This window comes from Microbacterium sp. sgz311019 (genome assembly GCF_056135325.1).
In genome coordinates this window covers 170210-353173 of record NZ_JBWAXO010000005.1, presented here as the reverse complement: position 1 = coordinate 353173, position 182964 = coordinate 170210, and the positions used below count along the sequence as shown (strand labels likewise).

General features: G+C 69.8%; 170 protein-coding genes and 2 tRNA genes (1 of these 172 running past the window's edge). 76 read left to right on the top strand and 96 right to left on the bottom strand.

Translation table 11 applies throughout. From position 1 onward, the window contains the following. On the top strand, positions 1–124 hold a 124-nt coding region (locus AC0NZN_RS10605; protein WP_474592275.1), incomplete at its 5' end, for an integrase core domain-containing protein. On the opposite strand, the gene AC0NZN_RS10600 is transcribed toward AC0NZN_RS10605, so the two are convergent. Continuing rightward, positions 121–465, bottom strand: a complete 345-nt coding sequence (locus AC0NZN_RS10600; protein ID WP_474592263.1) for a DUF7882 family protein — start codon at positions 463–465, stop codon at positions 121–123. The genes AC0NZN_RS10605 and AC0NZN_RS10600 overlap by 4 nt on opposite strands. 170 nt (positions 466–635) lie before the next feature. Here AC0NZN_RS10600 and AC0NZN_RS10595 point away from each other — a divergent pair, with 170 nt between their 5' ends. Then, entirely contained in the window at positions 636–959 is a 324-nt protein-coding gene (locus AC0NZN_RS10595) for a DUF7882 family protein (RefSeq protein WP_474592262.1), read from the top strand. 29 nt (positions 960–988) lie between these two features. On the opposite strand, the gene AC0NZN_RS10590 is transcribed toward AC0NZN_RS10595, so the two are convergent. After that, positions 989–1261 carry a hypothetical protein gene (locus AC0NZN_RS10590; protein ID WP_474592261.1) on the bottom strand — a complete coding sequence of 91 codons (273 nt, stop codon included), beginning with the start codon at positions 1259–1261 and terminating at the stop codon, positions 989–991. Between the two features lie 324 nt (positions 1262–1585). Between AC0NZN_RS10590 and AC0NZN_RS10585 the strand changes: the two genes are divergently transcribed. The 6 genes from AC0NZN_RS10585 to AC0NZN_RS10560 all read left to right on the top strand — a co-directional run bounded on the left by AC0NZN_RS10585 (position 1586) and on the right by AC0NZN_RS10560 (position 5926). Further along, the gene (locus AC0NZN_RS10585) at positions 1586–2599 is read left to right on the top strand and encodes a glycosyltransferase (RefSeq protein ID WP_474592260.1); all 1014 of its coding nucleotides are present in this window, start codon (positions 1586–1588) and stop codon (positions 2597–2599) included. Beyond that, entirely contained in the window at positions 2596–3831 is a 1236-nt protein-coding gene (locus AC0NZN_RS10580) for a glycosyltransferase (protein ID WP_474592259.1), read from the top strand. The genes AC0NZN_RS10585 and AC0NZN_RS10580 overlap by 4 nt, the downstream gene beginning before the upstream one ends. Continuing rightward, positions 3828–3965, top strand: coding sequence for a hypothetical protein (locus AC0NZN_RS10575; RefSeq protein ID WP_474592258.1), 138 nt, complete (start codon positions 3828–3830; stop codon positions 3963–3965). Before AC0NZN_RS10580 ends, AC0NZN_RS10575 begins: the two co-directional genes overlap by 4 nt. A 163-nt stretch (positions 3966–4128) precedes the next feature. After that, on the top strand, positions 4129–4902 hold the full coding sequence (locus AC0NZN_RS10570) for a hypothetical protein (RefSeq protein ID WP_474592257.1): 774 nt from the start codon (positions 4129–4131) through the stop codon (positions 4900–4902). Next, positions 4899–5318 carry a phage holin family protein gene (locus AC0NZN_RS10565; RefSeq protein ID WP_474592256.1) on the top strand — a complete coding sequence of 140 codons (420 nt, stop codon included), beginning with the start codon at positions 4899–4901 and terminating at the stop codon, positions 5316–5318. Before AC0NZN_RS10570 ends, AC0NZN_RS10565 begins: the two co-directional genes overlap by 4 nt. Continuing rightward, the gene (locus AC0NZN_RS10560) at positions 5315–5926 is read left to right on the top strand and encodes a DUF3618 domain-containing protein (protein ID WP_474592255.1); all 612 of its coding nucleotides are present in this window, start codon (positions 5315–5317) and stop codon (positions 5924–5926) included. The genes AC0NZN_RS10565 and AC0NZN_RS10560 overlap by 4 nt, the downstream gene beginning before the upstream one ends. Before the next feature lie 76 nt (positions 5927–6002). Here the strand turns inward: AC0NZN_RS10560 and AC0NZN_RS10555 are convergent, their stop codons facing one another. The 3 genes from AC0NZN_RS10555 to AC0NZN_RS10545 all read right to left on the bottom strand — a co-directional run bounded on the left by AC0NZN_RS10555 (position 6003) and on the right by AC0NZN_RS10545 (position 9028). Next, positions 6003–6944 carry an ion transporter gene (locus tag AC0NZN_RS10555; RefSeq protein ID WP_474592254.1) on the bottom strand — a complete coding sequence of 314 codons (942 nt, stop codon included), beginning with the start codon at positions 6942–6944 and terminating at the stop codon, positions 6003–6005. Positions 6945–7011: 67 nt separating this feature from the next. After that, positions 7012–8520: an amino acid permease gene (locus AC0NZN_RS10550; protein WP_474592274.1), complete on the bottom strand. Its 1509-nt coding sequence runs from the start codon at positions 8518–8520 to the stop codon at positions 7012–7014. Between the two features lie 175 nt (positions 8521–8695). Continuing rightward, positions 8696–9028, bottom strand: a complete 333-nt coding sequence (locus tag AC0NZN_RS10545) for a three-helix bundle dimerization domain-containing protein (protein ID WP_474592253.1) — start codon at positions 9026–9028, stop codon at positions 8696–8698. A 122-nt stretch (positions 9029–9150) separates the two neighbouring features. On the opposite strand from AC0NZN_RS10545, the gene lgt reads away from it, so the two are divergent. Together lgt and AC0NZN_RS10535 are read left to right on the top strand one after the other, a co-directional pair. Beyond that, on the top strand, positions 9151–10062 hold the full coding sequence (lgt, locus tag AC0NZN_RS10540; RefSeq protein ID WP_474592252.1) for a prolipoprotein diacylglyceryl transferase: 912 nt from the start codon (positions 9151–9153) through the stop codon (positions 10060–10062). Positions 10063–10147: 85 nt separating this feature from the next. Beyond that, positions 10148–10534, top strand: a complete 387-nt coding sequence (locus AC0NZN_RS10535; protein WP_474592251.1) for a DUF302 domain-containing protein — start codon at positions 10148–10150, stop codon at positions 10532–10534. 25 nt (positions 10535–10559) lie between these two features. Here AC0NZN_RS10535 and AC0NZN_RS10530 read toward each other — a convergent pair whose 3' ends face one another. The 10 genes from AC0NZN_RS10530 to AC0NZN_RS10485 are packed head-to-tail and all read right to left on the bottom strand — an operon-like array spanning position 10560 to position 20707. Continuing rightward, positions 10560–11978, bottom strand: a complete 1419-nt coding sequence (locus tag AC0NZN_RS10530) for an FGGY-family carbohydrate kinase (RefSeq protein WP_474592250.1) — start codon at positions 11976–11978, stop codon at positions 10560–10562. Then, positions 11978–13441 (bottom strand): FAD-binding oxidoreductase, encoded by a 1464-nt coding sequence (locus tag AC0NZN_RS10525; RefSeq protein WP_474592249.1) that lies wholly within the window; start codon positions 13439–13441, stop codon positions 11978–11980. Before AC0NZN_RS10525 ends, AC0NZN_RS10530 begins: the two co-directional genes overlap by 1 nt. 29 nt (positions 13442–13470) lie before the next feature. After that, positions 13471–14247 carry an SDR family oxidoreductase gene (locus tag AC0NZN_RS10520; protein WP_474592248.1) on the bottom strand — a complete coding sequence of 259 codons (777 nt, stop codon included), beginning with the start codon at positions 14245–14247 and terminating at the stop codon, positions 13471–13473. 3 nt (positions 14248–14250) lie between these two features. After that, positions 14251–15735 carry an NAD-dependent succinate-semialdehyde dehydrogenase gene (locus AC0NZN_RS10515; RefSeq protein ID WP_474592247.1) on the bottom strand — a complete coding sequence of 495 codons (1485 nt, stop codon included), beginning with the start codon at positions 15733–15735 and terminating at the stop codon, positions 14251–14253. Further along, on the bottom strand, positions 15732–16658 hold the full coding sequence (locus tag AC0NZN_RS10510) for an NAD(P)-dependent oxidoreductase (protein WP_474592246.1): 927 nt from the start codon (positions 16656–16658) through the stop codon (positions 15732–15734). The genes AC0NZN_RS10515 and AC0NZN_RS10510 overlap by 4 nt, the downstream gene beginning before the upstream one ends. A 30-nt stretch (positions 16659–16688) precedes the next feature. Beyond that, positions 16689–17201: a formaldehyde-activating enzyme gene (gene fae / locus AC0NZN_RS10505; RefSeq protein WP_474592245.1), complete on the bottom strand. Its 513-nt coding sequence runs from the start codon at positions 17199–17201 to the stop codon at positions 16689–16691. Then, the gene (locus tag AC0NZN_RS10500; protein WP_474592244.1) at positions 17201–18142 is read right to left on the bottom strand and encodes a glycine betaine ABC transporter substrate-binding protein; all 942 of its coding nucleotides are present in this window, start codon (positions 18140–18142) and stop codon (positions 17201–17203) included. Before AC0NZN_RS10500 ends, fae begins: the two co-directional genes overlap by 1 nt. 60 nt (positions 18143–18202) lie before the next feature. Next, entirely contained in the window at positions 18203–18979 is a 777-nt protein-coding gene (locus AC0NZN_RS10495; protein WP_474592243.1) for an ABC transporter permease, read from the bottom strand. Continuing rightward, entirely contained in the window at positions 18976–20046 is a 1071-nt protein-coding gene (locus AC0NZN_RS10490; protein WP_474592242.1) for an ABC transporter ATP-binding protein, read from the bottom strand. Before AC0NZN_RS10490 ends, AC0NZN_RS10495 begins: the two co-directional genes overlap by 4 nt. Then, the gene (locus tag AC0NZN_RS10485) at positions 20039–20707 is read right to left on the bottom strand and encodes an ABC transporter permease (RefSeq protein ID WP_474592241.1); all 669 of its coding nucleotides are present in this window, start codon (positions 20705–20707) and stop codon (positions 20039–20041) included. The genes AC0NZN_RS10490 and AC0NZN_RS10485 overlap by 8 nt, the downstream gene beginning before the upstream one ends. Positions 20708–20814: 107 nt before the next feature. Here AC0NZN_RS10485 and AC0NZN_RS10480 point away from each other — a divergent pair, with 107 nt between their 5' ends. Continuing rightward, positions 20815–21666 carry an IclR family transcriptional regulator gene (locus tag AC0NZN_RS10480; protein ID WP_474592240.1) on the top strand — a complete coding sequence of 284 codons (852 nt, stop codon included), beginning with the start codon at positions 20815–20817 and terminating at the stop codon, positions 21664–21666. A 69-nt stretch (positions 21667–21735) separates the two neighbouring features. Here AC0NZN_RS10480 and AC0NZN_RS10475 read toward each other — a convergent pair whose 3' ends face one another. After that, the gene (locus AC0NZN_RS10475) at positions 21736–22524 is read right to left on the bottom strand and encodes an SDR family NAD(P)-dependent oxidoreductase (protein ID WP_474592239.1); all 789 of its coding nucleotides are present in this window, start codon (positions 22522–22524) and stop codon (positions 21736–21738) included. A 1-nt stretch (position 22525) separates the two neighbouring features. Next, entirely contained in the window at positions 22526–23326 is an 801-nt protein-coding gene (locus tag AC0NZN_RS10470) for an alpha/beta hydrolase (RefSeq protein ID WP_474592238.1), read from the bottom strand. A 135-nt stretch (positions 23327–23461) separates the two neighbouring features. Here AC0NZN_RS10470 and AC0NZN_RS10465 point away from each other — a divergent pair, with 135 nt between their 5' ends. The 4 genes from AC0NZN_RS10465 to AC0NZN_RS10450 all read left to right on the top strand — a co-directional run bounded on the left by AC0NZN_RS10465 (position 23462) and on the right by AC0NZN_RS10450 (position 27570). Then, the gene (locus AC0NZN_RS10465; protein WP_474592237.1) at positions 23462–24400 is read left to right on the top strand and encodes a LysR family transcriptional regulator; all 939 of its coding nucleotides are present in this window, start codon (positions 23462–23464) and stop codon (positions 24398–24400) included. Positions 24401–24486: 86 nt separating this feature from the next. Then, on the top strand, positions 24487–25800 hold the full coding sequence (locus AC0NZN_RS10460) for an MFS transporter (protein ID WP_474592236.1): 1314 nt from the start codon (positions 24487–24489) through the stop codon (positions 25798–25800). A 119-nt stretch (positions 25801–25919) separates the two neighbouring features. Next, entirely contained in the window at positions 25920–26918 is a 999-nt protein-coding gene (locus tag AC0NZN_RS10455; protein ID WP_474592235.1) for an SDR family oxidoreductase, read from the top strand. 22 nt (positions 26919–26940) lie between these two features. Then, entirely contained in the window at positions 26941–27570 is a 630-nt protein-coding gene (locus AC0NZN_RS10450) for a VOC family protein (RefSeq protein WP_474592234.1), read from the top strand. A gap of 67 nt (positions 27571–27637) precedes the next feature. On the opposite strand, the gene AC0NZN_RS10445 is transcribed toward AC0NZN_RS10450, so the two are convergent. Further along, positions 27638–28738, bottom strand: a complete 1101-nt coding sequence (locus AC0NZN_RS10445) for an NADH:flavin oxidoreductase/NADH oxidase (protein ID WP_474592233.1) — start codon at positions 28736–28738, stop codon at positions 27638–27640. A gap of 156 nt (positions 28739–28894) precedes the next feature. On the opposite strand from AC0NZN_RS10445, the gene AC0NZN_RS10440 reads away from it, so the two are divergent. From AC0NZN_RS10440 to AC0NZN_RS10425, 4 genes are all read left to right on the top strand, one after another. Further along, complete coding sequence (locus tag AC0NZN_RS10440; protein WP_474592232.1) at positions 28895–31516, top strand: PEP/pyruvate-binding domain-containing protein; 2622 nt, start codon at positions 28895–28897, stop codon at positions 31514–31516. A gap of 53 nt (positions 31517–31569) precedes the next feature. Next, positions 31570–31782: a hypothetical protein gene (locus AC0NZN_RS10435; RefSeq protein WP_474592231.1), complete on the top strand. Its 213-nt coding sequence runs from the start codon at positions 31570–31572 to the stop codon at positions 31780–31782. A gap of 310 nt (positions 31783–32092) precedes the next feature. After that, positions 32093–32665: an ABC transporter substrate-binding protein gene (locus tag AC0NZN_RS10430; RefSeq protein ID WP_474592230.1), complete on the top strand. Its 573-nt coding sequence runs from the start codon at positions 32093–32095 to the stop codon at positions 32663–32665. A 281-nt stretch (positions 32666–32946) separates the two neighbouring features. Next, a complete protein-coding gene (locus tag AC0NZN_RS10425; RefSeq protein WP_474592229.1) occupies positions 32947–33582 on the top strand; it encodes a ribbon-helix-helix domain-containing protein in 636 nt (211 codons plus the stop codon). A gap of 21 nt (positions 33583–33603) precedes the next feature. On the opposite strand, the gene AC0NZN_RS10420 is transcribed toward AC0NZN_RS10425, so the two are convergent. From AC0NZN_RS10420 to AC0NZN_RS10405, 4 genes are all read right to left on the bottom strand, one after another. Continuing rightward, positions 33604–34545, bottom strand: coding sequence for an aldose 1-epimerase family protein (locus AC0NZN_RS10420; protein ID WP_474592228.1), 942 nt, complete (start codon positions 34543–34545; stop codon positions 33604–33606). 126 nt (positions 34546–34671) lie between these two features. Further along, positions 34672–35520, bottom strand: a complete 849-nt coding sequence (locus AC0NZN_RS10415; RefSeq protein WP_474592227.1) for a transposase — start codon at positions 35518–35520, stop codon at positions 34672–34674. A 50-nt stretch (positions 35521–35570) separates the two neighbouring features. After that, on the bottom strand, positions 35571–37436 hold the full coding sequence (locus AC0NZN_RS10410; protein WP_474592226.1) for a right-handed parallel beta-helix repeat-containing protein: 1866 nt from the start codon (positions 37434–37436) through the stop codon (positions 35571–35573). Between the two features lie 158 nt (positions 37437–37594). After that, positions 37595–37744, bottom strand: coding sequence for a hypothetical protein (locus AC0NZN_RS10405; protein WP_474592225.1), 150 nt, complete (start codon positions 37742–37744; stop codon positions 37595–37597). A 104-nt stretch (positions 37745–37848) separates the two neighbouring features. On the opposite strand from AC0NZN_RS10405, the gene AC0NZN_RS10400 reads away from it, so the two are divergent. Genes AC0NZN_RS10400 through AC0NZN_RS10375 form a run of 6 tightly spaced genes read left to right on the top strand, consistent with a single transcriptional unit; the run spans position 37849 to position 43593 of the window. Then, positions 37849–38595, top strand: coding sequence for a GntR family transcriptional regulator (locus AC0NZN_RS10400; protein ID WP_474592224.1), 747 nt, complete (start codon positions 37849–37851; stop codon positions 38593–38595). After that, a complete protein-coding gene (locus AC0NZN_RS10395) occupies positions 38592–39602 on the top strand; it encodes a phosphotransferase family protein (RefSeq protein WP_474592223.1) in 1011 nt (336 codons plus the stop codon). Before AC0NZN_RS10400 ends, AC0NZN_RS10395 begins: the two co-directional genes overlap by 4 nt. Before the next feature lie 16 nt (positions 39603–39618). Beyond that, positions 39619–40920, top strand: a complete 1302-nt coding sequence (gene eno, locus AC0NZN_RS10390; protein ID WP_474592222.1) for a phosphopyruvate hydratase — start codon at positions 39619–39621, stop codon at positions 40918–40920. Beyond that, on the top strand, positions 40917–41783 hold the full coding sequence (locus tag AC0NZN_RS10385) for an SMP-30/gluconolactonase/LRE family protein (RefSeq protein WP_474592221.1): 867 nt from the start codon (positions 40917–40919) through the stop codon (positions 41781–41783). Before eno ends, AC0NZN_RS10385 begins: the two co-directional genes overlap by 4 nt. Positions 41784–41787: 4 nt before the next feature. After that, positions 41788–42732 carry a DUF4432 family protein gene (locus tag AC0NZN_RS10380; protein ID WP_474592220.1) on the top strand — a complete coding sequence of 315 codons (945 nt, stop codon included), beginning with the start codon at positions 41788–41790 and terminating at the stop codon, positions 42730–42732. A gap of 9 nt (positions 42733–42741) precedes the next feature. Then, entirely contained in the window at positions 42742–43593 is an 852-nt protein-coding gene (locus tag AC0NZN_RS10375; RefSeq protein WP_474592219.1) for a fumarylacetoacetate hydrolase family protein, read from the top strand. Positions 43594–43655: 62 nt separating this feature from the next. On the opposite strand, the gene AC0NZN_RS10370 is transcribed toward AC0NZN_RS10375, so the two are convergent. From AC0NZN_RS10370 to AC0NZN_RS10315, 12 genes are all read right to left on the bottom strand, one after another. Next, positions 43656–44405 carry an SDR family NAD(P)-dependent oxidoreductase gene (locus AC0NZN_RS10370; RefSeq protein WP_474592218.1) on the bottom strand — a complete coding sequence of 250 codons (750 nt, stop codon included), beginning with the start codon at positions 44403–44405 and terminating at the stop codon, positions 43656–43658. A gap of 344 nt (positions 44406–44749) precedes the next feature. Further along, complete coding sequence (locus AC0NZN_RS10365; protein ID WP_474592217.1) at positions 44750–45469, bottom strand: alpha/beta fold hydrolase; 720 nt, start codon at positions 45467–45469, stop codon at positions 44750–44752. A gap of 5 nt (positions 45470–45474) precedes the next feature. Next, positions 45475–45846, bottom strand: coding sequence for a cupin domain-containing protein (locus tag AC0NZN_RS10360; RefSeq protein ID WP_474592216.1), 372 nt, complete (start codon positions 45844–45846; stop codon positions 45475–45477). A gap of 19 nt (positions 45847–45865) precedes the next feature. Then, the gene (locus tag AC0NZN_RS10355) at positions 45866–46699 is read right to left on the bottom strand and encodes an alpha/beta fold hydrolase (RefSeq protein WP_474592215.1); all 834 of its coding nucleotides are present in this window, start codon (positions 46697–46699) and stop codon (positions 45866–45868) included. A gap of 380 nt (positions 46700–47079) precedes the next feature. Then, on the bottom strand, positions 47080–48132 hold the full coding sequence (locus AC0NZN_RS10350) for a mannonate dehydratase (RefSeq protein ID WP_474592214.1): 1053 nt from the start codon (positions 48130–48132) through the stop codon (positions 47080–47082). 19 nt (positions 48133–48151) lie between these two features. Continuing rightward, positions 48152–48958: an SDR family NAD(P)-dependent oxidoreductase gene (locus AC0NZN_RS10345; protein WP_474592213.1), complete on the bottom strand. Its 807-nt coding sequence runs from the start codon at positions 48956–48958 to the stop codon at positions 48152–48154. Between the two features lie 27 nt (positions 48959–48985). Continuing rightward, complete coding sequence (locus tag AC0NZN_RS10340) at positions 48986–49222, bottom strand: RraA family protein (RefSeq protein WP_474592212.1); 237 nt, start codon at positions 49220–49222, stop codon at positions 48986–48988. A 171-nt stretch (positions 49223–49393) separates the two neighbouring features. Beyond that, positions 49394–50434, bottom strand: a complete 1041-nt coding sequence (locus tag AC0NZN_RS10335; protein ID WP_474592211.1) for an ABC transporter permease — start codon at positions 50432–50434, stop codon at positions 49394–49396. Between the two features lie 29 nt (positions 50435–50463). Then, positions 50464–51963, bottom strand: coding sequence for a sugar ABC transporter ATP-binding protein (locus AC0NZN_RS10330; protein WP_474592210.1), 1500 nt, complete (start codon positions 51961–51963; stop codon positions 50464–50466). 67 nt (positions 51964–52030) lie between these two features. Then, complete coding sequence (locus AC0NZN_RS10325) at positions 52031–53068, bottom strand: substrate-binding domain-containing protein (RefSeq protein WP_474592209.1); 1038 nt, start codon at positions 53066–53068, stop codon at positions 52031–52033. Between the two features lie 150 nt (positions 53069–53218). Then, positions 53219–54160: an aldose 1-epimerase family protein gene (locus AC0NZN_RS10320; RefSeq protein ID WP_474592208.1), complete on the bottom strand. Its 942-nt coding sequence runs from the start codon at positions 54158–54160 to the stop codon at positions 53219–53221. Continuing rightward, the gene (locus AC0NZN_RS10315; protein ID WP_474592207.1) at positions 54153–57122 is read right to left on the bottom strand and encodes a DUF5107 domain-containing protein; all 2970 of its coding nucleotides are present in this window, start codon (positions 57120–57122) and stop codon (positions 54153–54155) included. The genes AC0NZN_RS10320 and AC0NZN_RS10315 overlap by 8 nt, the downstream gene beginning before the upstream one ends. A gap of 179 nt (positions 57123–57301) precedes the next feature. Between AC0NZN_RS10315 and AC0NZN_RS10310 the strand changes: the two genes are divergently transcribed. Next, positions 57302–58177 carry an AraC family transcriptional regulator gene (locus tag AC0NZN_RS10310; protein WP_474592206.1) on the top strand — a complete coding sequence of 292 codons (876 nt, stop codon included), beginning with the start codon at positions 57302–57304 and terminating at the stop codon, positions 58175–58177. A gap of 47 nt (positions 58178–58224) precedes the next feature. Here the strand turns inward: AC0NZN_RS10310 and glpK are convergent, their stop codons facing one another. The 6 genes from glpK to AC0NZN_RS10280 form a co-directional block, all read right to left on the bottom strand. Beyond that, positions 58225–59736 (bottom strand): glycerol kinase GlpK, encoded by a 1512-nt coding sequence (gene glpK / locus AC0NZN_RS10305; RefSeq protein WP_474592205.1) that lies wholly within the window; start codon positions 59734–59736, stop codon positions 58225–58227. Between the two features lie 25 nt (positions 59737–59761). Beyond that, positions 59762–61498 carry a glycerol-3-phosphate dehydrogenase/oxidase gene (locus tag AC0NZN_RS10300; RefSeq protein WP_474592204.1) on the bottom strand — a complete coding sequence of 579 codons (1737 nt, stop codon included), beginning with the start codon at positions 61496–61498 and terminating at the stop codon, positions 59762–59764. A gap of 117 nt (positions 61499–61615) precedes the next feature. Beyond that, a complete protein-coding gene (locus AC0NZN_RS10295) occupies positions 61616–62947 on the bottom strand; it encodes an ABC transporter substrate-binding protein (RefSeq protein WP_474592273.1) in 1332 nt (443 codons plus the stop codon). 32 nt (positions 62948–62979) lie between these two features. Next, complete coding sequence (locus AC0NZN_RS10290; RefSeq protein WP_474592203.1) at positions 62980–63891, bottom strand: carbohydrate ABC transporter permease; 912 nt, start codon at positions 63889–63891, stop codon at positions 62980–62982. Continuing rightward, on the bottom strand, positions 63888–64748 hold the full coding sequence (locus tag AC0NZN_RS10285; protein ID WP_474592272.1) for a carbohydrate ABC transporter permease: 861 nt from the start codon (positions 64746–64748) through the stop codon (positions 63888–63890). Before AC0NZN_RS10285 ends, AC0NZN_RS10290 begins: the two co-directional genes overlap by 4 nt. A 91-nt stretch (positions 64749–64839) precedes the next feature. Beyond that, on the bottom strand, positions 64840–66876 hold the full coding sequence (locus tag AC0NZN_RS10280) for a beta-galactosidase (protein WP_474592202.1): 2037 nt from the start codon (positions 66874–66876) through the stop codon (positions 64840–64842). A 123-nt stretch (positions 66877–66999) separates the two neighbouring features. Here AC0NZN_RS10280 and AC0NZN_RS10275 point away from each other — a divergent pair, with 123 nt between their 5' ends. Next, entirely contained in the window at positions 67000–68022 is a 1023-nt protein-coding gene (locus tag AC0NZN_RS10275) for a LacI family DNA-binding transcriptional regulator (RefSeq protein ID WP_474592201.1), read from the top strand. Between the two features lie 100 nt (positions 68023–68122). Here the strand turns inward: AC0NZN_RS10275 and AC0NZN_RS10270 are convergent, their stop codons facing one another. From AC0NZN_RS10270 to AC0NZN_RS10260, 3 genes are all read right to left on the bottom strand, one after another. Continuing rightward, positions 68123–68854, bottom strand: a complete 732-nt coding sequence (locus tag AC0NZN_RS10270; protein WP_474592200.1) for an alpha/beta hydrolase — start codon at positions 68852–68854, stop codon at positions 68123–68125. A gap of 134 nt (positions 68855–68988) precedes the next feature. Then, positions 68989–69525, bottom strand: a complete 537-nt coding sequence (locus AC0NZN_RS10265; protein ID WP_474592199.1) for a carbonic anhydrase — start codon at positions 69523–69525, stop codon at positions 68989–68991. A gap of 58 nt (positions 69526–69583) precedes the next feature. Beyond that, positions 69584–70570 carry a carbon-nitrogen hydrolase family protein gene (locus AC0NZN_RS10260; protein ID WP_474592198.1) on the bottom strand — a complete coding sequence of 329 codons (987 nt, stop codon included), beginning with the start codon at positions 70568–70570 and terminating at the stop codon, positions 69584–69586. 167 nt (positions 70571–70737) lie between these two features. Between AC0NZN_RS10260 and AC0NZN_RS10255 the strand changes: the two genes are divergently transcribed. Beyond that, positions 70738–71679, top strand: coding sequence for a helix-turn-helix domain-containing protein (locus tag AC0NZN_RS10255; RefSeq protein WP_474592197.1), 942 nt, complete (start codon positions 70738–70740; stop codon positions 71677–71679). Positions 71680–71879: 200 nt separating this feature from the next. Here AC0NZN_RS10255 and AC0NZN_RS10250 read toward each other — a convergent pair whose 3' ends face one another. Further along, a complete protein-coding gene (locus tag AC0NZN_RS10250; protein ID WP_474592196.1) occupies positions 71880–72419 on the bottom strand; it encodes a TetR/AcrR family transcriptional regulator in 540 nt (179 codons plus the stop codon). 85 nt (positions 72420–72504) lie between these two features. On the opposite strand from AC0NZN_RS10250, the gene AC0NZN_RS10245 reads away from it, so the two are divergent. Next, positions 72505–73950, top strand: a complete 1446-nt coding sequence (locus tag AC0NZN_RS10245) for an MFS transporter (protein ID WP_474592195.1) — start codon at positions 72505–72507, stop codon at positions 73948–73950. Between the two features lie 213 nt (positions 73951–74163). Here AC0NZN_RS10245 and AC0NZN_RS10240 read toward each other — a convergent pair whose 3' ends face one another. The 7 genes from AC0NZN_RS10240 to serS form a co-directional block, all read right to left on the bottom strand. Further along, positions 74164–76998 (bottom strand): alpha-L-rhamnosidase, encoded by a 2835-nt coding sequence (locus tag AC0NZN_RS10240; protein ID WP_474592194.1) that lies wholly within the window; start codon positions 76996–76998, stop codon positions 74164–74166. Positions 76999–77003: 5 nt separating this feature from the next. Next, positions 77004–77792, bottom strand: coding sequence for a TIM barrel protein (locus AC0NZN_RS10235; RefSeq protein WP_474592193.1), 789 nt, complete (start codon positions 77790–77792; stop codon positions 77004–77006). Positions 77793–78213: 421 nt separating this feature from the next. Beyond that, a tRNA-Ser gene (locus AC0NZN_RS10230) sits at positions 78214–78305 on the bottom strand. A 110-nt stretch (positions 78306–78415) separates the two neighbouring features. Continuing rightward, on the bottom strand, positions 78416–79711 hold the full coding sequence (locus tag AC0NZN_RS10225) for an LCP family protein (protein WP_474592192.1): 1296 nt from the start codon (positions 79709–79711) through the stop codon (positions 78416–78418). Positions 79712–79744: 33 nt separating this feature from the next. Continuing rightward, positions 79745–79829 (bottom strand) — tRNA-Ser (locus AC0NZN_RS10220). 104 nt (positions 79830–79933) lie between these two features. After that, the gene (locus AC0NZN_RS10215) at positions 79934–80767 is read right to left on the bottom strand and encodes an HAD family hydrolase (RefSeq protein ID WP_474592191.1); all 834 of its coding nucleotides are present in this window, start codon (positions 80765–80767) and stop codon (positions 79934–79936) included. After that, complete coding sequence (gene serS / locus AC0NZN_RS10210; RefSeq protein WP_474592190.1) at positions 80764–82032, bottom strand: serine--tRNA ligase; 1269 nt, start codon at positions 82030–82032, stop codon at positions 80764–80766. The genes AC0NZN_RS10215 and serS overlap by 4 nt, the downstream gene beginning before the upstream one ends. 52 nt (positions 82033–82084) lie before the next feature. Between serS and AC0NZN_RS10205 the strand changes: the two genes are divergently transcribed. After that, on the top strand, positions 82085–83059 hold the full coding sequence (locus tag AC0NZN_RS10205; protein WP_474592189.1) for a diacylglycerol/lipid kinase family protein: 975 nt from the start codon (positions 82085–82087) through the stop codon (positions 83057–83059). A 47-nt stretch (positions 83060–83106) separates the two neighbouring features. Continuing rightward, positions 83107–84135: an LLM class flavin-dependent oxidoreductase gene (locus AC0NZN_RS10200; RefSeq protein ID WP_474592188.1), complete on the top strand. Its 1029-nt coding sequence runs from the start codon at positions 83107–83109 to the stop codon at positions 84133–84135. Here the strand turns inward: AC0NZN_RS10200 and AC0NZN_RS10195 are convergent, their stop codons facing one another. Continuing rightward, a complete protein-coding gene (locus AC0NZN_RS10195) occupies positions 84136–84801 on the bottom strand; it encodes an NUDIX hydrolase family protein (protein WP_474592187.1) in 666 nt (221 codons plus the stop codon). A 76-nt stretch (positions 84802–84877) separates the two neighbouring features. Between AC0NZN_RS10195 and AC0NZN_RS10190 the strand changes: the two genes are divergently transcribed. Both AC0NZN_RS10190 and AC0NZN_RS10185 read left to right on the top strand, forming a co-directional pair. Next, a complete protein-coding gene (locus AC0NZN_RS10190) occupies positions 84878–85546 on the top strand; it encodes an alpha/beta hydrolase (RefSeq protein WP_474592186.1) in 669 nt (222 codons plus the stop codon). A 213-nt stretch (positions 85547–85759) separates the two neighbouring features. Then, the gene (locus AC0NZN_RS10185) at positions 85760–87313 is read left to right on the top strand and encodes an ABC-F family ATP-binding cassette domain-containing protein (RefSeq protein WP_474592185.1); all 1554 of its coding nucleotides are present in this window, start codon (positions 85760–85762) and stop codon (positions 87311–87313) included. Here the strand turns inward: AC0NZN_RS10185 and AC0NZN_RS10180 are convergent. After that, a complete protein-coding gene (locus AC0NZN_RS10180) occupies positions 87300–87911 on the bottom strand; it encodes a TetR/AcrR family transcriptional regulator (protein WP_474592184.1) in 612 nt (203 codons plus the stop codon). The genes AC0NZN_RS10185 and AC0NZN_RS10180 overlap by 14 nt on opposite strands. A 74-nt stretch (positions 87912–87985) precedes the next feature. On the opposite strand from AC0NZN_RS10180, the gene AC0NZN_RS10175 reads away from it, so the two are divergent. The 19 genes from AC0NZN_RS10175 to AC0NZN_RS10085 all read left to right on the top strand — a co-directional run bounded on the left by AC0NZN_RS10175 (position 87986) and on the right by AC0NZN_RS10085 (position 112036). Then, the gene (locus tag AC0NZN_RS10175) at positions 87986–89023 is read left to right on the top strand and encodes an agmatine deiminase family protein (protein WP_474592183.1); all 1038 of its coding nucleotides are present in this window, start codon (positions 87986–87988) and stop codon (positions 89021–89023) included. A gap of 1 nt (position 89024) precedes the next feature. Then, positions 89025–90740 carry an amidase gene (locus tag AC0NZN_RS10170; RefSeq protein ID WP_474592182.1) on the top strand — a complete coding sequence of 572 codons (1716 nt, stop codon included), beginning with the start codon at positions 89025–89027 and terminating at the stop codon, positions 90738–90740. A gap of 121 nt (positions 90741–90861) precedes the next feature. Next, the gene (locus AC0NZN_RS10165; protein ID WP_474592181.1) at positions 90862–91545 is read left to right on the top strand and encodes a response regulator transcription factor; all 684 of its coding nucleotides are present in this window, start codon (positions 90862–90864) and stop codon (positions 91543–91545) included. A 32-nt stretch (positions 91546–91577) separates the two neighbouring features. Further along, positions 91578–92888: a sensor histidine kinase gene (locus AC0NZN_RS10160; RefSeq protein ID WP_474592180.1), complete on the top strand. Its 1311-nt coding sequence runs from the start codon at positions 91578–91580 to the stop codon at positions 92886–92888. A gap of 48 nt (positions 92889–92936) precedes the next feature. Then, positions 92937–93119, top strand: a complete 183-nt coding sequence (locus tag AC0NZN_RS10155; RefSeq protein WP_474592179.1) for a PspC domain-containing protein — start codon at positions 92937–92939, stop codon at positions 93117–93119. A gap of 48 nt (positions 93120–93167) precedes the next feature. Beyond that, positions 93168–97847 carry an ATP-dependent helicase gene (locus AC0NZN_RS10150; protein ID WP_474592178.1) on the top strand — a complete coding sequence of 1560 codons (4680 nt, stop codon included), beginning with the start codon at positions 93168–93170 and terminating at the stop codon, positions 97845–97847. After that, positions 97840–98634, top strand: a complete 795-nt coding sequence (locus AC0NZN_RS10145; RefSeq protein ID WP_474592177.1) for a DNA-formamidopyrimidine glycosylase family protein — start codon at positions 97840–97842, stop codon at positions 98632–98634. Before AC0NZN_RS10150 ends, AC0NZN_RS10145 begins: the two co-directional genes overlap by 8 nt. A 273-nt stretch (positions 98635–98907) precedes the next feature. Further along, the gene (locus AC0NZN_RS10140; RefSeq protein WP_474592176.1) at positions 98908–100056 is read left to right on the top strand and encodes an ABC transporter ATP-binding protein; all 1149 of its coding nucleotides are present in this window, start codon (positions 98908–98910) and stop codon (positions 100054–100056) included. An 83-nt stretch (positions 100057–100139) separates the two neighbouring features. Beyond that, positions 100140–101312, top strand: coding sequence for an extracellular solute-binding protein (locus tag AC0NZN_RS10135; RefSeq protein WP_474592175.1), 1173 nt, complete (start codon positions 100140–100142; stop codon positions 101310–101312). Further along, positions 101305–102249: an ABC transporter permease gene (locus AC0NZN_RS10130; RefSeq protein WP_474592174.1), complete on the top strand. Its 945-nt coding sequence runs from the start codon at positions 101305–101307 to the stop codon at positions 102247–102249. The genes AC0NZN_RS10135 and AC0NZN_RS10130 overlap by 8 nt, the downstream gene beginning before the upstream one ends. Continuing rightward, the gene (locus AC0NZN_RS10125) at positions 102246–103127 is read left to right on the top strand and encodes an ABC transporter permease (RefSeq protein WP_474592173.1); all 882 of its coding nucleotides are present in this window, start codon (positions 102246–102248) and stop codon (positions 103125–103127) included. Before AC0NZN_RS10130 ends, AC0NZN_RS10125 begins: the two co-directional genes overlap by 4 nt. Positions 103128–103131: 4 nt before the next feature. Continuing rightward, positions 103132–104781 carry an amidohydrolase gene (locus AC0NZN_RS10120; protein WP_474592172.1) on the top strand — a complete coding sequence of 550 codons (1650 nt, stop codon included), beginning with the start codon at positions 103132–103134 and terminating at the stop codon, positions 104779–104781. Positions 104782–104826: 45 nt separating this feature from the next. Beyond that, positions 104827–105366, top strand: a complete 540-nt coding sequence (locus AC0NZN_RS10115) for a cysteine hydrolase family protein (RefSeq protein WP_474592171.1) — start codon at positions 104827–104829, stop codon at positions 105364–105366. Positions 105367–105388: 22 nt separating this feature from the next. Continuing rightward, positions 105389–106822, top strand: coding sequence for an NAD(P)/FAD-dependent oxidoreductase (locus tag AC0NZN_RS10110; protein ID WP_474592170.1), 1434 nt, complete (start codon positions 105389–105391; stop codon positions 106820–106822). A 96-nt stretch (positions 106823–106918) separates the two neighbouring features. Continuing rightward, the gene (locus AC0NZN_RS10105; protein WP_474592169.1) at positions 106919–107767 is read left to right on the top strand and encodes an LLM class flavin-dependent oxidoreductase; all 849 of its coding nucleotides are present in this window, start codon (positions 106919–106921) and stop codon (positions 107765–107767) included. Positions 107768–107892: 125 nt separating this feature from the next. Continuing rightward, entirely contained in the window at positions 107893–108678 is a 786-nt protein-coding gene (locus AC0NZN_RS10100) for a DeoR/GlpR family DNA-binding transcription regulator (protein WP_474592168.1), read from the top strand. Further along, positions 108675–109622, top strand: a complete 948-nt coding sequence (locus AC0NZN_RS10095; RefSeq protein ID WP_474592167.1) for a 1-phosphofructokinase family hexose kinase — start codon at positions 108675–108677, stop codon at positions 109620–109622. Before AC0NZN_RS10100 ends, AC0NZN_RS10095 begins: the two co-directional genes overlap by 4 nt. Before the next feature lie 28 nt (positions 109623–109650). Then, positions 109651–111732, top strand: coding sequence for a PTS fructose transporter subunit IIABC (locus AC0NZN_RS10090; RefSeq protein WP_474592166.1), 2082 nt, complete (start codon positions 109651–109653; stop codon positions 111730–111732). Positions 111733–111766: 34 nt separating this feature from the next. Beyond that, positions 111767–112036 carry an HPr family phosphocarrier protein gene (locus AC0NZN_RS10085; RefSeq protein ID WP_474592165.1) on the top strand — a complete coding sequence of 90 codons (270 nt, stop codon included), beginning with the start codon at positions 111767–111769 and terminating at the stop codon, positions 112034–112036. Between the two features lie 150 nt (positions 112037–112186). Here the strand turns inward: AC0NZN_RS10085 and AC0NZN_RS10080 are convergent, their stop codons facing one another. Both AC0NZN_RS10080 and AC0NZN_RS10075 read right to left on the bottom strand, forming a co-directional pair. Beyond that, positions 112187–113068 carry an alpha/beta hydrolase gene (locus tag AC0NZN_RS10080; protein ID WP_474592271.1) on the bottom strand — a complete coding sequence of 294 codons (882 nt, stop codon included), beginning with the start codon at positions 113066–113068 and terminating at the stop codon, positions 112187–112189. Between the two features lie 62 nt (positions 113069–113130). Then, positions 113131–114753 (bottom strand): PucR family transcriptional regulator, encoded by a 1623-nt coding sequence (locus AC0NZN_RS10075; protein WP_474592164.1) that lies wholly within the window; start codon positions 114751–114753, stop codon positions 113131–113133. Between the two features lie 85 nt (positions 114754–114838). On the opposite strand from AC0NZN_RS10075, the gene AC0NZN_RS10070 reads away from it, so the two are divergent. From AC0NZN_RS10070 to AC0NZN_RS10060, 3 genes are all read left to right on the top strand, one after another. Further along, positions 114839–116389, top strand: a complete 1551-nt coding sequence (locus tag AC0NZN_RS10070; protein WP_474592163.1) for a CoA-acylating methylmalonate-semialdehyde dehydrogenase — start codon at positions 114839–114841, stop codon at positions 116387–116389. Between the two features lie 17 nt (positions 116390–116406). After that, positions 116407–117810 (top strand): aminotransferase class III-fold pyridoxal phosphate-dependent enzyme, encoded by a 1404-nt coding sequence (locus tag AC0NZN_RS10065; protein WP_474592162.1) that lies wholly within the window; start codon positions 116407–116409, stop codon positions 117808–117810. Positions 117811–118021: 211 nt separating this feature from the next. Then, the gene (locus AC0NZN_RS10060; RefSeq protein ID WP_474592161.1) at positions 118022–118429 is read left to right on the top strand and encodes a transferase; all 408 of its coding nucleotides are present in this window, start codon (positions 118022–118024) and stop codon (positions 118427–118429) included. Positions 118430–118447: 18 nt separating this feature from the next. Here AC0NZN_RS10060 and AC0NZN_RS10055 read toward each other — a convergent pair whose 3' ends face one another. Further along, on the bottom strand, positions 118448–118840 hold the full coding sequence (locus AC0NZN_RS10055; RefSeq protein WP_474592160.1) for a DUF1304 domain-containing protein: 393 nt from the start codon (positions 118838–118840) through the stop codon (positions 118448–118450). Positions 118841–119012: 172 nt separating this feature from the next. Between AC0NZN_RS10055 and AC0NZN_RS10050 the strand changes: the two genes are divergently transcribed. Continuing rightward, positions 119013–119729: a LysR substrate-binding domain-containing protein gene (locus AC0NZN_RS10050; protein WP_474592159.1), complete on the top strand. Its 717-nt coding sequence runs from the start codon at positions 119013–119015 to the stop codon at positions 119727–119729. 314 nt (positions 119730–120043) lie between these two features. On the opposite strand, the gene AC0NZN_RS10045 is transcribed toward AC0NZN_RS10050, so the two are convergent. From AC0NZN_RS10045 to AC0NZN_RS10030, 4 genes are all read right to left on the bottom strand, one after another. Next, a complete protein-coding gene (locus tag AC0NZN_RS10045) occupies positions 120044–122164 on the bottom strand; it encodes a CHAT domain-containing protein (protein ID WP_474592158.1) in 2121 nt (706 codons plus the stop codon). A gap of 445 nt (positions 122165–122609) precedes the next feature. Continuing rightward, on the bottom strand, positions 122610–124316 hold the full coding sequence (locus tag AC0NZN_RS10040) for a S8 family peptidase (RefSeq protein WP_474592157.1): 1707 nt from the start codon (positions 124314–124316) through the stop codon (positions 122610–122612). A gap of 15 nt (positions 124317–124331) precedes the next feature. Continuing rightward, positions 124332–124799: a hypothetical protein gene (locus AC0NZN_RS10035; protein ID WP_474592156.1), complete on the bottom strand. Its 468-nt coding sequence runs from the start codon at positions 124797–124799 to the stop codon at positions 124332–124334. Next, on the bottom strand, positions 124789–125445 hold the full coding sequence (locus tag AC0NZN_RS10030) for an RNA polymerase sigma factor (RefSeq protein WP_474592155.1): 657 nt from the start codon (positions 125443–125445) through the stop codon (positions 124789–124791). The genes AC0NZN_RS10035 and AC0NZN_RS10030 overlap by 11 nt, the downstream gene beginning before the upstream one ends. Positions 125446–125561: 116 nt before the next feature. On the opposite strand from AC0NZN_RS10030, the gene AC0NZN_RS10025 reads away from it, so the two are divergent. Continuing rightward, on the top strand, positions 125562–126287 hold the full coding sequence (locus AC0NZN_RS10025; protein ID WP_474592154.1) for a glutamine amidotransferase-related protein: 726 nt from the start codon (positions 125562–125564) through the stop codon (positions 126285–126287). Between the two features lie 27 nt (positions 126288–126314). Here AC0NZN_RS10025 and AC0NZN_RS10020 read toward each other — a convergent pair whose 3' ends face one another. Continuing rightward, positions 126315–126896 carry a TetR family transcriptional regulator gene (locus tag AC0NZN_RS10020; RefSeq protein WP_474592153.1) on the bottom strand — a complete coding sequence of 194 codons (582 nt, stop codon included), beginning with the start codon at positions 126894–126896 and terminating at the stop codon, positions 126315–126317. Positions 126897–127037: 141 nt separating this feature from the next. Here AC0NZN_RS10020 and AC0NZN_RS10015 point away from each other — a divergent pair, with 141 nt between their 5' ends. Then, complete coding sequence (locus AC0NZN_RS10015; protein ID WP_474592152.1) at positions 127038–127799, top strand: SDR family NAD(P)-dependent oxidoreductase; 762 nt, start codon at positions 127038–127040, stop codon at positions 127797–127799. Between the two features lie 119 nt (positions 127800–127918). Here the strand turns inward: AC0NZN_RS10015 and AC0NZN_RS10010 are convergent, their stop codons facing one another. The 3 genes from AC0NZN_RS10010 to AC0NZN_RS10000 all read right to left on the bottom strand — a co-directional run bounded on the left by AC0NZN_RS10010 (position 127919) and on the right by AC0NZN_RS10000 (position 130375). Beyond that, on the bottom strand, positions 127919–128419 hold the full coding sequence (locus AC0NZN_RS10010; RefSeq protein WP_474592151.1) for a glutaminase: 501 nt from the start codon (positions 128417–128419) through the stop codon (positions 127919–127921). Continuing rightward, entirely contained in the window at positions 128406–129602 is a 1197-nt protein-coding gene (locus AC0NZN_RS10005) for a cation:proton antiporter (RefSeq protein ID WP_474592150.1), read from the bottom strand. The genes AC0NZN_RS10010 and AC0NZN_RS10005 overlap by 14 nt, the downstream gene beginning before the upstream one ends. Before the next feature lie 62 nt (positions 129603–129664). Then, entirely contained in the window at positions 129665–130375 is a 711-nt protein-coding gene (locus AC0NZN_RS10000) for an NRDE family protein (RefSeq protein WP_474592149.1), read from the bottom strand. 38 nt (positions 130376–130413) lie between these two features. Here AC0NZN_RS10000 and coaBC point away from each other — a divergent pair, with 38 nt between their 5' ends. Together coaBC and AC0NZN_RS09990 are read left to right on the top strand one after the other, a co-directional pair. Continuing rightward, complete coding sequence (gene coaBC, locus AC0NZN_RS09995) at positions 130414–131637, top strand: bifunctional phosphopantothenoylcysteine decarboxylase/phosphopantothenate--cysteine ligase CoaBC (protein WP_474592148.1); 1224 nt, start codon at positions 130414–130416, stop codon at positions 131635–131637. Positions 131638–131739: 102 nt separating this feature from the next. Next, positions 131740–133140 (top strand): aspartate aminotransferase family protein, encoded by a 1401-nt coding sequence (locus tag AC0NZN_RS09990; protein ID WP_474592147.1) that lies wholly within the window; start codon positions 131740–131742, stop codon positions 133138–133140. 38 nt (positions 133141–133178) lie between these two features. Here the strand turns inward: AC0NZN_RS09990 and AC0NZN_RS09985 are convergent, their stop codons facing one another. Then, positions 133179–134936, bottom strand: a complete 1758-nt coding sequence (locus AC0NZN_RS09985; RefSeq protein ID WP_474592146.1) for a glycosyltransferase family 39 protein — start codon at positions 134934–134936, stop codon at positions 133179–133181. Between the two features lie 123 nt (positions 134937–135059). Between AC0NZN_RS09985 and AC0NZN_RS09980 the strand changes: the two genes are divergently transcribed. Then, positions 135060–137651, top strand: coding sequence for a CDP-glycerol glycerophosphotransferase family protein (locus AC0NZN_RS09980; protein ID WP_474592145.1), 2592 nt, complete (start codon positions 135060–135062; stop codon positions 137649–137651). A 1-nt stretch (position 137652) separates the two neighbouring features. Beyond that, positions 137653–138402, top strand: a complete 750-nt coding sequence (locus AC0NZN_RS09975) for an ABC transporter permease (RefSeq protein ID WP_474592144.1) — start codon at positions 137653–137655, stop codon at positions 138400–138402. An 88-nt stretch (positions 138403–138490) separates the two neighbouring features. Here AC0NZN_RS09975 and AC0NZN_RS09970 read toward each other — a convergent pair whose 3' ends face one another. From AC0NZN_RS09970 to AC0NZN_RS09945, 6 genes are read right to left on the bottom strand one after another with little or no spacing between them, the layout of a single operon-like run. Next, the gene (locus tag AC0NZN_RS09970) at positions 138491–139510 is read right to left on the bottom strand and encodes a LacI family DNA-binding transcriptional regulator (RefSeq protein ID WP_474592143.1); all 1020 of its coding nucleotides are present in this window, start codon (positions 139508–139510) and stop codon (positions 138491–138493) included. A 1-nt stretch (position 139511) separates the two neighbouring features. After that, entirely contained in the window at positions 139512–141113 is a 1602-nt protein-coding gene (locus AC0NZN_RS09965) for a sugar ABC transporter ATP-binding protein (protein ID WP_474592142.1), read from the bottom strand. Positions 141114–141158: 45 nt separating this feature from the next. Next, positions 141159–142178, bottom strand: a complete 1020-nt coding sequence (locus AC0NZN_RS09960) for an ABC transporter permease subunit (RefSeq protein ID WP_474592141.1) — start codon at positions 142176–142178, stop codon at positions 141159–141161. Further along, positions 142175–143269, bottom strand: a complete 1095-nt coding sequence (locus tag AC0NZN_RS09955) for an ABC transporter permease (protein WP_474592140.1) — start codon at positions 143267–143269, stop codon at positions 142175–142177. The genes AC0NZN_RS09960 and AC0NZN_RS09955 overlap by 4 nt, the downstream gene beginning before the upstream one ends. Beyond that, complete coding sequence (locus AC0NZN_RS09950) at positions 143266–144828, bottom strand: sugar ABC transporter ATP-binding protein (RefSeq protein ID WP_474592139.1); 1563 nt, start codon at positions 144826–144828, stop codon at positions 143266–143268. Before AC0NZN_RS09950 ends, AC0NZN_RS09955 begins: the two co-directional genes overlap by 4 nt. Positions 144829–144885: 57 nt before the next feature. Next, entirely contained in the window at positions 144886–145872 is a 987-nt protein-coding gene (locus AC0NZN_RS09945) for an ABC transporter substrate-binding protein (protein WP_474592138.1), read from the bottom strand. A gap of 293 nt (positions 145873–146165) precedes the next feature. Here AC0NZN_RS09945 and AC0NZN_RS09940 point away from each other — a divergent pair, with 293 nt between their 5' ends. After that, complete coding sequence (locus tag AC0NZN_RS09940) at positions 146166–146690, top strand: ribonuclease H family protein (protein WP_474592137.1); 525 nt, start codon at positions 146166–146168, stop codon at positions 146688–146690. 20 nt (positions 146691–146710) lie between these two features. On the opposite strand, the gene AC0NZN_RS09935 is transcribed toward AC0NZN_RS09940, so the two are convergent. Together AC0NZN_RS09935 and AC0NZN_RS09930 are read right to left on the bottom strand one after the other, a co-directional pair. Next, positions 146711–146995, bottom strand: coding sequence for a hypothetical protein (locus AC0NZN_RS09935; protein WP_474592136.1), 285 nt, complete (start codon positions 146993–146995; stop codon positions 146711–146713). 122 nt (positions 146996–147117) lie between these two features. Continuing rightward, a complete protein-coding gene (locus tag AC0NZN_RS09930; protein ID WP_474592135.1) occupies positions 147118–147702 on the bottom strand; it encodes a TetR/AcrR family transcriptional regulator in 585 nt (194 codons plus the stop codon). 62 nt (positions 147703–147764) lie between these two features. Between AC0NZN_RS09930 and AC0NZN_RS09925 the strand changes: the two genes are divergently transcribed. Further along, positions 147765–148553 carry an SDR family NAD(P)-dependent oxidoreductase gene (locus AC0NZN_RS09925; protein WP_474592134.1) on the top strand — a complete coding sequence of 263 codons (789 nt, stop codon included), beginning with the start codon at positions 147765–147767 and terminating at the stop codon, positions 148551–148553. A 16-nt stretch (positions 148554–148569) separates the two neighbouring features. On the opposite strand, the gene AC0NZN_RS09920 is transcribed toward AC0NZN_RS09925, so the two are convergent. Together AC0NZN_RS09920 and AC0NZN_RS09915 are read right to left on the bottom strand one after the other, a co-directional pair. Next, positions 148570–149097, bottom strand: a complete 528-nt coding sequence (locus AC0NZN_RS09920; protein WP_474592133.1) for an EXPERA domain-containing protein — start codon at positions 149095–149097, stop codon at positions 148570–148572. A 12-nt stretch (positions 149098–149109) separates the two neighbouring features. Next, positions 149110–150279 (bottom strand): thiolase family protein, encoded by a 1170-nt coding sequence (locus AC0NZN_RS09915; RefSeq protein WP_474592132.1) that lies wholly within the window; start codon positions 150277–150279, stop codon positions 149110–149112. 200 nt (positions 150280–150479) lie between these two features. Here AC0NZN_RS09915 and AC0NZN_RS09910 point away from each other — a divergent pair, with 200 nt between their 5' ends. From AC0NZN_RS09910 to AC0NZN_RS09900, 3 genes are all read left to right on the top strand, one after another. After that, a complete protein-coding gene (locus AC0NZN_RS09910; RefSeq protein ID WP_474592131.1) occupies positions 150480–151232 on the top strand; it encodes an IclR family transcriptional regulator in 753 nt (250 codons plus the stop codon). Positions 151233–151427: 195 nt separating this feature from the next. After that, complete coding sequence (locus tag AC0NZN_RS09905; RefSeq protein WP_474592130.1) at positions 151428–152615, top strand: 4-hydroxybenzoate 3-monooxygenase; 1188 nt, start codon at positions 151428–151430, stop codon at positions 152613–152615. Between the two features lie 76 nt (positions 152616–152691). Further along, entirely contained in the window at positions 152692–153654 is a 963-nt protein-coding gene (locus AC0NZN_RS09900) for a magnesium transporter CorA family protein (protein ID WP_474592129.1), read from the top strand. A 16-nt stretch (positions 153655–153670) separates the two neighbouring features. On the opposite strand, the gene AC0NZN_RS09895 is transcribed toward AC0NZN_RS09900, so the two are convergent. The 6 genes from AC0NZN_RS09895 to AC0NZN_RS09870 form a co-directional block, all read right to left on the bottom strand. Continuing rightward, complete coding sequence (locus AC0NZN_RS09895) at positions 153671–154642, bottom strand: fumarylacetoacetate hydrolase family protein (protein WP_474592128.1); 972 nt, start codon at positions 154640–154642, stop codon at positions 153671–153673. Next, complete coding sequence (locus AC0NZN_RS09890) at positions 154639–155814, bottom strand: alpha/beta hydrolase family protein (protein ID WP_474592270.1); 1176 nt, start codon at positions 155812–155814, stop codon at positions 154639–154641. The genes AC0NZN_RS09895 and AC0NZN_RS09890 overlap by 4 nt, the downstream gene beginning before the upstream one ends. Before the next feature lie 17 nt (positions 155815–155831). After that, positions 155832–156638 carry an SDR family NAD(P)-dependent oxidoreductase gene (locus AC0NZN_RS09885; protein ID WP_474592127.1) on the bottom strand — a complete coding sequence of 269 codons (807 nt, stop codon included), beginning with the start codon at positions 156636–156638 and terminating at the stop codon, positions 155832–155834. A 5-nt stretch (positions 156639–156643) separates the two neighbouring features. After that, positions 156644–157216, bottom strand: coding sequence for a cupin domain-containing protein (locus AC0NZN_RS09880; RefSeq protein WP_474592126.1), 573 nt, complete (start codon positions 157214–157216; stop codon positions 156644–156646). A gap of 14 nt (positions 157217–157230) precedes the next feature. Then, entirely contained in the window at positions 157231–158355 is a 1125-nt protein-coding gene (locus AC0NZN_RS09875; protein ID WP_474592125.1) for an FAD-dependent oxidoreductase, read from the bottom strand. A 113-nt stretch (positions 158356–158468) separates the two neighbouring features. Next, complete coding sequence (locus AC0NZN_RS09870; RefSeq protein WP_474592124.1) at positions 158469–159383, bottom strand: LysR family transcriptional regulator; 915 nt, start codon at positions 159381–159383, stop codon at positions 158469–158471. A 128-nt stretch (positions 159384–159511) separates the two neighbouring features. On the opposite strand from AC0NZN_RS09870, the gene AC0NZN_RS09865 reads away from it, so the two are divergent. From AC0NZN_RS09865 to AC0NZN_RS09855, 3 genes are read left to right on the top strand one after another with little or no spacing between them, the layout of a single operon-like run. Next, positions 159512–160447: a VOC family protein gene (locus AC0NZN_RS09865; RefSeq protein ID WP_474592123.1), complete on the top strand. Its 936-nt coding sequence runs from the start codon at positions 159512–159514 to the stop codon at positions 160445–160447. Between the two features lie 45 nt (positions 160448–160492). Continuing rightward, a complete protein-coding gene (locus tag AC0NZN_RS09860) occupies positions 160493–161011 on the top strand; it encodes an RpiB/LacA/LacB family sugar-phosphate isomerase (protein ID WP_474592122.1) in 519 nt (172 codons plus the stop codon). 10 nt (positions 161012–161021) lie between these two features. Then, on the top strand, positions 161022–161933 hold the full coding sequence (locus AC0NZN_RS09855; RefSeq protein WP_474592121.1) for an NADP-dependent oxidoreductase: 912 nt from the start codon (positions 161022–161024) through the stop codon (positions 161931–161933). 17 nt (positions 161934–161950) lie between these two features. On the opposite strand, the gene AC0NZN_RS09850 is transcribed toward AC0NZN_RS09855, so the two are convergent. Next, positions 161951–163327 carry an NADP-dependent succinic semialdehyde dehydrogenase gene (locus AC0NZN_RS09850; protein WP_474592120.1) on the bottom strand — a complete coding sequence of 459 codons (1377 nt, stop codon included), beginning with the start codon at positions 163325–163327 and terminating at the stop codon, positions 161951–161953. A gap of 191 nt (positions 163328–163518) precedes the next feature. Here AC0NZN_RS09850 and AC0NZN_RS09845 point away from each other — a divergent pair, with 191 nt between their 5' ends. The 4 genes from AC0NZN_RS09845 (at position 163519) to AC0NZN_RS09830 (ending at position 166608) form a co-directional block, all read left to right on the top strand. Next, positions 163519–164286, top strand: coding sequence for a cyclase family protein (locus AC0NZN_RS09845; RefSeq protein WP_474592119.1), 768 nt, complete (start codon positions 163519–163521; stop codon positions 164284–164286). A 23-nt stretch (positions 164287–164309) separates the two neighbouring features. Beyond that, positions 164310–164603, top strand: a complete 294-nt coding sequence (locus AC0NZN_RS09840) for a putative quinol monooxygenase (protein ID WP_474592118.1) — start codon at positions 164310–164312, stop codon at positions 164601–164603. Between the two features lie 20 nt (positions 164604–164623). Then, positions 164624–165589 (top strand): fumarylacetoacetate hydrolase family protein, encoded by a 966-nt coding sequence (locus AC0NZN_RS09835; RefSeq protein WP_474592117.1) that lies wholly within the window; start codon positions 164624–164626, stop codon positions 165587–165589. 89 nt (positions 165590–165678) lie between these two features. Then, positions 165679–166608, top strand: a complete 930-nt coding sequence (locus AC0NZN_RS09830) for a LysR family transcriptional regulator (RefSeq protein WP_474592116.1) — start codon at positions 165679–165681, stop codon at positions 166606–166608. Positions 166609–166696: 88 nt separating this feature from the next. Here AC0NZN_RS09830 and AC0NZN_RS09825 read toward each other — a convergent pair whose 3' ends face one another. The 4 genes from AC0NZN_RS09825 to AC0NZN_RS09810 form a co-directional block, all read right to left on the bottom strand. Next, entirely contained in the window at positions 166697–167983 is a 1287-nt protein-coding gene (locus tag AC0NZN_RS09825; protein WP_474592115.1) for an MFS transporter, read from the bottom strand. 124 nt (positions 167984–168107) lie between these two features. Continuing rightward, entirely contained in the window at positions 168108–169124 is a 1017-nt protein-coding gene (locus AC0NZN_RS09820) for a VOC family protein (RefSeq protein ID WP_474592114.1), read from the bottom strand. Positions 169125–169225: 101 nt separating this feature from the next. Next, positions 169226–169972 carry a hypothetical protein gene (locus tag AC0NZN_RS09815; RefSeq protein ID WP_474592113.1) on the bottom strand — a complete coding sequence of 249 codons (747 nt, stop codon included), beginning with the start codon at positions 169970–169972 and terminating at the stop codon, positions 169226–169228. Further along, entirely contained in the window at positions 169969–170988 is a 1020-nt protein-coding gene (locus AC0NZN_RS09810) for a Gfo/Idh/MocA family protein (RefSeq protein ID WP_474592112.1), read from the bottom strand. Before AC0NZN_RS09810 ends, AC0NZN_RS09815 begins: the two co-directional genes overlap by 4 nt. 122 nt (positions 170989–171110) lie before the next feature. Here AC0NZN_RS09810 and AC0NZN_RS09805 point away from each other — a divergent pair, with 122 nt between their 5' ends. Both AC0NZN_RS09805 and AC0NZN_RS09800 read left to right on the top strand, forming a co-directional pair. Further along, positions 171111–172373, top strand: coding sequence for an ROK family protein (locus tag AC0NZN_RS09805; RefSeq protein WP_474592111.1), 1263 nt, complete (start codon positions 171111–171113; stop codon positions 172371–172373). An 85-nt stretch (positions 172374–172458) separates the two neighbouring features. Continuing rightward, a complete protein-coding gene (locus tag AC0NZN_RS09800) occupies positions 172459–173904 on the top strand; it encodes a hypothetical protein (RefSeq protein ID WP_474592110.1) in 1446 nt (481 codons plus the stop codon). Positions 173905–173926: 22 nt separating this feature from the next. On the opposite strand, the gene AC0NZN_RS09795 is transcribed toward AC0NZN_RS09800, so the two are convergent. From AC0NZN_RS09795 to AC0NZN_RS09750, 10 genes are all read right to left on the bottom strand, one after another. After that, positions 173927–174919, bottom strand: coding sequence for a Gfo/Idh/MocA family protein (locus AC0NZN_RS09795; RefSeq protein WP_474592109.1), 993 nt, complete (start codon positions 174917–174919; stop codon positions 173927–173929). Positions 174920–174922: 3 nt separating this feature from the next. After that, the gene (locus AC0NZN_RS09790) at positions 174923–175804 is read right to left on the bottom strand and encodes a ThuA domain-containing protein (protein WP_474592108.1); all 882 of its coding nucleotides are present in this window, start codon (positions 175802–175804) and stop codon (positions 174923–174925) included. 5 nt (positions 175805–175809) lie between these two features. Next, on the bottom strand, positions 175810–176799 hold the full coding sequence (locus AC0NZN_RS09785; protein WP_474592107.1) for a sugar phosphate isomerase/epimerase family protein: 990 nt from the start codon (positions 176797–176799) through the stop codon (positions 175810–175812). Further along, a complete protein-coding gene (locus AC0NZN_RS09780; protein WP_474592106.1) occupies positions 176796–177767 on the bottom strand; it encodes a sugar phosphate isomerase/epimerase family protein in 972 nt (323 codons plus the stop codon). Before AC0NZN_RS09780 ends, AC0NZN_RS09785 begins: the two co-directional genes overlap by 4 nt. Before the next feature lie 58 nt (positions 177768–177825). Next, the gene (locus AC0NZN_RS09775) at positions 177826–178827 is read right to left on the bottom strand and encodes a sugar phosphate isomerase/epimerase family protein (RefSeq protein WP_474592105.1); all 1002 of its coding nucleotides are present in this window, start codon (positions 178825–178827) and stop codon (positions 177826–177828) included. A gap of 68 nt (positions 178828–178895) precedes the next feature. After that, complete coding sequence (locus AC0NZN_RS09770; protein WP_474592269.1) at positions 178896–180077, bottom strand: Gfo/Idh/MocA family protein; 1182 nt, start codon at positions 180075–180077, stop codon at positions 178896–178898. Positions 180078–180091: 14 nt separating this feature from the next. Then, positions 180092–180508, bottom strand: coding sequence for a C-glycoside deglycosidase beta subunit domain-containing protein (locus AC0NZN_RS09765; protein WP_474592104.1), 417 nt, complete (start codon positions 180506–180508; stop codon positions 180092–180094). A gap of 9 nt (positions 180509–180517) precedes the next feature. After that, positions 180518–181294, bottom strand: a complete 777-nt coding sequence (locus AC0NZN_RS09760) for a nuclear transport factor 2 family protein (protein ID WP_474592103.1) — start codon at positions 181292–181294, stop codon at positions 180518–180520. After that, on the bottom strand, positions 181287–182330 hold the full coding sequence (locus AC0NZN_RS09755; protein ID WP_474592102.1) for a sugar phosphate isomerase/epimerase family protein: 1044 nt from the start codon (positions 182328–182330) through the stop codon (positions 181287–181289). The genes AC0NZN_RS09760 and AC0NZN_RS09755 overlap by 8 nt, the downstream gene beginning before the upstream one ends. After that, positions 182327–182964, bottom strand: the 3' portion of a protein-coding gene (locus AC0NZN_RS09750; protein WP_474592101.1) for a sugar phosphate isomerase/epimerase family protein. It continues 466 nt past the right edge of the window; 638 of the gene's 1104 nt are visible here — the last part of the coding sequence; its start codon lies beyond the right edge, outside the window; the stop codon is at positions 182327–182329. The genes AC0NZN_RS09755 and AC0NZN_RS09750 overlap by 4 nt, the downstream gene beginning before the upstream one ends.

Here is a 182964-nt window from a genome sequence, read left to right as displayed (position 1 = left end):
CGCCGCCCGCGCCGCGACCTACAACGACTGGCTGCATCACTACAATCACCATCGACCCCACACCGCGCTCGAAGGCTCAACCCCCGCCCAACGCGTTCACAACCTCACGGGGAAGAACAGCTAGCTCTCGGAGCGCTGACTCTTGCCGTTCGGCTCGCGCGACTCGATGTGCTCGTCGACGAGCTGGATGCCGCCCGACGTGTTCGCCGAGTTCGCGAGGTCCTCGATCCACGCCCGGCTCAGCTCGGGCGGCTCAGGCTCGTCGAAGACGAACAGCAGCGGGATGGCGGGGTGCAACCAGATCGTGGAGCGGCCGGGGGCCTCATCCTCGTCGTGATGGCGCCACGAGAGCGTGAAGCTCTCGTTGCGCCGCAGCTTCGTCGCAACCACGACCTTCAGATGGGCAAGAGCGCGGTCCTCGATGTGGATCGCCATGTCCTGTCCACCGTAGTAGAGCGTTCCCATGCGAGGAACGTTACCCTGCGCCGATGCTCAGATGAACTCCCCGTCACCGGTCGCCCCCGGTCTCGTTCCCGTAGCGGGTGTACCGGCCACGGCACGAGGGGAAGAGCGTAGCGTGTGTTACACGAACCGCGGCGCGCGGCGGTCGCGCCGGGTCCGGGAGAGAGGTCCGCATGGGTCGGATGATCTACGAAGGGTCGGTGCGGCTGGACATCGACGACCGGACCCTGTCGCACCTGGTGGTCGTGATCAGCTCGAAGCTGCGCCGGGGCGAGTCGTTCCACTTCTCCTGGCGCAACGACGCTTCAGTCGGCGACGGGCGCACCACCATCTGGGTCCACCCGCAGGCGTCGCTCGTGTTCGAGTTCGAGGGCAGCCGCCGCCCGTCCTACAACCGTGCCTGGCTCGAGGCGCTCTCGGTGGTCGCGAACTCCCCCGAGGGCCTGCACATCCTTCCCGAGCCCGCCGACACGGACTCAGGAGTGAACGTTCCGTAGCCTTCGGGCGGATGCGACGGCCGGCGGGCTCAGAGCACGCGATCGGGGAGAGCCCCGGCGCGCACTCCCGGGGCCCGCATCCCGAGGCGGACCACCGCCGCATCGAGGACCGCCTCGAGACTGTCGTAGCTGGACGGCGTCCGGGGGCCCACCATCCACACGACGTCGTACCCGTCGCCGACGCGCTCGACGTAGCCGATCAGGCCCGCCGCATCGCGGTACCCAGCGCGGCGATCGCAGACCCTCCATGACCGCCGATCCAGTGGCTTGAACTCGATCTCGGCGCGTAGCGATCGCTGCATCCGTCTCTCCCTGCTCAGTCGACGGCATCCGTCAGATCGACGTGGAACTGCACGGAGCCGGTGACCGGAATCGTGCCGCGTCGCGTGACGAGATCAGCATCGGTCACCACCGTCCTGCCCGGCAATGGCTTGACAGGACGCACGCCTGCGGCTATGGCCGGCGGGCGCGGATCGAGCTGTGTGCCGTCGCCGGCGCCTGACCTGAGCGGTGCTGCGCGGTGCGAATACACCCTGCGACAGTCCGCCGCAAGCCCCAGACTCCTTCGCCGCGTCGGGCCGTACTGTGCAACGGCGGCTGACCATCGATGGAGGAGGTGCCGGCAAATGAGGATCCTGCTCTGGCACCGGCACACCGGCTACACGAACGCGTTCGTCTCGGGTCGGCACCAGTACCTCCTGCCCGTCGACAGTGCAGGGGATGCGGGCGGCCGCGGTCTCGAGGGTCACCACTGGCCGCACGCTCGCGAGGCCTCCTGGCGGGAGCTGCGCGGCGAGCCGGTCGACGTCGTCGTGCTCCAGCGTCCCGAGGAGATCGACGTCGTGCACGAGATGACCGGGCGACGCCCGGGACGCGACATCCCCGCCGTCTATCTCGAGCGCAGCGCACCGGGCCCCGACGCCTGCCGGAGCATCCACCCGCTCGCGGACAGCACCGACATCCCGATCGTCCACGTGAGCGACTTCAACCGCCTCTACTGGGACAACGGCCGTGCCCGCACTCTCGTCATCCAGCCCGGGATCCCGGATCCCGGCGCGCAGTACACGGGCGAGCTCGACCGCATCGGAGCCGTGATCAACGACCCGGTTCTCCGGGGCCGTGCCGCGGGCACCGACCTCCTCCCGCACTTCGGCCGCGTCGCCGCGGTCGACGTGTTCGGGCGCGGAGGCGACGCGCTCATCGAGAGCCTCCCGGCGGACGCCGCGGGCGTCCACATCGGCGGCGATCTTCCGCCCGCGCGGCTCGCGACGGAGCTCGCCCGGCACCGGGTCTATCTGCATCTCTCACGCTGGACCTCGTTGAGCTTCGCGCTGCTCGAGGCCATGCATCTCGGCATGCCGATCGTGGCCGTCCCCGGACCCGGGATCGCGCCCGCGGTGCCCTCGGACGTCGGAGTGGTGTCGGCGGACGTCGACGTGCTGCGCCACGCGGTCGCCGACTGCATGGAGGATCCGGAGCTGGCCGGGGAGATGGGAGCGCGCGCCCGGCGGCACGCGCTCCTGCACTTCGGGCACGAGAGATTCCTGCGGGACTGGGATGACGTCCTCGACGACGTCGCCGCGTCTTCCGGGTACGGCCGAGAGCGGTCGCTGGCGACGGCCGACTGGAGGATGTCGTGAAGATCGCGATGGTCTCCGAGCACGCGAGTCCGCTCGCGTCGCTCGGAGGGGAGGATGCGGGGGCGCAGAACGTCCACATCCGAGGGTTGGCCACCGCGCTGGCCGCCCGCGGGCACGGCGTCACGGTCTACACGCGGCGCGACGGATCGATGCCCGAGCGCGTCGTCGCGGGTCCCGGAGTCGATGTCGTCCACGTCTCGGCAGGTCCCGCGGATGCGGTGCCCCGCCGGCAGCTGCCGGGGCACACCGCCGAGTTCACGCAACGCCTGATCGACCGCTGGGACGAGGACCCGCCGGACATCGTCCACGCCCACTTCTGGAACTCCGGAGTGGCAGCCCTCCGGGCCGCGTGGACCCTCGACGGTCCGCCGGTCGTGCAGACCCTGCACTCGCTGGAGCACCTCGAGCGGCGGCACGGGCCGGACCGCCGCAGCTCGCCGGCGCGTCGGCGACTCGAGCCCGCCGTCGCCCGGCAGGCCGACCAGCTCATCGCGATGTGCAGCGAGGAGGCGTTCGAGCTCGCCCGTCTGGGCGTCTCGTCGCGCCGGATCGCGGTCGTGCCCCCGGGCGTCGACACTGGCCGGTTCACCCCGGACGGGGCCGCCGAGCTCAAACGGCGCGCGACCCGGCTCGTGAGCGTGGGCCGGATCGCACCGCGGAAAGATGTCGACATCGCCATCCATGCCCTCGCGGAGCTCGTCGCCGGCGGGCGCGACGATGTCGAACTGGTCGTCGTCGGCGGGTCGCAGTCGGTCGGGCGGCCGCTCGACGATCCCGAAGTCGCGCGCCTGGCGGCCCTGGCGCGCTCGCTCGGCGTGCGCGACCGCGTGGACTTCCGCGGCTGGGTCTCGCACGAGACGCTCCCCCGGCTGCTGCGGTCGGCCGACGTGCTCGTCGCGACCCCGCGGTACGAGCCGTTCGGCGTGGTCGCGCTCGAGGCGATGGCCTGCGGCATCCCGATCGTCGCGTCTGCCGTCGGCGGACTGCTCGACACGGTCGTGCACGGCACGACGGGACTGCACGTGCCCCCCGGCGACCTGCCCGCGCTCGTGCGCACTCTCGCCCTGCTGATCGACTACCCCCGACTGCGCGCGCGTCTCGGTCCTGCCGGGGTGGCCCGTGCCCGCACGGCTTTCACCTGGGAGCAGGTCGCGACCCGCATGGAGCGGATCTACTTCCCACTCGTCTCGACGCATCGGGCCCACGACGCGAGGAGGACGGCCCTCCGATGAGCGCCGCGATAGCCGTGCAGGAACCGGCGGTGGCCGCGCAGGAGGCGCAGCTCCTCGTCGTGCACCTGCTGTTCCGAGCGCTCGACGAGGCGGTGACTGAGGCGGCGCGCGAGCCGGAGGAGGACCGGCCATGAGGATCGCCCTGGTGGTGTTCGACGAGAGCGATCGCGGGCTGCCCAGGGCCGCACCCGCGTGCGATAACCCCGCAGCGTGTATCTGTCAATCCCTTCCCACCGGATCGAGACCCCGGCCCATGATCGCTGGACACGTTGAATCAACGAACGAAGGGGGCACAGGATGTCGATCCCAGATGAGCGTTCCGACGGCACGCCGATCTTTGACGAGACCCGGCATACGCACGACCTGGACGAAGGAATGACCACCACCGGAGTACAGGACACACGGTCGAGCGCGGATGAGCGGGATGCCACGGCAGGCTCCGCCGGCGCCGAGGGCGCAGCCCCGGCCGATGTCGCGAAGCAGCAGGCGAGCAGGGTCGCCGACTCGGCGGTCGACGCGGGCAAGGATGTGATGGACGTCGCCCAGAGCGAGGCGCGCAACGTCGCGGAGGAGGCGAAGTACCAGGCGCGGGACCTCCTGCACCAGACCCAGGACGAGCTGCGCCAGCAGGCTGCCCACCAGCAGGTGCGCCTCTCGGACGGCCTGCGCTCGGTCGGCGACGACCTGCACCAGATGGCGTCGGCGTCCGACACGCAGGGCGTCGCGAGCGACCTCGTGCGTCAGGCGGCCCGCCGTAGCCACAGCGCGGCGAGCTGGCTCGCAGCGCGAGACCCCGAGGGCGTGCTTCGCGAGCTGAAGTCGTACGCGCGCCGGCGGCCGGGCATGTTCATCATCGGCGCGCTGGCGGCCGGCGTCGTGGTGGGTCGTCTGACCCGCGCTCTCGCCGCCGGACCGGCTTCGGCGGGCCGCCGCCTCGGCACCGGGTCGGGCATGTCCGGCTCCGGCATGGCCACCGGCCGGGTCTACCACACGGGCGCGGTCACGGAGGGCTCGGCGATGACCGGAGCCGGGACGACCGGGTACGGGACAACCGGCGGAGACCTCCCATGACCGACCAGCCGATGACGCCCGCGGAGCGACGGGCGACCGACGAGTCGCTCGGCGAGCTTCTCAGTGACGTCACACGAGACCTGTCGACGCTGATCCGTCAGGAGATGGAGCTCGCGCGGGCCGAGTTCACGCAGATGGCCGTGCGCACCGGCAAAAGCGCCGGCATGTTCGGCGGGGCCGGGTACGCGGCGCTGATGGCGATCTTCTTCGTGTCGGTCGCCGTCTGGTGGGCCCTCGGCTACGTGATGGGCAACGCGTGGTCCGCGGTGGTCGTCGCCATCATCTGGGCAGTCATCGCGCTGATCCTCTACCTGGTCGGACGCAATCAATTGAAGAAGGTCGAGGGGATGCCGCAGACCGTCGCAACGGTCAAGGAGATCCCGGAGACCCTGAGACGAAACGGAGAGAACCGATGAGTGTCGACCCTGATGTCATCCGGGCGAACATCGAGGTGACTCGCGCCGAGCTGGGCGGAGACGTCGATGCACTGGCCGACAAGGTCACGCCCAGCAAGATCGCGGACCGCCAGATCAACAAGGTGAAGGGCGCGTTCACCTCTCTGAAGGAGACGGTCATGGGTTCGGACGACGACGACGCGTACGGCGGGCGCAGTGGGCACCGCTCACTCACCGAAGCAGCCGGCGACACATTCGAGGACGCTCGCGACGCGACGGTGGATGCCGGCCGCACGGTGGTCAGGAAGGCTCAAGGCAACCCCATGGCAGTCGGCCTGATCGCCTTCGGCGTCGGACTGCTCGCCGCATCCCTGATTCCGCCCAGCGACGCGGAGCGCAAGCTCGCGGCGCAGGCGAAAGATGCTGCGCAGCCGATGATCGACGAGGTGTCCCAGGCCGGCCAGGAGACGGCGCAGCACCTCAAGCAGCCGGCTCAGGAGGCCGTCCAGGCGGTGAAGGAGACCGCGCAGGACAGCGCCGAAAACGTCAAGTCCGTGGCGACCGACCGCACGAACGACGTGATGGAAGATGCGAAGGACGCCAGCCGCCGCTTCCAGGACGGCAGCTGAGCAGAGGCGAAGCGGCGGGTGCCCTCCGGCGCCCGCCGCTTCGTCACGTCGGGGGACCCGTACGGACGCCGGGGGGTCAGCTGACCCCGTCGAGGACGCCGCGCATCTCCGCCAGAGCGGCCTCGGAGTCGGCGAGGGCCGATTCCGAGCGCTGGAGCAGTTCGCGCAGCTGAGTGAGTTCGCCGGCCGCACCGTCATCCGCGGTCGCCGCCGGTGTCGGCGCGGAAGCGGCAGGAGCGGTGGCGGCAGGTGTCGGAGCGGCAGGAGCCGCCGCCGCTGTGGCATCGCCGGTCGCGCCGGCGGACGCGGCATCCGTCTTCTCATCCGAAGACTTCGACGCCTTGCCGGGTCCGAGGAAGGCGTTGGCGAGGTAGCCGGTGAAGGTGCCGAAGATACCCACGCCGACGATGATGATGACCGTGCCGATGATGCGACCCGGGTTCGTCACCGGGTACCTGTCGCCGTAACCGACGGTCGAGATCGTGACGATCGTGTACCACAGCGCATCGGAGGCGTCGGTGATGTTGGCACCGCTGGCGTGCTCCTCCACCTTGAGCATGGCGAGGCTGCCGTACTGCAAGACGATCACGCCCATCAGCAGCAGCGTCATCAGCGCGCTGTTCGCGCGGTCGCGGATCACCCGCCGGGCGATCGTGCGCGGTCCGAGCTGCCGCATCAGGCGGATGACGCGGAATACGCGGAACAGGCGGAGGATCTTGAGCTCCGCCAGGGGAAGGCTCGCCAGCAGGTCGGCCCACCCGAACTGCACGAAGAAGTAGCGCGATGCCGAGGGCGCGGTGGTGATCCGGTACGTGAAGTCGATCAGGAAGATGATGCTGAAGATCGCGTTCATCACCAGGAGGATCCCGAGCAGCTCGGGGTCCCGGATGAACAGCGCGAGAAAGAGATTGACGACCGACATGATCGACAGGACGCCGATGAAGATCTCGTAGGAGAGATTCTTCAGCTCGGTGCGGCCTCGCTCACGGCGCTTCTGTCGTCTGGCTGATCTGGCCATGATTCCTCCGGGTTCGCCGGTCCGGCGAGCCGAACCGTGCACCCATTGTGGGGTATGACGCCCCGCTTCAGCCCTCGCGATCGCCGAACATCTTGGGCGGATCGTCGATCGCCGGCCGCTCCGCGACCACCGGGAAGGTGCCGGTGTGCCCTACGCGCGCGGCAGCCGCCGCCGCGATGCGCGTGCGGAACGCGAACCAGCCGATGATCAGCAGCGGGATGATGATGACGAGGGATGCGAGCACCCACCGGCCCGTCGGCGTGAACGCCATCGTCACCAGGACGAACGCCAGGAAGGCGAGCGTGAGCCACGCCGTGAACGGCGCGCCGAGCAGGCGGAAGGACGGCCGCTCGATGCGTCCGGCCTGGGCCCACCGGTGCAGCTTCATCTGGCAGAGGATGATCGTCCCCCAGCCTCCGATGATCCCGAGTGCCGACACGTTCAGCACGATCTCGAACGCCTGCTCGGGCACGACGGCGTTGAGCCCCACTCCGAGCAGGGTGATGCACGACGTCAGCAGGATGCCGCCGTACGGCACGCCGTGGCGGCTCATCCGCATCGTGAAGAGGGGGGCGGAGCCGTTGACCGCCATCGATCGCAGGATGCGTCCGGTGGAATACAGCCCCGCGTTCAGGCTCGAGAGCGCGGCCGTCAGCACGACGAAGTTCATGATGGATGCCGACACCTCGCTGGCCTGGGGCGATCCGATGTGCGAGAAGAACGTCACGAAGGGCGACTCGTCCGCCGAGTACGTGTTGTACGGCAGCAGGAGCGACAGGAGCAGGATCGAGCCCACGTAGAAGACCGCGATGCGGATGACGACCGTGTTGACGGCCCGCGGCATGATCCGCCGCGGCTCCGCGGTCTCTCCCGCCGCCGTGCCGACGAGCTCGATCGCCGCATACGCGAACACCACTCCGCTGATGGCGAGCAGCGGCGCGAACGCGCCCAGGGGGAACCAGCCGCCGTTGTCTGTGATGACGGTGATGCCGGTGGGGCCGACATCCGTGTGACCGACGAAGAGCAGGAAGACGATGCCGATGATCAGGAAGATGATGAGCGCCGCCACCTTGATCATCGCGAACCAGAACTCCATCTCGCCGAACACCCGGACGGAGACGAGGTTCAGCGAGAGGACGACGATCAGCGCGACGAGGGCGATCGCCCACTGCGGCACGGCCTGCAGGAAGGGGACGTATGGCGCCCAGAACTTCACGTACAGCGCGACGGCGGTGACATCCACGATCGATGTGAAGGCCCAGTTCAGGAAGTACAGCCAGCCCGCCGTGTAGGCCATCTTCTCGCCGTAGAACTCGCGCGCATAGGAGACGAACGACCCGGACGACGGGCGATGCAGCACGAGCTCGCCGAGCGCGCGCAGGATCAGGAACGCGAAGAATCCGCACACCGCGTACACGAAGACGAGCGACGGTCCGGAGCTGGCCAGCCTGCCGCCGGCGCCGAGGAACAGCCCAGTTCCGATCGCCCCGCCGATCGCGATCATCTGGATCTGCCGCGGCCGGAGGGTCTTGTGGTAGCCCTCCTCCTCGCTCGAGAAGTCCTGCGCCGCCAGCATGACGTCGCCGACGAGCTCCCTGCTGTTCTCGAGTTCCTGCTCCGGGTCGTGCGGGTGCTGATCGGTCGCACTCATGGCGCCTCCTCGGTGCTCGGTCTGGGGAACGAGTCAGTCCACCCGGTTTACCGAATCGTCGGAGGCCGCACAAGGGACCCGCACGCCGGCGGGCCGCGGGTCAGTCGTTGGTGAGGTCGCCGTCCAGCAGCGCCGGCCGCTCGCCCCGCGCCTGGATCTCATACGGATCCAGGCTCACCTCGGCGTCGATCGGCTCGAACTCGCCGAGGTTCTCGGGCACGACCGGCTGCACCATCTTCGCGACCTTGCGCAGACGGTCCGTCGCGGCGTTCTCGGCGAGGACCGCGATGTAGTCCCGCACCTTCGCGCCGCTCAGACTGTCGTACTCCTCCTGCACGATCGTCGTGATCGTGTCGCGATCGACCGTGGGGAACCGCTCCGACAGACGGCCGATCGCTTCACCGAGTGCGCGCTGTTCGCTCTGTGTGTCCACGAGGTCATTGTCATCCCCCCGGGGTCGCTTCGGAAGACGACACGAGTCGCGATCCGTACAGCGGACCCAGAGAACCTGGCCCTAGGCTGGCTCCGCCCTGCACCCTCTGGCGAAAGCGTCCCGTGAAGATCACCAGCATCCCCAGCCCTCCGTCCGCGTGGGCCCAGTTCCAGCTCGGCCCGCTCACCATCCACATCTACGCGCTGTGCATCATCGCGGGGATCATCGCCGCCGTGTGGATCACCGGCCGCCGGCTCGCGAAGCGCGGGGTGGATGCCGGGTTCGCCATCGACGCCGCTCTGTGGGCGGTGCCGCTCGGGATCATCGCGGCGCGGTTCTACCACGTCTTCACGCATGTCGGGGACTACTTCTTCCCCGGTGCGAACCTCTGGAACGTCTTCGCGATCTGGGACGGCGGCAACGCCATCTACGGCGCGCTGATCGGTGGTGCGCTGGGCATCTGGATCGCGTGCCGCCGCGCGGGCGTCCGGTTCTGGACCTTCGCCGACGCCCTTGCGCCGGCCCTGCTCGTCGCCCAGTCGCTCGGCCGCCTGGGCAACTACTTCAACCACGAGCTGTTCGGCCTGCCGACCACCCTCCCGTGGGGATTGCAGATCGAGTCGACGAACCCGAAGTTCCCGCCCGGGCTGGCGGCCGACACGCTGTTCCACCCGCTGTTCCTGTACGAGATCATCTGGAACATGCTGGGCTTCGCCGTTCTGCTCCTGCTCGAGCGACGCTTCACGCTGCAGTGGGGGAAGATGCTCGCGCTCTACCTCATCTGGTACGGCACGGGCCGCAGCTTCCTGGAGTCGATCCGCATCGACCCGTCCAGCAACAGCTTCCTCGGCATCCCCGCCAATGTCTGGGCGTCCTTCATCGCCGTGATCCTCGGCATCGTCCTGCTCGTCGTGCAGTCGCGTCGCCACCCCGGCGCCGAGCCTTCTCCCTTCACGCGTGCGGACTCCCGGGCACGGTCGAAGGATGCGGCGGCCCCTGTCGAGGGGTCGGAGGAGCACGTCTCGCACTCCTGAGCCGTCCTCGGCCTTTTCCCGCCGGACCCTGCCGGCCGTAGCATGACCGTCATCAGCGGGCACTGGAGACGAAGGAGGCATCCGCATGAGCGAGCTGACCGTCAGCGACGCGGCGGCCTCGGTCGGCGACACCGTCCGCGGGCTGGAGCGGGAACTGGATGCGCGCGGCATCCGCGTCTTCGCAGTCATCGATCACGCCGCAGGTGCCCGCGAAGCGGGGCTCGAGCTTCCGGATGAGGTCGTGCTGATCTTCGGAAGTCCCGCGGTCGGCACCGCGATCATGCAGAGCGACGCGCGCACGGGGCTCGACCTCCCACTCCGGATGCTCGTGTGGGACGACGACGGCCGCACGCGGGTCGGGTACCGGGACCCGCGCCTGCTCGCGGAGGACTTCGACCTCGCGACCGAGGCCGCGGTGCTCGACAGGCTCGCGGGGTTGCTCGAGGCGCTCGCGGCGAGCGTCTCGGCTTAGAGCTCCGCGGTGAGGCCGCCGTCGATCACGACGTCGAGATCAGCGCGCCCGCGGACCAGCGCGACAGATCGTCAACACCAGACCGGATGCCTCGGTGCCATGGCCGGAGAGCTCGGTAGGCGGGGGCATGCGCCGAGGGAATGCGGGGATCCGCGGACGCTGTCATCGAGCGGATCGCGGCGTCCCAGTCGGGATGCATGCCCGAGCCCACGGCGGCGCACACGGCGGCCCCGATGCCGGCGGCATCCGCGACGAGCGGGCGCCGGACCGGCAGGGCCAGGACGTCGGCGACCATGCCGACGAGCAGGTCCGACTGCGCGCCGCCACTTGTGACGAGCACCGACCGGAACGAGCGGCCGAGCTCATCGGCCATCGCGTCGATGTGGTCGGCCATGGTGAATGCGATCGCTTCGAGGATTGCGCGGTGCAGGTGTCCGCGACCCTGCATGCCCGAGAAGCCGACGATCGCACCGCGTCGATACGGAGCGTCGGCCGGTGCGAGCCAGTCGAGGACCGCGGCCACCCCATCGCATCCCGGCGCGACCGCCGCCGCCGCGCTGCCGAGCTCCCGGTCGAGGGCGTACAGATCGTCGCCGGTTGCGCGCTCGCTCTCCAGCAGGGACCGCAGCCAGCTGACGGTCCACATGCCGCGCCTGATGCCTCCGGACTCGGCGAGGTACTGTCCCGGCTGCGAACCGAAGTTGACCCAGTGGGAGCGACCGCCCCCCGGCTGGTGTGCGACCGTCATCGCCGAGATGTAGGTGCCGAGTGACAGGAGCACCTCGTCGGGAGAGGTCAGCCCCGCGCCGAGGGCCTCGACCGCCTTGTCGTTCGAGGTCGCGTAGACGGCAAGGCCCTCCGGGAGACCCGTTTCGCGTGCCGCTGCAGCCGTCACCTCACCCAGTCGGCCTCCGGGATCGACGAGCTCCGAGAGCATCCACGGCGCCATCCCGGTGGTCTCGTACGCGGCCGCGTCGGTGCTCCACCGCCAGGTGGTCTGGTCGATCGGCCACACCCCCTGGTAGTTACCTGCAGCATCCGTGAACCGTCCCGTGAGGCGGTGCCCGATGTAGCCCGACGACGTCGTCACCCGCGCGACCGCGGGGTCGCCGACATGGGATACGCCGACGCGCTGGTCCATCCAGCTGAGCAGAGGCGACGCGAGAGCGCCCTCCGCGTCGAGCAGCGCGCGGCAGAAGCGGATGGTGCACAGTCCGACCGCGATGATGTCGCCGCGGTCGCCGCGGAACCGCGACAGCGCGACGCGACACGCCGCGACGATCGACTCCCACACATCGTCGCCGGGATGAACACTCCACCCTGGTGCGGGGGAATCATACGGGCGCAGGCCCACGCGGGCCGACGCGTGCACGACGCCGCACTCGTCGACGATGAGGACCTTCGTGGACTGCGACCCGTTGTCGATCGCGACGATGAAGGGCATCAGGCCTCGAGCGCGAAGATCGTGCCGGGGTTCATGATGCCGTTCGGGTCGAGGGCTCCCTTCAGCCGCTCGAGAAGGACGACCGCCGAGCCGTGCTCGGCATCCGTCCACGGCGTCCGGTATTTGCCGATGCCGTGGTGGTGAACCATCGAACCGCCGAAGCGCAGAGCCTCCTCGACGATGATCGCGTTCAACGGCTCGTGGTACTCGGTGATCTCGTCGCGGGGCTCGCAGCGGATGTCGTAGTCGTACACGAAGTAGAGATTCGTGCCGGTCTGGTAGCTGTGCGAGGAGTGCGCGCCGAGCATCGTGAGGTCCGCAGCCCGCGCGAACTCCGTGTGAACGCGCCGCATCACGGCTTCGTACAACTCCACGACGCGAGACCAGTCCACGGACACCTCTGTGGTGTAGCCGAGGTGCGCGCGCGCCAGCATCTCGGCTTTCTCGGCGTCGATCTTGTCCTGACCCCAGTTCAGGTTGTCGAACCACGCTCGAATGAGCGCGTCGTCGACGCGCGTGTGCTCGCGATCGGCGAAGGCCGCCTCGATAGCGAGGGCCGTCGCCTCCGCCAGCGGCTGCGGCCCCTCTGCGACGAGCACGACCACGTTCTTGCCGTCGTGGAAGTGGGAGAAGTGCTGCCGCGCATCCTCGGGCGAGTACACGCGGGCCACCGACGGCCGGTAGCCCTGGGTGACCAGCTCGCGCAGGGCGTCGACGCCCGTGCCCAGCTCCTCGGTGAGGAAGCCGAAGAAACGCATGCTCTCCGGGTGGTACGGCCAGATCTTCACGGTCACCTCTGTGATGAATGCCATGGCGCCTTCGTTGCCGATCAACATGTGGCGGATGTCCGGCCCGGCGGCGCGTCGGGGCACATTCTTGATCCGCACGACAGTGCCGTCGGCAAGCACCGCCTCGAGACCCACGACCATGTCCTCGATGCCGCCGTACAGGGTCGAGAACTGGCCGATCGAGCGCGTGGCGACGAGCCCGCCGTACTGCGCGAGCGGCTTCGACTGCGGCGAGTGCCCGGTCGTGTAGCCGAGGGCGCGAAGGTGGTCCTCTACCTGCTGGAGGCCGGCGCCGCACTGGACCGTCACCATCATGTCGATCTTGTTCACCCCGAGGATCGCATCCATCCTCGAGCCGTCGAGGACGATCGAGTCGGCGACGACCGTCTCCAAGCCACCCTCCGTCGCCGTACGGCCCGTGCGCGGCACGACCGCGACGAGGTTCTCATCGGCGAAGCGCAGCACCGCCGCAACCTCGTCGGTGCTGCGAGGGTAGGCGATCGCCGCGGGAAACGGTCCGTCGAAGATGCCGTGCACCGCCGTGTACTTCTTGAATCGGTCGACGCTCGCCTCGCGCAGCGAGGTCTCGTCCGTGTCGATCTGGCCGGCGCCGAGCAGATCAATGAGGGCATCGGCGATCTGATCGCGCGACAGCGAGGAGCGGGAAGGTGCCATGGGTGTCTCTCCAGGTTCGTGGTGCTCGCTCAGCGCAGCAGATAGCCGCCGTCGACGACGAGCGTGTGTCCGTTGACGTAGTTCGATGCCGGGGAGGCGAGGAAGACGAGGGCGCCCATGAGGTCCGCCGGATCTCCCCAGCGGCCGGCCGGGATGTGGTCCACGATGCGGGCGTTGGCCGCCGCATCCGATCGGGTCTTCTCGGTGAGCGCCGTCGCGAAGTAGCCCGGTGCGATCGCGTTGACCTGGATGCCATACTCGCCGAGTTCGTCGGCGTAGGCCTTCGTGAATCCCACGATCCCCGCCTTCGTCGCCGCGTAGGCCGGCGACTGCCGTCCGCCGAGGAATGAGAAGAGCGAGGCGATGTTCACGATCTTCCCCGAGCCTTGCGGCATCATCGCCTTGGCCGCCGCGTGCCCGAACTCGAATGCGGCGGTGAGGTTGACGGCGACCATGGGATCCCACTTCTCGCGTCCGAAGCCCGCGACCTGATCGAGCAGGTTGATCCCCGCAGAGTTCACCAGGATGTCGAGCCCGCCCATCTCGGCGATGCACGCATCGACCATGCGCTGCGGCGTGCCGGCGTCGGTCAGGTCGGCGGCCGCGAAGGCATAGCGGCGGCCGCGTTCCTCGACGAGACGTCGCGTCGTTCCGTCGTCATCGACGAGGCTCGGCACGAAGACATCGGCCCCCGCCGCCGCGAGCGCCACGGTGAACGCTCGGCCGAGCCCGCTGTTGCCGCCCGTGACGATGGCGCGGCGACCAGCCAGCGAGAAGAGATCGTTACTGAATTCTGTGATGTCCATACGTCAGGCCTTCGGGTGGGCGAACGGGTCGGAAATGCCGACATAAGTCGTCTCGAGGTACTCGTGGATGCCTTCGGATCCGCCCTCGCGGCCGAGGCCGGACTGCTTGACCCCACCGAAGGGCGCGGCCGGATTCGAGACGACGCCGGCGTTCAGACCCAGCATCCCCGTCTCCAGCATCTCCGCCATCCGGAGCCCGCGGTCGAGGTCCCGCGTGTAGGCGAAGCACACGAGTCCGAACTCGGTCGCATTCGCGAGACGGACCGCCTCGTCCTCGGTCTCGAAGGTCACGATCGGCGCGACAGGTCCGAAGATCTCCTCGCCGAGGATCGCGGCATCCGCCGGCACGTCGACAAGCACGGTCGGCTCGTAGAAGTAGCCGGCGCCGGGGATCGCGGATCCGCCCACGGCGACACGCGCGCCGTCCGCCACTGCGCCCTCGACGAGCGCAGCGACCTTGTCACGCGTGGCGGAGTCGACGAGCGGGCCGACCGTAGACGTGGGCTCGGTGCCTCGCGCGGGAACGAACGCGCCGATCCGCTGCGCGAGTCGCTGCGCGAACTCCTCCGCGATCGACGTGTGCACCAGGAAGCGGTTGGCCGCCACGCAGGCCTCGCCGCCGTTGCGCATCTTGGCGAGCACCGCCCCGTCGACGGCAGCGTCGAGGTCTGCATCATCGAAGACGATGAACGGCGCATTCCCCCCGAGCTCCATCGAGACGCGGAGCACCTGATGCGCAGAGTCCGCGATCAGCCGGCGACCGACCTCCGTGGAGCCGGTGAACGACAGCTTGCGCAGCCGGGCATCCCGGATGAGCGGCCCGGTGACGGCTCCGGCCCGGGTGGTCGGTATGACGTTCAGGACTCCGGCCGGGAGGCCCGCCTCCGCCATCGTCTGCGCGAACAGGAGCGCTGTCAGCGGCGTGAGTGCCGCGGGCTTCAGCACCATCGTGCATCCTGCCGCCACTGCCGGCGCGATCTTGCGAGTCGCCATCGCGAGCGGGAAGTTCCACGGCGTGATCAGAAGGCTCGGCCCGACCGGGCGCTGGAGGACCAGCAGTCGGTTGCGGCCGTCCGGAGCGGTGGCGTAACGGCCGCCGACTCGCACCGCCTCCTCCGAGAACCACCGCAGGAATTCTGCACCGTAGGCGACCTCGCCTCGTGACTCGGCGAGCGGTTTGCCCATCTCCAAAGTCATGGTGAGGGCGAAGTCCTCGGTGCGTTCGGTGACGAGCTCGAAGGCGCGCCGCAGGATCTCACCGCGTTCGCGAGGAGCCGTCCGCGCCCAGTCGGCCTGCGCCGCGGCCGCGGCGGCGAGGGCGGCGTCGCCGTCCTCGGGTGAGGCATCCGCGACACGGGCCAGCACCTCCTCGGTGGCCGGGTCGATCACGTCGAACAACGCGCCGGTGGATGCCGCGACCCATCGCCCCCCGATGAACAGCTCGGTGGGCACGGCATCCAGCAGCGTCCGCTCCGCTTCCGCGGTCATGCTGCGGCCTCCGCGGCGCGACGCAGCGGGTGCGGGAGCAGGTCCTCGTAGAGCTTGAACGGGGCCATCTCGCCCGCGCGGTCTCCGTACAACGCCTTCGCCCTGCGATACTGCTGCTCAACGAGACCCGAGAGTTCGGCCGGCACCCCGACCGAGCGCGAGAGGTCGATCGACAGACCGAGGTCCTTGCACGCGAGCGCCAGCGCGAAACCCTCGTCGTAGTCGCCATGGTCGAGGATCGACAGCACGTCCCGCTCGACGAAGTTGCTGTTCGCCGGACTCGCCACGAGCGCTTCACGGAGAACAGCGAGGTCGACGCCAGCCGCGACGCCGATCGTCAGCACCTCGGCCGTCGCGATCAGGTGCGAGAACCAGAGCTGGTTGATCATGAGCTTGACGGCGTAGCCGGCCCCGTGACCTCCCACGTGGAGGATGCGTTCCGGGTCGCCCATCGCCTCGAAGACCGGACGCAGGCGCTCGACATCCGCCTGCTCGCCGCCGATGAAGATCTGCAGCATGCCGGATGCGGCACCGATCGACATGCCGCTGACCGGTGCGTCCAGGATTCGCAGTCCCCTGGCGGCCGTGGCGGCACGTACGCCGTCCGCGACATCCGGCACCGACGTGGACATGTCGATCCAGGTCCCCCCGTCCCGGATCCCATCGAGGATCCCGTGCGTGCCGGACACGGCGTCGGAGACGTGCCGCGGAGTCGGCAGCATCGTGATCACGAGATCGCTCTCGGCGGCGACCTCCGAGGCCGTGTCCGCCCAGAGTGCGCCACCTGCGAGCAGTTCGTCGGCTGACTCGCGGCGCAGATCGTTCACGACCAGCGGGTACCCCGCCTTCTGCAGGTTGCGAGTCATCCCGCTCCCCATGCTCCCCAGGCCGATGAAGCCGACGGTGGGCAGGCTGTCTGTCATGTCAGTGTTTCCCTCGTGATCCATCGGATGTCATTCCGGGGCGATGTAGAACGGGTTGGTCGGCCGGTGCCGGGCGGCGAGCACGGCGTCGAGAGCGGGAAGGCCCTCGAGTCCGTTGCGCAGCGCGTTGGCCGTGGCAGCACGGTTGTTTCGGTACACGCTGTCGGCGTCGTCGGCGGCGGGGTTCACCCAGACCGCGGCGACGATGCAGTGCTCGTCCGCTTCCTCGGCGGTGATGACGCCCTCGGCGACGGCATCCGCCACTCCTGCCGCCACTCCCGCCTGCGCCGGTCCCCAGATCAGCAGTCCGTGCTCGTCGGACACCGGCGCGGCCTTGGTCACGAAGAGCGTCATGGGCTTCACGGGCAGCGAGGGCGCGAGGACCGCGACGAACGGGACGTGGCCGACGCTCGGCGACCCCAGGGCAGTGGCCCACGCGACCCCCACCGGTCCGGTGCGCGGACCTGCCACGGTGTTGATGTGCGCGGCGTTCGCTCCCTCCCCCACGAAGCTCTCTCCGATCCGCAGAGAGGGCGCGGCCATCAGATGAGCCCCTTGCTCTTGAGGAAGTCCTCGGCGACCTTCTGCGGCTGCATTCCGTCGACGTCGACCTTGGCGTTCAGCTTCTGCATCTGTTCGGTCGTGAGCAGCGGACTCAGCTGGGCCATGACCTTCGAGATGTCCGGGTACTTGTCGAGGATCGACTTCTGGAGCGTGAACGCACCCTGGTAGACGGGGAAGAACTGCTTGTCGTCCTCCATGACCTTGAGCTTGAGGGCCGCGATACGCCCGTCCGTCGTGAAGACCTCGCCGAAGTTGCAGTCCTGGCCCTTCGCCGTGGCGGTGTAGATGAGGCCCGTATCGAGCAGCTTGACGTTCGAGTCGGGCACGGTGATTCCGTAGGCGGACTTGAAGCCGGGCCAGCCGTCATCGCGCGTGGAGAACTCGCTCTCGATGCAGAACGTCTGAGCCGAGGTCGGCAGTGATGAGATCTGGCTGTCCTTGCTGATCTTCAGCTTGTCCGCTTGGGACTGACGGATGGCGAACGCGTACGTGTTGTTGAAGGGTGCAGGCTCGAGCCAGGCGATGCCGTTCTTCTCCTCGTCCGCCTTCTTCACCTCCGTGAACTGCTCCACGGGGTCGTGGATCGGCGTCGAGTTCTTCTGATAGGTGACCCACGCCGTACCGGTGTACTCCCAATAGCCAACGAACTGCTTGTTCTCGAGCGCCTGGCGGACGTTCGCCGAGCCCACGAGCTTCGTGTTGGCCTTGAGGTTCGCGCCATGCGCGTTCAGGAGGTCGGTCGTCATCCAGGCCAGGATGTACTGCTCCGAGAAGTCCTTCGAGCCGATCTCGCCGGTGAGGCCCTTGAGCTCGTTTCCCTTGCTTCCCGAGCCGCCTCCGGCCCCGCCGGCGCAGCCGGTGAAGACGAGGGTGGCGGCGACGGCCGCGGCGGCCGCTCCGATGAGGCGCCGTGTGCGCATGGTTTCTCCTTGCAGTGTGTGTCGTGCGGTGGATGTGAGAGTGCTGACTCGTCTGGGTCGTCAGAGTCCTTTGGGCCGGACCACGTCCTCGACGATTCCGGCGAGCCAGTCGATCAGGACCGCGATCGCAGCGACGAGAACCGTGCCGACGAGAAGCACGGGGAAGCGCTGCAGCTTCAGGCCGTTGACGATCATGTCGCCGAGGCCTCCCGCGTTGATGAAGGTGGCGACCGTCGCGACGCCGACAGCGAAGACGAGCGACGTGCGCAGCCCGGCGAGGATCGTCGGCGAGGCCAGCGGCAGCTCGATGCGGGCGAGCACCTGGTTGCGCGTCATCCCCATCCCACGTGCGGCTTCCTTGACGTCGGAGTCGACCTGCTCCAGCCCGATCATCGTGTTGCGCAGCACGGGCAGGAACGAGTACGCCACGAGTGCGACGAGCGCGGTCGTGAATCCGGTCTGCCAGATGAGGGCGAGCAGGATGACGACGCCGACGGCCGGAGTCGCCTGCCCGATGTTGCCGATCGCCAGCATGAGGCCCCGGAAGGTGCGGGACTGGACCCGGTGCACGAGGATGCCGGCCGGCACCGCGAGAAGGGCGACCAGCGCCGACGCGACCAGAGTCAAGTACAGCTGTTCCTGCACGCGAGCGGAGATGTAGGACCAGTTGAGGGTCCGCTGCTCGATCGAGTCGAGGGTCAGCGTCGACACCCACCAGTAGGTGATCAGGAGTCCGGCGGCGACGAGGATCGGGGCGATCGCCCTGCGCGCGAGCACCCCGGCGCGGTCGCGCGATCTGCGCACACGACCCGTCGACCAGTCGATTGCGGCGGTCATGCCGGGCCCCCTGCATCGGTCGGGGCTCCGGCCTTCCCTTTCATCGTGCCGAGCGTGGCGGCTTCGGCGCCGAGCACGGCCGAGATCGCCCCATGGTCGAGCGATCCCATCGGCTTGCCGTCGGCGTCGACGACGGTGACGGAGGGAGCGCCGGTGAGCACGATCATGTCGAGCGCATCCCGCAGAGTCGCGTCGAACGGCACCTGCCCTGCACCTGCCAGAACCTCCGGCGAGAGCGCGGCATCCGTCACGCGAACGAGCGCCAAGCGCTTGATCGCGGCCCCCCGGCCGATGAAGGACGCCACGTAGTCGTTCGCCGGCGCGGCCAGGACGTTGGCGGGCGTGTCGAACTGCTCGATGCGGCTGCGCTCGCTCAGCACCGCGATCCGGTCGCCCATCCGCACCGCCTCGTCGAAGTCATGCGTGACGAAGATGATGGTCTTGCCGATGTCGGCCTGCAGCCGCAGGAACTCCGCCTGCAGCCTTTCGCGGGTGATCGGATCGGTCGCGCCGAAGGGCTCGTCCATGAGCATCACCGGCGGGTCTGCGGCGAGCGCGCGCGCGACTCCGGCTCGCTGTTGCTGTCCACCGGACAGCTGGCGCGGGTAGCGGTCAGCGAAGACCGCAGGGTCGAGCTGCACGGTGTGCAGCAGTGCGTCGACGCGCTCTGCGATGCGGGCCTTCGACCAGCCCAGCATTTTCGGGACCGTTCCGATGTTCTCCGCGATGGTGCGGTGCGGGAAGAGCCCGATCTGCTGGATGACGTAGCCGATGTGACGACGGAGCTCGTTCGGGTTGAGCGAAAGGATGTCTTTCCCGTCGATGCGGATGCTGCCGGACGTCGGCTCGATCAGCCGGTTCACCATCTTCATGGTCGTCGTCTTGCCGCAGCCGGATGGCCCGACGAACATGACGAGCTCGCCCGGACGGATGTCCATCGAGAAGTCCTCGACGGCGGGCGTGCTCTGCCCGGGGTACTGCTTGGTGACGTGCTCGAGCTCGAGCCGCACGCCGGTCGACTGCTTCGAGATCGCGTCGATGATCCCGGTGTTGGTGATGTCAGGCACGGAGACCCCTCGAGGTGGTGTAGCGGGCGATGAGGATGAAGACGGCGTCGACGATGAGCGCGAGGATCGCGACCATGACGGTGCCCGTCAGGGCGTAGTAGATCGCGTTGCGCGAGCCGATCGACGACAGCCCGGTGAAGATGTACTGGCCGAGCCCCGGGCCGGCGACATACGCCGCAATGGCGGCGATCCCGATCGTGAGCTGGGTCGCGACGCGCACACCGGTGATGATCACGGGCCACGCGATGGGCAGTTGGGTGCCGATCATGGTCCGACCACGGCCGAGTCCCATGCCCTTGGCGCTTTCGAGCACGTCGGACGAGACCTCGCGCAGCCCGACGACCGTGTTGCGGATGATCGGCAGCAGTGCGTAGAACGCGAGCGCGGCGATGGCGGGCCCCCAACCGAGCCCCAGCACGGGTGTGAGAAGAGCGAGCAGCGCGAGCGACGGGATGGTGATGGCGATGCCGGCGAGTGCCAGCACGGTCGCTCGCGAGATGGGGCGGCGCCAGACCGCCATGCCGAGCAGGACGCCGATCACGGTGGCGATCAACACCGAGATGGCGACGACCTCGATGTGCTGCAGCGTGAGGTCGAGCACCTCGTCCCAGCGTTCGCTCACGAACTCGGCCCATGCGCCGAAGCTGAATCCTTGGTCCATCCACCTGCCCTTCTCGTCGTTGAGGGGTGTTGTGAGAAACGTAGAACCGGCGATGACATTTCGACAAGTCCCCTTGTCCATATGGCAACTCCTGTTAGGGTCTCCTCATGTCCACTTCCCCGGAGCCGCGCCGGAACACGTCCGGTCTTGCCCGCGACATCGAGATCCTCGAACTGCTCGGCGGGGCCGAAGCCGCGCAGAGCGGCGGGCTGGGCGTCATGCGCATCGCCCAGCTGACAGGCCGAGACAAGGCCGTCATCTCGCGCACGCTCGCCACACTGGATGAATCCGGATTGCTCGAGCGGGATGCCGCATCCCTCAGCTATCGCCTCGGCTCACGGCTGTACGCGCTGGCGGCACGCACGACCGAGAGCCGGCTCGTGGGCGAGTCCCGGCCCTACCTGCGACGCATCGCCCAGCACACACGTGAGACGACGCATCTGTGCGTGCTGCGCGGCGGCAACGTTCTCACCGTCGTCAGCGAGCTCAGCCCCCACGAGTTCCGCACCACGGGATGGGAGGGCGTGACGACGGCGGCCTGGCGCACTCCATCGGGCCGCGTCCTGTTGAGCGATTGGGACGAGGAGTCGCTTCGAGGCTGGTACGAGGAGCACGGACACGACCTCGCCATCGTCGGGCCGGTCGATCCCGGCATGGCCACGTCGGGCTTCGCCGTGCTGAGCGCCCCACCCGACGAGAAGGCGGTGGTCACGGACTTCGCGACGCTGCTCGTCGAGCTCGCCCGGATCCGGGAACGCGGCTACGCCCTGTTGGATGAGGAGCTCGAACGCGGGGTCGTCGGCGCGTCCGCTCCCGTCTTCGACCTCAACGCGCGCATCGTCGCAGCCATCAATGTGAGCGCGCCGCGCGAGCGCATCGGCGACCGGCTCGACTCGCTCGGCCGCTACGTCGCGAACGCCGCATCCGAGTTCTCGCGCCGCCTCGGCTACTCCCTCTGACGCACGGGCGCACGAGGGCTCCGCTGGCTGCTTGCGGCTGCTCGAGGCGCTCGCGGCGAGCGTCTCGGCTTAGAGCTCGGCGGTGAGGCCGCCGTCGATCACCACGTCGGCGCCTGTGATGTTGCCCGCCACCAGGTCGCTCGCGAGGAACGCCACGAGCGCCGCGACCTCGTCGGGCGTGGTGAAGCGGCCGGTGACCATCGACGCCTCGGCTCCGGCGACGACCTGCGCACGGTCGGCGCCCGCGGCGGCGGACACGGTCGCGGCCACTCCCCCGTCGCCGAGCCACAGATCCGTCGCTACGGGACCTGGACTCACGGTGTTCACCCGGATGCCCTCGCGACCGACCTCCTTCGACAGCGACTTCGAGAAGTTGACGAGCGCCGCCTTCGCGGCGCTGTAGTCGATGACCGCGGGGTCGGGCAGCCGCGCGTTGACCGAGGCCACGGTGACGATGGCGCCACGTCGGAGTCGCCGCATCCCCGGGAGCACCGCGCGTGTCATCCGGATGGCGCTCAGGGCATCGAGCTGGAACGTGCCCATCCATTCGTCGTCCGTGACCGACGCGAAGCCGCCGGTCCGCGGCCGCACGCCGCCGACGTTGTTGACGAGCAGCGATGCACCGCCGAGCTCGTCCGCGTGAGCCACGAGCTCGTCGGGGATGCGCGGGTCGGTCAGATCGGCGGCGATCGGGGTCACCGCGCCATCGGCGGCGAGTGCGGCCAGGTCGGGCGTGACGGTGCGCGACGCCGCGAGGACGCGCGCACCCTCGGCGACGAGGATCCGGGTGACGGCCAGGCCGATCCCGCGTCCGGCCCCGGTGACGATCGCGACCGTGCCGGCCAGGCCGAGGTCCACGTCAGAGACCCTGCGCTGCGAGCCACTCGAGCACGGAGTCGGCGACGTCCGCCCAGCCGTGGTCGATCGTCAGCGAGTGCCCGCGGCCCTCGAACTGCTTGAGCTCGTTCACGGTCATCGCATCGCGGTACTGCTTGAGGGTCGAGCGCGTCACGACGTCGGGCACGGTGTGATCGGCTGTGCCGGAGATGAGCAGCAGCGGGCCGCGCGGCTCGCGCTCGGTGTCGACGGCGGCCGGCGAGTGCATCGAGAAGTTCGCACCGGCGGCCTGGAACAGCGGGCGTCCCGGGGACGGGATGGTCCACTGGTCGTAGAGCGCGTCCGACTCCTCCTGGTCGAGGGCGTTGCCGAACCCGTAGCGGAACTGCTCCTTCGTGAGCGAGACGGCCTTGTGCCGATTGGCCGGGTTTCCGAGCACGGGGAAGCCCGACCGCAGCTGCGCGAGCGGCAGCGGCAGCACCCCCTTGATCTGCGCGGGGTCGATGGCGACCGCACCCGCTCCCACGCCCTCGCCGAGCAGTTTCTCGGCGATGAGCCCGCCGAACGAGTGCCCGATGAGGATGGTGTCGTCGCCGAGCCCGTCCGCGATCTCGGCGAAGTGCCCGGCGGCCTCGTCGATGCCGATGTCGGCGACGGCGTCGGGGTTCTCTCGCGCCCCGGCCACGGTGTCGGCCTCGTTCGGCCAACCCGGAGCGACCGGGTCGTACCCGGCGGCGCGGAACTTCTCGATCCACGGTCCCCAGCTGGTGGCGTGGAGCCACAGGCCGTGGATGAAGACGACGGGACGGGGGGCTTCGGGCATGGGAGCGCTCCTGTGAGTCGGGGACTCCAGCACACACCCCGCGACCGTGCGGCGTCCAGGATCCGTTCGCCGCGGATCGATGCGCAATTTGCATCGATCGACGCGGGTGCGAGAGCCTTCAGGATGGGAGGACGCGTGGACCTCGATCTTCGGCTCGTTCGCTATTTCGTCGCGGTCGCGGACGAGTTGCACTTCGGTCGCGCCGCGACGCGCCTGCACATCAGCCAGCCGGCGCTGTCGCGGCAGATCCGTCGTCTCGAGGACGACCTGGGCTTCGCGCTGTTCGCGCGGGACAGCCGCCACGTGGCACTCACGCCCCCGGGCGCACGCTTCCTCAAGGACGCCCGTTCGCTGCTGGCGCAGGCGGCGCGGATGACGCATCCCGACGATCCGGGGATCCGCGTCGCGCACATCTTCGACCTCGACACGAGCCGGCTGGTCACCGACGCCTTCGCGGACCGGTTTCCCGATGTGCCGGTGCGGGCGAGTTCGATGGACAGCCGTCGCCAGTTCGATGCGCTCATGGCCGGCCAGCTGGATGTCGCGATCCTGCGCCTCACTGCGTCGATGGTCGCGGAGCATCCCAGTGGATGGCGGCACCGCCCGCTGCGATGGGAGCCGTTCTGGCTGGTGGGCCGGCCTGGCGACCCCATGGCCGAGACCGCGTCTCTTCGAGAGCGCCCCCTCGAGGTCTTCGCGGACCCGCTCGGCTCGGCGGCCTTCACGGCGCACGGTGCGTACCTCCGGGCCCTCGAGACGCACGGCGCGCTGGCCTTCCGCTGGCTCGGCAACCCGGGCACGTTCGACCAGTGCCTCCCGCACGTGCGGCGGGCGACGGATGCCGCATACCTCCTCGAGTTCGAGTCCTACGCGCTGCGCTACCGGCGGCTCGGCATCCCGATCCACCGCCCGTCCGAGCTGCAGCCCGTCTATCCGTGGTCGATCGTCTGGCGGGAGGGCCCGAACCCCGCCGCGGTGGCCGACTTCCTCGACGTCGCCGCGCAGCAGGCGGACGAACGCGGCTGGATGACTCCCGATGCCGCGGCTCCGCTGTGGCAGCCCTCGTTCGGGTGAGTCCCGCTCCCGCCCTGAGTCCCTCCCATCCCGTCCGCCCGCGCGGTACGCTCACGCACGGGGGGTCGTACACGCGGGGGTTGTGCATGTCTCTGAGTGATTCATCCGCGTCCACCGGCACGGGAGCCCCGGACGCTCGTTTTCGCGCACGGCGCCTGGCGTCCACGATCGGCGCCGCGCTCATGATGGTGGGCGCATCGGCCTCGGGCGGAATGGGCTTCCTCATCGTGCCGGGCACCGCGGTCTTCCACGTCTCGACGGCGCAATACCTGCTCTGGTACAGCATCTTCACGATCTCCAGCGCGGTATCGATGGCGATCGCCGGCAAGCTGTCGCAGCTCGTCGGGATCAAGGCGATCGTGATCTCGGGCGCGGGGCTGGCCGCGGCATCCGCGCTCGGCATGGCGTTCGCCACGCAGATCACGACGTTCTATCTGCTGTCGATCCCGCTCGGCGTCGGGTGGGGCGGGTCGACTCTGCTGGCTGCCAACATCATCGTGGTCGGCTGGCATCAGCACGCGCGGCGAGGGACGGTGCTGGGCGCGGTGATTGCGGGAAGCAGCATCGGCGGCATCCTGTGGGGCTTGCTGTTCCCTCCGGTCATCGCCCACGCGGGCTTCCGCGGAGGGATGCTGCTGGTGGCGGCGGTGATCGCCCTGACCATGCTGCTTGCCGGGATCTTCCTCGTGTCCAACCCGCCGCAGTCGGGCGAGCAGACCGGGCAGGTCCGCGCCCGCGTGCACTACACGACGCCGCAGCCGCCCCGGTACGCGCTCGTGGTCGCGCTGCTGCTGCTCATCGCGTTCGTCCTCTCCCTGCAGACGCCGCTGTCGCAGATCCTCCCCGCGATCCTCACAGCGTCGTGGGACAACCCGACTTTCGTGGGTCTGCTCGTCTCGTACTGGGCGGCCGTCGCCATCGTGATCAAGCCGGGCATGGGGTGGATCCACGATCGCTTCGGCATCCTCGTCCTGCTCGCCGTGCAGGCCTGCGCGTTCATCCTCGGGTTCGGCGGCATGGCGGTCGCCGGCGGGACGTACGGCATCTTCATCCTCATCCCGCTCGCCTCCCTCGCGGTCTCGACGGTGTCGATCGTGCTGCCGTTGGTGGCCACCAGGACGGTCGGAACGGAGCGCTTCGCGGCGGTCTACGGGGTGGCCATGACGGCCGAGTTCATCGGCCTCGCAATAGGCACCCCGATGTGGGGCGCTGTCTACGACGCGACCGGGCAGTACACGCTGGCGCTCCTGTGCGCGGGGGCCGTCGGCCTTCTCGGCATCCTGCTCATGATCGTGGTCATGAAGACCGCAGGCGCCACGCTGTCCCGCAGGGCACCGGTCGAGGCCGCGCGGGCGAAGGACGACCCGGCACAGGCGGAGCAGGCGACCCCGTTGCCCTGACCCCGAGGCACGCGATCGTCTCGATGTCGGCGCGGATGCGCGCAGCGCCCTCCGCACAGCGAGCGGGGTCCACGCCTCACGGAGCCTGTCAGCTCGAGTCGAGGGCTATCGTCGGGGTCATGACTGCGCTTCGGCTCCTGTTCCTCGGCGGCACCGGCACCATCAGCTACGCCTGCGTCAGGGCGGCTGCCGCCGCCGGCCACGACGTGACCGTCCTCAACCGCGGGAGGAGCGATCGCCCGCTCCCCGACGGGGTGCGCACGATCGTCGGCGATGTGAGGGATGCGGAGTCCGTGCGCGCAGCGGTCGGCGGCGACCGTTTCGACGTCGTGCTCGACTTCCTGTCGTTCGTGCCCGCACACGTCGAGACGGCGCTGTCCGTGTTCGAGGGGGCGGTGGGGCAGTACGTCTTCATCAGCTCGGCATCCGCCTACCAGAAGCCGCCGCGCTCCCTCCCGGTCACCGAGTCCACTCCCCTGCGCAACCCCTTCTGGCAGTACTCGCGCGACAAGATCGCCTGCGAGGACCTCCTCGTCGGCGCCTACCGCGAGCGCGCGCTGCCGGTGACGATCGTGCGGCCCTCGCACACCTATGACGAGCGGATGATCCCGACCACAGGCGCCTGGACGGACATCGCGCGTCTGCGCGCCGGAAGGCCCGTCGTCGTGCACGGGGATGGCACGAGCCTGTGGACGATCACGCACGCTGACGACTTCGCCGTCGCGTTCACGGGCCTGCTCGGCAACCCGTCGGCCATCGGGGAGGCGTTCACGATCACGGGCTCGCACGCACCGACCTGGAACCAGATCTACGGCTGGCTGGCAGAGGCCTCCGGCGTCGATAACCCGCAGTTCGTGCACATCGCCAGCGAGACGATCGCCGCCTGGGCGCCCGCGGAGGGCCCCGGTCTCGTCGGCGACAAGGCCCACTCGATGATCTTCGACGCCTCCAAGGTGACGAGCCTCGTGCCCGAGTTCCGCACCACCATCACCTTCGACGAGGGCGCGCGCCGCATCCTCGCCTTCTACGACCAGCATCCCGAGCGCCAGCAGGTGGATGCCGAGCTGGATGCCGCGTTCGACCGGATGGTCGACCACGCCCGCGCAGCGGGCGCCTGACCCGAGAAGAGGAGATCAAGCCATGACCGACGACATCGATCTGAAGCTGGAGGCGATCGTCATCCCGGTCGCGGACGTCGACCGATCGAAGGCGTTCTACGCGCAGCTCGGATGGCGCCTCGACGCCGACTTCGCATTCGACAACGGATTCCGGGTCGTGCAGTTCACGCCGCCGGGGTCGCCGGCGTCGATCCAGTTCGGCACCCGGATCACCGCGCAGTCGCCCGGCACCGCGGAGGGGGTCTATCTCGTCGTGAACGATGCGCAGGCCGCGCGCGACCGGCTCGCCGCCCTCGGCGCCGACGTCGAGGATGTCTTCCACCCCACGGCGCCCGGTGCGCAGTTCGGTCACGTCGACGGGCGCGCGGTGGGCGCCGGAGAACGCGCGAGCTACGGGACCTTCGCATCCTTCCGCGATCCCGACGGCAACACCTTCCTGCTGCAGGAGGTCACGAAGCGGCTCCCCGGCCGCATCGACGCGCACGAGACCACCTACGCCTCGCGGGCGGATCTCGAAGCCGCCCTCGTTCGCGCGGCGACAGCGCACGGCGCGCATGAGGCGGCCGACCTCGGCGGCGTCCGCGACGAGCAATGGCCGCAGTGGTACGCGGCGTACATGGTCGCCGAGCAGCACGGCACGGAACTCCCCTGACTCCGGCGGCGGGTCGAGCACGATCCGCAGCTCGACCTCGCCGGCTACCTGATCATGGCCGACCGCGTCACGACGTGAACAGGTCGCGGTGCTGCCGCGGCTGCGATCGCAGGTACTGCGGAGCGACGCGCACCTGACCGCCGAGCTCGGCCGCGGCGTGCCAGGGCCAGCGCGGGTCGTACAGCGCGGTGCGAGCGAGCGCGACGAGGTCGGCATCGCCCGTGCCCACGATGGCCTCGGCCTGCTCGTATCCCGTGATGAGCCCGACCGCGACGACGGGGATGTCGACGCTCTCCTTCACGGCACGGGCGAGGGGCACCTGGTAGCTCGGTCCGAGGGGGATCGCCTGCTCGGGGCTGAGGCCGCCGCTCGAGACGTGGACGGCATCGCATCCGGATGCCTCGAGCGCCTGCGCGAATTCGACCGTCTGTGCGATGTCCCATCCACCGGGAACCCAATCGGTGCCGGATACGCGCACCGATACGGGAAGCTCGGGCACGGCCTGCTTCACGGCGTCGAACACCTCGAGCGGGAGCCGCATCCTGTTCTCGAGCGAACCGCCGTATTCGTCGGTCCGCTGATTCGACAGTGGTGAGAGGAACTGGTGCAGCAGGTAGCCGTGCGCGGCGTGCAGCTGCACCGCGTCGATGCCGATCGACGCTGCCCGCACGGCGGCCCGTGCGAACCCATCGCGAACGCGCGCGAGACCCTCGCGGTCGAGCGCGTGCGGCGCGACCTGGTCTTCGAGGAACGGGATCGCCGACGGTGCGACCGTGGCCCAGCCGTGCGGATCGCCGGGCGGGAGCTGCGCGCCGCCCTTCCACGGCAGGTCGGTCGACGCCTTGCGGCCTGCGTGCGCGAGCTGCACGGCGATCGGCATGGCGGACCACCGGCGGACGCGCTCGATCGTCGACCCCATGGCCGCTGCCGTGCGATCGTCCCACAGCCCCACGTCGGCGTAGCTGATGCGCCCCTCGGGGACGACCGCTGTCGCCTCGATCGTGAGGAGCGCTGCCCCCGACTGCGCGAGCTGGCCGAGGTGGATCAGATGCCAGTCGGTCATCTCCCCGTCCTCGGCGGAGTACTGGCACATCGGCGCGATCACGATGCGGTTGGCGAGCTCCAGCGAGCCGACGCGGATGGGCTCGAACAGCGCGGGGTGTGGCACGGGGACTCCTCGATGGCGTGGCGCGGGCCCGATCGACGATACGCCGACGCCCGATGTGCGAGGCGCAGGAAGGACGGATCCTTGCGATAGAGCACAGGGAGTGCGATCATTCCATTAATTCATCGTGCGATGAATTAGGAGACCGAAGGCGCCCAGATGGATGCATCGACACCGACCCTCATCCTCGACCTCGCCACAGTCTCGGCCGCCGACCTCCCCGACGTGGGCGGGAAGGCCGCCAACCTCGGCGAGCTGATCGCGGCGGGCTTCGACGTGCCGCCCGGCTTCTGCCTCACGACCGAGGCCTACCGGCTCGCCGTGCGGGGAACGACGGTCGAAGATGGGACGGAGACGGATGGCGCGGCCGCTCGCGCGGCGATCATGGCCGCTCCGATCCCGGCTGCCGTCGCCGATGCCGTCCGCGCCGCCTACGCGCAGCTGGGCGCGGGCCCGGTCGCCGTGCGCTCGTCCGCCACCGCCGAGGATCTGCCCGGGGCGAGCTTCGCCGGCCAGCAGGACACCTTCCTCGGCGTCGAGGGCATCGACCACGTGCTCGACGCGGTGCACCGCTGCTGGGCATCGCTGTGGACCGACCGTGCGGTCGCCTATCGCGCCGCGCAGGGCATCGGAGGCAGCGGGGTCGCGCTGGCCGTGGTGGTGCAGCGAATGGTGGATGCCGCGTGCGCCGGCGTCCTCTTCACCGCCGACCCCGTGACCGGCCGGCGACAGCAGGCGGTCATCGACGCCGCGCGGGGACTCGGCGAGGCCGTCGTCTCGGGAGCCGTCGACCCGGAGCAGGTCGTCGTCGACACGCGGAGCAGCCGCATCCTGGATCGCCGCACGGGAAGCCCGACCGACAGGGACGGCGCCGCCGACAGGAGCGCGGTGCTTACGGATGCCGAGGCCCGGGCCCTGGCCGCGCTCGGCGATCGGATCGAGCGGCACTTCGGCGCCCCACAGGACATCGAGTGGGCCATCGACGCCGGCCGACACCTGTGGCTCACCCAGTCCCGCCCGATCACCACCCTGTATCCGATGCCGGTGCGCGACGCGCCCCCGCCCGGCAACCAGACACGCGTCTACTTCTGCGTCACACTCGCGCAGGGCCTGCACCGGCCGATCACGCCGCTCGGCATCGCCGCGTTCCGGATCGTCGGCTCAGGCTTCCTCGACCTCATCGGGCGCCGGCCGCAGAGCGTCGTCGACGGACCCGGCGGCTTCGCCATCGGCGGCGACCGCATCTTCCTCGATGCCACGCCCATCGTCCGCTCCGCCGTGGGTCGCGAGATCTTCCCCCGCGCGCTCCAGGTCATGGAGACCAGGTCCGCAGTCGTGCTGCGCGAGCTGTTCACTGATCCCCGGTTCTCGGTGCTGCCCGGGTCGCGCCGCCGCTTCGCCGTCCCCGCGCTGCGACTCGCCCTGCGCATCCGTCTGCCCTTCCTCGTCGTGCAGGCGCTCGTCAGCCCGCCGGCGGCGCACCGGCGCCTGCGTCGGCTGGCGGTCGACATCCGGGGGCGCAGCATCCCGACCACCGGGGACATCCCGTCGCGCATCGACGCGGTCGTCGACCTGCTGTTCCACGCCACATCACTCGCGCCGCGGAGCCTCCCCGGCGCGGCCGTCGGCTTCGCGATGCTCGGGCTCGGGGGTCGCCTGCTCGGCGACGCCGTGCGGCCGGGCGACCTGCAGACCGTGCTCCGCAGCGTGCCCGACAACGTGACCACCGAGATGAACCTCGACCTGTGGCGCATCGCGGTGCGGGCACGGAAGGATGCCGAGTCGGCTGCCGCCCTCCGCGACTCCTCGGCGCGCGATCTCGCCGACCGCTTCCTGGCGGGCGTGCTCCCGGTGCGGCTGCAGCAGGACCTGGCCGGGTTCCTCGAGCAGTACGGCCACCGCGCAGTCGCTGAGATCGACCTCGGCATGCCGCGCTGGGCCGACGACCCCGCGCACCTCTTCGGCGTGCTGTCGGGGTACGTGCGGCTGGATCCGGATGCCGAGACCCCTGAGCAGCACTTCGCGGACGGCGTGCGCGCGGCGCGGGCGAAGATGAACGAGCTGATCGGGCGGGCGCGACACAACCGCGTGCGCGCCGCGGCTGCGCGCTTCTGCCTCCGCAGGGCGCGGGCCCTCATCGGCATCCGCGAGATGCCGAAGTTCCTCGTGATCATCGCGCTGCAGACGGCGCGCACCGCGATGCTGCGCGTGGGCGCCGAGCTCGCGGATGCCGGCCGCATCGAGACCGCGGACGACATCGCCTTCCTCGATTTCGACGACGCAAAGCGGGCCGCAGCCGGCGAGGACCTTCGCGCCGTGGTCCGCGCGCGCAGGGAGCGGTACGACGCGGAGCTGCGCCGCCGGCACGTCCCCCGGGTCCTGCTGTCGGACGGGACCGAGCTCGAGGCCCTCGCCTCGCACCGCGGGACGGACGAGCCGGGCGCGCTCCGCGGCACTCCCGCATCGGCCGGGAGCGTGACCGCACGCGCCCGGGTGATCCTCGACCCGGTCGGCGCGCAGCTCGAGCCGGGTGAGATCCTCGTCGCCCCCTCCACGGATCCGGGGTGGACGCCACTGTTCCTCACGGCGGGCGGGCTCGTGATGGAGATGGGCGGCGCGAACAGCCACGGCGCCGTCGTCGCCCGGGAGTACGGCATCCCCGCCGTCGTCGGCGTCGCCCGCGCGACCGAGACCATCCGCACCGGTGACGAGGTGACGATCGACGGCGCCGGCGGGGTGGTGAGGATCGCCACGGCCGCCGAGGTGACGGCGACGCCCTGACGCCGCATGCCCGGCCTCTGTCGCAAACCGATCGTGAGCCGTACAGTGAGCCTGTGAAACGGAGCTGGCCGTGGCTCGTGCCGGGCGTGATCCTCGCCCTCGTCGGACTCGTGTGGACGTTGCAGGGCATGAATGTGCTGCGCGGGTCGGTGATGAGCGGGTCGCCCCTGTGGGCCACCATCGGCCCCATCGTGCTCGTCGTCGGCGTCGTCCTGATCGTCATCGGGATCGTCGTCGCCGCTCGTCGGCGACGCGCCGGCACCTAGACCGGCTCCCGACCGGCCCCGATCTGCAGGCGAGGCTCTCGACCTGACGGTCGTCCACGTCGCCCACCCACGCCCAGACGGCGCGCTCGCGATTCAACCCGCCCGCGAGCGCCGGTTCGCGCACGCGTCATGAAAACACGCGAGTCCAGGCGGGTCAACCCCCTCGGGCACGCGCATGGCCCCTGCCTACGGTGGCTGCTCCAGGGAGGACGTGCCGGAGCGGTCCTCTGAAAGCGAGCGGTGGGGCTACGAGCCGTGCCGCGCGACCGGCGGCCACAGGCAGGCCGCGTTGTGAAGGGAACTCATCATCATGTTGCAGAAGAAGAAGCTGCTGGGCGGCCTCGGAGCCGCCGTATTGACCGCTGGGCTGGCTTTCGGAGCGGCGATCCCCGCCCAGGCGGCGACTCCGCACGTTCAGGCCCAGACGGTTCAGGCCACGAAGGCCGCCGTCCAGCCGGCCCAGATCACGCAGACGATCACCGACGCCACAGGCAACGTGCTCGGCACGTTCACCGGTACGTTCACGCCCACCGGCTTCACGTCGCAGAACGGGATGCTGAACGTCAGCGGACTCCTCAACGGAACCGTGACGAACGCGGCCGGACAGGTGCTCGCCACGGTCACCAACCAGGCGACCAGCACGACGGTCACCAACGCGGCCGGCCAGAACAGCTGCGACATCCTCAACCTCGTCCTGGGACCTTTGCACCTCGACGTGCTCGGCCTGGTGGTCGACCTCAACCAGGTCCATCTCGACGTCAGTGCGGTTCCCGGCGCGGGCAATCTCCTCGGCAACCTGCTGTGCTCGGTTGCCGGCCTGCTCGACATCGGGACCGGCCTCAACGGTCTGGCCGGCATCCTGAACCACCTGCTCGGTCTCTGACCGCGGCAGTGCGGCGAAGAGGCCCCGAGCGATCGGGGCCTCTTCCTCGTGCTGGCGTCCCGGCGAGAGGTCGTACCGCCCCCTTAGAGCGCCAGCTCGGCCTCGAACTCGTCGCCGCCGGGGTCGGGCCACCCCGTCGCGAAGGCCGTCGCTGCGGTACCTGTTCTTCTCGTGCTGATAGCCGCGCACGTGGGAAGCCGGAGGCACCGATCCGGAGGGTATCGCGCACGCCGGGACGTTCCGATAATGTGCGGGCGGCGGGTGGCATCGAGGAGGCCGGCATGGAGATCTCGCTTCCCGAAGCGCAGGCGGAGTTCATCGCGCGGAAGCTCCGGGAAGGCAGATACCTCGACGCGGGCGAGGTCGTGAGAGACGCCCTCCGGCGCTTCGAGCAGCAGCAGCTCCTCCTGGCGGGCGGCGATATCGAGGCCGAGGTCTTCATCGTCCTGCTCGATGCGACCCGGAGCGCCGAGCAGGACCTCCGGGACATCATGGCCGGTGTGCGGGCCATGAACGCGGCCAAGCGGGCTCAGCGCGAGCTGATCAACGAGATCAACCGGGACGTCGTGGCCAACGCCCGCCTCACAGGCGATCGGCCCATCGACTTCTCGAGCGGCTTGGGCAGCGAGGAGGCCTATCACGCGCTGCACTGGCCGGTTCCCGATGTCGAGGCTCCCGGCGGCGTGCGCTTCACGGTGACCGACCTGTGGCCCCGCCGGATCGCGACCGTCGGCGACCTCAGCGCCATCCTCGAGCACGCGAGAAGCGACCTCGACAGTCTGAGCGAGCTCAGCGAGCTGGAATCCCTGCGTCTTCAGCAGGCGATGGACCGGAGGTCGCACCTCCTCACGGCGCTCTCCGATCTCGAGAAGAAGCTGAGCGCCACGGCATCCGCCATCGTCGAGAACCTCACGTAGCCGGACGAGCGAGGGGCGGCGTCAGCCGATCGCGCTGATCGTCCAGCCGGCTTCGAAGGACTGCCCAGGCTCGATGACGACGAGGCCGGTGTCGAACGGATAGGCGGGCGCGTTGAACGCGTCGGGGGCGCAGGTCATCGGCTCGACCGCGAGGCCGGCGCGGTGCGCGGGGTTCCCCGGGTCGAGGTCAGCCGTGTGGATCTGCACCCACGGGCACGCCGCATCCCACGTCATCGCCACGCCGCGGCCCTCCGCATCCGTGAGTCGGACGGTCGCGAGCCCCGCCTCGTCCCGCTGCAGGTCGGTGTAGGCGTGGTCGATCTCTGCGCCGGCGATCGTCCGCGGGATGCGGAAGTCGAACCGCTGCGGGTCTCCGTCGTCGACGGGACGGATGACGGTCGGGGCGAGCCGCTCGTCGACGTCCAGCACGGACGCGGCGGGCAGGTCGAGCGTCCAGTCGTCGACGCGGCCCTCGCCGGCGACGAGATACGGATGCGGGCCGGTGCCGAAGGGGGCGGGCTCGGTGCTCAGGTTCGTGGCGCGGACCGTCTGCACGAGACCGTCGTCGGTGAGCGCGAACGTCGTCTCGATCCCGACCCGCCACGGGTAGCCGGTCTGCGCCTCGACCATCGCCTCGAGTCGCACCTCGTCGTCTGCGACCGAGACGGCGCGGTAGTCGAGCCAGACGGCGAGGCCGTGCAAGGCGTGACCCCGAGCCGGCTCGGTGAGGGGGAGCTGCTGCTCCTGCGCACCGAATGTGTAACGCCCGTCGACGACGCGGTTCGGCCAGGGAACCAGCGTCACCCCGCGGTATCCCGGCCGGAGCTCGTCGGCGTCGTACGGGACGACGAGATCGCGCCCCGCGTGCCGGAACGAGCGCAGCGAGGCGCCGATGCTCGCCACGACGGCCGTGTCGTCACCACGGGTCAACGTGAACTGCGTGCCGGAGAGCGGCGTCGACATCAGCGTCCGCACCCCTCTGCTCGAGCCGTCGCGACGGCCACCGACGTCAGTCGTAGATGCAGGAGAGGCATGACAGCATCCTCTCGCACCCGCCGCCGCCCCTGTCGCCACGTTGCGGGCGACGGTTCACGTGCCCCGCCGAGCCAGCGCCTTCCGCGCTGCCTCAAGGCCCCGCTGCGCCTCGGCCACCGCATCGCCTGCGGCGGTCTGGCGGTCCTCGAGCTCCGCGATGCCCGAAGTCGCCTGCGCGAGCTCCTCGCGCGTGGCGGCGAGCTGGGCCTCCAGATCGCGCTCGCGCCTGCCCAGCTCGTCGACACGGCGGGCGAGGTTGCGGACGTCGTTCTCCGCCTTCGTCTCGTCACGCTGGGCGCGGAGCACCTCCTGCTCGGCGGCGTGAACGGCGGCCTCCGCCTCGCGGCGTTCGCGGCGCGCCTTCACCTCGTCGGTCGGCGGCGGCGCGACCTGCAAGGGCTCCGGACGCCCACCGCCGACGGCGGCATCGAGGTCGACGGGGGCGGATGCCTCGAGCTCGCGGACGAGGCGTCCAGACGCGACGGCGGCCGCTGCATCCGGGTCGAAGAATGCCGCCGTCAGCGTCTGCTGCACCGCCTCGCCGGTGGCCGGCGTGATCCGCTCACCGCGTGAGGAGGCGAGTCCGACGGCCTCGCGGGCGAGCTGGGCAGTGAGAGCGCGGCGCTGGCGGCCGAGCTGGGCGAGGGTGGCGGCATCCAGGTCGTCCTGCGCCTCCCGCAGCTCCTGGGCGAGCTGCAGCGCCTGCCCCAGCTGCGCCGCCCGCTCCTGCGCGAAGACGTTCACGACCCACGCGGCGATCGAGGGCTTTCGCAGCGCCGTGATCTGCGAGGCGAGCCCGGGATCCGCCACGTCCTTCGCGCGCGCGTTGCGCGCTGCGACGAACTCGTCCGGCGGCCCCGCGTAGAGGTCGGCGGCGATCTCCGCCAACGACGCGTCGGCCATTGCATCCTCCCGGCCGTCAGGCGGGCGCCCGTCGCGCGCGCATGAAGAGGCTAACGGGAGGGCGCGCTGCCCGCATCCACGGCCTCGGAAGCGGCGGGGCGCACGGGCCACACCCGCACCGCGCCCACCGCCGGAGACGCGAAGGGGCCGGGAGCGACGCGTGCTCCGCGGGCCGCGCCGAGGAAGTCCGTGTCAAGCACAACAGCCGTGCCGTCCGGCTGCGTGTACGGCTGCTGCGGCACGACAGCCGGTGGGAACGAGTCGGTCGAGACTCGGTCACCCTGCTCCTGACGCGCAGCGGGAACATTCGCCGCGAGCCACCACGCGCCGTCGACCTGCTCGAGGCTCGGGCCGCAATCCGAATCGAACGGCGGATCCTGCCGTCGGCCGAACGTGACATTGCCGACGAAGCTGCAGGGAAGATCCGCTGCCGCTGCGTCGTACCCGCCGAGGTCGACCTGGGCCCCGAGGATGTTGTTCGTCCAGTGCGCGTCACCGACGGTGCAGATGCGTCGCATGTCCACGATGGCCGTGCTGTGCGGCACGAGATAGGGCGTTTCCCTGTCGTCGTGGAGGACCTCGATCTTGCCCATGATCAGGTTGTGGGCCACCGCGACACCCTGCGACAGCGACAGCAGGCAGTGCTTGGACAGCATGATGTTCTCCGCGAGGAGGATCGGCCCGTGGTTGACCTCGGCGAAGATGTCGCGCACATTGTCGTGCATCAGGTTGCCCACGACCTGCGTGCCCTGCGCCATCCAATCCAGCCAGATGGCGGCCGGCTCGCCGCAGCGATGGATGTGGTTGCCGCGGATGACGACGTCGATCGCGCCGTGGAGCTTGATGCCCGCCATCTCGGCCCCGCGCCAGATGCCCTGCAGGTTGCAGTCGCTGACCTCGTTGTCCTCGATGGTGCTGAACGCACACCCCAGTGAGCCCACGATGCCGACCTGACCGCAATGATGGATGCGGTTGTTCCGGACGGTGTGGGACCCGATCGTCTCCCGCGACCAGCCGTCACGGTTCACCGCATCCTCGATGGTCAGGTAGTACCCGTCCGTCGTTCCGCGCTCGCCGTCGAACTGGTCGCGATTCTTCGCCAGCGCGATGCCGGCACAGCGAGAGAAGCAGATCTCGTTGTCCTCGATCACCCAGCCACGGCTCCAATACGCCGTCACCATGCCCTCCTGGCCGGCGGTGGGCGCCACCCAGTTCGTCGCGGCGTTGCGGATCTCGAAGCCGCGGACGGTGATGTAGTCGATGTGCTCGGCCGTGGGCGTGAACACCGTCGGCCGCACCGCGACCTCCACCCGACCGGAGTTCGGGTCGACCCCCGCAGGCAGGCGGATGAGGAGGGTCGTGTCGCCTTCGGGATCGAACACCGCAGGGTCGAACGCGGCGTGCCCTTCGACCCCGTACACCTCGACAGGGGGCCGATCCACGAGCCCGTCGACGACAGAGGTCCAGCCGAGGCCGGAACCGGCTCGCAGGGCGTCCGGTGTCTCGACCTCGGGCAGCCACACACCGTCGAGGAAGACGTTGCCGCGCCGGTGGATGCGGCCGAGTCCATCGAACCAGTCTCCGTGGACGACCTCGGCGTAGGGATGGAAGTCGCCGAAGCGGGAGCTGGGCAGGATGAGCTGCCAGAGGCCGTCGCCGGCGTGCGTCCACCCGGTGAACGCGTCCGAGCCGGTGAGGACGACGTGCTCCCCGGGAGCCGCGGCGTACGTGATCGTCTCGGCGGGAGACGTCCCGCCGCGCGGCGGATCGACACGCTCGCGGTACACGCCCGCGCCGACCTGGATGGTGTCGCCCGAGTAGGCCGCCGTCGCTGCCGCGCCGATGGTCCTGAACGGTCGCTCAACGCTGCCGTCGCCGGCGTCGTCACCGCTCGCCGACACATGGAATGTCGCCACGTGGGTCCCCTTCGCGTCGCGCTGGCCCCGATCCGATCCGGGGCCGGCACCGACAACCCTACACAACCAAGGCCGACTGGTATTACCGGTCATATCAGTGCGCCGCCACCGATGACGCCAATCGAGGAGTCTGCGGGCCGGTCCGGGGCGACCACCGCTCAATCGACCACGGTTCGGGAGACCTTCTCCCCCTCACGCCCGTGGGCGACTACTCTCGCACCATAGCGGGCGAACTGCATCGCCATGCCGCGGCCGATCTCTCGAGATCCGCCCGCGACGACGGCGACGTCCCGCGTGCGGCGCTGCATCCCTCCTTGCGACTCTGATCTCGGTGCGTGGTGGGAATGAGATGGCCGTAGATCGGAACTGGTATTCCTGTATACTTGTCGGCAAGTCACAGGAAGGCGGCGCCATGACCGACCACATCTCCGTTACGAGTGTCGAGCCCGCCGGCCGCCGGCTGTCCAGCGGAGACTTCCACCCCCGCGCCCGTCCGATCGTGAAGCGCCAGCGGATCTCCGACTGGGTGTACGACGAGCTGTGCGAGGCGATCCGTGACCTGTCGCTGCCTCCGGGCGCCGCGATCTCCGAGCCGAGTCTCGCCGCGCAGCTCGACGTGAGTCGCGCACCCGTGCGCGAGGCACTCACGCGGCTGGCGGATCAACGGCTCGTCACAGTGACCCCGCAGGTAGGCACCCGCGTCGCGCCGATCCTGCTCAGCGAAGTCGCGGAAGCGTGCTTCGTCCGATCGGCGCTCGAGGTCAGCGCGTTCCAGGCCGCCGCCGCCGATCCGGATCTGGACACCACCGAGCTGCGCCGCATCTTCGAGGTAGGCGCCGACGCGGTGCAGCGCCACGACAGCGAGGCGTTCTTCGCCGCGGATGAGCAGCTTCACCAGGAGGTGTTCGCGCTGGCCGGGTTCCCGCATGTGTGGGACGTCATCCGCGGCGTCAAGATGAACCTCGACCGGCTGCGTCGGCTGCACCTGGACGACGCACTCACCAACCCGCACATCATCGAGGAGCACCGTCTGATCGTCGAATCCCTCGAGACAGGCGATCTGAAGACCGGGATCGAGGTCGTCCGGAGACACGCGACCCGCGTGCTGACGGACACCGAGACGCTCCGCCGTCGATCCCCGGAGTACTTCGAGGAATGAGCGAGGTCCAGCAGCTCCTCGCTCCTGGCGACATTGCGGATTATCTGAGGGCCGGCCGCATCCTGCGCGATCATGAGACCGTCGTGGATGTCGCGCTCCTCGAGGGGGGCGTCTCGGGCCAGGTCTACCGCATCCTGACCAGCAGCCGCGAGCTCGTGCTCAAGCAGGCCCTCGAGCAGCTCGCCGTCGCGGGTGACTGGCACGCCGACCCCGCGCGGGTGCTCGTCGAGGGCCGTGCCATCGACGCGCTGCACGCGGTGACCCCTCGGCACACGCCGATGCTGGTCGCCGCGGACCCCCTCACCAACACGATCGTGATGACCGCGGCGCCGACCTCCTGGTCCTCGTGGAAGGAGCGGCTGCTCACCGGCCCCGCCGCCCAGGACATCGTCGATACCGCCGCCGTCCTGGGATCCATCCTCTCGCGCTGGCACAGCGGCGCGCTCGATGATCCGCAGACGCGAACCGACTTCCAGGATCGGGAGCTCTTCGAGACCCTGCGGCTCACGCCCTTCCATCGCACCGTGCGGACACGGCACCGTGAGGCCGCGGGGCGCATCGACGAGTGCATCGATGAGCTGACGGCGCCCGGCATCGTGCTCGTCCACGGCGACCTGTCACCGAAGAACGTGCTGCTGGATGCGGCCGCGCCTGAGGATCTGTGGGTCATCGACTTCGAGGTGGCCCACATCGGGCACCCCGTCTTCGATCTTGCGTTCCTCACCTCCCACCTCGTGCTGAAGCAGATCCACCGGCCCGAGCTGGCTGCGCCGCTCCGCCGGGCACGCGACGTGTTCTTCGAGGCCTATCGATCGGGCGTCTCGTCCGAGATGGGCGACCTCGCGTTCGCATCGCTGGGCGCCCAGACGGCGTGCCTCCTCTTGGCGCGTGTCGACGGCACATCTCCCGCCACCTACCTCACGAGGAGCGAGCGCGACCTCACGCGGCGTCTGGCGCTCGACATCCTCACCAGTTCCGATCCGGAGACGACGTTCGCCGAATGGTGAGCAGAAGGGATGCGGGATGAGCATGCGCATCACCCATGTCCAGGCGTGGGAGTCGTTCGATTCCCGCGGACGACCCACGGTCGCCGCACGCGTGGAGCTCGACGGCGGGGCTGCGGCCACCGCGCTCGCGCCCTCCGGCGCGTCGGCCGGCTCGCACGAGTCGATCGAGCTGAGAGACGGCGACGCCCGCCGCGGCGGTCTCGGGGTCCGTCGCGCCGTGCAGAACGTCAATGAACGCATCGCGCCCGCCGTCATCGGCCTCGACGGCAGCGACCCCGCAGCCGTGGACGAGGTCATCGCCGAGCTCGACGGCACCCCGAACTTCGCATCGCTCGGGGCGAACGCCACGCTCTCCGTGTCGCTCGCGACCGCCATGGCCGCAGCGGAGGCGAACCGCATGTCGCTTGCGCGCTGGCTGCAGCCGCATGGGACGCTCCTCCTGCCGATGCCCATGGTCAACATCGTGTCGGGCGGGGCCCACGCGGCACGTGCGATCGACATCCAGGACGTGCTCGTCATCCCGAACGGGGCCGGGTCGTTCGCCGAGGCGATCGAGTGGTGCGCGGACGTCCGCGATGCCGCCGGAGCCCTCGCCCGGGAGTCCGGGGATGCCGGCGCCGCCCTCGTCGCCGACGAAGGCGGCGTCGCGGTCCCGTTCGAGTCGAACCGGACGGCACTCGCCTTCACGGTCGAGGCGATCCGCCGCAGCGGCCATGTGCCCGGTGACGAGGTCTCACTGGCGGTGGACGTCGCGGCGACGCAGTTCTTCGACGGGGAGCGCTACCGGCTGGATGCCGAGGGGCGCACGCTGACGGCAGCCGAGCTGATCGCGTTGGCAGCCGAGTGGACCGAGGAGTTCCCCCTCATCTCCATCGAGGACCTGCTCGCCGAGGATGCCTGGGAGGACTGGGGCGCGGCGCGCGAGCTCCTCGGGTCGAGGGTGCAGCTCGTCGGCGACGACCACTTCGTCACCAACCGCGATCGGCTCGCGCGCGGCATCGACGAGGGCTCGGCCAACTCGATCCTGATCAAGGTGAACCAGAACGGTCTCCTCTCGCACACGCAGCGGGTGCTCGCGGCCGCGCGCGACCACGGATTCTCCACGATCGTCTCGGCCAGATCCGGCGAGACGGAGCAGTCCTGGCTCGCCGACCTCGCCGTGGGCTGGCGCGCCGGCCAGATCAAGGTGGGCTCGACTCACCGCTCCGAGCGGACCGCCAAATGGAACCGGCTGCTCGAGCTCGAGGCCACCGAGCAGACCGAGTTCAGCGGGGTCTCGGGCCTCGCCTCCTTCGAGCCGGTCGGAGCTCGCGGATGACAACGGTGCAGGTCGATGTCGCGGTGCCGGCCGAGGCCCTCTGCGGTGAGGGTCCCACGTGGGATGCCGACCGGGGCCGGGTCACGTGGGTCGACATCGTGGGCAGGCAGGTGTTCGCCACGGACCATGCGACCGGCCGAACGCGACGCATCCCCTACCGGACGATGGTGGGTGCGGCACTGCCGCGCGAAGCCGGCGGGTGGGTCGTGGCGTCCGAGGACGGCTTCGTTCTCCTCGACGAGGAAGGCGCTGTCCAGGATGAGATGCACCTGCTCGATGGTCGCCACCGCATGAACGACGCCAAGGTCGACCGGTTCGGCCGCCTCTGGGGAGGCAGCTGCGCCTACGACTTCGCCGAGGGCGAGGGAGCCCTCTGGATGCTCGACGCCTCCGCCGAGCCGAGCGCCGTCGTCACCGGCCTGACCCAGCCCAACGGGCTGGACTGGAGTCCGGACGGCTCGACGCTGTACCTCGTCGACACCCAGCGACGACACATTCTGGCGTACCCGCTCGACTATGCGGGCGACATCGACGGGCCGGCGGACATCGTCGTGGAGGGCGATCGGTTCGGCGGCGATTACCCCGACGGGCTGACGGTCGACGCGCGCGGTCACCTCTGGGTCGCGGTCTATGCGGGCGGCGTCGTGCAGGAGTACGACCCCACGGGAACCCTCGTCCGCGCCATCCCGGTCCCGGTCTCGCAGCCGACGTCCTGTGCCTTCGTCGGGCCCGGGCTTGATGACCTGTGGGTCACGACCGCGGCCGACGGAGTCGTACGGGCCGCCGAGCCGGCCGCAGGATCGATCCTCCGGGTGCACGGCCATGGCGCGACCGGTCGCCCGTCGACCCCTTTCGCGGGATGACTTCATGAAGCTGCAGTCCGACAGCCTGACCGTGCACGTCGCTCCGGAGCGCGGCGCCGACATCGTTCAGGTCGTCGATCGCGCCACCGGCACCCACCTTCTGGCCGTGTCTGCTCTGACGAGCCCGCCGAATCCAGCGTTGTTCGCGGCCGACTCCCAGGCGCACTGGCTCAACGGATATCCCGGGGGCTGGCAGCTGCTCGTCCCCAATGCCGGCCCCTCCCGACGACACGACGGCGTCGAACAGGGGTTCCATGGCGAGGCGGCACTGGCGACGTGGACCGTGACGCACCGGCAACACGATGCCGCGACCCTGGAGACCCGCCTGCAGACCGCTCCCCTGCTGCTCGAGCGGAGCATCAGGCTCGTGGGCGACAGCCTCGAGGTGCGCGATCGGGTGACCAACCTCGGCCTCGACGAGGTGTCGTTCCGCATGGTGCAGCACCCCGCTTTCGGGGACGGGTTCCTGGACGAGCACAGCTACCTTCTCACCGACGCCGCGATCGTGGTGACCGACGCCGAGGCGCCAGGCACCCTCGCAGATCCGGATCGCGCCGGCGCGCCGGCCGCGGTCCTGCCCGCGCTGGACGATCGCCATCGGCTCCGCCTGCCCGGCGCAGGAAGCGGCGCGTCCCTCTTCGCAGCCTTCACCGGCTTCACCCGGCCCGAGGCGACATTCGTGAGCCCCACCGCCGGGTTCGCCGTCACTCTGGACTGGGACCTCGAGACCTTCCCGCACGCCTGGTTCTGGATCGAGGCCAACGCGACTCCCGGGTGGCCCTGGTTCCGTCGCCTGTTCGCCGCCGCCGTCGAGCCTGCCAATGTCCTCCCCGGCGAGGGCGCCCACGGCGCCCTCGTCCGCGGCGGTCCCGGGACCGCGCTCGGTCCCGGACAGACCCTGACCACGCGAACCGCCCTGACGCGGGGCGCGATCCCTTCCGAAGACTAGGAGAATCACATGAAACTCGGCCGTATCGGTGCCCCGGGAGCCGAAATCCCGGTGGCCTGGGTGGACGACCGTCTGCTCGACCTGCGCCCGCTCACGGCGGACATCGACGGTGCGTTCCTCGCCGCTGACCCGGTCGCGCAGATCCGGGCGCACGTCGCGCAGCTGCCGGAGCTCACCCTCGCCGACGAGGACCGCATCGGTGCGCCGATCGCGCTTCCCGCCACCGTCTACTGCGTGGGCATGAACTACGCCGCCCACGCCCGCGAGGGCGGTGCGGAGCCGCCGGCGAACCTGATCGTGTTCCTCAAGCCGCCGCACACCGTGGTCGGTCCGTTCGACGAGGTCGAGATCCCGGCGGGCTCGACGAAGACGGACTGGGAGGCCGAACTGGCCATCGTAATCGGCGCACGTGCATGGCGGCTCGAGGATCCCGCCGCCGCTCGCTCCCATGTCGCGGGATTCACGGTCGCGAACGACCTCTCCGAGCGCACCTGGCAGCTCGAGGTGTCCGGTGGCCAATGGTCCAAGGGCAAGGGCGCGCCCGGGTTCTGCCCGCTCGGCCCGTGGCTCGTCACGGCCGACAGCATCGACCCCGGGGATCTCCGCATCCGGAGCTTCGTCAACGGAGAGCCACGACAGGACTCGCGCACCTCGGACATGATCTTCGACGTCGACCGGATCGTCTACGAGCTGAGTCAGCACATGGCCCTGTACCCCGGCGATGTCATCCTGACCGGAACGCCGGAGGGTGTCGCACTGTCCGGCCGGTTCCCGTACATCGCCGCACAGGACCAGGTCGAGATCGCGATCGAGGGTCTGGGCAGCCAGCGCCAGCGCTTCGTGGACGCCGCCGTGGTCTGATCTGCAGACCAACGAAAAGGCCCTCGGCGGATCGATCCGTCGAGGGCCTTCTGTCGGCGCGGCTACGAGCGCACGTACAGCGATTGGATGCCGGCATCCACCGACAAAGCGACACCGTTGGTCGACGCGGCCCGCGGACTGGCGAGGTAGACGATCGCGTCGGCCACCTCGGCGGCGCTGATCAGACGTCCGTGCGGCTGACGCGCGGCGAGCGCCGCCCGCTCGGCGTTCTCATCCTCGGCTGCACGCAGGAGGCGGTCCACCCAGGGGGTGGATGTCGTTCCCGGGCACACCGCGTTGACGCGGACGCCGTCCTCGATGTGGTCGACGGCGAGGGCGCGGGTCAGCGACAGCACGGCGCCCTTGGTCGCCGTGTACAGCGCTCGGTTGGGGAACCCCGTCAGTGCGACTGCGGAGGCGACGTTCACGATGGACGACGGCTGCGAACGGATCAGATGCGGCATCGCCGCCCGTGTGACGCGCACGCCCCCGAAGACGTTCACGTCGAAGACGCGGCTCCACTCTTCGTCGGAGTTGTCCATGATCGTCCCCGCGGCTCCGATTCCCGCGCAGTTGACGAGTACATGCAGCGCTCCCCACTGGGCGATCACGGCGTCGATCGCGCGCCCGACAGACTCCGCATCGGTGATGTCCACCTGGAGGCTCAGACAGGCCGAAGTCGGGATATCGACGAGATCGCGATCCCAGATCGCGACCCGCGCGCCCTCTTGGAGAAGTCGCTCCACTGTGGCCCGGCCGATTCCGGACGCACCGCCCGTGACGATCGCGACCTTCCCGGAGAACTCGTTCATCTGCGTGCCTGCCTCGCTCTGTCGCTGCACTGTTGCAGCCGGGCTTCAGTCTTTCATACAAGTATTCAAGTGGCAATGACGCGCGCGGGTTGACGGCTGTCCCAGATAGGTATACAAGTATTCATGGGGGTTATCCTCAGCACGCGCGACGTCGACGCCCCAGGGTCCCCAGCCCCTCGCGCAGTCGCCGTGCTGATGCCCTGGGGCCGGATGAATCCCAATCTCCGGCCCCAGGGCGAAGGATCCGCCCGGTCGGATGCCCAGCACGGATTCCGTCAGCGGTTGTCGACCCTCGGCCGGCGCACACTCGCCGGCGAGCACCTGATGCGGCTGTTCGGCAACCGCTAATCGTGTCGACCGATGACGGTCTCCTCCAGGGCCGTGAGGATCAGTTCGGCCGTCTCGTCAGGGTGCGACATCCCGACGACGTGGGACGCGCCGGCAACCTCGATGGTCTGCCGAGCCTGTGCGCGGTCGGCCATGATGTGGTGCGCGCCTGCCGGGATGTTGCGGTCCGACTCGCCGAAGATGAACCAGCTGGGCGTCGTCTGCCAGAGGGCGGTGTCGCCGAGGGGTTCGTTCAGCCCGGCCGCGGTGATGGGTCGCTGGGTCGCTGCCATCGTGGCCGCCCGGGTCTGCTCGATGTCGGCGCAGAACTGCTGGTGGTACTTCGCCTGGTCGATGTACATGTCGAACCCGCCGGATGTCAGGGGGACCGGCCGCAATGCGTCCGCGAGAGTCGAACCGGGTGCGGCCGACGCAGCATCCCCTGCGCTCTCCCCCGGAGCAAGCGCGAACGCGGCGACGTAGACCAGCGCGCGGATGTCGCCCGCTGAGGCGGGGACGGCGGTGAGGACGGCACCACCGTACGAGTGCCCCACCAGAACGATGGGCCCCTCGACTGTCGCGATGAGGTCGGTCAGGCCCGCGGCGTCTGCAGCGATGCCGCGCAGGGGATTCGCGTACGCGATCACCGTGTGGCCGCCGCGCTGGAGGCGCCCGATGACATCGTCCCAACTGGCGGACTCGGCGAAGGCGCCGTGCACCAGGATGATCGTCGCCATGTGAACTACTCCTTGGATTCGAGGGTCGACACCGGCTCACCGGTCTGGACGATGTAGGTCGAGAGCATGCGACCGGTCTCCGTGCCGATGTCGGTGGCGTTGTGGGGTACATGGGGCGGGATGACGAAACCGTCACCCGTGTTGAGTGTCTGCGTCTCGGCGTCCTGGCGTTCCATCAGGACGACGCCGGCGACGATGTAGCCGACTTCCTCTCCCGGATGGTGGTGCCAGCCGGACGAGACACCGACAGGGATCTCGGTGAGCACCTGAACGATGTCCCTCCCCGGGATCGAGGAGCCCGTGTGCTGCAGTTCGGTGCGCCTGAGGACCTGAGCAAGGTCGTCGGAGTCGCCGCGGGCCGGCGTCGTCTGAGTCATGACGTGTCCCTTCTCGATGTCAGGCGGCGAGAAAGCGAAGCAGCGCGTCGTTGACCTGCGCGCTGTGGGTCACCGGATGAATGTGCGGGCCACCCTCGATCTCGAGGTACTGCGCGTGCGGCATCGCGTCGCGCGCGCGGTGTCCTTGTGCCTCGAGGGACAGGATCCGATCCGCCGTCCCGTGAATGATGAGCGCGGGCACGTCGACCCGTTTCACATCCTCCGAGAAGTCCTCGAGCCACCCGCGGGGGCATGCCCAGGTGGCCCGGGGGGATGCATCCGCTCCCGCCGACCACATCGCCCGGACCGTGTCGTCGCTGACGAGCGTCCCGCGGTAGTCGTCGAGGTTGAGGAAGTTGTCCATCATCCCTGTCAGCCACGCGAAGCGGTCGGCGAGTATGGCCTGCTGCACCCCGTCCACCCCGGCCGCATCGACACCGTCGGGGTTGTCCGGCCCCTTCGCGAACGTCGGGGTGAGGCTTTCGATGAACACGGCGCTGCGCAGGCGCTCCGTGCCGAACCGGCCGATGTAGCGTGCGAGCTCGCCCGTTCCCAGGGAGAAGCCGACGATGCTGGCGTCGTGGAGGTCGAGAGTGCGCATCACCGTCTCGAGGTCTCCACTGAGAGTGTCGAAGTCATACCCCCCGGCGGGTGCGCTGGATCGGCCGAACCCACGACGGTCGTAGTTGATGACACGGTAACCGGCGGTCAGCAGAGGGTGCAGCTGCGGTTCCCACGAACGGCCGTCGAACGGCCAGCCGTGCAACAGGACCACCGGCCGGCCGGTCCCTTGATCTTCGTAGTACAGCTCGATCGGCGTGCTGTTCTCCACGCCTACGGTGATGTGGCCCATCTCGTGCTCCTTCGCGCGAATCGCTCGTGATCAGACCGGCCGTCGACCCGCGCGGGTTGGTGCCGCGGGAGGATCCAGAGCGAGTCACCGGTTCGATTCGTGGCGCGGACGATCGCGAGCACTTCGCCAGGCACAACGAACGGCTCCGATGTCACCCTGATCCGGCGGCAGCCGGTCCATGTACGGCGTCCCGGGGTATGAAGAAGCGCCCCGCGACGCCGACCAGATGCGCGAAGCCTACATCCGATCGGGGCTCACTCGCTAGCCAAACTAGCGAATTTCACGTGCGAGCACGTGAGCCGGCACGAGGTCGCACCGAGTCGGCATCCGGTCGACGTACCCGATGCGGGCGAGGATCCTCACACCGGGATCGGCTCCCGTCACCCGCGCGCCGCCGGGTGGCCGTAAGCGGCATGCTCGAGACCGCGGATGTAGCCGATCGCGAACAGCCGGCCGAGCGTCTCATAGCCGGGCGCGCTGTTGGACTCGCCCTCCAGGGTCGGCACGTGGTCGGGCCGCATGGCGCCGCCGAAGCCGATGTCGTGGTAGGCGCGCAGGCACTCGGCCATGTCGGTCTGGCCGGCGTCGTGGAACGTCTCGCGGAACTCCTCCACGGTCCCCTTCACGTCGCGGAAGTGCACGAACGGGATGCGGGACGAGCCGAACTCGCGGATGACCTCGGGGATGGACGTCTCGCCCGAGACGATCTCCCGCATGAGGGCGAAGTTGCCCTGGCAGAAGGTGACCCCGTTGTACTCCGAGGGGACGAGCTCGAGCATGCGGCGATAGTTCTCGACCGAGCTCATGATCCGCGGCACGCCGCGGTCGATCTGCTGGGGCGGGTCGTCGGGATGCAGCGCCAGCCGGACTCCGGCGGCCTCGGCCTCGGGCACGACGGCCTTCAGGAAGTACTCGAGTGCGCTCCACATGTCGGCGTCGGTGACCTCGCCCGGCTCGATCAAGGCCGGCTGCGCCTGGGCGACCGAGCGCGTGTATCCGGTGACCAGGGCGCCGCCGCGGTCTTCGAGGGCGACGTCTGTGCGCCCCCAACTGCTGAGCGCCATCCAGTTGTAGGCCATGACGGGGATGCCGAGGGCGCCGAGGGCGCGGATCTGCTCGATGAACTGGTCGATCTGCCGGTCCCGCCCGGGGCGGCCCAGACGGATGTCGTCCATGGGGGCGGTGTCCTCGGTGGCGATGAGCCGGAACCCCCACTGCTCGTACAGGTCCCTGTTGTGCCGCAGCGCCTCGAGGCTCCACGGCACCTCGTCGCGGTCATCCGGCGTCCACCCGGCACTGCCGACCGAGGCGAACATCCGCTGGTCCTGCTCACCGCCGTTGAGGATGCCGACCACGTTGTCCACACCCGCCTGGCGGATGAGACGCCAGGACGTTGCGGGCCGGGGAGGGAGGAATTCACTGAGCTGGATCATGACCGGGCCTTTCCAGGGTTCACTTCTTCTCGGGGAGCGCCGCAGCCACGCGCGCGAGCAGGCCGCCGTCCACGCGCAGCTCGGCGCCGGTCACGAAGCTCGCCTCACTGCTGGCGAGGAACGAGCAGACCGCACCGACCTCGGTGGCGCTGCCGACACGGCCGAGGGCGTGCATGCGCCCCCACTCGGCGATCACGCTCTCCACCCCCGCATCCGTGCCGTCCGACCACTCGCGCGCCGACGTGCGCAGCATCGGGGTGTCGATCGAGCCGGGCAGGATCGCGTTCACGCGGACGCCGTAGGCGGCCTCGTCCACGGCGAGCGCGCGCGTCATGGCGTTGAGCGCCCCCTTCGTCGACGTGTATCCGACGACGTTGTTCTGCGTTGCGACCCCCTGCACCGAGGAGATGATCGTGATCGTGCCAGCGTTGGCCCGGATCTGCTCGATCGCGGCATGGATCGCGAGGAAGACGCCCCGGACGTTGACGGCGAAGACGCGGTCGAAGCCCTCGGGCGTCGTCGTGGCGGCATCCCCGTATGTTTGGATGCCGGCAGACGTCACCAGGTGGTCGATGCGCCCGTAGTTCTCGAGCGCGGCTGCGACGAGCTCCCGGTGGGTCTGCTCCTCGGCCACGTCGCCGGTGACCCCGCACGCGACGCCACCCGCAGCGCGGATGTCCTCGACCGTGCGCTCCACCGACGACCGGGTGAAGCCGTGGATCACCACACTCGCGCCTTCCGCGGCGAACACTTCGGCGGCGCCCCGGCCGATCCCGGCGGAACTGCCCGTGATAATGGCGACCTTGCCTTCATGCCTGCGTTGCACGTCCTGCTCCTCTGTGTTGTCCATCGATCACAGCACCCCGTAGCGCGCGAACGCCTCCGTGGCCGACATCCCGTCGTCGATCGCGTTGCGTACGACATTCTCCGTCGCGACCTTGGCGACGGCCGCTTCGAGGACCTCGTCTTCGACATCCTGGGGGATGACCAGCACGCCGTCGAGGTCGCCGAAGATGAGATCGCCCGGCGTCACACGGACCCCGCCGATCTCGATCGGGACGCGGTACTGGAGCCGTCGACAGCATCGCACCCTGGAATACTAGTGTGCAAGTCGACAAGACTCGAGAAGTACGCGCTGTCGCATCCCGCCCAGTGGCTGCGGAACGCAGGGATGGAGCTGGCGGGGAGCGTGAGGTAACTGCCGCACCTGGCGCGGAACGGCCGTACCCGCGCTTCGGGCACGACCATTCCGCGTCCGTGGCTATCCGGGGATTCCGATACGGCGCTCGCCGGACCGGAGCTGCTGGATGATGACCGCGATCACCAGCAACGCACCTTGCGCGACGTTCTGCCAGAAGGTGTTGACGCCGAGCAGGGTCATGCCGTTGGTGAGCACGCCGAGCAGGATGACGGCGAGCATGGTGCCCGCGATCGTGCCCTTGCCGCCCTTGAGCGCCGCGCCGCCGAGCGCGGCCGCCGTGATGGACTGAAGCTCCAGACCCTCTGAGCCCGAGATCGGCTGGCCCGATCCGGTGCGTGCCGTGATCAGGATGCCGGCGATCGCCGCGACGGCCCCGGTGAGCATGTAGACGCCGATGATGTACCGGTTGATGTTGATGCCCGCGAGACGCGACGCGATGTTGTTGCCACCGACGGCATAGATGTTGCGACCGATCGCGGTGTATCGCAGCACAACGTGCGCCAGGATCGCCACGACGACGAGGACCCAGATGAGCACGGGGACGCCGATGATCGAACCGCGCGCCAGGAACACGAAGAACGGATCCGAGCCGGTGTAGCCCTGCGCCCTTCCGTCCGAGATGAGCTGTGCCGCACCCTTGAACGCCGCGAGGCTGGCGAGAGTCGCGATCACCGGATTCACCCGCCCGAAGACGATGATGCAGCCGTTGATCAGACCGCACACGAGACCGATCACGATCGCCGTCGTCGCGATGACTCCGGCCTTCGAGCCGGCTGCGGTGAAGATCATGGCGGAGGCGACCGAGGTCAGACCTGCGACAGACCCCACCGAGATGTCGAGCGCTCCGAGGATGATGACCACCGTCTGGACGATCGCGAGCAGTCCCACGATCGCGATCGCGGTGCCGATGACCCTGAGATTGGGGACCGTGAAGAACAGCGGGTTCTGGATCCCGATGATCGCGACCACGAGAGCGATCGCGATCAGGAGCGAGATGTTCTGGGCGCCGACGGAACGGACCCAACGACGCAGCGGCGAGATGGGCGCGGCGGGCACCGACGATGTTGTGGGCTCGATCGCGGTGGGCGAGGTGGTGGTCACGGGTACAGCTTCCTTTCGGGCTACGGCGTTCATGCCGCGACTTCTTCGTCCATCGCGAGGGCCAGGATCTTCTCTTCGGTGGCGGCCGTTCGATCGAGCTCGCCCGTGACGCGTCCGTGCGCCATCACGTAGATGCGATCGGAGACCCCCAAGACCTCGGGCAGCTCACTCGACACGACGATGACGGCGACGCCCTGATGGGCGAGCCGGTCGATGATCGCGTAGATCTCCGACTTCGCACCGATATCGATGCCTCGGGTCGGTTCATCCAGGAGGAGGATCTTCGGCTTGGTCGCGAGCCACCGCGCGAGCACGATCTTCTGCTGGTTGCCTCCGGACAGCTTCCCGGCCGACTGCTCGGTCGACGGCGTGCGGATGCGCAGCCGTTCGATGAAGTCCGCGGCCAGTGCCCGCTCTCGGCGATCGCTGACGAAGCCTCCGCGCGACAGGGACTTGAGGACCGTCAGGCCGATGTTGTCGCGCACCGACCGCTGAAGAAGAAGGGCCTCCGTCTTCCGCTCCTCGGGTGCGAACCCGATCCCCGCGCGAATGCTGTCGGAGGGTTGACGGATGCGACGAGGACGACCTTCGACCGAGATCGTGCCGGCTGTCGCCGGATAGTCGCCCGCGATCGTCTTCATGAGCTCGCTGCGACCGGCACCGACCAGGCCCGCGATGCCGACGACCTCCCCGGCACGCACGGAGAGGTCGATTCCCTGCACGAACTCGTTGGAGACTCCGTTGAGTTCGAGGACGACGTCGCCCAGGTGTGCCGGGTCGCGATGGAAGAACTGACTGAGGTCGCGGCCGACCATCATGCGCACGAGATCGTCGTGCGTCGTTTCGGCCGCTCGGCGCGAGCCGACGAAGGATCCGTCGCGGAGCACTGTGATGCTGTCGGCGAGCTGGAAGATCTCCGCCATCCGATGCGAGACGTAGGCGATCGCCACGCCTTGGGCCTGCAATTGACGGATCAGGGCGAACAGCAGGGCGACCTCTTCATCGCCCAGAGACGATGTCGGCTCGTCGAAGCAGATGATTCGAGGGCGGGCGATCACGGCGCGCATGATCTCGACGACCTGACGCTGCGCCGGGGAGAGCTGCGACCCGATGAGGTCCGGCTGGATGACGCGATCGAATCCCCAGCGCGTGAGCTCTTCACTCGTCCGGCGCATCAGCGCACGCCTGTTGAAGCCGGCAGAGCCGAGATTGCCGGCGAAGATGTTCTCCGCAACCGTGACGAAGGGGATGATCTCCGGCTCTTGAGCGATCACGCGGAGACCGGCCCCACGCGCGTCGGCCGGGTCGCTGAAGTGCTGCGACTCCCCTGCGATCAGCAGCTCGCCGCCGTCGGGCCGATAGTCGCCGTTGAGGATCTTGAGCAGGGTGGACTTTCCTGCGCCGTTCTCACCCATGAGGGCCGTGACTTCTCCGGCCCGCAGCTCCAGATGGACGTCCGTGAGTGCACGTACCGGTCCGAAGCTCTTACTGATTCCGGTGGCGCGCAGCGCTATCGGTTCTTGTGACATGACTCGATTCCTCCGTCGATCGAGGGGACTCTGCGGGGGCGGAGCGAGCCGCCCCCGCAGATGTCGATCAGGTGCAGGCGACGCCGTTCGCCTGCCAGTTGCCGTCGTCCACGATCTGCGTGCTCGCGATCGATCGAGGCGGCAGCGCCGTCCCGTGCCGCAGCTTCGCCACCATGGCATCCATCGCCGTCTTGCCGACTTCGACGCCGGAGATGAACAGTGCGGCCTTGTTGCCCGTGTCCTGCCCCGCCTTCCAGTCCTTGCAGGTCAAGTAGGCTCCGAGGCCCACACCGAGGATCTCCTTCGGCGCGACGCCCGAGTTCTGCAGAGCCGTGACGACACCGGTCTCGCTCTCGTCGTTGCAGCCCCAGACGATCCAATGCTTGACACCCGAGTTCGCGGTGATGACCGCGCCGGCCTTGTCCTGCGCGTCGGTGACCGAGTTGTCCGTGCCGACATCGATGACCTTGGGGGTGTCGCTGACCGCCGCCGCGAACGCGCTCTTCGCACCGTCGACGCGCTGCTGGCAGACCGAGAGGTCCTCTTTGTACGCCGACAGGATGCGGGTGTCCGACGCGGACCATCCGGCCTTGGTGTACAGCTTCGCCGCCTCCTCGCCGACCTTCTTGCCCATCGACGTCCCGTCGAATCCGGCGAACGGCGCGGCTTGGCCCGAGCTGTCGCTGATCGTGTCGTCAGAGGCCATGATCGGGATGCCGGCGTCCTTCGCCATCTGCATGACCCGCGGCCCGATCTGCTGATCGGGAACGACGACGATGATGCCGTCGACCTTCTGCGCGATGGCCGATTCGATCTCGGAGATGGCCTTGTTGGAGTCGGTGCCGAGGTCCACGACGTTCACCTTGACGTTGCCGGCCGCCTTGGCCGCGGCTTGCGCGCCGTTGGCCTCGTCGATGAAGTACTGCTGATCGCCCTGCTTCTGCAGGTAGGCGATCGTGAGCTGACCGCTCTTGTTCGCGCCCGAGGCAGCGGGAGCAGCCGTCTCCTGGCCCGATGAACACGCGCTGAGGGCGAGTGCGGTGACGGCGGCCGCCGTGGCCACCAGGAGCCAGCGACGGGCTCCCTGTGTTGTGTGCTTTTTCATCCGCTTTCCTTGTCTTCGTTGATCTTCCGGCTTCGCGGCCGGGAAGGGATGTGCCCCTGCTGTACAAGAGGCAGGTGGTCGGGTGTTCATTACGGGGATTCGTGTGCGATCTGCCGAGGCCGATTCGGCGGCGGCCGTGCGCCGTCCGGGCTAGTCGACACGGCTGATCTCCCATTCCACGGCGGTCGTCTGCCCGGGTTCGAGGAGGACCAGGTCTGTCGTCGAATTGAACGCATCAGGGGGCGACGTCATCGGCTCGACCGCGATACCGGAGCGATGCGCGGTTCCCAGGGACTCGTCGGCCGTGTACACCTGGACCCACGGGCAGCGCGCATCCCATGCGAGCTGAACCCCACCGCCCTGCTCCGTTGTGACGCGGATCACCGCCTGTCCGTCGCCGACACGATCGAGGGCGCCATAGGTCGTGTTGATCGCGATGGGCCCGATCCGTCGTCCTCCCCGGAAGTCGAGGGGGTCTCCCGCCTCGAGCCGCACCGATGACCGGGGGATCAATCTCTCATCGACCGTCAGCGCCTCGCCCGCGTCGACCCGCAACGTCCACTCGTCCACGGCCCCGCGGTGCGGAGCCGACGCGCAGAGGTACGGATGGCCGCCGAGCGCCACCGGCGCGGTCGTCGAGCTCTCGTTGGTGGCCGCGATGCTCTGCATCAGCCCGCCGGCGCCGAGCCGGAACGAGACATCGATCCGCATGCGCCACGGATAACCGGGTTGAGGTTCGATCGTCGCGGTGAGACCGAGAGCTTCGGGCGAAGCATCCGTGGAATCGAAGCGCAGCCAGGACGCCAGCCCGTGGGCCGCGTTTCCCAGCTCCGGCTCGGTCAGCGGCAGCTCCTGCACGCAGCCGTCGAAGAAGTACGCTCCCCCGTCGATGCGGTTGGGCCACGGTGCCAGGATCGCGCCCCGCATGTCCGGACGCAGTTCATCGGCATCGAACGGCACGACGAGATCGCGTCCGCGCCACGTGAGAGAACGCAGGGTGGCGCCGACGCTTGCGACGACCGCACGATAGTCGCCCGCGGCGATCTCGTGCTGGACTCCGGATGCCGGCACGATCGTCAGGACGTCATTCATCGTCGCCCCCGTCGCGAGCGAACAGCAGGAGTTCGGGCAGGCTCGTGGCGAAGTAGTCCGTCACACCGTCCTCGTGGCGGGCGACGGGGGGCGTGTACCGCGAACGAGCCTCACCGAGCGTGGCAGGGGTCTCCCCGACCGGGATGCCGAGCGCCTCGGCGGTCGCATCCCACGCCGCGATCGCCTGACCCTCGCCGCCCTCCCACGGATGGAACGAGTGCTCCGAAAGGATGCGACGGGCATCCTCCGCACGCCCTTCGGCGAGAAGGAGACCGACGTACGCGATCGTGAAGTCGTCGCGCGTGAGCACGATCTCCTCGGCCGGCCCCACGCGGGCGAGCCGCTCGGCGGTCGAATGCCCCAGCCGGAGCGCGAGCTGATCCTGCTCGTACCGCAGACGGGCATCCTCGGGAGCGGCGCCCACAGCCCGCTCATACAGCGACCACGCCTTCTCATCGTCATGCGACACGTTGTACGCGGCCATCCCCGCATTGCGAAGCAGGACGGGGTCATCGAATCCGAGGTCGATCGCACGGTCCCAGCGGGCCGCTGCCTCCTGTCGACGTCCGTGCGCATAGAGCAGCATTCCCGAGAGCAGCAGGGCGACGGCGTCGTCGGGCTCCGCCTCGACCGCGGCCTCGAGGGCGTCGAGCGCGTCCAGCCCGTAGGGGAACGCCCAGCGCAGATCTGCGGCCCGTGCGAGGCGGCGCGAGTGCCGAGCCTGGTCGTGACGCCCCAGACGATCGAGGACGAGCGCCGACGTGTAGTGCGCGACGGCATGCACGGAGCCGGCGGTCTTCACGGGAGCCGCGGCCGCTCGACGCAGCAGCAGGAGCGCTGCGTCGTCCTCACCGGCGCGCACGAGATCGTGCGCGACATCCAGCAGAAGGCCACCGTCGTCGGCGATCTCGCGCCCGCCGAGGACCCGCAGCGTCGCATCCAGCGGATCGATCGCCAGTCCGTCGCGCAGGGTCGCGTTCGCTTCCTCGTGCCTGCCCACCCGACGCAGGACGATCACGCGGAGAGCGACCCGCCGCGCGTCTCGACCGGCCGTCTCGTCGAGCGAATCGAGCACGCGCAACGCCGCGCGATTGCGCCCGCGCCGCGTCAGGGAGCGCGCGAGCGCGAATCCCGCGGGTCCCGCCCAGGTCGCGTCCCAGCCAGCCTTGCCGAAAGCCCGCTCGGCCTGCTCCGTCCGCCCGAGGCGTTCGCAGACGACCCCCAGCTGGTAGAACGCTTCGGCGTCGAGCGGATTCGCATTGCGACGGGTGAGCCGATCGAGGGCCACGCCGATGCGCTCGTGGGCGAGCTCGTAGCGGCCCGCACGGTATTCCCGGTCTGCGAGCGCGAGGTTCGTGCGGACGTCGCCCTTGTCGCGCTGGAGCGCCGCCGTCCAGTACGGCATCGGCGAGCGAGTCGGATGACGATACTGGCTGAGATGGAGCCCGGTGAGGTAGAGCTCCTCGACGTTCTCGATCGCCTGCGGCGCCGGAGGCTCCTCCGCGACCCAGGGCTCGTCGTCGTTGACGCGCGCGGGCGTCCAGCTCACCAGCAGCCGTCCCCCGCGATCACGCAGTTCGACGACAGTCCGCTCATCCGCGGATCCAGCCGCCGCGACTTCACCCACCATGCCGGGCGCAAGGTCGGCGATGCGCTCGGCGACGAGGTCGATGCCGCTCAGGATGCGCATGTGTGCAGCCGGGAAGCTGCGTGTCACGGCGAACCGCGCGGTCAGGGATGCGCCGCGTTCGACGTTCACGGCGGCGTCCGGCGTGGCCTGGTGGGCGGGACCGATGGCGGGAAGCGGATACCAGTACTGCGAGAACACCTTCGTCTCGCCGGGAAGGATCCACGTGAAGTCCGGCTGGTTGTCGGTGTAGACGCCCGCCATGAGCTCGACATAGGGACCGTCGTCGTCGGTCAGCTGCGCGTCCCACGCGTGGCCGAACGGAGCGTCGCCCCACGTCCATTGCTTCTTTCCGGGCGAGATTCGTCGCTCGGCCCAGTGGACGAACCCGGCGCGGGCCGAGTGGTCGTACCCGCCGAAGAAGTCCTGCTCCGAGTCGACGATCATGTACGAGGTCGGCACCGGGATGTTGCGGTAGAAGTCGATGCGGTCCGCACCGGGGTTCTCGGCGGCGAGAGCACGGTAGTCCACCCCGTAGTAGGGACGGTCGGCGGCGGGAAAGGCTGTCAGAGCGCGCCGGGCGTGGTCGGCCACGTACGCCACGTCCTCCGGGAAGAACGACTGATAGTCGTCGTGCACGCGCGCGGCGACGTTGGCCCACCAGAGGAACGACTGCCGGTCGTCGGTGCGGTTGTGCAGGCGAACGAGAAGCTCGACGACGGAACTGCCGGGCCGGAGGCGCACCCCGTGCTGGGCGGACATGCGCGCGAACGGGTCATGATCCCCGCACCACACGGTGACGGAGCCGTCCTCCCCGTGCTCGATGGTCGTCTCCACCGGCAGATAGGTCGCAGGTCGGTGGTGCTGTGGCCAGTTGAACTCCACACCGCCGCTGATCCACGGCCCCGCCAGCCCGACGAGCGCCGGCTTGATGACGTTGTTGCGATAGAAGAAGTCGTAGCCGGTCGTCTTGTCGTACCCGACATGGATGCGTCCGCCGAGCTCGGGAAGGATCACGAGTCGGATGTGCTCGTTCTCGAGATGGACGGCATCCCAGTCGCGCAGGATCGCCTCGTCGGCCACGCGCTCCACGAACGGCAAGGGGTAGACCTTCCCGCTCGACCCCTGGTACACGCGGTGGTCCAGATACATGGGGTACGGGCTCGGCGCGTCGGCCTCGTACGTCTTGATCGTCAGCGGCTCGGACCATGCGACGGCATGGCCGTCACGCAGGCGGTGGCGAACGGCCGCCGGTGGGTAGGGGAGCACGAGGCGGGCGACGTCGGCCGGGATCGGTCCGTCCACGTCGACCGGAGAGGCGACATTGCTGATCACGGTTCGACGCTAACCTGGCGCTCCGGCGCGCGACCATGGTTGGAACAAGCACGAACATGGACAAAACGCTGGTTACAGCGTCGGGTGACGCGCAATTCGCGCCCATCACAGGGTGACCAATACTGAGGTCATCACCAATCTTCGCCACGCGCTATGGATGATCAGCCAGAGCATGTCGCATGATGTATGTCGTGAAGCTCATCGAGGGGTTCCGCAACGAGCGAATGCATGTCGTGCCACGGCCTCTGGTCGACGAGGCCCTGTCCCGACCCGTGACGCGCCGCCTGGTCATCACCGACGCCGGGATGTTCCCCGAGGCTCGCCACCACGAGCGCAGCCGGCCGATGGGCGCGCAGGACACGATCCTCATCGTGTGCACGGCCGGCTCGGGATGGGTCGAGATGGAAGGTGTGCGAAGCGGCGTCGGCCGCGGCACCGTCGTCGTGATCCCTGGCGGCGAAGCGCACACCTATGCGGCATCGGCCACGAACCCGTGGACGATCTGGTGGTGCCACCTGCGCGGAACCGATGTGCACGAGCTGGCCGCCGCCACCGGCGCGACCAGCGCCCGGCCTGTGATCACGCTTCGCGGGGTCGAGCGCTGCGTCTCTCTCATCGACGAGATGCTCACGTTGATGGAACGAGGCCTCACACCCGCACGCATGATCGGTGCCGCGGGCGCGGGGTGGAAGCTGTTCACCCAGATCGCGCTCGATGCGGCCATCCCCGACCAGAGCGATCCCCTCCACCGCGCGATGGCGTTCCTCGAGGATCGCATCGAGAGCGCCGTCCGCGTTCCGGATCTCGCCGCGATGGTCGGCATCTCGACCTCGCATCTCGCCGCCCTCTTCCGCCAGGCCACGGGGGGAGGCGTGCTCAGCTACCAGACCTCGCTTCGCATGGGGCGTGCACGACAGCTCCTCGACGGGACCTCATTGAGCATCAGCGAGGTCGGAGCGGCGGTGGGCTACGAAGATGCCCTCTACTTCTCCAGGCAGTTCCGCCGGACGCACGGGGTGAGCCCGTCGCAGTACCGCGCCCAACGGAAGGGGTGATGTCGAGGAGCCCCCGGAGTATCGCTCGAGTGGCAGACGGCGCGGTGCTACTCGTTCACGTCGTCGTCGACCCAGTCCAGAGTCCTGCCGACGGCCTTCTTCCAGTTGCGGAACAGACGCTCGGTGTCGCTGCGAGGAGCGTTCGGCACCCAGCGGGCGCTCTCCTGCCAGGTTGCCTTCACGTCGTCTTCGCCGCGCCAGAACCCGACGGCGATGCCGGCGACCACGGCCGCGCCCAGCGCTGTCGTCTCGGTGACCTCGGGACGGATGACGTCGACACCCAGCTGATCCGCCTGGAACTGCATCAGCAGTCCGTTGCCGACCATCCCTCCGTCCACCCGCAGCTCGGTCAGTTCCACTCGTGCATCGGCATTCATCGCCTCCACGACCTCGCGGGTCTGGTACGCGGTGGCTTCGAGCGCCGCCCGGGCGATGTGCTGCTTGGTGACGTATCTGGTCAGGCCCAGGATGGCGCCCCGCGCATCGGGCCGCCAATGCGGCGCGAACAGTCCTGAGAACGCGGGCACCAGGTACACGCCTCCGTTGTCCTCGACCTGGAGCGCGAGCTTCTCGACGTCGGCGGCGTTCTCGAACATGCCGAGGTTGTCGTGCAGCCACTGGACCAGAGATCCGGTGACCGCGATCGAGCCCTCGAGGGCGTAGACCGGCGGCTCAGCGCCGAGCTGGTAGCAGACCGTCGTCAGCAGCCCGTGGTTGCTCATGATCGGGCGCCGGCCGGTGTTCATCAACAGGAAGTTGCCCGTGCCATAGGTGTTCTTGGCGTCGCCCGCACGGAAGCACGCCTGCCCGACCATCGCTGCCTGCTGGTCGCCGACGACACCGGCGATGGGGATGCCCGAAAGCAGGCCTCGGCCGGTCCCGTACACCTCCGATGACGATCGGATTGTGGGCAGCATCGACAGCGGAATACCCAGGTCGGCGGCGATGTCGCCGCGCCACTGGAGGGTGGTGAGATCCATCAGCAGCGTCCGCGAGGCATTGGTCACGTCGGTGACGTGCAAGCCGCCGTCCACGCCACCGGTGAGGTTCCAGATCAGCCAGGAGTCGACGGTGCCGCACAGCAGATGCCCGGCTTCGGCGTCGGCGCGGGCTCCACTGACGTTCTCGAGGATCCATGCTGCCTTGGGGCCGGAGAAGTAGGTGGCCAGGGGCAGCCCCGTGATCCCCTTGTACCGGTCGAGGCCGCCGTCGAGCGCGAGTTCATCGACGATGGGCTGAGTGCGCGTGTCCTGCCAGACGATGGCGTTGTAGACGGGAAGGCCCGTCCGCCGGTCCCACACCACCGTCGATTCACGCTGGTTCGCGATGCCGACCGCAGCGAGGTCGTCCACCTGGATGTTCGCACCCGCCAGGGCCGTCCCGATCACGTGTCCGACGTTGTCCCAGATCTCGATCGGGTCATGTTCGACCCATCCCGGGCGGGGGAAGATCTGGCGGTGGGCGAGTTGGCCCGTCGAGACGGGCCGCCCCGAATGGTCGAACACGACGGCGCGGGTGCTGGTCGTACCCTGATCGATGGCGAGGATGAACTCTGGCATGACGATGTCCGGACGGCTCCGCGCCTCAATCGCGGTGGAGCGGGACGAGCTCTGCCGCGGCCAGCCGTGCCCGGGACGCGGTCCCGTCATCCGGCTCCTGGAGAGCCGCCTCGTAGGCCTTCGCAGCATCCATGTAGTGACGGATCTCCTTCTGCAGCTGAGCCTGCGTCCATCCCAGCTCCGACTGGGCGATGGATGCCACCTCCTCGAGCGCGTCCACCCCGTGTCCGGCGTACTCGTAGCTGATCCGGGTGCGCCTGTTCATCAGGTCATCCAGGTGGAGTGCGCCCTCCGCTCGCACGGCGAAGACCACCTCCGCACGCAGGTATGCGGGTGCTCCGGAGATCGGCGTCGCCGCCTGCGGATCGGCATCGCAGATCGCGGCGATCTCGGCCGTGTCGGTGCCGTAGCGGTGCACGAGGTGATCGGCCATCCTCTCCGACAGATGAAACCGTCGGGCCAAGGCTGCCGCATCACGCTCGCCGGCGTCCGGGCCACCCGCACCCGCGAGCGGGACGTCCGCCGTCCGCGAGGGATGGGCCTGGGCCTCCGGTCCGAGCGCGAAGTCGACGGCGTCCCGGGCCATGACCCGATAGGTGGTCAGCTTGCCGCCCGCGATGGAGACGAGACCGGGGACGGGCGAGGCGACGGTGTGCTCCCGCGAGACCTTCGCCGAGACCGTGCCGTCCTTCATCTGCGGCTGGAGCAAGGGACGCAGCCCCGCCCACGTTCCGACTACGTCGGCCCTGGTCAACGGCCGCGTGAGGACTTTGTTCGCCTCAGCGAGGACGTAATCGATGTCCCGAGCGGTCGGCACCGGGTGCGTGAGGTCCTCGGTCCACGGCGTATCCGTGGTGCCGATCACCCAGTACCTCGACCACGGGATCACGAACAGCACGCTCGACGCCGTCTGCAGGATCAGGCCCGGGTCACCCTGGATCCGATCCTTGGGGACGACGACATGGATGCCTTTCGACGCCAGGACCTTCAGGCCGCTGTCCGCGGCCATGCCCTGCGTCTCCTCGGTCCACACGCCCGTGGCGCTGATGACCACCGTCGCGCGGGTTTCGAACCGCTCGCCCGTCTCGAGATCGATGAGCGTCGCACCGTCGACCCGGCCCGCGGCGTCCTTGGTGAGACCGACGACTTGCACGCGGGATGCTGCGCGCGCGCCGTGGCCGACGGCGGTGCGCACGAGCGTGGTCACGAAGCGAGCATCGTCGACGGTGGCGTCCCAATACTGAATCGCCCCGACCGCCGCCCGACGGCTGAACGCCGGAAAGACCCTCTCCAGACCCCGGCGTCCCAGATGCCGGTGCCAGGGCAACGGTCGCGGGCCCCTTCTCAGCGACGCGAGAGCGTCGTACAGCGCGATCCCCGCGCCGATGTAGAGCCGATCCCAGATCGGACGCTTGAGGGGGAAGAGGAAGGGAACCGGCCGCACGAGGTGCGGGGCAAGGCTCTTCAGCAGCAGGTCGCGTTCGGTCAGTGCCTCGCGAACGAGCTTGAAGTCCAGCATCTGCAGGTAGCGCAGTCCGCCGTGCATCAGCTTGCTCGAGCGACTGGATGTGCCGGCCGCCCAATCCTGAGCCTCCACGACAGCGGTCTTCAGGCCCCGACTGGCCGCTTCCAGAGCGATACCTGCGCCTGTCACGCCCCCGCCGATCACCAGGACGTCGAGCGGCTCCTCATCCTTGCCGGCGGCGGCGAGCGCACGCAGCGCGTCGCTGCGCGTCTGCGCATTGATGTGATTCTCCAACATGCGTTGGCATCCTTCCCGACCTCCACGGCGGAGGCCCTCCCAGCGATCCGGGCCGCGGGCGTCGACAAGGTCCCTGTCGACGCCCGCGGCCCGCAGGCAACAACGTGCTGGCCGCGGCTATCCCTTGACGGGGATCGACTGGGCCTTCAGTGCGTCGATCGTCTTCTGCTGCCCGGTCTTCAGCGCGTCCAGCAGCGTGCCGGATCCGCCGAGCGCCGCGCCGAAGCCGTCGGACACGTCGGTGTAGGTCTGCGTCATGGTCGGACCCCATGTGAAGTTGGGGTCGACCTCGCTGGAGGCCTGCTTGAACACGTCGTAGATGTTCTCGGCCCCGAAGAAGGCCTGGCCGGAGGTGAATGCGGGCAGGTCGGCGCCGGCCTTGGCGGCCGGGTAGAGACCGCCGAGCTTGTTCTCCAGGGCGAGCGCCTCGGGGTCGGTGTTCAGCCACATGGCGAACTTGCTCGCCTCGTACGGGTGCTTGGAACCCTTGAGCACGGCGGTCGAGGAGCCACCCCAGTCACCGGCCTTGTTCTCGCCGGCCGACCACTGGGGCATCGGAGCCACGGCCCACTTGCCCGCCGTGCTCGGAGCGCCCGACTCCAGCGTCGAGGCGCCCCAGACCGCGGAGACCCAGGTCCACTGCTGGCCGTCGTCGAACGACTTGTTCCAGTCGTCCGAGAACGAGGCGAGCTTCGAGACCTCGCCGGCATCGATCAGCTTCTGCCAGTAGTTCGCGACCTGCGTCGACTTGTCGTCCGTCAGGTTCACCGTCCACTCTTTGCCGTTGTTCTTGAACCATTGGCCGCCGGCCTGCCACACCATGCCCGCGAACCAGTTGACGTCGGTCTTCGGGAAGTTGGTGATGTAGGCGCCCTTCGCCTTGATCAGTGCCGCGTCCTTGGCGTACTCGTCCCACGTCGTGGGCACCGGGATGCCCGCGGCCTGGAAGAGGTCCTTCCGGTAGAACAGGGCGATCGGGCCGGTGTCCTGCGGGATCGCGTAGACGGTGTTGTTCTCGCCGAAAGTGACCTGCTTCCAGGTCCAGTCGACGAACTTGCTCTGAGCGCCACTCACCGGCTGGCAGGCCGCGATGTTGGTGAGCCCGTCCTGGACCCGGAAGTTCGGCAGCGCGTCGTACTCGATCTGGCCCAGGTCAGGCGCGTTGCCGGCCTTGATCTGGTTGAAGAAGTTCTGGTACGTGCCCGAGTTGCCCGAGGGACCGGTCTGGAACTTGACCTGGATGTCGGGGTTCTTGCTGTTCCACAGGTCGACGACCTTGTCCATTCCCGGCACCCAGGTGGTGAAGGTCAGGTTGACCTTGCCGGAGGAGGGCTTGCAGTCACCGGCAGCCGCGCTGCTCCCGTTGGAGCTCTGGCCGGAACAGGCCGTCAATGCGAGCGCGGCGGTCAGGCCGACGGCTGCGGCGACCATCATGGTGCGTGCTTTCATCATGTGTCCTTTGTGATTGTGATCGGGTTCGGTTACTTGACGCTTCCCGCTGCAAGTCCGCCGGACCAGAACCGTTGCAGGCTCAGGAAGGCGACGATGAGCGGGATGATCGACACCAGGGCTCCGACGATCACCAGTGATCGCAGTTCGGGGGCCTGGCCGATCGCACTGTTCCAGGCGTAGAGGCCGAGCGTCACCGGGAACAGGGTCTGATCCCGCAGCATGATCAGCGGCAGGAAGAAGTTGTTCCAGATCGCAACGAACTGGAACAGGAACATGGTCACCAGGGCGGGCGACATCAGCCGCACCGAGACGGTGAAGAACGTGCGCACCTCGCCGGAGCCATCCAGGCGGGCGGCTTCGAGGAGCTCGTCCGGCACGCTGGCGGCAGCGAAGATCCGCGCCAGGTACACCCCGAACGGGCTCACGATGCTGGGCAGGAACACCGACCAGTACGTGTTGGTCAGTTGCACCTGGGAGAAGATCAGGAACAGCGGCAGCGCCAGCGCGGTGGCCGGCACCAGGACGCCGGCCAGCACCCCGTTGAAGAGCACCTCCCGGCCGCGGAAGCGGTACTTGGCGAGCGCGTACCCGCACATCCCGGCGACGAGGGTGCCGAGGAAGGCGCCGACGCCGGCGTACAGGATGCTGTTGATGACCCAGTGCACGTAGACGCCGGAGTCGTACGTGAAGAGCCGCCCGATGTTGCGCACGAGGTTCGAGAACCAGTCGGTGGTGAACCAGAGAGCTGCCGTGCTCGTGAACTCGCCGCGGGTCTTGGTCGACGAGACCAGGAGCCACCAGATCGGGATCAGGAAGTAGAACGTGAACACGGCCATGACGAGCATCGCGCCGAGGCGGGAGACCGGGTTCTCGCGGGCTGCCCCGCGCGGAGCGGATTCGCTGCGCTTGATGCGGCGGGTGGCCGCGGTGATGGTGGTCATGCGAACGCCCTCCGTTGGGTGAGCTTGAGGAACACGAATGAGAGCACGAAGGTGAGCAGCGCCAGCACCACCGACATGGCAGCCGCCAGGCTGTAGTTCGGGATGGATGCCGTCGTGTACACCGTGAGGTTCGGTGTGTAGGTGCTGTTGATCGCCGTACTGAAGCTGCGCAGGGTCTGCGGCTCGGCGAGCAGCTGGAGAGTGCCGATGATCGAGAACACGGCGGTGAGGATGATCGCCGGCATGACCAGTGGGATCTTGACGCGGACGGCGACCTGCCAGTTGTTCGCGCCATCCAGCTTCGCCGCCTCGTAGATCTCCTGCGGGATCGCCAGCAGAGACGAGTAGATGATCAGCATGTTGTAGCCGACGTAGACCCAGGTGACGATGTTCGCGATCGACCAGAGCACCAGATCGGCGCCGAGGAAGTCCACGTTCGCCGTCAGATTGCTGAACGGCGACAGCGAGGGCGAGTACAGGAAGCCCCACATGATCGCGGCGATCACGCCCGGGACCGCGTAGGGGGCGAAGAACGCGAGCCGGAAGAACTTCTTGCCGCGCAGCAGCGGCGAGTCCAGCAGGAGGGCGAACACCAGCGCCAGGAACAGCATCACGGGCACCTGGACGACACCGAAGACGAGCACGCGCCCGACCGAGGTCCAGAACGCGGTGTCCTGGAAGACCTGCACGTACTGGGTGAGGCCTCCGAAGACCTGCGTCGCCGGCCCGAACGTCCCCTGCCGCTCCACGGTGAGCAACGACTGGTAGATCGCGTAGCCGATCGGCACGGCGTAGAAGAGCGCGTAGAGCAGCCCGAACGGGGCGACGAAGACCAGCAGGGCCGGCCAGAGGCTCATTCCGCGGCGGCGGGATGGCCGCGACCGCGCGGCTTGCGCGCTCGTGGCCCCTGTCGTGGGGGGTGACATCGTTGTCATCTCTTGTCCTTTCTCAGTCTTCGCGTGTCGTCTTCACGACGCGCACCGCTCCGGGCGGCAGCGCCAGCCCGTCGACGAGGGCCCCGGTGAGCAGCTCGAGCCCTGCGGCGTCGACCCTCAGGGCCGCGTCCGTGTGGTTGATGAAGAAGCGGTAATCGGCGTCGGGTCCGCGACGCAGCACGGACTCGACGCCCTCGGTGTGATCCGCGGGAACGGCGACACCGGCCTCGTGCGCGGCTCGGACCAGCAGGGCGCTCAGATCCGGCTGGTCGAGCGCGGTTCCGACGTACCAGGCGGCGCCTCGACCGGATGTGTTGCGGGTGACTGCGGGCGACCCGGAGGCCGGGCCGTCCTCGTAGGCGGCCAGCGCCTCCGCGGTGCCCGGCAGGATGTGCTCGGTCCAGATGGTGCCGCGTGCCCCATCGGTCAGGGTCACGCTCTCGCCCGCGCCGAGCGGGAAGAACTCGTCGACGTGGAGGCCGAGGAGGTGCGTGAAGGCGCCCGGGTAGCCCCCGAGGCGCACGCGATCGTCCTCATCGACGATGCCGGAGAAGAAAGTGATGACGGCGGTTCCGCCGTCGGCCACGAAGTCGGTCACAGCCTTCGCCTCGGTGTCGCGGACGAGGTACAGGGACGGTACGACGACCATGCGGTAATCAGAGAGGTCGGCTCCGGGCTTCACGACGTCGACCGTGATGCCCGCCTCCCACAGCGCGCGGTACATCGCGTGCGTCTGCTCCAGGTAGCGCAGCTCCTCCGACGGGTGCGAGTCGAGGTCGGTCGCCCACCACGCCTCCCAGCTGAAGATCATTGCGGCATCGGCGACCACGCGCGTTCCCGCCACCTCGCGGACAGAGCCCAACGCGTTGCTCACCTCCAGGACTTCCCGCCACTTGCGGCTGTCCGTTCCGGCGTGCGGGAGCAATGCGGAATGGAACTTCTCGGTGCCCTGGGCCGAGGCACGCCACTGGAAGAAGCAGACGCCGTCCGCGCCCCGGGCGACATGGGCGAAGGTGTTCCGCATCAGCTCGCCGGGCGTCTTCGCGATGTTGCGCGGCTGCCAGTTGACGGCGCTGGTGGCCTGCTCCATCAGCAGCCACGGGGCACCGTCAGCGAGCCCACGGGTCGTGTCGGCCGCGAACGAGAGCTCCTGGTGCGGGTCGGCAAGGCGATGGTCGAGGTAGTGGTCGTTGGCGATGACGTCCATGTGCGGCGCCCACCGCCAGTAGTCCTGGTTGCGGATGTGCGCGGTCACCATGAAGTTCGTGGTCACAGGTACGGTGCTCAACCGGCGGAGAACGCGCTCCTCGACCCGGTAGCACTCCAGCACCTCGTCGGAGCTGAACCGAGCGAAGTCGAGCGCCTGCGCGGGGTTTCCCGCGGAAAGCGTGCGGCGGGGCGGGAGGATCTCCTCCCAGGCTCCGTAGCGCTGGCTCCAGAAGGCCGTGCCCCATGCCGCATTGAGCGCGTCGAGCGTCTCGTACTTGGCGTGGAGCCAGTCGCGGAAGGCCGCGGCGGAGACGTCGCAGTAGCAGTGCGCGTTATGGCAGCCGAGTTCGTTCGAGACGTGCCAGAGCTGTACCGCGGGGTGCGAGCCGTAGCGGGTGGCGACCTCCGTGGCGAGGCGCTCGGCTGCCGCACGGAACACCGGCGAGCTCGGACAGTACGCCTGCCGGCCGCCGGGCCAGGCGCGGATGCCGTTCGCGTCCACCGGCAGGATCTCCGGGTGCCGCGTGCTGAGCCACGGCGGCGGGGACGCGGTGCCGGTTCCGAGGTTGACTCCGATGCCGGCCGCGTGGAGCAGCTCGATGATCGCGTCCAGGCGTGAGAAGTCGAAGACGTCGGGCTGCGGCTGGACCTGCGCCCACCCGAAGACGTTGATCGCCACGATGGTCACGCCCGCCTCACGCATGAGGCGGATGTCCTCCGGCCACACCGCCGGATCCCACTGCTCCGGGTTGTAGTCGCATCCGAACGCCAGCCGGCTCCCGGTCTCCCCCGACGACGTCAGCGTCGTCAGTGCCGAACCGACTGAGCTGCTGGGCGACATCGTGACCTCCTCGTCGAATCTGTGAACGTTCCCAGTTGCAGTGGAACCGTACCGACTGAAACTCTCTGGGAACGTGCACAGACTATGTGCGGCCTGACGCGGTTGTCAAGCTAAGGTGGCCATATGACCTCCGAGGCGGCTCGCCCGCGCCCGGCGACGATCCATGACGTCGCGCGCACGGCCGGGGTGTCGCGAGGCACCGTGTCCCGCGTGATCAACGGCGAGCCATACGTCTCCGCCGAAGCACGGGCCGCCGTCGAATCCGCGATCCTCGAAGTCGGCTACGTCCCCAACACCGCGGCGCGGAATCTGAAGACGCGACGGTCGGGCGCGATCGCGCTGATCGTCCACGAGCCGCACTCGCTGTTCCTCGAAGACCCGAACATCGGCACCATCCTCCTCGGCACGAACACCGTGCTCTCGCAGGCCGACTACCAGCTCGTCACGCTGATCATCGACTCCACGCGCGACAGCGATCGCGTCGCCGAATACCTCCGCGGGGGGTTCGTGGATGGCGTGATCATCATCTCCGCCCGCGCCCTCGACCCCATCGCACAGGCCGTCGCCACGATGGGCATCCCCGCGGCGTTCGTCGGACGCCCACCGGGCATCGAGGGGATCGCCTATGTCGGCATCGACAACGTCGCCGCGGCGCGCTCCATCAGCGCGCGCCTCGTGGCGACCGGCCGGCGACGTGTCGGGATGATCGCGAGCGCGCTCGACCGCGACTCCGGCCGCGACCGCCTTGCGGGCTTCCGTGAGGCCTTGGGCCCGCTCTTCGACTCCGAGCTCGTCGTCGAGTTCCCGCTGTACAGCCACAGTGCCGGGACCGAGGGGATGCGTCAGCTGCTGGAGCGCGCGCCGGATATCGACGGAGTGTTCGCCTCGTCGGACGGCATCGCCGCGGGCGCTCTGGAGACGCTGCGCACCGCCGGGAAGACCGTCCCCGACGACGTCGGTGTCGTCGGGTTCGACGACAGCGCGTGGGCGCTCCGCTGCCAGCCGCCGCTCTCGACCGTGCACCAACCCGCCGCCGAACTCGGAGAGGCCGCCGCGCAGTTGGTGCTCGACCAGATCGGGCGGGTCGGCATCCCGCCCGAAGGAAAGATCCTCGATACGTCGGTGGTGTGGCGCCTCTCCGCCTAGACCCCAAGGGACGTGGCAGACGGTGCGTCGTGCGTTCGACCGAGAGTCGGGCGCGGATGGGCGGACCTCGGCCGAGGTCCGCCCATCACCGGCAGAGCTGTCAGGCCGCGCTGGAGGCGGTGAAGTCCTCGACAGCGCGGTGGATGAAGCGTCCCACCGTGTGCGGGTGGGCGACGAACGCCGTGTGGGAGGCCTCGATGGTCTCGGTGTGTGCGTTCATTCGAGCGGCCATGAATTCCTGGAGCTTCGGCGGGATCGCGTTGTCTTCGCTGGAGATGAGGTACCAGGTCGGGGTGGTGTCCCAGCCACGCACGGTGGCGGACTCCGTGAAGGCGAACGCAGAGAGGGGGCGCTGCGTCGCGAACATCGCACGCGCGGTGGCCACGGACGAGTCCCCGGCGAAGACCTCGCGGAATCGCTCCTCCTTGATGTAAAGGTCGGGACCGCCGGGGGCGCCCGGCGCCTCGTACGATGTGGGGGCGTTCTCCGTGGCGAGGAGGGAGACGGGGTAGCCGTCCTGGATCGCGAGGCAGTTCTCGCCGACGTCGAGCCCGAAGGCAGCCAGATACACCTGGCCGATGACGTTGGTCAGGCCGGCGGCGACGGCACCCATCACCGCTCCGCCGTAGGAGTGGGCGACGAGAACCACGGGGCCGTCGATCGCCGCGACGCGGGTGCGGATGGAGTCGGCATCGGACGTGAGTCCGCGCAGCGGGTTCGGCGGCGCGACGACGCGGTATCCGTCGGCCTCGAGACGGGCGATGACCCCGGTGTAGCCGGACGCGTCGGCGAACGCTCCGTGGATCAGGACGATGGTGGGCTTGATGTTCATGATCGGTGTGCCTTTCGTTGGTGTTTCTTCCGCAACGCGGTCGGTGTGCTTCCCGGTGTCTGGCGGGCGACTGCGGAGGCGCCCGGTGACGACGCCGGCCCCACTGATGTCCCCGCCCGGACGCTGCGCGTTCATCACTGAGCCGTCGGAGCGGCCTGCGGGACCACGGTCTCGACCAGCCCGGTCTCCATCCGCAGTACGTGGCCGGACACGGACGCGACCACGTCGGGCGAGAGCGTCGGGTGCGCGAGGAGCCGAGCGACATCCAGACGCACCGTCTCCACCGGGTCGACGACGGCGCGTTCGGCCAGCACCGAGACATCCGTTCCGGATCGCTGTGCGAAGGCCGAACGGAAATCCGGCTCGGCCAGCATGCCGGTGCCGCATTGCGTGTGATGAATCACTGCCACGTCCAAGCGGACGCGCAGTCGCATCGCCAGGTAGGCGATGTCTTCGATGACCCGATCATCGACCCTGCCGCCGGCGTTGCGCAGCACTCCCGCGTCACCGGTGCCCACGCCGAGGAATCCGGCAGGCTCGACGCGTGGATCCACGCAGGTGAGAACGAGCAGCAGGCGTTCCGGCATCGCTGTCGGCATCGCGAGACGCCCGAGATCGACGGTCTCGGCGAAGCGGCGGTTTCGTTCGAGAAGCTGGGCGAATTGAGTCATCGGTCCTCCATGTCGTATCTGCAACTGCCGGGTCGGCTCGTGATCCGGGTGCGGGTGATCACTCCGGCGCGGTGGCGAGCCAGAGGTCCGGTGCAGCGGGGGCGTCACCCAGAACCGCCGGGGAGCGGCGGGACCGATCGACGGTGAGCTGGAAGACATCCGGGCGGCTGTAATGGCCCACGGGGTCGGCGAACGACTTCGCGATGTCGATGGCGGCGAGGTCGAGGTCGGCGTAGACGAGGCCTTCGGTCCGAGGATCCAGACTCTCGGTCAGCAGCGCACCGTCGGGACCGTAGACCCGGGCATAGCCGCCACCCAGATCGATGATCGGCGAGGGCGCGCCATCCACGAGGAAGTTCTGGGCGCCCGCCTCACTGAGGATCTGCGTGGACACGACCGTGAACGCACCTCCCTCGAGCGCGTAGGTGCGGCTGACTGCCATCGAGGCCTCGTGTCCGAGCGACGGATGCTCTTTGAAGATGCCGAAGCACGGCCATCCGGCGATGTGGATCTGCTCGTGCTGCGCGTAGAGCGAGAACTTGACGAGCGGCTGGAGGTGCTCCCAGCAGTTGAGCGCGCCGACCCGTCCGAGTGGCGTGTCGATGACGACGAGGCCCGAGCCGTCGCCCTCACCGAACAGGGTGCGCTCGGCGTGCGTCGGCTTCAGCTTGCGGCGGTGCAGCAGGAGGTCCCCATTGGGGCCGATGATCGCCTGCGACATGTAGAGCGATCCATGCGATTTCTCGCTGAACCCGAGCGCGACGGTGATCCCCGATCTCTCCGCAGTGGCGCGGAGCCGATCGAACTCGGGTCCGTCTATCGCCGAGGAGTTGGCGTGATACCGCGCGAACGACGGGATCTGCGCGGGCACGGGGTACGCCCACAGGAAGATCGGATAGCCGGGCAGCCAGGTTTCCGGGAAGGCGACGAGATCGGCTCCTGCGGCGGATGCCTCCTCGATGAGCGAGATGGTCTTCTCGACCGTGGCCGTGAGGTCGAACCACACGGGCTCGGCCTGAACGGCAGCGACGCGGATGGCGGGCATTGTGGTCCTTCTCTCTGTGTCCGGTGCGGTCACGGTAGCCAGAGATGAAGGGACGGCGGCAGGCGAAATGTGCAGTCGATTTGACGATTTCTGCATGCACCGCCCGATGTCATCGGGTATTCACACGAGGACATCCGTCCGACGCATCCGGAGCGCACACTGGAGTCATGACAACCGCGACTGCTTCTTCGACGGCAGAGTGGGAGTCGCTTGCCGCCTCGACGTTCGTGCCGCTCGAGGTGGCCGAGTCGCGGGATGCCTTCGCCGGACGAGTCGATACCCGGGTGGGCGACGCCTGCACCCTCACTCGCGTCACATCGTCGCCGTGCATCGTCTCGCGCACCCCGAGCCTGGTCGACTCCGCGGCCGACGATGTCGCCCTCTTCTCGCTGCAGGTACGCGGCAGGAACGATGTCATGCAGTCCGGCACCGTCGCGCACGTCGTTCCCGGTCAGGGGGTCCTCTACCTCGCGCGCCGGCCATACGAGCTCCGATTCCCCCGTTCGGCGGACCTCGTCGTCCTGCAGGTGTCGGTGGACCGTCTCGGGGTGGTGCCGAGCGTGCTCGAGCGGGCGGCCGCCCGCAGTGTGCGCGTCGACGCCGATCCGGCACTGCGCACCTATACACGCGTCATCCGCACACTGTTCGCTCCGTCGCCTCCCGAACAGGAGGTGGCTGCGGTGTCCGAGCTCTGCGTCGAGCTGCTGACCGACATGCTCCGCCGCCAGCTGCGCCTGGCCCCGCCGCCTCGCTCGCATCGCGCACTCTTCGCCGGGTTCGACCGCATCGTCGCTGAACGACTCGATGACCCGTCACTGGGTGTCGCGCAGCTGGCCACCGCCGAGAACGTCTCGATGCGCACAGTGCACAACGTCTTCGAACAGCATGGTGCGACTCCAGCCGCCTTCATCCGCGAGCGACGTCTGGACCGCACGCGCCATTTGCTCGAGACCACGCAGATCCCGTTGTCCGACATCGCCGTGATGTGCGGATTCGGCGAGCTCAGCACATTCACCCGCGCCTTCCGCCGGTCGTCGGGGACCACCCCGAGCCAGCACCGCAGCACCGCGCGCGAGCGGGCGGCATCGCTCGGGCCCGCCGTCCCCTGAACCGCTGATCAGGATGTGCGCCATCGAATGGCGCGCGCCCGCGCCACAGGCAGAGCCCGTGACGTGTTCGCGTCTACGAAGCCGCCCGGATCATGGTCTTCGACGACCACACGACCCTCATCGTCGAGCACCTGAGGCGACGGTATCCTGCCGAGCTCCGGTCCACCCGCGAGAGGGTATGCCCCGCGGTTGTCGTCACGTCAGCCCTGAATCCGAAGCCCGTCGAGGCACACCCCGACGACCCGATCGAGTTGTCCCTCGTCCGGGTAGTCCGCGAGGGCGATTCCGCTGAGCATGCGAAGGATGTCGTCGGCCGTGACGTCGGGGCGCACCGCGCCGTCCGCCTGCGCCGCCGCCAGCAGCGGTTCGGCGGTCGCATAAATGCGACGCCTGGCCGCATAGACGATCTCTGTGTCATGCGCCATCTCTTCCGCGAACGCTCGCTTGCCGATGATGAAATCCACGAATCGGCGCAACCACTCGCTCAGGGCCTGTACCGGGGAGGCCGCCGCGGTCGACGTCGGCGCGAGCAGCTGATCGACCTGGTCCGAGTAGACGGCCTCGAACAAGGCGGCTCGGGTCGGGAATCGCCGGTACACCGTGGCGCTGCCGACCCCCGCGCGCCGAGCCACCTCTTCAATCGATGCCGAGGCGCCGGCCTCGGCGAAGACCGCCGTCGCCGCTTCGACGATCCGTTCGTGGTTGCGACGAGCGTCGGCCCGGAGCGGACGATCGGACACTTCTACCTCATTCCGGGAATAAGTGGGGTGGTCCCCCCGGTTATCCTAAACGGAGGGATCCCCCCACTAATCCTAAGGAGTCAACATGTCTTCCACAACATCGGCGCCCCGGTGGCGCCGTACCGTGGTGCTCGCCCTCATCATGGGCGCCCAACTCATGATGGTGCTGGACACCTCCATCGTCACCACTGCCCTCCCACGCCTCGTCGCAGACTTGGGCTTCTCGCCCGCGTCTCTGTCGTGGGTCCAGAACGCGTACGTGCTCGCCTTCGGCGGCCTGCTGCTGCTCGGCGCGCGTGTGGGCGACCTGGCCGGGCGCAGACGCGTCTTCGTGATCGCGGTCGCAGTGTTCGCACTCGCGTCGCTGCTCGCCGGACTCTCATTCAACGTGCCGACGCTGCTCGCCGCTCGCGTTCTGCAGGGCGCCGCTTCGGCTTTCGCCATCCCGTCCACTCTCGCACTGCTGGTGGGCGCGTACCCCGAGCCCGAGCAGCGGAGCCGCGCGATCGCGATCTACAGCGCGGTCATCGGGGCCGGCGCGAGCGTCGGAATCATCGTCGGCGGCGTCTTCACCGACCTGCTCTCGTGGCGCTGGGGCCTGCTCATCAACGTGCCCATCGGCCTGATCGTCGTCCTGCTCGCCCCGCGCTTCCTCACCGAGACCCCTCGCCGACGCGGCAGCTTCGACCTCCTGGGCGCTCTGACGATCACCGTCGCAATGACCGCGCTCGTCTGGGGCCTGATCGAATCCGGCACCATCGGCTGGACCTCGCCGATCGTCCTCGGCAGCCTGGCCCTCGCGGCCGCGCTCGTCGCGGTGTTCGTCCTGCTGGAGCGACGTAGTCCAGAGCCGATCGTCCCCCTCGCGCTGTTCTCGAACGGGACCCGCTCCGGCGCCTATATCGCCCGCATCCTCATCGTGGGTGCGATGTTCTCGACGTTCTACTTCCTCAGCCAGTACCTGCAGGAGGTGCTGCGATTCAGCGCCCTGCTCGCGGGCCTGAGCTTCATCCCGCTCACCGGCATGTTCTTCGCCACCGTCTACGTCGTTCGACCGCTGGTGCGCCTGATCGGGCAGGAGCGCCTCCTGATCGCATCCCTGGTGATCGCTCTGATCGGGATGGGATGGCTCTCCACCGTGGGGGCGAACACCGCGTTCCTGCCGTGGGTGCTGCTACCGCTGCTGGTTCTGGGAATCGGCCAGGGTATCGCCATCATCCTGCTCACCCAGCTCGGCATGGCGGGCGTGCCCGACGCGCAGGCCGGCGCCGGTTCGGGCCTGGTCAACACCGCCCACCAGCTCGGTGGCTCTGTCGGCCTCGCGATCCTGGCCAGCGTCTTTGTCGCCATCAGCGGCGACCACGCCGGCGTCGCAGCACAGGTTGCCGGCTTCGAAACCGTGTTCCGGGTCGCGAGCGGGTTCTACGCACTCGCCGTCCTCGTCAGCGTGGTCATGCTCGTCGCCGGGCGACCGTCTCGCGCCGGCTCCACCGCCGGCACGGCGGCGGTTACCGCCGTCATCGCCGACTGAATCGAGGAGACGCAACGAACGGCGGCTGATCGTCAGCCGCCGTTCCCGAGTTTCGACGCCCCCGGAGGAAGGATCAACCGGGCAACACCTTCGACGGCGGCGAGTCAGCACCGGCTCACGCAGCTGGGGAACGCTTCTGCGATGCGATCCGTTGAGCTGCGCTTCCCGCGGTTTCGTTGAGTTCATGCGGATTCGTGAGGTGAGCCATCGTCGTCATCGCGACGACGCAGAACGCGGTAGACGGAAGGACACCGCGGTCCAGCCGGAACCGACCGGTATCACGGGTGATGCGTGCCGTGTGAGGTCGGCTCCCTGGACCGCGAACTCGTGTGCGTCGTCCGGGAGGACGACTGTCGAGGTCGTGTTGGCCGGCACGTGGACCGTCAGGCGGAACTCACCGGCGTCGGTCTCGGTCCACGCCGAGGAGAGGTCGCCGTACGGCGTGCGGATGAGTCCGCTCACCCAGCCGAGCCCGCTGCGGAAATCGGGCTCGATGCGCGACTCCCGGAATCCCTCCCCCACGAGCTGGATGCCCGCCAGCCGACGATGCATCCAGTCATCGACGCAGCCGAACGCGTAATGGTTGAAGGACAGATCGGTGACAGTGCCGTCCGAGCGGATGGCTTCCCAGCCCTCCCAGATGGTGGTCGCACCCATCTCGACCTCGTAGAGCCATGAGGGCGCGGTGTCTTGGAAGAGCAGCGTGCGCGCGAGCTCACGCTCACCGTTGCTCCAGAGCACATCCAGCAGATAAGGCACCGAGAGGAAACCGGTGTCCAGGTGGTCTCCGGCGTCGTGGATGAGGCGGACGAGGTTCGCGACCACCCGGGGGCGGAGGTCATCCGCCACAGCATCGAAGGCGAGCGCAAGCACGTAGGGTCCCTGGAGGCCCCCCGGGATGCGCCCATCCAGGCCGATGTACTCGGCGGCGAACGCAGTACGAACCACGTCCGCCCGCTTCGCGAACCGGGTCTGGTCATCGGTGTGCCCAAGGATGCCGGCGATTTCGGAGACCAGGCCGAGTGTGTACGCGTGGAAGAGAGAGCCGACGACTTCACCCGTGCGGCGCGGTGCGATGATCTGAGCGCCCCCGGGCCCGCGCAGGGTGCTCGGGGCGAGCCAGTCGCCGAAGTTCGGTTCGTTGTTCCACAGGAGCGCCTGCCGGGCCCGTTCGTCCGCGGTGAGCGTGTGGCCGGCGAGCCGCGGCGGTGTTCCGCTCTCGGCACTGCGGATCTGGTACTCGACCCATTTCCGCATCGCGTCGTAGTTGTCCGCGAGCACCCGTGTGTCGCCGTAGTGGCGGTAAAGGACATAGGGGGCTACCGCGATGACATCTCCCCATCCGGCCGACGATGTCAGGAGCAGGATGTCGTCGTCGTAGCTCGGAGGCGGCCCGTCCGCGAGGAATCGCAGCGCTGGCGGATCGGGCGTGATGTTGACGATTCGGCCGTCGTCCAGCTGCTCGGAGCGGACGTTCGCGAGCCAGCGGGTCAAGAACGGCCCGACGGACATGTTGGTCGCGGCCGTCGCGGCGAAGACCTGCAGGTCGCCCGTCCAGCCATACCGTTCGCGCTGCGGGCAATCGGTCGGGATGGAGAGGAAGTTCGCGCGTTGGCTCCAGAGCACGTTCTGATGCAGCCGGTTCAGCCGCGCATCGGAGCACTCGAAACTGCTGGTGATCGGGAGGTCCGACGCGGTGACGACGGCGGTGAAGTCTCCGACATCCACGTCGTCCGGGAATCCGGTGATGCGGACGTAGCGGAAGCCGTGGAATGTGAAGGTCGGCTCCCAGGACTCGCCGCCCGGTGTGCCGGCGAGTGTGTAGACGTCGGTCTGGTCCTTGTTGGGACCGAGGATGTTGTGGAAGTAGTTCCCGTCGGCGTCGAGGACCTCGGTGTGTTCGAGTCGCACGGTGTCGCCCCGTGCGCCGCCCTCGACGCGGAACCGGACGCGACCGGCGATGACCTGGCCGAAGTCGACGACCCGGTCGCCTGCCGGCGTGCGCGTGAGTGACCTCGCCGGGAGTTCGAGGACGGATCGAATCGGCTCACCGACGAACGGGACCAGCCGCTGTTCGACCGCGACCTCCTCGACCGGCTCCCACGCGGCATCGTCGAAGCCGGCGGTGCTCCAGCCATCCCAGTCGACCCGAGCATCGTGCCGCTCGCCGACTGCGAGGTCGGCGTACCGGATGGGTCCCGCGGTCGAGGAGACCGCCGACGCATCGGATGTGAAGACGCGTTCGCTGCCGTCGGCGAACTGCGCGCGCAGCTGCCAGGTCAACTGGAGGTGATCGCCGTAGGGTGCGCTCGAGCCGAGGATGCCCGCTCGGCCGGCGAACCACCCGTCGGAGAGGATCGCGCCGATGACGTTTGTTCCGGCGGAGAGGTGCTCGGTGACGTCGTAGGTCTGGAAGGAGAGCTGGTGGTCGTACGCCTCGTTCCCGGGGGCGAAGAGCTGGTCACCGACTCGTCGACCATTGATCTCGGCCTGATATATGCCGTGCGCCGTGATGTGAAGCCGCGCTCGGAGGGGCGGTTGGTCGAGGTCGATCTGCTGTCGGACGTACGGGGTGGGCAGGAGCCGTTCCTCTGGCGGCGAGGCGATTCGCAGATGGAACAACTCGCCGAAGTTGGCGGCGCCGTCCGGGCGAACAGCCTCCTGAACGGGCTGGATCCAGTTCGCCGTCCAGTCGGCGTCGGTCAGCAAGCTCGTCTCGAAGGTCGACTCCGCCCACTCCGTGGGCGTCTCGTCCGAGCCGATCCACACGCGAACGCGCCAGCTGTAAGGCGTGGCGGAGCGGGCGGTGAAACCGGACATGGCGACCAGGACGGATGCTGAGGCCGCGACCCGACCGCTGCGCCATTGGTGCCCGCCGCCGTGGATCTCGATCTCATAGGCGCTCTGCAGCACGTCGCGCATGCCCGCCGCATCGATCTCCCAGGAGAAGCGGGGATGGCTTGTCCACAGCCCGAGAGGCTCGATCAGCTGCTCGACGCGCAGGCGTTGCACGGAAGGCGCGACGATGCGGTTCGTGCTCGTGATCACCATTTTCAGCCAACCGTCACGAGCCGCTGGATGTATGACACGGCCTCGGCCGAGGGCTTCCGCGGCGTGAACTCGAGGCCGATCGGCCCTTGGTATCCGGATCGCTCGATGGCGGCCAGGGTCGCCGGCCAGTCGACGCTGCCTGTCCCCGGCTCCCCGCGACCCGGTACGTCGCCGATCTCGACATACCGGATGACGTCCATCGCCTGAGCCAGCTCGCGCTCGACATCCTCCCCCTCGACGATGGAGTGGTAGAGGTCGTACATGACGCCGAAGTACCGAGAGTCGACCTGCCGCGAGATGTACGCGGCATCCTGGGTGCGATCCACGAGCTGGCCAGGGTGGTCGATGCGGATATTGACCGGTTCGAGGATCAGGGTCACACCCGACCCCTCGATCTGCGCGACCGCCTTCTGAAAGATCACCGCGAGCTCATCGAGCTGCGTCTGTCGCGAGCTCCCAGCAGAGCCCGTGCCGCCGTTGACCATGATGCGCGGGCACCCCAGCTCCGCGGCGACGGCTACCCCTTCGTCGAGCCCGCGATAGAACGAGCTGTGGTCCCGCGGCGGGATGAGGAACTGCGTGCGCGGCTCGATCAGCTGCGCAGTCAATTCGAGACCAGTCTCGGCCAGCGCGGCCTTCAGAGCCGGGATGTCCTTCGCCGACGACAGCCCGTCGTTGCCCGTCGGACCCCACATCTCGACCGCCGCGAATCCGCACGCGGCCGCCGCGCGAACGCGCTCGGCGTAGTCCCCCGCCTCGGTGAAGATGAGCTCGATATTCGGTGACAGCACGTATATGAGGGCGGGATCCCGTCGGTGAAAGGTTTCACATCGCAAGCGATCTCTTCACGAGTTCTTCGATTGGTCGATGACTGCGCTCGGATGGGCCGCGACATGCCGGGCAGGTCACACGTTATGTCTTATTCAGACCGAAGTCTACAGAGAATCGATACAAGCAATATCGCGCATTCGCGGGACGGAGCTCGGGAGGCTTCGACCAGAGTGGGCTGGGTACCGAGGGATTAGGCGCCCCCGGGGCCCGACGGTTCGCGAGCACTCTGCTTGCAGAGCGCCAACCGGCGACTATGCACTGCGCAAGATCCCCGAAGCGTGACGCAAGAAGTCGCCAACCATGTGGAGCGCACAAGACTCGTCGATTGGCGCGATTCTTTCCCACGGGGACTTGAGAAAGAATGCTGACCAGGGTTTTATGTGGCGGAGACGGAGGGATTTGAACCCTCGGTCCCCTTACGGGGACTCCACCTTAGCAGGGTGGTGCACTAGGCCTGACTATGCGACGTCTCCTCGCCCGCCGAAGCGGACATGCGCCCACCAGAGCAGGCGCGGCACCCGCGAGCGGGCACGTCCGTCAATAGTACCTGGTCGATCCGGCGCCTGCGAACGCAGGCGGCGGCTCAGCCGTTGCCGTTGTAGACCTGAGCCTTCGAGCAAGTCTGCTGGGCGGCGGTGGTGCCCGTGACAGTCGACGGCAGCGTGGCGGAGTCGGTCGCCGTCGGCGTCGGCGTGGCACCCGTCGTCGCACCGGTGGTCGGCGCGGTCGTCGTGGGCGCGGCCGAGGTCGTCGGCGCGGGAGTCTGCTGAACCGTGCCCACGCCGCTGCTGCCGGTCAGTTGCAGCTGCTTGTTCTGGCTGAGTGCGGTCAGGAGCGCAGTCGCGGCTGTCTTGTTCGGGACGACGCGGTTCGGGTTGGCCGGGTCGTACCCGGTGGGGTACTGCACGAACACGAACTGGTCGAACGGCACGCTCTTGGCGGCGAGCGCGATCTGCACCAGCGTCACCGGGTTGGCGAGGCTCTCGCTGGGCTTGACGTTCTGGACCGTCGTCGAGGCTAGCTTGTAGAGGGTCGCCGGGTTGGAGAGGACACCCTGGCTCATGATCTTCTGCACGAGCCGCGACATGTACTGCTGCTGGTTCGAGATGCGGCCGAGGTCGCTGCCGTCGCCGACGCCATGGCGAGTGCGCAGGAACTGCAGCGCCTGCAGGCCCTGGATCGTGTGCGTGCCGGCTGTCAGGTCGAGGCCCGTCAGCCGGTCCTTCAGGTGGCCCGAGACGCAGACGTCGACGCCGCCGATGGCGTTCGTGATCTGGATGACGCCGCCCCACGTGATCTTCGCCGCGAACGGGATCTGGATGCCGGTGAGCTGGGTGATCGTCTTCGCCACGCACGAGAGGCCGCCGATGTCGTACGTCGAGTTGAGCATGAGCTTGCTCGCGGCCGACGATGTCGAGCCGTTCGGCCTCGTGCACGACGGGATGGGCAGCATCATGTCGCGCGGGAAGGAGATGACTGTCACGCGCCGGGGGTTGCTCGAGATGTGGAGCAGCATGTTGACGTCGTTGTTCTCGCTCGACGCATCCGCCCCCTTGCACCGGTTGCCGAACAGCGCATCGTATGCGGGTTCGCACTGGTCGGTGCCGACGAGCAGGAGGTTGACGTCGCCCTGGAACGCACCGATACCGGGGGGCTGGGCCGCAGGCGCGTCACCGTCGAGTTTGACGGCCTGGCCGGCGAACGAGGACGTGAGGTCGGTCACCGCATAGGCGGCGACGCCGGCCCCCGAGACCAGCACGACGGCGATCGCGATCGCCAGTCCCTTCAGCAGCTGGGCGAAGGGATTGGGGCTCTTGAGCTGGCCGTGGCGGGCAAGCGGGCGGCGCGCGACTCTGCCGGGCTTGGTCGTCTGGCTCACTCGAGTCCTCTCAGGCTTCGCCTCGCGCTCGTGCGGAGGGTGTGGGATTCGAACCCACGGGACATTTCTGCCCACTGGTTTTCAAGACCAGGTCCATCGGCCGCTCGGACAACCCTCCCGACGACGTGCGCAGGGCGCGCATCCGTCGATCCGGCGTCGAGTCTAGCCGACGCGATTCTCCCCATTTTCCCGGGTCCGCCTGAGCAGGCCCTGAGTGGGAGGTCAGAGCCCGCGCAGGACCTCGGCGGTGCCGCCCTCGTGCACGGACGCGGTGACCTCGGACGCGGCATCGCGCACTTCGTCGGGCGCCTGCGCCATGGCGACGGCGCGCCCGCCGTGCTGACGCGCCCAGGCGAACATGCCGAGGTCGTTGCGCCCGTCGCCGACGACGACGACCCGGGAGCCGGCGACCCCCAGCTCGGTTCGGACGATCTCGAGGGCCGTGCTCTTGTCGACGCCGAGCGGGGCGATGTCGAGCCACGCGGTCCAGCCGATGGCGTACGAGACGTGGTGCAGGCCGATGCGCTCGACGAGCTCCATGAAGTCCTCATCGCTCTGACCGGGCGAGACCACGACGACGCGGCACACCTGCTGGGCGGAGAGCTCCGCGAACGGCACCTGCGTGGCATCCCGCAGATTCCAATGCTCGAGCTGCTCGGTGTACAGGCGATGCCCGTCGGGGAGCTCCACCATGTAGTGGGCGTCGGGCAGATAGCGCACGAGCAGCGTCAGGACTTCGGATGCGTCGAATGTCTCGGTGTGGAACCGCTCGTACTCGTCGCCGGCGCGGCGCAGCACGACGGCGCCGTTCGAGCAGACGACGAACTCCGGCGTCATGCCGAGTTCGCGCAGCACCCACTCCGTGCCCGCCCAGCTGCGCCCGGTCGCGAGCATGACCTCGTTGCCCGCGGCCGCGGCGTGCGCGATGGCGTCGACGATTCCGGGGCTCAGGGTCTCGTCCTCGAGCAGGAGGGTGCCGTCGACGTCGAGCGCGACGAGGCGGGCCACGGCGTCTCGAGCAGAGGACGCGTGCACGTCGGCGGCCGTGTCGGTCACGCGATCGGCTCCATGACCTCGAGGCCCCCGAGATAGGGCCGCAGCACCTCGGGCACGACGACGGAGCCGTCCTCGCGCTGGTGGGTCTCGAGCAGTGCGACGATCCAGCGGGTGGTCGCCAGTGTGCCGTTGAGGGTGGCGACGGGCTGCGTCCGGCCGCCCTCCTCCGGCCGGTGGCGGATGTCGAGGCGCCGCGCCTGATAGGTCGTGCAGTTCGAGGTGCTGGTGAGCTCCCGATACGCGTTCTGCGTCGGCACCCACGCCTCGACGTCGTACTTGCGCGCGGCGCTCGATCCGAGATCGCCGGCGGCGACGTCGATCACGCGGTAGCTGAGACCGAGGTCCTGCAGCATCGCCTCCTGCATCGCGACGAGGCGCAGGTGCTCGGCCTCGGCATCCTCCGCGGTCGTGTAGACGAACATCTCGAGCTTGTTGAACTGGTGCACGCGGATGATGCCGCGGGTGTCCTTGCCGTACGAGCCCGCCTCGCTGCGGTAGCACGTCGACCAGCCGGCGTACCGCTTCGGCCCGCGCGCGAGGTCGATGATCTCGCCCATGTGATAGCCGGCGAGGGGAACCTCGCTCGTCCCGACGAGGTAGAGATCCTCCTTCTCGAGGCGGTACACCTCGTCGGAGTGCTGCCCCAGGAATCCCGTTCCCCGCATGACCTCGGGCCGCACGAGGGTGGGCGGGATCATGGGGATGAACCCGGCATCCAGCGCGCGCTGCAACGCGAGCGACATGAGCGCGTACTCGAGCCGTGCGCCGATGCCCGTCAGGAAGTAGAAGCGGCTGCCCGACACCTTCGTGCCGCGCTCCATGTCGATCGCTCCGAGCCGCTCGCCGATCTCGAGGTGGTCCAGCGGATCGAAGGCGAAGGATGCCGGTTCCCCGTGCGTGCGCAGCGTGACGAAGTCCGCCTCTCCGCCGGCCGGGACGTCGTCGATCACGATGTTCTCGATGCGGGCGAACGCCTCATCGGCCGCCTCCTCGGCGGCGGTGACGGCGTGCTGGGCCTTCTTGACCTGCTCGCTCAGTTCCTTCGCCTCGACGACGAGCGAGGGCTTCTCGTCCTTGGAGGCCCGGGCGACCCGCTTTCCGTGGACGTTCTGCGCGGCACGCAGCTCCTCGAAGGCGGTGATCGCAGCTCGACGGGCCCTGTCGGCCGCGACCGCGACATCCACCGTCTCCGGCGACTCTCCCCGCTTCTCCTGCGAGCGCTTGACCAGCTCGGGATTGTCGCGGAGAAGCACGGGGTCGATCATTGGTCAAGTCTCGCACAGCGTTTCCGCGCAGCCGGGGCATTATCCTGCCCCCATGGGCGACGACTCGGAGCGACACAAGCGCGCCGCCCTCATCTACAACCCCATCAAGGTCGACAAGCGGATGCTGCGCGCCAGCGTCGTCCACTGGTCGAAGCGGTCGGGATGGATGCTTCCTCTCTTCTTCGAGACCACCGTCGAGGATCTGGGCGACGGCGTGACCGCGCGAGCACTCGAGGAGCAGGTCGACGTGGTGCTCGTCGCGGGCGGCGACGGAACCGTGCGCGCCGTCGCGGGCGCCATGGCCAGGACCGGCGTGCCGCTCGCCATCGTCCCGAGCGGCACGGGCAATCTCTTCGCGCGGAACCTCCGGCTGCCCCTCGACGACCCGGAGATCATGGTCGCCGCCGCCTTCGGCGACAAGGTGACGCGAACGGACGTCGGCCTGGCCCGCATCACACGCGACGGCGGAGACATCGAGGAGCACGCGTTCGTGGTCATGGCAGGCATCGGCCTCGACGCCGCGATGATCGCCAACACGCGCCCGCAGCTGAAGAAGCACGTCGGCTGGATGGCGTACGTCGACGGCGCCGCCCGCGCCCTGCCCGGCGCCAAACCGTTCCGCGTCATCTACTCGCTCGACGAATCGCGCCTGCACACGACCCGCGTGCAGAGCGTGCTGTTCGCGAACTGCGGCCAGCTGCCGGGCGGCATCGCGCTGATCCCGGATGCGGCGGTCGACGACGGCCTGCTCGATGTCATGGTCATCCAGCCGACCGGATGGTTCGGATGGCTCGGCGTGTGGCGCAAGGTGTGGTGGGACAACAGCGTGCTGCTGCGCTCGCGCGCAGGTCGCCGGGTGCTCGAGCGCCGCGGCCGTGACACGTCGATCCACTATCTGCGCGGAGAGTCCGTGGAGGTCGCGACGACTCCCCCGCGGCCGATCGAACTCGACGGCGACGAGTTCGGCGATGGGCAGAGCATCGTCTGCTCGGTGCAGCCCGGCGCCCTGCTCACGATCATCCCTTAGCGGCTCCGCCGGGAATGCGAGCGGATGCCGAGGGGTTGCCGCTGAGGATGATCGCGCTCTCCGTCCTCGACCTGATCCCCGTCCGCACCGGCCAGACGAGCGCGCAGGCGGTCGCCGCCTCCCTCGGTCTCGCATCGCGCGCCGACGACCTCGGCTATCGGCGCTACTGGTTCGCCGAGCACCACAACATGCCCTCGGTGGCGTCCACCACCCCGCCGGTGCTCATCGCGGCCGCCGCCGCGCGCACCTCCCGGATCCGCGTCGGCTCGGGCGGCGTCATGCTGCCGAACCACGCGCCGCTCGTCGTCGCGGAGCAGTTCGCGGCACTCGAGGCGATCGCCCCCGGACGCATCGACCTCGGAATCGGCCGCGCCCCCGGCAGCGATCCGGTCATCACGCAGCTGCTGCGCCAGCAGGGGACGACGAGCGACGTCGAGCGCTTCGCCGAGCACGTGCGCGACATTGCATCCCTCGTCGCGCCGGGCGGCGCGACGCTGCGATTCACGTCGGGCGGCGAGTACTCGGTGCACGCGACGCCGGCAGCGGCGGGCACGCCGGAGATCTGGCTGCTCGGCTCGAGCGACTACTCCGCTCAGCTGGCGGCATCCTTCGGTCTGCCCTACGTGTTCGCGAACCACTTCTCCGGTGACGGCCTGGAGCGGGCGCTCGAGCTGTACCGGACGCAGTACCACCCTTCCGAGGGGCACCCCGAGCCGCGCACCTTCCTCACCGCGAACGCCGTCGCGGCGCCGACCGCCGACGAGGCGGAAGCACGTGCGCTCCCTCAGCTGCGCGCCATGGGCCGCCTGCGCTCGGGTCGCCCCGCGACCCCGCTCGAGACGGTGGAACAGGCGCAGGCGGCGGAGCCGGATCCGGCCGTCGACGATCTCGTGACCCGCATGCGTCCGCGGTGGTTCGTCGGCACCGGTCCGGAGGTGCGCACGCAGCTCACGGCGCTTGCGACGCAGCACGGCATCGACGAGGTCATGATCTCGCCGATCGCGGGCGCGTTCGAGGGAGAGCCACTGGAGTCCGCGCCCGGCCGCATCCAGACCCTGGAGCAGCTGGCCGGCTGATCAGCGCAGCGCGCCGACGCTCGCGAGCGCCATCCGGACGAGGGTGCCGCGGCCGCCCTCCATCTCGGCGGCGATGGCATCGGATGCCGCCTCCTGCGGCGAGAGCCAGGTGACCTCGAGCGCGTCCTGCCGCGGCTCGCAGGTGCCGGTGACGGGGACGACGAAGGCGAGCGACACGGCGTGCTGACGGTCGTCGTGGTACGCGCTGACGCCCGGGATCGGGAAGTACTCCGCCACGGTGAAGGGGTTCGGCTGCGGCGGCAGCAGCGGGAAGGCCATGGGGCCCAGGTCGTCCTCGAGGTGGCGGAACAGCGCATCCCGCACCGTCTCGCCGTACCGCACGCGCCCCGAGACGATCGTGCGCGTGATCTCGCCGAGCGGCGTCGCCCGCAGCAGCATTCCGACCTCCGTCACGGCGCCCATGCCGTCGGTGCGCACGGGCACGGCCTCGACGTAGATGATCGGCAGTCGCCGGCGCACCTCGGCGAGCTCGAGATCGGTCAGCCAGCCCGGATTCGCGGTCGCGCCGCCGAAGGGCGGATTGGCGTCGAAGGGCGGATTCGCGCCGAACGACCCCGTCCCGCCGAACGGCGGATTCGCGCCGAACCTCCCGGGGGGCTCTTCGCCGCGCTCGTCGGGATCCGGATCTGGGGTGCGGACAGGCATGGTTCCTGTATACCCGTCCCTCCCCGGGCGCGCACTCAGGATGGCTCGTGTCCCCTCTTCGCGCGATGATGGGCGGATGACGCCGTCCGATGCCACGCTGGACCCCGACGTCGTCCGCTGGTCGGCGCCGCCGGCCGAGCGCGAGGGACGCCCCCTCCTGGTGCTGCTGCACGGCTACGGCTCCGACGAGAACGACCTGTTCGGGCTCGTGCCCTTCCTTCCCGACGGGTTCGTCATGGCATCGGTCCGTGCTCCGCTCGCCCCGCCGTGGCCCATGACCGGCAACGCCTGGTACGCGATCGACGCCCTCGACGCGGAGGAGGGTGTAACGCTCGCGGCATCCGCGGTCATCGAGTGGCTGGATGCGACGGCGCTGGACGAGAGCGCGGATGCGCCGCCCGTCGGCCTGCTCGGCTTCTCCCAGGGCGGCGCGGTGTCGCTGCAGGCGCTGCGCCTGCAGCCGGAGCGCTTCGCGTTCGCCGTGAACCTCAGCGGCTACGTCTCACCGGGCGAGCTGCCGCGGGATGCCGAGCTCGCCGCGCGCCGGCCGCCCGTGTTCTGGGGGCGCGGGACGCGGGATGACGTCATCCCCAGCGCCCTCGTCGAGCACACCGTCGACTGGCTGCCCGCCCATGTCGACCTGTCCGGTCGCGTGTATCCGGGCCTCACCCACAGCGTCTCGGAGGAGGAGCTGGGCGATGTCCGGACTTTCCTCGTCCATCGTCTTGACGACCTCTCGCACTGATGCGCTAACGTGGATCGTCCTTGTTCCCCAGGTCAGGAATGAAATGACGGAGATCGTCGCCATCGCGCTGTAAGCGCTGATCGTCGATCGTTCCTTTCGACGCGTCGCGCTCGCAGATTCCATCTCGCGCGGCCGTCGATCTCCTCCCCCGGTGTCCTTCCGGGCGCTTCGAGGTTCCTCGGTGTCGCGCATCCGACATCTCGAGGAGACCTCATGCCCACCACACTCTCATCCGTCGTCCTGGACCGCGTCTCGTTCGCGTGGCCCGACGGCACCATCGCCCTCGACGGCGTCTCCGGCGCCTTCGGCGCGGGACGAACGGGTCTCGTCGGCCGGAACGGATCCGGCAAGTCCACCCTGCTCCGGCTCATCGCGGGTCTGCTCACGCCCTCGTCGGGCACCGTCTCGGCAGGCGACGTGGCGTACCTTCCGCAGCAGCTCACCCTCGAGGTCGACCGTCCGGTGTCGGCGCTGCTCGGCATCGCGCCGGTGCTCGCGGCCGTGCGCGCGGTCGAGTCCGGCGACGTCGCACAGGAGCACTTCGACACCATCGGCACGGACTGGGACGTCGAGGCGCGGGCCATCGCCGCCCTCGACGAGGCGGGGCTCCCCGGCATGCTGGATCGCCGCGTCGGCGAGCTCTCCGGCGGAGAGGCGGTGCTGGCCGCGGTGGCCGGCATCCGTCTGCGCAACGCATCCGTCACCCTCCTCGACGAGCCGACGAACAACCTCGACCGCGACGCACGCGCGCGCCTGTACGACATGGTCCGCTCGTGGCGGGAGGCGCTGGTCGTGGTGAGCCACGACGTCGCTCTGCTCGACCTGATGGACGACACCGCCGAGCTCTACGGCGGCGAGCTGTCGGTCTTCGGCGGACCGTACTCGGAATGGCGGGCCTGGCTGGATGCCGAGCAGGATGCGGCGCGGCATGCCGAATCCGATGCCCGGAAGGACCTGCGCCGCGAGAAGCGTCAGCGCATCCAGGCGGAGTCCAAGCTCGCCACGCGCGCCCAGATGGGCCGCAAGGCGTTCGAGGAGAAGCGCGTGCCGAAGATCGTCGCCAATGGTCTGCGGTCGTCCGCACAGGTGTCGGCCGGAAAGCTGCGCACCGAGACCCGCGAGAAGGAGGCGGGCGCCCGCGCCGCGCTCGACGCCGCCGAACGGCGGGTGCGCGACGACGACCGCGTGCACATCGACCTGCCCGATCCGGGGGTCCCGGCGGGGAGGCGCATCGCGACGATCGGCACGCACATCATCCGGGGGCCGGAGCGGGTCGCCCTCATCGGTCCGAACGGCGTCGGCAAGACGACGCTGCTCGAGCGGCTCGTCGGAACCGGCGACGGGCTGTCCGTCGAACACGTCGGCTACCTGCCGCAGCGCGTCGACGGCCTGGACGACGCCGCCACGGTGCTGCAGAACGTCGAGACGGCCGCGCCCAGCGTGCCGACGCCGGAGATCCGCAACCGGCTCGCACGCTTCCTCTTGCGCGGCGACACCGTGCACAGGGCGGTCGAGACGCTGTCCGGGGGCGAGCGTTTCCGCGTCGCCCTCGCGCGGCTGCTGCTGGCCGACCCGCCGCCGCAGCTGCTCGTGCTCGACGAGCCGACGAACAACCTCGACCTCGACACGGTCGATCAGCTCGTCGACGCCCTGGCGGCCTATCGCGGAGCAGTGCTCGTGGTGAGCCACGACGACGCGTTCCTCGCACGGCTCGGACTCGACGCGACGCTCGAGCTCGACGCGGAGGGGACCGTCACTCGGCAGTGACCGTGCCCGGCTCCGCGCCCACCAGAACCTCGCTCGCCTGCGCGAGCCGAGCGACGAAGGGCGCGGAGTCGGTTCCCCGGGCGAGCGCGTGGGCCGCCAGGCCGTCGATCATGCCGAGCACCTGCCAGGCCACCGCATCCGGATCGTCCGTGGTGAAAACGCCCTGACGACGTCCGTCGGCGATCATGTCGGAGACGAACGCCTGCCAGGCCGCCATCTGCTCGTCGATCGCCGCCGCCAGGGTGGGATTGCGCCGGGCCTGGGCCCATCCCTCGACCCACACGAGCGTGACGTCGTCACGGCCGTCGCCGAGGATCGTCGCGAACAGTCGCGCGAGCCGCCGGCCCGGCGTTCCCGTCACGACCGCCCGCACCTCGGCGAGCTCCTCGCCCACGATGTCCGCGAAGACGTCGGCGACGAGGGCGTCCATGCTGGGCCGATAGTGCGCGACGAGTGCCGGCGTCACGCCGACGCGCTCGGCCACCGATCGCAGGGTGAGCGCGGTGAGACCCTGCTCGCGGGCGAGCGCCACGGCCGCCTGCTGGATCTCAGCTGCGCGTTCCTCGGGGCTCTTGCGTGTGCGCTGCGGTGTTGACATCGTGAACGCCAGTGTAGGAAACTCTCCTATTGATCGCTAGATCAATAACGGAGCCGAATGCCGAAGGGGGCAGCATGGCCTGGAGGATGCCGCACGAGGGTGCGCCGCACGCCCGCACCTGGATGGCCTTCCCGGCGCAGGGGCAGACACTCGGCGACGACCCGGCAGAGCAGGCGCACTACTACGAAGCCTGGAGCGCCGTCGCCCACGCGATCATCGACTTCGAGCCCGTGACCATGGTCGTCGACCCCAGCGAGATCGCCCGCGCGCGGCGCATGCTGAGCGGCGAGATCGAGATCGTCGAGGCTCCGGTCGACGAGTTCTGGATGCGCGATCACGGCCCGACGTTCGTCGTCGACGACGAGACCGGCGCGCTCGGGGCGGTCGACTGGGTCTTCAACGGCTGGGGCGACCGCGGCTGGTCGGACTTCGAGAAGTCGGCGGAGCACGCGCGCCTCATCTCGGGGATCGTCGGCGCGGAGCTCGTCAGCTCGATGCTCGTCAACGAGGGCGGCGGCATCCATGTCGACGGCGAGGGCACGATCCTGCTCACCGAGACCGTGCAACTCGACAAGCGCCGCAACCCCTACGCCGACAAGGCGCGCGTCGAGGCGGAGTTCGCCCGCACCCTCGGCACGACGAAGGCCATCTGGCTGCCGCGCGGCCTCACGCGCGACTACGACGACTTCGGCACCAACGGGCACGTCGACATCGTCGCGGCCTTCGGCCGGCCGGGCACGGTCATGCTGCACCAGCAGCAGAACCCCGAGCACCCCGACTTCGGGGTCTCGAAGGAGCTCAAGGAGTTCCTCACGGGACAGACGGATGCCGCCGGCCGCACCATCGAGATCATCGATCTGCCGGCCCCCGAGACGATCCGCGACGACGAGGGTTTCGTGGACTACTCCTACGTGAACCACCTCGTCGTCAACGGCGGCGTCATCGCGTGCGGCTTCGGCGACGAGCGGGGGGACGCGCAGGCCCGCGAGATCCTCGAGGCCGCGTACCCCGGCGACCGCCGCGCCGTGACGGTCGACGCCCGGCCGATCTTCGCCGGAGGCGGCGGCATCCACTGCATCACCCAGCAGCAGCCGTCCGTGGCGGGAGCCTGACATGTTCGATGTCGTCGAAGCATCCATCGCCGACCTGCGGTCCGCGCTCGAGTCCGGCGAGGTCACGAGCGTCGAGCTGGTGCGCGCGTATCTCGCCCGCATCGACGCGTACGACCCGCCCGACACCGAGACCGCGCTGAACGCCGTCGTCGTCCGCAACCCGGATGCCCTGGCGGAGGCCGAGGCCTCCGACGCCCGCCGCGCGCGCGGCGCGACGCTCGGGCCGCTCGACGGCATCCCCTACACCGCGAAGGACAGCTACCTCGTCCGCGGGCTCACCGCCGCGGCGGGATCGCCGGCGTTCGCACAGCTCGTCGCACAGCGCGACGCCTTCACGATCGAGCGGCTGCGCGCGGGCGGGGCGATCTGCCTGGGCCTCACGAACATGCCGCCGATGGCCAACGGGGGGATGCAGCGCGGCCTCTACGGCCGCGCCGAGAGCCCGTACAACGCCGAGTGGCTGACGAGCGCCTTCGGCAGCGGCTCGTCGAACGGCTCGGGCACCGCGACGGCGGCGAGCTTCGCGGCCTTCGGCCTCGGCGAGGAGACCTGGTCGAGCGGGCGGGCCCCCGCATCCTGCAACGCGCTCGTCGCGTACTGCCCGAGCCGCGGAGTCATCTCCGTGCGCGGCAACTGGCCGCTCGTCCCGACGCAGGACGTCGTCGTGCCGCATGCGCGCACGATGGCCGATCTCCTCGAGATCCTCGACGTCGTCGTGGCCGACGACGCCCGGACGCGGGGCGACTTCTGGCGCCGGCAGCCGTGGGTCGAGCTGCCCGCCGCATCCGAGGTGCGGCCTGAGTCGTATCGCACCCTCTCCCCCGCCTCGGCGGACGCCGCCCGCGAGCGCCTGCGCGGCAAGCGGTTCGGCGCGCCGCGCATGTACATCAACGCTGATCCGGATGCCGGCACCGGCACCGGCATCGGCGGCCCGACCGGGCAGGCCGTCGAGACGCGGCCCTCCGTCATGGATCTGTGGCAGGCCGCGCGCGCCGACCTCGAGGCCGCGGGCGCCGAGGTCGTCGAGGTCGACTTTCCCGCCGTCACGAACTACGAGGGCGACCGGGCCGGCGCGCCGACCATCGCCACGCGGGGGCTCGTGCCCCCCGACTTCCTGCGCAGCGAGGTCGTGGAGCTGTGCGCGTGGAGCTGGAACGACTTCCTCGACGCGAACGGAGATCCCGCCCTGCACAGCCTGACGCAGGTCGACGGCGCGCAGATCTTCCCCGCTCCGCCCGGCGCCCTCCCCGACCGCTACACCGGGTTCGACGACGACATCAACGAGCTGCCCGACCAGTTCCGCGCGCACCCGATCACCGACCTGACGGCCATTCCGCACCTGGCCGAGGGGTTGCGCGGGCTCGAGGAGACGCGCCGGATCGACCTCGAGAACTGGATGGACGAGCTCGGCCTGGACGCCGTCATCTACCCGGCGATGGCCGACGTCGGTCCCGCCGACATGGACGTGAACCCCGCATCCGCCGATCTCGGCTGGCGCAACGGCGTGTGGGTCGCCAACGGGAACCTCGTGCCGCGGCACCTCGGCATCCCGTCGGTCACCGTGCCGATGGGCACGATGTCCGACATCGGGATGCCGGTCGGCCTCACCATCTCGGGCCGCGCGTACGACGACACGGCGCTGCTGGAGCTGGCCGCGGCGTTCGAGGCGACGGGTTCCCGCCGCACCGAGCCGCCGCGCACACCCCGCTTGGGGTGAGCGCAGACGGGAGTGCTCGCGTGCCGAGCGATGCACCCCGCGCGATCGCACTGTGTTCGAGGTGTGTAAAGGATCCGCGGTTCGCATCCCGTCCTGAAGCGGGCCCTGGTGGAATGTGATCGTGGATGCGCGGCGCGGCCTCGTCATGCTCGTCGAGGACGAGCCGGCGATCGCCGACGTGCAGCGGCGGTACTTCACCGAAGCGGGGTACGGCGTCCACGTCGAGCGCGACGGCATCGCCGCTCTGCGCCGCATCCGGGAGCTCCGGCCCGTGGCGATCGTGCTCGACATCGGCATTCCCGGCATCGACGGTCTCACACTGTGCCGCAGCCTGAGGGCCGAGGGCGACTGGACGCCCATCGTCTTCGTGACGGCTCGCGACGACGAGGTCGACCGCATCCTCGGAATCGAGCTGGGCGGTGACGACTACCTCACCAAGCCCTTCTCGCCGCGCGAGCTCGTCGCCCGCGTCGGCGGAGTGCTCAGACGCGCCGAGCGCCCGAGCGACGCGCCCGCCCTCCAGGTCGGCGACATCGTGCTCGACGAGCAGCGGCACAGCGTCGAGGTCGCGGGGGCTCCCATCGACGTGACCGCCACCGAGTTCGCCCTGCTCGCGCACCTCATGCGTGAGCCTTCGCGTGTCTTCTCGCGCGAGCACCTCCTCTCCGCCGTCTGGGGAACGGCCTCGTACGCGGGCACGCGCACGGTGGACGTGCACGTGGCGCAGGTGCGTGCGAAGCTCGGGCGGATGGGTGCGATCCGCACGGTCCGCGGCGTCGGCTACGGCATGGGCGGCTCGCGGTGAGGCGGTGGCTGCGCACACTGGGCGGGCGGACCATGCTGGCGACGACCATCGTGGCCGTGGTCGCCGTGCTCGTGACGGCCGCCGCATCCCTCCCGCTCGTGTCGCTCGCGGTCGACCTGCAGGTGCGGCGCCAGCTGACGACGCAGGCGACGGTGCTCGCCGCCGAGTCCCCCGCGGCACGGGATCGCGCCGTCGCCTCCAGCGGTGCGGGAGGTGCGCGTCTCGCGATCCTCTCCCCCGACGGTGCGCTCCGCGGTCCGGCCCGAGCCCTCGTCACGCCTCGAGTGCTCGCGAAGGCTGCGGCGGGCGCGCCGGTCTCCACCACGGTCGATGTGGCCGGCCGCACCTTCGTCCTGGTCTCGCACCCGCTGGACGGCGGCGGGGCGATCGTGGCCGCCCAGCGCGTCGAGGACGTCCAGCGCACCAGCCAGGCCGTCGTGCTGTCCGTGCTGGGTGCCCTGCTGATCGGGCTCCTGATCGCCATCGGCGTCGGAGCCCTGCTCGCGCGCGCCACCGCGCGACCGCTCCGGTCGACCGCGGCGGTCGCCCGGAGGATCGCCGCGGGAGATCGCGACATCCGGATCCCCCCGCAGCGGCTCGCCGAAGTCGATGACATCGCCTCGGCGCTGACCGCCCTCGACAGCGCCTTGGCGGCCAGCGAGCGGCGGCAGCGGGAGTTCCTCCTCTCGGTCTCCCACGAGCTGCGGACACCGCTGACCGCGGTGCGCGGCTACGCAGAGGCGCTCGCCGACGGTCTCATCGCCCCGGACGAGGCCGCCGAGGTCGGCACCACGCTCGTCGCGGAGACGGTCCGCCTCGACCGCTTCGTGAGCGATCTGCTCGAGCTCGCACGTCTGGATGCCGACGACTTCACCCTGTCGTTCTCGGAGGTGGATCCGGCCGCCCTGGTCGCGGATGCCGTGCGCGCCTGGTCGGCGCGGGCGAAGGCACTGAGGATCGAGCTCCTGACCGCGGCTGGGCCGGCGGGCCTGCTGCACACCGATCCCATGCGGGCCCGGCAGCTGCTCGACGGGCTCATCGAGAACGCCCTGCGCGCCGTCCCCGCCGGCGGGCATGTGATGATCGGGCGGCCGGACTCCCGCAGCATCGAGGTGCGCGACGACGGACCCGGGCTCACCGCCGACGATCTGGCCCACGTCTTCGACCGCGGCGTCGTCCACGGCCGGTACCGGGATGCGCGGCCGGTGGGAACGGGACTGGGGCTGTCCATCGCCGTCCGCCTCGCGCAGCGCCTCGGCGCATCCCTGTCCGCGGCGCACGCGCCGGAGGGCGGCGCATCCTTCCGCGTGACGTTTCCCGCGGCACCGGACAGGACCGCCTGACCGCCACCCCTCTTCCGGTGACCCCGGCGCGCGCGGGAGGATGGCGGCATGAGCAGCCTCGTGAGACCGCGCAGCGGACGGTTGATCGCCGGCGTGTGCCTGGGCATCGCCCGCCGTTTCGACGTCGACCCGCAGCCCGTGCGCATCCTGATGGCGCTCGGGCTCCTGTTCTTCGGCCTGTCGTTCTGGGTCTACCTCTGGCTGTGGATCCTCATGCCCGCGGAGAGGTAAGCGCACGGCCCGGCCCTCGATGTCGGCGGTCCGGGTAAGGATGGTGGGATGGGCGATGTGCTCGATCGCTTCAGCGCGGCCACGCAGGACTGGTTCCGCGGTGCCTTCGCCGCGCCCACCGATGCTCAGCGCGGCGCGTGGGAGGCGATCTCGTCGGGAAAGCACGCGCTCGTGGTCGCACCCACCGGCTCGGGCAAGACGCTCTCGGCGTTCCTGTGGGCGATCGACCGGGTGTTCCACGAGCGGGCGGAGTCGCCGGGCGAGAAGGTCGATGAGGGCAGGCGCACCCGCATCCTCTACATCTCCCCGCTGAAGGCGCTCGGCGTCGACGTCGAGCGCAACCTGCGCTCGCCTCTCGTCGGCATCGGACAGTCGGCGAGGCGACTCGGGATGCCGGCCCCCGATGTGCGGGTCGGCGTCAGGTCCGGCGACACGACGTCGGCCGACCGGCGCAAGCTGCTGTCGGCGCCGCCCGACATCCTCATCACGACTCCCGAGTCGCTGTATCTCATGCTCACGAGCCAGGCGGCCGAGACGCTCCGCGGCGTCGACACGGTCATCATCGACGAGGTGCACGCGGTCGCTGCGACCAAGCGCGGCGCGCATCTCGCGGTGTCCCTCGAACGGCTGGACGCGCTGCTCGACCGGCCCGCGCAGCGCATCGGGCTGTCGGCCACGGTCCGCCCGATCGACGAGGTGGCACGGTTCCTCGGCGGTGCGCAGCCGGTGGAGATCGTCGCGCCGAAGGCGTCGAAGACCTTCGACCTGCGGGTGGTCGTGCCCGTCGACGACATGCTGAACCCCGGCCTGCCGGCGTCCGCATCGGCCCTCGACGACCCCGCGGAGAACACCGAGATGACGGGGTCGCTGTGGCCGCACGTCGAGGAGGCGATCGTCGATCGCATCCTCGAGAACAGATCGACCATCGTGTTCTCGAACTCCCGGCGTCTCGCCGAGCGGCTCACGGGCCGGCTCAACGAGATCTACAGCGAGCGGCTCGGGCTCGATCTGCCCGAGCCGTCCGTGCCTGCGGCGAAGATGGCGCAGGCGGGAGCGACCGCGGGGGCCGCGCCGGTGCTGGCGAAGGCGCACCACGGCTCGGTCTCGAAGGAGCAGCGCGCCGAGGTCGAGGAGGAGCTGAAGTCCGGCGTCCTGCGCTGCGTCGTCGCCACCAGCAGCCTCGAGCTCGGCATCGACATGGGCGCCGTCGACCTCGTCATCCAGGTCGAGGCGCCGCCGTCCGCGGCATCCGGCCTGCAGCGCGTCGGGCGTGCGGGGCACCAGGTCGGCGAGATCAGCCGGGCCGCGCTTTTCCCCAAGCACCGGGGCGATGTGCTGCACACCGCGATCGTCACCGAGCGGATGCTGGCAGGCCAGATCGAGGCGATCTCGGTGCCGCAGAACCCGCTCGACATCCTCGCGCAGCAGACGGTCGCCGCCGCCGCCCGCGGGTCGATCGAGGTCGAGGACTGGTACGAGACCGTCAGGCGCAGCGCTCCCTTCCGGACGCTTCCCCGGTCGGCGTTCGAGGCGACCCTCGACCTGCTCGCCGGCCGCTACCCCTCCGATCAGTTCGCCGAGCTGCGTCCGCGCGTGATCTGGGATCGCGACCGGGGCACGCTGACGGGCCGGCCGGGAGCGCAGCACATCGCGGTGACGAGCGGCGGGACGATCCCCGACCGCGGGCTGTTCGGCGTGTTCGTCGCCGGCGAGTCGCAGAACGCGCGCGTCGGCGAGCTCGACGAGGAGATGGTCTACGAGTCGCGCGTCAACGACGTCTTCACCCTCGGCACGACGAGCTGGCGCATCGTCGAGATCACGCACGACCGCGTGAACGTGCTGCCGGCCTTCGGGCAGCCGGGCAAGGTGCCGTTCTGGCACGGCGACGGCATCGGCCGTCCCGCCGAGCTCGGCGAGGCGCTCGGCCGGTTCTCGCGCGAGCTCACGACCGGATCGCGTCAGAAGGCGGAGGCGCGGCTGGCCGACGCTGGCCTCGACGAGCGCGCCTCCGCGAACCTCCTCGCCTACCTCGACGAGCAGCGCGAGGCCACGGGCAGCCTGCCCACGGACAAGACCCTGACGGTGGAGCGCAGCCGCGACGAAGTCGGCGACTGGCGCGTCATCCTTCATTCCCCTTACGGGATGCCGGTGCACGCGCCGTGGGCGCTGGCCGTCAACGCCCGCATCCGCGAGCGCCTCGGGGTGGAGGGATCGGCGGTCGCGAGCGACGACGGCATCATCGCGCGGATCCCGGATGCCGAGTCCGAGCCGCCCGGTGCGGAGCTCTTCGTCTTCGACGCCGAGGAACTCGACCAGATCGTCACCGACGAGGTCGGCGGGTCGGCCCTGTTCGCCTCACGGTTCCGGGAGTGCGCCGCGCGGGCGCTGCTGATGCCGCGCCGGAACCCCGGCAAGCGCAGCCCGCTGTGGCAGCAGCGGCAGCGCTCCGCCCAGCTGCTCGAGGTCGCGCGCGAGCATCCGACGTTCCCGATCATCCTCGAGACCCTGCGGGAGGTGCTGCAGGACGTCTACGACGTTCCCGCGCTCCTGCGGATCACCCGCGGTATCGCCGAGCGGCGCATCCGTCTCGTCGAGACCACCACGAACCAGCCGTCGCCGTTCGCACGCGACCTTCTCTTCGGGTACGTCGGCGCGTTCATGTACGAGGGCGACTCGCCGCTCGCCGAGCGACGAGCGGCGGCTCTCTCGGTCGATCCGGCGCTGCTGAGCGAGCTGCTCGGCAAGGTCGAGATGCGGGAGCTGCTCGACCCCGAGGTCATCGCGCAGTTCGAGCGCGAGGCGCAGCGGCTCGAGCCGGGGCGTCGCGCGCGGGGACTGGAGGGCGTGGCCGACCTGCTGCGCGTGCTCGGCGCCCTCGATGCCGTCGAGGTCGCCGACCGCCTCGAGCCCGTTGACGACGGGTCGCCGGGACTGGCGACCCCGGCCGAGGCATCCGCTCATCTCGACGCTCTCGTCACCGCCCGCCGGGCGATCCGCGTCACCGTCGGCGGGGCGTCCCGCTATGCGGCGATCGAGGATGCGGGACGCCTGCGCGATGCGCTCGGCACCGCGCTGCCGGTCGGCATCCCGACTGCCTTCCTCGAGCCGCTCGCCGATCCTCTCGGCGACCTCGTCGCACGGTACGCGCGCACGCACGCACCCTTCCGGACGGACGCCGTCGCCCAGCGTTTCGGCGTCGGCTCCGCGATCGCACGCCAGACCCTGCAGCGGCTCGAATCCCAGGGCCGCGTGACGCGCGGCTACTTCCTGCCCGACGCTGCCGCCCCCGCGGGAGGGATGGCCGACGATCTGGAGTGGTGCGACTCCGAGGTGCTCCGTCGCCTCCGGCTGCGCTCGCTGGCCGCGATCCGCGGGAGCGTCGAGCCCGTGCCACCCGAGGCCTTCGCCCGGTTCCTCCCCGCCTGGCAGCACATCGACCGGCCGCTCGAAGGCGTCGACGGCGTCCTCGCCGTGATCGAGCAGCTGGCCGGCGTGCCGATCCCGGCGAGCGCGTGGGAGACCTTGATCCTCCCGATGCGCGTCTCGGACTACTCCCCCGCGATGCTCGACGAGCTGACCGCCACGGGCGAGGTGCTCTGGTCCGGACACGGGTCGCTCCCGAGTCGCGACGGTGGGCTCCCTCGCTCGGGAGGCTCGGCCCAGCGTGAAGCGATGCGCCGAGTGGGCGAGGGGAGGATCGCGCTGCATACGACGGATGCGGCGCCCCTGACCCTGGCCCGGGAACTCGACGAGGTCGAGCTCTCACCGCAGGAGCTGCGCATCCTCGAGGTCCTGACGACCGGCGGCGCCTACTTCGCCAACCAGCTCGAGCAGCTCGTGGGTCCGCCCGATGCGAACGCGGAGCAATCGGTGGTCGACGCGCTGTGGGCGCTCACGTGGGCGGGGAGGATTACCAACGACACGTTCGCGCCCGTGCGCGCGCTCCTCGGGGGCGGCTCGCAGGCGCACCGCGCCAAGCGCCGCGCGCCGCGCGCGAAGCTGTACCGAGGGGTCGAGCTGCGGCCGACCGCCACCCCGGCCCCCCGCGCACCCGTGCTGGCGGGACGCTGGTCGGCGCTCCCGCAGGCCGAGGCCGATCCGGCGGTCCGCGCGACGGCGACCGCGAGCATGCTCCTGGACCGATACGGCGTCGTGACGCGTGGATCGGTGCAGACCGAGGGCGTGCCGGGCGGATTCGCGCAGACCTACCGCATCCTCGCCGGGTTCGAGGAGGCCGGGCACTGCCGGCGCGGCTACGTCATCGAGAAGCTCGGTGCCGCGCAGTTCGCGGCATCCGCGACCGTCGACCGTCTCCGCGAGTTCGCGAACCTGCCGGATCCGCCGCCCCTGCGTGGCCTCACCCTGGCCGCGACCGACCCGGCGAATCCGTACGGAGCGGCACTCGCCTGGCCCGCGCTCGCGGGGGTCGCGCACCGCCCCGGACGCAAGCCGGGCGGGCTCGTCGTGATGGTCGACGGGGCACTCGTGCTCTACCTCGAGCGCGGCGGCAAGACCGCACTCGCCTTCACCGACGACGAGTCCCTGCTCGAGGCGGGCTGCCGCAGCCTCGCGCAGACCGCCCGCGAGCGCCGGCTCGAGACCCTCACGATCGAGCAGGTCAACGGCGTCTTCGTCTACACGACCGAGGTGGGTCGCGCGCTGCGCGCGGCGGGCTTCGTCGAATCGCCGAAGGGCCTCACGCTCCGAAGCCGGGGCGTCCATGCCTGAGGGCGACACCGTCTGGCAGGCGGCGAACCGCCTCGACACAGCCCTCCACGGCGACGTCGTCACACGGTTCGACCTCCGGGTCCCCCGCGCGGCCACGGCTGACCTGCGCGGTGAGACGGTGCACGAGGTCGTCGCCCGCGGAAAGCACCTCCTCCACCGCATCGGCGACCACACGCTGCACACCCATCTCAAGATGGAGGGCGAGTGGCACGTGTACCGCCCGGGAGAGCGATGGCGCCGCCCCGGCTTCCGGGCCCGCGCGATCGTCGGCACGGAGCGCAGCGAGACGGTCGGCTTCGACCTCGGCCTGGTCGAGCTGATCCGCAGGGCGGACGAGGAGCAGGTCGTCGGCTACCTCGGTCCCGACCCGTTGTCTGAGGACTGGGATGCCGAGTCCGCCGCGGCGCATCTGGCCGCCGACTCCCGCCCGATCCATGTGGCCATCCAGGACCAGCGCAACATCGCCGGGTTCGGCAACGAGTACGCGAGCGAGCTGCTGTTCCTGCGCGGCATCCATCCGCTCACGCCCGCGAACGAGACCGATGCGGCCGCGCTTGTGGCGCTCGGTGCCCGCACGATCCGGGCCAATCGCGAGCGGGTCAACCGCACCTTCACCGGGGACACGCGCAACGGCCGCACCGACTGGGTCTACGGCCGTGAGCGTCGTGCCTGCCTGCGTTGCGGCGCGCCCATCCGGTCGATGATGCTCGGCGCGGATCCGACGCGCGAGCGCAACGTCTTCTGGTGCCCGAGCTGCCAGCCGGAGCGTGTGACGCGCGCAGGGTAGGCACGTTGGTCCAGCGGCCGCACAAAGTCACGAGAACACAACGATTCGCCCGCACAGATCGTCCTGGACGACGCGCCACGGCCCAGGGCTCGCGCACGTTACCGCATCATTTCGCACATTTCGCGGATATTACGGCCTGGCCGGACAGTCTGTGCGGCCCATCTATGGACGGGGTGATTTCGTCCGGTTCCAGATGATTCGCGTTGCACCGATGCATCCGTCCGTATTGAATCTCAGGAACGCGGCGCCGGTGCTGCGACGGAGGTGCACCACGTGACAATCGCAGATCCCCTGACCGCCCCGCTGACGGGCGCAGAGGCGCCCGGCTCCGTCGTGATCGAAGAGGTCACGAAGATGTACGGCGATCAGTATGCGGTGAACGGGGTGTCCCTGGCGATCGAGCCCGGCGAGTTCATCTCGCTGCTCGGACCGTCGGGCTGCGGCAAGACGACGACGCTGCGCATGATCGCCGGTTTCGAGCAGCCCGACAGCGGCGACATCCGGGTGTCCGGGGCATCCGTTCTCGGCGTGCCGCCGTTCCGCCGCAATGTCAACACCGTCTTCCAGGCGTACGCCCTCTTTCCGCACATGTCGGTGGCCGAGAACGTCGCCTACGGCCTCCAGCAGCGCCGCACCCCGAAGGCCGAGATCCGCGAGCGCGTCGCGCAGGCCCTCGACATGGTGCAGATGCGGCGCTTCGCCGACCGCAAGCCCGCGCAGCTCTCCGGGGGACAGCAGCAGCGCATCGCGCTGGCCCGCGCCCTCGTCAATCGCCCTGCGGTCCTTCTCCTCGACGAGCCGCTCGGCGCCCTCGACCGCCAGCTCCGCGAGGAGATGCAGCTCGAGCTGAAGCTCCTCCAGTCACGCCTGGGCATCACGTTCGTCTTCGTCACCCACGACCAGGGCGAGGCCCTCTCGATGAGCGACCGCATCGCGATCATGCGCGAGGGTCGCATCGAGCAGATCGGGGATGCCGACACCGTCTACGCCCGCCCGGCATCCGCCTACGTCGCCGCGTTCGTCGGTCAGCAGAACTTCTTCCGCGGCCCGGTCGTGGAAGGCGGCGCGGCTGTGCAGAGCCCGCACGGCCTCGTGCGCGGCGCATCCCCCGCCCTCGCGAACGCGACGAGCGGCCAGGCGGCCGTCCGCCCCGAGTTCGTGCGCATCCAGAGCGGCGGCGCGCCGTCCTCGGACGTCAACTCCGTCGCCGGCACCGTCATCGGCGTCGCACACCTCGGCGAGGCGATGCAGTACCTCGTGCGGATCGGCGAGGACCAGAGCATCATCAGCCGCCGCCCGACGCCGGAGGCTCCCGACCTCGTGACGGGCGATGCCGTCGTCTGCTCGTGGAGCCCGGAGCACGTGCTCCTCTACCCGGGCGACCAGGATGCGGCGGGATACGTCGCACCGCCGACCGACTGACCCCCCGACGCACCACCGGCGGGCCCGATCCCGCGAACCCGCCGCGCAGCACCCGAACCCGCCCGCACCACACGGAGGCCCCGATGACCGAAGAAGTCCGTATCCTCGCGCACCGCAGCGCAGCCCGCATCATCGACAGCGAGCTCACCCGCCGCGGCTTCCTCGCCGCCTCCACGGCCGCCGGTCTCGCGACCGTCCTCGCCGCCTGCTCGCCCGCAGGGTCCAAGGCCACGGCGCAGGCGACCGGCGGCAAGCTCGAGAGCCAGCTGTCCATGTACAGCTGGGGCGACTACGACGCGCCCGAGGTGCTGAAGGCCTACACGAGCAAGCTCGGCCCGACGATCAAGATGAGCTCGTTCGGCTCGAACGAGGAGATGATCGCGAAGCTCGTCGCCGCCAAGGGCACGTCCGGCTACGACATCGTCGTGCCGACGGGCGTCTTCATCCCGCAGATGGTCGAGAACAAGCTGCTGTCGAAGTTCAACCGCGACCTCATCCCGAACATCAAGTACATGGACTCGGCGTTCCTCGGCCGCCAGTGGGACCCGGACAACGAGTACTCCGTCTGCAAGGCCTGGGGCACCACGGGGTTCGTCTACGACAAGACCGTGATCACGCGCGAGCTGAAGACCTGGAACGACTTCCTGGATGCGGCGCAGAACGAGGCGAGCGGCAAGACCTCGATGCTCGACGACCCCGCGGAGCTCACGGGCGTCTACTTCTGGGCCAACGGCATCGACTGGAACACGACCGACAAGAAGCAGCTCGACGCGGCGGAGGACTTCCTCGTGAACAAGCTCGCCAAGCACGTCTCGGCGTTCAACTCCTACCCGGGCAGCGACGCGATCCCGCAGTCGTCGCAGGCGCTCATCCACGTGTGGAACGGCGACGCCCGTCAGGGGATGATGACCAGCAAGGAGCCCGACAAGTGGCAGTGGGTGCTCGGCGCCCCGAACACCGAGCTGTGGATGGACAACTGGGCCATCGCGGCAGGGGCGCCGCATCCTGAAGCCGCGCACGCGTTCATCAACTACGTGCTCACTCCGGAGAACGCCCTCAAGGAGGTCGACTACATCGGCTACCACACCGGGGCGAAGGACATCCAGGCTCAGGCGGAGAAGGCCAGCATGGAGAAGCTCGACATGGTGTTCTTCACGCCCGAGCAGCTCGCCACGATGCACACCGGCCAGGTGACCGAGGCCCAGGCGCGCATCGTCGACATCTACAACAAGATGAAGGCCGCCGCTGGTGCGTAAGAGGAGCTTCGGCGCCCTCCTCGCCGTCCCGGCGTGGATCTGGCTCCTGTTCTTCTTCGTGGTGCCCGTCGGGCTCATCGTCTATTACAGCTTCGGCTACAAGCCCGGGCTGTTCGGCACCCACGCCAACGACAAGATGTCGCTGGACAGGTACGCCGAGGTGCTGACGCCGACGTTCTTCGCGACCTTCCAGAACACGCTCTGGATCGGCCTGGCCGGCACCGCCCTGTGCTTCATCGTCGGCGCACCGGTGGCGTACTGGATGGCGACGAAGGCCGCGCCGTCGAAGCGCGGCCTGCTCGTCGCCCTCGTGATGGTGCCGTTCTGGACGAACTTCCTCGTCCGCACGATCGGCTGGCAGGTCATCCTGTCGCCGGACGGCTGGATCTCGACCGTGCTGAAGTGGGTCGGCCTCGGCCCGCTCGACATCCTGTACACGCGTCCCGCGGTGCTGCTCGGGGTCGTGTACAACTACCTGCCGCTCATGATCCTCCCGCTGTTCGTCGCGTTCGACCGCGTGCACGGCTCGCTGCGCGAGGCGTCGAAGGACCTCGGCGCCGGCCGCTGGGCGACGTTCCTGCGCATCACGCTGCCGCTGGCGAGCCCTGGTGTGCTCGCCGGCGTCATGCTCGTGTTCATCCCGCTCATGGGCGACTACATCACCGCGACCGTCCTCGGCGGCGCCAAGGGCAACATGATCGGGCAGCTGGTCGCGAGCCAGTTCCAGACCGCGCAGAACTGGGCGCTCGGCTCCGCGATGGCCGTCATGCTCATCCTCATCGTCATGCTGACGGTCGCCGTCGGCATCGGCGTGATCTGGCTCGTCCGCCTGTCGGTCCGCGCCCACTATCGCGTCACGCTGCCGCCCGAGGACGGCGCTGCGGTCTCCGCTCCTGTCGTCCAGGAGGCGCCGCAGCCCGAGGAGGTTCCGGCATGATCCCCACGACGACGCAGAAGTCGGCCACGCGCGTGCGCCCGAAGCGCTCGTGGACCGACGTCGGCTTCACGGTCTGGGGCGTGATCGTCTTCGCGTTCCTCTTCGCGCCGATCGCCGTGATCATCGTCAACTCGTTCAACACCGGCCGCCTGCTGGCCTCGTTCACGCAGTTCGGCTTCGACTCGTTCGGGGCGCTGTTCACCAAGGAGGTCATCCGCGACGCTGTGGTCGTCTCGGTGCAGACCGGCATCATCGCCGCGCTCGTGGCATCCGTCCTCGGCACGCTCGCCGGCATCGCCATGGCCCGCCACCCCGGGAAGTGGGTGTGGTGGTTCCTCGTGCTGCTCCTGCTCGTCTCGGTGACGCCGGAGATCGTGGATGCCGTGTCCCTCCTGCCGTGGCTGGTCACGCTCGGCCAGGACTGGGGCATCTCGCTCTTCAACGACGGGATCGTGCGCCTCGTCATCGGCCATTCGCTGTTCTCGATCGCGGTCGTCTCGTACCTCGTCCGCGCTCGCCTGGTCGGCCTCGACGCGCAGCTGGAAGAGGCATCCGCCGACCTGTACGCGCCCCCGCTGCGCACCTTCTTCCGCATCACGCTGCCCCTCGCGATGCCGGCCGTGCTCGCGGGCTTCCTGCTGTCGTTCACGCTCAGCCTCGACAACACGGTGATCGCCGCCTTCGTGTCCGTCTCGGGCACGACGCCGTGGCCCGTGTACGTGCTGAGCGCACTGCGCTCGGGTCTGCGCCCGGAGATCGCGGCCGTGTCGACGATCATGCTCGTGCTGACGCTGCTCGCGCTCGGCGCGGTGGCCCTCGTCCTCAAGCGCGCCGGCGACTCGGCCGCGGACATCGCCCGCACCATGGCAGGAGGCTGACCGGATGACGTACGCGGACCTCGTCTTCACGGGCGGACCGGTGTTCACCGCCGACACCGTACGCTCACGCGCCTCGGCCGTCGCGGTGGCCGGCGGGCGCATCGTGGCCGTGGGCCACGACCTCGGCGACCTGATCGGTCCGTCGACCGAGGTCGTCGATCTGGCCGGACGGATGCTCATCCCCGGCTTCCAAGACGCGCACGTCCATCCGGTCTGGGGCGGGCTCGACATGCTGCGGTGCAACCTCGCACCGTATGAGACGCAGCCCGAGTACCTCGACGCGATCGCCGAGTACGCGGCATCCCATCCCGACGACGAATGGGTGCTCGGGGGCGGATGGTCGATGTCGGCCTTCCCCGGCGGGACGCCGACCGCGGCCGCGCTCGACACGGTCGTCGCCGACCGCCCGGCGTTCCTGCCCAACCGCGACGGGCACGGCGCGTGGGTGAACTCGGCAGCACTGCGCCGGGCCGGGATCGACCGCGACACTCCGGATCCCGCGGATGGGCGCATCGAGCGGGATGCCGACGGCCACCCGACCGGCACCCTCCACGAGGGCGCCATGACCCTTGTGAACCGCCTGCTCCCGCCCGAGCCGCCGGCACGCCTGGTCGATGCCCTCCTCGAGGGCCAGCGCTACCTGCACTCGTACGGGATCACGGCATGGCAGGACGCCATCGTCGGGTCATACGGGGATGCGGGCGACCCCGGTCCTGCGTATCTGACGGCCGCGGCATCCGGTCAGCTCACCGCCCGCGTGGTCGGTGCCATCTGGTGGGACCGCACGGCGGGTCTCGAGCAGATCCCGGCTCTCGTGGAGCGCCGCGAGCGCTACCGGGGCGGTCGGTTCGCCGCCACCTCGGTCAAGGTCATGCAGGACGGCGTCGCGGAGAACTTCACCGCCTCGATGCTGGAGCCGTACTGCGACGGCCACGGGCACCCGACCGACAACTCGGGCATCTCGTTCGTCGACCCCGCCATCCTGAACGAGGCTGTGCCGCAGCTCGACGCTCTGGGGTTCCAGGTGCACTTCCACGCGATCGGCGATCGTGCGGTGCGCCAGTGCCTCGATGCCGTCGAGCACGCCATCGTGCGCAACGGGCGCACCGACAACCGCCATCACATCGCGCACCTCCAGGTCGTGCACCCGGACGACATCCACCGGTTCCGCGCGCTCGGCGTCGCCGCCAACATGCAGTCGCTGTGGGCCGCGCTCGAGCCCCAGATGGTGGATCTCACCCTGCCGTTCCTCGGCTCCCCGCGCGACGCGTGGCAGTACCCCTTCGGCGATCTGCAGCGCTCCGGAGCGGTCCTCGCCGCGGGCAGCGACTGGTCGGTCTCGTCACCGAACCCGCTTGCCGCGATCCACACGGCCGTGAACCGCACGGCGGCGCCGGAGTACGCGGAGCCCTCTGCCGAGTACGACGCGTTCCTGCCCGAGCAGGCGATCGATCTCACGACGTCCATGACCGCATATACGGCAGGCTCGGCGTGGGTGAATCACCTCGACGATGTCACCGGCACGATCGAAGTGGGCAAGTTCGCCGACCTCGTGGTGCTCGACCGCGATCCGTTCGCCGCGCCGGTCGACGAGATCGCCTCGACGCGGGTGCTGCAGACCTTCGTCGAAGGCGACCGCGTGTACTCGGCCTGACCCTCCCCCGTCCCACGCCGCCCGAACCCGAACGAAGGCCGAACCGTGTCACGACTCCTGCTCATCGTCGACATCCAGCGCGACTACTTCCCGGGTGGTCGCAACCCGCTCGTGGAGCCGGATGCCGCGGCGGACGCCGCATCCCGCCTGCTCTCCGCCTTCCGTGCGGAGGGCTCTCCCGTCGTGCACGTCAAGCACGTGTGGGATGCGCCGGATGCCGCGTTCTTCGCACCCGGGACGCCCGGTGTGGAGATCGACTCGCGTGTCGCCCCGCAGGACGACGAGCCACTCGTCATCAAGGCGTTCCCGAACGCGTTCCGGGAGACGGACCTCGGCGATCACCTCAGCGCGGCTGCCCCGGACGAGCTCGTCATCGTCGGCATGATGTCGTCGATGTGCGTCGACGCCACCGTCCGTGCGGCTGCGGACCTCGGCTACTCGGTGACCGTCGCCCACGATGCGTGCGCCGCTCCCGATCTCGCCTTCGGCGACACCGTCGTACCCGGTGCCCAGGTGCACGCGGCCTTCATGGCCGCGCTCGCCGGCAGCTATGCGCGGGTCGTCTCTGTCGACGATCTCGTCTGACCTGGTCAGGAGCCGATTCCCCGTGGGAACCACCGTCTTCGAACGACGCCGACCTGCCGCATCCGTCATCGCGCACTCCCTGGAGGGCACGGCCCACTCGGTGTTCTGGCGCGACGACCTTCCCGCCGCGCTGCTGCCTGACCGCCCGCCGCTGACGGGCCGCCACCGCGCCGAGCTCGTCATCGTCGGCGGCGGGTACACCGGCCTGTGGACCGCGCTGCTCGCCAAGAAGCGCGCGCCCGACGCGCGCATCGTGGTCGTCGAGGCGCAGCGCGTCGGCTGGGCGGCCTCCGGCCGCAACGGCGGCTTCTGCGAGGCGAGCCTCACTCACGGCCACGAGAACGGCATGGCCCGGTGGCCGAAGGAGATGCCGCTCCTCGAGCGCCTCGGGCTCGAGAACCTCGACGCGATCGAGGCCTCTGAGCACGAGTACGGGATGGACTTCCACTTCGAGCGGACGGGCCAGCTGGCCCCCGCGGTCGAGCCCCATCAGGTCGAATGGCTCAGGGAGTGGGCCGCCGAGGGCGAAGAGGGCGTCGTGTATCTCGACGAGGACGAGGCCCGGGCATCCGTCGCGTCACCGACCTACCTGGCCGCCGTGTGGGAGAAGAACACGTGCGGCATGGTCCACCCGGCACGCCTCGCGGCCGAGCTCGCGCGCGTGGCGGAGGACCTCGGGGTCGAGATCTTCGAGCGTTCCCGCGTGACCGGCATCGAGACGCCGGATCGTGCGGGCGTGTCGGTGGTGACGGATACGGGGCGGGTCGACGCATCCCGAGCGGTCCTCGCGACGAACGTGTTCCCGTCGCTCATCAAGCGCAACCGTCTCATGACCGTTCCGGTATACGACTACGTCCTCATGACCGAGCCGCTCTCGGAGGAGCAGCTCGCGTCGATCGGGTGGCGCGATCGCCAGGGCATCGGCGACATGGCGAACCAGTTCCACTACTACCGGATCTCGAAGGACAACCGCATCCTGTTCGGCGGGTACGACGCGATCTACCACTACGGTCGGAAGGTCCGCAGCGAGCACGAGAATCGTCCCGAGACCTGGGAGAAACTGGCCGCGCACTTCTTCACGACGTTCCCCCAGCTCGAGGGGCTGAGGTTCAGCCACCAGTGGGCCGGCGCGATCGACTCGTCGACCCAGTTCACCGCGTTCTTCGGCACGGCGCGCGATCGCCGAGTCGCATATGCCGCGGGGTTCACGGGTCTCGGCGTCGGCTCGACGCGCTTCGCCGGGGAGGTGATGCTCGATCTGCTTGACGGCGTTCGGACCGAGCGGACCGAGCTGGAGATGGTGCGCAAGCGCCCGATGCCGTTCCCGCCCGAGCCGGCCGCTGCGGCCGCCGTCAACATGGTGCGCTGGTCGCTCGACCGGGCCGATCACAACCAGGGCAAGCGCAACCTCCTGCTGAGGACGCTGGATGCGTTGGGCCTCGGGTTCGACTCGTGATCGGCGGAGTCCTGGTCGACGCGCTGTCCGTCGAGCTCGAGCATCGAGCGCTGAGCGCCCCTGTTCTCGCCCGGCACGCGGGATGAGAATCGTCGCATGGACTACGGTCACGACCTGCAGTTCGGCACGTTCATCACCCCGCGCAACTCGCCTCCGCAGGCGCCCGTCGAGCTCGCGCGGCTGAGCGAGCGCCTCGGCTACGACCTCGTCGCCTTCCAGGACCATCCGTATCAGCCGCGGTTCCACGACACGTGGACCCTGCTGTCGTATGTCGCCGCGGCGACGACCACGATCCAGCTCGCCCCGGATGTCGCCAACCTCCCGCTGCGCCAGCCCGCCGTGCTGGCGCGCGCCGCGGCATCCCTCGACCTCCTCTCCGGTGGCAGGGTCAACCTCGGCCTCGGTGCCGGCGGGTTCTGGGATGCGATCGAGGCGATGGGCGGCCGCCGGCTCACTCCGGGCCGGTCGGTGGATGCGCTCGCCGAGGCCATCGACATCATCCACGGCATCTGGAGCCCCGACGAGCGCGAGCAGCTGCGCGGCGGCGAGCTCTACCCCGTTCACGGCGCGAAGCGCGGCCCGGCGCCGGCGCACCGCATCCCGATCTGGCTCGGGGCGTACAAGCCGCGCATGCTCCGGCTCACCGGCCGTGTCGCCGACGGCTGGCTCCCGTCGCTCGGCTACGTGCGGCTCGCGGACCTCGCCGACGGCAACGCGCGCATCGACGACGCGGCAGCGGATGCGGGGCGCGATCCGCGGGACGTGCGCCGGCTGCTGAACATCTCGGGCGACGAGGGAGCCGAGGCGATCGCGATGCTCGCGCTCGAGCACGGCTTCTCGACGTTCATCTCAGCCGGCGACGATCCGACGTCCGCCGAGCGCTACGCCGCCGAGGTGATTCCGGCTGTGCGCGACGCCGTCGCCGCGGAGCGTGCGGGCGCGTGATCGGTCCGCAAGGGCAGGGAATCGCGGGTGCTGCAGTATCCGTCGATGTTGTGTTTTTGTGACTACCTGTTGTTTTCTCTTTTTTCTTGTTGTAGTGTGTGGGAATCCAAGGGAGGACCCACACGATGTACGCAACGGAGCGGCAGAAGCTTGTCGAGCAGCTCCTCGCCCAGCAGGGGCGGGTCGCCGTGGTCGAGCTCGCGGGGCGATTCGACGTCACGACCGAGACCGTCCGTCGCGACCTCGATGCCCTCGAACGCCAGGGTTCGCTCGTCCGCGTGCACGGGGGCGCCGTCCTCCCCGAGCGTGCCAGCACCACCGAGCTGACACTCGTCGAGCGCGCCGAGCGCCGCAGCGACGACAAGCAGGCGATCGCGCACCGAGCCCTCGACGTCCTTCCCGAGGGCTTCGCCGGGTCGATCTACGTCGACGCCGGCACGACGACCGCGGCCGTCGCCGAACTGCTGCCCACTCGACTCGCCGCCATCCACGGCCGCGCCGACGTCGTCACGCACTCACTGACCGTCGCATCCGCCCTGGCTGCCGACCCCGATGTGTCGCTCACCCTCATCGGCGGGCGCGTGCGCGGCGTGACGGCCGCCGCGGTGGGCGCATCCACCGTCGCGGCGATCGAGGGCCTGCGCCCCGACATCGCGTTCGTCGGCACGAACGGCGTCTCCGCCGACTTCGGCCTCTCGACGCCCGACCCCGACGAGGCCGCCGTCAAGCGCGCGATCGTCCGATCGGCTCGGCGCGTGGTCGTCGTCGCCGACTCGTCGAAGCAGGACCGCGACCTCCTCACCGGATTCGCCTCGCTCGACGAGGTGGACGTGCTGGTGACGGATGCGGCCCCCGAGCCCGCTCTCGCCCATGCCCTGGCCGCCGCCGATGTGGAGGTATCGCTCGCATGATCGTCACGCTCACCGCCAACCCGTCGCTGGACCGCACGATCGTCCTCGAGGCGCCGCTGCGCCCGGGCGAGGTGCAGTCGGCCCTCGAGTCCCGGGAGGATGCCGGCGGCAAGGGCATCAACGTCGCCCGCGTCGTCGCCGCAGCCGACGTCCCGACCATGGCCGTGCTTCCCCTCGACGAGGCGGACCCCTATGTCGGGGCCCTCCGGGCTACGCGCGTGCCCAACCGCGCCGTCCTCGTCGCGGGCAACGCGCGGGCCAATGTGACGATCACCGACCCCGCGGGTGTGACCACCAAGCTCAACCTCCCCGGCACCGAGCTGACCGAGGAGGAGTCCGGCAAGGTCGTCGCCGCCGTCGTCGACGAGTGCGAGGGTGCCGCGTGGCTGGCGATCGCCGGCTCCCTGCCCCCGGGCGTGAGCGACGACTTCTACGTCGACGTCATCCTGGCGGTCCGCGAGCGGTGGGGAGAGAAGGCCCCTCGCATCGCCGTCGACACGTCCGGCGCCGCCCTCGCGGCCGTCGTCGAGCGCGGATATCCCGACCTCATCAAGCCCAACGACGACGAGCTCGCCGAGCTCGCCGGAGTGGAGATCCCCGACGGCGACGAGCACCTCGAGGCGGTGCTGCCCATCGCACGCCGGCTCGTGCCCTCCGCCGTCGGCGCAGCGCTCGTGACCCTCGGCGCCCGCGGCGCCGTGCTCGTCACCGCCGACGGCGCGTGGGCTGCGACCCCGCCGAAGATCCAGGTGGTCAGCACCGTCGGCGCGGGCGACAGCTCGCTCGCCGGCTACCTGCTCGCCGACCTCGAGGGCGCCTCGCCGCAGGAGCGCCTCGTCCGGTCGATGCTCTACGGCGCAGCCGCGGCATCCCTCGCCGGAACCCAAGCCCCCACCCCGCACCAGCTGCCCACGGGCGAGGTGCACACCACCCCGCTCAGCTGAGCCCCCACCCTGGCCAAAGGAGGTCACCGTGTCCAGCACCATCACCCCCGAGCTCGTCAGTCTCGACGTCGGACTCGGATCCGACAAGCAGTCGGTCATCAAATCCCTCGCGGCACGCGTCGTCGCCGAGGGGCGCGCAACGGATGCCGACAAACTGTTCCAAGACGCCTGGGCGCGCGAGGAGAAGGATGAGACCGGCCTGCCCGGTGGCATCGCCATCCCGCACGCCAAGAGCGCCGCGGTGACGACGGCATCCCTCGTCTTCGCCCGTCTGAAGCCGGGCGTCGACTTCGGCGCCTTCGACGGCCCCGCCGACCTCGTCTTCCTCATCGCGGCGCCCCAGCATGCGGCCGAAGAGCACCTGGCCGTGCTCTCGAAGCTCGCGCGCAGCCTCATGCGCGACGACTTCACGGCGGGTCTGCGCGCGGCCGAGACCCCCGAGGACGTCGTCTCGATCGTGGATGCGGCGCTCTCGGACCAGCCGGCAGCGGCACCTGCGGCGGCAGCGGCCGCGGCTCCGGCTGCGGCTGCGGCCCCTTCCGCCGACAGCGGCCTCACGGTCGACGGCCGCCCGGCGCGCATCGTCGCGGTGACCTCGTGCGCGACCGGCATCGCACACACGTTCATGGCCGCCGACGCACTGACCGCCGCAGGAAAGGTGCAGGGGGTCGACCTCGTCGTCGAGCCGCAGGGCTCCAGCGGCTACCAGGCGCTCCCGCAGGCCGTCATCGACAACGCCGACGCGGTGATCTTCGCGAACGACGTCGACGTGCGCGAGGAGGGGCGCTTCGCCGGCAAGCCGGTCGTCCGCTCCGGCGTCAAGCGCGGCATCGAGCACCCGAACCAGCTGATCGCCGAGGCGGTCGCGGCGGCCAACAATCCCTCGGCGCCGCGCGTGGGCGCTGCGGGTGGCGGCGGTTCGTCGGGTACGACCACGACGACCGGCAAGCTGTCGTGGGGCGCGAACATCCAGCGCATCCTGCTGACCGGTGTGAGCTACATGATCCCGTTCGTCGCCGGCGGCGGTCTGCTGATCGCCCTGGGCTTCCTGCTCGGCGGCTACGGCATCGCGCTCGCCCACGGCGACTCGGGCGTCAACAACGCGGTGTACACGATCCAGCACTACGGGCTGTTCAACCTGCCGCCCGAGGGCCTGCTGTACTACCTCGGCGCGATCGCGTTCCAGATCGGCGCGACGAGCATGGGCTTCCTCGTCTCGGCGCTCGCGGGCTACATCGCCTTCGCGATCGCCGACCGCCCTGGCATCGCCCCCGGCTTCGTCGCCGGTGCGATCGCGGTGTTCATGAACACCGGCTTCATCGGAGGCATCGTCGGCGGTCTGCTGGCAGGCTTCACGGCCTACTGGATCGCGAGCTGGAAGGTTCCCCGCTGGCTGCGCGGCCTCATGCCGGTGGTGATCATCCCGCTGCTCGCATCCATCGTCGCGTCGGGCTTGATGATCCTCGTCCTCGGGCGGCCCATCGCCTGGCTGATGACGGCCCTGAACGACTGGCTGACGGCGCTGTCCGGTACCGCGGGCATCGTCCTCGTCGGCGTGGTTCTCGGTCTCATGATGTGCATCGACCTCGGCGGGCCGATCAACAAGGTGGCGTACTCGTTCGCCGTCGCCGGGCTCGCGTCCGCGTCGCCGACGAACCACGTGCCCTACATGATCATGGCCGCGGTGATGGTCGCCGGCATGGTGCCCCCGCTGGCGATGGCGCTGGCATCCACCGTCCTGGCGCGAGGGCTGTTCACCCCGGTGGAGCGCGAGAACGGCAAGGCGGCGTGGCTCCTCGGCGCGGCGTTCATCAGCGAGGGAGCCATCCCGTTCGCAGCGGCCGATCCGCTGCGCGTCATCCCGGCCTCGATGGTCGGTGGGGCGGTCGCGGGCGGCCTCAGCATGGCGATGGGCGTCGAGCTGATCGCCCCGCACGGCGGCATCTTCGTGTTCTTCGCGATCAACCCGTTCTGGGCGTTCCTGGTCGCTCTGATCGCGGGCTTCGTCGTGACGGCGCTCCTGGTCGTGGCCTTCAAGCGGTTCATCGCGCCGAAGGAGCTGCAGGAGGCCGAGCACGCCACCGAGGCCGTCACCGCGGTTCCGGCCTGATCCCCTGCTCGACGCAACGAAAGGAACGACACCCATGCCAGAACGTCAAGCCACCATCGCCAGCAGCTCCGGGCTGCACGCTCGCCCCGCGAAGCTGTTCGTGCAGGCCGTGCAGGCGAAGACGGTCCCCGTCACGATCGCGGTCGCCGGCGGCCCCGACCTCAACGCGGGCAGCATCCTCTCCCTGATGGGCCTCGGCGCGGCGTACGGCTCGGTCGTGACGCTGAAGGCCGAGGGCGTCGGTGCGGACCAGGCGCTCGACGAGCTCGTGGTCCTGCTGGAGACGGACCTCGACGCCGAGTAGCCGATCCGATCGATGGATGCCGCGGGCCTTCGGGTCCGCGGCATCCGTCGTGTTCCGGTCCCCGAACCCGCATTCGTTTCCCGAACCCGCATCCAAATGGCGCGAATCGAGTGAGGGTTCGGGAAACGAGTGCGGGATCGCGAGGGTGGGTTATGCCAGCACGCGGTGGAGGAACTCGACCTCGGCGCGGCTCACGAGGTCGAACAGCTCGGACCGTTCGTGGAGCAGACCGAAGTGACCGCCGTCGATGCGCAGGAGCTCACCGCCCGCGGCGGCGCACGCGTCGCGCGAGACCTGGGGCTCGGCCCCGGGCATCGCATCGTCGTCCGCCACGATCCACAGCGACGGGCAGGCCACATGCGGGGCGAGGACGCTCATCGTGAACGGCGCCGGCGCGCGCAGCGATGCCATGCGCGCCTCGTTCCGCCACGTCGATCCCGGGCGCATCCCGTACGCGCCGAACCAGGCTGCGGCCGACGGGTCCGTGAGCAACGGCTCCTGCTGATCGGGTTCGAGCGCGACGACGGGATGCGGGTCCCCGACCCGCGCGGTCGTCGGATCGACGCTCCGCGCGAACTCCGCCAGCGCCCGGAACTGCGACCCGTCGGCATCCGCCTCTCCGTACGTCGTGCCGCAGGCCGGCACCTGCACGACGAGCGCCGCGATCGCCGGGGAGAACGCCGCGAGCGCGACGCACACCGCCCCGCTGAAGCTGTCGCCCCACAGGACGATGCGGGATGCGTCGACCCTCTCGTGCGCGCGCGCGAACTCGACGGCGTGCTCGTAGCCGCGCAGCTGCAGCCACCGGCTGATCACACCGCGCTCGCCTGCGCTGCGCCCGAACCCCTCGTGATCGAACAGCAGCACGGCGAAGCCGGCCGCATGCAGCACCGCGGCGTAGTCGTCGACCACCATGCCGAACGCCGTGCACGAGAAGCCGTGGGTCATGACGACGACCGGCCGCGGTTCGTCGTGCGTGTAGAGTCGGCCGCGGATCGTCGCCGCGGCGCCGGGGAACGAGACATCCGTCATCACGGCTTCAGTCTCGCGCCTTCTGCCGCCTCTCCCGGTAGAACCTCACCTCCGGCAACGCGCTAGCGTCGGCTGGCGCGCCGCACGAGCAGCGCCACATGGAGCGCGGCCTGCGTCTCACCGTCGTCCAGATCGGTGCCCAGGAGGTTCTCGATGAGGGCGATGCGCTGGTAGAACACCGAGCGCGACAGGTGCGAGGCGGATGCCGCCGCCGTGCGGTTGCCCGGGTGCGCGAGCATCGCGCCCAGCACATCCAGCAGGTCGCCGTCGCGCGCGAGGTCGTAGTCGATGAGGGGCGCGAGCATGCGCTCGCCGTGCTCGAGCAGCCGATGGTCGTCGCGCAGCGCGGTGAGCAGGCGGACGAGCGGCCGGTCGTCACCGCGACGCACGCGGAGGCCGCGGGCCTCGCGCCAGCCGCCTCCGGCGGCGAGGTCGATCGCCTCCTGGAGCGACGCGAGCGCCTCATCGAGCCCGGATGCCGATGCCCCGACCGACAGCACGGAGCGATCGGCACCATCGCCGGCCGCGGCGCGGGCGAACGCCCGGGCGGTCCGGTCGTCGAGCTCGACCCCGAGCGGCAGGGACAGCAGCACGGCCGCCGCCGGAGCGGGAACACCCGCCGGCGCCGAGCCGACCAGCGCACGCCCGCGCAGGCCGCGGGCGGCGGCATCCACCGCCTCGGGCGAGATCGGCGCACCCGAGAGCACCAGTCCGTACAGGCGGGCACCCGTCACCGGCAGTCCCGCCGCCTCCAGGCGCGCGGCCGCCGCGCCGGCTCCCGCGAAGCGGCCCGCCAGCAGCGCGTCGACCAGTCGACGCCGGCCGAGCCGCGCCCACTCGTCGGAGTCGCCGTCGGCGAGACGGCCCAAGGCGAGGGCGATGGCGCCCTGCTCGAGCACGCCGCGACGACCGGCGGGATGCGGCGGCCCGGGAAGGAGCAGCAGGTATCCCCATCGCGTTCCCCGCGCCTCGACCGGAACCACCAGCAAGTCCCCCGGGTCGCGGTGCGCCGCGCGCGAACGGTACTCCCACCCCGTCAGCAGCTCCTCCTCGAGCGCGGGCGGCATGTCCACGGCGATGACCTCGTGCGCGAGGTTCTCGAGCACGACCGGTGCGCCGAGTGTCTGCGCGAGCTGGTGGACGACGTAATCCGCCGGTGCGCCGCGCAGCGCGAGCGCGGTGAACCGCTCCCGCACCTCGTCGCGGGCGCGCAGGGCCGCCGTCTGCTCCGAGATGATGCGGTTGTGCACCGCCTCGGTGACCGCGACGAACTTCACCTCGCGATGCAGCGTCGCCAGCGCGAGGTCGTGCTCGCGCGCGGCCTCGGCGACGACGGCCGGCAGGTAGCGGTAGTGCGTGCCGAGCTCCAGGACGAGCCCCGCGAGCCCCGCATCGACGAGGTCGGCGATGAACCCGCGGAGCGCCACGGGGTCGGCCGGCCAGCCGCTGCCCGTCGACAGCAGCAGCTCGCCGCCGTTGAGCAGGCGTGCGACTCCGGCGCTGTCGGACACGTGCACCCACCGCACCCGCGCGTCGAGCGGCGCACCGCCGACGATGATCTCCGGCAGCCCCTCGACCACCTCCGGCAGAGCGAGCACCTCGCGTACCGTGGGAAGGCTCGCGTCGGCCGCCGCCCCGTTCGGACGATCCGTTCGGATCGACGCATCTTCGCGACGATCATCCATGCGTCTCCCCTTCGGACCGCTGTCACACTTGAAGTCATAAGCCTAAAGGATGACCGCACGATCTGTCCGGAACGAGAGGGACACCATGAGCATCACTGAGACTTCGCCCACTGCTGCAGGCACAGCATCCGTTCCCCAGATCGGTCATTGGATCGATGGCGCCGTCGTCCCGTCGAGGTCGGGCCGGACGGCGCCGGTGTTCAATCCCGCGACCGGGGCGGTCGCGGCGGAGGTCGCGCTGGCCGACGACGCCGAGATCGCGACCGCGATCGCGTCCGCCGTGCGCGGGTTCGAGGTGTGGTCGCAGTACTCGATCGCGAAGCGGCAGGCGGTGCTGTTCGCGTTCCGCGAGCTGCTGAACGCCCGCAAGGGCGAGCTGGCGGCCATCGTCACGTCCGAGCACGGCAAGGTGCTCTCGGACGCTGCCGGCGAGATCGCCCGCGGTCTGGAGGTCGTCGAGTTGGCGACCGGGTTCCCGCACCTCATCAAGGGTGCTTACTCGGAGAACGCGTCGACCGGTATCGACGTGTACTCGCTCAAGCAGCCCCTGGGCGTGGTCGGCGTGATCAGCCCGTTCAACTTCCCGGCGATGGTGCCGATGTGGTTCTTCCCCATCGCGATCGCCGCCGGCAACAGCGTCGTGCTCAAGCCGAGCGAGAAGGACCCGTCCGCGGCGCTGTGGATGGCGAAGCTGTGGCAGGAGGCGGGGCTCCCCGACGGCGTGTTCACGGTGCTGCAGGGCGACAAGCAGGCCGTGGACGGGCTGCTGACCTCGCCCGACGTGCAGTCGATCAGCTTCGTCGGCTCGACCCCGATCGCCCAGTACATCTACGAGACCGCCTCGAAGCACGGCAAGCGCGTGCAGGCCCTGGGCGGGGCGAAGAACCACATGCTCGTCCTGCCGGATGCCGACCTCGACCTCGCCGCCGACATGGCGGTCAACGCCGGGTACGGTGCCGCGGGCGAGCGCTGCATGGCGATCTCCGTCGTCCTGGCCGTCGAGCCGGTCGCGGACGAGCTGATCGCCAAGGTGCAGGAGCGGATCGGCCGGCTGAAGATCGGCAACGGTGCCGGCATGGACGGCGTGGAGCCCGACATGGGGCCGCTGATCACCGGCGTGCACCGCGACAAGGTCTCCTCCTACGTGGACATCGCTCAGGCCGACGGCGCCACCGTCGTCGTGGACGGCCGCGGCCTGGTCGTCGACGGGCACGAGGACGGGTTCTACTTCGGCCCGACCCTGCTGGACAACGTGCCCACCACGTCCCGCGCGTACACGGAGGAGATCTTCGGCCCGGTGCTCTCCGTCGTGCGCATCGAGACGTTCCAGGAAGGCGTCGACCTGATCAACAGCGGCCAGTTCGGCAACGGCACCGCGATCTTCACCAACGACGGCGGCGCCGCGCGCCGGTTCCAGAACGAGATCCAGGTCGGCATGATCGGCATCAACGTGCCGATCCCCGTCCCGGTCGCGTACCACTCGTTCGGCGGATGGAAGCAGTCCCTGTTCGGCGACGCGAAGGCATACGGCGTGCACGGGTTCGACTTCTTCACCCGTGAGAAGGCCATCACGAGCCGCTGGCTCGACCCGGCCACCCACGGTGGCATCAACCTCGGCTTCCCCCAGAACAACTGACACTCGCAGGACACACGATGACCGACACCCTCACGACCGCGTCGTACACCGACCGGCTCGGCGACACCCACGCACTCCCCGACCTCGAGGCCGAGGCCCGGGTGCGAGCGGATGACCGCGCCTATGTCTTCCACTCCTGGAGCGCCCAGGCACTCATCGACCCGCTGCCCGTCGCCGCGGGCGAAGGAGCGACCTTCCGGGACTACCAGGGCAACGCCTACCTCGACTTCTCGTCGCAGCTGGTGAACCTGAACCTCGGGCACCAGCATCCCGATCTCATCCGCGCCATCCAGGAGCAGGCCGGCCGTCTCGCGACGATCCAGCCGTCCATGGCCAACGACGTGCGCGGCGAGCTGGCACGCCGCATCGCCGAGGTCGCGCCGGGCGACCTGAACAAGGTGTTCTTCACCAACGGAGGTGCCGACGCCAACGAGAACGCCGTGCGCATGGCCCGGGCCGTCACCGGCAAGCGCAAGGTGCTCTCGATGTACCGCAGCTACCACGGCAACACCACCACGGCGATCTCGCTCACCGGCGACCCGCGCCGGTGGGCGAACGAGCCCGGCGACGGCAGCGTCGCCCACTTCTTCGGCCCCTACGCCTACCGCTCGCCGTTCCACTCGTCGTCCCCCGAGGAGGAGGCGCAGCGCGCGCTCGAACACCTCGAGCAGGTCATCGTCCTCGAGGGCGCCTCGACGATCGCCGCCATCATCCTCGAGTCGATCGTCGGCACCAACGGAGTCCTCGTGCCCCCGCCCGGATACCTCCCGGGCGTGCGCGAGCTGTGCGACCGGTACGGCATCGCCTTCATCGCGGACGAGGTGATGGTCGGCTTCGGCCGCGTCGGCGAGTGGTTCGCCGTCGACCGCTTCGGTGTCACGCCCGACCTCATCACCTTCGCGAAGGGCGTGAACTCGGGGTACGTGCCGCTCGGCGGCGTCGTCATCTCCGACCGCATCGCGAGCCACTTCGACACGGTGGCGTTCCCGGGCGGCCTCACATACTCGGGCCACCCGCTGGCGTGTGCAGCCGGGGTCGCCACGTTCGAGGTGTTCGAGCGTGACGGCATCCTCGAACGCGTCCGCGACCTCGGTGCCCGGGTCGTGCAGCCTCGCCTGCAGGAGATCGCCGCGAACCACGCATCCGTTGGCGATGTCCGGGGCGCGGGCCTCTTCTGGGCCATCGAGCTCGTGAAGAGCAAGGAGACGCGCGAGCCGCTCGTGCCGTTCAACGCCGCCGGCGCGGACGCCGCTCCGGTCGCGGCCGTCGCCGCGGCCTGCAAGAAGGCCGGCGTGTGGCCGTTCACGCACTTCAACCGCCTGCACGTCGCACCGCCGCTCGTCATCGCCGAGGACGAGCTGCGCCGCGGACTCGACGTCATCGACCGCGCCCTCGAGGTCGCCGACGAGTACGCCGTCTGACCTGGGGAAACGGAGAAGGGATGCCGCGGCTCGCGGCATCCCTTCTTCGCGTCTGCGTGCCCACGACCGGGCCCCGATTGAACCATCCAGGGTGTCTGATGCGTGACATCTGTGCGCCTGCTGAGTGCGGGAATGGGATGCCGAAGACCGACGTTGCATCTATTCCGGTGCATAGTGCACACCCTGGGACTGTGCGCCGGCGGAGGGAACCGTGGGCAAGAACTACGTGGATATCGAGAAGGAAAGCGGCGAGACGCTGCGCTACCGCAAGCACGTCAACGGCCGGGGACTGATCGCGCACGGCGCGAAGGTGCACCCCACGGCTGTCGTGGAGACGGGGGCGTATGTCGAGCCCGGAGCGCAGATCGCTGCCGGGGTGCATGTCCACCACGGAGCCTGGATCGAGTCCGACGCCGTCATCGGCCCGGAGGCTGACATCGCTGCACACGCGCACATCGGCCCCGGCGCCGCCATCGGCGCGCGCGCGAAGATCGGGGTGCGCACGAGTGTCGGCGATCACGCCATCGTCGCGATGGGCGCGCTCATCGGCGACGACGAGATCATCGCCGATCGCGCACACGTCGCGACTGACAAGAGGGGCCTGCGTCTGGCCGCCTGACCCCGCGTCCCGCGCCGCCTATGCGAAGAGCATGAGCACGAAGCCGATCAGCGGCAGAGTGCCCTGCAGCAGGGCGGCGCGCAGGTATTTGAGGCCGGTGGTCGTCAGCACGAGCGCTGCGGCGACCATCGACCCGAGGCTGAACAGCACGAGCGTGCGACCGGCGACCAGCGCGTCCGGGCCGCCCATCGCGAACAGAAGGATGCCGAGGCCCGCCCCGATGGCGAGGAACAGGTTGTAGAACCCCTGGTTGTACGCCATCGGCCTGGTGATGTCGGCCGACTGCTGGTCGGCGACCCCGAAGCGCCGCCACACAGCGGGCGTCGTCCACCGCACGCTCTCCATGATGAAGATGTAGACGTGCAAGAGCGCGGCGAGCGCTGCGAACACGAGCGCGAGGATTCCGACCATGCGCACACGGTATCGCGCAGTGCGGGTGCCTTCCGGGATTCGGCCGCCCCGGCTTGGGCAGGTTCCGAAGCCCGCCCCGGACGGCCCGCCCGGCCGCGTCCGCGACTCGATCCCCTGGGCCGGGAATGCCGGTGACCGCCGCCGGTGAGACCGGCGAGGTACGGTGGGGCTCATGGCGAACGGCAGGCGGGGTGGCGCACGTCCGGGCAACCCGCGCGTGGGAAGGCCCGGCACTCAGCCGAAGGGCAGGCCACGGCAGCCCCCGGCACCCCAGCCGATCGTGCCCGAGCCCGAGCCAGCGGAGTCGTTCCGGCTGGGAGCGATCCCGGGAGCCACACCCGGCAAGTGGATCGACATCTGGAACGAACGGATGCCGCGCACCCGCCTCGAGCTGGTCCCCCTGAGCGTCTCCGAGCAGCACGATGCCCTGCGGCGGGGCGAGGTCGATGCGGCCCTCATCCGGCAGCCCATCGACCAGGACGGCCTGCACGTCATCGCCCTGTACGACGAGGCCACGGTCGTGGTCGTCGCCGCGGACTCCCACCTCACCGCCGCCGACGAGCTCGACGCCGCGGACCTCGAGGGCGAGGTGCTCATCGTGCCGCAGGATGACGTGCTGGGCCTCGAGGTGGACGGCACCGTCGCACCGAGCTTCGCCTCTCCCGAGACCACGGCCGACGCCATCGCCACCGTGGCGGCGGGGGTCGGGGTCGTGATCGTTCCGATGTCGCTCGCCCGGCTGCATCACCGGAAGGATGCCGAGTACCGCCTGCTGCGCGATGCGCCGTCGTCCCGCGTCTCACTGGCGTGGGTGGCCGACCGGACGACCCCGGAGGTCGAGGCGTTCGTGGGCATCGTGCGCGGTCGCACCGCGAACTCCTCCCGCTGAGCCCTCTCACCCCCGACCGCGAGCCCGCACTCGTTTCCCCAGCCCGCATCCGATTCACGTCAATCGAGTGCGGGTTCGGGAAAGGAGTGCGGGCTCGCGGCCGATGCGGCACAACGAAAGGCGGGGGATGTCGCCGACCTGGGTCTCTGCGACATCCCCCCGGAACCGGCGCGCGGACGATCGGCACTCCCCAAGTGCCCCCCGATGATCTGACCGCTGCCCCCAGCAATGCGGGTGTTCCCCCCGGATCCCGCTCTATGCAGCGCCGTTCCACAGTGTCAGAGCGCCTATCCATACCTCTGATACAAGGTTTTTCAGAATCCTGCGCCGTGCACCTGGAAAGACGACACCAGGCCCGTCCGGGTCGACGCGTCGGCCAGCGCGGCCGACGGCGTGAGACCCGCGACGAGGCCGGCATGCATGGCCCCGAGCAGCTCGCACGCGATGTCGTCGGCGACGATCACCGGCGTCGCCACGACGGCGTGCGTCCCGGCGTGCAGCCAGACCCGGGTCATCCCGACCGCCTCCTCGCCCCAGCGGACCGACGACCGGCCGACCTCGCACGACGACAGCACGACGATCGACGGGACCCGCGGGATGCGGTCCACGTCGTAGCCGAACAGCGTGCCGTCGGCGAGCTCCATGCCGGAGAAGAGCGCGTTGGATGCCGCGTGCCTCCCGTGCGCGGCGACGTGCAGCACGTCAACGTCCGCGGCGAGGTCGGCCACCGCATCCACCGTCGCATCATGCCCGCGGAGCACACGGGCGGACGGCCACGCGGATGCCGCGGCCTCTGTCTCCTCGTCACCCCGCGCGACGCGAGGGCCGACCGCGAATCCCGCCGTGCGGGCGGTCGCGGCGCCCGTCTGGGCGACCCAACGGGTGACGGACGCCGCCAGGGTGAATTCGCGCCCGCGCAGCGCGGGCAGCATCCCCCACGGCAGGCCGCCGAGGACTCCGGGCACCGTGATGACGATCCTCTGCGCATCGGCGAACGCGACGACCTCGTCGAGCAGTGCGGCGGAGATGACGGCGAGCCGGTCGTCGAGGTTGCGCTTGACGACCTCGACCATCGGGCCGGAATGGATGGACGCAGCCATATCGAGGTCGGCCCGCAGCCCCGGGAGCATCCGCCGGACGCTCTGCCATCCCGGGAGGTCGATGATCTTGGCGCGATCGCCCGTGACGACGAGGGCCGTGAGCACCTCGCCGGAGTAGACGAAGTTCAGCAGCGCCGTGCGGCTGTCGAGCGCATCCCGCAGCGACTCCAGCGTGACGCGCTGATGGATGCCGGCCGCCCCCGTCGCCGACCATTGGCGCTCCCGCGCCCGCTCCTCGAGTGCGGCGAGCCGGGGGTCACGGCGCCACGCGCCGGTCGGGTCGTCGGAGCGGAGGTGGCGCAGCTCGGCGAGGTCGGCGGCGAGCTGCGGATCCTGCGGAGGGCGGATCGCCACCACCTGCTGGCTGAGGTGCCGCGCGCGCTCCGACCATTCGAAAAGGACGTCCGGGCGCCGCGTCCGGACGGCCGACGCCAGCCCCGCGACGATCAGGTTGCGACCGTGGGCCGACACCGACGTCTGCAGGTCGAGGCTGCCGAACGCCGCCTGCCACTCGGCGAGCTCGTCGAGCCCCGCCGAGATGTGCCTGCGGACGTCGGCCTCGCGGCCGACGGCGACGGCCCGTTCGGCCCGCGCCTCGTGCGCCAGCAGGCGCACCTCGAGCGAGGCGGTGCGCGGGACGCGCAGGGCGCGCGTCGCGCTGGGGCCGGCCCGCGGATGGCGTGACCGCCAGATGTCGAGCGACAGACGCAGGGCGGCGGCCTCGCTCGCGAAGCCGAACCCGTCGAGGGCGGATGCCACGGCCTCCGCCTCGGCAGGATCCAGGGGGCGGCGCGGCTCCGGCACCCGCCCGCTGAGCGCCGGCGCACCGGCCGCGAGCTCGGCGCGCAGGCGGATGGCGTCGGCCCGCGACGCCCACGCCTCGTTGCCGACCGAGCGGAAGCGGTTCGCCGAGGCCGCAGCCGTCTTCCGCGCCTTCGGCGGGTCGTGCATGAGCTGCGACCGTGCCAGCTGGAACTCCGTCTCGGCCCGGGACTGCGGCATGCGGTGACGCCCGAAGATCGGAGCCGACGCTGCGAGCAGCGCCTCGGCTTCGTTGGTCTGCCCCGCATCCCGAAGCACCTCGGCCCGGTCGATGTCGCCGATCGCCGCAGCGACGGGGGAGGTCGCGGCGAGCGGGCGGGCCGCGAGCATGCCCTGCAGGGCGCTCACGAGGTCTCCCCTGAGGAGTTCGACGTACGCGCGGTTGTGCTGGGCTTGACCTTGCTCAACCGTGAGGCCTGCCGCCTTGAAGGTCTCGATGGCGGCGTCCATGTCGGCGATCGCGTCGGTGAACCGCTGCGATTGGATCGCGACCAGGCTTCGGTTGATTCGCACTCTCGCCGCTTCGACCGTGTCCCCGAGGCTGTCGATGGCCTCGGTCAGCCATCGGTCGGCTTCCGAGAGGCGGCCGCTGTACATCGCCAGGGCGCCGAGTTGCCCGAGTAATGCAGAACGCGTGTGGTCCCCGATGCCGGGCATCTCACTGGCGGCGATCGCGGCGAATTCAGCCTCGTCTGGACGACCGATGCGCTGGAGGATGACCGCACGAGTTCCCAGAATCCTCGCCTGCATGTCCGCATCAGTCGCGGCCGCTTGAGCCTGATCGAGCGCGTGCGAAGCCTCGGCATAGCGCCCGCTGATGCTCAGGGTGACCGCGCGGCGATGCCAGGACTCCCCTGACCGAGACACGACTACATCTTCTCGCGAATGCGATGCGTTCCGGTCATGGGCTCGATATCGGGTCTGGGATGAAGCCGACGGAGTTGTGCCCGTAACTCACCTACGCGGGAGCAATTACCGTTCCCGCCTGCCGCTGCATCACTCCGCTCGCGGACGATCGCAACAGGTCTATGCGCTTCTTGAGATCGACCTTGCCGCTCATCAGTGCATCCGTGAGCTCGGCAGCGAGCGTTCCGGCCACATGCGGAGCAGCGAAGGAGGTGCCGCTCCACAGTCCGAACCCGCCGGTGCAGTCATCCGGGTCGATCGTCTCTCTTCGGAGCCCGTATCGATCGTTCCGGGTCCCCGCTTGTATGCCTCCATTGAAGGGCGGCGTCGTGCTGAGAACCGAGACACCGGGGGCGTACGCTCGAACCCACGCGCCGATGTTGCTGAACAGCGCGACCGAACGATGGTTCGGGTTCAGAGCGCCCACCGAGAGGTGCGGTGCGACATCCGCGGGATCCTCGACAGTGAACTCTGCACCAGGCCAATCCCATAGCGCCGCGGGGAATGCCGGACGATCGGTCGCGTCGTTGCCCGCCGAGCAGACCACCGCGCAACCCTTGTTTCGAGCCGCCACCAAGAGTTGGGAGAGCGTGTGATCGAACAGCTCATCGTCCGGCGTCTCGTGGTAATACCCGAGTGACAGATTGAGGACGTCGATCGGGCGCCCGCCCGCTTTCGGGGGCGCAGCCATCCACTGGACGAGCGAGCGGACGGCCATCATGAAGTCGCCCTCGAGAAGCGCGCCCGTGCTGTTCGCCACGCGGACCGCGATGATGTCGGCCTCGGGTGCGAGTTGGCGAATGATTCCCGCGATGAAGGTGCCATGGCCCGACGCCGGGTCGATCGCTCCGTCGAACTGGCCGATCAGGTCGCCCGACACTTCCGGGTCGGTCGCAGCAGTGTGCTCGCCGATGTGGTGTCCGTCGAAGGTCGGTGTCCGAGTCACGATGTCATCGGTGAGCCAGGGGTGTTTTCCACACCCGGTGTCGAGGATCGCCACGACGGGACGACGTCCGCTCGACGCGAGCTTCCGAGAGCGTATCGGGCCCGCACCTATGTAATCGACCACCTGTCGGCCGCCGCTTCCGGGCTGAGCGTAACTCCCCGTTCCGGGGGCGTTGGTGCTCCCGTAGGGATTGGTCGACCCATACGGGTTCGTCGACCCGTACGGGTTGGTAGACCCATAAGGGTTCGTCGACCCGTACGGGTTGGTAGAGCCATAAGGGTTCGTCGACCCGTACGGGTTGGTAGAGCCATACGGATCCACGCTCAGGACGTGATCCAGGCTCACGCCCGGCACATCCGGCTTTCCTCCATTGGCGCTGGCCCGCGCGCGGGCGCGCTGCAGCAGGCGCCACGCGTCGATCGGCGGGACGGGCTGGTCGTCCTTGTCAGGGCTCGGCGACGGGAAGATCGACACGCGATGGATGGTCGGCAGCTCGAGCGCTTCCCGCCAGCGACGCGCGCGAGCTGACGCATCCTCCCGGGTCAGCGGCGTCCCGTCCATGTTCTGCAGGGCGATGCCCCATCCGAAGTCGGATGCGGCGTTCGCCAACAGGTCGAGCAGCGACTCGAGTGCGCCGTCGGAGACGGTGACGAGCAGGTGCGACCGGTCGTACGACGTCGGATACGCGTTGACGCCCGCCACGGGCTCGCTGGCAGGATCCAGCGGCACGCCCTGCGCGCGGGCCGCGTCATAGCGGTCGCGCCAGGAGGCGGGAGGACGGTCGGAGGACGAATCGGGGGGAAGGTCGGTCATCTGCTGTCCTTACGGTCACACTTCGAACTGCGGGGTCTGGAAATCGTGGAGTTCGCCTCCCTCGTCGCGCACCGCCAGCTTCAGACGGGAGACTCCGGCGGGCACGCCGTCGAACGCGAAGCGGCCATGCTCGCCGAGCTCGGCCGGCAGCTCGCGGGTCGCCTGGACGAGCCGGACGGCGAGGGCCGAGGCATCCACCCATCCGTCGATTCGGTGCTTGCCGGACTCGGTCTGCGTGATGTGCAGGAGCACCGTCGTCGTACCGTCGCTGAACTGCAACGTCATGGTGTCCGAGTCGCTGCGGACGGCGGCGAGATTCGTCTCGACGAGCGTCAGCAGCGCGTACTCCCGCGACAGGTCCTCGACGGCGACCGCGGCCACCATCCTGTCCACAAGGTCGGCGGGCAAAGGATCGACGTCCTCCCACACCGAGCGAAGTCGTGCGAAGAGCGCGGCATCCGCCGCGAAGTCCTCAGTTTGCATCGTGGTCCCTCCATCCGTCGCCCTCGAGCAAGGCGCGCAGCTTTCCCAGGCACCGCTGGCGCGTCGGTCCGATCGAGCCGACCGGCATCGACAGATCCGCGGCGATGCGCGCATAGTCGGGCCGGTCGTCGAACGCGATGACGCGCAGCAGGCGCTGGCATCGGTCGTCCAACCTGCCGACCGATGCCCACAGGCGCCGCTGGTCGTCTTCGACCCCGGCGGTGTGCTCGGCCGACTCGTATGTCGGAAGGTGGGGCTCCAGGTACTCGGCCTCGGTCGGATCGGCGCGGCGCTGCAGCTTGCCGACGCGCCACGCCTCGCGGCGCGCGCACATCGTCAGCCAGCCGGACACCGCGCGAGGATCCATGATCGTCTCGTGCCGGCGCACCAGCGTCAGCCACGTCGTCTGGACGACGTCTTCGGCGAGCGCGCGGTCAAGGCCGTACGCGCGCACGACGTGCCAGAGCACGGGTGTCATGAGGCGCACGAGCTCGTCCATCGCGCGGGTCTCGCCCTCGCGCCAGCGCAGGAACAGGTCGGCCGCGTGCTCCCATCGTGCGGGCGCGGCGGAGTTGTCGGATGCCTCGGCCCACGCGTTCCCAGTACGCTCCTGGCCGTCCGGCTCCGACCGATCGATGTCGGTCATAGCGCCCATTGTCTCCACATAGGGAACGAGTGGGAAGTGTTTCGCCTGATACAACCGCTTCGGAAATCTCCAGGGACGGATGCATGCGCCCAGCGGCGCCCCATAGAATCTGCGCCATGAGCGCCCGGGTGCTGTATGTCTGCGTACGGCCGCAGAGGAATGCCGCCGAGGCGGAGTACGAATCGTTCCGCCTGGCGTCCGGCCTGTCGGACGACGAACTCGACGCGCTCGACCTCGTCCGCGACCCGCTCCCGGACCTCGCCGCATACGCGGCGTACATGGTCGGAGGCAGCCCTTTCAACACGGTCGACCCGGAGTCGGCGAAGCCCGATCGGCAGAAGCACGTCGAAGCCGGCCTTGCCGCGCTGGCGGCGGCGGCCGCGGACGGCGGGCCCGCGGTGCTGTTCACCTGCTACGGCATCGGCGTCGCAACCCGCACGCTGGGCGGCGAGGTGAGCCGCGCGCACGGTGAGGAGACCGGTCCCACCGTCGTCACGCTGACGGAGGACGGCGAGCACGACCCCGTCTTCGGTCCGCTCGCGACGCGCTTCACGGCGCTCACCGGCCACAAGGAGGGTTCGTCCGAGCCTCCCCCGGGTGCGGTCCTGCTCGCGCGCGGCCCATCGAGCGCGATCCAGGCGTACCGATGGGGAGATCGCCTCTATGCGACCCAGTTCCACCCCGAGGCGTCGAGGACGGCCTTCGTCGAGCGGATGGCGATCTATCGCGAGTACGGCTACTTCGCCTCCGCCGACTACGAGGTGATCTCCGAGCGGGTGCTCAGCGCGCCCGTGACGGAGCCCATGCGGGTCGTGCGCGGCTTCGTCCGCCAGTTCGGCTGACGCCGCGACCGCGGTTCAGACCGCGGCTCAGAACAGGGCGGCGAGCGGTGCCAGCGCTTCGTCGATGACCTCGGCCGGTGAGCGCGGATCCTCGCCGCGCGCCCACCACACGAGCGCGGCGTAGGACGCGCCGCCGATCGCGCCCGTGAGGGAGGCGATGCGAAGGCTGTCGACCGGCTGGTCGAGCGCCTCGGACAGATGCGCGGCGAGGTGCTCCCCCATCCGCTCCTGCAGCTCGGATCCCACGGCGGCGAGCGCCGGGCTCGCATCGATGAAACGCAGGCGCAGGCGCGTCGCATCCGGTTCCGGACCGAGCGGGGCGAGGGATGCCTCGTACCCGGCGCGCACGCGATCGAACAGCGGCATGCCGGCGGCCGCGGTCCAGGCCGCCTCGAACCGCTCGTCGGCCTCGGCGGCGCCGCCCCACACGAGCGCGCCCTTCGACGGGAACCACCGGTAGAGCGTCCGGCGGCTGACGCCGGCGGCCTCCGCGACCTCGGCCATCGTCACCTCGTCGATGCCGCGGGCCGCGAACAGACGCAGGGCGGTGAGGGCGATCGCCCCGGGGTCCGCCTCGACCGGGCGCCCCGGACCTCTGCCTGCTGCCATGCCCTCCATCCTCGCAGTGCCGCCCGCCACGGTCCGGTACGCCGACCGGATATCTCTTTGGTCCTTCGGAACGGATTATGGCACTGAGTGCTATATTCCCGATGAAGGGTGGATCCGCCGCCCCGAAGGAGACACATCCACATGAGCACCGCCATCGTCCCGGGCCGCTTCGAGGGCAAGACCGCCGTCGTCACGGGCGCCGGCTCCGGCATCGGCAAGGCGACCACCCTGCGCCTGCTCGCCGAGGGAGCGACGGTCGTCGCATCCGACATCTCTGCTCCCCGTCTCGAGGAGCTCGCTGCCGAGGTCGGCGGCGACAGGCTGAAGACCGTCGCCGGCGACGTCGCCGCCCCCGACACCATCGAGGCGATCCTCGCCGCGGCGGACGGCGCCGTCGATGCGCTCGCCAACAACGCGGGCATCATGGATGCCTTCCTCCCCGTCGGCGAGCTCACCGACGAGATGTGGGAGCGGGTCATGGGCGTCAACGTCACCGGCCCGATGCGCCTCACCCGCGCCGTCCTCCCCGGCATGCTCGAGCGCGGCAAGGGCGCCATCGTCAACACCGCGAGCGAGGCCGGCATCCGTGCCTCCGCATCCGGCACCGCTTACACCGCGTCGAAGCACGCGGTCATCGGCCTGACCAAGAGCACCGCCTTCTTCTACGGGCCGCAGGGCGTCCGCACGAACGCCGTCGCCCCCGGCGCCGTCATGACGAACATCGAGGCGCCCTTCCGGTCGGAGTTCGCAGCCGGCCGCATCGGCCCGATCATGCAGACGGCGATCCCCGGCGCCGCTCAGCCCGAGGAACTCGCCGCCGCCATCACGTGGCTGCTCAGCGACGACGCCTCGTTCATCAACGGTGCGATCCTCATGGCCGACGGCGGCTGGTCCACGGTCTGATCCAGTCGCGCTGCCGTTTGCTGCATCCGCGGCCGATCGTTCCGGCGCTCGTGCACATTTCAGCCGCGCGGGCGCTGAAGTGCAGCGCGGGCGGCGAACAGCGGCGCGAAGGAAGCCCGTCAGGTGGCGCCCTGCGGCGGATGCCGCAGCAGCTCGACCCGCTCGTCGAGGTAGGCGGCGAGCGGCACGAAGCCGCCGGAGTGGCTCCAGCGCACGACCGGCTCGCCGTCGCGCAGCGCGAGCGGCCCCGAGGAGCCTCCCCGCTCAAGAGCGCTGAGGTCGAGCTGGTGCCAGCCGAGGTGCACCGTCTCGCCCTCGGCGAAGCCGCCCCGGCGGGCGGCGGCCGCGAGCGCGGCCCGCTCCCGCTGGGATTCGGCGGCGAACCCGCGCCTGATCTCCTCGCGGGCCCGCACGATGTCGCCCGTCTCGAAGATCCGGCCGTCCTCGGCGATGAGCACCACACCGAGGTGCCAGGCGCTCCCCCACGGCCGGATGCGGGCGGCGCGGGGGATGCCGAGAACGCGCCGCGCGGGGAGGATCTCGCCCAGCCGCTCCTGCGGGACGCCCGTCAGGCGCTCGATCGCCCCGGCGACGATCCCGGAGAGGTCAGAGCTTCTCATCCGAGAGTTCCGCGGAGGGACCCACCCGCTCGTTGCGCAGGCCCATGCCGATGAGCGGGAAGATCAGCACCGACAGCATGCCCGCACCGACGAAGACGGCCGCGGCGCTGCCGGGAAGGATGCCCTTCTCGACGCCGATGGACGTCACCGCCACGATGATCGGGAGGCCCGTCGCACCCAGCAGCGCGATCGAGAGCCGCCCGCGGGCGCGCGCGCCGACGGGCGCAGCGAGCATCGACGGCAGGCCGCGCACGATGAACAGCAGGATGAGGACCACCGGGACCAGCGCCAGCAGCGCCGGGTTCTTCAGCAGCGACGTGAGGTTGAACGTCACGCCGGTGTAGACGAAGAAGACCGGCACGAGGAAGCCGAACGCCACGGCCTCGATCTTCGTCTCGACCTGCTCGTGGAGCTCGTCGTCGGCATCCCGGATCATCAGTCGCCACACGATCCCGGCGGTGAACGCGCCGAGCAGCATGTCGATGTCGAGCACGAGGCTGAGGAACACGAGGGCGGCGAGGATCAGGATCACCAGTCGCACGGCGAACTGGCCCGACGTGTGGATCGTCGACGTCACGAATCGGTGCAGGCGACCGCTGGGCGCCTTGTAGGCGTACCAGACCGCTCCCGCAGCGATGAGGACGAAGATGCCGAGCACGATCGTGGCGGGGCCGGGCGCCCGTCCCCCGAGGAAGATCGAGATCGCCACGAGGGGACCGAATTCGCCGACCGTGCCGAGCGCGCCGACGGCTCTGCCGAACGGCGTCTTGAGCTCGCCGGCATCGCGGAGGATCGGCAGCAGCGTGCCGAGAGACGTCGACGCCAGCGCGATCCCGATGATGATGGCGGCCTCACCCGGTGCCACGAGGAAGCCGAGCGCGACGCCCGCACCGAGACTGATGAGCCAGCCGAGGCCCGCCATGGTGCCCGTGCGTCCGCGCAGCGCCTGGAACTCGATCTCGGTTCCTGCGACGAAGAACAGCATCGCGAGACCGAGCTGCGACAGCGAGTGCGCGAAGACGGTGGGCTGGGCCCAGCCGAGCACGCTGGGGCCGACGATGATGCCGAGCACCAGCTCGAAGACCACGACGGGGATGGGGATCCACCGCCCGAGACCGCGGGTGAGCAGCGGGGCGAGCACCGCGACGAGCGGGATCAGCACCAGATCGAGGCCGAAGTCCATGCCGCCAGAGTACTGACGACCTCCGCTCCCGCGGGGGACGGATCCGCACCGACCGGCGCGGATCAGCGCAGGGTCACGGCATCCCAGTGTCCCGGCTCGGCGAACTCCGCGTACCGGACGTCGATGCCGGAGGTGCCGATCGAAGCGGCGCACAGGAGCGTCGAGAGCGTCGGATAGCCCAGCGGGCGGTTGTCGCGCACGATCGCCCGCTCGTCATCGGGATCGACCCCGGCAGATGCGCGCAGCACCTCGAGCCACGGCATCCACCAGTGCACACCCTCGGTCGGGGCATCGGCGAACGCGTCGTGCCAGGCGGCGATGCGCGCGGTGGCCGAGTCGTCGAGATCGTCATGCGCGATCATGTGGGTGCCGGACGGGATGCGGGCCTCCCGCCGCTCCACCCCGTCCCATGTGATGACCCGCGCGCCCGAGTCCTCCACGGTCACGAGGTTGAATCCCGCGGTGGCCGTCGTGGGCTCGACCGGCAGCCCCGCCACCGCGTCGAGCGGGATGCCGCCGCGCGAGATCAGCTGCACGCCCACCGGCGGCTCGGGGCTGCGACGGTTCAGCAGCACCGCCAGGCGGTGGGATGCGGGGTCCGCCGCAAGCCACGCGCCGCCCGCGCGCCGGTCGCGCACGCCGACGACACCGGGCCGGTCGGGCCAGTTCTCCCCGAGGGGCAGCCATCCTCGTCCGGGGTCCTCGTCGCGCACCGCGAGAAGCCGGACGGGCCCCTCGCCGGGCTCGGGCACCCGGATGACGACCGTGCACATGTTCCCTCCCGACTGCGCCCGCGTGGCAGGATCGACACGTGTTCGTCGTCGTCGCAGTCACGGGCGGGATCGCCGCATATAAGACGGTACAGGTCGTGCGCTCGCTCGTGCTCGCCGGGCACGAGGTGCACGTCGTGCCCACCGAGAACGCCCTGCGGTTCGTCGGCGCGCCCACGTGGGAGGCCATCAGCCGCCATCCCGTGACCGCCAGCGTGCACGACGACGTCGCCGCCGTGCGGCATGTCGCCCTCGGCCAGGCCGCCGATCTCGTGATCGTCGCTCCGGCCACGGCGAACACGCTCGCCAAGATGGCGGCGGGCCTGGCCGACGACCTCGTCGGCACGACCCTGCTCGCGACGACCGCGCCGGTGGTCGTGGCCCCGGCGATGCACACCGAGATGTGGCGGCACCCGGCGACCGCGGCCAACATCGCCACGCTCCGTGCGCGGGGCGTACACGTCGTCGGACCCGACGACGGCGCCCTGACCGGGACGGACATCGGCCCGGGCCGCATGTCCGAGCCGGACGAGATCGTCGCCCGCGCGCTCGCGCTGGTCGATGGGCGACGGGACCTCTCGGGCCTCACCGTCGTGGTCTCGGCGGGCGGCACACGCGAGCCCCTCGACCCCGTGCGGTTCATCGGCAACCGATCCAGCGGCCTCCAGGGCGTCGCCCTCGCCCGCGCAGCCGCCGATCGCGGCGCGCAGGTGCGACTGGTCGCCGCGCATGTCGACGAAGGGGTGCTCCCGGGTGCGGACGATCCGCGCATCTCGGTGACCCGCGCCCGCACCGCAGCCGCACTGGGCGAGGCGGTGCGCGCCGCATCCGTCGACGCCGACGTCGTCGTCATGGCCGCCGCCGTGGCGGACTACCGCCCGGTCGAGATCGCCGACGCCAAGATCACCAAGGAGTCCGCACCCGGACCGGGTCTCACGCTCGAGCTGGTGCAGACGGAGGACATCCTCGCGCGTCTCGTCGCCGATCGGACGGATGCTGCGCAGACCATCGTCGGCTTCGCCGCGGAGACCGCGCCGACCCGGGAGGGACTGCTCGAGCGCGGCCGCCGCAAGCGCGAGCGCAAGGGCGTCGACCTGCTCGTCGTGAACGAGGTCGGCTGGTCGGTCGGCTTCGAGCGCGGCGACAACACGGTCGTCGTCATCGGCCGCGACGGCGAGCCGGTGGCCGAGGCATCCGGATCGAAGCGCGAGGTCGCCGACGCCGTCTGGGACGCCGTCCTCGCCTCGCGCGCTTCGGCGCGCTGACCGGATACAGCGTCCGGGAAAGTCGCGGGAAACCGACGATCAGCACGGATGCTCGGCCGGGGTCCCCGAGTATCGTCTGGAGGGAGCCCAACGGAGGTCTTCATGTCGCTCACATCCGAACCGGTCACCCGAACCGACGCCGAACTGCAGGCCATGGCCCGCGAGCATCTGTGGATGCACTTCTCCCGCCAGTCGACGATGGAGCGCGACGGCGTGCCCATCATCGTGCGGGGCGAGGGCCACCACATCTGGGACTCGACCGGCAAGCGGTACATCGACGGCCTCGCCGGCCTGTTCGTCGTCAACGCCGGCCACGGTCGCCGTCGACTGGCCGAGGTCAGCGCCAAGCAGGCGGAGGACCTCGCGTTCTTCCCCCTGTGGTCGTACGCGCACCCGGCGGCGATCGAGCTCGCGGATCGACTCGCCGACTACGCCCCCGGCGACCTGAACCGCGTGTTCTTCTCCACCGGCGGCGGCGAGGCGGTGGAGACCGCGTTCAAGCTCGCCAAGTACTACTGGAAGCTGCAGGGACGCCCCACCAAGCACAAGGTGATCTCGCGTGCCATCGCGTACCACGGCACGACCCAGGGAGCCCTGGCGATCACCGGTCTTCCGGGGATCAAGGGCATGTTCGAGCCGGTCACGCCCGGCGGATTCCGTGTGCCCAACACCAACTTCTACCGTGCCGGCGACATGGGCGCCCCGGCGGACGACCTCGAGGCCTTCGGCGTCTGGGCCGCGGACCGCATCGAGGAGATGATCCTCTTCGAAGGTCCCGAGACGGTCGCCGCGGTGTTCCTCGAGCCGGTGCAGAACTCGGGTGGATGCTTCCCCCCTCCCCCCGGGTACTTCCAGCGCGTGCGCGCGATCTGCGACAAGTACGACGTGCTGCTCGTCAGCGACGAGGTCATCTGCGCGTTCGGCCGCCTCGGCGAGTACTTCGCGTGCAACGCCTACGGCTACCAGCCCGACATGATCACCTTCGCCAAGGGCGTCACCAGCGGCTACTCGCCGCTCGGCGGGACGGTCATCTCCGACCGCATCTACGAGCCCTTCCGCCATGGCGACACCGCGTTCTACCACGGCTACACGTTCGGCGGGCATCCGGTGGCGAGCGCCGTCGCGCTCGAGAACCTCGACATCTTCGAGGAGGAGGGGCTCAACGCGCACGTCCGCGCCAACTCCCCGCTCTTCCGCGCCGAGCTGGAGTCTCTCCACGACCTCCCGATCGTCGGCGACGTGCGCGGCGACGGCTACTTCTTCGGCATCGAGCTGGTGAAGGACAAGGCGACGCGGGAGACGTTCGACGACGACGAGTCCGAGCGCCTGCTGCGCGGCTTCCTCTCCAAGGCCCTGTTCGACGCGGGCCTCTACTGCCGCGCCGACGACCGCGGCGACCCCGTCATCCAGCTCGCTCCCCCGCTGACGATCGGCCCGGCCGAGTTCGCGGAGATCGGGCAGATCCTGCGCAGCGTGCTGACCGAGGCGTGGACGAGGCTCTGAGCGACGCGCCCGTCCGATGACGGCGGCCTGCAACCGCGCTAGTGGGGCAGGCTGCCGTCGTCGGTGACGGCGGGCGCCGGCACGTAGTCCAGCGGGCGGGACGCGACGATGGCCGCGCCCGCCCGTTCGTACAGATAGACCTCGCTGCTGTGCAGCCGCACCGAGCCGACCCGGATGAACCCGATCGCCTCGATCTCCTTCACGCCGTAGGTGTCGACCTTCCCGGTGGACATCGAGTCGACGTACTCGACGACCCACACGCGGCTGACCTCGGCGAGCCGCCCGCGCTGGATGACCTTCGCGATCGGGAGCGTCGCATCCGCCCAGTTCGCGACGTCGTAGTAGGGCTTCGACAGGCTGACGTCCTTCACATTCGCGAAGCCGGCGGGGTAGGCGCGCATCGCGAGCCGCGTCCTGCGTGAGGGCCGCACGCCCTCGTCGAACACGATGGCGTCGCCCTGGCGGGCCTCGGCGCCGATCGTGTCGCTGATCTGCGACCAGTCGCTGTTGTTCTTCGAGTACGGCGTCCGTTGCGAGACCCAGACCGGCGCCGTGAGGCCGCCGAGCACGACCGCGAACAGCAGGGTGGTCGCCGTCGCCAGGAGTGCGGGGGCGCGCATCCGTCGCAGGCCGTCCGACCGCCGCGCGGCCGCCCGCACGAGGACGACGAGCTCGCGCACGCCCAGCACGACCGCGACGGCCACCGCCGGCGCGCACATCGTCAGGTAGCGCGAGGTGAAGGCGGGGATGGCGGCGTTCAGCAGCTCGAGCAGGATGAACGGCGCGAACGCCCAAGGCAGGACGATGGCGGCGAGTGTGTCGGTCCGCCTCCAGGTGACGCGACGGATGCGCCGCACCACGAAGCCGATGACGGCGACGAGCGACAGGCCCCAGCCGACGTAGGCCAGCGGAACGCTGGAGAAGAAGGCGCCGGGGAGCACGACACCCAGGCTCGCGTCATCCCGGTTCGCCAGGAACGAGATCTGCGAGTGCTCGGATGCGGCGAGCACGACGAACGGGAGTGCGACCGCGGCGGCGATCGCGCAGGTCTTCAGCCATGCTCGCCACACGACCCGGGCGGGGCGCAGAAGTGCGAGCGTCATCGCGTGCGCGACGGGGATGAACGCCAGGTAGAGGAACAGCTGCGTGCCGAGCGCGAGCAGGATGCCGTAGGCGATCCATCCCCACGCCTCTCCGCGCTGCGCGGAGCCTCGGGCACTTGCGCCCAGATGGTCGCCGTGCGTCGACCGGCGGAGGGTCGCCGAGAGGACCACCGTGAGCCACACGGCGATGGCGGCCGTCATCGCGTAGGAGCGCGCCTCCTCGCCGGCATAGGTCATGCGGGGCAGCACGGCGCACGCGAGCCCGGCGACGACGGCGAAGGCGGTGGGCGCGAAGCGCCGCACGAGGATGACGATGCCGCCCGCGGCGGCGCCGGCGGCGAGCGCGCTCGGGAACCGGATCGAGAACGGGCTGTCGCCGAACGCCGAGATCCAGATGTGCAGGAAGGCGTAATAGCCGGCGTGGACGGCATCCACGTGGTGGATCATCGACCACAGACTCGGAAGCGATCGCTCAGCGGAGAGCAGCGACGCGGCCTCGTCTCCCCAGAGATTGGGGATCCACGAGCCGACGACGGCGACGGTGAACGCGACGAGGCCGACGATGATCGCGGGCAGACCCTCGCGCAGCGCGCGCGAGACGCGCCCTCCCCACGGCTCCTCCACCCGCCGCGGGCGCGGTGGGCGGAGCCTCTCGCCGCGTGGGCTCACGAGCTCCACCTCAGCAGTCGGCATTGATCGATGACACCACATGCGCCTTAACACCGCCTGAAAGCCGCGGAACGACCGTCTGATCCGGGACCTCCGCGGACGATGCGCACCCGAGTTTTTCCAAGGTGAGTGCGGAAGACTGAGGGGATGCCGTCCTCCCCTGCCCGACTGATGAACACCGCCTGGCAGCGCGTCGCGAAGAACGCCCGCCGGCTTCGCCGCGCCGGCGCCGCCGACCGCAACGCGTTCTACCGCTCCCGGCCGGTGCGACCGGACACGGTGCTGTACGAGTCGTTCGCCGGCAACGGGATGCTGTGCAACCCCGAGGCGATCTTCCGCCGGCTGCTGCACGACCCCGACTTCCGTCGCCTGACGCACATCTGGGCGCTCGATGACGCGGCAGCCGAGGCGGCCTTCGCCGCCGAGTTCCGCCACCATCCGCGCGTGCGGATGGTCAAGCGCGACACCGGCGCCTACTGGAAGGCGCTGGCGACGAGCCGGTACCTGGTGAACAACGCGACGTTCCCGCCGCAGTTCGGCAAGCGGCCCGGGCAGGTGTACCTGAACACGTGGCACGGGACGCCGCTGAAGCACATGGGCTTCGACATGCCCGACGGGGGATGGGAATCGGCGAACACGCTGCGCAACTTCCTCTCGGCCGACTACCTCCTCGCCGCCAACGACTTCATGGCCGAGGGCATGTACGAGGATGCGTACCGCCTGTACAACGTCTACCCCGGCCGCATCATCACCGAGGGCTACCCGCGCATCGACCGGCAGTTCCTGTCCCCGGGCGAGGAGCTGCGCACGCGCGACGCCCTGCGCGCGCACGGCCTCGAGCCGGGCGACCTGCCCATCGTGCTGTACGCCCCCACGTGGCGCGGCACGTCGTTCAGCGATCCCGCCGACGACCTCGACGCGCTCGCGGCGCAGACCGCGGCCCTGCAGGCCGCGCTGGGCGCCGGCATCCGGGTGTTCCTGAAGACCCACCAGGTCGTGCACGGCCTCGCCGCGCAGCGGCCGGACCTCCAGCGGCTGCTCGTGCCCAACACGATTCCGACGAACGAATTGCTCGGCGTCGCCGCCGGCCTGGTGACGGACTACTCGTCGATCTTCTTCGACTACCTCGCGACCGGCCGTCCCATCGTCTTCCTGACACCGGATGCCGAGGACTACAGCGACAACCGTGGTACCTACTTCTCCGCCGACGAGCTTCCGGGCCCGGTCATCGCCGACGCGACAGAGGCGGGTGCGGCCCTGCGTGCGCTCATGGAGGGCCGTGAGCAGCTCGTCCCCCGCTACGCGGAGTGGAAGAGCCGGTTCACGGGATACGACGACGGGGAATCGGCATCCCGCGTCGTCGACATCGTGTTCCGCGGACGCACCGACGGCTATCGCGTGCGGGGGGCACGTTCCGACGGGCGCAAGCGCCTGCTGTTCTTCCTCGGCGGCATGAAGTCCAACGGGATCACCACGTCGGTGCTCAACCTGCTGAACGCCATCGACCACGAGACCTACGATGTGACGGCGCTCATGCCCCTCGTACGCCGGCGGACGCTGCGCGAGAACCAGCGGCACGTGCACCCTGCCGTCCGCCAGGTGTTCCGCATCGGCGGCATGAACGGATCGAAGGTCGCCCAGCTGCGCCGCAAGGCCGACGACTGGCGCGGCGTGACGCCTGAGCCGCACACCGACACCCGGCATGCGGACCTCTGGAACGACGAGTGGACCCGCGTGCTCGGCGATGCCCGGTTCGACTGGCTCGCCGACTTCAGCGGCTACAGCCCGTTCTGGTCGAACTTCCTGCTGCGCTCCCCCGACATGCCCCGCGCGATCTGGCTGCACAACGAGATGGCCGCGGACCGCCGCCGCACCGTGGACGGCAAGCAGCGGTTCTTCCGCAGCCTCGGGCTGGTCTTCTCGCTCTATCGCTCGTACGACCAGCTGGTGTCGGTCTCTCCGCTGCTCACCGAGCTCAACCGCGCCGAGCTCGAGGAATACGCGCCCGCCGACCGGTTCGTGACCGTGCGGAACCTGCCGAACGTCGAGCGGGTGACGCGCGGCCGCGCCGTGCCGGTCCTCGACCTCTGGAACGACGTGGAGGGCGACGAGGATGAGGAGATCGAGCCGCCCGCGTGGGCCCAGGAGCTCGCCGACCCCGGGCGCACCTCGACCTGGTTCGTGACGGTGGGCCGGCTGTCGCCGGAGAAGAACCAGGCGCGTCTGCTGCGCGCTTTCGCGAAGGTGCACGCGCAGCGCCCCGAGACGCGCCTGCTGATCATCGGCGGCGGCCCGCTCGCCGGAGACCTCGAGGCGCTCATCGGAGAGCTCGGATTGACGGATGCCGCGTTCCTCGGCGGCGAGCAGAGCAACCCCTTCGCGATCATGGCGGCGGCGGACTGCTTCGTGCTCTCGAGCCGCTACGAGGGCCAGCCGATGGTGCTGCTCGAGGCGGCACTGTGCGACCTGCCGATCGTGTCGACGTCCTTCGCGTCGGTCCGCGACGCCCTGCCGAACGACACGATCCACGCGGTGGCCCAGAGCGACCAGGCGCTGCGCGACGGCATGCTCGCCTACCTCGACGGGAAGGTGGATGCCAGCCACCTCGACATCCCGTCATACGTCCGCGAGGTGATCAACGAGCTGGACGCCGTCATCAACGCAGGCGCGGTCACGCCGGCAGCCGCGCGGGCGGAGGGCACCGCTCGCGCCGATCGCATCGGGGCCGCTGCGGACTGACATGACGACGCTGCTGGCGCTGCTGCCCTCGGTCGTGGGGGTGGTGGTTCTCGCCGCCCTGGCAACGGGTGTGCTGCTGGCGTTCCGCGTCCGCGGGGCGTGGTCGCCGGCCACGGCGATCCTCCGCGGGGCGCTGCAGCTGGCGATCCTCAGCGTGATCCTCACGGGCATCATCTCGAGCTCGATCTGGATCGCGCTGGCGCTCGTCGTGATGTTCTCCGTCGCCTCGACGGTCGCCGCCCGACGCATCGGGTGGACGGTGCGGACCGCAGGGATGACCGCATCCTCGATGGCGGCCGGCATCCTCATCGCCCTGACCGTCGTCTTCTCGAGCGGTGCGCTGCAGCTCACCCCGCGCTACGCGCTGGCGATCGGCGCGATCGTGATCGGCAACGCGATGTCGATCGCGACGCTGACGGGGCGCCACTTCGTGTCGGGCACCGTCGACCGGTGGGACGAGGTCGAGGGATGGCTGGCGCTCGGCGCCACGCCGCGCCAGTCCACACTGGAGCAGGCGCGGCGGGCGGTGCGCGAGGCGCTCGTGCCGACGATCGACCAGACGAAGACGACCGGGCTCGTGGTGCTGCCCGGCGCCTTCGTGGGTGCCATCTTCGGCGGGATCTCGCCGCTCGAGGCCGGGCGCTTCCAGCTCGTGGTGCTCGCGTCGATCATGGCCGCGGGCGCGATCACCGCGGTGCTCACGGTCCTGTGGCTCGGACCCGTGAAGGTCAAGCCGACAGCGGTGCACTGACCGCCCGCCTCAGTCGCTGTCGCGTACGTCGCCGCCGAAGTTCGCGACGTTCTCCGCCGATGGCCCCGATCGCACGAGACGGCGGGGCTCAGGCCTCTACGGCCCGCGTCGACTGCCGCACGACGAGCTGCGTCGGGATGGGGGTGTCCTCGGTGAGCGAGTCCGGCTCCTCCACGGCGAGCAGGACCTTCTGCATCATGAGATGGCCGAGGGCGGCGAAGTCCTGCCGGATCGTCGTGAGCGGCGGGTACAGGTACGCGGCCTCGGGAACGTCGTCGAAGCCGACGACGCTGACATCCTCCGGCACACGCAGACCGCGCTCGCGCAGGGCCGAGAGCAGCCCGATGGACATGTGGTCGTTCGCGACGAAGATCGCCGTCCCCGGCGCGATCTCGACGCTGGAGCCGAAGCGGTAGCCGCTCGCCGCGCTCCAGTCCCCCGTCGTGGGCCCGATGATCTCCAGGCGGCGGGCCGCCAGTTCATCGCTCCAACCGCGCACCCGCTCCACCGCGTCCGGCGCGTGCGGGGGCCCGGCGACGTGCAGGATGCGGGTGTGCCCGAGCTCGGCGAGATGCCGGACGGCCTGCCGCGCGCCCCGGTACTGGTCGATCGAGACAAGGTGGGGGCTGCGCCGCTGGGTCGCAGCGGCGGCGACCACGGGGATCGAGAGGTCGATGCTCCGCACGCTCTCGAGCGCGGCGAGGTCGACCACGACGAGCACGATCGCGTCGACGCGCTGGCGCAGCAGCCCCTCCACCGCCGAGCGGACGCCGACGGCGGGGTCCTCGTCGAGCAGGCTCACCGTGTCGACGTTGTAACGCGCGGCGCGGGCCGCGACGTTGAAGTGCATCGCGATGGCCGTCGGCCCGTACTCCAGGGCTCCCGGGGTGACGAGGCCGATCGTGCGGGTGCGACGCGTGACGAGCGCACGGGCGGCGGGCGACGGGCTGTACCGCAGCTGCGCGATGGCCTGCTCCACGCGCGCCCGGGTCGCCGGCCGAACGTTCGGCAGGTCGTTGATCACGCGGGAGACCGTCTGGTGGGAGACCCCGGCGAGACGGGCGACGTCGAAGATGTTGGCGGCGCGCGCCGGCGTGTCGTCGGTCACGTCACTCCTCGTCGTCGTTATCGGCCGAGGAGGGCCGGGTGGAGGCCGCGTCCGCGGCGCCGGTCGTCCCGGCGGCGCTCTGGGCGGGCTCCTCCGCGTCGTCGGGCTGTGCGACCATCGCCAGCAGCGAGTCCACGGTGAGGTCGTCGGAGGCGACGGTGTCGACCACGCGTCCGCCTCGCAGGATCGCGACGCGGTGCCCCACGCGCAGAACCTCCTCGAGCTCGGCCGAGATGAACACCACCGAGAGACCGTTGTCGGCGAACTCGCCCACGAGGTTCTGGATCTCGACCTTCGCGCCGACGTCGATGCCGCGCGTGGGCTCGTCGAGCACCAGCAGGCGCGGGGACAGTGCGAGGAGCCGCGCGAGGAGCACCTTCTGCTGGTTGCCGCCGGACAGGGTCTCGGCAGGTCGATCGAGATCGGCGGGGCGGATGCCGAGCGCCTCGACCCAGCTCGCGGCGAGCTCGCGCTGGCGCGACCGGCGCATCCGCCGCCAGATCCCGCGCTGTGCCTGGAGCGACAGGGTGATGTTGTCCTGCACGCTCAGCTCGCCGATGATGCCCTCGGTGCGGCGGTTCTCGGACGAGTAGACGATGCCGAGACTCACGGCCTGGCGCGGTCGGCCGAAGCGCCGGGGCGCGCCTTCGATGCGGAGGATGCCGGCATCCCATCGATCGACACCGGTGAGCGCGCGGGCGAGCTCCGTCCGCCCCGAGCCGAGGAGGCCGGCGACGCCGAGCACCTCGCCCTCGGCGAGCTCGAGGTCGGCGTCGACGATGCCGGTGCCGACCGTCAGACCGCGCGCGCTGAGCAGCGGGCGCTCGCCGTCGCCGAGCGCCTCGGTGCGCGGGTGCGCCAGATGGTCGGGGAGGGTGCGGCCGAGCATCTTCTCGACGAGGTCGATGCGCAGCAGCTCCTTCGTGAGGTACTCGCCGACGAGCCGACCGCCGCGCAGGACCGTGACGCGGTCGCAGATCTCGTACACCTGATCGAGGAAGTGCGACACGAAGAGGATCGCGACCCCCCGCTTCTTGAGCTTGCGGATGACGCGGAACAGCTCGGCGACCTCGTCGACGTCGAGGCTCGAGGTCGGCTCGTCGAGCACGAGCACCTTGAGGTCTGTCGAGATGGCTCGGGCGATCGCGACCAGCTGCTGCACGGCGAGCGAGTGCGAGCCGAGCGCGGACGCCGGGTCGATGTGCAGGCCGAGTCCGGCCAGGATGGATGCGGCGTCCTTCCGCATCTGCCGGAAGTCGATGCCGCCCCACCGGCGCGGCTCGCGGCCGAGGGCGATGTTCTCGGCGACGGAGAGGTTCGGCAGCAGGTCGATCTCCTGGTAGACCGTGCTGATGCCGGCGCGCTGGGCCTCCGCGGGCGACGAGAACCTGACCTCCGTGCCCTCGAGGCGCACGATGCCGGCGTCGAGGGCGAGGACGCCGGTGAGGGCCTTGATGAGCGTCGACTTGCCGGCGCCGTTCTCGCCCATGAGCGAGTGCACCTCGCCCGGGAACATGCGGAAGTCGACGCCGTCCAACGCCGTCGAGCCCTGGAAGCGCACAGTGGCTCCCAGGGCTTCGATGACCGGTTCGGGCGTCGGCATCCTCTTATCGTGCCGGATGCGGGCCATCCCGCCGTGCACGCCTCCTCATCGTCGGCGCGTCCGCGCGACGATCAGTCGCTGGACGACCACGAACACGAGCAGCAGGATGCCGATGATGATCCGCATCCATGCCGTGTCGGCGCCCATGAAGCTGATCGCGACCTTGATCAGGCCGTAGACGAGCACGCCGAACAGCGACCCGAGGACGTAGCCGCTGCCGCCGCTCAGGAGCGTGCCGCCGATGACCACCGCGGCGATCGTGTCGAGCTCGGTGCCGATGCCGTTGAGGCTGTAGCCGGCGCCGGTGTAGGCGGTGAAGACGACCCCGGCGATACCGGCGCACATGCCGCTGATGACGTAGACCAGGAACTTCGCGCGGGCCACCGGGAGGCCCATCAGTCGTGCCGACTGCTCGTTGCCGCCGACGGCGTACACCGTGCGGCCGAACCGCGTGCGGCTGAGGATCCACAGCGCGATTCCGACCGCGACGAGCGAGAGGATGACGCTCGGTGTGATGTACCAGCCACCGGCGGCCTTGAAGCGCGTCGACTGGATCCACTCGAACACCGGGTTCGACACCTGGATCGCCTCGAGGCTGACGACGAACGACAGGCCGCGGGCGAGGAACATCGCCGCGAGGGAGGCGATGAACGGCTGCACATCGAAGACCTGGACGAGCACGCCGGTCATCGATCCGATGATGGCGCCGCTCACGATCATGATCGGGATGACGAGCGCGACCGGGATCCCCTCGTGCAGGAGCCGCGCACCGAGGATGCCGGTGAAGGCCATGACCGACCCGACGGAGAGGTCGATGCCGCCCGTGAGGATGACGAAGGTCATGCCGACCGCGAGGATCAGCAGGTACGCGTTGTCGAGGAAGAGCGAGGACAGCAGGCGCGGCGACACGAAGGTGCCGAAGTACAGCTGACCGGCGAGCAGCATCGCGAGGAAGATCGCCACCGCGGCGATGACGGGCACCCAGCCGCTGTGCCGGGAGCCGAAGGTGCGCAGCCCCGAGGCGGATCCTTCGGTCGGGACGGTGGTCGCGGTCGTCGCGCTCATCGCGCCTTCCCTTCGCCTGCACCGACGAGCGCCGGCGTCTGTTCGCTGTCTCCCCCAGGTGCGGGGGTGGATGTCGGGGTCTGAGCGCGGTGGCTGCGGCGCGAGCGGAACCACGACCGCAGGCGCGTGGACTGCGCGAGGCACACGATGACGATGACCGCGGCTTTGAAGACCGGCGTCACGGCCGGCGGGACGCCGAGGAAGGTGATCGTCGAGGTCAGGGTCTGGATCGTGTAGACGCCGATGACCGTCCCGGCGATCGTGAACCGGCCGCCGGTCAGCAGCGTGCCGCCGAGCACGACGGCGAGGATCGCGTCGACCTCGATGTTCAGGCCTGCCGCGTTGGCGTCGGCGGCCATGATGTTCGAGCTGTACAGCACGCCCGCCATGCCGGCGAGCAGGCCGCTCGCGGCGTACGCCCCCCAGATGATCCCGCGCGAGCGGACGCCGGCGATGCGGCTCGCCGTCGGGTTGATGCCGACCGCCTCGGTGAGCATCCCGAGAGCCGTGCGGCGCTCGACGAGGGCGACGATGACGATGACGGCGATTGAGACGAGGAAGGCGAACGGCATCCCGAACACGTACCCCTGTGCCATGAACTGGTACGGCACGCTGTTGATCGTCGTGATGTAGCCCTGCGTGATGAGGAGGGCGATCCCGCGACCGGCGAGCATCAGCACCAAGGTCGCGATGATGGGCTGGATGCCGAGGACGGACACGAGGAACCCGTTCCAGACACCGAGGAACAGCGTCGTCAGGACGCCTGCCACGATCGCGACCGCCAGCACCCCGAGGTCGTCGGGGCGCGGCGAGGCCTTGATGATCGTGAGGCTCACGGCCCCCGCGACGGCCATCAGCGCGCCGACCGACAGGTCGATGCCGCGCGTGGCGATGACGATCATCATGCCGAGCGAGACGAGCATCAGCGGCGAGCTGTTGCGGAGGATGTCGATGATCGATCCGTAGAGCTGCCCGTCGCGGACGGTGATGCTCAGGAACGAGGGGCGGGCGATCGTGTTCAGCAGCACGAGGGCCAGCAGCGCACCGATCGGCAGGGCCAGCCGGTGCGTGAGGATCTTCTTGAGCGTCATGCCGCGTCCTCCTTCAGATGCGCTGCGGCGTCGGGGAGCGCCGTATCGCCCTGGGCGATGATGGCGACGAGGTCGTCGACATCCGTGTCGGCGGTGGTGGTCAGCTCGCCGATCTTACGGCGATCGCGCATCACGACGATGCGCTGCGCGAGGCGGAGCACCTCCTCGAGCTCGGACGAGATGTAGAGCACCGACATCCCCTCGGCGGACAGGCGCGCCACGAGGCGCTGGATGTCGGCCTTCGCGCCGACGTCGATGCCGCGCGTGGGCTCGTCCAGGATCAGCAGCTCGGGTGCGGTGGCGAGCCAGCGGGCCAGCACGACCTTCTGCTGGTTGCCGCCCGAGAGGTTGCGCACGCGGGCGTTCGGGTCGGCCGGACGGATGCCGAGTGCCGCGATGTACTCCGAGACCACGGCATCCTGCTCGGACTTGCCGACCTTGCGGAGCCACCCGCGCCGGGCCTGCATGCCGAGCACGATGTTCTCCGCAACGGTGAGGTCGCCGACGATGCCCTCCTCACGGCGGTCCTCCGAGGTGAAGGCGATGCGGGCGTCGATGGCGTCGCGCGGCGTGCCGATGCGGACGAGGTCGCCGTGGACCCGGATCTCGCCGGCATCCGACCGGTCCGCGCCGTAGAGCAGGCGCACGAGCTCGGTGCGACCGGACCCGAGCAGACCGGCGATGCCGACGACCTCCCCGTCGAAGACGTCGAGGTCGACCGGCTCGATCGCGCCGCGCTTCCCGACGCCCGTCGCGCGCAGCACGGGGGCGCCGTCGCGGTCGATGATGCGCTCGGCGGCGTCGATGGACTCCAGCTCGTCGAGCTCACGGCCGAGCATGAGGGCGACGAGCTGCGTGCGCGCGAGATCGACGGCCGGGTACTCGCCGACGAGGCGACCGTTGCGGAGCACCGTCAGGCGGTCGGAGATCTCGTAGACCTGGTCGAGGAAGTGGGTGACGAAGAGGATGGCGACGCCGCGATCGCGCAGGTCGCGCATCACGGCGAACAACTGCTCGACCTCGTCGCGGTCGAGGCTCGAGGTCGGCTCGTCGAGCACGAGCACCTTGCAGTCGGACACCATGGCCCGGCTGATCGCGACGAGCTGCTGGACGGCGAGCGAGTGGCTCGCCAGCGGCGAGCGCGGGTCGATCGTGAGACCGAGGCCCTCGAGGTGGGATCGGGCGGCCGCGTGCGTGCGCCGCCAGTCGATGCCGAACGCGCCGCGGACCTCCTGGCCGATCATGACGTTCTCGCCGACGGAGAGGTTCGCGCAGAGGTTGACCTCCTGGTACACGGTCCAGACGCCCGCATCCTGCGCATCCGCCGTCCCGCCGAACTCGCGCCGCTCGTCGTCGACCTCGATCGTGCCGCCGTCGATGCGGTACACGCCGGTGAGCGCCTTGATGAGCGTGGACTTTCCGGCACCGTTCTCACCCATGAGGGTGTGCACCTCACCGGCGCGGAGGGTGAAGTCGACCTCCTGCAGCGCCTTGACGCCGGGGAACTCGATCGTGATGCCGCGCATCCGGATGACGCTGCGGCGGTCGTCGCTGACCATGACTGCCTTTCTCACGAGTGCGGGGAGGACGCGGCGTGCGCGTCCTCCCCGGGATGCTCAGTACTTGCGGGTGGGCAGGGCCTGCGTGGCCTGCTCCTGGTCGAAGGCCTGGTCCGCCGCGGTCTGCTTCTTCTCGACCGCCTTGCCGGCCAGCACCTGCTTCACGGTCTGGGCGACCTTCGGGCCGAGGAGCGGGTTGCACTCGACGACGTAGTTGAACTGTCCGTCGGTGAGGGCCTGAAGGCCGTCGTGGGTCGCGTCGATCGTGACGATCTGGATGTCCTTGCCGGGCGTGAGGCCGGCAGCCTTGATCGCGTCGAGGGCGCCGAGACCCATGTCGTCGTTCTGCGCGAACAGAAGGTTGATGTCCTTGCCGTACTTCTGCAGGAAGCCCTCCATGACGGTCTTGCCGTCGGCGCGCGTGAAGTTGCCGGTCTGGGAGTCGAGCGTCTTGATCTTCGTACCCGAGATGGCCGAGTCGAAGCCGGTCGCGCGGTCGATGGCGGGAGCCGAGCCGGTCGTGCCCTCGAGGACCACCATGTTGGTCGCCTTGTCGCCGAGCGCGGACTTGGCCCAGGCGCCGGCGGTCTCGCCTTCCTTCTTGAAGTCGTCGCCGATCCACGCCTTGTAGAGGTCGCTGCTGCCGTCGATCGTGCGGTCTTCGAGGATGACCGGGATGTCGGCGTCCTTCGCCTCCTTCAGCACGTCGTCCCAGCCGGTCGTGACGACCGGTGCGATGACGATGGCGTCGACGCCCTGGTTGATGAAGCTGCGGACGGCCGCGATCTGGTTCTCCGGCTTGTTGTCGGCGGCGTTGAAGATCAGCTTGAAGCCGTTCTTGGCCGAGAAGGCGTCCTTCATGGACTCGGTGTTGGCGCTGCGCCATCCGCTCTCGGAGCCGGTCTGGGCGAAGCCCACCGTGATGACCTTGCCGTTGGAGCCGCTGCCGGCCTTGTTGCTGGCGTCGGCCGCGCCGGAGCACCCCGTCGCCGCGAGCGCAACGACGCCCAGCAGCGCGAGCCCCGCGATGATGCCCTTCTTCACTGCAAACCTCCTTGTTCGATCCGGCCCCTGTGCCGGATGTGCGGTGCGGACCGCCGAGGTCCGTGATTCAGAATGTTAGCCTTCACATTCACACCCCGTGCAAGATGTTAGCGGTAACAGTTTGATAACGGCAAGCCCACAGGATGGCGATGATTGCCGTGATATTCCGGGCATCATGGGCACGGCGGCGCCATTTCCGTGAGCGATCACACGCCATCACATTTCGCATCGCTCGACAGACGGCGGCGTCGGGGCGTGCACGCGACGGTCCGAGCATCCGGAAGGATGGAGGCGTGACAGACAGCTACACCGTCGCCACAGACGGCGCCTGCAAGGGCAACCCCGGACCGACGGGCTGGGCCTGGGTCGGCGAGGACGGCCACTGGGCCGCCGGCTCCCTCATTTCGGGGACCAACAACATCGGCGAGCTGCTCGCGCTGCTGCATGCGCTGCGCGACCACGCGAACGTGCCTGAGCTCGTCATCCAGGCGGACTCCCGGTATGCGATCGACACCTATACGAAGTGGATGTCGGGGCATGCTCGGCGCGGGTGGAAGACCGCATCCGGATCGCCCGTCAAGAACCGCGACATCCTGGAGCAGCTGATGCAGGCGCGCGACGCGCGGAAGGATGCGGGGCTGCCCGAGGCCGTCCTGGAGCACGTGCGCGGCCACGCCGGGCACGTGCTCAACGAATGGGCGGACGAGCGCGCGGTGCGCGCCGCGGCGCACGCCGAGAAGGGCACCGAGAGCATGTGGTCGTCGCTCGGCGCGCAGGAGCGCATCGACGTGTCGGCGGCGCCCAAGAAGTCGCGCTGAGCCTCAGCGCGCGCGTGTGCTCAGCCGGCGGTCGGGCTCTTCGCGAAGAGTCCCACGATCCCGGCGACGGCGGCCGTGGCGATCGGCCATGCGCCTGATGCCAGATCCGACTTGCCCATGAGGATCAGGACGACCGCGGCCACGATGCTCGCGAGCGCGATGACGAGGACGCCGATGATGAGCGTCATCCAGAGCTTCATCCGGTCGGCTTCGCTCGTCGGCTGAACGGCCGGGGTCTCGACGGGTGCGGGCGCGACCGGGGCCGTTGCCTTGGCCTTCCCGCGGGTGATCGACAGCGTCGTCATGATGCACCTCCGCTCTGATGCGTGTCACCCATCCAGAGGCATGGCCCGCCTGTCTGATACGTCTGTGCGAAGCGTCGGACCCGCCGGCGGCGTTCGTGGCGGAGGGGCACGGGGCGAGGGGGTCAGGCGGCGATGCCCCGCCAGAGGAAGGTCACCACGAGGTCGAGGGCGGCATCCGTCGGCGTGTCGAGGAGGTCCGCCGTGGCCAGGGTCGCCACGCCGTGTGCGGCGGCGAAGGCAATGAGGGCGATCTCGTCGGCGTCGCCGCCCCGGATGGCGCCGGCATCCTGCGCCTCCGCGATGAACGCGACGAGTGCAGCCTTGCCCGCGTGGCTCGCCTCGATGAGCTCCTCACTCGCCTCCTCGGCGTGCTTCGCCGAGTACATCACCGCGAGCAGACCCGGCTGATCCACAGCGAACGTGACGTAAGCCGTCGCGATGGCGCGGAGGCGCTCCTCGTACGATCCGGGAGCCGCGGCAGCGGCGGCGACGGCCGCATCCAGATCACGGAACCCGTCGACCGCGAGGGCGTCGAGCAGCGCGCTCTTGTCGGCGAAGTGCCGGGCCGACGCACCATGGCTCACCCCGGCCGCGCGCGCGATTCCGCGGAGGGAGAGGGATGCTGCGCCGTCGAGCTCCACCGCATCCTTCGCCCGCTGCAGCAGTTCGGCGCGGAGATTCCCGTGGTGGTAGGGACGGTCGCTCACCCGATCACCCTATCTCAAAGTTGGCATTGACAACAATGCTGACACTGTCTACTTTAGTTGTCATGACACTTCAGCTCAACGGCACCACCGCGCTCGTCACCGGCGCCAGCTCCGGCCTCGGAACCGCCTATGCGACGGAGTTCGCGCGCCGCGGCGCCGACCTCGTGCTCGTCGCCCGGCGCGAGGACCGCCTCCGCGAGCTCGCCGACCGCCTCGCCGCGAAGCACAAGATCACCGCGACCGTGATTCCCGCAGACCTCGCCGCCCCCGGCGCGGCCGCGAAGCTCCGTGCGGAGGTCGAGGCCCGCGGCATCCACGTCCATGCCCTCGTCAACAACGCGGGCTTCGGTCTGCACGACGACTTCCTCGAGGCGGATGCCGAGCGCACCGCGGAGATGATCGACCTCAACGTCAACGCGCTCGTGGCACTGACGCGCGAGTTCCTGCCCGGCATGGTCGCGGCCGGAAAGGGCGTCGTCGTGAACATCGCGAGCACCGGTGCCTTCTCGCCGTGCCCCACCATGGCGGTCTACGGCGCGACGAAGGCGTTCGTCCTCTCGTTCACCGAAGCCCTCGCCTACGAGGTGCACCCGAAGGGCGTTCAGGTGCTCGCGGTCTGCCCGGGCGCGACGGCGACGGAGTTCCGCGAGGTCTCCGGCCTGCACGCGGAGCGCATGAGCCAGGACAGCTCGGAGACCCCCGAACAGGTCATCGCGACGACCTTCAAAGCCCTCGACGGCGGCAAGGTCGGCAGCGTCACCTCGGGCCGTCGCAACAAGATGCTCCAGGGTCTCACGCGCGTCGCGCCGCGGCGCACGGCGACCGCGATGGCCGCGCGCATCCTCGCTTAGGCCCGAGCCGCCTCGCTCAGAAGCGGCGGGCGAACGGGAGCGGCTTCCGCATCCGTACGAGCAGCACGATCGGCAGCAGCACGTACGGCAGATTGAACGCCAGGAACTTGCCCGGACTCGGGGTCACCCATTCGGGCTCGCCGAAGAACTCGACCCCGAACACGACCACGCCCGTGATGGTCGCGATCATCGTCGCGTAGATGACGGAGGGCAGCTGGATCCAGTTCCAGCCCTTCACGAGCGAGATCACCAGGGTCACGTAGAACACCGGATAGACGAACGCGGAGAGTCCTGTCACGAGGCGCATCCACACCGGCGGGTGGAGGAAGAGCGGGTCGGTGTCGTGGGCGTACCACCAGTTCGAGTTCACGAAGAAGTTCGACGACGGATGCGAGAACGAGATGCCGAGCGTCGGCAGCATGTCGCTGATCATGCTCGTCACCGTGAACAGCGAGAACACGACGATGAACACCCAGTCGAACGGCCGAGCCCGAAGCGGCAGGTTCGGCGGGCGGCACGGGTCGGCGGCGGGGACGGCGGGCACGGGCGTGGTGCGTCAGCGGTCGAGGACGACGGCGAGGCCCTGACCCACGCCGATGCAGATCGCGGCGACCGCGACCCCGGAGCCGCGGCGCGCGAGCTCGTGGGCGGCGTGGCCGACGATGCGACCGCCGGAGGCGCCCAGCGGGTGGCCGATCGCGAGCGCACCACCATGGATATTGAGCTTGTCCGGGTCCAGGTCCGGCCACCCCTGCAGACAGGCGAGGGATTGCGAGGCGAAGGCCTCGTTGAGCTCGACCAGGTCGACGTCGGCCCACGTGTACCCGGCGCGGGCGAGTGCCTTGTTCGCCGCCTCGATGGGCGCGATCGGGAACACGTCCGGGTCCACGCCGTGCGCCGCGCGGGACGCGATGCGGGCCAGGGGCTCGGCATCCACCGCGCCCTCCCCGCCGATCAGCACGGCCGACGCCCCGTCGTTGATCGGCGACGAGTTGCCCGCGGTCACCGACCCGTCCGCCGCGAACAGCGCCTTCAGCCCGGCCAGGACCTCGATCGAGGTGTCGTCGCGGATGCCCTCGTCCCGCGCCAGCTCCGCGCCGGGAACCTGCACGACCTCCTCCGCGTACACCCCGTCCGCCCAGGCCTGGGCGGCGAGCCGGTGCGAGCGGACCGCGAACGCGTCCTGCGCGTCCCGGCTGATGCCCCACTCGCGAGCGATCTTCTCCGCTGACTCCCCGTTGGAGATCGTCCAGTGCTTCGGCAGCTTCGGGTTCACCATCCGCCACCCGATCGACGTGTTCCACATCGTCTGATTGCCGACCGACGGCCACGCGCGCGGCGACTTCTCCACCACGAACGGGGCCCGGCTCATCGACTCCACACCGCCCGCGAGGACGATGTCCGCATCCCCGGACTCGATCGCCCGCGACCCCTGGATCACCGCCTCGACACTCGACGCGCACAGACGGTTCACCGTCACCCCGGTCACCGTGGTCGGGAACCCCGCCAGGAGGGCGCCCATCCGGCCGATGTTCCGGTTGTCCTCCCCCGCCTGGTTGGCGTCGCCGAAGATCACGTCGTCGATCCGCACCGGGTCGAGGCCCGTCCGCTCCACGATCGCCCGCATCACCACCGCCGCCAGGTCGTCCGGGCGCACGCCCGACAGGGCGCCGCCGGCACGACCGAACGGAGTGCGCACCGCGTCGTAGACGAAGGATGCTGGCATGTCGGGCTCCTCTTCGCATGGGTCGCGGGCGTGCGTCTCGTCTGGGTGGCCACGCACCCGGGGGTTCCTCGGATCGCCGGCGATCCGCGGAGCTGTCGCGGGGACGCCCGCTCGACGACCGATCCCAGGCTAGCCCGGCGGAGCTGGTCGGGGATTCCCATCCAATGGGAATCGGCGAAGGATGCTGGCATCCTGGGTCCATGGCGAACTCCCCGTCCGGCGATTCGGTGACCGACCGGCTGCTGCGGGTGCTCGAGACCTTCACCCCGACCCGCACGGTGCAGACGGCAGCCGAGATAGGGCGGCGCGCCGGGCTGCCGACATCCACAGCGCACCGGCTCGTCGGCGAGCTCGTCGAGGCGGGACTGCTCGAGCGCGACGAGGACCGCCGCATCCGCATCGGCATGCGCCTGTGGGAGCTCGCGACGCGCTCGTCGCACGCCCTGCGCCTGCGCCAGGCGGCGATGCCATCGATGGAGCGCGTGCAGGCCCGCATCCACGAGCACACGCAGCTCGCGATCCTCGAGCAGGACGAGGCGCTCTTCCTCGAGCGACTGTCGAGCCCCGACTCCGGCGCGAACATCACCCGTGTCGCCGGACGCCTCCCCCTGCACGCGTCGTCGTCGGGGCTCGTGCTCCTCGCCTTCGGGACGCATGAGCTCCAGGAGCGGATCCTCGCGGGGCCCCTCGCGCCGGTCTCGCGCGAGACGATCACGGATGCGGGCGCCCTGCGCCGCAAGCTCGCCGAGGTCCGCCGCCTCGGCCACGCAATCGCCTCGGGCTACATCGAGGCGGTGTCGACGGGCGTCGCGGTGCCCGTCCACGACGAGAGCGGAGCCGTGGTCGCAGCGCTATCCGCCGTGCTCCCCCGCGACGCCCCGGTCGATGCGCCGCTGGTGGAGCTCCACACCGCCGCCCGCGAGATCGCCGCCGCGCTCCGCGACCAGCGCTGAGCCCGCCGGCCAGCGCCGAGCCCGGCCGCCAGCCCCTCTCCCCCTGACTTGCCCTAGGTGCACGCGACACGCGGGCGCGGCGCGTGCACCTAGGGCAAGTCAGGGGGCCGGGGGCGAACGCGTCTCCCGTTCAATGAGAGTCGCCATCCGGAACCCCGCCCGCGCTTGGGATGCTGAGCAGGTCGAAGGAGACCCATGACCACCACCATCCGCACCCAGGTCGCCATCGTCGGCGCCGGGCCGGCCGGGCTGCTGCTCTCGCACCTGCTCGATGCCGCGGGCATCGACTCGATCGTCATCGACCAGCGCAGCCGCGACGAGATCGAGCACACGATCCGCGCCGGCATCCTCGAGCAGGGCACCGTCGACGTGCTCGCCTCGACCGGCGCGTCGACACGCATCCTCCGCGAGGCCCACCGGCACGACGGCATCGAACTGCGCTTCGACGGCGGCGGCCACCGCTTCGACTTCCCCGCACTCACCGGCCGCAGCGTCTGGCTGTACCCGCAGCACGAGGTGCTGAAGGACCTCATCGCCGCGCGCCTGGCCGCGGGCCAGGACCTGCGCTTCGCCGTCACCGCGCACTCCGTCGAAGGAGCCGACACCGACCGGCCGCGCGTCCTCGCCACGACGGCCGACGGCGAGGCCCTCGACATCGAGGCCGACATCGTCGTCGGCGCCGACGGCTCCCGCAGCGTCGCCCGTGTCGCCGTGTGCGGCTCGAGCCGCGACGGCTACTTCCGCGAGTACCCGTTCGCGTGGTTCGGCATCCTCTGCGAGGCGCCGCCGAGCAACGACGTGCTGATCTACAGCAACTCCGACAACGGCTTCGCCCTCATCAGCCAGCGCAGCGACACGGTGCAGCGCATGTACTTCCAGTGCGACCCGGACGCCGACCCGAACGCCCTCACCGAGGAGCAGATCTGGGCGGAGCTGCAGTCGCGCGTCCCGGGCACGACGCTCAAGGAGGGCCGCATCTTCCAGCGGGACATCCTGCGCTTCCGCAGCTTCGTCGCGCACGAGCTGCGCCGCGGCCGGGTCGTGCTGATCGGGGATGCGGCGCACACGGTGCCGCCCACAGGTGCCAAGGGCATGAACCTCGCCGTCGCCGACGTGGTGCTGCTCGAGAAGGCCATCCGTGCGCTGCTCCTGGAGAACGACGAACGGCCGCTCGACCGCTACCCCGAGGTCGCCTCGCGCCGCATCTGGAAGGCGCAGCACTTCTCCTGGTGGATGACGAACATGCTCCATGTCGCGCCGGACGCCTCCGACTTCGACCGCCGCCGGCAGCTCGGCGAGCTGCGCATGGTCACCGAGTCCGAGGCGGGGCGACGCTACCTCGCCGAGGCGTACACGGGCTGGCCGTTCGAGACGCGGCTGTAGGCCGCGGCATCCACGCCTTCCGAGGAGGATCGCCTACGCTGGCGGACGTCGCAGACCCCGGCGTTCGGAGCCCCTCATGCAGACCCTCGACACGATCGACGATGCCCAGATCCGGAAGCTGCTCGAGAGCAACGAGTTCTTCTGGCTGGATGCCGTCGGCCTGCCGGCCGATGAGATCCAGCGGCTCGGGAAGCTCCTCGGCCTGCATCCGCTCGCAATCGAGGACAGCGTGCGGTTCAGACAGCGGCCCAAGCTCGACACCTACGGCGCGACCGCGCTGCTCGTCCTCGAGGGCGGTGTGCAGTTCGAGCCGGAGGACGAGAACGAGCATCCGCTGGAGGAGATCCACTGCCACCTGAGCGGCGACTTCATCGTCACGCTGCACCGGAACCCGTTCCCCGACCTGGACGGTCTCAAGAAGCACATCACGCAGGCGGCCAACGGCAAGAGCGAGCAGTACCAGGTCTACAAGGTCGTGGACGTCGTCGTGGACAGCTTCTTCCCGATCATGGCCGGCCTCGACGAGGAGATCAACGCACTCGAGGATGCCATCGTGTCCGGCGGAGGCAAGCGCGCGCTCGCCGAGACGTTCCGTCTGAAGCGCCTGCTGCTGAGGCTCCGCAAGGCTGTCGTGCCCATGCGGGACGTGTTCGCGCGCGAGATCGACGTCATCGCGGATCTCGCCGGGCTCGAGTCGGACAGCCACGACTACTTCCGGGATGTGTACGACCACCTGATCCGCATCACCGACGAGCTCGACTCGTACCACGAGATGGTCTCGGGATGCACCGACCTCTACCTCTCGACCGTGGCCAACCGGCAGGGCGAGACGTCGAAGCAGCTCACCATCATCGCGTCGATCTTCCTGCCGTTGACGTTCCTCACCGGGTTCTTCGGCATGAACTTCACGTGGGAGGTCGCGCACGTCCTGGTCGGGCCGTGGGCCTTCTTCCTCCTCGGCATGGGCACGATGGCCGTCTCTGCCGGCCTCATGTGGTGGTGGTTCCGCCACAAGGGCTGGACCGGCAACGACGCCTGACGCGCGGCGGCCGCGCTCAGCGGTGACGGGCGCGCGAGCGCGCTCGCGCCGCCGGGATCCCGGGTCCGGCCACCTGAGGGCCGACGGCGGCGGAGAGCTCGCCGATGCCCTCGACAATGAGCCGCACGACGTCGCCTTCGGCGAGGGGAGGCGGGGTGAGGCCGCCGTTGCGGCCCCACAGCTCGCCGAGGCATCCGCCGTTGCCGACCGTGCCCGATCCCAGCACGTCGCCCGGCACCACGCGCGAGTTGCGGGATGCGTACGCCACGAGCTCCGGGAGCGGCCACCCCATGTTCGACACGAGGTCCTCGCCGACGAGCTCGTCGTTGATGTACGCCTCGGCGCGGATCGCGAGGAATCCGTCCTCATCGAGACAGGGCTCGAGCTCGTCGGCCGTGACGATCCAGGGACCGAGACTCATCCCGAAGTCCTTGCCCTTGGCCGGTCCCAGCCGCACCTTCATCTCGCGGCCCTGCAGGTCGCGCGCGGACCAGTCGTTCATGATCGTGTAGCCGAAGATCACGTCCTTCGCCTGGGCGGCGGAGAGGTTCGATTCCCCGATGCCGTCGGCGGCGCCGACGACGACCGCCACCTCGAGCTCGAAGTCCAGACGCTGCGTCACCGGCGGCGACACGGGCTCGCCGGGACCGAGGATCGTGTGCGGGTTCGTGAAGTAGAAGGTCGGCGCCTGGTACCACTCGGGGGCGACATGGCTCTTGCCCTCGACACCCGCGCTCACGCCTTCGACGTGCTCCTCGAAGGCCACAAAGTCGCGGATCGCGGCCGGGACGAGCGGAGCGAGGAGCTGCACCTGTGCGAGCGGCAGGCCCGCGGTGTCCCCCACCTTCTCGTAGAGATCGCGCGTCCCCGCAAGTCCGCGCGCGAGGGCGTCCGCGACGGTCAGCCCGTCGGGGAACGGCACGACACGGTCGTCGACGACGAAGCCCTCGCCGACCGTGCCGTCGGCCGACCAGCGCGCGATCCTCATGCCGAGAGCTCCGCGAAGGTCTCGGCGACCCAGTCGGCCGTCCACTGCGAGACGTACGGCATGTTGTCGAGGCCGATGTGCTCGGCGCCGCCTTCCTCCTGCGTGAAGATGCGCAGCTCGCGCTTGGGCGCGTTCATCGCGGCCTCGTACTCCTTGCGCGCGTATTCGACCGGGATCTGCCGATCGCCGATGCCGTGGGTCACGAGGAACGGCACGGTGATGTTCTCCACGACGCCCTCGAGGCGCATGTTCTTCGTCTTCTCGATGAAGTCGTCCATGTCGGATGCGCCGAACACCCAGTGCACGTGGTCCCAGTAGTGCGGCACGGGGTTCTCACCCTCCCGCCGGCGACGGGCCTCCTGGACGGCCGCCCAGTCGTAGTTGGCGCCCCACGCGACGGCGAGCGCGATGCGCTTCTCGAACGCCGTGGCGCGCGGCACGTAGTAGCCGCCGAGCGACCAGCCGACGAGACCGACGAGCTTCGGGTCGACGCCGAGGCCGGCGGCGTTCTCCTCGATCCAATCGAGGGTGGATGCGGCCCACACCTCGGTGTCGTAGCGGGCGCGCAGGTCGCGCATGCGGAGGGCCTCGCCCGAGCCGGGCGGGTCCATCATGAGCGTCGAGATGCCGCGCTCGGCCAGCAGCTGCGGGAACCCGGAGGTGTACATCATCTCCTTGGTCGAGTCGAGGCCGTTCCACATCACCACGAGAGGGTGCGGGCCATCGCCCGGAGCGCGGTAGAAGTACCCGGGAAGCGCGGAGCCCTCGGGGGCGTCGTCGCCGGTGTAGGGAACATCGACGACGGTGAGCGGCACCTCGCCCAGCTCGACGTGCTTCAGCAGCAGGTCGATCGACTTCTGGTACGCGGCCTTGCGGCCCTCCCACTTCGGCGATTGCAGGCGCTCGGCCTGCGACGTGTAGAGCGCCGCGCGGTAGTACTTCTCCGCCGCTCCGCGGCGCCAGCCGCGTGCCTCGTCCTCCTGCGCGGAGGCGAGGATGCGGTCGGCCACCGATTGCCACGAGCCGTACAGCAGCTCGGTGCCGACGTCGTCGCCGTGCTCAGAGGCCTCGAGGACGGGGCGCGACGCCTTGTCGACGTCGTCGATCAGCCCGCCGTTGTTGAGCGTCGCGACGACCGACATGCTCCAGACGTAATTGGTGGGGAAGTACATGTACACGGATGGGACTCCTAAAGGGTCTGGGTCTGGGGACGCACCGCGTCGGAGAGGAACGTGGCGACGCCCGACAGCAGCTGGCCGCCGTCGACGCCGACCTCGGCACCCGTGACGTAGGACGCGGCGTCGGAGAGCAGGAACGCGACGACGTCGGCGACCTCGACGGGCTCTCCGGCGCGGTGCAGCGGGGCGATGGCGATGGAGGCGTCGAGGAAGGCGGGCGGCGCGCCGGCCGTCATCTCGGTGCGGATGTAGCCGGGGTGGACGATGTTGACGCGGATGCCGCGGGGCCCGAGCTCTGTCACGCAGGAGTGGGTGAGGCCGCGCAGCGCCCACTTGCTCGTCGTGTACGCGGCCGTGTAGTGGCCCGTGACTCCGGCCGACGAGCCGATGTTGACGATGGAGGATCCGGCATCCATCAACGGAAGAAGAGCCTGGATGCCGAGCATCGCCCCGGTCACGTTGATCGCGAGCACGCGGTCCCACTCGGCGCGATCGACATCGCCGATGCGCACGCGATGGGTGACGCCGGCGTTGTTGACGAGTCCCTTCACGGTCCGTCCCGCGAGGGAGGCGGCGAGCTCGGCCCACGCGCCCTCGTCGGTCACGTCCAGGCGCCGGTAGGTCACCGAGCCTGGCCCGGCGCCTGCGACTGGGCTCAGGTCCGCGGCATCCCGGAGCAGGTCGGGGGCATCGTCGCGCACGTCCGCGGCGATGACATCGGCGCCCTGTCGTGCCAGCAGCAGCGCCTCCTGCGCGCCCTGGCCACCCGCGGCGCCCGTCACGACGAAGAGATTCCCGGCGATGCCGGGGAGTGCCATCGCCGTCATCTCGCGACATCCCGCGGCCCGTGGCGCATGAGCCCCTCGCGGACGTCGGCGGGCAGCACCTCGAGGACGTCCTGGCCGAACTCGCCGCCGACGAGCACGAACGCGACGCGCGCGATCGAGTCGCCCCGGTTGGCCCACGCATGGTCGGTGCCGCGCTGGACGACGATGTCGCCCGCGCACGCCGTGACCTCGCCGTCGTCGAGGATCAGGGTGATCTCGCCCTCGAGCACGATGCCGTAGTCGATGGACTCGGTGCGGTGGACGGGCGACTGCAGACCGCTGCCGTCCAGGTGGCCGGGGAGGAACTCGTTGATCCGGATGCGGGTCCCGTGCGTCGGCGGCGGGACGGTGATCGAGCCGATCGTGGGGTCCTCGGGGCCGGCGCCGATCGTCGCCGGCGTGGACGTCGTCACCCACACCTCGTGGAAGGCGACGCCGTCCTCCTCCAGTTCGCGCGTGACCGGCACGGGGCCGTCGCTGACGATGACCGAGGCGCCGGCGGCGTCGTGGCCTGTGACGATGCGGCGAGGGATGCGGAAGCTGCCGGTCTGAGCTTCTGGAAGGATCATGGCTTCTGGAAGGATCATGGCGCCGGAACGAGGGCGCCGAGCGCCTGGCCCATGACCCGGCCGGGGTCGGCGTCGGGTGCCCCGGGGTCGAGCTCCCACTTCGCGAGGAGCATCGTCGAGTCGACGACGCCCTTGACCCGCGGGATGCGGCGATCGTGGAACGCCGCCACCTGGGCGTCGAAGTCGCCCTCCGCGGTCACGTATTCGGCGAAGAGCAGCGCGTCCTCGACGCACTGCGCGGCCCCCTGGGCGATGAGCGGCGGGATGGCGTGGACGGTCTCGCCGAGGGCGACGACGCGGCCCTGGTTCCAGGGACCCTCGACGAAGATCCACTCGATCTCCTGGAAGTTGAGGAACGTGTCCGGGCCGAGGGACTCGCGGAGATAGTCGAACGGGCCGTGGAAGTTCGCCATGAGCCGCTGCACCTCCTGCCAGCCCTCGAGGCCGTTCTCCGGGCGCTGCGGGGCGCACAGCACGAAGATGTAGCACTGCGTCTCGCTCACCGGTGTGTAGCCGACCTTGAACGCGCCCTGGTCGTCGAACGGGTATGCGATGCCGCCGGTCATCTCCGGCAGCCGCGACGTGACCGCGCGCCAGATGCCGAGACCGCTCGACGCGCGGTCCTCGGTGATGCCGAGCTTCGGACGAGTCTGCGACTTGATGCCCTCGGCGATGACGATGACGTCCCAGGTCTCCGTCGTGCCGTCCGAGAGCACCGAGGTCGCGGTGTCGCCGCTGTTCTCGAACGAGGTCAGTTCGATGCCCAGGCGGATGCGGACGCCGAGCGCCTCGGCCTTGCGCACGAGGATCTCGTGGAGGTCGGGGCGCAGCGCGCCGATCGTCGCGGGCAGGCCGTCGCCGCCCGTGCGCGGTGTCGGCATCTCGGCCATCACGCGACCGTCGGCGAAGTAGAGGGTGAGCGAGTTCTCGGGCTGCCCCACGGCGAGCACCTCGTCGATGACGCCGATCTTCTCGAAGACGCGCAGGGCGTTTCCCTGGATGGTGAGCCCGTGGCCGACGCGTGCCCACGCGGGTGCTTTGTCGACGAGCGTGACCTCGACGCCGCCCTGGGCGAGGGCGATGGCCGTCGTCAGGCCGGTGAATCCGCCGCCGACGATGAGCGCGCTGCGAATCGACATCTTCGTCTCCATCCCGGACGCGCCGCTCCATTGGGCGCCTTCCGTCCGTTATCGACGTTACGGCGACGGAACGGCGACGGCCAATCGCCGATGCTGATGCCTGATATCAGCGATCAGGAACCCAGGAGGCCATCGGCGACGCACCGCGCGACGAGCTCGCGGAACCACGTGTGCCCCGGGTCATGCGCGTGCGCGCGGTGCCACCAGAGCCTCTGGATGAGCTCCACCAGCGGGAACGGCGTGGGAACGGCGACCGTCCCGGTGATCGCAGCGCTGTCCGCCGCGAGGCGGCTCGGGACCACGCCGATGAGGTCCGTCCCGCTGACGGTCAGCGGGATCGAGAGCAGGGTGGAGGTCGTCACCCGCACGCGGGGATGCAGGTCGAGCTCATGCATCCGGCGCTCCGCCGCCGTGATGTGCGCGCGGCCGAAGTCGCACCGGATGAACGGGCTCGCGAGGAAGTCCTCGAGCGAGATGGCGCCTCCGGCGACGACGGGGTTGCCGCGATCCGCGATCACGACGTAGTCGTCCCGGAAGAGGTCGATGCTGTCGACCTCGATGCCGATGCCGGGAGGGGCGACGACGAAGTCGTGCGCGAGCAGATCGCGCATCGCATCCGTCGGCTCGGCGGGCAGGCGGAGAGTGTCGAAGCGGATGCCGGGGGCCTCGGCCTGCGCGACGTCGAAGACCGGGCCCAGAACGACGGCGCTGAAGTCCGACACCTGCATGCGGAAGGTACGCCGGCTCGTCGCCGGATCGAACGGCTCGGCCTGCCCGAGCGCCTGCGCGACGAGAGGCAGCGTCAGCTGGACCTGCGGCAGGATCTGCCGGGCGAGCGGCGTCAGCTCGTACTCGCGGCCCACCCGCACCAGCAGCTCGTCGTGGAAGAGGGTGCGCAACCGGGCGAGGGCGCTCGACATCGTGGACTGGCCGCTGCCGATCCGCTCCCCGGCGCGCGTGACGTTCGCCTCCTCGAGCAGCGCGCGCAGCGCGACGAGGAGGTTGAGATCGGTGTCTCCGCTCGCCACAGATGCATGGTATCCGGCCCGCGCATGGCTCCCCGGAGGGCGGCCGTCCTACTCTCGGGGAGTCGCCCCGGCACGCTGCGATCACGTGTGCGGGCCGGGGCGCCCACAGACTGACAGAAAGGTCGACGATGACGGAGCGACTCGTCTCCCACCTGCGCTACGCCGCCCTGGCAGTGCCGAACTTCGAGGTCGAGCGCGACTTCTTCGTGACGCACTGGGGCCTCACCGAGGTCCACGCGGAGGACGGACTCTCGTACCTGGCCGCCGAGGGCTCGACGGAGCCCTTCATCCTGCGCCTGCGCAGGGACGAGAAGCGCATCGACCTCGCCGGCTTCGGCGTCCGCAGCCGCGGCGACGTCGACGCCCTGGCCGCCAAGCTCCACGCAGAAGACGTGCCGTTCATCCACGAGCCGCAGGAGCTCGCCGGCTTCAGCGGCGGCTACGGCTTCCGGGTCTTCGACGGCGACGGGCGCGCGCTCGAGTTCTCCACCGGCTACGAGACGCGCGAGGCGCGCAAGATCCGCGAGCGCGAGCCGATCCCGGCCAAGCTCTCGCACATGGTCTTCAACTCGCAGAACCTGAACAAGACCGCGCAGTGGTACGTCGACCACCTCGACTTCACGATCTCGGACTCGCTCGTGCGGCCTGACGGCACCGACATGATGCACTTCCTGCGCTGCAACCCGAACCACCACTCGATCGCGGTCGCGATGGGCCCGCACCACTCGCTGCACCACCTCTCGTTCGAGATGCGGGGCATCGAGGAGTGGATGCGCGGAGCGGGAAAGATCCTCCGCTCCGGCGCCCGAATGATCTGGGGCCCCGGTCGCCACAACGCCGGCGACAACACGTTCGCCTACTTCCTCGACCCGGCCGGAAACACCATCGAGTACACGACCGAGCTGTCGATGGTCGACGACGAGAACTGGATCGCCCACAAGCACGACATCAGCCGGCTGTCGACGCAGGACCAGTGGGGTACCGCACAGGAGATGAGCGAGCTCGTCGCGCGCGAGTCGTTCAACGACATCGACAAGGGCCTGTTCGTCGCGCCGCCGGTGTGACCGGGCGCATTCGACGAGCCGACGCATCCACGGGGAGAACCGAGCATGACACGCATCCACTTCGCCGCCGACCACGGCGGGTACGAGCTCGGCCGCGCGCTGGAGGCGCGGGCGCGGGCTGCCGGCTTCGACGTCGTGTGGCACGGCGCGGACGAGCTGGATCCGGGTGACGACTACCCCGTCTTCGCGATCCGCGTCGGGCGGTCGGTCGTCGAGGATCAGGATGCCGCGGTCGACGCGTTCGGCGTGCTCGTCGTGGACGAAGCCGTCGCGGGGGTCGTCGCGGCGAACAAGGTCAACGGCGCACGCGCCGTCACGAGCACATCGCCGCGCGCGGCCGCCCACGCGCGCGGCGTCGTGGATGCGAACGTCCTCGTGATCGAGGGCATCGCCTACGAGGAGTCGGCGTGGCTCAACGTGTCCGCGTTCGTGACGGCATCCATGGAGCAGACCGTCGAGCGCGGCCGCCAGATCCTGCAGATCGAGGAGTACGAGAACTCCGGGACGATCGAGGGATGGGCCGTGCAGCTGGAGCCCGACCAGATCGCCGTCCGACACGAGTAACGTCGCGGGCATGAGCAGAGCTGCCCTGTACGACACCACCGGCGGACCCGAGGTCCTGTACGTCGGCGCGGCAGCCGATCCGGAGCCGGGCCCCGGCCAGGTCGGCGTGCGCGTGCAGGCAGCCGGCCTCAACCCCGTCGATGCGAAGCTGCGCAGCGGCTTCATCCCCTCGGATCAGCCGTTCCCCCGCCGCGTCGGCTCCGATCTCGCGGGGACCGTGATCGCCGTCGGCGAGGGCGCGGCCTACTGGGACGGCACGCGCGTGTCGGTCGGCGACGACGTGCTGGGCCGCGGACCGGGTGCTGTGGCCGAGCGCACGCTCGCCGCCGCATCGGAGCTGACGATCCGCCCCCACGAGTTGCATGTGGACGTCGCGGGCGGACTCTGGGTCGCCGGTCTGACGGCGGTCTCCTGCCTCGCGACGGTTCCGATCGACGCCGGCGACGTCGTGCTCGTCGGCGGCACCGCCGGCGTCGGACTCGTCGCCGCCCAACTCGCCCTCTCGACAGGCGCCCGGGTCATCGGCACCGCCAATCCACGGGATGCGGAGTTCCTCGAGTCGCTCGGCATCGAGCCCGTCGCGTACGGTGCGGGCCTGGTCGAACGACTGCCGCCCGCGGGCACGATCACGGCGGTCATCGACTGCCACGGCCGCGAGGCCCTCGACGCCGGCGTCGCCCTCGGCGTGCCCGTCGACCGCATGGTCGCGATCGCCGCGTACGGCGCCCTCCAGGAGCTCGGCGTGCACAACGTCGAGCGATCGGCGCGCACCGCGAAGAACCTCGCCGGCCTCGCGGACCGCATCGCGGCGGGTGATCTCGTGCTGCCGGTGGCGCAGACGTTCCGGCTCGACGACGTGTCAGCGGCGTTCGAGGCGCTGGAGTCGTCGCACGCGCCGGGGAAGATCGTCGTCCTCCCCTGAGCCCGTCGGTCGCGGCGTCACCCCTTCCAGACCGTCTTCAGGTTGCAGAACTCGCGGATGCCGGCGGCCGCCAGCTCGCGGCCGACACCGGAGTCCTTGACGCCCCCGAACGGCAGCTCGGGGTAGGAGACCGTCATCCCGTTGATGAACACGGCACCCGCGTCGAGGTTGTCGACGAACCACTCCTCCTCGTCGGCATCGGTCGTCCAGACCGCCGAGGAGAGGCCGAAGGTCGTGCCGTTGGCGACGGCCGCCGCCTCCTCCCGATCGGCCACGCGGTACACCGTGGCGACGGGGCCGAAGGCCTCCTCCAGGTGCAGGCGCATTCCCGGCACCACGCCCTCGACGACCGTCGGCTCGTAGAACCAGCCGTCCCGATCGGGCACGAAGCCACCCGTGTGGACGATGGCGCCCTTGGCGACCGCATCCGCCACCTGGCTCTCGAGCTCGTCGCGACCGGCCTCGGTCGCGAGCGGACCGACGTCGGTCGCCTCATCCAGCGGGTCGCCGACCGTCAGCGCCGCGACGCGCTGGGAGAAGAGCCGCGTGAACTCGTCGTAGACGTCGGTGTGCACGATGAAGCGCTTGGCCGCGATGCACGACTGGCCGCTGTTCTGGTTGCGCGCGGTGACGGCGACGGATGCCGCGCGGTCGATGTCCGCGCTGGGCATGACGATGAAGGGATCCGACCCGCCGAGCTCGAGCACCACGTGCTTGACCTCCGACCCGGCGATCGCGGCGAGCGACCGGCCGGCAGGCTCGGAGCCGGTGAGCGTGGCGGCCTTGACGCGGGGGTCGCGCAGGACCTTCTCGACGCGGGATGCGGGGATCAGCAGGGCGTGGAACGATCCGGCGGGGAATCCGGCGCGCTCGAACAGCGTGTCGAGGTAGAGCGCGGCCTGCGGCACGTTCGACGAGTGCTTGAGCAGCCCCGTGTTGCCCGCCATGAGCGCGGGCCCGGCGAAGCGCAGCACCTGCCACAGCGGGTAGTTCCACGGCATCACGGCGAGCACCACCCCGAGCGGGGCGTAGCGCGTGCCGGCCCGCGAGGCGCCGACGGACGAGGGGTCGTCGAGCTGCTCCGGTGCGAGGAACTCCTCGGCGTGGTCGGCGTAGAAGCGCAGCCCCTTGGCGCACTTGAGCACCTCGGCGCGGGCGGCCTTGATGGGCCGGCCCATCTCGATCGTGATGATGCGGGCGAGCTTCTCGACGTCGTCCTCGAGGAGCTGTGCGGCCGCCCGCATCCACTCCGCGCGCTGCGCGAAGGTCGTCCGGCGCAGCTTCGCGAACGCCGCGTGCGTTGCAGCGATGCGCTCCTCGACCTCGGCGTCGGTGTGCGGCTCGAACTCCTGCTCGGTGAGGCCGGTGAAGGGATTGATCGTCGCGATGGCCATGATGGGCTCCTGTTCGATCGGCGGGGGACGTCGCGATGCTACGTGTCCGCGACGCCGTGCATCCATCATCCGTCGCGATGCCTCGCATGGCCATCGGCAGACCCCCGCTGCGCCGATGCCACGCATGGGCGCAGCAGGGTGTCCCGACGGCACGACGCGGGAAAGGATGGAGCGGCACGAAGGAGTCGCCCATGCGTTTCGTAGACCTGTCCATGCCCCTCGACGACGTGATCCCCGTCGACCCGCCGTTCCTGCGCCCGAAGATCGAGTACAAGGATCACCAAGCGGGCATCGCCGACATGGAGGCCATGTACGGCATCCGTCGTGATCAGCTGCTGGACCAGCAGGGTCTGGCCGCCGAGACGGTGACGATCACGACGCACGCGGGCACGCATGTGGATGCGCCGTGGCACTACCACCCGACGATGAACAGCGGCGAGCGCGCCTGGACGATCGACGAGGTGCCGCTGGACTGGTTCTTCCGTCCCGGGGTGAAGCTCGACCTGCGGCACCTGCCCAATGGGCATCTCGTCACCCCGGACGACATCGACGCCGAGCTCGAGCGCATCGGCTACGAGCTGCAGCCGCTCGACATCGTCCTCGCCAACACGATCGCCGCGAGCGTCTACGGCCGCGACGACTACATCGACACCGGCATCGGCTTCGGCCGGGATGCGACGCTCCACCTCACGGGCAAGGGCGTCCGCGTCGTCGGCACCGACGCGTGGGGCTGGGACCTGCCGGTCAGCATCAACCGCCGTCTCTTCGACGAGACCGGCGATCCCTCGATCGTGTGGGAGGGTCACAAGGCCGGCGCCGAGGTCGGCTACTGCCAGATCGAGAAGCTCCAGAACCTCGAGGAGCTTCCCGCCTTCGGCTTCACCGTGGCCTGCTTCCCGGCCAAGGTGCGCGGCGCCTCGGCCGGCTGGACCCGCGCCGTCGCCCTCTTCGACAACTGACACCCCGCCCGAAAGGAAACGACATGGCCTTCGTCTGCAGCGCCACCTGGATCGCCAAGCCCGGTGAGGAGGACACCGTGCGCGACGCGCTGGAGAAGCTCTCCCCCGCCTCGCGCGAGGAGCCCGGCAACATCTACTACCAGGCGTATCAGAGCCCGGAGGAGCCGGACACGTTCCGCATCTTCGAGGTGTACGTCGACGAGGACGCGTTCACCGCACACGGGACGTCCCCTCACTTCGAGCAGTGGGCGCTCGGTCAGGCGATCCCGGCCCTGCAGACCCGGCAGCGCGACTTCTACACGACACTCGACTTCTGAGACCGGGCTGGACTTCTGAGATGGCGCAGTACGCGCGCTACGTCGGGCCGAACGGCATCGTCCACACCGGACGGGTGCAGCACGGCAGGCTGCAGGACATCCCGGGAGACCCCGAGATCCTCGACCTGCTGAGCGCGCCGGCGGAGGTGCGCCGCGACCTCGACGTGCGCGCTGGGCGGCAGCAGAAGCTGCCCATTCCGGAGGCGACGTTCGCCGTGCCGGTTCAGCCGCGGGCGATGCGCGACTTCCTCGTGTTCGAGGCGCACATCGCCGGCATGAAGAAGTCCGAGCCCGGCGACGGGTCGGTGCCGCCGCAGTGGTACGAGGCTCCCGCGTTCCTGTTCATGAACCCCTGGTCCCTGGTGCCGACCGGTGCGGACATCCCCATGCCCCCTCTCACGCAGAGGCTCGACTTCGAGCTCGAGGTCGCGATGATCGTCAAGGACACCGTCCGCGATGTGCCCCTGGAGGAGGCTGCGGAGCACATCGCCGGGTTCTGCATCTTCAACGACTGGAGCGCCCGCGACATCCAGGCGGGCGAGATGCGTGTCGGCCTCGGCCCGTCGAAGGGCAAGGACTTCGCGAACACGCTCGGACCGTGGATCACCACGCCCGACGAGCTCGAGCAGTACCGAGAGGGCGACCGCTACGCCCTCGAGATGTCGGTCGCCGTGAACGGCGAGGTCGTCGGCACCGACAACCTCCGCAACATGTCATGGTCGTTCGAGGAGATGCTCGTGCACGCCTCCCGCGACGCTTGGGTCGGCCGCGGCGACGTGCTGGCCACCGGCACCGCCTCCACGGGCGCCCTCGCCGAGCACTGGGCGCGCACCGGAGCGCTCACCCCGCCGCCGCTGCAGGTCGGCGATGTCGTCACGATGACCGTCCAGGGCCTCGGCACCATCGAGAACCGCATCGTCGAGACGGTCAGCCCCGCCCACGCCGTCCGGCCCGCGCGGCGCACCTACGGACCCGGCCGTCTGTGACCCCCGGGGCTCGCGGCCGGCGGGCGCCTGAACCCGAACAGGCGCCCACCGGTCGCGCCGTATGCTGGGCGCCAGCGGGAAGGGCGGCCGTGGACGAACTGCGCGGGGTGGACATCAATCTCCTCGTCGTGCTCGACGCGGTGCTCTCCGAGCGCAGTCTGACGCGGGCCGCCGACGTGCTGGGGACGAGCCAGCCGACCGTCAGCGGCGCGGTCGCGAAGCTGCGCACGATGCTCGACGACCCGCTGCTCGTCCGCAGCGGGCGACTCTCGGAGCTCACGCCTCGCGCGGAGGCACTGCGGCCCGTCGTCCGGACCGCGCTCGATGAGATCGACCGGACGTTGAACCTGCGGCCCCTGTTCGATCCGCTGACGACCACCCGCCACTTCCGGGTGTCGGCATCCGACTACGCGCTCTCCATCATGACCGCGCCGCTGCTCGCCGTGCTCGAGGAGGCGGCGCCGCACGTCAGCATCGACTTCAGCCCGATGTCCCATTTCGGCCCGGTCGACCTGCTGCGCGACGACGTCGTGGTGGCCTCCGCGGCACGCGGCGTCCCCGGCAAGCATCTCGCGCTGTTCTCCGACACGATCGTCTGCATCGTCCGCCAGGGCCACCCTGCTCTGGTCGACGGGACCCTGGGCATCGAGAGCCTCTCCTCGCTGCCGTACGTGCAGGTGGCCTTCGGCGAGGGCATCGTCATGTACGCGGATGAGACGCTCGCCGACGCGGGGGTGACACCCCGCGTCGCGCGGACCGTGCCGGGATTCCTCCCCGTGCCGTTCACCGTCGCGGGGTCGGACATGTACGGGTTCGTCCCCGAGCGCGTCGCCGATCGCTATGCCGATGCGCTCGGGCTCGAGGTGGCGCGCATCCCGGTGTCGCTTCCCGTCCTCGTGGAGGCGGCCTTCTGGCATCCGTCGCGCAACGACGACCCCGCCCTTCGCTGGCTCGTGTCGATCCTTCGCGAGGTCGCCGAGCGCGTCGAGTTCGCCGACGACGAGGGCTCGCCCGTCTGACTCCACTGTGGGCCTCGCCGGTCTTCATCCGTCACGAACCGCGGCCAGAACCCGCAGAACGTGACGGATGAACGCCGGGGGCGTCGAGCTACTTCACCCCGCGGATGGGCAGGATGAGCGCCGCGCCGATGAGGCCCGCGATCGCACCGCTGAGGAACAGCGCCGGGAAGTTCTGCGGGTGGGCAGCCGAGGCGCCGATCGCCAGCAGCACCGGCGCCACGGCCGGAACGATGGACTGCGGCAGCGTGCTCGCGAGGCCCATGATGCCCATGTCCTTCGCGATGTTGTGGCGGTCGGGGAGGATCTCGCTGACGAGCGCCAGGTCGACGGCCATGTAGACGCCCTGCCCGAGACCGATGATGCCCATCGCGACGAGGAACATCGGGTACGAGGTCGCGAACGTGACGACGATCAGGCCGATCGCGAACACCAGCGCGGCGACGACGACGAACGGCTTGCGGCGGCGGACGCGATCGGAGATCTTGCTCGCGATCGGGGCGAAGATGAGGGCCATCACCGTCAGCACGAGCGTCGACAGGAAGACGGCGGTCGACACGGTCGCGATCGAGAAGTGCAGCGCGATGATCAGGTAGAACGCCTGGTAGGCCTGCACGGCGGCGATGCCGAAGAAGATGAGCAGACGGCTCCACCATGCCCATCCGTACGACGGGTGCGTGACCGGGTTCACCCAGAACGTGCCGAAGAAGTCGCGTGCGGTGAACGCCGGCACCTCGGCCTTCGTGATGGCGCGGTCGGGCAGACGCAGTGCGAGCAGGAGCACTGCGATGACGCCGATGGCCGCCGGGATGAGGAACTGCGCCAGCAGGTTCCCTGACACGAGCTGCGCGAGGAAGAGACCGATCACGGCACCGACCGGGAGGCTCAGCCCGATCAGCGCGGAGGCGGGACCGCGGCGGTCGGGCGAGTACTGGTCCGCCAGAACAGCGGTGCAGGCGACGGTCACCGCGGCGACGCCGAGGAATGTCAGCACGTTGCCGAGGATCAGGATGCCGAGTGATCCTGCCGAGTAGCTCAGCGGGGCGCCGATCGTCATGAGGACGGCGCCGACGATCAGAAGCGGACGGCGACGGCCGAGCCGAGTGGTCAGTCGGTCGCTGATCCGGCCGAAGATCGGTGCGCTGACGAGGGCCACGATGCCGCTGATCGCCATCACGACCGAGAGGACGGTGGTGGCGTTGCTGTGGTCGATCGCCTCGGCCTTCAGCGAGAGCGTCAGGACCGCTGGCACGAGCTGCGCCATTCCCGCGCCGATCGCCGCGAAGCCGAGGAAGAAGAGGAGTCCACGGCGCGGGTTCGGCCAGTCGTGGCCCGAGGTGTCGATGTCGCGCGACGTCGTCGTGCTGGGTGAGGTCATGAGGCTTCCTTGCCATCGGTCCGGCTCGGGCGGCCGGGGTCATCGAATTTGTACCAACCGGGCGGGGCCGGTCCTATGGGCTGCCGTGATTCAACCCATCGCGCAGTCCGATGGACAGCCCGCGTCAGCCCTGGCCGTGCTTCGCGTACGGGTTCAGCAGCGCCTCGCGGATCTCGTCCGGAACCCCCTCCTCGGTTGCGCTCGGGCCGTCGGCGGCGGGGAACGACTCTGTCATCGACATCGGCATCGCGCCGTTGCGGTAGAAGTTGTTCGAGCCGAGCGACGGCTTCCACGTGTTGGGCTGCCAGTCGGGCACGTAGTTGCGGTACCCGCCGGTGTTGAGCTCGATGCGCAGGCTCGACGGCTCGCGGTAGTAGAGGAAGTTCTGCTCGCCGATGCCGTGGATCGACGGGCCGTACTCGATCGGGATGCCGTGCTCCATGAGTGTGTCGGCCGCGATCAGCAGCTCCTCGCGGGTGTCGACCCAGAACGCGTAGTGGTTCACCCGGCCGGCGCGCGACGAGCCGTCGAGGACGACGCCGAGGTCGTGCGACTTCTCGTTGGTCGTGAGCACCGAGAACACCGAGATCGGCGCCTCGTCGAGGAGCGTGCGCGCCATGATGCGGAAGCCGAGCACGTCGTTGTACCAGGCCGCGAACGCGTCGACGTCGCTCGCGGCGATCGTGACGTGGTCGAGCTGACGCGGAGCGCCGGCCACCGTGCTGCGCTTCTCGGGACGGTCCGGGTAGATGGATGCCGTGCGGCCCTCCGCCTGGTGGCGTGTGACATCCCAGTGCAGGGTCATCGTGTGCCCCCACGGGCCGGTGAACCGGTATGCGCGCCCGATCGTGTGGACATCGACCCATTCGCCCTGCACGCCCGCCGCCTCGATGCGCGACACGGCTTCCTCGAGCGCCTCGAGGCTCGACGTGCGCCACGCCATCGTGTCGAGCGACGGCTCGTCGCCGGGCAGCACGACGACCGAGTACGCGTAGTAGTCACCCCAGCAGCGCAGGTAGACGGCGCCGTCGATCCGGTCGACCACAGTCAGGCCCACCCGGTCGACGTAGAAGTCGACGGAGGCCTCGACGTCGGGCGAGGTGATCGCCACGTACGAGAGGTGGGACAGGAGCTTGATCATCGTCGATCCTTTCGAGGTGCCAGGCGAACGCCTTCTTCCACGATCGGCGCTCGGGCGATATCAGGGAAGATCGGGTTCCCTATCCGCCTCATCACCGAGGTTTATGCAGCAAGCACCGCGGCGGCGACCCTCGTGTCGGTCCGCAGCTCGTCGAGATCCGGGCAGCCCGCGTCGACGCCGAGGGCACGGCGGAGTGTCGCCCGGGCCGTCGATTCGTAGCGTGCGGGAAGGAGCATCCGTCCATCGAGCGTCCTGATCTCGACGTGCTCGGTGCCGGCGAACGGGTCGACGACCACCTCGATCGTCGACGCGCCGATGGCGGTCGCGCGCACGCGCGAGGCCTGGCCGTCCGCGAGGACGGTGACCGTGATCGTGACGGGCACGCCGCCGGCGCTCGCGTGCGCGAGGACGAACGCGTCGGTGGATGCCGCATCCCCCGACTCCACCGGCCCGCCGAGCACGCGCGCCCAGCCCACGGCGTCACGGAGCACCGCTCGGACATCCGCGGGAGCTGCGGCCGCCTCGATCACGAGGGCGCGGGGTGCGACCGCGGCGAGAGCGCCGACCGCCCCGCGCAGCGTGTCCGGCAGCAGGCGCCGCTCGATCAGGACCGGGACGTCGGCGTCGAGCCCGTCCGTCTCGGCTGCGGGGCTCGGCTCCGCGACGATCACGGCCACGGCGCCCGCGGCGGCGGCAGCGGCGGCGGCCATCGGCCAGTCCGGCCGCCCGGGCACGACGACGATCGCACCCTCGTGGTCCTCGGCGAGGCGCGTCGACAGCGTCAGCTCGACCGTGGCCACGCGGTAGGCGGCGAGGTCGGCGGCGACCGGCATCCTCTCGTCGCTCATGCCGCCTTCTCCCTGATCGCCGCGGCAGCCGCGTCTGCGATGCGCAGCGCGTAGCGCGCATCCGCGAGGATCTCGTCGTACTCCACCGCCTGGCTCCCGTCGACGAGCGCTGCGAACGCCCGCCACTCCGCCTCGTAGCCGTCCACGGCGTCCCGTCGGTATCGCGTCACGCGCCCGCCGCCGTGCCGCACCGCCACTGCGGCGCTTCCCGCGTGCACGAACGCCGGCGGGAAGTCGACGTCGACGCGATCGTGCAGGCCGCCGATCGACAGGCGCCAGAGCGCATCGGGCCCGTCGGGCTGCATGAGCGCCGTGATCGTCACACCGATTCCGCTCGCGATGTAGCCGATGGCGAAGCCGACGGGCGCGATCGCCCGGGCGAAGACCAGCCGCTCGAAGTCCGGCGCGAGGTCGCGCACCGCCGGCAGATCGTGCACGGCCAGGCCCGAGATGAGACTGCGAACCATCGCTGACGCCACCCGCGGATCGTGGAGGTCCGGCGCGCCGGTGCGCGAGGCGATGAACGGCCCGCCCTCGGCGACCAGGTCGTGATACCGCCCGTTGGGCGGGAGCGCCAGGGTGACGGAAACCGTCCGCACGCGCTCGCCCTGGCGCACCAGGTGGTGCTTCGCCCTCCCCCAGGCCGGATCGAAGAGGTGGTTCGTGCCGACCATCAGCGCGACGCCGGCGGCACGGCACGCCTCGACGACCTGCTCGGCATCCTGGATCGTCGTCGCCAGCGGCTTCTCGCAGAGGATGGCCCGCGCACCGGCGTTCACGGCGGCCAGGATCTCTCTGGCGTGCTCGGCCGGAGGCGTGCAGATCGCGACGACCTCGACGTCGGGGTCCGCCAGAAGCTCCTCCTCGCCGCTGGACCAGCGCGCTCCGCGCGGCTCGGCGAGCGCGCGTGCCCGTCCGCTTCCCCCGTCGGCGATGTGCACGACGTGGAAGTCTCCCTCCAGCCGAGCGATCGTCGGCAGATGGAGTGCCGCGACCCCCGGGCCGGCACCCAGCACGCCTACTCCTCGAGACATCCGACTCCCTACTTTTGTTCTGATTATGCCTAAGTTGATGTCAATCCGTCGATAGTGACGGTGTTTGTGACGACTTGGTGCGCGGAGTTGTGTCAAAATCAACCATGGTCAGAGAGTCGGCACTGCGCTTCGGGGCACAGACGGACGAGGTGACGAGCCTGCTGCGGATCGTCAACATGGTGCGGACAGGCGAGGCATCCACCCGCCCCGAGATCGGACGGCTCACCGGGCTCGGTCGCGGCGTCGTGACCCAGCGCGTCGAGGCCGCGATCGACATGGGCTTCCTGGAGGACGGCGCCTTCGGTCCGTCGTCGGGCGGCCGCGCGCCTCGAACCCTGGGCTTCCGCGCGGATCGCGGGCTCATCGTGGTCTGCGCGCTGGGCGCGCTGCACATCCACGTCGGGGTCGCGTCCCTGCACGGCGAGATCATCGCGCAGGCGCACCGGGCCTGGGACATCGCCCGCGGGCCCGCCGAGACGCTCGAGGCCGCCATCGCCATGGTCGACACGCTTCTCGCCGACACCGACGGCCGCCCGGTGTGGGCCGTGACCGTGGGAGTGCCCGGACCCGTCGACTTCGAGTCGGGCACCGTCGTCGCCCCGCCGATCATGCCGGGCTGGAACGGCTTCGACGTGCGGCGCCGATTCGAGCAGCACTTCCAGGCGCCCGTCTGGGTCGACAACGACGTGAACATCCTGGCGCTCGCAGAGCGGGTGCACCGCAAGGACGACGCCGTCGACCTCATCTACCTGAAGGTGGGCACGGGCATCGGCGCCGGGCTCCTCTCGCACGGGCACCTGCACCGGGGCGCCAACGGCGCGGCCGGAGACATCGGGCACGTCCGCGTCGGCGACTCCGAGGTGGCCTGCCGCTGCGGCAAGGTCGGCTGCCTCGAGGCGGAGGCCGGCGGCTGGGCGCTCGTGCGGGATGCCGAGAAGGCCATCGACGACGGCGCCGTCGGAGCGCTCGCCGCTCTGCGCGACGCCGGCGAACCGCTCACGCCGGAGCAGATCTGCCTGGCGGCGCGCGACGGTGATGCTCTGGCGATCTCGCTCGTGCAGCGGTCGGCGCGGCTCGTGGGAGAGTCCATCGCCGCGCTGGTCAACATGTTCAACCCCGCCGTGATCGTGATCGGCGGGGCGATGGCCAGCGCCGGAGAGATCTACCTCGCCGGCGTCCGCCAGCGGGTCTACGAGCTGTCGCTCCCGCTCGCGACGCGGGACCTCGTCATCCAGCCCTCGAACAACGACGTGACCGAGCCGTTGCGCGGCGGCGCCGAGCTCGCGATCGAGCAGCTGTTCGACGCGACGTTCCCCCGCTGGTTCGCCTCCGGACGGCCGACGATCGAGGGCGTCCGCGGGCTCTGACCCCGCGCATCCATTCTCTACTTCTTCTGTTTTCAGACGTAAGTGTGTAGGTTGTGATCTGAAGTAGCGATCACGAGGAGACCGCATGCTGCCGATCCTGCGCGACGATGCCCTGGCCTCGACCGACGACGGGATCACGCTGCGGCTGTGCCTGCCGTGGATCCGCTCGCTGCCGCTGTCGTGCGTCAGGGGCCTCACGGTCGCCGTCGACGGCCGGCCCATCGAGGTCGTCGCGTCCTTCGACGGGCGCACGGTGGCGCCCGAGGACCTCGGCGACGAGGACGGCTGGTGGTTCGTGCAGGACCGGCTCGTGCTCGACAGTGAGCGGATGCTGAGCCCCGGCGTGCACGACGTGTCGGTGTCGGTCCGCCTCGTCATCCCCTATCTGCCCGCCGGCCCCGACGCCCCCCTCGTGCTCCCGTTCCACGCGGAGTCCGCCCTGCTTCTCGATGCGCCGCACGCCGCGCGTCCGGAGCACGGCTCCCAACCGCGGAGAATCGCGCCGCAATCGAAACTGTCCGCAGCACTGCCCGGCGGCTGGACGCTCGGCGCCAGCTCGTTCAACTGGACGCCGGATGTGATCACGGCCGACCGGCCGGCTCCCGACATCGCCGTCGGGATCGTCGCCGACGGCGTCGCGAACGTCATCGAGGTCGAGCTCGGCCAGCTCTGGCGATCGTTCCCCGACCCGACGGACGCGGATGCCGACGCCCTGCGGACGGCGCTCGCCGCCGTCGGCGGATCCGTCAGCATCGTCGGCGCGAGCATCGACGACTGGCGCAACGCGACCCGCCGACGCAGCGAGGACGAGCGCCTCGCCTTCCTCATGCCGCAGCTGCGGGCCGCGCATCGCCTCGGCGCGCAGGGGGTGCGCCTGCCCATCGGACAGGCAGGCCTCGAGCTGCTCCAACGACTGCAGCCCGCCCTCGAGCAGCTCGACCTCGTTCTCTACGAGGAGGTGCAGGGTCACCAGACGCCCGGGGACCCGTCGGTCGCCGGCGCATACGAGACCATCGCCCGGCTCGACGACCCCCGCATCCGGCTGCTCGTCGACATCAGCATGCTGATGCCCGCGCTTCCGGTCAGCTACCTGGCGCTGCTGCGCGCGGGCGGGGTGCCCGCATCCCTCGTCGACACGCTCGAGTCGGACTGGCGCGATCCGGCGACCGACGCCGCTGTCATCGACCTGTTGCGAAGCGGCGGAGTACCGCCGGCCGTGCACACGGCCTACATGAACCTGCTCGTGCGGTTCGGGCGATCGGATGCGGCGGACCTGCGCGGCATCCTCCCCCTCACCGGGGCGTTCCATCTCAAGTTCTGGGACCTCGACGACGCCGACGGTCGGGTGTCGTCGCCGATCCGGGACCTCGGCGCCCTGCTCGCACAGCTCGGCTGGCGCGGCTCGCTCACGAGCGAGTGGGGCGGCCACGAGTGGCTCGACCTCGATGCGACCGCGACCACCCGCGCCCACCTCGCCCTCGCCCGTGGGGCGCTGGCGGAGGGCGCGGCGACCGCTCTGCCACCTCGATGACACGGCACCCGGGTGGGAGGAGTCAGCGGGGTTGCAGGCCGGCCGCCCGGTAGATGTCGTCGACGATGCGCATGGTTCCCACACCCCGGTCGGCGTCGAGGATGCTGGGCGAGCCGTCGGCGAGCACCGAGACGAGGTGCTCCAGCTGGCGGGTGTAGCTGTTCTCGCCCTCCGCGGCCTTCTCGTCCACCACGACCTCGTCGCCCGCCGTGACCCGCAGCGTCGCACCCCACTGCGGGACGATGACGCTCGTGGCCTCCAGCTGAGCCGCCGACCCGGCGATCCGCAGCGACATGGCGCCCTGGTCGTCGCCGATGAAGGATGCCCGCAGGTACGCGGGCGCACCCGACGGCAGCCGCAGCACGGCGTCGGTCTGGAGGTCGATCCGCGGGTCGTCCTCGTACAGGCGTGCCGCGGCCGACTCGACGACGGGCTCGCCCCAGGCGGCGCGGATGAGGTCGACCGCGTAGCATCCGACGTCCATGACGGCGCCGCCGCCCAAGTCTCCGTCGAGGCGGATGTTGCCCGGCTTCACGACGAAGTGGGGGATGCTGAAGTCGACGTCCACGCGCTCGATGTCGCCGAGTGCACCCGACGCGATGACCTCCAGCAGCCGCCGCGTGAACGCGTGCAGGCGGTAGTGGAAGCCCACGAACGCGCGGCGGTCTGTCGCCGCGGCGGCCTCCGCGATCGCGGCGGCCGTCGTTCCGTTCACCGACAGCGGCTTCTCGCACAGGACGTGCTTTCCCGCCTGCAGTGCACGCACTCCCCATTCGGCGTGCGTGATCGGCGGCAGCGCGAGGTACACGAGGTCGATGTCCGGATCGGACAGGATCGCCTCATAGTCGCCGTGCTTGGGCAGGTCCAGCCGTTCGGCGAACGCCCGCGCACGTTCCGGATCGCGCGCGCCGATCGCGACGACCCGGGCGCCGTCGACCTCACGGGAGGGTTCGACCATCGCCCGCTCGGCGATGCCGCCGGCACCCAGGATGCCGATCCTCAGTTCGGATGCCATCGGTCAGCCCTCGTGGTTGTAGTACGGCCAGGGCAGGAAGCGGCGGTCGCCCCGCCGGTCGGGGCCGTCGAGGGTGACCTCGCCGGTCGCCGTCCACTCCACGCCGCGCGGGAACATGCGGATGAACTCGATCCGGCGGAACGTGTCGATGTCGTGCCCGATCGTGATCGTGAACGAGCGGCCGGCGCCGTACTCGTTGATCCAGGCGATGGGCTGGTCGGTGTTCATGCCGGGCAGGGCCGCGATGCCCTCCGGCGGGATCGCCACCGGGTAGTGCGACATCGGCCAGATCGGCGCCTTCTCGTACGACTCGAGGTCGTCGTAGGTCGTCAGCAGCACCTGCGCGCCGTCGGCGATCTCGACGCCGGTCAGGATGTCGTCGCCCGTCACCGTCCACCGCGCGCTGATGCCCTCGGTGATGGCATGGCGCGGTTCGACGGTGTCGAGCTGCGCCTCACCCCACGGGCGCGGGCGCAGGCCGCCGGCGACCGTCATCCGCGAGCCGCGCATGACGTTGTACTCGTCGGGGTACCCCCAGTCGTCCTCCTGAGCGGCGGATCCGTGGAACCACACGATGCCCTTGCCGTCGTCGTGGACGAACTTCAGGAGCGCCGCATCCGTCTCCGCGCCGAAGCCGACCGCCTTCTCGTGGTACCCGTCGCGGCCCTCGAAGACGACGATCACGACGTCGTACCTGTCGATGATCTCGGCGCCGAGACCCCGAGGATCCTCCACGACCCGCACCGTGAAGCGGCCGGTGTCCTCGAGGAGGGTCGTGATCCACTCGTTGTGCCTGCGGAAGCTGCGGTGCTCGTTGTCATGCTCGCGGGTCATGTGACCCGACAGGATGAGGACGCGCAGACCGTCCGATTCGTGCTGTGCCATGTCGTTCATACCCGGGCGACGCGCCTCTCGACGATCGGCTGCAGCACCTTCTGCACATACCAGCCGCTGACCATGGCGCTCTCGGCGGGCCGCGGGCTCTGGTCCGACTCGACGACGATCCAGCCCGAGTACGAGGAGTCGGCGACGGCCTGCGCGAAGGCCTCGAAGTCGATCAGTCCGCCTTCATCGGTGGGCTCGAAGAACCAGCGCTCGATCCGCCGGGCGCCGCCTTCGGTGCGCACGAACTGCTCGGCGTGGGGCGTCAGCGCTTCCGCGTCGTCGACGACCTGGCGCGCGTTCTTGAGCTGGATGTGCCGTACGCGGTCGGCATGCCGACGGAAGAACTCCACCGGCTCGATGCCGGCGACGGCGAGCTCCGCCGTGTCGAGCGCGAGGCCGACGTGGTCGGGATCGGTGGCGGCGAGGAGCCGGTCGATGCCGTCCTCGAGGCGCAGCGCGGACAGGAAGTCGACGTGCAGCGCCAGTCGCACGTCATGCTCGGCGATACGGCGGCCCACCTCGTCCCAGAGCGCGGCGAGCATGCCGATCTGCTCATCGCTGAGGGCGCCCGTCTGCCACGCGGAGCCGGCGGGACGCACGACGAGGACGTCGCCGCCGAGGCGATGCACAGCGTCGGCGAACCACAGCGCGGTGGCGACGATCTGCTCGCGCGCATCAGGGTCCAGCGGATCGGGACCGCGGCCCATCTCCACATCGAAGCCGACGGACGGGTCGTAGACGTAGCTGCTCACGGCGTCGAGCGCGCACTCGGCGAGGAACGAGCGCAGATCCTCGAGCGATCCGTAGAGGTGCGCGATCTCATCGGGGCTGCCGAACGGCTCCCAGGGACCGAAGCTCACCGCCGTCAGCTCGACCCCGCTGAACCCGCTGATCGAGATGGTCTTGAACGCCCGCTCGTGGTCGCGCCGGCGAACGAACGCATCGATGTTGGTGTCCCACTGGTTGAGGGCGTAGCCCCACCGGATGCCGCTCACTTCGCACCCTCCTCGTAGATGCCGTCCAGCACGTTCTTGGCGTACCACCGCGCGATCGCTGTGCTCTCGGAGTAGTCGCCGCCGAGCTTGTCGGCCTTGTCGTGCTCGACGCTGATCCAGCCGGAGTACCCGTGATCGCGCACGGAGCGCATCATCGATTCGAAGTCGACGAGACCCTCGGCGGTGCCCATCTCGTAGAACCACTTCTCGGTCGTGACGGCCGAGAGCTCGGCATCCGGCCAGAGTCGGTAGTCCTCGTTCACGTCCTTCGTGCGCGTGTCCTTGAAGTGGAACCCCGTCACCCGATCATGGTGGGCCTCGTAGACGTCCACCGGGTCGACATCCGCGATGCAGTGCTGGGCGGTGTCCACGAAGAACTTCACGTACTCCGGATCGGCGTAGTCGTAGAACGTGTCGATCTGGGCGCGCGTGCGGATGCCGCCGTAGAACTCGTGGTGGCACGTGAGGTTGACCCCGTACTCCTGCGTGATCCGTCCGACCTCGCCCCACACGTCGGCCGCGTGCTTGAGCCCGTCGTCACTGACACCTACCTCGTCGAAGTACCTCGAGCCCGGCATGACGATGATGTTGTCGAGCTGGATGCCCGACCACCTGTCCATCGTCACCTTGAAGTCCTCGAGGATCGTCGGATGGGTCGCGGGGACCTCCGGGGCGTACCGCTCTGGCGTGTAGTAGACGCCGTGGAACGTGTTCACGATGCGCTCCAGCCCCTGCTCCTGCACGAACTCCTGGTAGTTCGCCACGGACCCGTACTGCTCCAGGATCTGCCAGAACCGGAAGTCGAACGTGTCGATCGCGTCGAATCCGACGGCTGCGACCTGACGCAGGAACCGGGTCATCGCGAGCCGGGAGTGCCATTGATCGATCGGGCCGGCCGGACCCTGGCTGCGCCAGTGGTCCATGTAGCTCCACTTGATCTTCGGGGGCGCGGTGGTCGGCGTCGTCATCGTCATGTCTGCTTTCGTGTGAGTGGAGAGGAGCCGACCCCGCCGGCCGGGCGACCGGCTACTTCGTCGAGAAGGCGGCGTCGAAGGCGGCGGCGGGCGGGGTGATGGCGTTCAGCTCCCGGACGAATGCGATGGCCTCGGGTGCGCCCTGGAGGCGGTCCATGCCGGCGTCCTCCCACTCCACGCTCGTCGGGCCGGTGTAGCCGATGAAGTTCAGGGCGCGGAAGATCGGCTCCCACGGCACCTCGCCGTGCGCGGTGGAGACGAACGTCCAGCCGCGGCGCGGGTTGTTCCAGGGCAGGTGCGAGCCGAGCACGCCGTTGCGGCCGTCCAGGTTCGTGACGGACTCCTTCACGTGCACGTGGAAGATGTGGTCGGCGAAGTCGAGGATGAACGCGACCGGGTCCAGCTGCTGCCACATGAAGTGCGACGGGTCGAAGTTGATGCCGAAGCTGGGCCGGTGCCCGATCGCGTCCAGCGTCGCCTTCGCGGTCCAGTAGTCGTACGCGATCTCGGACGGATGCACCTCCAGCGCGAAGCGCACCCCGACCTCCTCGAACACGTCGAGGATCGGGTGGAACCGGTCGGCGAAGTCCTGGTAGCCGGCGGCGATCCACTCGTCGGAGGCCGGCGGGAACATCGCCACCGCCTTCCAGATGCTCGACCCGGTGAAGCCGGTGACCGTGGTCACGCCGAGCTTCGCGGCGAACCGTGCGGTCATCTTCAGCTCCTCGGCCGCGCGCTGCCGCACACCCTCCGGCTCGCCGTCGCCCCACACCCGGTCGTTCAGGATGTCGCGATGCCGCTCGTCGATCGGGTCGTCGCAGACCGCCTGACCGGCGAGGTGGTTGGAGATCGTCCACACCTTCAGGCCGTTGCGCTCGAGGATGTCCTTGCGGGACTGGACGTACTCCTCGTCATCCCACCGGCCGACGTCGATGTGGTCGCCCCAGCAGGCGATCTCCAGGCCGTCATAGCCCCACTCGCCCGCGAGGCGGGCCACCTCCTCGAACGGCAGGTCGGCCCACTGACCCGTGAACAGCGTGATCGGACGCGTCATTGCTACTCCTTCGTGTGTGGCGGTCGCCACGTGTCGCCGCGCGGGGCTCGCTCGCCGAGCAGTCGCGCTCAACCGCCAATGGATGTGGATGCGGGCACGCCGACGCGCACCCACGAGGAATCCTTCGCCGCGCTCTCCTCGATGGCGGACAGGACACGCTGCACGCTCAGCCCTTCGTCGAACGAGGGATGCGGGTCGGTGCCCTCGTGGATCGCGGCCACGAGGTCCACGACCTGGTGGGTGAAGCCGTGTTCGTAGCCGAGCATGTGCCCGGGCGGCCACCAGGCGGCGACATACGGATGCTGCGCCTCGGTGACGAGGATCTTCGTGAACCCCTGCCGGTCGGCGGGCGCGGTGCGGTCGTAGAACTGCAGGCTGTTGAGGTCTTCGAGGTCGAACGCGAGCGCGCCCCTGTCACCGGACACCTCGATCGTCAACGCGTTCTTGCGGCCGGTGGCGAACCGGGTCGCCTCGAACGAGACCAGGGCACCCCCCGACAGACGTCCCGTGAACAGGGCGGCGTCGTCGACCGTGACGTCGCCATAGCCCTCGGCCGCGGTGCCCGTGAGACCCGAGCCGCCCCGATGAGCGGTTTCGAGCAGGGGGCGCTGCTTCACGATCGTCTCCACCGTGCCGGACACGGCATCCACTGTCTGACCGGTCACGAACTGGGTCATGTCGATGATGTGCGCGCCGATGTCGCCCAGGGCGCCCGAGCCGGCGTGCTCCTTCTGCAGCCGCCAGGCCAGCGGCATCTCCGGGTCGACGAGCCAGTCCTGCCGGTACGCGGCCCGCACCTGCTGCACCCGGCCGATCACGCCCTCCTCGATCAGGTCCCGCAGGAACGTGACGGCGGGCACCCGCCGGTACGTGAACCCGACCATCGCCTTCGCGCCGCGCGCGGCGGCCCGGGCCGCCGCGGCGGCCATCGCCTCGGCCTCCTCGACCGAGTTCGCCAGCGGCTTCTCGCACAGCACGTGCTTGCCGGCATCCAGCGCGGCGATCGCGATCTCGGCGTGCGAGTCGCCCGGCGTGACGATGTCGACGATGTCGATGTCGTCGCGGCCGATCACCTCGCGCCAGTCGGTGGCCGACTCGGCCCAGCCCCAGTGCGCTGCGGCCTGTGCGACCGCATCCGCGTTGCGGCCGACGAGCACCGCCATCTCGACGTCCTCGGGCAGATCGAAGACGTGCGGCGCCTGCCGCCAGCCCACCGAGTGCGCGGCGCCCATGAAGCCGTAGCCGATCATCGCGACGCGCAGTGTCACGACAGCACGACCTCTCGCTCCACCGGGACGCGGTTGGTCACGTAGCGGCCGGGGCCGCCGTCCTGGCCGGGCATGATCTGCATGTAGAGCAGACGCATCGTGAGCACCACCTCGACGGTGAGCCTCTCACTCGCTCCGGGCACCTGGTCCAGCAGGATCACGACATCCGGGCGATCGGCGACGAACCAGAGGGTGTCCCACTGCTCGGGGAGCTCCTCGATCCGGTACGACCGTCCGTTCAGCTCGAACCGCAGGCGGTCGCGCGGGATCGCCGTGCCGTTGACGGTCGCGTCGACGCCGTCGACCGCGGAGAGCCAGAGGCTGCGGTACCAGGGCAGCTGCACCGACACCGCGATGCCGTCGGGACGCCGGGTGACGTCCTTCTCGGAGAAGAGGGAGTTGTGGGTTGCCATGGCGCTTCCTTACGCGAAGGTGTCGGTGAACGTGTCGTGCGGAGCCGGCGGGGCGGGCTCGAGCCTCTGCACGGTCTGGGGGCTGTAGGGGTGGTTCGTGCTCGGAACGGGCTCGTCGGCCGGCGGCATGAACACGGGCTTGCCGTCATCTCCGAAGTACATGAGGTCGAGGTCGAACGCGCCCTGGTTCTTCAGGCCGAAGCTCACCCAGTTCTCCTCGAACGGAGCGCGTGCGAGCTCGTAGCAGCGGAACTTCCAGAGCTTCCACTCGCCGTCCTGCTTCAGGAAGTCGATCGCGTACTTGCACCACACCCAGTGCGCCCAGACCTTCTTGCCGAGCACCTCGTCGGGCGAGTACATGTCGGGGAACGCCTCGGCGACCGCAGGATCGGTCAGTCCCGACTCGGTGCCGGCCATCAGCCACACGCCCTTCGCTGTCTGGCCGTCGGCCGCGACCTCGATCACGGGCGTGGTCGTCGCGTGCAGGATGAGCTTGCCCTCAGGCGCCGGCCGATCCCGGTGGTAGCGGGTCACGCTCTCCCACGTCGTGTACTGACCGGCGTTGGTGTAGCGGGCGCGGATGCCTTCCGTGCCCTCCGCGACCCACAGCGGGATGATCTGCTCGTCCTGGAACGCGTTGTGCAGGTACATGTAGCGGTTGAAGAGGTTCTCCACCTGGCCGCGGTCCTCGGCACGCTGGGCGAGGCGCCGGGCATCGGCCACCTCTTCGCGCAACCGGGCGAGCTCGGCCACGAGGTGGGCGACGGATGCTGCGCCCTCAGACATTCGCCTGCTCCCTCGCGGCCACGGTCTCCTCGATGGCACGGCGCATGAGCGCGTGCTGCTTCTTCACGAGGTCGATCGGGTCGGCCTCGCCGAGGTCCTGGAAGGCGTGCCCCTCCCACTCGCTCGAGAGGAAGCCCCGGTAGCCGCCCTCCACGAACTGGCGGACGATGCGCGGGATGTCCATCGCCGGCTCTTCGCCGTCGGCGCCGATGTCGTAGAACTTCGCGTGGACGTGGAAGATCTGCGGCATGATGTCGAGCCACTCCTCCGGCGGCACGAGACCGTGCATGTTGAATGCCAGACGCGTGAAGGGGCCGAACCGCAGCGGGTCGACACCCTGTGCGGTCAGATAGTCCTCGAACTTCTGGTTGCGCACGTGCATAGGCGTCGGCTCGTGCCAGATCTCGTCCATCACGACGAAGTGCTTCTCGTCCATGCCCATCTTGGCCAGCTGCGCGAGCAGCGTCGGCGACAGGCTGTGCATGGTCGACGAGAAGTCGGCCGTGAAGCCGAGGCGGTCGCTGCCGAGCTCGTCGTACAGCTCGCGGATACCGAGCACCTTCGGGTCGTTCGGGCCCTGCGGCGCGTGGATCTCGTAGCCGAGGCGCAGGTCGTAGTCCTCGGCGAGCGGCAGGAGGCTGCGCAGCAGCTCCCGGCCCGCCGACCGGATGACGACGCGCGTGAAGCCGAGGGTGTGCGCGGTCTTCAGCTGCCGGGCGAGGAAGTCGTGCTCCTCGTCGGGCGTCATGTCGCGGTCCTTGCGGCGGCCCATATCGAGGTTGGTGCCCACCGCGCTCGGCTCCAGACCGTACTTCTCGAGCGAGTCGAACCACAGCTTCACGAAGTCGCTGTCGACGTCCGGGTACGTCCGCAGCAGCTGGGCGATGTTGAACTCGACACCCGGTCCGATGCCGTTCTCGGCCACGGCCGCGATCAGCGTCTCGGGCGTGTAGAGCCCGGCGGCGAACTCGCTCGTCATCGAGTAGAGGGTCGTGCCGAGCTCGATGCCGGTTCCGGCGATCCCGTCGGTCGTCATGCGCGTGCTCCTTCTGTGTCGGGCAGCCAGGCTTTCAGCTGCGCGCGGGCGTCCGCGGCATCCGTCACCATGCGGCTTCCGGCGTCCTGTGCAGCCGAGCGCTGCACCTTCTGCTCGCCCGCGATGATCTCGAAGGGCGACTGCCAGTGGTTCCAGTGCCATCCCTCGTACTCGCTCGAGATGGCGCCGTTGTAGCCGTTCTCCACGAGGAGGCGGACGAGGTCGCGCACGGGCACCGAGGGCTCCTCGCCGGAGTCGTCGATGCCGAAGAACTTGCCGTGCACGTGCGTGACCCAGGGCATGATCGCCAGCCAGTCGTCGACCCGCGCGGGACCGAACAGGCCCGTGCCGTTGATGCCGAAGTCGATGCCGAGATCCGGGCGGCCGTTCTCGGCCGCGAGGCGGATGAACGCGCCCATGCGCTGCGCGTGATCCTGCTGGTCCGTCGGCGGACCCTGCTCGTAGTACGAGTTCCACAGGTCGACGACTCTGCCGAGCAGCACCTCCGATGCGCCGCGGCGGCGGTAGGCCTCGATCAGCGACGGCGCGAAGCCGACCGTCGTGGCGCCCCAGTCCATCGTGAAACCGAGGAACGGCGAGCCGACCTTCTCGAAGCGATCACGCAGGGCCCGGA

Excerpts from the sequence above, each read along its gene's own strand:
- AC0NZN_RS09905 (WP_474592130.1), top strand. The coding sequence starts at position 151,428 with ATGACCACCACCATCCGCACCCAGGTCGCCATCGTCGGCGCCGGGCCG.
- AC0NZN_RS10290 (WP_474592203.1), bottom strand. The coding sequence starts at position 63,891 with ATGACCACCATCACCGCGGCCACCCGCCGCATCAAGCGCAGCGAATCC.
- AC0NZN_RS10350 (WP_474592214.1), bottom strand. The coding sequence starts at position 48,132 with ATGATCCAGCTCAGTGAATTCCTCCCTCCCCGGCCCGCAACGTCCTGG.
- AC0NZN_RS10020 (WP_474592153.1), bottom strand. The coding sequence starts at position 126,896 with ATGGCAGCAGGCAGAGGTCCGGGGCGCCCGGTCGAGGCGGACCCCGGG.
- AC0NZN_RS10380 (WP_474592220.1), top strand. The coding sequence starts at position 41,788 with ATGAAGCTGCAGTCCGACAGCCTGACCGTGCACGTCGCTCCGGAGCGC.
- AC0NZN_RS10330 (WP_474592210.1), bottom strand. The coding sequence starts at position 51,963 with ATGTCACAAGAACCGATAGCGCTGCGCGCCACCGGAATCAGTAAGAGC.
- serS (WP_474592190.1), bottom strand. The coding sequence starts at position 82,032 with ATGATCGACCCCGTGCTTCTCCGCGACAATCCCGAGCTGGTCAAGCGC.
- AC0NZN_RS10100 (WP_474592168.1), top strand. The coding sequence starts at position 107,893 with ATGTACGCAACGGAGCGGCAGAAGCTTGTCGAGCAGCTCCTCGCCCAG.
- AC0NZN_RS09825 (WP_474592115.1), bottom strand. The coding sequence starts at position 167,983 with ATGACCTCACCCAGCACGACGACGTCGCGCGACATCGACACCTCGGGC.
- AC0NZN_RS10015 (WP_474592152.1), top strand. The coding sequence starts at position 127,038 with ATGAGCACCGCCATCGTCCCGGGCCGCTTCGAGGGCAAGACCGCCGTC.
- AC0NZN_RS10155 (WP_474592179.1), top strand. The coding sequence starts at position 92,937 with ATGAGCAGCCTCGTGAGACCGCGCAGCGGACGGTTGATCGCCGGCGTG.
- AC0NZN_RS09925 (WP_474592134.1), top strand. The coding sequence starts at position 147,765 with ATGACACTTCAGCTCAACGGCACCACCGCGCTCGTCACCGGCGCCAGC.
- AC0NZN_RS10035 (WP_474592156.1), bottom strand. The coding sequence starts at position 124,799 with ATGCAAACTGAGGACTTCGCGGCGGATGCCGCGCTCTTCGCACGACTT.
- AC0NZN_RS10385 (WP_474592221.1), top strand. The coding sequence starts at position 40,917 with ATGACAACGGTGCAGGTCGATGTCGCGGTGCCGGCCGAGGCCCTCTGC.
- AC0NZN_RS09895 (WP_474592128.1), bottom strand. The coding sequence starts at position 154,642 with ATGAGGATCGCGCGCTGGTCGGCCGACGGCACGGTCGGCGAGGGCTTC.
- AC0NZN_RS10420 (WP_474592228.1), bottom strand. The coding sequence starts at position 34,545 with ATGTCGACGCCGCTCTCCGGCACGCAGTTCACGTTGACCCGTGGTGAC.
- AC0NZN_RS09935 (WP_474592136.1), bottom strand. The coding sequence starts at position 146,995 with ATGACGACGCTGTCGATCACCCGCGGGAAGGCCAAGGCAACGGCCCCG.
- AC0NZN_RS10510 (WP_474592246.1), bottom strand. The coding sequence starts at position 16,658 with ATGACAGACAGCCTGCCCACCGTCGGCTTCATCGGCCTGGGGAGCATG.
- AC0NZN_RS09955 (WP_474592140.1), bottom strand. The coding sequence starts at position 143,269 with ATGACGCTCAAGAAGATCCTCACGCACCGGCTGGCCCTGCCGATCGGT.
- AC0NZN_RS10120 (WP_474592172.1), top strand. The coding sequence starts at position 103,132 with ATGACGTACGCGGACCTCGTCTTCACGGGCGGACCGGTGTTCACCGCC.
- AC0NZN_RS10205 (WP_474592189.1), top strand. The coding sequence starts at position 82,085 with ATGGGCGACGACTCGGAGCGACACAAGCGCGCCGCCCTCATCTACAAC.
- AC0NZN_RS09845 (WP_474592119.1), top strand. The coding sequence starts at position 163,519 with ATGCGTTTCGTAGACCTGTCCATGCCCCTCGACGACGTGATCCCCGTC.
- AC0NZN_RS10500 (WP_474592244.1), bottom strand. The coding sequence starts at position 18,142 with ATGCGCACACGGCGCCTCATCGGAGCGGCCGCCGCGGCCGTCGCCGCC.
- AC0NZN_RS09835 (WP_474592117.1), top strand. The coding sequence starts at position 164,624 with ATGGCGCAGTACGCGCGCTACGTCGGGCCGAACGGCATCGTCCACACC.
- AC0NZN_RS09770 (WP_474592269.1), bottom strand. The coding sequence starts at position 180,077 with ATGATCGGCTACGGCTTCATGGGCGCCGCGCACTCGGTGGGCTGGCGG.
- AC0NZN_RS10570 (WP_474592257.1), top strand. The coding sequence starts at position 4,129 with ATGTCGATCCCAGATGAGCGTTCCGACGGCACGCCGATCTTTGACGAG.
- AC0NZN_RS10195 (WP_474592187.1), bottom strand. The coding sequence starts at position 84,801 with ATGCCTGTCCGCACCCCAGATCCGGATCCCGACGAGCGCGGCGAAGAG.
- AC0NZN_RS09985 (WP_474592146.1), bottom strand. The coding sequence starts at position 134,936 with ATGCCGACTGCTGAGGTGGAGCTCGTGAGCCCACGCGGCGAGAGGCTC.
- AC0NZN_RS10260 (WP_474592198.1), bottom strand. The coding sequence starts at position 70,570 with ATGCCCGCCATCCGCGTCGCTGCCGTTCAGGCCGAGCCCGTGTGGTTC.
- AC0NZN_RS10065 (WP_474592162.1), top strand. The coding sequence starts at position 116,407 with ATGACCGACACCCTCACGACCGCGTCGTACACCGACCGGCTCGGCGAC.
- AC0NZN_RS10200 (WP_474592188.1), top strand. The coding sequence starts at position 83,107 with ATGATCGCGCTCTCCGTCCTCGACCTGATCCCCGTCCGCACCGGCCAG.
- AC0NZN_RS10415 (WP_474592227.1), bottom strand. The coding sequence starts at position 35,520 with ATGGCCGACGCGTCGTTGGCGGAGATCGCCGCCGACCTCTACGCGGGG.
- AC0NZN_RS10535 (WP_474592251.1), top strand. The coding sequence starts at position 10,148 with ATGAGCGAGCTGACCGTCAGCGACGCGGCGGCCTCGGTCGGCGACACC.
- AC0NZN_RS10425 (WP_474592229.1), top strand. The coding sequence starts at position 32,947 with ATGGAGATCTCGCTTCCCGAAGCGCAGGCGGAGTTCATCGCGCGGAAG.
- AC0NZN_RS10395 (WP_474592223.1), top strand. The coding sequence starts at position 38,592 with ATGAGCGAGGTCCAGCAGCTCCTCGCTCCTGGCGACATTGCGGATTAT.
- AC0NZN_RS10440 (WP_474592232.1), top strand. The coding sequence starts at position 28,895 with ATGGATGCATCGACACCGACCCTCATCCTCGACCTCGCCACAGTCTCG.
- AC0NZN_RS10530 (WP_474592250.1), bottom strand. The coding sequence starts at position 11,978 with ATGCCCTTCATCGTCGCGATCGACAACGGGTCGCAGTCCACGAAGGTC.
- AC0NZN_RS10480 (WP_474592240.1), top strand. The coding sequence starts at position 20,815 with ATGTCCACTTCCCCGGAGCCGCGCCGGAACACGTCCGGTCTTGCCCGC.
- AC0NZN_RS10145 (WP_474592177.1), top strand. The coding sequence starts at position 97,840 with ATGCCTGAGGGCGACACCGTCTGGCAGGCGGCGAACCGCCTCGACACA.
- AC0NZN_RS10135 (WP_474592175.1), top strand. The coding sequence starts at position 100,140 with ATGACCGAAGAAGTCCGTATCCTCGCGCACCGCAGCGCAGCCCGCATC.
- AC0NZN_RS10560 (WP_474592255.1), top strand. The coding sequence starts at position 5,315 with ATGAGTGTCGACCCTGATGTCATCCGGGCGAACATCGAGGTGACTCGC.
- AC0NZN_RS10170 (WP_474592182.1), top strand. The coding sequence starts at position 89,025 with ATGTTCGATGTCGTCGAAGCATCCATCGCCGACCTGCGGTCCGCGCTC.
- AC0NZN_RS10255 (WP_474592197.1), top strand. The coding sequence starts at position 70,738 with ATGACAACCGCGACTGCTTCTTCGACGGCAGAGTGGGAGTCGCTTGCC.
- AC0NZN_RS10455 (WP_474592235.1), top strand. The coding sequence starts at position 25,920 with ATGACTGCGCTTCGGCTCCTGTTCCTCGGCGGCACCGGCACCATCAGC.
- AC0NZN_RS10295 (WP_474592273.1), bottom strand. The coding sequence starts at position 62,947 with ATGAAAGCACGCACCATGATGGTCGCCGCAGCCGTCGGCCTGACCGCC.
- AC0NZN_RS10030 (WP_474592155.1), bottom strand. The coding sequence starts at position 125,445 with ATGACCGACATCGATCGGTCGGAGCCGGACGGCCAGGAGCGTACTGGG.
- AC0NZN_RS10190 (WP_474592186.1), top strand. The coding sequence starts at position 84,878 with ATGACGCCGTCCGATGCCACGCTGGACCCCGACGTCGTCCGCTGGTCG.
- AC0NZN_RS09975 (WP_474592144.1), top strand. The coding sequence starts at position 137,653 with ATGACGACGCTGCTGGCGCTGCTGCCCTCGGTCGTGGGGGTGGTGGTT.
- AC0NZN_RS09760 (WP_474592103.1), bottom strand. The coding sequence starts at position 181,294 with ATGTCTGAGGGCGCAGCATCCGTCGCCCACCTCGTGGCCGAGCTCGCC.
- AC0NZN_RS09790 (WP_474592108.1), bottom strand. The coding sequence starts at position 175,804 with ATGGCACAGCACGAATCGGACGGTCTGCGCGTCCTCATCCTGTCGGGT.
- AC0NZN_RS10160 (WP_474592180.1), top strand. The coding sequence starts at position 91,578 with ATGCTGGCGACGACCATCGTGGCCGTGGTCGCCGTGCTCGTGACGGCC.
- AC0NZN_RS10285 (WP_474592272.1), bottom strand. The coding sequence starts at position 64,748 with ATGAGCCTCTGGCCGGCCCTGCTGGTCTTCGTCGCCCCGTTCGGGCTG.
- AC0NZN_RS09880 (WP_474592126.1), bottom strand. The coding sequence starts at position 157,216 with ATGATCCTTCCAGAAGCTCAGACCGGCAGCTTCCGCATCCCTCGCCGC.
- AC0NZN_RS10040 (WP_474592157.1), bottom strand. The coding sequence starts at position 124,316 with ATGACCGACCTTCCCCCCGATTCGTCCTCCGACCGTCCTCCCGCCTCC.
- AC0NZN_RS09865 (WP_474592123.1), top strand. The coding sequence starts at position 159,512 with ATGACGGAGCGACTCGTCTCCCACCTGCGCTACGCCGCCCTGGCAGTG.
- AC0NZN_RS10185 (WP_474592185.1), top strand. The coding sequence starts at position 85,760 with ATGCCCACCACACTCTCATCCGTCGTCCTGGACCGCGTCTCGTTCGCG.
- AC0NZN_RS10280 (WP_474592202.1), bottom strand. The coding sequence starts at position 66,876 with ATGTCGCCCAGCAGCTCAGTCGGTTCGGCACTGACGACGCTGACGTCG.
- AC0NZN_RS09755 (WP_474592102.1), bottom strand. The coding sequence starts at position 182,330 with ATGACGACCGACGGGATCGCCGGAACCGGCATCGAGCTCGGCACGACC.
- AC0NZN_RS09960 (WP_474592141.1), bottom strand. The coding sequence starts at position 142,178 with ATGAGCGCGACGACCGCGACCACCGTCCCGACCGAAGGATCCGCCTCG.
- AC0NZN_RS10495 (WP_474592243.1), bottom strand. The coding sequence starts at position 18,979 with ATGACCGCCGCAATCGACTGGTCGACGGGTCGTGTGCGCAGATCGCGC.
- AC0NZN_RS10050 (WP_474592159.1), top strand. The coding sequence starts at position 119,013 with ATGGCGAACGGCAGGCGGGGTGGCGCACGTCCGGGCAACCCGCGCGTG.
- AC0NZN_RS10520 (WP_474592248.1), bottom strand. The coding sequence starts at position 14,247 with ATGGACATCACAGAATTCAGTAACGATCTCTTCTCGCTGGCTGGTCGC.
- AC0NZN_RS10300 (WP_474592204.1), bottom strand. The coding sequence starts at position 61,498 with ATGTTGGAGAATCACATCAATGCGCAGACGCGCAGCGACGCGCTGCGT.
- AC0NZN_RS10175 (WP_474592183.1), top strand. The coding sequence starts at position 87,986 with ATGGCCTGGAGGATGCCGCACGAGGGTGCGCCGCACGCCCGCACCTGG.
- AC0NZN_RS09885 (WP_474592127.1), bottom strand. The coding sequence starts at position 156,638 with ATGGCACTCCCCGGCATCGCCGGGAATCTCTTCGTCGTGACGGGCGCC.
- AC0NZN_RS10430 (WP_474592230.1), top strand. The coding sequence starts at position 32,093 with ATGTTGCAGAAGAAGAAGCTGCTGGGCGGCCTCGGAGCCGCCGTATTG.
- AC0NZN_RS10365 (WP_474592217.1), bottom strand. The coding sequence starts at position 45,469 with ATGGCGACGATCATCCTGGTGCACGGCGCCTTCGCCGAGTCCGCCAGT.
- AC0NZN_RS10095 (WP_474592167.1), top strand. The coding sequence starts at position 108,675 with ATGATCGTCACGCTCACCGCCAACCCGTCGCTGGACCGCACGATCGTC.
- AC0NZN_RS10150 (WP_474592178.1), top strand. The coding sequence starts at position 93,168 with ATGGGCGATGTGCTCGATCGCTTCAGCGCGGCCACGCAGGACTGGTTC.
- AC0NZN_RS10000 (WP_474592149.1), bottom strand. The coding sequence starts at position 130,375 with ATGTGCACGGTCGTCATCCGGGTGCCCGAGCCCGGCGAGGGGCCCGTC.
- AC0NZN_RS09950 (WP_474592139.1), bottom strand. The coding sequence starts at position 144,828 with ATGGTCAGCGACGACCGCCGCAGCGTCATCCGGATGCGCGGCATCACG.
- AC0NZN_RS09860 (WP_474592122.1), top strand. The coding sequence starts at position 160,493 with ATGACACGCATCCACTTCGCCGCCGACCACGGCGGGTACGAGCTCGGC.
- eno (WP_474592222.1), top strand. The coding sequence starts at position 39,619 with ATGAGCATGCGCATCACCCATGTCCAGGCGTGGGAGTCGTTCGATTCC.
- AC0NZN_RS09900 (WP_474592129.1), top strand. The coding sequence starts at position 152,692 with ATGCAGACCCTCGACACGATCGACGATGCCCAGATCCGGAAGCTGCTC.
- AC0NZN_RS10105 (WP_474592169.1), top strand. The coding sequence starts at position 106,919 with ATGGACTACGGTCACGACCTGCAGTTCGGCACGTTCATCACCCCGCGC.
- AC0NZN_RS10325 (WP_474592209.1), bottom strand. The coding sequence starts at position 53,068 with ATGAAAAAGCACACAACACAGGGAGCCCGTCGCTGGCTCCTGGTGGCC.
- AC0NZN_RS10370 (WP_474592218.1), bottom strand. The coding sequence starts at position 44,405 with ATGAACGAGTTCTCCGGGAAGGTCGCGATCGTCACGGGCGGTGCGTCC.
- AC0NZN_RS10055 (WP_474592160.1), bottom strand. The coding sequence starts at position 118,840 with ATGGTCGGAATCCTCGCGCTCGTGTTCGCAGCGCTCGCCGCGCTCTTG.
- AC0NZN_RS10400 (WP_474592224.1), top strand. The coding sequence starts at position 37,849 with ATGACCGACCACATCTCCGTTACGAGTGTCGAGCCCGCCGGCCGCCGG.
- AC0NZN_RS10355 (WP_474592215.1), bottom strand. The coding sequence starts at position 46,699 with ATGGGCCACATCACCGTAGGCGTGGAGAACAGCACGCCGATCGAGCTG.
- AC0NZN_RS10180 (WP_474592184.1), bottom strand. The coding sequence starts at position 87,911 with ATGTCAACACCGCAGCGCACACGCAAGAGCCCCGAGGAACGCGCAGCT.
- AC0NZN_RS10595 (WP_474592262.1), top strand. The coding sequence starts at position 636 with ATGGGTCGGATGATCTACGAAGGGTCGGTGCGGCTGGACATCGACGAC.
- AC0NZN_RS10010 (WP_474592151.1), bottom strand. The coding sequence starts at position 128,419 with ATGAGAAGCTCTGACCTCTCCGGGATCGTCGCCGGGGCGATCGAGCGC.
- AC0NZN_RS10375 (WP_474592219.1), top strand. The coding sequence starts at position 42,742 with ATGAAACTCGGCCGTATCGGTGCCCCGGGAGCCGAAATCCCGGTGGCC.
- AC0NZN_RS09805 (WP_474592111.1), top strand. The coding sequence starts at position 171,111 with ATGGTCAGAGAGTCGGCACTGCGCTTCGGGGCACAGACGGACGAGGTG.
- AC0NZN_RS09910 (WP_474592131.1), top strand. The coding sequence starts at position 150,480 with ATGGCGAACTCCCCGTCCGGCGATTCGGTGACCGACCGGCTGCTGCGG.
- AC0NZN_RS09775 (WP_474592105.1), bottom strand. The coding sequence starts at position 178,827 with ATGACGCGTCCGATCACGCTGTTCACGGGTCAGTGGGCCGACCTGCCG.
- AC0NZN_RS09820 (WP_474592114.1), bottom strand. The coding sequence starts at position 169,124 with ATGATCAAGCTCCTGTCCCACCTCTCGTACGTGGCGATCACCTCGCCC.
- AC0NZN_RS10360 (WP_474592216.1), bottom strand. The coding sequence starts at position 45,846 with ATGACTCAGACGACGCCGGCCCGCGGCGACTCCGACGACCTTGCTCAG.
- AC0NZN_RS09815 (WP_474592113.1), bottom strand. The coding sequence starts at position 169,972 with ATGAGCGACGAGAGGATGCCGGTCGCCGCCGACCTCGCCGCCTACCGC.
- AC0NZN_RS09875 (WP_474592125.1), bottom strand. The coding sequence starts at position 158,355 with ATGTCGATTCGCAGCGCGCTCATCGTCGGCGGCGGATTCACCGGCCTG.
- AC0NZN_RS10485 (WP_474592241.1), bottom strand. The coding sequence starts at position 20,707 with ATGGACCAAGGATTCAGCTTCGGCGCATGGGCCGAGTTCGTGAGCGAA.
- AC0NZN_RS10265 (WP_474592199.1), bottom strand. The coding sequence starts at position 69,525 with ATGACTCAATTCGCCCAGCTTCTCGAACGAAACCGCCGCTTCGCCGAG.
- AC0NZN_RS10600 (WP_474592263.1), bottom strand. The coding sequence starts at position 465 with ATGGGAACGCTCTACTACGGTGGACAGGACATGGCGATCCACATCGAG.
- AC0NZN_RS10450 (WP_474592234.1), top strand. The coding sequence starts at position 26,941 with ATGACCGACGACATCGATCTGAAGCTGGAGGCGATCGTCATCCCGGTC.
- AC0NZN_RS09965 (WP_474592142.1), bottom strand. The coding sequence starts at position 141,113 with ATGCCGACGCCCGAACCGGTCATCGAAGCCCTGGGAGCCACTGTGCGC.
- AC0NZN_RS10075 (WP_474592164.1), bottom strand. The coding sequence starts at position 114,753 with ATGGATGATCGTCGCGAAGATGCGTCGATCCGAACGGATCGTCCGAAC.
- AC0NZN_RS10270 (WP_474592200.1), bottom strand. The coding sequence starts at position 68,854 with ATGAACATCAAGCCCACCATCGTCCTGATCCACGGAGCGTTCGCCGAC.
- AC0NZN_RS10460 (WP_474592236.1), top strand. The coding sequence starts at position 24,487 with ATGTCTCTGAGTGATTCATCCGCGTCCACCGGCACGGGAGCCCCGGAC.
- AC0NZN_RS10405 (WP_474592225.1), bottom strand. The coding sequence starts at position 37,744 with ATGCAGCGCCGCACGCGGGACGTCGCCGTCGTCGCGGGCGGATCTCGA.
- AC0NZN_RS10320 (WP_474592208.1), bottom strand. The coding sequence starts at position 54,160 with ATGAATGACGTCCTGACGATCGTGCCGGCATCCGGAGTCCAGCACGAG.
- AC0NZN_RS10590 (WP_474592261.1), bottom strand. The coding sequence starts at position 1,261 with ATGCAGCGATCGCTACGCGCCGAGATCGAGTTCAAGCCACTGGATCGG.
- AC0NZN_RS10310 (WP_474592206.1), top strand. The coding sequence starts at position 57,302 with ATGATGTATGTCGTGAAGCTCATCGAGGGGTTCCGCAACGAGCGAATG.
- AC0NZN_RS09850 (WP_474592120.1), bottom strand. The coding sequence starts at position 163,327 with ATGGCCATCGCGACGATCAATCCCTTCACCGGCCTCACCGAGCAGGAG.
- AC0NZN_RS09795 (WP_474592109.1), bottom strand. The coding sequence starts at position 174,919 with ATGGCATCCGAACTGAGGATCGGCATCCTGGGTGCCGGCGGCATCGCC.
- AC0NZN_RS10025 (WP_474592154.1), top strand. The coding sequence starts at position 125,562 with ATGAGCGCCCGGGTGCTGTATGTCTGCGTACGGCCGCAGAGGAATGCC.
- AC0NZN_RS10275 (WP_474592201.1), top strand. The coding sequence starts at position 67,000 with ATGACCTCCGAGGCGGCTCGCCCGCGCCCGGCGACGATCCATGACGTC.
- AC0NZN_RS09915 (WP_474592132.1), bottom strand. The coding sequence starts at position 150,279 with ATGCCAGCATCCTTCGTCTACGACGCGGTGCGCACTCCGTTCGGTCGT.
- fae (WP_474592245.1), bottom strand. The coding sequence starts at position 17,201 with ATGGCCGCGCCCTCTCTGCGGATCGGAGAGAGCTTCGTGGGGGAGGGA.
- AC0NZN_RS09980 (WP_474592145.1), top strand. The coding sequence starts at position 135,060 with ATGCCGTCCTCCCCTGCCCGACTGATGAACACCGCCTGGCAGCGCGTC.
- glpK (WP_474592205.1), bottom strand. The coding sequence starts at position 59,736 with ATGCCAGAGTTCATCCTCGCCATCGATCAGGGTACGACCAGCACCCGC.
- AC0NZN_RS10125 (WP_474592173.1), top strand. The coding sequence starts at position 102,246 with ATGATCCCCACGACGACGCAGAAGTCGGCCACGCGCGTGCGCCCGAAG.
- AC0NZN_RS10470 (WP_474592238.1), bottom strand. The coding sequence starts at position 23,326 with ATGCCCGAAGCCCCCCGTCCCGTCGTCTTCATCCACGGCCTGTGGCTC.
- AC0NZN_RS10565 (WP_474592256.1), top strand. The coding sequence starts at position 4,899 with ATGACCGACCAGCCGATGACGCCCGCGGAGCGACGGGCGACCGACGAG.
- AC0NZN_RS10555 (WP_474592254.1), bottom strand. The coding sequence starts at position 6,944 with ATGGCCAGATCAGCCAGACGACAGAAGCGCCGTGAGCGAGGCCGCACC.
- AC0NZN_RS09990 (WP_474592147.1), top strand. The coding sequence starts at position 131,740 with ATGTCGCTCACATCCGAACCGGTCACCCGAACCGACGCCGAACTGCAG.
- AC0NZN_RS09765 (WP_474592104.1), bottom strand. The coding sequence starts at position 180,508 with ATGGCAACCCACAACTCCCTCTTCTCCGAGAAGGACGTCACCCGGCGT.
- AC0NZN_RS09800 (WP_474592110.1), top strand. The coding sequence starts at position 172,459 with ATGCTGCCGATCCTGCGCGACGATGCCCTGGCCTCGACCGACGACGGG.
- AC0NZN_RS09855 (WP_474592121.1), top strand. The coding sequence starts at position 161,022 with ATGAGCAGAGCTGCCCTGTACGACACCACCGGCGGACCCGAGGTCCTG.
- AC0NZN_RS10550 (WP_474592274.1), bottom strand. The coding sequence starts at position 8,520 with ATGCTGGCGGCGCAGGACTTCTCGAGCGAGGAGGAGGGCTACCACAAG.
- AC0NZN_RS09840 (WP_474592118.1), top strand. The coding sequence starts at position 164,310 with ATGGCCTTCGTCTGCAGCGCCACCTGGATCGCCAAGCCCGGTGAGGAG.
- AC0NZN_RS10515 (WP_474592247.1), bottom strand. The coding sequence starts at position 15,735 with ATGACCGCGGAAGCGGAGCGGACGCTGCTGGATGCCGTGCCCACCGAG.
- AC0NZN_RS09890 (WP_474592270.1), bottom strand. The coding sequence starts at position 155,814 with ATGTACTTCCCCACCAATTACGTCTGGAGCATGTCGGTCGTCGCGACG.
- AC0NZN_RS10005 (WP_474592150.1), bottom strand. The coding sequence starts at position 129,602 with ATGGACTTCGGCCTCGATCTGGTGCTGATCCCGCTCGTCGCGGTGCTC.
- AC0NZN_RS10085 (WP_474592165.1), top strand. The coding sequence starts at position 111,767 with ATGCCAGAACGTCAAGCCACCATCGCCAGCAGCTCCGGGCTGCACGCT.
- AC0NZN_RS10525 (WP_474592249.1), bottom strand. The coding sequence starts at position 13,441 with ATGGCACCTTCCCGCTCCTCGCTGTCGCGCGATCAGATCGCCGATGCC.
- AC0NZN_RS10245 (WP_474592195.1), top strand. The coding sequence starts at position 72,505 with ATGTCTTCCACAACATCGGCGCCCCGGTGGCGCCGTACCGTGGTGCTC.
- AC0NZN_RS09780 (WP_474592106.1), bottom strand. The coding sequence starts at position 177,767 with ATGACGACGCCGACCACCGCGCCCCCGAAGATCAAGTGGAGCTACATG.
- AC0NZN_RS10575 (WP_474592258.1), top strand. The coding sequence starts at position 3,828 with ATGAGCGCCGCGATAGCCGTGCAGGAACCGGCGGTGGCCGCGCAGGAG.
- AC0NZN_RS10070 (WP_474592163.1), top strand. The coding sequence starts at position 114,839 with ATGAGCATCACTGAGACTTCGCCCACTGCTGCAGGCACAGCATCCGTT.
- AC0NZN_RS10585 (WP_474592260.1), top strand. The coding sequence starts at position 1,586 with ATGAGGATCCTGCTCTGGCACCGGCACACCGGCTACACGAACGCGTTC.
- AC0NZN_RS10080 (WP_474592271.1), bottom strand. The coding sequence starts at position 113,068 with ATGACGGATGTCTCGTTCCCCGGCGCCGCGGCGACGATCCGCGGCCGA.